The organism is Novosphingobium sp. BL-S-21 (assembly GCF_055521655.1).
The window spans coordinates 723,530-954,215 of sequence record NZ_CM145495.1 but is presented as its reverse complement, the minus strand read 5'-3'; the positions used below and the strand labels follow the sequence as shown (position 1 = coordinate 954,215).

185 protein-coding genes, 2 pseudogenes and 1 riboswitch (2 of these 188 cut by a window edge) are annotated in these 230,686 nt (G+C 64.9%); of the genes and pseudogenes, 94 read left to right on the top strand and 93 right to left on the bottom strand.

What is annotated here, in order from left to right:
* Positions 1 to 644: the 3' portion of a ThuA domain-containing protein gene (locus ACZ1J6_RS03705; RefSeq protein WP_431569069.1), read on the top strand. Its footprint begins 121 nt before the window's first position; 644 of the gene's 765 nt are visible here — the last part of the coding sequence; the start codon falls outside the window, past its left edge; it ends in the stop codon at positions 642 to 644.
* A 63-nt stretch (positions 645 to 707) separates the two neighbouring features.
* On the opposite strand, the gene ACZ1J6_RS03700 is transcribed toward ACZ1J6_RS03705, so the two are convergent.
* Genes ACZ1J6_RS03700 through ACZ1J6_RS03690 form a run of 3 tightly spaced genes read right to left on the bottom strand, consistent with a single transcriptional unit; the run spans position 708 to position 5,604 of the window.
* Positions 708 to 2,327, bottom strand: a complete 1,620-nt coding sequence (locus ACZ1J6_RS03700; protein WP_431569070.1) for a DUF5597 domain-containing protein — start codon at positions 2,325 to 2,327, stop codon at positions 708 to 710.
* A 14-nt stretch (positions 2,328 to 2,341) separates the two neighbouring features.
* Positions 2,342 to 2,728, bottom strand: a complete 387-nt coding sequence (locus ACZ1J6_RS03695) for an L-rhamnose mutarotase (RefSeq protein WP_465127421.1) — start codon at positions 2,726 to 2,728, stop codon at positions 2,342 to 2,344.
* A gap of 53 nt (positions 2,729 to 2,781) precedes the next feature.
* Complete coding sequence (locus ACZ1J6_RS03690; protein ID WP_431569071.1) at positions 2,782 to 5,604, bottom strand: TonB-dependent receptor; 2,823 nt, start codon at positions 5,602 to 5,604, stop codon at positions 2,782 to 2,784.
* A 266-nt stretch (positions 5,605 to 5,870) separates the two neighbouring features.
* On the opposite strand from ACZ1J6_RS03690, the gene ACZ1J6_RS03685 reads away from it, so the two are divergent.
* The 7 genes from ACZ1J6_RS03685 to ACZ1J6_RS03655 all read left to right on the top strand — a co-directional run bounded on the left by ACZ1J6_RS03685 (position 5,871) and on the right by ACZ1J6_RS03655 (position 14,791).
* Positions 5,871 to 6,659: an IclR family transcriptional regulator gene (locus ACZ1J6_RS03685; protein ID WP_431569072.1), complete on the top strand. Its 789-nt coding sequence runs from the start codon at positions 5,871 to 5,873 to the stop codon at positions 6,657 to 6,659.
* Entirely contained in the window at positions 6,656 to 7,624 is a 969-nt protein-coding gene (locus tag ACZ1J6_RS03680; RefSeq protein ID WP_431569073.1) for an alpha/beta hydrolase, read from the top strand. The genes ACZ1J6_RS03685 and ACZ1J6_RS03680 overlap by 4 nt, the downstream gene beginning before the upstream one ends.
* Positions 7,621 to 8,415, top strand: a complete 795-nt coding sequence (locus ACZ1J6_RS03675) for a GDSL-type esterase/lipase family protein (protein WP_465127420.1) — start codon at positions 7,621 to 7,623, stop codon at positions 8,413 to 8,415. The genes ACZ1J6_RS03680 and ACZ1J6_RS03675 overlap by 4 nt, the downstream gene beginning before the upstream one ends.
* Entirely contained in the window at positions 8,412 to 9,236 is an 825-nt protein-coding gene (locus ACZ1J6_RS03670) for an SGNH/GDSL hydrolase family protein (protein WP_431569075.1), read from the top strand. Before ACZ1J6_RS03675 ends, ACZ1J6_RS03670 begins: the two co-directional genes overlap by 4 nt.
* On the top strand, positions 9,233 to 10,861 hold the full coding sequence (locus tag ACZ1J6_RS03665; RefSeq protein WP_314466157.1) for an alpha-L-fucosidase: 1,629 nt from the start codon (positions 9,233 to 9,235) through the stop codon (positions 10,859 to 10,861). Before ACZ1J6_RS03670 ends, ACZ1J6_RS03665 begins: the two co-directional genes overlap by 4 nt.
* An 85-nt stretch (positions 10,862 to 10,946) precedes the next feature.
* Positions 10,947 to 13,322, top strand: a complete 2,376-nt coding sequence (locus ACZ1J6_RS03660; protein WP_431569119.1) for a glycoside hydrolase family 31 protein — start codon at positions 10,947 to 10,949, stop codon at positions 13,320 to 13,322.
* Positions 13,319 to 14,791, top strand: coding sequence for a GH1 family beta-glucosidase (locus tag ACZ1J6_RS03655; RefSeq protein ID WP_431569076.1), 1,473 nt, complete (start codon positions 13,319 to 13,321; stop codon positions 14,789 to 14,791). The genes ACZ1J6_RS03660 and ACZ1J6_RS03655 overlap by 4 nt, the downstream gene beginning before the upstream one ends.
* Before the next feature lie 52 nt (positions 14,792 to 14,843).
* On the opposite strand, the gene ACZ1J6_RS03650 is transcribed toward ACZ1J6_RS03655, so the two are convergent.
* The 6 genes from ACZ1J6_RS03650 to ACZ1J6_RS03625 all read right to left on the bottom strand — a co-directional run bounded on the left by ACZ1J6_RS03650 (position 14,844) and on the right by ACZ1J6_RS03625 (position 20,379).
* Entirely contained in the window at positions 14,844 to 15,689 is an 846-nt protein-coding gene (locus ACZ1J6_RS03650) for an IclR family transcriptional regulator (protein ID WP_431569077.1), read from the bottom strand.
* Between the two features lie 91 nt (positions 15,690 to 15,780).
* A complete protein-coding gene (locus ACZ1J6_RS03645) occupies positions 15,781 to 16,626 on the bottom strand; it encodes a fumarylacetoacetate hydrolase family protein (protein WP_431569078.1) in 846 nt (281 codons plus the stop codon).
* A gap of 22 nt (positions 16,627 to 16,648) precedes the next feature.
* Complete coding sequence (locus tag ACZ1J6_RS03640; protein ID WP_431569079.1) at positions 16,649 to 17,425, bottom strand: L-fucose dehydrogenase; 777 nt, start codon at positions 17,423 to 17,425, stop codon at positions 16,649 to 16,651.
* Positions 17,425 to 18,699, bottom strand: a complete 1,275-nt coding sequence (locus ACZ1J6_RS03635) for an L-fuconate dehydratase (protein ID WP_431569080.1) — start codon at positions 18,697 to 18,699, stop codon at positions 17,425 to 17,427. Before ACZ1J6_RS03635 ends, ACZ1J6_RS03640 begins: the two co-directional genes overlap by 1 nt.
* A complete protein-coding gene (locus ACZ1J6_RS03630) occupies positions 18,696 to 19,439 on the bottom strand; it encodes an SDR family oxidoreductase (RefSeq protein ID WP_314466146.1) in 744 nt (247 codons plus the stop codon). The genes ACZ1J6_RS03635 and ACZ1J6_RS03630 overlap by 4 nt, the downstream gene beginning before the upstream one ends.
* 49 nt (positions 19,440 to 19,488) lie before the next feature.
* Entirely contained in the window at positions 19,489 to 20,379 is an 891-nt protein-coding gene (locus tag ACZ1J6_RS03625) for an amidohydrolase family protein (protein ID WP_465127419.1), read from the bottom strand.
* 165 nt (positions 20,380 to 20,544) lie between these two features.
* Between ACZ1J6_RS03625 and fucP the strand changes: the two genes are divergently transcribed.
* The 3 genes from fucP (at position 20,545) to treF (ending at position 23,983) form a co-directional block, all read left to right on the top strand.
* Entirely contained in the window at positions 20,545 to 21,885 is a 1,341-nt protein-coding gene (fucP, locus tag ACZ1J6_RS03620; RefSeq protein WP_431569082.1) for an L-fucose:H+ symporter permease, read from the top strand.
* Positions 21,886 to 22,016: 131 nt separating this feature from the next.
* Positions 22,017 to 22,253, top strand: coding sequence for a hypothetical protein (locus tag ACZ1J6_RS03615; protein ID WP_314466139.1), 237 nt, complete (start codon positions 22,017 to 22,019; stop codon positions 22,251 to 22,253).
* Between the two features lie 131 nt (positions 22,254 to 22,384).
* Positions 22,385 to 23,983, top strand: coding sequence for an alpha,alpha-trehalase TreF (gene treF, locus ACZ1J6_RS03610; RefSeq protein WP_465127418.1), 1,599 nt, complete (start codon positions 22,385 to 22,387; stop codon positions 23,981 to 23,983).
* A 176-nt stretch (positions 23,984 to 24,159) separates the two neighbouring features.
* Here treF and ACZ1J6_RS03605 read toward each other — a convergent pair whose 3' ends face one another.
* Complete coding sequence (locus tag ACZ1J6_RS03605; protein WP_465127417.1) at positions 24,160 to 24,723, bottom strand: DUF5110 domain-containing protein; 564 nt, start codon at positions 24,721 to 24,723, stop codon at positions 24,160 to 24,162.
* Positions 24,724 to 24,795: 72 nt separating this feature from the next.
* Complete coding sequence (locus ACZ1J6_RS03600) at positions 24,796 to 26,334, bottom strand: glycoside hydrolase family 31 protein (protein ID WP_465127416.1); 1,539 nt, start codon at positions 26,332 to 26,334, stop codon at positions 24,796 to 24,798.
* A 595-nt stretch (positions 26,335 to 26,929) separates the two neighbouring features.
* On the opposite strand from ACZ1J6_RS03600, the gene ACZ1J6_RS03595 reads away from it, so the two are divergent.
* From ACZ1J6_RS03595 to ACZ1J6_RS03570, 6 genes are read left to right on the top strand one after another with little or no spacing between them, the layout of a single operon-like run.
* Entirely contained in the window at positions 26,930 to 27,925 is a 996-nt protein-coding gene (locus ACZ1J6_RS03595; RefSeq protein WP_465127415.1) for an aldo/keto reductase, read from the top strand.
* 1 nt (position 27,926) lies between these two features.
* Positions 27,927 to 28,694: a glucose 1-dehydrogenase gene (locus ACZ1J6_RS03590; protein ID WP_431569086.1), complete on the top strand. Its 768-nt coding sequence runs from the start codon at positions 27,927 to 27,929 to the stop codon at positions 28,692 to 28,694.
* A 53-nt stretch (positions 28,695 to 28,747) separates the two neighbouring features.
* On the top strand, positions 28,748 to 29,488 hold the full coding sequence (locus tag ACZ1J6_RS03585) for a carboxymuconolactone decarboxylase family protein (RefSeq protein WP_431569087.1): 741 nt from the start codon (positions 28,748 to 28,750) through the stop codon (positions 29,486 to 29,488).
* Positions 29,485 to 29,970, top strand: coding sequence for a (R)-mandelonitrile lyase (locus tag ACZ1J6_RS03580; protein WP_431569088.1), 486 nt, complete (start codon positions 29,485 to 29,487; stop codon positions 29,968 to 29,970). Before ACZ1J6_RS03585 ends, ACZ1J6_RS03580 begins: the two co-directional genes overlap by 4 nt.
* A 22-nt stretch (positions 29,971 to 29,992) precedes the next feature.
* Positions 29,993 to 30,961 carry a LysR family transcriptional regulator gene (locus ACZ1J6_RS03575; protein WP_465127414.1) on the top strand — a complete coding sequence of 323 codons (969 nt, stop codon included), beginning with the start codon at positions 29,993 to 29,995 and terminating at the stop codon, positions 30,959 to 30,961.
* A gap of 29 nt (positions 30,962 to 30,990) precedes the next feature.
* The gene (locus tag ACZ1J6_RS03570) at positions 30,991 to 31,434 is read left to right on the top strand and encodes a putative quinol monooxygenase (protein ID WP_465127413.1); all 444 of its coding nucleotides are present in this window, start codon (positions 30,991 to 30,993) and stop codon (positions 31,432 to 31,434) included.
* A 10-nt stretch (positions 31,435 to 31,444) separates the two neighbouring features.
* Here the strand turns inward: ACZ1J6_RS03570 and ACZ1J6_RS03565 are convergent, their stop codons facing one another.
* Both ACZ1J6_RS03565 and ACZ1J6_RS03560 read right to left on the bottom strand, forming a co-directional pair.
* A complete protein-coding gene (locus ACZ1J6_RS03565; RefSeq protein ID WP_465127412.1) occupies positions 31,445 to 32,941 on the bottom strand; it encodes an ATP-binding protein in 1,497 nt (498 codons plus the stop codon).
* Positions 32,931 to 33,611 carry a response regulator transcription factor gene (locus ACZ1J6_RS03560; protein WP_431569092.1) on the bottom strand — a complete coding sequence of 227 codons (681 nt, stop codon included), beginning with the start codon at positions 33,609 to 33,611 and terminating at the stop codon, positions 32,931 to 32,933. Before ACZ1J6_RS03560 ends, ACZ1J6_RS03565 begins: the two co-directional genes overlap by 11 nt.
* 250 nt (positions 33,612 to 33,861) lie before the next feature.
* Between ACZ1J6_RS03560 and ACZ1J6_RS03555 the strand changes: the two genes are divergently transcribed.
* Positions 33,862 to 36,018, top strand: a complete 2,157-nt coding sequence (locus ACZ1J6_RS03555; protein ID WP_431569093.1) for a TonB-dependent receptor — start codon at positions 33,862 to 33,864, stop codon at positions 36,016 to 36,018.
* Positions 36,019 to 36,440: 422 nt separating this feature from the next.
* Here ACZ1J6_RS03555 and ACZ1J6_RS03550 read toward each other — a convergent pair whose 3' ends face one another.
* The 3 genes from ACZ1J6_RS03550 to ACZ1J6_RS03540 all read right to left on the bottom strand — a co-directional run bounded on the left by ACZ1J6_RS03550 (position 36,441) and on the right by ACZ1J6_RS03540 (position 41,749).
* Positions 36,441 to 37,943, bottom strand: a complete 1,503-nt coding sequence (locus ACZ1J6_RS03550) for an aldehyde dehydrogenase family protein (protein WP_431569094.1) — start codon at positions 37,941 to 37,943, stop codon at positions 36,441 to 36,443.
* A gap of 73 nt (positions 37,944 to 38,016) precedes the next feature.
* Entirely contained in the window at positions 38,017 to 40,365 is a 2,349-nt protein-coding gene (locus ACZ1J6_RS03545) for a TonB-dependent receptor (RefSeq protein WP_431569095.1), read from the bottom strand.
* An 82-nt stretch (positions 40,366 to 40,447) separates the two neighbouring features.
* Positions 40,448 to 41,749, bottom strand: a complete 1,302-nt coding sequence (locus ACZ1J6_RS03540; RefSeq protein ID WP_431569096.1) for a cytochrome P450 — start codon at positions 41,747 to 41,749, stop codon at positions 40,448 to 40,450.
* A gap of 216 nt (positions 41,750 to 41,965) precedes the next feature.
* Between ACZ1J6_RS03540 and ACZ1J6_RS03535 the strand changes: the two genes are divergently transcribed.
* Positions 41,966 to 43,066 carry an NAD(P)-dependent alcohol dehydrogenase gene (locus ACZ1J6_RS03535; protein ID WP_431569097.1) on the top strand — a complete coding sequence of 367 codons (1,101 nt, stop codon included), beginning with the start codon at positions 41,966 to 41,968 and terminating at the stop codon, positions 43,064 to 43,066.
* A gap of 36 nt (positions 43,067 to 43,102) precedes the next feature.
* Here ACZ1J6_RS03535 and ACZ1J6_RS03530 read toward each other — a convergent pair whose 3' ends face one another.
* The 5 genes and pseudogenes from ACZ1J6_RS03530 to ACZ1J6_RS03510 all read right to left on the bottom strand — a co-directional run bounded on the left by ACZ1J6_RS03530 (position 43,103) and on the right by ACZ1J6_RS03510 (position 49,359).
* On the bottom strand, positions 43,103 to 43,804 hold the full coding sequence (locus tag ACZ1J6_RS03530; RefSeq protein WP_431569098.1) for a MerR family transcriptional regulator: 702 nt from the start codon (positions 43,802 to 43,804) through the stop codon (positions 43,103 to 43,105).
* Positions 43,791 to 44,960: pseudogene (locus ACZ1J6_RS03525) on the bottom strand (Bcr/CflA family efflux MFS transporter). Before ACZ1J6_RS03525 ends, ACZ1J6_RS03530 begins: the two are co-directional and overlap by 14 nt.
* 83 nt (positions 44,961 to 45,043) lie before the next feature.
* On the bottom strand, positions 45,044 to 46,090 hold the full coding sequence (locus ACZ1J6_RS03520; protein ID WP_132265454.1) for an aromatic ring-hydroxylating dioxygenase subunit alpha: 1,047 nt from the start codon (positions 46,088 to 46,090) through the stop codon (positions 45,044 to 45,046).
* Between the two features lie 140 nt (positions 46,091 to 46,230).
* Positions 46,231 to 47,010 (bottom strand): SDR family NAD(P)-dependent oxidoreductase, encoded by a 780-nt coding sequence (locus ACZ1J6_RS03515; RefSeq protein WP_431569100.1) that lies wholly within the window; start codon positions 47,008 to 47,010, stop codon positions 46,231 to 46,233.
* Between the two features lie 69 nt (positions 47,011 to 47,079).
* Positions 47,080 to 49,359 (bottom strand): TonB-dependent receptor, encoded by a 2,280-nt coding sequence (locus tag ACZ1J6_RS03510; protein WP_431569101.1) that lies wholly within the window; start codon positions 49,357 to 49,359, stop codon positions 47,080 to 47,082.
* 249 nt (positions 49,360 to 49,608) lie between these two features.
* On the opposite strand from ACZ1J6_RS03510, the gene ACZ1J6_RS03505 reads away from it, so the two are divergent.
* The 5 genes from ACZ1J6_RS03505 to ACZ1J6_RS03485 all read left to right on the top strand — a co-directional run bounded on the left by ACZ1J6_RS03505 (position 49,609) and on the right by ACZ1J6_RS03485 (position 56,591).
* Positions 49,609 to 50,922 carry a Rieske 2Fe-2S domain-containing protein gene (locus ACZ1J6_RS03505; protein WP_243841207.1) on the top strand — a complete coding sequence of 438 codons (1,314 nt, stop codon included), beginning with the start codon at positions 49,609 to 49,611 and terminating at the stop codon, positions 50,920 to 50,922.
* A 149-nt stretch (positions 50,923 to 51,071) separates the two neighbouring features.
* Complete coding sequence (locus ACZ1J6_RS03500) at positions 51,072 to 52,004, top strand: PDR/VanB family oxidoreductase (protein WP_431569102.1); 933 nt, start codon at positions 51,072 to 51,074, stop codon at positions 52,002 to 52,004.
* 178 nt (positions 52,005 to 52,182) lie between these two features.
* On the top strand, positions 52,183 to 53,454 hold the full coding sequence (locus tag ACZ1J6_RS03495; RefSeq protein ID WP_465127411.1) for an MFS transporter: 1,272 nt from the start codon (positions 52,183 to 52,185) through the stop codon (positions 53,452 to 53,454).
* A complete protein-coding gene (locus ACZ1J6_RS03490) occupies positions 53,451 to 55,079 on the top strand; it encodes a GMC family oxidoreductase (protein WP_431569103.1) in 1,629 nt (542 codons plus the stop codon). Before ACZ1J6_RS03495 ends, ACZ1J6_RS03490 begins: the two co-directional genes overlap by 4 nt.
* A gap of 27 nt (positions 55,080 to 55,106) precedes the next feature.
* The gene (locus ACZ1J6_RS03485) at positions 55,107 to 56,591 is read left to right on the top strand and encodes an aldehyde dehydrogenase family protein (RefSeq protein ID WP_431569104.1); all 1,485 of its coding nucleotides are present in this window, start codon (positions 55,107 to 55,109) and stop codon (positions 56,589 to 56,591) included.
* 6 nt (positions 56,592 to 56,597) lie between these two features.
* On the opposite strand, the gene ACZ1J6_RS03480 is transcribed toward ACZ1J6_RS03485, so the two are convergent.
* On the bottom strand, positions 56,598 to 57,830 hold the full coding sequence (locus tag ACZ1J6_RS03480) for a LysR family transcriptional regulator (protein ID WP_431569105.1): 1,233 nt from the start codon (positions 57,828 to 57,830) through the stop codon (positions 56,598 to 56,600).
* A 145-nt stretch (positions 57,831 to 57,975) separates the two neighbouring features.
* Between ACZ1J6_RS03480 and ACZ1J6_RS03475 the strand changes: the two genes are divergently transcribed.
* Positions 57,976 to 59,115 (top strand): acyl-CoA dehydrogenase family protein, encoded by a 1,140-nt coding sequence (locus tag ACZ1J6_RS03475; RefSeq protein WP_431569106.1) that lies wholly within the window; start codon positions 57,976 to 57,978, stop codon positions 59,113 to 59,115.
* A 42-nt stretch (positions 59,116 to 59,157) separates the two neighbouring features.
* Here ACZ1J6_RS03475 and ACZ1J6_RS03470 read toward each other — a convergent pair whose 3' ends face one another.
* Together ACZ1J6_RS03470 and ACZ1J6_RS03465 are read right to left on the bottom strand one after the other, a co-directional pair.
* A complete protein-coding gene (locus ACZ1J6_RS03470; protein WP_431569107.1) occupies positions 59,158 to 60,021 on the bottom strand; it encodes a shikimate 5-dehydrogenase in 864 nt (287 codons plus the stop codon).
* Positions 60,022 to 60,026: 5 nt separating this feature from the next.
* A complete protein-coding gene (locus ACZ1J6_RS03465; RefSeq protein WP_431569108.1) occupies positions 60,027 to 61,034 on the bottom strand; it encodes a LacI family DNA-binding transcriptional regulator in 1,008 nt (335 codons plus the stop codon).
* A 177-nt stretch (positions 61,035 to 61,211) separates the two neighbouring features.
* Between ACZ1J6_RS03465 and ptsP the strand changes: the two genes are divergently transcribed.
* Genes ptsP through ACZ1J6_RS03445 form a run of 4 tightly spaced genes read left to right on the top strand, consistent with a single transcriptional unit; the run spans position 61,212 to position 67,819 of the window.
* Positions 61,212 to 63,734 (top strand): phosphoenolpyruvate--protein phosphotransferase, encoded by a 2,523-nt coding sequence (ptsP, locus tag ACZ1J6_RS03460; protein WP_431569109.1) that lies wholly within the window; start codon positions 61,212 to 61,214, stop codon positions 63,732 to 63,734.
* Complete coding sequence (pfkB, locus tag ACZ1J6_RS03455; protein ID WP_431569110.1) at positions 63,734 to 64,714, top strand: 1-phosphofructokinase; 981 nt, start codon at positions 63,734 to 63,736, stop codon at positions 64,712 to 64,714. Before ptsP ends, pfkB begins: the two co-directional genes overlap by 1 nt.
* Positions 64,714 to 66,405 carry a fructose-specific PTS transporter subunit EIIC gene (locus ACZ1J6_RS03450; protein WP_465127410.1) on the top strand — a complete coding sequence of 564 codons (1,692 nt, stop codon included), beginning with the start codon at positions 64,714 to 64,716 and terminating at the stop codon, positions 66,403 to 66,405. The genes pfkB and ACZ1J6_RS03450 overlap by 1 nt, the downstream gene beginning before the upstream one ends.
* Positions 66,406 to 66,457: 52 nt before the next feature.
* Entirely contained in the window at positions 66,458 to 67,819 is a 1,362-nt protein-coding gene (locus tag ACZ1J6_RS03445; RefSeq protein ID WP_431569112.1) for a carbohydrate porin, read from the top strand.
* 54 nt (positions 67,820 to 67,873) lie between these two features.
* On the opposite strand, the gene ACZ1J6_RS03440 is transcribed toward ACZ1J6_RS03445, so the two are convergent.
* Together ACZ1J6_RS03440 and ACZ1J6_RS03435 are read right to left on the bottom strand one after the other, a co-directional pair.
* Complete coding sequence (locus tag ACZ1J6_RS03440; RefSeq protein ID WP_431569113.1) at positions 67,874 to 69,064, bottom strand: CaiB/BaiF CoA transferase family protein; 1,191 nt, start codon at positions 69,062 to 69,064, stop codon at positions 67,874 to 67,876.
* Positions 69,065 to 69,145: 81 nt separating this feature from the next.
* Complete coding sequence (locus ACZ1J6_RS03435) at positions 69,146 to 69,898, bottom strand: FadR/GntR family transcriptional regulator (protein ID WP_431569114.1); 753 nt, start codon at positions 69,896 to 69,898, stop codon at positions 69,146 to 69,148.
* A 127-nt stretch (positions 69,899 to 70,025) separates the two neighbouring features.
* Between ACZ1J6_RS03435 and ACZ1J6_RS03430 the strand changes: the two genes are divergently transcribed.
* From ACZ1J6_RS03430 to ACZ1J6_RS03420, 3 genes are read left to right on the top strand one after another with little or no spacing between them, the layout of a single operon-like run.
* On the top strand, positions 70,026 to 70,772 hold the full coding sequence (locus tag ACZ1J6_RS03430) for an electron transfer flavoprotein subunit beta/FixA family protein (RefSeq protein ID WP_465127409.1): 747 nt from the start codon (positions 70,026 to 70,028) through the stop codon (positions 70,770 to 70,772).
* Positions 70,772 to 71,701: an electron transfer flavoprotein subunit alpha/FixB family protein gene (locus ACZ1J6_RS03425; RefSeq protein WP_465127408.1), complete on the top strand. Its 930-nt coding sequence runs from the start codon at positions 70,772 to 70,774 to the stop codon at positions 71,699 to 71,701. Before ACZ1J6_RS03430 ends, ACZ1J6_RS03425 begins: the two co-directional genes overlap by 1 nt.
* Before the next feature lie 37 nt (positions 71,702 to 71,738).
* Positions 71,739 to 73,388: an electron transfer flavoprotein-ubiquinone oxidoreductase gene (locus ACZ1J6_RS03420; protein ID WP_465127407.1), complete on the top strand. Its 1,650-nt coding sequence runs from the start codon at positions 71,739 to 71,741 to the stop codon at positions 73,386 to 73,388.
* Between the two features lie 110 nt (positions 73,389 to 73,498).
* Here ACZ1J6_RS03420 and ACZ1J6_RS03415 read toward each other — a convergent pair whose 3' ends face one another.
* Genes ACZ1J6_RS03415 through ACZ1J6_RS03400 form a run of 4 tightly spaced genes read right to left on the bottom strand, consistent with a single transcriptional unit; the run spans position 73,499 to position 78,732 of the window.
* Positions 73,499 to 75,100, bottom strand: coding sequence for a glycoside hydrolase family 43 protein (locus ACZ1J6_RS03415; RefSeq protein WP_465127406.1), 1,602 nt, complete (start codon positions 75,098 to 75,100; stop codon positions 73,499 to 73,501).
* A 47-nt stretch (positions 75,101 to 75,147) separates the two neighbouring features.
* On the bottom strand, positions 75,148 to 75,903 hold the full coding sequence (locus tag ACZ1J6_RS03410) for a FadR/GntR family transcriptional regulator (protein ID WP_431567460.1): 756 nt from the start codon (positions 75,901 to 75,903) through the stop codon (positions 75,148 to 75,150).
* 52 nt (positions 75,904 to 75,955) lie between these two features.
* On the bottom strand, positions 75,956 to 78,448 hold the full coding sequence (locus tag ACZ1J6_RS03405) for a glycoside hydrolase family 2 TIM barrel-domain containing protein (protein WP_431567461.1): 2,493 nt from the start codon (positions 78,446 to 78,448) through the stop codon (positions 75,956 to 75,958).
* Positions 78,445 to 78,732, bottom strand: a complete 288-nt coding sequence (locus ACZ1J6_RS03400) for a hypothetical protein (protein WP_132265414.1) — start codon at positions 78,730 to 78,732, stop codon at positions 78,445 to 78,447. Before ACZ1J6_RS03400 ends, ACZ1J6_RS03405 begins: the two co-directional genes overlap by 4 nt.
* A gap of 417 nt (positions 78,733 to 79,149) precedes the next feature.
* Here ACZ1J6_RS03400 and ACZ1J6_RS03395 point away from each other — a divergent pair, with 417 nt between their 5' ends.
* A complete protein-coding gene (locus tag ACZ1J6_RS03395) occupies positions 79,150 to 81,579 on the top strand; it encodes a TonB-dependent receptor (protein WP_431567462.1) in 2,430 nt (809 codons plus the stop codon).
* A 120-nt stretch (positions 81,580 to 81,699) separates the two neighbouring features.
* Positions 81,700 to 84,012 carry a glycoside hydrolase family 3 N-terminal domain-containing protein gene (locus tag ACZ1J6_RS03390; protein WP_431567463.1) on the top strand — a complete coding sequence of 771 codons (2,313 nt, stop codon included), beginning with the start codon at positions 81,700 to 81,702 and terminating at the stop codon, positions 84,010 to 84,012.
* A gap of 496 nt (positions 84,013 to 84,508) precedes the next feature.
* Here the strand turns inward: ACZ1J6_RS03390 and ACZ1J6_RS03385 are convergent, their stop codons facing one another.
* Positions 84,509 to 84,826: a hypothetical protein gene (locus ACZ1J6_RS03385; protein WP_465127405.1), complete on the bottom strand. Its 318-nt coding sequence runs from the start codon at positions 84,824 to 84,826 to the stop codon at positions 84,509 to 84,511.
* A 172-nt stretch (positions 84,827 to 84,998) separates the two neighbouring features.
* A complete protein-coding gene (locus ACZ1J6_RS03380) occupies positions 84,999 to 85,709 on the bottom strand; it encodes a TetR/AcrR family transcriptional regulator (RefSeq protein WP_314466078.1) in 711 nt (236 codons plus the stop codon).
* 89 nt (positions 85,710 to 85,798) lie between these two features.
* On the opposite strand from ACZ1J6_RS03380, the gene ACZ1J6_RS03375 reads away from it, so the two are divergent.
* Positions 85,799 to 86,209: a DUF1905 domain-containing protein gene (locus ACZ1J6_RS03375; RefSeq protein WP_465127404.1), complete on the top strand. Its 411-nt coding sequence runs from the start codon at positions 85,799 to 85,801 to the stop codon at positions 86,207 to 86,209.
* A 118-nt stretch (positions 86,210 to 86,327) separates the two neighbouring features.
* On the opposite strand, the gene ACZ1J6_RS03370 is transcribed toward ACZ1J6_RS03375, so the two are convergent.
* Positions 86,328 to 87,059: an SDR family oxidoreductase gene (locus ACZ1J6_RS03370; protein ID WP_431567466.1), complete on the bottom strand. Its 732-nt coding sequence runs from the start codon at positions 87,057 to 87,059 to the stop codon at positions 86,328 to 86,330.
* 189 nt (positions 87,060 to 87,248) lie between these two features.
* Between ACZ1J6_RS03370 and ACZ1J6_RS03365 the strand changes: the two genes are divergently transcribed.
* Positions 87,249 to 88,145 (top strand): AraC family transcriptional regulator, encoded by an 897-nt coding sequence (locus tag ACZ1J6_RS03365; protein WP_431567467.1) that lies wholly within the window; start codon positions 87,249 to 87,251, stop codon positions 88,143 to 88,145.
* On the opposite strand, the gene ACZ1J6_RS03360 is transcribed toward ACZ1J6_RS03365, so the two are convergent.
* The 4 genes from ACZ1J6_RS03360 to ACZ1J6_RS03345 all read right to left on the bottom strand — a co-directional run bounded on the left by ACZ1J6_RS03360 (position 88,110) and on the right by ACZ1J6_RS03345 (position 90,388).
* Positions 88,110 to 88,379, bottom strand: a complete 270-nt coding sequence (locus ACZ1J6_RS03360) for a hypothetical protein (RefSeq protein WP_431567468.1) — start codon at positions 88,377 to 88,379, stop codon at positions 88,110 to 88,112. The genes ACZ1J6_RS03365 and ACZ1J6_RS03360 overlap by 36 nt on opposite strands.
* A gap of 163 nt (positions 88,380 to 88,542) precedes the next feature.
* A complete protein-coding gene (locus tag ACZ1J6_RS03355; RefSeq protein WP_465127403.1) occupies positions 88,543 to 88,710 on the bottom strand; it encodes a DUF1328 domain-containing protein in 168 nt (55 codons plus the stop codon).
* Between the two features lie 141 nt (positions 88,711 to 88,851).
* Complete coding sequence (locus ACZ1J6_RS03350) at positions 88,852 to 89,949, bottom strand: MFS transporter (RefSeq protein ID WP_465127402.1); 1,098 nt, start codon at positions 89,947 to 89,949, stop codon at positions 88,852 to 88,854.
* A 205-nt stretch (positions 89,950 to 90,154) separates the two neighbouring features.
* Entirely contained in the window at positions 90,155 to 90,388 is a 234-nt protein-coding gene (locus ACZ1J6_RS03345; protein ID WP_465127401.1) for an alpha/beta hydrolase, read from the bottom strand.
* 526 nt (positions 90,389 to 90,914) lie between these two features.
* Positions 90,915 to 91,159, top strand: a riboswitch (cobalamin riboswitch).
* Positions 91,160 to 91,402: 243 nt separating this feature from the next.
* Here ACZ1J6_RS03345 and ACZ1J6_RS03340 point away from each other — a divergent pair.
* The 4 genes from ACZ1J6_RS03340 (at position 91,403) to ACZ1J6_RS03325 (ending at position 95,870) form a co-directional block, all read left to right on the top strand.
* Complete coding sequence (locus tag ACZ1J6_RS03340) at positions 91,403 to 93,436, top strand: TonB-dependent siderophore receptor (protein WP_431567472.1); 2,034 nt, start codon at positions 91,403 to 91,405, stop codon at positions 93,434 to 93,436.
* A gap of 50 nt (positions 93,437 to 93,486) precedes the next feature.
* The gene (locus ACZ1J6_RS03335) at positions 93,487 to 94,221 is read left to right on the top strand and encodes a DUF4198 domain-containing protein (protein WP_465127400.1); all 735 of its coding nucleotides are present in this window, start codon (positions 93,487 to 93,489) and stop codon (positions 94,219 to 94,221) included.
* A 414-nt stretch (positions 94,222 to 94,635) separates the two neighbouring features.
* Complete coding sequence (locus ACZ1J6_RS03330; RefSeq protein WP_431567474.1) at positions 94,636 to 95,070, top strand: MarR family winged helix-turn-helix transcriptional regulator; 435 nt, start codon at positions 94,636 to 94,638, stop codon at positions 95,068 to 95,070.
* A gap of 80 nt (positions 95,071 to 95,150) precedes the next feature.
* Positions 95,151 to 95,870 (top strand): SDR family oxidoreductase, encoded by a 720-nt coding sequence (locus ACZ1J6_RS03325; RefSeq protein WP_465127399.1) that lies wholly within the window; start codon positions 95,151 to 95,153, stop codon positions 95,868 to 95,870.
* Between the two features lie 156 nt (positions 95,871 to 96,026).
* Here the strand turns inward: ACZ1J6_RS03325 and ACZ1J6_RS03320 are convergent, their stop codons facing one another.
* Positions 96,027 to 98,834, bottom strand: coding sequence for a DUF5695 domain-containing protein (locus tag ACZ1J6_RS03320; RefSeq protein ID WP_465127398.1), 2,808 nt, complete (start codon positions 98,832 to 98,834; stop codon positions 96,027 to 96,029).
* A 209-nt stretch (positions 98,835 to 99,043) separates the two neighbouring features.
* Here ACZ1J6_RS03320 and ACZ1J6_RS03315 point away from each other — a divergent pair, with 209 nt between their 5' ends.
* The gene (locus ACZ1J6_RS03315) at positions 99,044 to 101,932 is read left to right on the top strand and encodes a TonB-dependent receptor plug domain-containing protein (protein ID WP_431567477.1); all 2,889 of its coding nucleotides are present in this window, start codon (positions 99,044 to 99,046) and stop codon (positions 101,930 to 101,932) included.
* A 255-nt stretch (positions 101,933 to 102,187) separates the two neighbouring features.
* On the opposite strand, the gene ACZ1J6_RS03310 is transcribed toward ACZ1J6_RS03315, so the two are convergent.
* The 3 genes from ACZ1J6_RS03310 to ACZ1J6_RS03300 all read right to left on the bottom strand — a co-directional run bounded on the left by ACZ1J6_RS03310 (position 102,188) and on the right by ACZ1J6_RS03300 (position 103,677).
* On the bottom strand, positions 102,188 to 102,805 hold the full coding sequence (locus tag ACZ1J6_RS03310) for a flavin monoamine oxidase family protein (protein ID WP_431567478.1): 618 nt from the start codon (positions 102,803 to 102,805) through the stop codon (positions 102,188 to 102,190).
* A complete protein-coding gene (locus ACZ1J6_RS03305) occupies positions 102,718 to 103,143 on the bottom strand; it encodes an FAD-dependent oxidoreductase (protein ID WP_431567479.1) in 426 nt (141 codons plus the stop codon). The genes ACZ1J6_RS03310 and ACZ1J6_RS03305 overlap by 88 nt, the downstream gene beginning before the upstream one ends.
* 120 nt (positions 103,144 to 103,263) lie before the next feature.
* Positions 103,264 to 103,677: a hypothetical protein gene (locus tag ACZ1J6_RS03300; protein ID WP_431567480.1), complete on the bottom strand. Its 414-nt coding sequence runs from the start codon at positions 103,675 to 103,677 to the stop codon at positions 103,264 to 103,266.
* A gap of 401 nt (positions 103,678 to 104,078) precedes the next feature.
* On the opposite strand from ACZ1J6_RS03300, the gene ACZ1J6_RS03295 reads away from it, so the two are divergent.
* A complete protein-coding gene (locus ACZ1J6_RS03295) occupies positions 104,079 to 105,650 on the top strand; it encodes a phospholipase D-like domain-containing protein (protein ID WP_431567481.1) in 1,572 nt (523 codons plus the stop codon).
* Positions 105,651 to 105,727: 77 nt separating this feature from the next.
* Here ACZ1J6_RS03295 and ACZ1J6_RS03290 read toward each other — a convergent pair whose 3' ends face one another.
* Entirely contained in the window at positions 105,728 to 106,588 is an 861-nt protein-coding gene (locus ACZ1J6_RS03290) for an aldo/keto reductase family oxidoreductase (protein WP_465127397.1), read from the bottom strand.
* A 96-nt stretch (positions 106,589 to 106,684) separates the two neighbouring features.
* Between ACZ1J6_RS03290 and ACZ1J6_RS03285 the strand changes: the two genes are divergently transcribed.
* The gene (locus tag ACZ1J6_RS03285) at positions 106,685 to 107,587 is read left to right on the top strand and encodes a LysR family transcriptional regulator (RefSeq protein WP_465127396.1); all 903 of its coding nucleotides are present in this window, start codon (positions 106,685 to 106,687) and stop codon (positions 107,585 to 107,587) included.
* Between the two features lie 41 nt (positions 107,588 to 107,628).
* Here the strand turns inward: ACZ1J6_RS03285 and ACZ1J6_RS03280 are convergent, their stop codons facing one another.
* The gene (locus ACZ1J6_RS03280) at positions 107,629 to 109,968 is read right to left on the bottom strand and encodes an arylsulfatase (protein ID WP_431567484.1); all 2,340 of its coding nucleotides are present in this window, start codon (positions 109,966 to 109,968) and stop codon (positions 107,629 to 107,631) included.
* 88 nt (positions 109,969 to 110,056) lie between these two features.
* On the opposite strand from ACZ1J6_RS03280, the gene ACZ1J6_RS03275 reads away from it, so the two are divergent.
* Positions 110,057 to 110,941 (top strand): LysR family transcriptional regulator, encoded by an 885-nt coding sequence (locus ACZ1J6_RS03275; RefSeq protein WP_431567485.1) that lies wholly within the window; start codon positions 110,057 to 110,059, stop codon positions 110,939 to 110,941.
* A gap of 24 nt (positions 110,942 to 110,965) precedes the next feature.
* Here ACZ1J6_RS03275 and ACZ1J6_RS03270 read toward each other — a convergent pair whose 3' ends face one another.
* The 13 genes from ACZ1J6_RS03270 to ACZ1J6_RS03210 form a co-directional block, all read right to left on the bottom strand.
* Positions 110,966 to 112,288: an extracellular catalytic domain type 1 short-chain-length polyhydroxyalkanoate depolymerase gene (locus ACZ1J6_RS03270; RefSeq protein ID WP_431567486.1), complete on the bottom strand. Its 1,323-nt coding sequence runs from the start codon at positions 112,286 to 112,288 to the stop codon at positions 110,966 to 110,968.
* A gap of 156 nt (positions 112,289 to 112,444) precedes the next feature.
* On the bottom strand, positions 112,445 to 112,690 hold the full coding sequence (locus ACZ1J6_RS03265; RefSeq protein WP_431567487.1) for a hypothetical protein: 246 nt from the start codon (positions 112,688 to 112,690) through the stop codon (positions 112,445 to 112,447).
* A gap of 741 nt (positions 112,691 to 113,431) precedes the next feature.
* Positions 113,432 to 113,902, bottom strand: a complete 471-nt coding sequence (aac(6'), locus tag ACZ1J6_RS03260) for an aminoglycoside 6'-N-acetyltransferase (RefSeq protein ID WP_431567488.1) — start codon at positions 113,900 to 113,902, stop codon at positions 113,432 to 113,434.
* An 86-nt stretch (positions 113,903 to 113,988) separates the two neighbouring features.
* Positions 113,989 to 114,264 (bottom strand): HU family DNA-binding protein, encoded by a 276-nt coding sequence (locus tag ACZ1J6_RS03255; protein ID WP_132266543.1) that lies wholly within the window; start codon positions 114,262 to 114,264, stop codon positions 113,989 to 113,991.
* A gap of 272 nt (positions 114,265 to 114,536) precedes the next feature.
* The gene (locus tag ACZ1J6_RS03250) at positions 114,537 to 117,059 is read right to left on the bottom strand and encodes a TonB-dependent receptor plug domain-containing protein (protein WP_431567489.1); all 2,523 of its coding nucleotides are present in this window, start codon (positions 117,057 to 117,059) and stop codon (positions 114,537 to 114,539) included.
* 96 nt (positions 117,060 to 117,155) lie between these two features.
* A complete protein-coding gene (locus ACZ1J6_RS03245; RefSeq protein WP_431567490.1) occupies positions 117,156 to 118,094 on the bottom strand; it encodes an ABC transporter substrate-binding protein in 939 nt (312 codons plus the stop codon).
* 3 nt (positions 118,095 to 118,097) lie between these two features.
* Entirely contained in the window at positions 118,098 to 118,958 is an 861-nt protein-coding gene (locus ACZ1J6_RS03240) for a TauD/TfdA dioxygenase family protein (RefSeq protein ID WP_431567491.1), read from the bottom strand.
* Between the two features lie 23 nt (positions 118,959 to 118,981).
* Positions 118,982 to 120,316 (bottom strand): LLM class flavin-dependent oxidoreductase, encoded by a 1,335-nt coding sequence (locus ACZ1J6_RS03235; RefSeq protein WP_431567492.1) that lies wholly within the window; start codon positions 120,314 to 120,316, stop codon positions 118,982 to 118,984.
* 106 nt (positions 120,317 to 120,422) lie between these two features.
* A complete protein-coding gene (locus ACZ1J6_RS03230; RefSeq protein ID WP_431567493.1) occupies positions 120,423 to 121,514 on the bottom strand; it encodes an LLM class flavin-dependent oxidoreductase in 1,092 nt (363 codons plus the stop codon).
* Between the two features lie 26 nt (positions 121,515 to 121,540).
* A complete protein-coding gene (locus tag ACZ1J6_RS03225; protein WP_431567494.1) occupies positions 121,541 to 122,773 on the bottom strand; it encodes a rhodanese-like domain-containing protein in 1,233 nt (410 codons plus the stop codon).
* Positions 122,770 to 123,390: a cysteine dioxygenase family protein gene (locus ACZ1J6_RS03220; protein ID WP_431567495.1), complete on the bottom strand. Its 621-nt coding sequence runs from the start codon at positions 123,388 to 123,390 to the stop codon at positions 122,770 to 122,772. The genes ACZ1J6_RS03225 and ACZ1J6_RS03220 overlap by 4 nt, the downstream gene beginning before the upstream one ends.
* The gene (locus ACZ1J6_RS03215; protein WP_431567496.1) at positions 123,387 to 124,184 is read right to left on the bottom strand and encodes an ABC transporter ATP-binding protein; all 798 of its coding nucleotides are present in this window, start codon (positions 124,182 to 124,184) and stop codon (positions 123,387 to 123,389) included. The genes ACZ1J6_RS03220 and ACZ1J6_RS03215 overlap by 4 nt, the downstream gene beginning before the upstream one ends.
* Before the next feature lie 35 nt (positions 124,185 to 124,219).
* On the bottom strand, positions 124,220 to 125,026 hold the full coding sequence (locus ACZ1J6_RS03210) for an ABC transporter permease (RefSeq protein ID WP_465127395.1): 807 nt from the start codon (positions 125,024 to 125,026) through the stop codon (positions 124,220 to 124,222).
* A 276-nt stretch (positions 125,027 to 125,302) separates the two neighbouring features.
* On the opposite strand from ACZ1J6_RS03210, the gene ACZ1J6_RS03205 reads away from it, so the two are divergent.
* Both ACZ1J6_RS03205 and ACZ1J6_RS03200 read left to right on the top strand, forming a co-directional pair.
* Positions 125,303 to 126,136: a LysR substrate-binding domain-containing protein gene (locus tag ACZ1J6_RS03205; protein WP_132266573.1), complete on the top strand. Its 834-nt coding sequence runs from the start codon at positions 125,303 to 125,305 to the stop codon at positions 126,134 to 126,136.
* 109 nt (positions 126,137 to 126,245) lie between these two features.
* Positions 126,246 to 126,941 carry a peroxiredoxin-like family protein gene (locus tag ACZ1J6_RS03200; protein WP_431567498.1) on the top strand — a complete coding sequence of 232 codons (696 nt, stop codon included), beginning with the start codon at positions 126,246 to 126,248 and terminating at the stop codon, positions 126,939 to 126,941.
* A 402-nt stretch (positions 126,942 to 127,343) separates the two neighbouring features.
* On the opposite strand, the gene ACZ1J6_RS03195 is transcribed toward ACZ1J6_RS03200, so the two are convergent.
* The gene (locus ACZ1J6_RS03195; protein WP_431567499.1) at positions 127,344 to 128,222 is read right to left on the bottom strand and encodes a pirin family protein; all 879 of its coding nucleotides are present in this window, start codon (positions 128,220 to 128,222) and stop codon (positions 127,344 to 127,346) included.
* A 195-nt stretch (positions 128,223 to 128,417) separates the two neighbouring features.
* Positions 128,418 to 129,065 (bottom strand): hypothetical protein, encoded by a 648-nt coding sequence (locus ACZ1J6_RS03190; protein WP_465127394.1) that lies wholly within the window; start codon positions 129,063 to 129,065, stop codon positions 128,418 to 128,420.
* A gap of 65 nt (positions 129,066 to 129,130) precedes the next feature.
* On the opposite strand from ACZ1J6_RS03190, the gene ACZ1J6_RS03185 reads away from it, so the two are divergent.
* A complete protein-coding gene (locus tag ACZ1J6_RS03185) occupies positions 129,131 to 129,751 on the top strand; it encodes a hypothetical protein (RefSeq protein WP_465127393.1) in 621 nt (206 codons plus the stop codon).
* A gap of 210 nt (positions 129,752 to 129,961) precedes the next feature.
* On the top strand, positions 129,962 to 130,858 hold the full coding sequence (locus ACZ1J6_RS03180) for a bestrophin family protein (RefSeq protein WP_431567502.1): 897 nt from the start codon (positions 129,962 to 129,964) through the stop codon (positions 130,856 to 130,858).
* A gap of 98 nt (positions 130,859 to 130,956) precedes the next feature.
* Here the strand turns inward: ACZ1J6_RS03180 and ACZ1J6_RS03175 are convergent, their stop codons facing one another.
* Both ACZ1J6_RS03175 and ACZ1J6_RS03170 read right to left on the bottom strand, forming a co-directional pair.
* Positions 130,957 to 131,949 (bottom strand): aldo/keto reductase, encoded by a 993-nt coding sequence (locus ACZ1J6_RS03175; RefSeq protein ID WP_134094453.1) that lies wholly within the window; start codon positions 131,947 to 131,949, stop codon positions 130,957 to 130,959.
* A gap of 29 nt (positions 131,950 to 131,978) precedes the next feature.
* Positions 131,979 to 132,947, bottom strand: coding sequence for an SDR family NAD(P)-dependent oxidoreductase (locus tag ACZ1J6_RS03170; protein WP_431567503.1), 969 nt, complete (start codon positions 132,945 to 132,947; stop codon positions 131,979 to 131,981).
* A gap of 150 nt (positions 132,948 to 133,097) precedes the next feature.
* On the opposite strand from ACZ1J6_RS03170, the gene ACZ1J6_RS03165 reads away from it, so the two are divergent.
* Positions 133,098 to 134,027 (top strand): AraC family transcriptional regulator, encoded by a 930-nt coding sequence (locus ACZ1J6_RS03165; RefSeq protein WP_243654257.1) that lies wholly within the window; start codon positions 133,098 to 133,100, stop codon positions 134,025 to 134,027.
* Positions 134,028 to 134,099: 72 nt separating this feature from the next.
* On the opposite strand, the gene ACZ1J6_RS03160 is transcribed toward ACZ1J6_RS03165, so the two are convergent.
* From ACZ1J6_RS03160 to ACZ1J6_RS03135, 6 genes are all read right to left on the bottom strand, one after another.
* Positions 134,100 to 134,552, bottom strand: coding sequence for a hypothetical protein (locus ACZ1J6_RS03160; RefSeq protein WP_431567504.1), 453 nt, complete (start codon positions 134,550 to 134,552; stop codon positions 134,100 to 134,102).
* Positions 134,553 to 134,861: 309 nt separating this feature from the next.
* Positions 134,862 to 136,139 carry a M24 family metallopeptidase gene (locus tag ACZ1J6_RS03155; protein ID WP_431567505.1) on the bottom strand — a complete coding sequence of 426 codons (1,278 nt, stop codon included), beginning with the start codon at positions 136,137 to 136,139 and terminating at the stop codon, positions 134,862 to 134,864.
* A gap of 52 nt (positions 136,140 to 136,191) precedes the next feature.
* Positions 136,192 to 137,046, bottom strand: a complete 855-nt coding sequence (locus tag ACZ1J6_RS03150; RefSeq protein WP_431567506.1) for an SDR family oxidoreductase — start codon at positions 137,044 to 137,046, stop codon at positions 136,192 to 136,194.
* A 105-nt stretch (positions 137,047 to 137,151) separates the two neighbouring features.
* On the bottom strand, positions 137,152 to 137,913 hold the full coding sequence (locus tag ACZ1J6_RS03145; protein WP_431567507.1) for an SDR family NAD(P)-dependent oxidoreductase: 762 nt from the start codon (positions 137,911 to 137,913) through the stop codon (positions 137,152 to 137,154).
* 13 nt (positions 137,914 to 137,926) lie between these two features.
* Complete coding sequence (locus tag ACZ1J6_RS03140; protein ID WP_431567508.1) at positions 137,927 to 139,198, bottom strand: cytochrome P450; 1,272 nt, start codon at positions 139,196 to 139,198, stop codon at positions 137,927 to 137,929.
* A 150-nt stretch (positions 139,199 to 139,348) separates the two neighbouring features.
* On the bottom strand, positions 139,349 to 141,868 hold the full coding sequence (locus tag ACZ1J6_RS03135; protein ID WP_431567509.1) for a TonB-dependent receptor: 2,520 nt from the start codon (positions 141,866 to 141,868) through the stop codon (positions 139,349 to 139,351).
* Positions 141,869 to 142,098: 230 nt separating this feature from the next.
* Between ACZ1J6_RS03135 and ACZ1J6_RS03130 the strand changes: the two genes are divergently transcribed.
* The gene (locus ACZ1J6_RS03130) at positions 142,099 to 142,653 is read left to right on the top strand and encodes a TetR/AcrR family transcriptional regulator (RefSeq protein WP_431567510.1); all 555 of its coding nucleotides are present in this window, start codon (positions 142,099 to 142,101) and stop codon (positions 142,651 to 142,653) included.
* Between the two features lie 66 nt (positions 142,654 to 142,719).
* Positions 142,720 to 143,169: a GFA family protein gene (locus ACZ1J6_RS03125; RefSeq protein ID WP_465127392.1), complete on the top strand. Its 450-nt coding sequence runs from the start codon at positions 142,720 to 142,722 to the stop codon at positions 143,167 to 143,169.
* A gap of 144 nt (positions 143,170 to 143,313) precedes the next feature.
* On the opposite strand, the gene ACZ1J6_RS03120 is transcribed toward ACZ1J6_RS03125, so the two are convergent.
* A complete protein-coding gene (locus tag ACZ1J6_RS03120; protein ID WP_431567512.1) occupies positions 143,314 to 143,958 on the bottom strand; it encodes a response regulator in 645 nt (214 codons plus the stop codon).
* A 355-nt stretch (positions 143,959 to 144,313) separates the two neighbouring features.
* Here ACZ1J6_RS03120 and ACZ1J6_RS03115 point away from each other — a divergent pair, with 355 nt between their 5' ends.
* The 7 genes and pseudogenes from ACZ1J6_RS03115 to ACZ1J6_RS03085 all read left to right on the top strand — a co-directional run.
* The gene (locus tag ACZ1J6_RS03115) at positions 144,314 to 145,711 is read left to right on the top strand and encodes a DUF1254 domain-containing protein (protein WP_431567513.1); all 1,398 of its coding nucleotides are present in this window, start codon (positions 144,314 to 144,316) and stop codon (positions 145,709 to 145,711) included.
* Positions 145,708 to 147,108 (top strand): DUF1254 domain-containing protein, encoded by a 1,401-nt coding sequence (locus tag ACZ1J6_RS03110; protein ID WP_465127391.1) that lies wholly within the window; start codon positions 145,708 to 145,710, stop codon positions 147,106 to 147,108. The genes ACZ1J6_RS03115 and ACZ1J6_RS03110 overlap by 4 nt, the downstream gene beginning before the upstream one ends.
* Before the next feature lie 176 nt (positions 147,109 to 147,284).
* Entirely contained in the window at positions 147,285 to 148,145 is an 861-nt protein-coding gene (locus ACZ1J6_RS03105) for a hypothetical protein (protein WP_431567515.1), read from the top strand.
* Between the two features lie 192 nt (positions 148,146 to 148,337).
* Complete coding sequence (locus ACZ1J6_RS03100) at positions 148,338 to 150,752, top strand: glycoside hydrolase family 2 TIM barrel-domain containing protein (protein ID WP_431567516.1); 2,415 nt, start codon at positions 148,338 to 148,340, stop codon at positions 150,750 to 150,752.
* Between the two features lie 176 nt (positions 150,753 to 150,928).
* Positions 150,929 to 151,501, top strand: a complete 573-nt coding sequence (locus ACZ1J6_RS03095) for an RNA polymerase sigma factor (RefSeq protein ID WP_132266628.1) — start codon at positions 150,929 to 150,931, stop codon at positions 151,499 to 151,501.
* On the top strand, positions 151,459 to 152,415 hold the full coding sequence (locus ACZ1J6_RS03090; RefSeq protein ID WP_431567517.1) for a FecR family protein: 957 nt from the start codon (positions 151,459 to 151,461) through the stop codon (positions 152,413 to 152,415). The genes ACZ1J6_RS03095 and ACZ1J6_RS03090 overlap by 43 nt, the downstream gene beginning before the upstream one ends.
* Positions 152,416 to 152,520: 105 nt before the next feature.
* Positions 152,521 to 153,150, top strand: a pseudogene (locus ACZ1J6_RS03085) (TonB-dependent receptor plug domain-containing protein); the annotation flags it as partial.
* Positions 153,151 to 153,717: 567 nt separating this feature from the next.
* Here ACZ1J6_RS03085 and ACZ1J6_RS03080 read toward each other — a convergent pair.
* Positions 153,718 to 154,110 (bottom strand): TonB-dependent receptor domain-containing protein, encoded by a 393-nt coding sequence (locus tag ACZ1J6_RS03080; RefSeq protein WP_465127433.1) that lies wholly within the window; start codon positions 154,108 to 154,110, stop codon positions 153,718 to 153,720.
* 86 nt (positions 154,111 to 154,196) lie between these two features.
* Here ACZ1J6_RS03080 and ACZ1J6_RS03075 point away from each other — a divergent pair, with 86 nt between their 5' ends.
* Entirely contained in the window at positions 154,197 to 155,135 is a 939-nt protein-coding gene (locus tag ACZ1J6_RS03075) for a metallophosphoesterase family protein (RefSeq protein WP_431567519.1), read from the top strand.
* Positions 155,136 to 155,236: 101 nt separating this feature from the next.
* Here the strand turns inward: ACZ1J6_RS03075 and ACZ1J6_RS03070 are convergent, their stop codons facing one another.
* From ACZ1J6_RS03070 to ACZ1J6_RS03045, 6 genes are all read right to left on the bottom strand, one after another.
* Entirely contained in the window at positions 155,237 to 158,461 is a 3,225-nt protein-coding gene (locus ACZ1J6_RS03070) for a glycoside hydrolase family 2 TIM barrel-domain containing protein (protein WP_465127390.1), read from the bottom strand.
* A 23-nt stretch (positions 158,462 to 158,484) separates the two neighbouring features.
* Positions 158,485 to 159,321: a 5-dehydro-4-deoxy-D-glucuronate isomerase gene (kduI, locus tag ACZ1J6_RS03065; protein ID WP_431567521.1), complete on the bottom strand. Its 837-nt coding sequence runs from the start codon at positions 159,319 to 159,321 to the stop codon at positions 158,485 to 158,487.
* Positions 159,322 to 159,333: 12 nt separating this feature from the next.
* The gene (locus ACZ1J6_RS03060) at positions 159,334 to 160,470 is read right to left on the bottom strand and encodes a glycoside hydrolase family 88/105 protein (protein WP_431567550.1); all 1,137 of its coding nucleotides are present in this window, start codon (positions 160,468 to 160,470) and stop codon (positions 159,334 to 159,336) included.
* A 28-nt stretch (positions 160,471 to 160,498) separates the two neighbouring features.
* Positions 160,499 to 160,717 (bottom strand): hypothetical protein, encoded by a 219-nt coding sequence (locus ACZ1J6_RS03055; protein WP_431567522.1) that lies wholly within the window; start codon positions 160,715 to 160,717, stop codon positions 160,499 to 160,501.
* A 58-nt stretch (positions 160,718 to 160,775) separates the two neighbouring features.
* The gene (locus ACZ1J6_RS03050; protein WP_431567523.1) at positions 160,776 to 163,634 is read right to left on the bottom strand and encodes a TonB-dependent receptor; all 2,859 of its coding nucleotides are present in this window, start codon (positions 163,632 to 163,634) and stop codon (positions 160,776 to 160,778) included.
* A gap of 78 nt (positions 163,635 to 163,712) precedes the next feature.
* The gene (locus ACZ1J6_RS03045) at positions 163,713 to 164,447 is read right to left on the bottom strand and encodes a FadR/GntR family transcriptional regulator (protein WP_465127389.1); all 735 of its coding nucleotides are present in this window, start codon (positions 164,445 to 164,447) and stop codon (positions 163,713 to 163,715) included.
* Between the two features lie 175 nt (positions 164,448 to 164,622).
* Here ACZ1J6_RS03045 and ACZ1J6_RS03040 point away from each other — a divergent pair, with 175 nt between their 5' ends.
* From ACZ1J6_RS03040 to ACZ1J6_RS03005, 8 genes are all read left to right on the top strand, one after another.
* Positions 164,623 to 165,534, top strand: a complete 912-nt coding sequence (locus ACZ1J6_RS03040; protein WP_431567525.1) for a DUF4861 family protein — start codon at positions 164,623 to 164,625, stop codon at positions 165,532 to 165,534.
* Between the two features lie 2 nt (positions 165,535 to 165,536).
* Positions 165,537 to 166,829, top strand: a complete 1,293-nt coding sequence (locus ACZ1J6_RS03035) for a DUF2264 domain-containing protein (RefSeq protein ID WP_431567526.1) — start codon at positions 165,537 to 165,539, stop codon at positions 166,827 to 166,829.
* A gap of 239 nt (positions 166,830 to 167,068) precedes the next feature.
* On the top strand, positions 167,069 to 167,770 hold the full coding sequence (locus tag ACZ1J6_RS03030) for a TetR/AcrR family transcriptional regulator (RefSeq protein ID WP_465127388.1): 702 nt from the start codon (positions 167,069 to 167,071) through the stop codon (positions 167,768 to 167,770).
* Between the two features lie 157 nt (positions 167,771 to 167,927).
* A complete protein-coding gene (locus tag ACZ1J6_RS03025) occupies positions 167,928 to 169,265 on the top strand; it encodes an aromatic ring-hydroxylating oxygenase subunit alpha (protein ID WP_431567528.1) in 1,338 nt (445 codons plus the stop codon).
* Between the two features lie 157 nt (positions 169,266 to 169,422).
* The gene (locus ACZ1J6_RS03020; protein ID WP_431567529.1) at positions 169,423 to 171,732 is read left to right on the top strand and encodes a TonB-dependent receptor; all 2,310 of its coding nucleotides are present in this window, start codon (positions 169,423 to 169,425) and stop codon (positions 171,730 to 171,732) included.
* 24 nt (positions 171,733 to 171,756) lie between these two features.
* Entirely contained in the window at positions 171,757 to 172,515 is a 759-nt protein-coding gene (locus ACZ1J6_RS03015; protein ID WP_134094426.1) for an SDR family oxidoreductase, read from the top strand.
* Positions 172,512 to 173,600, top strand: coding sequence for a nuclear transport factor 2 family protein (locus tag ACZ1J6_RS03010; RefSeq protein WP_134094425.1), 1,089 nt, complete (start codon positions 172,512 to 172,514; stop codon positions 173,598 to 173,600). The genes ACZ1J6_RS03015 and ACZ1J6_RS03010 overlap by 4 nt, the downstream gene beginning before the upstream one ends.
* A gap of 128 nt (positions 173,601 to 173,728) precedes the next feature.
* A complete protein-coding gene (locus tag ACZ1J6_RS03005; protein ID WP_134094424.1) occupies positions 173,729 to 173,995 on the top strand; it encodes a helix-turn-helix domain-containing protein in 267 nt (88 codons plus the stop codon).
* A gap of 65 nt (positions 173,996 to 174,060) precedes the next feature.
* On the opposite strand, the gene ACZ1J6_RS03000 is transcribed toward ACZ1J6_RS03005, so the two are convergent.
* From ACZ1J6_RS03000 to ACZ1J6_RS02990, 3 genes are all read right to left on the bottom strand, one after another.
* On the bottom strand, positions 174,061 to 175,038 hold the full coding sequence (locus tag ACZ1J6_RS03000) for a GGDEF domain-containing protein (RefSeq protein WP_134094423.1): 978 nt from the start codon (positions 175,036 to 175,038) through the stop codon (positions 174,061 to 174,063).
* 276 nt (positions 175,039 to 175,314) lie between these two features.
* Entirely contained in the window at positions 175,315 to 176,175 is an 861-nt protein-coding gene (locus ACZ1J6_RS02995) for a hypothetical protein (protein WP_243841029.1), read from the bottom strand.
* A 128-nt stretch (positions 176,176 to 176,303) separates the two neighbouring features.
* On the bottom strand, positions 176,304 to 177,563 hold the full coding sequence (locus ACZ1J6_RS02990; RefSeq protein ID WP_134094422.1) for a S8 family serine peptidase: 1,260 nt from the start codon (positions 177,561 to 177,563) through the stop codon (positions 176,304 to 176,306).
* Between the two features lie 86 nt (positions 177,564 to 177,649).
* Here ACZ1J6_RS02990 and ACZ1J6_RS02985 point away from each other — a divergent pair, with 86 nt between their 5' ends.
* Positions 177,650 to 178,147, top strand: a complete 498-nt coding sequence (locus ACZ1J6_RS02985; RefSeq protein ID WP_134094421.1) for an RNA polymerase sigma factor — start codon at positions 177,650 to 177,652, stop codon at positions 178,145 to 178,147.
* Positions 178,144 to 178,953: a hypothetical protein gene (locus tag ACZ1J6_RS02980; RefSeq protein ID WP_134094420.1), complete on the top strand. Its 810-nt coding sequence runs from the start codon at positions 178,144 to 178,146 to the stop codon at positions 178,951 to 178,953. The genes ACZ1J6_RS02985 and ACZ1J6_RS02980 overlap by 4 nt, the downstream gene beginning before the upstream one ends.
* 73 nt (positions 178,954 to 179,026) lie before the next feature.
* Here ACZ1J6_RS02980 and ACZ1J6_RS02975 read toward each other — a convergent pair whose 3' ends face one another.
* From ACZ1J6_RS02975 to ACZ1J6_RS02960, 4 genes are all read right to left on the bottom strand, one after another.
* The gene (locus ACZ1J6_RS02975; protein WP_134094419.1) at positions 179,027 to 179,848 is read right to left on the bottom strand and encodes a hypothetical protein; all 822 of its coding nucleotides are present in this window, start codon (positions 179,846 to 179,848) and stop codon (positions 179,027 to 179,029) included.
* Positions 179,845 to 181,197 carry a lipopolysaccharide biosynthesis protein gene (locus ACZ1J6_RS02970; RefSeq protein ID WP_243841028.1) on the bottom strand — a complete coding sequence of 451 codons (1,353 nt, stop codon included), beginning with the start codon at positions 181,195 to 181,197 and terminating at the stop codon, positions 179,845 to 179,847. Before ACZ1J6_RS02970 ends, ACZ1J6_RS02975 begins: the two co-directional genes overlap by 4 nt.
* Positions 181,197 to 181,925: a nucleoside/nucleotide kinase family protein gene (locus ACZ1J6_RS02965; protein ID WP_134094418.1), complete on the bottom strand. Its 729-nt coding sequence runs from the start codon at positions 181,923 to 181,925 to the stop codon at positions 181,197 to 181,199. Before ACZ1J6_RS02965 ends, ACZ1J6_RS02970 begins: the two co-directional genes overlap by 1 nt.
* Positions 181,926 to 181,996: 71 nt before the next feature.
* The gene (locus tag ACZ1J6_RS02960; protein ID WP_208324853.1) at positions 181,997 to 182,713 is read right to left on the bottom strand and encodes a nucleoside/nucleotide kinase family protein; all 717 of its coding nucleotides are present in this window, start codon (positions 182,711 to 182,713) and stop codon (positions 181,997 to 181,999) included.
* 352 nt (positions 182,714 to 183,065) lie between these two features.
* On the opposite strand from ACZ1J6_RS02960, the gene ACZ1J6_RS02955 reads away from it, so the two are divergent.
* Positions 183,066 to 183,734 (top strand): response regulator transcription factor, encoded by a 669-nt coding sequence (locus ACZ1J6_RS02955; protein ID WP_207912989.1) that lies wholly within the window; start codon positions 183,066 to 183,068, stop codon positions 183,732 to 183,734.
* Entirely contained in the window at positions 183,731 to 185,149 is a 1,419-nt protein-coding gene (locus ACZ1J6_RS02950) for a sensor histidine kinase (RefSeq protein ID WP_134094417.1), read from the top strand. Before ACZ1J6_RS02955 ends, ACZ1J6_RS02950 begins: the two co-directional genes overlap by 4 nt.
* Here ACZ1J6_RS02950 and ACZ1J6_RS02945 read toward each other — a convergent pair.
* Complete coding sequence (locus ACZ1J6_RS02945) at positions 185,131 to 186,858, bottom strand: vWA domain-containing protein (RefSeq protein ID WP_243841027.1); 1,728 nt, start codon at positions 186,856 to 186,858, stop codon at positions 185,131 to 185,133. The two genes, ACZ1J6_RS02950 and ACZ1J6_RS02945, sit on opposite strands and share 19 nt — an antisense overlap.
* Before the next feature lie 115 nt (positions 186,859 to 186,973).
* Here ACZ1J6_RS02945 and ACZ1J6_RS02940 point away from each other — a divergent pair, with 115 nt between their 5' ends.
* From ACZ1J6_RS02940 to ACZ1J6_RS02930, 3 genes are read left to right on the top strand one after another with little or no spacing between them, the layout of a single operon-like run.
* A complete protein-coding gene (locus ACZ1J6_RS02940) occupies positions 186,974 to 188,572 on the top strand; it encodes a DUF4153 domain-containing protein (protein ID WP_134094416.1) in 1,599 nt (532 codons plus the stop codon).
* 16 nt (positions 188,573 to 188,588) lie between these two features.
* Positions 188,589 to 189,326: a response regulator transcription factor gene (locus ACZ1J6_RS02935; RefSeq protein WP_243841026.1), complete on the top strand. Its 738-nt coding sequence runs from the start codon at positions 188,589 to 188,591 to the stop codon at positions 189,324 to 189,326.
* Positions 189,323 to 190,918, top strand: coding sequence for a sensor histidine kinase (locus ACZ1J6_RS02930; RefSeq protein ID WP_134094415.1), 1,596 nt, complete (start codon positions 189,323 to 189,325; stop codon positions 190,916 to 190,918). Before ACZ1J6_RS02935 ends, ACZ1J6_RS02930 begins: the two co-directional genes overlap by 4 nt.
* A 45-nt stretch (positions 190,919 to 190,963) precedes the next feature.
* On the opposite strand, the gene ACZ1J6_RS02925 is transcribed toward ACZ1J6_RS02930, so the two are convergent.
* Positions 190,964 to 193,339, bottom strand: coding sequence for a DUF3772 domain-containing protein (locus ACZ1J6_RS02925; protein WP_243841025.1), 2,376 nt, complete (start codon positions 193,337 to 193,339; stop codon positions 190,964 to 190,966).
* Between the two features lie 495 nt (positions 193,340 to 193,834).
* Here ACZ1J6_RS02925 and ACZ1J6_RS02920 point away from each other — a divergent pair, with 495 nt between their 5' ends.
* The 5 genes from ACZ1J6_RS02920 (at position 193,835) to ACZ1J6_RS02900 (ending at position 202,015) form a co-directional block, all read left to right on the top strand.
* On the top strand, positions 193,835 to 196,582 hold the full coding sequence (locus tag ACZ1J6_RS02920; RefSeq protein WP_465127387.1) for a TonB-dependent receptor: 2,748 nt from the start codon (positions 193,835 to 193,837) through the stop codon (positions 196,580 to 196,582).
* A gap of 190 nt (positions 196,583 to 196,772) precedes the next feature.
* Entirely contained in the window at positions 196,773 to 199,718 is a 2,946-nt protein-coding gene (locus ACZ1J6_RS02915; RefSeq protein WP_465127386.1) for a TonB-dependent receptor, read from the top strand.
* A 103-nt stretch (positions 199,719 to 199,821) separates the two neighbouring features.
* Positions 199,822 to 200,355 (top strand): RNA polymerase sigma factor, encoded by a 534-nt coding sequence (locus ACZ1J6_RS02910; RefSeq protein WP_243841024.1) that lies wholly within the window; start codon positions 199,822 to 199,824, stop codon positions 200,353 to 200,355.
* The gene (locus ACZ1J6_RS02905) at positions 200,348 to 201,346 is read left to right on the top strand and encodes a FecR family protein (RefSeq protein ID WP_134094412.1); all 999 of its coding nucleotides are present in this window, start codon (positions 200,348 to 200,350) and stop codon (positions 201,344 to 201,346) included. The genes ACZ1J6_RS02910 and ACZ1J6_RS02905 overlap by 8 nt, the downstream gene beginning before the upstream one ends.
* 270 nt (positions 201,347 to 201,616) lie before the next feature.
* Complete coding sequence (locus tag ACZ1J6_RS02900; protein WP_243841023.1) at positions 201,617 to 202,015, top strand: hypothetical protein; 399 nt, start codon at positions 201,617 to 201,619, stop codon at positions 202,013 to 202,015.
* Between the two features lie 128 nt (positions 202,016 to 202,143).
* Here ACZ1J6_RS02900 and ACZ1J6_RS02895 read toward each other — a convergent pair whose 3' ends face one another.
* On the bottom strand, positions 202,144 to 203,004 hold the full coding sequence (locus tag ACZ1J6_RS02895; RefSeq protein ID WP_134094410.1) for a DMT family transporter: 861 nt from the start codon (positions 203,002 to 203,004) through the stop codon (positions 202,144 to 202,146).
* 154 nt (positions 203,005 to 203,158) lie between these two features.
* Here ACZ1J6_RS02895 and ACZ1J6_RS02890 point away from each other — a divergent pair, with 154 nt between their 5' ends.
* On the top strand, positions 203,159 to 204,520 hold the full coding sequence (locus tag ACZ1J6_RS02890) for an aminotransferase-like domain-containing protein (protein ID WP_134094409.1): 1,362 nt from the start codon (positions 203,159 to 203,161) through the stop codon (positions 204,518 to 204,520).
* A 57-nt stretch (positions 204,521 to 204,577) separates the two neighbouring features.
* Here ACZ1J6_RS02890 and ACZ1J6_RS02885 read toward each other — a convergent pair whose 3' ends face one another.
* On the bottom strand, positions 204,578 to 206,698 hold the full coding sequence (locus ACZ1J6_RS02885) for an ATP-binding protein (RefSeq protein WP_134094408.1): 2,121 nt from the start codon (positions 206,696 to 206,698) through the stop codon (positions 204,578 to 204,580).
* Positions 206,699 to 206,908: 210 nt separating this feature from the next.
* On the opposite strand from ACZ1J6_RS02885, the gene ACZ1J6_RS02880 reads away from it, so the two are divergent.
* The 4 genes from ACZ1J6_RS02880 to ACZ1J6_RS02865 all read left to right on the top strand — a co-directional run bounded on the left by ACZ1J6_RS02880 (position 206,909) and on the right by ACZ1J6_RS02865 (position 211,304).
* Positions 206,909 to 207,184 (top strand): metal/formaldehyde-sensitive transcriptional repressor, encoded by a 276-nt coding sequence (locus tag ACZ1J6_RS02880; RefSeq protein ID WP_134094407.1) that lies wholly within the window; start codon positions 206,909 to 206,911, stop codon positions 207,182 to 207,184.
* Positions 207,185 to 207,201: 17 nt separating this feature from the next.
* Positions 207,202 to 208,164 (top strand): CDF family Co(II)/Ni(II) efflux transporter DmeF, encoded by a 963-nt coding sequence (gene dmeF / locus ACZ1J6_RS02875; RefSeq protein WP_134094406.1) that lies wholly within the window; start codon positions 207,202 to 207,204, stop codon positions 208,162 to 208,164.
* 51 nt (positions 208,165 to 208,215) lie between these two features.
* Positions 208,216 to 208,932, top strand: coding sequence for an NAD-dependent deacylase (locus tag ACZ1J6_RS02870; RefSeq protein WP_134094405.1), 717 nt, complete (start codon positions 208,216 to 208,218; stop codon positions 208,930 to 208,932).
* A 215-nt stretch (positions 208,933 to 209,147) separates the two neighbouring features.
* Entirely contained in the window at positions 209,148 to 211,304 is a 2,157-nt protein-coding gene (locus ACZ1J6_RS02865) for a TonB-dependent siderophore receptor (RefSeq protein ID WP_134094404.1), read from the top strand.
* Between the two features lie 116 nt (positions 211,305 to 211,420).
* Here the strand turns inward: ACZ1J6_RS02865 and ACZ1J6_RS02860 are convergent, their stop codons facing one another.
* Positions 211,421 to 212,806: an FAD-containing oxidoreductase gene (locus ACZ1J6_RS02860; protein WP_134094403.1), complete on the bottom strand. Its 1,386-nt coding sequence runs from the start codon at positions 212,804 to 212,806 to the stop codon at positions 211,421 to 211,423.
* Positions 212,803 to 213,258, bottom strand: coding sequence for a DUF4126 domain-containing protein (locus tag ACZ1J6_RS02855; RefSeq protein ID WP_134094402.1), 456 nt, complete (start codon positions 213,256 to 213,258; stop codon positions 212,803 to 212,805). Before ACZ1J6_RS02855 ends, ACZ1J6_RS02860 begins: the two co-directional genes overlap by 4 nt.
* A gap of 254 nt (positions 213,259 to 213,512) precedes the next feature.
* Here ACZ1J6_RS02855 and ACZ1J6_RS02850 point away from each other — a divergent pair, with 254 nt between their 5' ends.
* Together ACZ1J6_RS02850 and ACZ1J6_RS02845 are read left to right on the top strand one after the other, a co-directional pair.
* Entirely contained in the window at positions 213,513 to 213,740 is a 228-nt protein-coding gene (locus ACZ1J6_RS02850; protein WP_243841022.1) for a hypothetical protein, read from the top strand.
* Positions 213,741 to 213,885: 145 nt separating this feature from the next.
* Complete coding sequence (locus ACZ1J6_RS02845; RefSeq protein ID WP_134094401.1) at positions 213,886 to 216,225, top strand: GH92 family glycosyl hydrolase; 2,340 nt, start codon at positions 213,886 to 213,888, stop codon at positions 216,223 to 216,225.
* Here the strand turns inward: ACZ1J6_RS02845 and ACZ1J6_RS02840 are convergent.
* Entirely contained in the window at positions 216,197 to 216,682 is a 486-nt protein-coding gene (locus ACZ1J6_RS02840) for a DoxX family protein (RefSeq protein WP_134094400.1), read from the bottom strand. The genes ACZ1J6_RS02845 and ACZ1J6_RS02840 overlap by 29 nt on opposite strands.
* Positions 216,683 to 216,774: 92 nt before the next feature.
* Entirely contained in the window at positions 216,775 to 217,038 is a 264-nt protein-coding gene (locus ACZ1J6_RS02835; protein ID WP_134094399.1) for a BufA1 family periplasmic bufferin-type metallophore, read from the bottom strand.
* Between the two features lie 159 nt (positions 217,039 to 217,197).
* On the opposite strand from ACZ1J6_RS02835, the gene ACZ1J6_RS02830 reads away from it, so the two are divergent.
* The 8 genes from ACZ1J6_RS02830 (at position 217,198) to ACZ1J6_RS02795 (ending at position 224,632) form a co-directional block, all read left to right on the top strand.
* Entirely contained in the window at positions 217,198 to 217,737 is a 540-nt protein-coding gene (locus tag ACZ1J6_RS02830) for a sigma-70 family RNA polymerase sigma factor (RefSeq protein ID WP_134094398.1), read from the top strand.
* On the top strand, positions 217,734 to 218,375 hold the full coding sequence (locus ACZ1J6_RS02825) for a DUF1109 domain-containing protein (RefSeq protein WP_431567531.1): 642 nt from the start codon (positions 217,734 to 217,736) through the stop codon (positions 218,373 to 218,375). Before ACZ1J6_RS02830 ends, ACZ1J6_RS02825 begins: the two co-directional genes overlap by 4 nt.
* Positions 218,376 to 218,461: 86 nt before the next feature.
* Positions 218,462 to 218,731 carry a BufA2 family periplasmic bufferin-type metallophore gene (gene bufA2 / locus ACZ1J6_RS02820; RefSeq protein WP_132266749.1) on the top strand — a complete coding sequence of 90 codons (270 nt, stop codon included), beginning with the start codon at positions 218,462 to 218,464 and terminating at the stop codon, positions 218,729 to 218,731.
* Positions 218,732 to 218,806: 75 nt separating this feature from the next.
* Positions 218,807 to 219,649, top strand: a complete 843-nt coding sequence (gene bufB / locus ACZ1J6_RS02815; RefSeq protein WP_134094396.1) for an MNIO family bufferin maturase — start codon at positions 218,807 to 218,809, stop codon at positions 219,647 to 219,649.
* Positions 219,646 to 220,410 (top strand): HvfC/BufC N-terminal domain-containing protein, encoded by a 765-nt coding sequence (locus tag ACZ1J6_RS02810; protein WP_134094395.1) that lies wholly within the window; start codon positions 219,646 to 219,648, stop codon positions 220,408 to 220,410. Before bufB ends, ACZ1J6_RS02810 begins: the two co-directional genes overlap by 4 nt.
* 131 nt (positions 220,411 to 220,541) lie before the next feature.
* A complete protein-coding gene (locus ACZ1J6_RS02805) occupies positions 220,542 to 222,320 on the top strand; it encodes an IlvD/Edd family dehydratase (protein WP_134094394.1) in 1,779 nt (592 codons plus the stop codon).
* A 145-nt stretch (positions 222,321 to 222,465) separates the two neighbouring features.
* The gene (locus ACZ1J6_RS02800; RefSeq protein ID WP_134094393.1) at positions 222,466 to 223,356 is read left to right on the top strand and encodes a LysR family transcriptional regulator; all 891 of its coding nucleotides are present in this window, start codon (positions 222,466 to 222,468) and stop codon (positions 223,354 to 223,356) included.
* Positions 223,357 to 223,564: 208 nt separating this feature from the next.
* Positions 223,565 to 224,632 (top strand): YeiH family protein, encoded by a 1,068-nt coding sequence (locus ACZ1J6_RS02795; RefSeq protein ID WP_431567533.1) that lies wholly within the window; start codon positions 223,565 to 223,567, stop codon positions 224,630 to 224,632.
* Between the two features lie 34 nt (positions 224,633 to 224,666).
* Here the strand turns inward: ACZ1J6_RS02795 and ACZ1J6_RS02790 are convergent, their stop codons facing one another.
* The 4 genes from ACZ1J6_RS02790 to ACZ1J6_RS02775 all read right to left on the bottom strand — a co-directional run.
* Positions 224,667 to 226,232 (bottom strand): alkaline phosphatase D family protein, encoded by a 1,566-nt coding sequence (locus tag ACZ1J6_RS02790; protein ID WP_465127385.1) that lies wholly within the window; start codon positions 226,230 to 226,232, stop codon positions 224,667 to 224,669.
* Between the two features lie 14 nt (positions 226,233 to 226,246).
* A complete protein-coding gene (locus ACZ1J6_RS02785; RefSeq protein WP_134094390.1) occupies positions 226,247 to 227,245 on the bottom strand; it encodes a phospholipase C/P1 nuclease family protein in 999 nt (332 codons plus the stop codon).
* A 67-nt stretch (positions 227,246 to 227,312) separates the two neighbouring features.
* Complete coding sequence (locus tag ACZ1J6_RS02780; RefSeq protein ID WP_243841021.1) at positions 227,313 to 230,489, bottom strand: TonB-dependent receptor; 3,177 nt, start codon at positions 230,487 to 230,489, stop codon at positions 227,313 to 227,315.
* A 92-nt stretch (positions 230,490 to 230,581) separates the two neighbouring features.
* Positions 230,582 to 230,686, bottom strand: the 3' portion of a protein-coding gene (locus tag ACZ1J6_RS02775; RefSeq protein ID WP_134094389.1) for a FecR family protein. Its footprint extends 822 nt past the window's final position; 105 of the gene's 927 nt are visible here — the last part of the coding sequence; its start codon lies beyond the right edge, outside the window — the gene reads right to left on this strand; it ends in the stop codon at positions 230,582 to 230,584.

Here is a 230,686-nt window from a genome sequence, read left to right as displayed (position 1 = left end):
ATATCCCGATCGCACGTGACAGCCTGGAGCATCTTGCCCGGCTTCACGATTTCGACCTGACGTACACCAACGATCCCAAAGTCTTCGAGGGCGACCTGCAGCGCTATGCCGCGGTCATGTTCCTCAACACCCCGGGCGAGGAACTGAACCCGGCCCAGCGCCTGAACTTCGAAAGCTACATGCGCGGCGGCGGCAACGCCATCATCGTCCACCGCGCGCTCATCATGCCGCCGGGGAACTGGCCCTGGTATGAGAAGCTGGTCGGCCGCAGCTTCGTCAATCACCCGATGCTGCAGACGGGCGTTGTCACCGCCGCCGATCCCGGTTTCCCGGCAACCTTCGGCCTGCCTTCGCGCTGGATTTGGAGCGATGAATACTATGTGCTGACCAATCCGCACGGGATCAGGATCGAGCCGGTGCTGCGTGTCGACGAAACGAGCTACGACCCCACCCGCATCTGGCCGGGACAAGTCGCGAAACCGATGGGGGACCACCCTGTCGCCTGGTATCACCGTTTCGAAAAGGGCCGCGTCTTCGTCACCACGCTGGGCCATAGCGGGGAGGCCTACCGCGAGCCGCAATACCTCGCGCACCTGATGGGCGGGATCTACTGGGCCGCTACCGGACTGGGCCAGCAACGCTGAGAACGCGCTTCCGCGGGGACGCGAAGTCCCCGCTCTTACCCAGGGTTTAGCGCTGGCGCCTTCTTACCTGTAGCGCCCCATCGTGACCTTCAGCCACACGGGCCGCGCGGTGAGATTGATGCCGTAATCGGTCTGGTCCCCGTTCCACACCCGGTCCGTAACCCATTCGTCCTTGGCGAAGTGCCCTTCCTCGATCCTGAGGACCATGCCGTTCGGCGGGCTGCCCGCTGCCGGTGCAAACGATACTCGGGCGTGATCGCCTGTCAGCAGGAACGTATCGGCCGAAAGCTGCGCGACGGCGATGCCGCCGACCGGCTCCGAGGCCCAGGCCGGAAGGTCGGCATCGGGGAACCATTCGCGCTGGCCGAACTGCCACTGGCCGAAGCTGGCCGTGATCTGCCAGTTGCCCATGGTCGTCTCCTGCGCCGCGCCGTCATCGGGCTTGGCGGCACCCCAGGTCGGATGCTCGAAGGCGATCTTCGCCCAGGGCCGCATCGCCTCCGACAGCACGCGGTACTTCGCGGCATAGGCGTCCAGCGTGGCCTCGTCGAAGCTCTTGGCGCCGAGCGGGAAGTTGAAATAGTCGCTGCTGTCCATGCCGAACGGCGAGAACCCGATGGCGCCGCGCCCCAGCGCCGGCCAGAAGTACCGGGCATATTCGCGCGCATTGCCGATTTCCGGCACCATCAGCGCGTTGTCCGGCCGGGTGTAGAGATCGAGGTGCTTCAGGACATTGCGGCTCTTGCGGTCATAGATGTCCGGCGCCGCGAAATCGAGCGAAGGCGCCGCCGCTTTCCAGATGTCGAGAACATCGCCCTGCGGCCCGCCGCTGGCGACGCTTTGCGGGTCCGGCTCCTTGAAGGGATCGGCCAGTGCGGCGTTGACGTACATCGGCAGCGGCTTGATCGCCTTGCCCGCCGCCGCCAGTTCCTCGATATAGCGCGCCGTGAACCAGGTGTTGAAGGCCCGATCCGCCTTGTCGCCGAAGACCTGGCTCCAGGTGCCCGAGCGGCCGCCAAGCCGCCGCGTCAATGCCTGCGGCATGGCGCCTGCAAACAGCTTCTGCGCCGCTGCCCCGTAATCGCGGGGATTGCGGTAGCTTCCGACCTCGTTCTCGGGCTGGACCATGACGATGGTGTTCTGCGGATCGTGGTCCCGCACATAAGTCATGAGCGCCAGGAAGGCCCGCTTGTCCGCGCGCAGCGTTTCCGCGCTGTGCGGCGTCAGGACATCGTGGTCGCTGCCATCCGGCTTCTTCATCCGCGGGAAGCGCCGATTGTCCACCTTCACCCAATCAGGCGTATAGGCCAGGCCCGTGTTCTTCCAGGCACCGAACCACAGCAGGACCACGCGCTTGTCATGGCTGCGCGCCTGGTCGAGCAGGGCCTGGACGAAACTGAAATCGAACTGCCCCTCGCGCGGCTCCAGTTGCTGCCAGGCGACGGGAACTTCCACCGTGTTCGCGCCGATCCGGTCCAGCACCGGCCAGGCGGTCTGCAGCGGCTTGGGATAATTGGAGCTGTTGTTGACCTGCCCCGCCAGCATCAGGAACGGTGCCCCGTCTACGATCAGTGCATGGCGTCCCTGGCGCGTCTCGATATGCGGGACCTCGCCCTGGGCCAGTGCCGGGGCAGCCACGACAGAGAGCATGGCGCTGGCCAGCAGGATTGCAGAAGATCGCATCGTGCGGGTCGTCCTCAGGGCTGTTCTTGAAGGGAAAAGATGCGGCTGGCCGCTGTCCATTTGCTGTCGGCGGCGGCCCAGGCAAGCGGACGCTGGAACTGGTCCATCAATTGCTCCCAGGCCTGCACGGCCGGGTCCGCAGCATCGGCGGCCGCCTTCTCGGCCGGATCGAAGCCGGGCTCGGTCTCCATGACCATGACCAGCCGGTTCCCGGTGCGGTAGATCTCCATGTCGCGGATCCGCGCGGTGCGAATGCTCTGCACGACCGCCTCCGGCACTGCGCCCGCCGCATGCCAGGCCTCGTAGCGCGCGATGGCTTCGGCTTCGTCCGCAAGATCTATCAGCAGAACCTGTCGCATCGCCTTCCCCTCTTCCGTGGCAGCGCCGGCGGCCGGCGTCATGAGCGGCCGCCTCACCTGCGGGATAGCAAGCGAGGCGGCCGCAGCAAGCCGGATTAGTAGGTCAGGCGTGCCGTCAGGCTGACGCGGCGATCGTTCAGAACGTTCGACTGCGGCCTGCTGGCGATACCGTAGTAAGTGCGGTTCTCCGTATTGGTCAGGTTCACGCCGTCCACCGTCAATGCGAAGTTCGGCGTCACGGTATAGGTGATCGAGGCGTCAAGCTGGCCGCGCGCGTCGTTGAAGATCGGCAGATTGCCGCTGCCGTTGCCACGCGTGGTCACCACGTACTTGCTGCGCCAGTTGTAGGCCACGCGGGCCGAGAGCGGCCCCCGATCGTAGAAGCCGATCAGGTTGTAGCTGTACTTCGAGAGCAGTTCGAGCGGCACTGACAGCTTGTTGCCTTCGTTGTCGGCCGCGTCGGGGCTCGGCGCCTTGCTGTCCACGTAAGTGAAGTTCGCCTGGACACCGAAGCCGGACCATATGCCGGGCAGGAAGTCGAAGAAGGTGTTGCCACCGATCTCGAAGCCCTTGATCTTGCCGTTGTCGCCATTGAGCGGGCGCGTGACGTCGACGGTGAAGGGACCATTGCCGAAGTCATACGTCTCGGTGCTGGTGATGTTGGCGATGAAGCCGTCCACCTTCTTGTAGAACGCCGCGCCGTAGAGCGAGCCGGTCTGCGAGAAGTACCATTCGAGCGAGGCGTCGAACTGCTTGGCTTCCAGCGGCTTCAGGAAAGGATTGCCGCTGGAGGCGGTGCGCAGGCCGCTGCCGGAATTGAACTCGACGATATTGATGTTGGGGTTCAGCTGCGAGAAGTCGGGGCGCGTCAGGCCCTTCGACGCGGCCAGGCGGAGCTGCAACTTGTCATTGAAGTGATAGCGCAGGTTCAGGCTCGGCAGCGCCTTGGTGTAGTTGGAATTCACGCCCAGCGCCACGTAGGAAATGGGGCCGTTGCCCGGCTGGCCGTCGATGATGACCTGGGGGGTCTGGACGATGAAGCCGTCGGTCGAAACCTTGGTCTTGATCACGCGGACGCCGATATTGCCGTCCAGCGGGAAGCCGGCGTCGGCGAAGTCGAACTTGGCCAGGCCATAGGCGGTATAGGTCTTCTCGCCCTGGGTGTTGCGGTCGCTGGGGACGTAGCTCACGCCGTCGAGCAGCGACTGGCGCTGGGAATCGCTGACATAAGGCGCCAGCGCCTGGCGGGTGGCGTCGTAGTCGAGCACGATCCCGCGGCTGAAGAACACGCCGCCGTCCGGCACGCCCTGATAGCCGCGATAGAGATCGCCGCGGAACGGGTGGACCTCATAGAGGTTATCGGCCAGCGCGCTCGTGCCGTAATAGGCGTAAGTGCTGGAATCGGTGACCGCGGAACGGTCGGTATAGCGCAGGCCTGCCGAAATCGAGCGCAGGATGCTGTTGTCGAAGCGGTATTCCGCATCAAGGCGCCCGGCGTATTCCTTGCCCACCGAGTGATCGATGTGGTCCAGGTACCCGCCGCCCAGCGGGGCGTAGTTCGCCACGTCGGTGACGGAGCCGTTGCCATTGCTGGGATCGTTGTCGGGCAGGATGTCCATCGTCGGCACGCCGCTGCCGACCACCTGATAGAGCCGCTCCGCATTGGAGTGCAGGATGACGATCGAGCGCTGGCCGTCCGTGGTGCCGCGAATGTACTGGAAGTCGCCGTTGACCGACAGGTTGTTGGTCGGCGTCCACTTCAGGTTGAGCGAGAAGTCGTTGGTGACCGACTTGCGGCGCTCGAGGCTGGTGTTGGAATCGATGGGAACGCTGGCGAAAGTGCCGCTGCGGAAATTGCCGTCGTCATCAAAGGTGAACGGCTGGGTATAGTCCGGCGTGATCGGATTGTTGCCGGTATAGGCGAAGAAGCTGTAGTCGCCGTACTGGAACTTGTAGTCCGAGCGCACATATTCGCCCGTGACGAGCAGGGTGTCGGTCGGCTTCCACTGGATCGCCGCGTCCACGCCCAGGCGGCGGCGATCGCCCAGGTACTGGCCGATGCCCACGCCGTGCGGCAGGTAGGTGTCCTTGCCCAGGCGGCCGAGACCGGATGCCACGGCATAGTCGGTGGCGTTGTTCGGATTGCCGTTCGCATCCAGTGACTGGTCCAGTTCGTAGAACGGCTGGCTGGAGATCTGGTCCTGGCGGAACGCGGTCTTCTGGTAGGCGAAGTCCACCATGACGCCGATTTCGCCGATGCCGGTATTCCAGCGGTCGGAGAGCAGCAGGTTGGCCTGCGGCGTCGATTTTCCGTAGAGATCGTAATAGTTGATGCTGGCGCTGGCCGAGGCCTTGAACCCGTCGAAGTCGAAGGGCTTGCGCGTGCGCAAGTTGATCAGGCCGCCGATGCCGCCTTCGATCTGGTCGGCCGAGGGGTTCTTGTAGACGTCCACGCCGGCCAGAAGCTCGGAAGGCACGTCTTCGAGGCTGAGGTTGCGGCCCCCGTTGGCCGTGAACACGTCGCGGCCGTTCACTTCGGTGCGGACCTGGCTGAGGCCGCGGATGGAAACCGAGCTGCCTTCGCCGAAGCTGCGCTGGATCTGGATGCCGGTGATGCGCTGAAGCGCTTCGGCCACGTTGCGGTCAGGCAGCTTGCCGATGTCTTCCGCCACGATGGAATCGACGATCACGTCCGAGTTGCGCTTGATCGACTGCGCGTTGCTGAGGCTTGCGCGCACGCCGGTCACGACGATGTCTCCGGCCTGGCCTTCCGCATCCTGCGGCGCGGCGGCTTCCACGCCCTGCACGCCCGAAGCGTCCTGAGCGCTGGCTGGCGACATCACGCCCAGAGCGACGGTTGCAACCGAAATACCCGTAAGCAGACGCGCACGGCGCGATGCCTGATCAATCGTCCTCATGGACTTCCCTCTCCCTGGCTCCTCGGCGGAGCACATCCTCAAAAGTCGCATCGCCGGGCGGCCTTGGCCCGTTACCGACCTTGCCCGTTCCCGATCCTGCTTCGCCTTGTCCGCACGAGCGCGGTGACGACCAGCGACTCATTACTCGCAATTGACACATTGTGAAATATAAAAATTGATTTCATATGTGGATTGTGGTCGATGGCGCATGGAAATTCCGCGCTCCCTCGGCGAATAAGGGGCGGGCAAGGGATCGGAGAGGATCGATGGACGGCAAGACGCGCTATCAGGCGCCCGCGCTGAAAAAGGGGCTGGAAATCCTCGAACTTCTGGCAGGTTCGAGCGAGCCACTGATCATGTCGGACATATCGGCGGCGCTGGGCCGGTCGGTCAGTGAAATATTTCGAATGTTGCAGGTGCTGGAAGAGCACGGCTACATCGCGCGGGCCGAGGACGGCTACCGGCTGACCAACCGGCTGTTCGCGCTGGGCATGAGCCAACCGCCGATCCGCGACCTGGCCTCCACCGCGCTTCCGGTCATGCAGGAGCTGGCCCGCGGCGTGGGCCAGAGCTGCCACCTCGCCGTCGCATCGGGTGCCGAGATGATCGTCATCATCGCGATCGAAGCGCCGGGACTTTCGGGGTTCGCCGTCAGGGTCGGCTATCGCCGTCCGCTGCATCTCTCGAACTCCGGCCGCATCCTGCTCGCCTTCCAGTCGGCCGAGTCGCGCGCCGCCATGCTGGGCGACATCCGCTGCGCAAACCCGGCCTTCGATGAGGGCGAGCTGATCGCCAGGCTCGAAAAGGTGGCCGCTGCCGGCGGCGCCAGCGAGCCCAGCCCGATGCTGACCGGGATCACCGACCTTTCGGCCCCCATCCTGTTCGGCGGGATCGCGCGCGCCGCGCTCACCGTGCCGTTCGTCGCCGGGCCTGCCAGCAAGACCACGATCGAGGAATGCAGCGCCAGCGTGCGCCAGGCAGCGGCCGCGATCGGCAATGCCATGTCCCCGATCCGCCAATGGACATCCCCGGAGCTTCAGGAGCAGACCCCGTGACCCAGTTCACCCGCCGCACCACGCTGGCCGCCGCGGCCGCGCTGACCATCCTGCCGCGCCTGGCGCGTGCGCAGACCAGCGCCCAGGACGAAGTCGTGCCGCTCTGGCCCGGCGCAGCGCCCGGTGCGCCTGCCGCACCGATCCACCGCAAGGTGGCGGACCAGTCCAGGGACCCCGCAAAGCCCGATCGCTGGGTGACGGGGATCGACCGGCCCGTCGTGGTGGTGAAGCGTCCGGCCCGGCCCAACGGCAGCGCCATGCTGATCGTGCCGGGTGGCGGCTATGGCTTTCTGTCCTACGACAACGAAGGCACGAGCCAGGCGGCCTGGCTCAATGCCAGAGGCGTGACGGCCTTCATCCTGCTCTACAGGCTCCCCGGCGAAGGCTGGAGCAAACGCGAGGACGTTCCCTTGCAGGATGCCCAGCGCGCCATGCGCCTGATCCGCGCCGGCGCGAGCCGGTTCGGCATCGATCCCGGCAAAGTGGGCGTGCTCGGCTTTTCCGCGGGCGGCCACCTGGCCGGATCGCTCGCCACCCGCCATTCGGAGCGCGTCTACCAGCCCGTCGATCAGGCCGACAGCCAGAGCGCCGCGCCGCAAGTGGCCGGTCTGGTCTATCCCGTCGTCAGCCTGCTCGCGCCCTTCACGCATGTCGGTTCGCGGGACAACCTGCTCGGGCCGGGTTCCACTCCCGCCATGCAGAAGGCTCGTTCGGTGGAAGTGTGCGTCGACGAGGCGACCTGCCCGACGTTCCTGGTCCATGCGGCCGACGATGGCCTGGTGCCGCCCGCCAACAGCATCGCCCTGTTCCAGGCCCTGCAGGAAGCCAAACGGGCGAGCGCCCTGCACATCTTCGAGAACGGCGGCCATGGCTTCGGCGTTCGCCTGCCCGCAACCATGCAGGCAGCCGCCTGGCCTTCGCTTTTCGCCAGTTTCGCCGCCACGCACGGAGTGACCGCGTCGTGAGGGCAGGCATGGCCGCCCTGGCGCTGGTTGCGGGCCTCGCTTCTGTCCAGGCGGCGGCGCAGCAATACCAAAGCTCTCCCGAGCGCAGGACCGTGGAGGAAAAGGACTGGGGCCAGTGGCTCGGGCCGTTCCGCGCGAAGCTCGTGCCCAGCCTGATGCAGGACTTCGGCGAGCGCTATCTCTATGCCCCCGCCAACGCAGCCCTTCCCGCACCGCGCCCCGGCGAAAAGCGCGTGGTCTTCCTGGGCGATTCCATCACCGATCGCTGGAACCTGACGGCCAGCTTTCCCGGCAAGCCTTACGTCAATCGCGGCATCGGCAGCCAGGTGACCGCGCAGATGGTCCTGCGTTTCCATCAGGACGTGGTCGCGCTGAAGCCTTCTGCAGTCGTCATTCTGGCGGGGATCAACGACATCCAGGGCTTCCTCCAGCACGAGACGCCCGAACAGATCGAGACGAATTGGGAGGCCCTGGCCGACCTGGCGGATCGCCACGGGATCAAGGTCGTGTTCGGCGCCCTGCTCCCGGTGAACAACTATACCCCGGCAGCGAAAGACGTCGTCAAGGAGCGCGATCCGAAGGAAATTCTGGCGCTCAATGCCTGGCTTCGCGCCTTCTGCACCCGGCGGGGATACGGCTTCGCAGACTACCACACCCCCATGGCCGACCGTGACGGCCTGATGGCGGCGAGCTTCACCGAAGACGGCGTCCATCCGCTCGACAACGGCTATGCAGTGATGGCGCCAATCGCCCAGCGCGCCATCGATCAGGCCCTGAAAGGCAAGAAATGAAAACGAGCCGCCTGCTCCCGGTCGCCGCGCTGGCACTGGGCTTCTGCCTTGCCCACCCTGCCGCCGCGGAAACGCGCGTGCCGGGAGATCCCCACGCCGAGGATCCGGTCGGCATCGTCACCGATCCCTGCCCGGTCCATCCCGCACCTGCGGATGCCGCCGGCTGGCAACTCTGGAACCTCCACATGCTGACCCGCGATTTCGGGCAGCTCTGCCGCTATGCAGAGGCGAACCGGGCGCTGGCGGGGCAGAAGGTCCAGGTCGTCTTCATGGGCGATTCCATCACTGACAACTGGATCAACGCCGATCCGCAATTCTTCACCGGCGGCATCGTCGATCGCGGCATCAGCGGCCAGACCACCGCGCAGATGCTGGTGCGCTTCCGCCAGGACGTCGTCGACCTGAAGCCCGAGACCGTGCACATCATGGCCGGCACCAACGACATCGCGGGCAATACCGGCGCGGCCACGATCGACACGGTCATGGGCAATATCCAGAGCATGGCGGAACTGGCCCGCGCGCACGGGATCAAGGTGATCATCGCCTCCGTTCCCCCCGCCGCCGCCTTCCCGTGGAGCCCGGGCAAGCTGCCCGCGCCTCAGGTGGACGAGATGAACAGGCGGCTCTCCGCCTATGCCCGCATCAACCACTTCGGCTATGTCGACTACCACCGGGCCATGGCCCAGCCGGACGGCGCCATGAAGCCGGGCCTTGCCAGCGACGGCGTTCATCCCACGCCGGAAGGCTATGCCGTCATGCGCCCGCTGGCCCTTGCCGCCATTGCCGCCGCCATTACCGGAACTTCGGGAGCCCCCAAATGATGGACCTCAAGCGACGCTCCTTCCTGGCCGGCGCCGCGGCGCTGGGCCTCGCCCGCACCGCGCGTGCCGCCAGCGCCATGGGCACGACGCCCGGGCCGGTGCAGGCCAACTGGCCCTCGCTGGTGGCAAACTACCGCTATCCCGACTGGTTCCGGGACGCGAAGCTGGGCCTCTGGGCGCACTGGGGGCCGCAGTCGGTTCCGCAGCAGGGGGACTGGTACGGGCGCTTCATGTACATGCAGGGCCACCCGATGTACGAACATCACCTCAAGACTTACGGCCATCCCTCGGTGGAGGGGATGAAGGACATCCAGAACCGCTGGACGGCGGAACGCTGGCAGCCGGAAGCGCTGGTGGAGCGCTACAAGAAGGCCGGCGCCAAGTATTTCGTCGCCCTCGCCTGCCACCATGACAACCTGGATTGCTACGACAGCCGCTACCACGCCTGGAACAGCCTGCGCGTCGGCCCGCGCAAGGACGTGGTGGGAATCTGGGAGAAAGCCGCGCGCCGGGCCGGGCTGCGCTTCGGCGTCTCCAATCACGCCGCCCACGCCTGGCACTGGTACCAGACCGCCTATGGCTACGACCCGACCGGACCGGATAAGGGTCGCCGCTACGATGCCTTCAGCCTGCGCAAGGCCGATGGCAAGGGCCAGTGGTGGGACGGGCTCGACCCGCAAGAACTCTATACCGGCGGCCATGCCGTCATGCCCGACGGGATCGACAGCATCGCCGCGATGAACGCCTGGCACGAGGCGAACGACGGCCAATGGATCGAGACCGGGCCCAAGGACGACCCGGCCTACGTCACCCGCTGGCTGCTGCGCCAGACCGACCTCATCGACAAGTACCGGCCCGATCTGGTCTATTTCGACGATTACGGACTGCCGTTCGGCCCCGTCGGGCTGGAGGCGGCGGCGGACTACTACAACCGCTCGATCCAGTGGCACGGCAAGATCGACGTCGTCCTGACCGCCAAGCAGCTCTCGCCCGAGGCGCGCTTCGGCGTGGTCCAGGACGTCGAACGCGGCTATACCGACCATATCTGGGACGAACCCTGGCAGACCGACACCTGCATCGGCGACTGGTTCTACAACGTCGCCCGCCTCAACGACAAAAGCTACAAGACCGCCGAAGAAGTGATCCAGCGGCTGGCCGATGTCGTGTCGAAGAACGGCAACCTGCTGCTGTCGATTCCGCAGCCGGGTGACGGCTCGATCGACAGCGAGGAAGACCGGATACTCGACCAGATGTCGGAGTGGATGGAAACCGGGGGAGAGGCGATCTTCGGCTCCCGTCCCTGGCGCCATTACGGCGAAGGCCCGAACCGTCCGGTGCTGGGCATGCAGAGCGAGGACAAGGCGAAACCCTTCACCGCGCGCGATATTCGCTTCACCACCAACAAGGGCGCGCTTTACGCGCTGGTGCTCGGCAAGCCGGAGGGCGATGTCACGATCGCGACGCTCGCTGCCGGCCGCGAACCGGGAGTGGTCGAAAAGGTGACCCTGCTTGGCGGCGGACCGCTGGTTCACCGCCGCGACGGGCAAGGGCTCCATCTTGAAATGCCGCGCGGCCACCGCGGCTTCGTACCGGTCGTCCGTATCGACGGGCGTGGATTGATCTGAATTGCAAAACGACATTGCAGGCGAACAGGGGACAAGAGGAATGATCGCAGGAAGCCTAAAAGCCCGAATGAAGGCTCAGACGACAATGGCCAGATCGATGAAAGCCGGCGCGCTGGCGAGCGTTGCGGGTGCGGCCTGCCTCGGCCTGGCCATGCCCGCGCTGGCAGCGCCGATGGCATTGCTGGACCGCAACGGCACGCGCGTCGCCGTGGAGCCCTATGCGCCCAACATCGTGCGCGTGACCATCGCTCTCGATCCCGAACTGGCCGAAGCCGCGCCGGGCGAAGGCCCCAATGCCGCGCCGGACGCCGCAGGGTGGAACCATAGTGCCGGCACCGACGGCGACATCTTCGCATCCTCCGCGCTCAGCCTCACGGTCGATGCCAAGCCCTGGCCCAAGGCGCCGAGCCAGATGGAGCGCTATTTCGCGCCTTCGCTGCCGCCGGTCAGCCTGTCGATCCGCGACGGCCAAGGGGAGTTGCTGACGAAGATGACGGGTTGGGACATGGCTCCCGTCACCGTCAACGGCGAGAAGACCTTCAAGGTCGGCGCGACGTTCGAGGCGGTATCGGGCGAGCATTATTACGGCCTCGGCCAGAACCAGGAAGGCACGCTCGATCTCAAGGGCCGCCAGATCGACTGCTCGCACAGCTATGACGCGCCGGCGGGCGAAACCGTCTGCGTGCCGTTCCTCGTCACCACCAAAGCCAACGGCAAGCTCTGGGGCATCGTCTGGGACAACCCGGCGCGCACCCTGGTCTGGCCGGGCCTTCATTCGACCACCCGCTTCCAGTCGCAAGTGGGTGAGCGCGTCTCGTTCTTCGTCATCACCGGCAAGACCAGCGACGAGCTTTATGCCGGTTACGCCAAGCTGACCGGCGCCACGCCGCTGCCGCCCAAGGCCGGCTTCGGCCTGATCCAGAGCAAGGCGCGCTACGAAAGCCAGCAGGAACTGCTCGGCATCGCCAATGGCTATCGCCAGCGCGGCTATCCGCTCGACGTCATGGTGCTGGACTGGTTCTACTGGACCCGCATGGGCCAGCTCGACATCGACCGGACGTACTACCCCGATCCGAAGGGCATGAACGACACCCTGAAATCGATGGGCATGCGCTCCATCATCAGCGTCTGGCCCCGTTTCGAGCGGGAATCGCGTTACTTCGACATGCTGGCGGGCAAGAGCTGGCTCCTGAAGGACAAGGACGGCAAGCCCGTGGACGGATTGCCCATGCGCTTCGACCGGGCCGGTGCGCTGATCGACAGCACCAATCCCGAGGCCCGCGCGTGGTTCTGGGGCAAAGTGCGCGACAATATCCTTAGCCAGGGCTTCGACTGGCTCTGGCTGGATGAAACCGAGCCCGATCTCATTCCGGACGGCTATTTCTACTCCATCGGATCGGGCGACCGCTACCACAACCTGTTCCCGCTGGTGCACACCTCAGGCGCAGCGGAAGGCTCTGCGCGCGACCGGCCCGGCATGCGCAACATGATCCTGTCACGCGCCGCCTATCTCGGCTCGCAGCGCACCGGCAGCCTGTTCTGGTCCTCGGACGTGAAGTCCACCTGGGAAGCCCTGCACCGGCAGATCCCCACCGGCCTGAACTTCACCGCCTCGGGCCTGGCCTATTGGGGCAGCGACATCGGCGGCTGGCAGTGGCCGAGCGGTCCGAAAGCCGAACATCCCGTTCTGGTCGATCCCGCCGGAGCGACCGCCATGGCGCCCGACTATCCGGACTATCCGGAACTCTTCGTGCGCTGGTTCCAGTACAGCGTCTTCACCCCCACCTTGCGCATCCACGGCCAGCGCCCAGCCACGGCGATCTGGGAATACGGCACCGCCGCCGAGCCGATCCTCGCGGACTACCTGCGCCTGCGCTACACACTCATGCCCTATATCTATTCCCTGGGACGGCACACTTACGAGACCGGCGCGCCCTTCATGCGCGCGCTGTTCATGGACTTCCCGAACGATCCCAAGGCCGCGACGCTGGGCGACGAATATATGTTCGGCCCGGCCTTCCTGGTGGCGCCGGTCACCGAGCAGGGTCAGACCCGCAAGTCGGTCTACCTCCCCGCCGGCACCGCCTGGTACGATTACTGGACCAACCAGCGCTTCGAAGGCGGACAGAGCGTGGACGTCGACGCCTCGATCTCCCGCATTCCGCTGTTCGTGAAGGCTGGCTCGATCGTGCCGATGGGCGCGGCCGTGAAGAGCACGGCGGAGCAGCAGGCGATCGAAAGCATCCGGGTCTATCCGGGCGCTGACAGCCACTTCACGCTCTACGACGATGACGGTACCACGAACGCCTATCGCAAGAGCGACGGGCGCAAGGCCGAACTGGTGTGGAACCAGGCGGCCGGAACGCTCACGAGCAAGAGCAAGCTCCCCACCGGCCAGTCCGTTTCCGGCCTGGTGCGCGTGATCGGGGCGGGTACGGCAGGACAGGAAGCAGGACAATGACCGGTATCAATCGCAGGGAACTCGGGCTGGGGCTGGCAGCAGCAGGCCTCGGCACGGCACTGGGCGCCTGGCCCGCCTCCGCGCAACCTTCCGCCCCCGGCACGGGGCCGCGCACGGAGCGCGGGGCTCAGGACCCGCTGGGCTTCCCTGCCGACTTCACCTGGGGCTGCGCCACCGCAGCCTACCAGATCGAAGGCGGCGTCAAGGAAGACGGCCGCGGCGAGACCGTCTGGGACACGTATGCGCACACCCCCGGCAAGACGACGGACGGCGGCACGGGCGATGTCGCCTGCGACAGCTATCACCGCTATGCCGAGGATATCGCGCTGCTGAAGGCGCTGGGCGTGAAGGCCTACCGTTTCTCGGTGGCCTGGTCGCGCATTTTCCCAAGCGGCAAGGGCAAGCCCAACCAGAAGGGGCTCGACTACTACAACCGCCTTGTCGATGGCCTGCTCGCCGCGGGCATCGAGCCGCACATGACGCTGTTCCACTGGGACCTGCCCACCGGCCTCCAGGGCGGCTGGCAATCGCGCGATACCGCCCTTGCCTTCGCGGACTATGCCGGCTTTATGGCCAGCAAGACGTCCGACCGCGTGAAGCACTTCATGACGGTGAACGAACTGCGCTGCTTCACCGACCTTGCCTACTGGAACGGCAACAAGGCCCCCGCGCTGCGGCTGCCGATGGATCAGGTCAACCAGGTGCGGCACCACGGCGTGCTCGCGCACGGGCTCGGCGTCCAGGCGATCCGCGCCCATGCCAGGGCCGGAACCCACGTCGGCCTGGCCGACAACGCCACCATCTTCGTCCCCGCCATCGAAACGCCTGAGCACATCGAGGCGACCAAGAAGGCCATGCGCGAGGAGAACGCCATGTTCCTCACCGCGATCATGGAAGGGCGCTATATCGACAGCTACCTTGCCGCGCAGGGCAAGGACGCGCCCAAGGTGCAGGCAGGCGACATGAAGGCGATCGGCAGCCCGCTCGATTTCGTCTCGCTCAACGTCTACACCGCGAACACCGTGCGGGCTGCCGCTACGGCAAGCGGCTACGAGATCCTGCCGCATCTCGCCAATTCGCCGCGCATGGCCTCACCCTGGCTCTACGTGACCCCGGAAGCGCTCTACTGGTCGATCCGCACCGTCAGCGAGCTGTGGAAGCCGAAGAAGCTCTATATTTCGGAGAACGGCTGCTCGGCCGACGATCCCGTGGCCCAGGACGGCAAAGTCTACGATGCCGACCGCGTGATGTACTTGCGCAATTACCTGACCCACCTCCAGCGGGCAGTGAGGGAAGGCTATCCCGTGGACGGCTACTTCCTCTGGAGCCTGATGGACAACTTCGAGTGGGAGGACGGCTATACCAAGCTGTTCGGGATCCACCACGTCGACTTCAAGACCCAGAAGCGCACGCCGAAGCTCAGCGCCGACTGGTACCGCGAACTGATCCGCAGCAACAAGCTGGTCTGACTATCGCGCCCCCGGCCGGTCCTGTCCGGCCGGGGATACCGCGGCGATGGGCTCAGTCTTCTTCCCGCGGCGGCAGCCAGCCGAGCCCGGCGGAGATATGCCGCGCCGCTTCGCCCAGCATCCGGCGCGTTTCGTTGAGATCGGTTCGCTGGGAGCCGTCGATGGTCAGGAGAAACGGCAAGGTGAGCGCGGCGCTGACCTGCCCATCGAAGCCGAAGACCGGGAAGCTGATGTCGGTCACGCCGGACGCCCGCGCACTCGGCTGCATTTCATAGCCCTGCTCGCGGACCGTATCGAGGCGCTTTTCAAGCCGCCGCAGCGCTGCCTGGCTGGCGTCCGGCAAATCGGCGATCGCGGCCGCGCGGCGCTCCGGCGAGGTGAAGGCCAGGAGGACGTGCCCCGAACAGCTCGTCATCATGTCCACCACCGTGCCCAGCCGAATGCCGAAGCCTACCGGCCCGGCGTTCTCCTGGCGATGGATCACCGTGGCGGCAGCGCCGGTGCGGACCACCAGATGGCACGACTGGTTGGTATCGATCGACAACTGGTGCATGACCGGCGCCGCGACATTGCTCAAGGTATGTGCAGGCGTGGCGCGAAAGGCGACGTCCAGCACGCGGTAGGACACGCTGTAGCGGTCGTTGGCGGGATCCTTGCGCAGCCAGCCGCGCCGCTCCATCACGATGATGATGCGGAACACTTCGCTGATCGAACGCTCCAGCCGCTGGGCGATCTCGCTGATCGTAAGGCCGCTGGGATCGCGCGCGAAAAGTTCGAGGATCTCGATCCCTTTTTCCAGCGCGGGTGCGGAATAGGCACGCTTGCCGTCCGTCTCACCGCTTTCGGTGTCGGATCCGCGCTTTGCCCCTGATGCTCCTGCGGAGCGGACGTTGCCCAAAATCTTTGCCCTTCCTTGCTCCTGCCCGCCCCCCGCGAGCCACACGGCGGGGACCGTCCCCGCCGCGATCATCCTTGACGGCCGTTCGCTATCAGCCGGCCGCGACCACGCGCTGGTTCTGCTCGCCCAGACCCTCGATGCCCAGGCGCACGGCCTGGCCTGCCGAGAGGAAGCGAGGCGGATCGAAGCCCAGTCCGACACCGGCGGGCGTACCCGTCGATATCACGTCACCGGGCTGAAGGCTCATGAACTGGCTGAGATGCGAAATGATCGCCGCGACGGGGAAGATCATTTCGGCCGTGGTGCCGTCCTGCACGCGCTCGCCGTCCACTTCCAGCCAGAGGCGCATATCGTCCAGCGCCGGAGCCTCGTCGGGAGTGACCAGCCAGGGGCCGATCGGGCCGAACGTATCGCAGCCCTTGCCCTTGTCCCAGGTGCCGCCGCGATCGAACTGGAAGCTGCGTTCCGACACGTCGTGAACCACGCAGTAGCCGGCAACGTGGTCCAGGGCTTCGGCTTCGGAAATGTAGACCCCGCCCTTGCCGATCACCACGCCGAGTTCGACTTCCCAGTCCATCCGGTCCGAGCCGCGCGGCTTGACGATATCGTCATCCGGCCCGCAGATCGCGCTGGTCCACTTGTTGAACACCACCGGTTCCGACGGAATCGCCATGCCGCTTTCGCGGGCGTGGTCGCGGTAGTTGAGGCCGATGCACACGAACTTGCCGACACCGCCCACGCAAGGCCCGATCCGCGCGCCCTCGGGCGCAAGCGGCAGGCTTGCCAGGTCCAGCGCGCGCAGTGCAGCCAGCCCCTCCGGCGTCAGCACGTCGCCGGCGATATCCGGGACGATCTGCGATATGTCCCTGATGCGGCCTTCACCATCGAGGATTCCCGGGCGTTCCTGCCCCTTCTCACCGAACCGCACTAGCTTCACAGCATACTCCTTCGAAAGATAATCACGTCAACAGCCGGTCGAGGTGCGTATAGCCGCCGTCCGGAAATATCCATTGTCCCGTCGTGTGGCTGGCCCGCGCGGAGAGCAGAAAGACCACGGTGTCGGCCACTTCGCCGGCCATGGTCATGCGCCGCCCCAGAGGTACGCGCTCAGAAATCTCCGCCAGCTTGGCGCCGGGATCCTCGAAACTCTCGATCCACCGGGCATAGAGCGGCGTCATCACTTCGGCGGGCAGCACCGCGTTCACGCGAATGCCGTCCGCCAGCAACGCCGCCGCCCATTCGCGCGTGAGGCCGAGCTGCGCCGCCTTGGCGGCGACGTAGCCACTGGTCTGCCCCTGCCCGGTCACCGCCGTCTTGGACGAGATGTTGACGATGGCACCCCGGCTTTCGCGCAAGTGCGGCAGGCAGTGATGGGCGAGCCCGTAGTAATGCGCAAGGTTGGCGTGGACGGAGGCCATGAAGGCCTGCGTTCCGGCCTCCAACCCCACCCCGTCGTTCGCCCCGGCATTGTTGACCAGACCGTGGATCCCGCGGCCGGCGGCGGCGATCTCGGCGATCGCGTCCCGGCAGGCATCGTCGTCAGTGACATCGACTTGCAGGAACAGCGCATCGCCTTGCAGTTCGCGCAGCTCGGCTTCGAAGTCGGCGGCCAGGGGACTGCGCCCCAGGATCGCCGGAATGGCGCCTTCGCGCGCAAGGGCCAACGACACCGCGCCGCCGATACCCGCCCCGCCGCCGCTGACCACGACGACCTTGTCCTTCAGTTCCAGGTCCATCAGTCCACCCGGTACTGGGCGATCGATTCCGCCTTCATCTCGATGGAGAAGCCCGGGCGCTCCGGCGGCATATAGGCAGCATCCCGGATCACACAGGGGTCCACGAAGTGCTCGTGCAGATGGTCGACATATTCGATCACGCGGTCCTCCATCGTGCCCGAGAAGCAGAGGTAATCGATCATCGACAGATGCTGGACATATTCGCAGAGGCCCACCCCGCCGGCATGGGGCCAGACCGGCAGGTCGTACTTCGCGGCCATGAGCAGCACGCCCAAGATCTCGTTCACCCCGCCGATGCGGCAGCTGTCGATCTGCACGACGTCGATGGCTTCGCGCATCATGAACTGCTTGAACAGCATGCGGTTCTGGCACATCTCGCCCGTGGCGACACGAACCGGGTGGATCGCCTCGCGGATGGCCCGGTGCGCCTCGACATCGTCAGGACTGGTCGGCTCCTCGATGAACCAGGGCTTCGCGAAGGCCAGCGCATTGACCCAGTCGATGGCCTGCTGCCGTTCCCATATCTGGTTGGCATCGATCAGCAGGCGGCAATCCGGCCCGATCACCTCACGCGCGATGCGCACGCGGCGGATATCGTCCTCGAGATCGCGACCGACTTTCAGCTTGATCTGCCGGAAGCCTGCATCGACGGCCTCCTGCGCCAGACGGCGCAGCTTGTCGTCGGGATAGCCGAGCCAGCCTGCCGAAGTGGTGTAGCACGGGAAGCCGCTCTCCAGCAGCCGCTCCACCCGCTGTGCCTTGCCTTGCGCCTTGCGCGTCAGCAGTTCGAGCGCTTCCTCCGGGCCGATGCAATCGGTCATGTAGCGGAAGTCGATGGCCCGCACGATCTGCTCGGGGCTCATCTCGCCGATCAGCCGCCAGAGCGGCTTGCCCTCGACCTTCGCCCACCAGTCCCACACCGCATTGACAACGGCCCCGGCGGCCATGTGCATTGCGCCCTTGTCGGGGCCGATCCAGCGCAACTGGCTGTCGCCGGTGACATGACGCCAGAACCGGCCCGGATCGTCCCTGATCCAGTCCAGCTCCAGCCCCACGACCAGCGGCCGCAGAGCTTCGATCGCGGCGACGCAGATCTCGTTTCCGCGCCCGATGGTGAACGTAAGACCGTGCCCCTCGATATCGAGATCGTCGGTTTCCAGGATGACATAGGCCGCCGAATAATCGGGGTCGGGGTTCATGGCATCCGATCCGTCCAGCGCCAGGCTGGTCGGGAAGCGAATGTCGGCGGTGCGCAGGGCGGTAATGCGGCTCATTCGACGGTCCATCCGCCGTCGATCACGGCCGTGGTGCCGGTCGTGAACGCGCTTTCATCCGAAGCGAGGTAGGTCGCCAGCGCGGCAATCTCTTCCGGCCGGCCAAGCCGGCCCACCGGCTGGCGCGCGGCGAAGGCGCTGCGCGTCTCCTCGAAGGAGTTGCCGGTCGCCTCGGCCTGCGCCTTCATGCGCCCTACCAGCGACGGGCTTTCCACCGTGCCGGGACAGATCGCGTTGCAGCGGATTCCCATCTCCACGTAATCGGCCGCGATGGACTTGGTCAGCCCGATCACCGCCGCCTTGCTGGCGCCGTAGGCGAAGCGATTGCGCACCCCGATGATCGAAGAGGCAACCGAGGAGATGTTGACGATGGATCCCGTTCGCTTGTCCACCATGGCCGGGAGATACTCGCGGATCACGCGGAAAGCGGCCGTGACGTTGAGATCAAGCGCCTGCGCCCATTGTTCGTCGGTGCAGTCCAGCAAAGTACCGGGATGGACGATCCCGGCGCAGTTCACCAGAATGTCGCAGCTCCCCGTCGCGCGCGCCAGTTCCCGGATGGCCCCGGCATCGGTGAGGTCGACCACATGGGTCTCCACGCCCGCCAGGTCCGCCAGCCCTTCGCGGTCCCGGTCGACGGCATGAACCGCCGCGCCTTCCGCCACGAACCTTTCCGCGATCGCGCGGCCAATCCCTGCTGCCGCAGCGGTCACGACCGCGCTCTTACCGGCAAGTCTCATCAAGTACCTCGTTCGAATGGAGTGTCGGGCGATCCGGCTGGGCGTGACGTCAAGCGCCGGTTCCCATGGCCGTTTCGCGGCAGGCAGCCAGATCGCCGTCACCGGCTAGCTGGAAATAGGCACGGCGGGCATTGCCGCCCATGATGGCGTCACGGTCCCCCGCGCCGAGCGGCGCCAGGAGCTTCAACGCGAGCGCGTGAACCTCGCGGTAACTGGCGGCCAGTTCGCAGACCGGCCAGTCGGAGCCATAGATGAGCCGACCGGGTCCGAAGCAGTTTAGCAGATGCTCCATGTAGCGCAGCATCTGCAACTCGCTCCAGTCCCGTCCGCGCGCCTGAGTAACGAGGCCGGACAGCTTGCAGAACACCGGATAGGCCTGCGCGACATGGGCGATCCGGCTTGCCCAGGGCTCCCATTCGCCCGCCGCAATTCCCGGCTTGGCACCGTGATCGATGACGATGCGGCCCGGCCCCACGGCATCGAGAAAGGCGGGAACGCCCTCAAGCTGCGGCGCGTGAATGAGAAGGTCGTAGGCATAACCGGCTTCCAGAACCTGCCGCACGCCGCGCCGGAAATCCGGGCGCTCCAGGAAGTCCGGATCGGGCTCGTCCTGCACATGGTGGCGAAAACCGATCAGGCTTGGCTCGTCTGCCAGCACGGCAAGACGTTCGGAAAGATCGGGAGCGGTCAGGTCTATCCAGCCCACCACGCCCACGATTGCGGCATGGTTTGCAGCCAGGTCCAGCAACCAGCGAGTCTCGCCTTCGCTCTGGCGCGCCTGAACGGCAATGGAGCCCGCGATTCCGCAAGCGGTGAGATCGTTTGCAATAAGGTCGGGAGTGAAATCCCGATCGATGCCGGAGCCCGCCTCGATCCACGGGTATGCCCCCGGATCATAGGCCCAGAAATGCTGGTGCGCATCGATATGGCCCGACATCATCGATCGGCGCTCCTCTCTCTCACTGCCGTATTTGACAGCATCTTCTATATGTGAAAATTTAGCGAGCGATCGGGCATAGCGCAAGCGTCAATCTTTTTTGGAAGACGGTTGCGCGCGAAAGACCGGCGAAGCACAAGTCCTGAGGACGGGACGGAGAGGATGGAAATGGAGACGATCCTGGCGGCAGACTTGCCGGCGGTTTCACCGACGGGGCAACTTGCACCGGAAGAGCCCGGCACCCCTTCGCGCTTCGTATTTCCGGGGTTCTGGCCCGGCTTCGTGCTGGTAACGAGCGTGTTCTTCGCCTGGGCCCTGGCAAACAACCTGAACGATATCCTCATCCGCCAGTTCCAGAAGGCCCTCGCCCTCTCGCGCGGAGAGGCCGGTTTCATCCAGTTCGTGTTCTACCTCGCCTATTTCGTCTGGGCGCTCCCTGCCGGCTTCTTGCTCAAGCGCTTCGGCTACCGGGCGGGACTGCTGACAGGGCTTGGCCTCTACGCGCTGGGCGCGCTGCTGTTCTTTCCCGCGGCAGAAGTGCACCGCTACTGGGCCTTCCTGCTCGCCTTGTTCGTAATCGCCTCGGGCGCAGCATTTCTAGAGACTTCGGCAAACCCCTATGTCGCTCGCTTCGGCGACCCATCGCGCGCCTCGCAGCGGCTTACCTTGGCGCAGGGCTTCAACGGGCTTGGCGCCGTCGTTGCCCCGATCCTGGGCGGGCTCTTCATCTTCTCGGGCGTAGAGCACAGCGCGGCCGACCTCTCGGCGATGACCCATGCCCAACTCGAAGCCTGGCGCGGCACCGAGGCGGACATGGTCAAGATCCCTTACTTGTGCCTTGCCGGCTTCGTCGTGATCCTCGCCGCCGGGCTCGCGCGGGTTCGCTTGCCGCGAATCGAGAGCGCGCCGAACGACGCCCTGACCGGTGCCTCCACCGGCAGCTTGCGCACCGTGCTGGCCAATCGCCTCCTGCTCGGCGCCGTGATCGCCCAGTTCTTCTACGTCGGCGCGCAAGTCGGGATCTGGAGTTTCTTCGTGGACTTCACCAAGCACCTTGCCCCGCAGACGCCCGAGCGGACCGCTGCATTCCTGCTCTCCGGCAGCCTCGTGCTGTTCATGGCGGGCCGCTTCGTGGGCGCCGCCCTGATGCACCGCGTGCCGGCGGCAAAGTTGCTCCTGGGTTTCGCGCTCGCCAACATCGTCATGGTCGCACTGGCCATGTCGCTGAGCGGCGTGGCCGCCATTGCCTGCCTGGCGCTTACCAGCTTCTTCATGTCGATCATGTTTCCCACGATCTTTGCGCTGGGCATTCGCGATCTGGGTGCGGGTACCACGATGGGGTCTTCGCTGATCGTCATGGCCGTAATCGGCGGCGCCGTGTTCCCGCCGCTGATGGGCCTCCTCAGCGAGCGCGCGGATCTTCAGGTGGCGATGGCGCTGCCGCTGTTCTGCTTCGCCGCAGTGGCGCGCTTTGCCTGGGGCGCAGCCTCCCGTCCCTCGCCCGGATGACAATTGGCGTTAACTTCCTGGCCCTGGGAACTTTTCCGGATTGTCCCGCATTCTCAAGCCGGCAATGACAGGGCAGACAAGGCGCGGCGCCAGTGAGGACCGCAACGGTTCCCGGCGCCCGGAGGATGCAAATGAAGATCTACACCCTGAAGTTCGCACAGCCACACGGGGCTGGCGAAACCATCCATTTTGAAGCGTTCGATTTGCCCGAGGCCCTCATGCTAGCCCACCGAGAGGCCGCCACCCGCGACGCCGAGCTATGGGACGGCGAGACCCGGCTCTGTGCTATCCGCCGGTCGAAGGACGCCCCCTTGCGCCGCTCCCCTATCGTCGCGGCGCCCGATATCGACACTGACGTCGCCGCCTGAGCCTGCTCCGGACCCTCCTCGAATAGAAATCCAGTGCGGGAAAAACCGGTTTTTCCGCCACATACCGGGCACTTTGGCTCGGTATATCGGTTGAGCCTGCTGAATGCAGGCAAGGCTGGATGGGACCGGGCATGAGCAACAAGACAACACCTCGCGGCACCGCGCTGCGCCTTCGATTGGCTTCCGCGCTTGTCGTGACCAGTATCTGCGTCGCTCTCTGCGCCAACACGGCGCCGGTGCCTTCGCCTGCGGACCAGTATGGCGCCCTGTTCTCGGACGTACAGGAGAACAAGATCTTCGAGGACGGCAAGACGTTCGTCGATGCCGTGCCCCGCACTGATCCCGCAACGATCATGCGCAAGTTCGAGGCAGCGAAGCCCACGACGCCTCAGGAACTGCGCGCCTTCGTCCTGGCCGAGTTCATCGTCCCCGGCATAAACGACACCGCGCCGACCGCGATGCGCGCCCACATTAAGGCACTCTGGCCGCAACTCGTCCGCCGAGACGCACAAGCCCCGCACGCGGGAGATTCCGCGATCCATCTCGAACAGCCCTACGTCGTTCCAGGCGGCCGTTTCCGCGAGATGTACTACTGGGACTCTTATTTTACCATGCTCGGCCTCGTTGCAGACAAACGTGACGATCTTGTCGAAAGCATGATCGACAACTTCACCAGTCTGATCGAACGCTTCGGCCATATTCCCAACGGAACGCGCACTTACTATCTGAGCCGTTCACAGCCGCCGTTCTTTGCGCTCATGCTCGACCTGTCGAAGCAAACTGATACCGCGGTGCGCGCCCGCCGCCTTGCGGCACTGCGCAAGGAATACGCCTATTGGATGGCCGGCGAAGGTTGCGCGCAGAAATCCAAGAAACCCTGTGACCGCGTGATGCCGATGCCGGATGGTAGCCTTCTAAATCGCTACTGGGACGATCGCGACACGCCGCGCGACGAGTCCTTCGCCGAAGATCGCGCAACCGCGGCAAAAGCATCCGGCCGTCCACCCGAGCAGATGTACCGAAACCTGCGCGCCGGCGCGGAAAGCGGATGGGACTTCAGCTCACGCTGGCTTACCGATCCAAAGGATCTCTCCACGATCGAGACGACATCGATCGTGCCCATCGACCTCAATGCCTTGCTCTGGGCGATAGAGCGGCACATTGCCAAGCAATGTGCACAAGCGGGCGACAGGCCCTGCGCTAAAGAATTCGTCAAGCGGGCCGATCTACGCAAAGCCTCCGTCGATCGGTATCTGTGGCTGGGCAAGGAAGCCCGCTACTCCGATTGGGCCTGGTATGATCGCAAGGCAACGCCCGTCCTGTCGAGCGCAACTCTCTATCCTCTGTTCGTCGGCATGGCCTCCACCGGACAAGCCAGAGCGGTTGCGAATACGACCCGGGACAAGCTGATCGCGCCAGGCGGGCTGCGCACGACAAACCTCCGCACGGGCCAACAGTGGGACGCACCAAACGGCTGGGCTCCCCTTCAATGGGTCGCCATCGAGGGTCTGGAGCGGTACGGCCACAAAGACTTGGCGCAAGACATCGCGACCCGCTGGATCAAGACGGTCGAAGTCACCTACCAAGAAACCGGAAAAATGCTCGAAAAGTACGATGTAGAGGAGCGTCTGCCCGGCGGCGGCGGTGAGTATCCGCTCCAGGACGGCTTTGGCTGGACCAACGGCGTGGCAAGCGCGATCCTGGAGCGTTACCTGATCAGCACAGACTGATCGGCATGGCGGGCGGGGATGTCTACCAGACTCGGCCAACAGGCGCATCTGGTCCCGGACGGCCGAACATGAGCGTGGCCGACACCGGGCAATTTTCCGGAAGGTTGCCCGGCTGCTATCCGTTGTCGAAAACAAATCGGGCGCGTGAAAGTTGGCGCCGGTGGAAACGGCGGCAGCTAAAGTTTCCGATCGAGTTCTACACGCAGCGACCTTCCGTGATAGCGCACTTCCTGGCCTTCCGCCTCGCTCAACCCAGTGCCGGACTTCGGAGCTACGACCACAACTCTGAAGATGCGGCTCTGGGCCATCCCTGGGTATCGCCCTCGTCGCGGTCCGATGGTCAATGTGCCGGCCTTGTCGTCCAGGCTCAATTCGATCGTTGCCCGCTCGCCGCGCCGCCAGCCCTGACCATCTCCCGCATCATCGTAAAGGGTGAACCGTCCGTCTGCCCCGCGATAGATGCGCAGTTCGACCGGGAGGTTCGGCGAAGCATCCGCATATTGGACCGGTGACCCCAAGGGCAGAATAGTCCCGGCAGCGACATGGACCGGCAGACGGTCGATCGGCGCCGCGACGGAAATCCGCTGGCCGCCCCGGATGCGCTCGCCCGTCCAGAAGTCATACCAGTCGGTGCCGCTCGGCAGGTAGACCTCGCGTGATGTCGCGGCTTTCTGCACCACGGGACTGATGAGGATGGACCGGCCAAACATATATTCGTCCGGCAGGTCGCGCGCGTCCATGTCATCCCGGAAACGCATCCCGATCGGATAAAGGAAGGAAGCGCCCCGGTCGGTGACCTGCCATGACTGTGCCTAGAGATAGGGCAGCAACCGGTAACGCAAGGCGATTGCAGAAAGCAGGGGCGCGCGCGCTGCCTCCGGGAAGCTGTATACTTCCTTGCCGGCACCCGTGCCGTGGATGCGAAACATCGGATTGAACACCGCCGACTGAAGCCAACGCGTGAACAGTTCCTGGTAACCGATGTCCGCCGGGTTGTCGCCGAAGAAGCCACCGATGTCGACCGACCAATAAGGAATGCCGCTCATCGAGAAATTCACGCCGGCGGGGATCTGTTTCCGGAACACGGGCCAACTGCCTGCCACGTCGCCCGACCAAGTGATCGCGGCATTGCGTTGCTGTCCGGCCCATGCCGAACGTGTGAGGATGATCGGCCTCTTCGCCGGATAGTCTGCGCGCATGCCGTCATGGACGGCTGCCGTGTGCATGAGCGGATAGGCATTGTAGACCTCGGCGCCGGGGCCGGTCTCCGTGGTGACATCACGCATCTGCCCCCAGGCGCCGCCCAGTTCGGCCTCGCTTCCGTCCAGCCAGTAGCCATCGAAGCCGTTGACACCCAACCGAGCGGAGATCTGCTTCCAGTAGAGGCTGCGTCCGTTCTTCGAGAAGGCGTCGTACCAGCGTCCCCGTCCGGCGGGATAGACGTTGTTGTAGGTCTCCGGATAGAGCGCGCCGGCCCTATCAAGTTCTTTCGTGGTATCGAGGTCGAGATCGAACCGGGGCCATACCGAGACGATGCTGTGCACATGCTGGTCGTGTAGCGAAGCCAGCATCTTCTTGGGATCAGGATAGCGGGCGGGGTCCATCAATTGGCTGCCCCACGCGCCAGGCTTCCAATATTGCCAGTCCTGAACCACGGCATCCAGCGGTATGCCAAGCCGCCGATACTCCGCCGCCACACCGAGCAATTCGGCCTGCGACTTGTAACGTTCCTTCGACTGCCAGAGCCCCCAGGTCCAGCGCGCCATGAGCGGAGCCTGCCCGGTCAGATCGCGATAGGCCCCGATGATATCGTCCACGTCAGGACCGGCGAAGAGGAAGTAATCGATCCCTTTCCCCGCTTGGGAGCGGAACACGATTTGCTCGCGGGCCTGCGGGACATCGACGTCGACATCGGTGACGGCGGGATTGTTCCAGAAGAGACCATAGCCGCGCGTCGATACCAGCACGGGAACGCCGACATCGGTATTGGCCTGCTGGAGCCGCGTGGTCGTGCCGATAAAGTCCAGAACCCCGGTCTGATGCTGGCCGAGACCGTAAATGCCTTGCGAGCCTTCCAGCCGGAAGCGCTGTTGCACGGCACCGTCGAGATCTGGCGTAGAGCCCATTTTCTGGGTCAGTGGATCACTCTCGGCGATGATCGGCGCACCATCTTCGCCTAGCATCGCGACTGCGCCTGACTTCTTGTCGACGGCTATTTGCATCGCCGATGTCGTCAGCAGAAACCGGGAATCATTTTCCGACATGGACCAGCGGATCAACTTCGGAACACCTACGATCGCAAGGTCGCGCCCTGCTGACTTTGAAGCAGACGTACCGCTCGTGATGTGCACGGTTCGGTCGTTCCAGAAGGTAATGGTGAAAGAGGTTCCGCTACGCCGAAACGTAGCACCCGTCGCGGTTTTGCTCTCCACGGCAACTGATGAAGACAAGCTGGTAGAGGGTGGCTGCCAAGGCGCCTGAGCCTGAGCCGCGGCCGTCATAAAAATGGCGCATGTCGCTATACAACGCCCTAACGCCTTCATTCCTGGCCCTCTCCTAAGCTATATTGCAAGGAGTATAATAATGACATCGATGGTCAAGGCAATTTTGAATAAATGTAATTGCGGATTCTGCACGGATACTGGAGCAAAGATGGTTCATGCGCACTGGTCCATGGTCAGGTCCCCCTGCCGAGTGATTGCCGGAAGCTCCGGGAGCGTTTGAACGGTCCGATTTACTTCAGGGATCAGGCTGCTTGGCCTGTCAACTCCCTCCCATCCCTCGCTCCCGAGCATAGTGCCACCGAATCCACAACGAGACATGAGATTATCTCAACGTTGCATGGCGGCGATCTCATGACACGCCACGGGTCCGATCGTGTTGTTATTACCCACGAGGAGGCACCGCTCCCGCCCGGCGCCTGACCCGTAAGCAGAGGAATTCAACATGCAACAGCGTGAACTGGGCGCTAACGGTCCAAACGTGTCCGCCATCGGTCTGGGCTGCATGGGCATGAGCTGGTCCTACGGCCCGCCCAAGGATCGACAGGAGATGATCGCCCTTATTCGCGAGGCCGTGGAACGGGGCGTGACCTTCTTCGACACTGCCGAAGTCTACGGGCCGCGCCTCAACGAGGAATTGGTCGGTGAGGCCCTCGCACCCTTCAAGGGGCAGGTCTTCATCGCCACCAAGTTCGGCTTCGAAGCAGCCCCCGGCGACACGGATCGCTGGAGCAAGCTCAACAGTCGGCCCGAGCACATCCGCAAAGTGGTGGAGGAATCGCTCGCCCGCCTGCGGGTCGAGGCGATCGACCTTTACTATCAGCATCGTGTCGATCCCGATGTGCCGATCGAGGATGTCGCGGGTGCGGTCAGGACGCTGATCGAGGAAGGCAAAGTCAAGCATTTCGGCCTGTCCGAAGCTGGCGTCGGCACGATACGCCGCGCGCACGCCGTGCAGCCGGTGGCCGCATTGCAAAGTGAATATTCGCTGTGGTGGCGCGAACCGGAGGATGAGGTCATTCCGGCGCTGCTGGAACTGGGCATCTCGCTTGTCCCGTTCAGCCCGCTGGGCAAGGGCCTCCTGACCGGCGCTCTGGGTGCCGATGCGGCCTTCGGCGGCGATGATTTCCGCAGCACGGTCCCGCGCTTCCAGGCGGAGAACATCAAGGCCAACCAGGCGCTGGTGGACATCATCCGCCGCTTCGCCGCCGATCGGGGCGTAACCCCCGCACAAGTGGCGCTGGCCTGGCTGCTGGCCAAGCATCCTTCGATCGTCCCCATTCCTGGCACCACGAAAGTGGACAGGCTCATCGAAAACCTGGGCGCGGCCACGCTCGCCCTCTCTACGGATGACGTCGAGACATTGGAGGCTGCATCCAGTCAGGTCCGCATCGCCGGGGACCGTTACTCGGCCGCACAAGCTGCGATGGTGGGACGTTGAGATGACCGTACATTACGACTTCTCCGGCCAGGTCGCCTTCGTCACCGGCGCGGGCAAGGGCATGGGCCTCGCCGCCGCGCAAGCCTTCGCCCGTGCGGGCGCTGCTATCGTGCTGGCGGATATCGACGGCGATCTTGCCGAAACCGAAGCCGCCAAGCTCCGCGACGCGGGACATCGCGCCGTCGGCATCGCCTGCGACGTGGCCGACGAGGCGCAAGTATCCGCCGCTGTCGACCGCGCGGTGGCGGAGTACGGCCGTCTCGACATGGCGTTCAACAACGCGGGCATCCAGGTGCCGCCCAGCGATGCTGCCGACGAGCCTGCGGAAAACTTCGATCGGGTGAATGCCGTCAACTTGCGCGGCGTATGGGCCTCCATGAAACATGAGCTGCGCCCCATGCGCGCGCAGGGCTGCGGCGCGATCGTCAATTGCTCCTCGCTCGGCGGACTTGTCGGCCTGCCCGGTCGGGCGGCCTATCACGCGTCGAAGCACGGCGTGATCGGTCTTACCAAGAGTGCTGCGGTCGAATATGCGCCGCGCGGTATCCGGATCAACGCCGTGTGCCCCGGCACCATCGACACGCCGATGGTCGCCGAGATGCGCGACGGTCAATCGGACGCCATGACCGAAATCCTGAAGATGCAACCGATCGGCCGCCTTGGGCACGCCGACGAGGTCGCGCAGGCCGTGCTCTGGCTGTGCAGCCCCGGTTCCAGCTTCGTCCTCGGCGTCGCGCTGCCGGTCGACGGCGGCTTCGTCGCCCATTGATCGGCGCCGTTCCCATGCGCCTTCTCCTTACAGCCATGACAGGACTGATCCTCATGACCAGCACAGCACAGGCCCAGCAGCCCCATGTCGAAGGCCGCCGCCTTTCGCCCGAGCAAGTGCGCAAGGTGGCCCCGGCCCTCGAAAAATACACGCAGGACCGTCTCTACGGCGACGTCTGGAAACGCCCCGGCCTTGACCGGCGCGATCGCAGCCTCATCACCGTGGCCGCCTTGATTGCACGCGGGCAGGCGCCGGCGCTCACCTACTACGCCGATCAGGCGATCGAGAACGGCGTGAAGCCGCGCGAGATTTCCGAGACGATCACGCACCTCGCCTACTATTCGGGCTGGGGCAACGCGATGGCGGCAGTAGGCCCCGTTGGCGAAGTCTTTGCCCGGCGCGGCATCGGCAGCGATCAGCTTCCCGCCCAGACGCCGCCGCCGCTTCCTCTCGATGAGGCAGCGGAGGCCGTGCGCAAGCAACGAGTTGGCGAACTCTATGACAGCGTTGCCCCCGGTCTGGTGGGCTACACCACCGACTATCTGTTTCGCGACCTCTGGCTCCGCCCGGACCTCGCCCCGCGCGAGCGCAGCCTGGTGACGGTGGCCGCGCTGATCGCCGCGGGACAGACGGAGCAGGTCAGCTACCATCTCGGCCGCGCAATGGATGCGGGCCTCAGCCAGGAACAGGCAGCCGAAGTGATCACCCACCTCGCCTTCTACACCGGCTGGCCCAATGCCATGTCCGCGCTGGCCGTCGCCAAAGACGTGTTCGCCCAGCGCGCCGCGAAATGAGCGGCGCCACGATCCGGCGTTCGGCGAATATATTGAGGGTGGCCGCCGTTTGCGCGGCGTCTCCGGTCGCGGCGCAGACGGCGGAGGCCGGGGTCAGCCGCGCAGAAGAACGCACTGCCACATCCGGACCGACCTCGAACTTCACCGGCTCCGTCACGGTGCGTCCGGTCTTTCCCGCATCGCCGCCCAGCGCGGTTTCCGCCGGCGAAGTAACCTTTCAGCCGGGCGCCCGATCGAACTGGCATCGCCACCCGATGGGCCAGCACCTCATCGTCACCGCTGGCCTGGGCTGGACCCAAATCGAAGGCGGGCCAGTTGTGGAGATGCGGCCCGGCGATGCCGTCTGGTGTCCGCCCGGTGTGAAGCACTGGCATGGCGCATCTCCCCGAGAGGGCGTCGCGCATATCGCGATCCAGGAAACGGTGGGCGGCGCGAACGTCGAATGGCTCGAACCGGTGACGGCCGCCCAGTACCGGCGCTAGGTTCCCGATAGAACAAACCCGCTTGGGATCGCGCGAAAGCACTCCTATGAGCAGAACAGCCACAGGAGTATCTTATCCCGCGATGAGCTTCAGCCGATCAGACATAGCCAATCTCAGCTACTTCCTGGCCATCGCAAGGCACAGAAACTTCCGGCGCGCCGGTGTCGAACTCGGCGTAAGTGCCTCGGCGCTCAGCCACTCACTGCGCGGTCTTGAGGAACGTCTGGATGTGCGGTTGCTCAACCGGACAAATCGCAGCGTCACACTGACAGCTGCGGGCGAAGCACTGCTGGCCGAAATCGCCGATCCTTTCGAGCGCATCGATGCGGCCGTCGACACACTGAACCGGTTTCGCGGATCCCCGGCGGGCCGTATCCGGCTGAACGTGCCAGACCAGGCTGCGATCCACCTGCTCGCGCCAGTTATGCCAGCGTTCCTCGATCGCTATCCTGACGTCGAGATCGATCTCTGCGTCAACAACAGCATCGTCGACATCGTAAACCAGGGTTTCGATGCCGGCATCCGTTTCGGCGGAACCGTGCCTGCGGACATGATCGCCCAGCGACTGACGCGCGACTTGCGGTGGGTCGTGGCCGGATCGCCTGCCTATCTGGAGCGCTTCGGCATTCCGCAGCACCCCGAGGACCTGCAGGACCACCGATGCGTGCAGATCAAGCTAGGCGACGACCGAACTTACAGCTGGGAATTCGACCGGGGTGCGGAAACGCTCTCGATCTCAGTTCCCGGCCGCATATCGATGAATGACAGCGAGACGGCCGTGGCTCTCGCCCGGCATGGTGCAGCCCTGATTTACGCCACGGAAGATAGCGTGGCGGAAGAGGTGGCGCGCGGGGAACTGCAGCTGGTCCTTACCGAATGGGCTTCGCTCGATGATGGGCTGCACATCTACTATCCCGGCCGCAGGCAGTTGCCCGTCCCGCTGCGGCTGCTGATCGACCTGATCCGCGAATTGAATCCGATCGGCGATTGAAACCGACGACTGCATGCTGGAAGGCAACCATGAAGCTCATTCTGACAACGCTCTGTGCCCTGTCCCTCGCTACCGGCATTGCCCCCGCGTCTGCCCGGGACCAAGGGAAGCCGGATCTTGGCACGGCCATGGTTCGCATGGCCGAACTCGAAATAGATCCCGCACAGCTCGATGCCTATAAGGCGATCCTGGCGGAGGAGCAGGAAGCCTCGGTCCGCCTGGAGCCGGGCGTCCTGATGCTCCATTCCTTCGCCATCGCCGAGACGCCGGCCAAGATCAGGCTGCTTGAAGTCTACGCCAGCAAAGCTGCCTATGAGAGCCACATTCGCTCACCGCAGTTCCTGAAATACAAGATTTCGACGGAAAAGATGGTGAGGTCACTGCGACTGGTCGACATCGACCCGATCCTTCTTTGCGCTAAATCCACCGGGACATCCGGCGGACAGGGCGTTTGCACCGGCCCGGTCAAGTAGCGCGCGCCGTCTACTCGAAGCCGGTGCTCCCTCGATGACGGGCGGAGGCCTTTGTCATCAGACCGGCGTTCTGATCTTTGAAAGAAGGAAGCAAGACTTCGATTGCAAGCCCCTCATTTCCGCAGGAATCGGAGGCAAGCGCGGAGGCCGTGCCGCCATGAGAGGCGGCAATGGCCTGAACCATGCTGAGACCCAGCCCGTACCCCGGCCCAGACCTGCCGGGGTCCAGCCGAACCAACCGCTCGAAGATGCGTTGACGATCCTCCACGGCAACGCCCGGCCCATCGTGGCACACGCTCAACGCGATCTCCTCCGCCAGGTTGCGGACAAGGAGAGTCACGGTGGTACCGCGCGGCGTATGGACCAGCGCATTGTCGAGCAGGTTCGCGGCTATTCGCTGAAGCAGCGCCTGATCCCCTAGCACGAAGGCTTGTTCGGTTTCGATCAGGAGGCGATGCCCGCTATCCTCGAAGGCCGGCCGGTGGGCCTCGGCGATCTGTTCAGCTGCCGCGCCAAGGTCAACGCGAACGAAGCGTCGCTGGGCCCGTCTACCATCTATTTCCGCGATGGAGAGCAAGCCGGCGAAAAGGTCGGCCAGTCGGTTGCCGTCGTCTATCGCCGCCTCCAGCAGTTCCTGCTGCTCCACGTCCCTGGCCATGCCGGCCGACCGCTCCAGCTTGGCCTGCATGCGGCTGAGCGGTGTGCGCAAGTCGTGGGCCAGGCCGCTCGACAATTCGCGTAACCGCGTCACCAGCGCGACGATCCGGTCGAGCATGCCGTTGAGAACTGTCGCAAGCTCGTCGAACTCGTCCGAAGTTCCTTCCACCGGCATTCGGCGAGACATGTCACCGGCCATGATCGCCTCGGCCCCGCGTGCCATGGCGTCCAGGCGCCGGCGCACCGCGCGGCCGAACCCGAGAATGAGGGCAAGATTGACGAGGAACAGGATTCCGAAGGCGGCAAGGAACAGCCGCAGGAGGACCGCATCGATCTGGTCGACCGCCGTTCTATCCGCTGCAACGAGCAGATATCCGCCACCGCCGAGCCGGGAATTCAGGCCCTGGGCAATCGCATCTCGCCCGTCCGGATGTCTGAAATGGATGAATTCGCTCCATCCAGACGGCGGCATGTCCGCGTCTAGCCCTCCCGCCCGGCGCACCCCTTGGCCATCTGCGACGATATAGCCCATCGTCCGATCCAAAGCGATGTCGACCACCGCCAGGTGCCCGGTCGGCGCGGGCGGCGTATAGGCATCCTTGGCACGCACCAGCTGCACCAACGCCTCGAACCCATGCGTACGCTCGAATTGGAGGAGTGTTCGAGCATCGACGGCAATCCGTTCATCGATCTGACGCTCGACCTCCTCGTGAACGTACCAATAAGTCAGTCCCCCCAAGGCTGCGGTGATGAGGCACGATACCAGCGCCACGACAAGCGCGAGCGTCCGGACGGTTCGAGGATGCGGCAGGCGTCGCGGCAACCTTCCGCCGGGCGGGTCAGTCGGCATCGCAGTTCAGAATATATCCCGATCCCCGGATGGTTCTGATCGCGTTGACGGAAAAGCCTTCGTTCAGCTTGGATCGCAGGCGGCTCATATGGGTTTCCACGATATTCGTCTGCGGGTCGAAGCCGAAGTCCCAGACCTTCTCCAACAGCAGCGTGCGGGTCACGATCCTGTCTGCATTGCGCATGAGATGTTCGAGAATGCTGAATTCGCGGGGCTGAAGTTCCACGGCCCTGCCCCCGCGCTTTACCGTTCGGCGCAGCAGGCTCATCTCGATATCGCCGGCCGTCAGCACTTGCTGGCTTGCCACCGGCGCAGCGCGCCGCGCCAAGGCATTGAGGCGCGCGGCCAGTTCGGAGAAGGCAAAGGGCTTGACGAGATAATCGTCGGCGCCTGCTTCCAGTGCTTCCACCCGGTCCTCGATACCCGCAAGCGCGGTGAGCATCAGTGCCGGAGTCTGGCAGCCATCCCGGCGCGCGCGCCGCAGCACGGAAAGGCCGTCCAGTCCTGAAACCATCCGGTCGAGGATGGCGACGTCGAAAGTCTCGTCAAGAATACGGTACAGGGCATCAAAGCCATCGCCGGTTACCGCCACATTTTGGCCCAGCTCGCGCAAACCATGCTCAAGATAGGACGATAGCTCGGCGTCGTCCTCCAGAACGAGTAATTTCATGGCCCTTCCGTATCCTTGATTACAAAATGTGGCTCGAACATTGGGATGACCTTGGGGTCAGTACAATTATTGTCCATGTTCGCCGCCTCCTCTTGGGCTGGACCATGCCTGCCTGTATCGGCGCCGACAAGTGCGAATGGTTCTCATTATCTTTCGTGCTTTCAATCGCAGGTTCAGGGGAACATTCAAGATGTCAAAACCGCTTTCGATGCGGCACGCCAAAGCGCACGCTCTTACCGCCGGCGCTATCATGGCCGTAGTCAGCGCACAGGGTCATGCTCAGGATGCAGGCAATCTCGTACGCATCACCGTGATCGGCACGGCCATCCATGACGATGAATCGCAGTCGTCCTATCGCACCGAGCGCAGCACCACGGCGACCAAAACCGATACGCCGCTGCTCGACGTACCGCAGTCGATCAACGTCGTCACGCTGAAGCAGATCCAGGACCAGGCCGCGAACAGCATCGGCGATGCCGTCCGCTACATCCCGGGCGTCTTCTCCGCCCAGGGCGAGGGCAACCGCGAGACGCTGGTCCTGCGCGGCAATGCCACCACGGGCGACTTCTTCGTCGACGGCATGCGCGACGATATCCAGACCTATCGCGACTTCTACAACATCGAACGCCTGGAGGTCTTCAAGGGCCCCAACGCCATGATCTTCGGCCGCGGCGGCGTGGGCGGGGCCGTGAACCGCGTGACAAAGGCTGCAAACGGGCAACTGATCCGCGCCTTCCGACTTGAGGGCGGCAGCTTCGATCACGTCCGCGGCCAATTCGACCTCGGCGCGCCGCTGGGCAGCCTGCTCTCCGCTCGGGTGACCGGCGTCTACCAGAACAGCGACAGCTACCGCGACGGCGTGACCAACCGGCGCTGGGGCTTCAACCCGACCGTGACCTTCACCCCCGGCCCGGAAACCACGGTCACCATGGGCTACGAACACTTCGAGGACGATCGCGTCGCCGATCGCGGGGTATCCAGCTATCAGGGCAAGCCGCTAAGCACGCCGCGCTCGCAATTCTTCGGCGATCCCGACCAGAGCCCCACCTGGACGAACACCGACGCCGCCTCACTCTATATCGAGCATAGCTTCAGCGACCGCATCTCGCTGCGCAACCGCACGCGCTATGCCGATTACGACAAATTCTACCAGAACGTGTTCCCCGGCGCCGTCAACACGGCGGCCATGACCAACCCGGCCGGCCTTCCTGCCGGAATCTATGCACCCGGCGCAGTCGTCGCGATCCAGGGCTACAACAACCTGACCCACCGCGAAAACTTCATCAACCAGACCGACCTCAACCTCCAGTTCAACACCGGATCGATCGAGCATACCTTGCTGGTGGGCGGCGAATACGGTCACCAGAAGACCGACAACCTGCGTCAGGAAGGCTTCTTCCCCACCCCGACCAACGCGTTGGGCGTGCAGACGATCTACGCGACGGTGGCCAATCCCACGATTTCCCGGCCGGACATGCTGTGGCGCGCGGTCGCCAGCAGCGGTGCAAACAAGGGAACCACGGATCTCGTCGCCGGCTATGTCCAGGACCAGATCTCTCTCTCCAGCATGTTCGACGTGATCCTCGGCATTCGCTACGAGCACTTCAAGACCGACGTCACCGACACGCGCACGGTTGGCTTTCCAGCCACCCAGCAACGGAATTTCTCCACCACGGACGACTTGTGGTCGCCCCGCGCAGGCCTGATCTTCAAGCCGGTCGAGAACGCGTCGATCTATGCCAGCTATTCGCGCACCTACCTCCCGCGCGGCGGCGATCAGCTGACCGGGCTGACCCTCAGTAACGAGAGCCTGGCCCCGGAAAAGTTCCAGAACTACGAACTGGGCGTGAAATGGGACGTGGTCCCCACATTCAACGTCACTGCTGCGGTGTTCCAGCTCGATCGCGACAATGTGCTGGCACTCAGCGATCCCAACAACCCGTCATCCGCGACCGTACCCATCGGCCGCCAGCGGACCAAGGGCGTTGAATTGAGCGCAACGGGCAACATCACCGACCAGCTCAGCATGGTGGGTGCCTATACCTATTCCGACGGCACTTTCCTCGACAACGTCTCGGGCACCGTCAAGGCGGGCAACATCCTTCCGAACATGCCCAAGCATGCCGCCTCGCTGTGGACGCGCTTCGATCCCATCGAACAGATCGGCGCCGCCGTCGGCATTCTCTATCAGGGCAAGCGCTATGCCTCGACCGACAATGCCGTGTCGATGCCAGGCTACACGCGGGTCGACGCCGCGCTGTACTATAATCTGAGCGAAAACGTCAGCGCTCAGCTCAATGTCGAGAATGTCTTCAACAAACGCTACTTCGTCTTCGCGCATAGCAACACGAACATTACGCCCGGATCGCCCACAGCATTCAAGATAGGACTGAACGCTCGATATTAACGGCACTCGCCGGTTCCCTGGAATACATCCGGGGGACCGGCTCTGCTCAACCTCACCCTTTCAATGCCGGCTCAACCCACGAAAAGTAACGGGCAATCCGGCGCCGAGTGCATCACTGGCAACGCGCGAACGAAGCGGAAACCAACTCGCGGCAGGCCAAACAGCATAGCATTGTGGCGTTCGGCAGTTCGCCCCGGAATTCGACCTGCACTCCTGTAGTTGGAGTCGCCCAGCCAGGATGCATAATTGTACCTACCGACTGCTCAGCGCGGTCAATTCTAGGTCGGTCGTCGGCAGGTGCGAGCAACCAGTTCGTCGCCTTTTGCCAGTCGGGCAGCCCTACAAGAAAAGGCCATTGCCAGATGCTGCCGACCTTTTGACCATCAAGCTCTTTCGCAGCCGATCTCAGCGTCCAACCATTTTTACAAGAGCACCGTCACGGTTTTCGTTTCAGTGTAATTGATCACGCCCTCCTCGCCGACTTCACGGCCCCATCCCGACTCCTTGACGCCGCCGAACGGTGCAGAAGGATCGTTCATGCCATGCGTGTTCACCCAGACCACGCCGGCCTGAAGACGCCGCGCCGTCAGATGCGCGCGCGAGATATCCCGCGTCCAGATATTGGCGGCAAGGCCGTAGCGCGTGTCATTCGCTGCGCGCACCACCTCGTCGGCATCGTCGAACGGCGTCGCCACCAACACTGGCCCGAAGATTTCCTCGCGCACGATGGCGGCATCGGGATCGGGGTTGGCGAAGATGGTCGGCTCGACAAAGTAGCCCTCGCGATCGCCCGTACCGCCGCCGCAGACCAGTTCCGCACCGGCCGCCTTGCCCTGCGCGATGTAGTCCAGCACCCGGCTCTGCTGGGCACGGGACACGAGTGGGCCCAGCATGACATCGGGATCTCGCCCATTCCCCAACTTGAAGCCCGCCGCCGCCTCGGCCACCCCTTCGACCACCCGGTCGAACACCGAACGCTCCACATAAAGGCGCGACGCCGCCAGGCAGACCTGCCCGGAATTGAAGAACACCGCCAGCGCCGCCCCCATGGCCGCCGCGTCCAGATCGGCATCGGCAAAGACCAGCGAAGGCGACTTGCCGCCGAGTTCCAGAGTGACCCGCTTCAGGTCCTGCGCGGCGGTCTGGACGATCTGCTTGCCCACGCGGGTCGATCCCGTGAAAGCGATCTTGTCGATCCCGGGATGCTCGACCAGCGCCTGTCCCGCTTCATGGCCGTAGCCGGTGACGACGTTGAGCACGCCTTCGGGCAGACCCGCCTCCAGCGCCAGTTCGGCCAGCCGCAGGGCAGTGAGCGGGGTCACTTCGGACGGCTTCAGCACGATCGTGCAACCGGCAGCGAGGGCGGGCGCGATCTTCCAGGCCGCCATCGCCAGGGGATAATTCCAGGGCACGATCTGCCCCACGACCCCGATCGGCTCTCGAACCGTGTAGGAATGATACTGGCGGCCGTCACCCGAGAACGGGTTGACCTGCCCGCTGATCTTGGATGCCCAGCCCGCCATGTAGCGGAACACGTCGACTGCCGAGGGCACGTCCACCGCAAGCGCATGATGGTAGGTCTTGCCGTTGTCGTAGCTTTCCAGCAGCGCCAGTTCGTGGGCGTTCTCCTCAATCTTGCGCGCGATCGCCTCGATGATGCGGCCCCGGTCGAGCGGGCGCATGCGCGACCATTCCGCGCTCTCGAACGCCTTGCGCGCACGCGTGACGGCACGGTGGACATCTGCCGCGCTGCCCGCCGGCACACTGGCGAAGACCGTGCCGGTGGCGGGGTCCTCTACCTCGATACGCGCGCCGCTTTCCGCCTCGCAGCGCAAACCGCCGATCAGCATCTGCGTGACCGGCAGGTCCACTTCGTGACCGGGCTCGCCATGGCGGGTCACTGCGAAAGTCGAGGGTGCATTCATCTTGTGTCTCCAGTGAAGGCGCAAAAAGGAGCCGCACCGGGATCGACCCCGGCGCGGCTCATGGGGAGGAGCTTCAGAAGCTGGCCGACACGGTCAGGCCATACGTGCGGGGCCGACCGGCGAAGCGCACGGTCGTGTCAGTGATGCGGGTGGCGTTGGACCAGTAATACTTGTCGGTCAGGTTGCGCACGAAAGCGGTCACCTTGTAGCGCTTGTCGTCGAAACTGAGGCCGGCGCGCAGGTCGATCAGGGTATAGTCGGCGATGGTCAGACCGCCCCTGCTGGTCAGTTCTGCCGAAGGCGTCTCACGCGCATCGCCAAGGACCGCCTTGGTATCGCTCTGGAAGCTGAGGTTGCTGCCGACGAACGCACCGGTGGTATCGCCCAGTGCCCAATCGTACTGCCCGTCGATCACGATCTGATACTTCGGTGTATAGGGGAACGACGATCCGCCGAAGTCGACCTGATTGCCATAGGAATCGTAGTTGACGAAGCTGCCCTTGATCTTCGTATCGAGGTAGGTCGCCCCGATCGAAACGCGCAGTCCGTCGGTGGGGGCAAGGTCGAGCTGGATCTCGGCGCCCTGCACGCGGGACTTGGGCACGTTCACCAGCGCTTCCAGCGGACCGAAGATGTTCGGATCGGCGACGACCCGGCCCTTGAACTGCTTGTTGCTGTAATCGTAGTAGAACACCGCGCCGTTGACTTGCGCGGTCCTGTTCAGCAGCGTCAGCTTGGCGCCGATTTCATAAGCAGTGACGGACTCCTGCTTGACCGGCGCGAACTGGTTGGCGTCGCTGGCCGAGAGCAGCGGGAAGCTGCCCGACTTGTAGCCCTTGCTGACCGAAGCGTAGAGCAACGCGTTCTTGGAAGGCTTGAAATCCACGCCCGCGCGCCAGGACACGTTGTCTTCGTCCAGGCTATCCTGCACTTCGACTGCGGTCAGCGTGGAAGCGTCGATGGTGACGCAGGCACCGGGCGCGATCGATATCGGGTCCAGTCCAGCCCCGCCGCGTATCGCGTTGAGCAGGTTCTGGATACCCTGGCCCAGCGCGAAGCCGCGGTCGGCGGTGCATCCGGCGAAGTCTATCTTGGTATCGGTGTAGCGAATGCCGCCGTGCAGCGTGATTCTATCGCCGATGTCGTAGTCGAGATTGGCGAAGACGGCCTTGTTGACGAACTTCTGCCGCGCATACTGGCTATAGACGAAGAATGGCACGCCCAGTCCGGCATCCACGAAGTTATAGGCCGATGTGGACTGATCGTAAGGTCCGGCGTCATCTTGCTGATAGGTCTTTTCGCGCGCGTAATTGGCACCGATGATCCAGGTGAGGCCGCCCGACTTTCCTTGAAGGCGAAGCTCCTCCGACAAGGCTGTGATCTTGCCGGTGGTATTGTAGAAGTAATCCCGCAGCGCCACGCCGTCAGGGTCTATATCGGCGTCGTTGTGATACTTCGAAAAACTGGTGATCGAGGTCAGCGTGATATCGTCGCTGAGGTCCACGTCGCCGCGCAGCGAGGCCTGATAGAACCAGTCGTCGCGCCTGGGCGCCTGCTCCGGCGTCCAGTCGGCATCGCGGTTGTTGGCAGGCGCGATCGGATAAGTCGCAAGATCACCGAGCCGCGCCGGATTGCCGAGCGGCACCACGCCGATAAGCTGCGCGGCCTGTCCATCGCTCTTGTCGATGAAGCCGTTGAGGTTGAGTTCGAAACGCACGCTGTCGGCGGGCTGGAAATCGAGCAACAGGCGCCCGGTGGTGAAGTTGCGGTCGCCCAGCTTGTCGTCGCGCGTATAGCTGCGCTGCCACGCCCCGCCCTGCTCGGTGCGCATGGCGACGCGGGCGCTCAGCGTGTCGGAGATCGGGCCGCTGACATAACCGCCTGCGGCGATTTCCCCGAAGTTCTGGATGCCGGCATCGACACCGGCCTTGAACGTGGTGGTCGGCTTGGCGGCGATGTAGTTGATCGCGCCGCCCGTCGCGTTCGATCCGAACAGCGTGCCCTGCGGGCCTTTCAGCACCTCCACGCGTTCGAGGTCCAGCGTCGCGCCGCGCGTCATGATCGAGAACGGCAGCGGCACCTGATCCTGATATATGCTGACGGTGGGCTTCGCGGCCAGGCTGGTATCGTAGAAGCCCACGCCGCGCAGCGTGTAGACCGGCGTGGCGTAGGCGCTCTCGGTATAGTTGAAGCCCGGCACGATCTTCACCAGATCGCCGACATTGGTGATGCCCTGATCGCGCAGCTTTTCGCCGGAAGCCGCGGTGATGGAAAGCGGCACGTCGTTGATCGCCTCTGAGCGCTTCTGCGCCGTGACGACGATCTCCTGGATGCCCCCGGTGGGCGCCGATTCCTGAGCATGAGCTTGTGCCGAGATTGCCAGCGACGACGCGCCTGCCATCAACAAGACGTTGCGATTCATGGTTCTTACCTCTCCCGTATGTCCGCGCTTTTGCGCCGGACTGTTCTTGTCTCGGCCCGATCCCATGCCGGGCCGGTACTCCTCAATTTTTGACGAAGCGGATCGGCAGAGACTTGTAGCCCCCGACGAAATTGGTCTCGACCAGGCGCGGATCGCCCGCGAGTTCCACGGATTTCAGGTGCGGTAGCAGCTCCTGGAACAGCACCCGCATCTCCAGCTTGGCGAGGTGCTGGCCGAGGCACATATGCGGCCCGAACCCGAAGGCGACGTGCTGATTGGGTGAGCGGGTGATGTCGAACCGGTCGGGATCGACGAACACGTCGGTGTCGCGGTTGCCGGAGGGGTAGCACATCATCAGGCGGTCCATCGCCTTGATCGACTGCCCGCGCAGGACGGTATCCTCCGCCGCATTGCGCATGAAGTGCTTGACCGGGCTGGTCCAGCGGATTGCCTCGTCCACCAGGCCGGGGATCAGGCCGGGGTCCTCCTTCACCTTGGCGAAATTCTCCGGGTTCACGATCATGCCGTGCAGGCCGCCGGCGGTGGAGGACGAGGTCGTATCGTGTCCAGCCGTCGCGATGGCGACGTAGTATCCGTTGGCCTCCGCGCGCGGGATCGGCTCGCCGTTGATGCGGGAATTGGCGATCAGCGAAAGCAGGTCGTCGGTCGGTTCCGCACGGCGTTTGGCGCTGAGATCGTCGAAATAGGCGTAGAAGTCTTCCAGCGCAGCAGCCCACATCTTTGCCCCGGCCACCGGGTCGGCGATCATCTCGGGCCGTTGCTCCTCGGGGTCGTGGACGCCGAAGAATTCCTGCGTCAGCTTGAGCATGCGCGGCTCGTCCTCGGGCGGAACACCGAACAGCGTCATGATCACCCGGAGCGGATAGTGCAGCGCGAAGTCACGCACGAAATCGCACTCGCCATCGAAGCTCAGCAGGTTCTCGACCGACTGGCGCGCAAGACGGCGCACCTGTTCCTCAAGCTGGCTGACCCGGCCCGGCAGGAACCAGTTCGACGTGAGGTTGCGATAGGAAGCGTGTTCCTTGCCGTCCATGTAGGTCAGCGAGGAAATGATTTTCGTCGATCCGCCGTTGATCGAGCGGGTGAACTCATCGGAGGCCCGGTCGTTCAGCACCGGGTTGAAATCGGCGTTGCGGAACAGCTTCGAATTGCGCTCCGCCTCGCGAATGTCCGCGTGCTTGGTGACGATCCAGATCGGATCGAAACCCGGAACGTGCGCCTTGGCCAGCGGCATGTTCTCGCGCAGCCAGCGGAAGGTGCCGTAGATCAGCGCGTCGTCGGTGTAGGATCTGGGCGAGATCACGATGCGTGCGATCTCCTCCGGTATGACGGGGCAGCTCTCGGTATCGAGCGAAACGGTCATGGGCTCTCCCTCGGGCGGTTGGTTCCGTCGTCAATTGCGTGTTACATACACGTAACTGTGGACAGGGCCCGAGGTCAATCGTAGATATAGGTCCGACCATTCGAGGGATGAAATGCCAAGAATGGCTGTTTCCCGGTGCCCAAAGCACCGATCAGCCATAGGACCATCCCGCTAATCGAATGGCGAGGCGAAGATCGAATAGGAGAGAGATGCGCCATGGAAATTCGTGCAGCAGTGGTTCGCCGCCCGGGCGAGGACTTCGCCGTCGAGACGCTCACGCTTTCAGGACTGCGACCCGACGAAGTGCTCGTGAAAGTCGTCGCAACGGGCCTGTGCCATACCGACCTCGTCGTGCGCGACCAGATCCTGCCGGTGCCGCTACCTGCTGTTCTGGGACATGAGGGCGCCGGTATCGTCGAGGAAGTGGGAGCGGAGGTGACGACGCTGGAAGTGGGAGACAGCGTCATCCTGGGCTTCGCCGCATGCCGGGCTTGTCCGCAGTGCGACGCCGGCGAACCCGCCTATTGCCGGGACTTCGCCGCGCTGAATTTCGGTGGCCGCCGGATGGACGGCAGCACCTGCATCCACGACGGCGACCACGACGTCAGCAGCCATTTCTTCGGGCAATCGTCTTTCGCCACCCATGCTATCGCCGCCGCGCGCAACCTGGTGAAAGTGCCCAGGGAAGCGCCGCTGGCGCTGCTCGGCCCGCTCGGCTGCGGGATCATGACCGGGGCGGGCGCCGTGCTCAACGCCCTTGATGTCAAGCCGGGTGAGAGCCTGCTGGTGACGGGCGCCGGGCCGGTGGGCCTGAGCGGGGTGATGGCCGCTGCCTGTGCCGGAGCGCGCGCGATCATCGTCTCCGACCCGCTTGCATCGCGGCGTGAGATGGCGCTCGATCTTGGCGCAACCCATGCCCTCGATCCCGCTGAGGGACCGCTGGCCGAGCAGGTCCGTGCCATCCTGCCGCTCGGGACCGAAGCCATGCTCGACACTTCGGGCGTGCCGGGGGTGATCGAGGACGGAATGGGCGCCATGGCCGTGCTGGGGCGCCTCGCCATGGTCGGCGTACCGCGCAGTGCCGATGCGGCAATCTCGCTCAATCTGCTGCACATGCTCTCGCTCGGCCTGAAGGTTTGCGGGGTGACCGAAGGGAACGCCGACCCGCAGGAATTCCTGCCCAGACTGATCGAACTCCATGCCGCCGGGCACTTCCCGTTCGACCGGATGATCCGCACTTATCCGCTCGACCGGATCAACGACGCCGTTGCGGACCAGCACGCGGGCCGCTGCGTCAAGGCCGTGCTGATGATGTGACCCGATGGACCGGGCGGCCACGAAAGCTGTCCGGTCTCAGGCTTCGGACTGGCCCCTGATCGCATCGAAGTGGCGGAAGAACGCGCGCTGGCGCAGGACACCGAAGAAATCCAGCATCAACGGCAGCGCCTGCTCTACCAGATCGGCCGCCTCGCCCACTTCCACCCGCCCGGTCACGCGTTCGAGGAAGGTCGTGGCTTCCCACTTGCCGACGAAGTCCGCCGCTTCGACATAGAATCCCAGCACCTCGGGGGTGTAGTCCAGATGCGCGTCGAAGCCGGCCTTGCGCATGTCCCCCCAGATGCGGACCATCTGCGCATCGGAAATGGATAGTGCATCGCCGTCGGGCGTCTCGATCACCGCAAGGACGCCGATGGCCGCGAGGATGCGGGTATCCTCGGCGGCGGAAGGATAGGTTTCCAGCAGCGAGGCGACCGTGACCGGACCCTGGTCCTCGCCCGCGCGGTGCGCCACGAGTTGTTCCAGCTGGTCCAGCGCCGTCGTATCGACACGGGGCTGCTGGCCGCCGCCCTCCATCAGCGCCTTGATCTGCGACAGGCTGAGGCGACTTTCATGCTGGAGCTTGCGGACCGTGGCGATCGCCTGGACATGATCCTCGCGGTAGATCGCGACCGTGCGCTTGGGCCGGTCCGGCTCCGGGATGACACCGCTGCGCAAATAGAGGCGGATCACCTCCCGATGCACGCCGGTGCGTTGTTCAAGCTCACGCATCTTCATGGGCACGTTTAGAGCATGGCGCGGGGGCCTTCGCAATGCGGCGCGCCCGGCCTGCAAAAAGGCACAGCGCAGCGATCTCGCAGCCGATCAGGATCGCGATGGCCGTCATCGCGCCGTCTCGCCCGAAGCTTGCCCCTGCCGCCGCCAGCGCGCCAACGGCCATCTGGATCGCTCCATAAAGCCCCGAAGCCGATCCGAAGGCGGCGGGATCGACGGACGTGGCCAGCGCCAGTGCCGCCGGTCCGGCAAGACCGACGCCGCAGGTGAAGAGGAACATCAGCCCCGTCACGAGGACCGGACTGGCAAGGCCGGAAAGGAATGCCGCCAGCAGTCCGAAGGCCGCGCCCAGCGACAGCCGGCATCCCAGTGCCAGCATCCGGGGCGCCGACCAGCGCTGGCTCTGCCGCGAGGCGGTAAAGCTGCCGATCCAGGCCCCGGCCGCCACCACGCCAAGGTGCATGCCGCTCGCATCAGGCGTCAGTCCGAAGCGCTGCTGGTAGATGAGCGGCGCAGCGCTGAGGAAGGCATACCAGCCGGTAGTGACGCAGCCGCCACCGATCGCGTAGGCCGCGAAATGAGAAGAGGTGATCAGCCGCACATAGTTTCCCAGCACGCCCCGTGTCGTTGCCGAACGCGGCGTACCGGTCTCCGGCAGGAGCGAGACAATCGCAGCAGTGTTGAGCGCGCCCGACAGTCCCAGCAGGATCAGGATGGATTGCCAGCCCGCGTGAGTGACCAGGAACCCACCGATCACCGGGCCCAGCCCCGGCCCCACCAGAATCATCAGGTTGAGCTTGGCGAGGCTGCCGGTAGAGCCTTCCTGCGTGCTTACGTCGCGCACGATGGTCCGGGCGATCACCATTCCCGCGCTGCCGCCCAGCGCCTGCGCGAACCGGCACACGTTGAAGAAGCTCGCCTAAAACGCCGTTGCCGCGATGAGGCTTGCCAATGTGAAGACGGCGCTGCCGGCGATCAGGACAGGCCGCCTGCCGAAGCGGTCGGACAGCGGACCATGCACGAGCTGCCCGAAAGCGAGACCCCAGATGTAGAGGCTGATACCGAGTTGCAGTTCGGCATTGCGAGCACCGAAGGCCTGCGCGGCGACTACCAGCGCGGGGGCGAAAATATGGATGCCGAGCGTTCCGCTCAGTGTCATCGATCCGAGCAGCCAGACCGGCACCCTTGCGCGGGTGCCGGTCTTTGCTTCGCCCACATTGGTCTCACCCAGACCGGCAGGCATTACTCGGCGGCGACGAGTTCGCCCTGCTCCGCCTCGAACAGATTGCTCAGGACGCGGCGGGCCTGGTTGACCGCACCATCGCTGGCGATACCCACGAAGCCGCGATGCGGTGCATCGTCGATGCGCAGCTGCTGCGCCTGGAGCGTTTCCTCATCCTCGGTGATGGTGTCGAAGAACTGGTCGAACAGCACCTCGGGCACGCCGCTTTCCTTCGAGGCGGTGGTGCAGATGGTCCAGAGGTAGTGGCTGGTCCGGTCGGTCTCAGGCGTGATGAAATGGTTGTTGGCAAGCATGAAGCCGTTATCGCGCTTGCCTTCGTAGGCTCCGGTCCCGACATCGCAGCCGCCCGCATTGACGCGGCAGGTCATGCCCACGCGCGGTTCGAAGCGCACTTCCTGCCAGCGATCCACCCGGCCCTTGAAGCCGCCCGCATCGATGTACGAGCGCGGCGGGACGGAGTTGGGCATCTTGCGCAGGAGCGTCACCTTGTTGCCGTCGAACTCCACCTTGGTGTCGGCGCCGTAATGCTGTTCCGGGTTGCCGCCGATGGTACGCGCGTGAATGTACGGGACGTGCGTCAGGTCCATGATGTTGTCGATGATGAGCTGCCAGTCGGCCTTCACATGGAAGTTGTAGGGGCGCCACGTCCAGGCCGGATCGTTATGCTCGGGACTGTCGATCACGGTGGAGGGATCGGCCAGCGCCTCGTCGCCCATCCAGATCCAGATCAGGTGATCCTTTTCCAGCACCGGATAGTGGCGGACATTGGCCGAGGGCGGGATGCGGGTCTGGTTGGGGATGCGCGTGCAGGCACCGAGGCGGTTGAATTCGACGCCGTGGTAGCAGCAGCGGATGACATCACCTTCGACATGGCCCGCGCTCAGCGGCATGGCGCGGTGACTGCACCGGTCCTCCAGCGCGGCGATCTGGCCGTCCGAGGTGCGGAAGAGCACGACCGGTTCATTCAGAAACCGCCGCGCCAGGGTCTTGCCGGGCTCGATCTCGGCAGCAAAGGCGGCGACGTACCAGGTGTTGCGAATGAACATGAGACTCTCCTTGTCCGGATCGGTCTTGCCGCCGTCCGGATTGCTTTACGGATAGAAGCTATCCCGGCGGAAATCCCGCCTCCAATCGCAATTGAATAAAGCCATTGGAAAAGCGGGACGAGCGCCGGCATGCCATGCGCTTACCGGAGGTAGAGGCCGCCGTTCATGTCGAGCGTGGCCCCCACGAAGAACCCGCCGCGATCCGAGGCGACCAGTGCGACGGCCGCGGCGATCTCGCCCACTTCCATGAAGCGGCCGACCGGCACTTCCGCCTCCACGCGGGCGATCTGTTCTTCCGAAAGCCGGCCCTTGGCGGTGTCGATCGGGCCGGGCGCGATGGCGTTCACGGTCACGCCGGTTCCCGCCAGGTAACGCGCGAAGTACTTCGAGAGCATGATCGCGCCCGCCTTCGAGGCCGCATAATGCGGCGAGGCGACGGTCCCCCCGTTCTGGCCCGCCAGCGAAGTGACGTTGACGATGCGGCCATAACCGTTCGCCTTCATGTGCTCGGAAAAGATCTGACAGCTGAGGAACACGCTGCGCATGTTGATGGCGACGATCTCGTCGAATTCCTCCGGGCTGATATCCTGCGTCGGCGTGCGGCGCGCGAGACCGGCGTTGTTGACGACGATATCGACCCGCGCCCACGCGTCCGCGATCCGGTCGCGCGCGGCGAGGAAATCGTCCTTGCTGCGAACGTCGAGGACGAAAGCCATGGCCGTCTCGCCCGAAGGATCGAGCGAGCGCGCCACCGCTTTGGCAGCGTCCAGGTCGAGGTCGCTTACGGCCACCCTGCCCCCGCCCGCATGGATCTCGCGCGCAACGGCCTCGCCCACCCCGCGCCCCCCGCCGGTGACGAGCGCGGTGCGCCCCGAAAAGGAGAAGCTGCCGTTGGAAGGAAGCTGGGTCGGCACGGTCATCACGATTTCCTTGATACCTGAATTTCATTGAAAAAGGCGGGGAACGGCGCACCGCTCCCCGCCAGGCCGTCAGCGCCGAATGCTGAGAGTGATGCCGTAAGTGCGCGGCGTGTTGGTGAAGATCTTCCAGTAGGTCGTGCCGTTGCCCGGCACCGCGAGGAAGGCGGTGATGTCGTCGGCATTGACGATCTGGTAGTTGTTGGTGAGGTTCTTGCCCCAGATGCCCAGGGTCAGGCGGCCATCGGAAGACTCGTAGTTCAGGCGCGCGTTGAGGGTGCGGCCGCGGGTATCGTCGTAGAGGTTCTGGTACAGGCGCAGCGTGTTCGCATCGTCGGTCGAGATGCGCGCGGAATAGTTAAAGTCCACCTGCGGTGTCAGGCTGGCGCCATTGCCGAGAAGTGCCTGATAGCTCGCACCGATGGTGAAGGCGTCACGCGGCGCGAACTTCGCGGGATTGCCGGAGTAGTCGAGGCCGACCAGCGGGTCTTCCAGCGAAGTATATTTGCCGATGAGGTGGGTATAGTTCCCCGTCAGGCGCAGTCCGTCCATCGGCCGCAGCACGGATTCGATTTCCCAGCCCTTCATCTTGAGCGTGCCGTTATAGGTATGGGCGATGCCGCCTGCGCCGGAGAAGTTCTGGAGGTCCTTGGTCTTCTGGTGGAACAGGGCGACGTTGAAGTCCAGCATGTCGCCAAACAGGCGGGTCTTGGCGCCGACTTCGTAGTTTTCGGCATGTTCGGGTGCGAGCGGGATGGTGGGATCGCGATAGGCGTTGTCCACGAAGCCGCCCGATTTGAAGCCCTTGGCGTAAGTCGCGTAGAGATTGACCTTGTCGAAAGGCTCGTACTTGACCGTGAAGCGCGGGGTGAAGGCGTTCCAGGTCTTCCCGCCCGAGGCAATCACTTCACCGGGGAAACCGAAGCCCGGGATGGCGCCCGCATCGGTGGTCGAGAAGGCATGGTAGTCGATCTTCTTGCGGTCTGAAGTGTAACGCCCGCCCGCCACGACCGAAATCTGGTCGGTGACCTTCAGCGTCGCCTCCCCGAACACCGCCAGGCTGCGCACGTCGCCGTCCTGTACGCGGGTGATGTTGGTCACACCGGGATTGCGGCGGATGCTGGCGGGCACGGCCGAGCCGGGTAGCGGGCTGTAATTGAAGATATTCTCGGTCGAGACGTCGGCCGAGAGGTAATAGGCCCCCACCACGTAGGACAGCACGCCCGGCGCCGAAGCGAAGCGCACTTCCTGCGTGAAGCTGCGGTTGCGCACCACCTGGCGGCGGTCGAAAACGGGCACTTCGGTGCCGACCGGCACGTCGTCGTTGGTCGCCCGGCTGTCGTTCATGCGGTAGCCCGTGATCGAAGTCAGCGTGCCGCCCAGCAGGTCGAGATCGCCGCGCAGATAGCCGCCGCGCAGGCGCTGGCGATAGGGCGAGGCCGCATAGTCGTTGTTCACCCACTCGTCATTGGTGAAGTCTCCGAAGGTCGCCGGCACGACCTGGTTGCCGCCGATGCCCAGGCCGATGGCGCCGCCATTGCCCTTGGTGTAGCTGTAATCGCCCGAAAGCACGACTTTCAGCGTATCGGTGGGCTGGAACAGCAGCTTGCCGCGCATGGCATAGCCGTCGGTCTTTCCGTAGCTGCCCGACTGGTTGGGCGTATCGATCTGGCCGTCCGAAGTCTCGGTGCTGAACGAGAAGCGCGCGGCAATCTTGTCCTCTACGAGCGTGGTGTTCACCATGCCTTCGCTGCGGAAGTAGCCGGCGTTGCCGCCGGTGCCCTGGAGGAAGTAGTCGTCCTTGAATTCCGGGTTCTTGCTGATGACGGCGATGGCACCGCCCACCACGTTGCGGCCGAACAGAGTGCCCTGCGGCCCGCGCAGCACTTCGACACGCTCGATATCGTAGAAGTTGGCGTTCAGGTCGTTGTTGAACACATAGTAGATGTCATCCATGAAATAGGCGACCGGGGTGTCCAGCGTCGCCGTGCGGAACGTGGAGACGTTGCCGCGAATCGCCACGATCGAAAGCGACTTGTCCGAGGTGTTGATGGTGATGCCCGGCATCTGCTGCGTGAGAGCGGTGGGGCTGAACACCTGATCGGTGCGGAGCTGCTCGCCGCCGAACGCAGCAATGGAGAAGGGAACCTCGCGCACGGTGGAGGCGCGGCGCTGGGCAGTGACAATGATATCCTGCGAATCGACGCTGGGGCGCTGAGCGGCACCGGCATTGTCGGCCAAGGGTTCGGCCGGCGCGGCGCCCGCGGCGGCCTCCGATTGCGCGAAAGCCGGTGCAATCGTTATAGTAGACAGGGCGCAAACGGCCGCGGAAGTCATATACTTGAATGTCATGGATGGCATCTCCCCAAGGGCTTTATCGCGGCTTCCCTGCCGCCTTGAGACGCTGAGAAGCGGCAAACGCCAAGCCTTGCAATAGTTTCATCCCGGTTTTCGAATGGTAAGACCATATTCCGATTGGGGTTGGCGGAAATCTGCGGCTAGCTCGAATGGGCAAACGAGAACCGCCGCCTCCTCACCTGAAGGACAAGCTTCAGGAGGACGGTCGAGGCGATCGAAGACGACCAAGGAAGAGCCTGAACCATGCAGCCACAAGACAGCACCGACCTCACCCGCGTTGGCCCCGGAACCGTCATGGGTTCCTTCATGCGGCAGTACTGGATGCCTGCCTGCCTCTCCTCCGAGGTGAAGGCCGACGGCGATCCGGTGCGCCTGATGATCCTGTGCGAAAAGCTGATCGCCTTCCGCGACAGCTCCGGCCGGGTGGGCATCATGGACCACCGCTGCCCGCACCGCTGCGCCTCGCTGTTCGTCGGCCGCAACGAGCAGAACGGCATCCGCTGCGTCTATCACGGCTGGAAGTTCGACGTGGACGGCAAGTGCGTGGACATGCCCTCGGTGCCCGCCCGCATGGACTTCAAGGAAAAGGTCCACGCCAAGGCCTACAAGACGCATGAGGCGAACGGCCTGATCTGGGTCTACATGGGCGAGAACCAGGCGAGCCCACCGCCGCTTCCCGAGATCGAGGCGACCATGCACGCCGATGCCGAGATCTGGTGCCTCCAGCGCGACTGCAACTGGCTCCAGGCGCTGGAAGGCGACATCGACACCAGCCACGTCGGCTTCCTCCACGTCGGCTCGATCGAAGCCGAGGATCTCGACGAAGATCACCCGATGCGCCCGACCGTGCTCAACCGCGCGCCCGAATACGAAGTGCTCCAGTCGGACTGGGGCGTGATGTACGGTGGCTACCGCCCTAACGACGACGGGCAGATGTCATGGCGCGTGGCGCACTACATGTTCCCCTTCTGGACGCAGACGCCCAACAACCGTTTCGCCACCCGCGCCATCGCCCGCGCCTGGGTGCCGATGGACGATGAGCATTCGATGCTGTTCGACATCACCTGCGGCGTCGATGCCGGCAACCCGGCCTATACGTCCACGCTCAAGGACGGCACGCCGCTGTTCGGCCCGCTGGAATATGCGCCGCAGACCACTGACTGGTTCGGCCGCTGGCGCTCGCCCGACAGCGAAGCCAACGACTGGGCTATCGACCGCGAATCCCAGCGCAACGGCACCCAGTTCACCGGCATCGCCAATATCACGATGCAGGATCAGGCCGTGACTGAAAGCATGGGCCCGATCACCGACCACAGCTTCGAGAACCTGGCCCCAACCGACCAGATGATCGCCCGCGTCCGCCGCCGCGCGCTGATCGCCGCACGCGCCTTCGCCAACAAGGGCGTGGTGCCGCCGGGGGTCGAGGACCCGTCGATCTTCTACCGCGCCCGCGCCGGATCGTTCCTGCACGATCCGCAGGACAGCCTGCAGAACGCGTATGAGTCCGCGCTTGCAAGGGCCGTCCGCTGGCCCGAAACCGTTGAAGCGGCAGAGTAATGGAAACCGGCGGGAGGGTGCGATCCATGCACCGTCCCGCTCGATAGAAAAGGACAGAGGGTGACGAGACGCATGAGGGTCTCCATCGGGTGCCGATCCATCGCGCACCGGGGTGGCCACCGGACGCATCGTGCCTCAAGGAGAGTGTGATGCAGGCATTCATTCGAACCATTCGCTGGGAAGCGGAAGGCATCAATTCCTACGTGCTCGAACCCGTCGGCGGCGGCCTCTTGCCCGCCTTCGAACCCGGCGCGCATATCGACGTCCAGCTCAAGCCCGGTCTTGCCCGCAGCTATTCGCTGGTCAACGATCCCGCCATTCGCGGCTATTACGAGATTGCCGTCCACCACGCGATCGACAGTCGCGGCGGCTCGAAGCACATCCACCAGGAATGGCGGGTGGGCGAGCGCGTGGAGATTTCCGAGCCCAAGAACAACTTCCCGATGGTAGAGGATGCGGCGCATACCGTGCTGGTCGCCGGCGGTATCGGCATCACGCCGATGCTGCCCATGATCGCCCGCCTCGAAAAGCTGGGTCGCTCCTGGGAACTGCACTATGTCGCCGCCACGCCTGAGCGCGCCGCCTACGTCGACCGGATCGAGGACCATGACCGCGTCAACGTCGTCTATGACGGACTGCCCGGCGCGCAGCGGCTCGACCTTGCCGCGATCTGTGCCGCTGCCCCCGCCGATGCGCATCTCTACTGCTGCGGCCCGAACGGCATGCTCGACGCATTTGTCGCGACCAATGCCGCGCGGCCCAAGGGCCATGCCCATATCGAATACTTCTCGGCCGAGACCGAACTGGCGACCGAGGGCGGCTATACCCTCGAACTCGCCCGCAGCGGCAAGACGCTGACGGTCAGCGAGGGCGAGACGATGCTGGACGCCCTGCTCGGCGCCGGGGTCGATGTTGGCTTCGCCTGCTCCGAGGGCGTCTGCGGTACTTGCGAGGTCAAGGTTCTGGGCGGCATTCCCGACCACCGCGATCACTTTCTGAGCGAAGACGAAAAGGCGGCCAATCGCTCCATCATGGTCTGCTGTTCGGGCGCGAAGACAGCCAGCCTCGTACTCGACATCTGACATGCTCGACATCTGATAGATCGGCCACCAACAGCGGGATCGGCCATCCCGGCGATAACATAAAGGGGCAGAGACCCCATGAAGAGGAGAAGCTGTGGCGATCATCGCGACAGACCGGGAAGCGAAGGGCTTGCTGGACGACGCACCAATGTCGTCCTTCCAGGTATGGACGGTTCTGATGATAGCGGCGACCGTCGTCCTCGACGGTCTCGACAACCAGATGCTGGGCCTCGCCGCGCCGTCGCTGCTGAAAGAGTGGGCGATCGGGCGCGAGGCGCTCGGCGGCGTCTTTGCGCTGGGCTTCGTGGGCATGGCGATAGGAACGCTGGCAGCGGGCTATATCGGCGACCGTTTCGGACGGCGCGGCGCATTGCTGGCAGGGGTTGCCCTGTTCGGGGTAGCGACACTGCTGACCGGCGCGAGCACCAGCCTCTGGCACATTGCCGCGCTCAAGACCCTGGCCGGGGTCGGCCTCGGCGGCGTGCCGGGAACGGCCAGCGCCATGATCGCGGAATTCACGCCGACCCGCTGGCGCAGCGTGGCGGTGACGTTCGGGGTCGTCTGCGTCTCGATCGGCGGCATCCTCGGCGGGATCGCGGCAGCGGCGGTGCTGCCGGTACTCGGCTGGCGCTGGCTGTTCTATCTGGCGGGCGCCGCGACTATCGCCTTCACCGTGCTGCTCCACTTCATACTGCCCGAATCCCCGCGCTTCCTCGAAAGCCGTCCCGAGCGCCGCGCGCAGTACGAACGGCTGATGCGCCGGATCGGCCATGCACCGCTGCGCAGCGGCCCCGGCACCGCGGAAGCGGGCGAAGCCGCGGGGTTCGGCGCGCTTCTGCAAGGAAAGCTGCTGCGGGACAGCCTCGCGCTTTCGCTGGCGATGTTCTCCGGCATGTTCATGATCTACCTCATGTTCAACTGGTCGCCGACGCTGCTGTTTTCCTCCGGCTTCAGCCTCGCTTCGGCGAGCCTCGGGCTTACCAGCTTCAACATCGGCGGCACGCTGGGCGCCATCGGCGCTTCGCTGTCGATCATGCGCTTCGGCTCGCGCCCGACGCTCATCCTGATGGCGCTGGTCGGCGCTGCGGCATGCCTGTTCCTCGCCTTCCTGAAGACGGGCGGGGGCAGCAACGAGATGGCCGTGCTGGCAGGCCTGGGCGCGCTGGGTCTCTTCGCCAGCGCCGCCCAGTCGGCGATGTTCGCCGTGGGCGCCCATGCGTTCCCGACGGCGGTGCGCGCACGCGGTCTGGGCCTGATGGGCGCCGCCGGACGCGCCGGGGCCATCGTCAGCTCGGTGGCGGGCGCAGGCCTTATCGGCGGCGGCAATTTCCTGTTCTTCGGGGTCCTCGCCGCGCTCATGCTCGTCAATGCCCTGGGTTTCATCGCCGTGCGCGGACATGTACCGCCGCTCGGCCGCTCCTCATTCGCTCGCAAGGAAATGACCGCGTGAACGACAGCTTCGACTATATCGTGATCGGCTCCGGTTCGGCGGGCAGCCTGATGGCCAACCGCCTCTCCGCCGATCCCGCCAACCGCGTTGCGCTGATCGAAGCGGGACCGTCCGACCGGAAGTGGCCGGTAAATCTCAAGACCGTCATGCCGGTGGGCAACATCTTCCTGCTCCCGAGCGACCAGACCAACTGGAAGCAGGCGCTGAAAGGCAACGCCGCGGTCGGCAACCGTACGATCAACTTCCCGCGTGGCAAGCTGCTGGGCGGATGCAGCGCGATCAACGGCGGCGTCTACATTCGCGGCCAGAAGGAGGACTACGAGGCCTGGGAAGCCGCCGGCAACACAGGCTGGTCCTACGATGACGTCCTTCCGGCATTCAAGGCGGTCGAAAACTATGCCGGCCCGGACAAGCCGTGGCACGGCAAGGGCGGCGAACTCGACGTGCAGAAGCCGCGCTCGTTCAACCCGGTGACCGGCGCCATTCTCGATGCCGCCGAGCAGGCCGGGCATCACCGCAACGACGACTTCGCCGGAGAGCGCAAGGACGGGTTCGGCTGTTACGACCTCAACCAGCGCAAGGGCACCCGCCTGTCGAGCGCCCGCGCGTTCCTGCATCCTGTGCTGAAGCGCCCCAACCTGACCGTGCTCGACGAAACTCTGGTGCGCCGGATCGTCTTCGACCGTGGCCGCGCGATCGGGATCGAGATCGAAAGGCAAGGCGCACGCAGCATCGTGGGAGCCCGGCGTGAAATCGTGCTTTGCGCGGGCGCGACCAATTCCCCGCAATTGCTGATGCTTTCCGGCATCGGCCCGGCAGACCATCTTCGCGAAGTGGGCATCGAGACGCTCCATGATCTTCCCGGCGTCGGCGCGCATCTCCAGGACCACCCCACCGTCCATGTCGCGATGGAAAACCCGAGCGGGGAATCCTACGCCGTCTCAGCCAAGTCGCTGCCGCGCATTCTCGCCAGCCCGCTGCAATACCTTGTGAACCGCACCGGCATGCTCGCCTCGAACGTCGCGGAATGCGGGGGCTTCCTCTGCACCGACGGCAGCGGGAGGCCGGATATCCAGATCACCTTCCTCGTCGGCCTGAAGCTGGACGCGCGCGCCATTCCGCGCCGTCACGGCTACATGGGGCTGGTCCAGTTGCTGCGCCCGCGCAGCGCCGGATCGGTGCGCCTTGCCAGTAACCGGCCCGAGGACAAGCCGGTGATCGATCCCAACTTCTTCGCCGATCCCTACGACATGAAGACGCTGATCGCCGGCTTCCGCGAAGCGCGGCGCATCTTTGCCCAACCCGCACTCGCGCCCCTCACCGGCGCGGAGATAGAGCCCGGCGCGCAGCTCCAGAGCGACGCCGAGATCGATGCCGCGCTCCGCAGGATCGTCAACACCGCCTACCATCCCACCGGCACCTGCAAGATGGGACCGGATTCCGATCCGATGGCCGTAGTCGACGGCCGCCTGCGGGTGCGCGGCGTCTCGGGCCTGCGTGTGGTCGATGCCTCGGTCATGCCCGAGATCATCAGCGGCAACACCAGCGCCCCCACCATGATGATCGCCGAACGCGCCGCGCGCTTCATTCTCGAAGACGCCGCCCGCTCCAACATCGCCGCCTGACCGGCGCTCCATTCCAAGGAAACCGACATGGAACTGACCTCTATCGCCCGCCCTGCCCTGCTCGAAACGATGGAGCAGGACATGCTGATCGGCGGCCGCCGTGTGGCCGCCGCCTCGGGCAAGCGGTTCGAGACCCGCAACCCTGCGACCGGCGAACTGCTCGCGATGGTCGCGCAGGGCGATGCCGAGGATGTCGACCGCGCGGTCAAAGCGGCGCGCGCGGCGCTGGAGGGGCCATGGCGCCGCATGAAGCCTGCCGAGCGCCAGCGTATCATGCTGCGCCTCGCCGATCTCGTCGAGGCGCATTACGACGAACTGGCGATGCTCGACACGCTCGACCTCGGCGCGCCGCTGTCCCGCACCGTGCTCGGCAAGACGCGCGCCGCCGCGCTGCTGCGCTACTATGCCGGGCAGGCGACGCTGATCGCGGGCGATACGCTGAACAATTCCGCGCCGGGCGACGTGCTGTCGCACACGCTGAAGGAGCCGGTCGGCGTTGTCGCCGCGATCAACCCGTGGAACGGCCCGGTCGGCATGGCCGTGTGGAAGACCGGCCCGGTCCTGGCGAGCGGCTGCACCTTGGTGATGAAGCCCGCCGAGCAGACCCCGCTTTCGGCGCTGCGCTTTGCCGAACTCTGCCTGGAAGCGGGCGTACCGGAAGGCGTCATCAACGTCGTCACCGGCCTCGGCGATACCGGCGCGGCGCTCTCGGCCCATCCCGGCGTCGACAAGATCGCCTTCACCGGATCGACCGGCGTGGGCGAGAAGATCATCAAGGCCGCCGCACCGACCATGAAACGCGTGACGGTCGAACTCGGCGGCAAGTCGCCCAACATCGTCTTCGCCGATGCCGATCTCGACAAGGCGGTACCGGCCGCGGCCATGGCCGTCTTTGCAAATTCCGGCCAGATCTGCAGCGCCGGCACGCGCCTTTTCGTCCAGGCCTCGATCCGCGAGGAATTCATGGAGCGCCTTGCCGCCTTCACCCGCACGATCCGGGTCGGCGATCCGCTCGATCCCCAGACGCAGATCGGCCCGGTCGTCTCGGCCCCGCAGATGGACAAGATCCTGGGCTATATCGAAGGCGCCCGCGGTGAAGGAGCGCAAGCCTTGGTCGGCGGATCTCGTCTTGCAGGACCCGGCTACGACGATGGCTTCTTCGTCGCACCGACGATCTTCACCGACGTGCAGGACGGCATGACCATCGCGCAGGAGGAGATCTTCGGCCCGGTACTCTCGGCATTCTCCTTCGACACCGCCGAGGAAGTTCTGGAACGCGCCAATGCCACGCCGTTCGGCCTTGGCAGTGGCGTCTGGACGCGCAATCTTTCGACGGCCCACCGCATGGCGCGGGGCATCCGCGCCGGTTCGGTCTGGGTGAACTGCTACCAGATGCTCGATCCCGGCGTGCCCTTCGGCGGCTTCGGGGTCAGCGGTTTCGGCCGCGAGTCCGGCCCGCATCACATCGAGGAATATCTCGAAACCAAGGCCGTGTGGATCAACCTCGACTGACTTCGGTCAGACCCAGCCCGACGCGCGCAAGTCGGGCTGGGTGAAGTCCGAACGGATCTGCCCCGCGCTTTCCTTCAGCAGGTCGAGGAAGCGCCGCTGGATCGCGGTGGGCCGCCAGCTCCGCCGCGTGGTGATGCCGACGACGCGGCGACTGTGTTCGAGCGGGGCGCCGATCTGGGTGAGAAGCCCGCTGCGTATCTGCAACGCAACCTGGTCGGGCGAGAGCAGCGTCAGGAAATCGCCGTCAGTCAGCAGGCGGCCGATGATCATCACCGATCCGCATTCGATGGGAGTGGGCGGCAGAGCGCGGCCTTCGAACAGCTCCTGCCACTGCTCGCGCAAGGGTGAGTTGGCCGGCGCGACGATCCAGGGAAATGCCGAAAGCTGCTCCATCGTCGGCCGCTCCACGCCCGAAAGCGGATGCTGGCTTCCAGCCGCGATCACGAGACGGTCCTCCACCAGCGGCATCTGGTAAAGGTCAGCGATCTCGTACGGCCGCAGCGCGCCAACCACCATGTCGATCACGCCGTCGCGCAGCGGCTCCACCAATTCGCGCCAACTGCCTTCCAGCACCTTGAACGCGGCACGCGGTTCTTCTCGCGCAAGCCCCGCCATGGCGGCAGGCGCAAGATAGGGCCGCGCCAGAGGCAGCGCGCCGAACGCGATCAACTCGCTCCCGCTGCGGCTGTCGAGGCCCAGATCGGCAATGGCGGCGGCGATCTCGGCACTGGCGAGGCGGGCCCCGCGCGCCAGTTTCTTGCCCGCTGGATTGAGCCAGACCACCCGGCCCCGCCGTTCGAGCAGCTTGCCGCCGATCATGTGCTCCAGATCGCCGACCGCGCGGTGCACGGCCGTCTGCGACAGACCGGTGGACTGGGCGGCGGCGGAGAAACTTCCCGCCTCGGCCAGCGCCATGAAAGCGCGAAGCTGCGTCATCGTCATCAACCGTTCGGGATGGGCGAAGACCGCCGAAAGCCCCTTTGCCGCCGTGGAGAGATGTTCGAGCGCCAGGGTCGCGCGCTCGATGACGATCTTCCCCATCGGGGTCATCACCATCCCGCCCGAACGCCGTTCGAACAGCGTGTAACCGAACTGCTGCTCCAGCTTGGCGAGGCCCTGCGTCAGCGCCGGTTGCGAAAGGCTGACCACCTCGGCCGCGGCCGTGATGCTGCCATGCTCGCGGATCGCGAGAAGCGCGCGCAAGTGCCGCAGGTTCAGGTCGAACGGATCGGTCGTCATGGACTCCAATGCTCTACGCCATGGGGACTTGCCCACCAAGCCCGTAAAAAATCGCGTGGACGGCCTATATGTTGAATGGTACGACCATTATGTCAATGACTCGTGACGGGCGATGGCCCGTCCAGGCGAAAAGGAGAGGCTTTCCGTGGATTTCGAACTTCCCGAAGACGTCCGCAACATCTGTGACGTCACCCGCGATATCGTCCGCGACCTGCTGCCGCTGGAACAGCAGTTCGTGGAGACCGGCGAAGTTCCGCCGATCGTGCGCCAGACGCTGGTGGAGAACGGCTACTTCGGCATGGCCCTGCCGGAAGAATACGGCGGCCTCGGCCTCGGCGCGCTGGCGCAGGCGGCGGTGCAGATCGAACTGGCCCACCTGCCGCCCCAGTTCTGGACCGAGCTGCGTCCGCTGATGGGCCCAGGCGCCAAGAACATCATCTACCACGCCAGCCCGGCCCAGCGCGAACGGCTCCTGCCCGGCATGGCCAGCGGCGAAATCGGCATCGCCTTCGCGCTGACCGAACCCAACTCCGGCTCCGATCCCGGTTCCATGCGCACGACCGCCGTTCGCAATGCCGACGGCTGGGTCATCAACGGCAGCAAGACTTTCATTTCCAACGGGAAGAAGGCCAAGTACGTGATCGTCTATGCCTATACCGACAAGTCGGCCGGCACGCGCGGCGGCATCTCCGCCTTCCTCATGCCGGCGGACACCCCCGGCTTTTCGGTGACCGGCACCATCGAGCTGATGGGCACGGCCACGCCGGGCGTGTTCGAACTGAGCTTCGACAATTGCCAGGTTTCCGCCGACGCCCTGCTCGGCGAAGAGGGACAGGGTTTCCGCTACGCGCTGGAAGGGCTTAACGAGGGCCGCATGAACGTCGGCGCGACGGCGGTGGGCATGGGCGAATTCGCGCTCCAGCTCGCCATCGAGGAATCGAAGCAGCGCCCCGCTTTCGGCGGCGTGATCTCGGACTTCCAGGCAATCCGCCACTACATCGCCACCATGGCGACCGACATGCGCGCGGCGCGGCTGATCCTGCTCGACGCTGCCTGGCGCTATGACCAGGGCGACAAGCGCCGCGAACTTGCCTCGATGGCGAAGCTCTTCGCGACGGAGGCGGGCAGCCGCACGGTCGATACCGCCGTCCAGATTTTCGGTGGCACCGGCTACTGCCGCGGCTTCGCGGTGGAGCGCCTATATCGCGACATCCGCATCACCCGGATCTACGAGGGCTCCTCGGAAATCCAGCGCAACACGATTGCGAAGGAACTGCTTCGCTGACGATCGGGATGGAGCTTCGGCACCGGTGACCTGGTCACCGCATCAAACGGCGTCGCGCAGCCGCGCGGCGACGTTTGAGCCGTGAGCGAAAGTGGCTGCTTCAATCACCACTTCGGCGTCCGGACGGATGCCGGTGTAGAGCACGAATTGCTCGACGGCCTGAAGCACGATCACTTCGGCCCCAGAGATGACCATCTTCCCTGCCGTGAGCGCCGCCTTGATAAACGGTGTTTCCGCCGGCTGCGCCACGACATCTAAGGCCACCTCGCAAGCCGCGATCTGCCCGGCGGTGAAGGCCAGTTTGCTTTCCTGAGCGCCTTCCATGCCGAGCGGGGTGACGTTGACCAACATCGCCGCGCCCTGTTCAGGCAGTGCGGGGAGCCAGCCAAACCCGTATTGCCGGGCGAGCGCCTGTCCTGCCTCGGCATTGCGCGCGACGATCGTGCCGTCCCGGAAGCCGAGATCGCGCAGCGCCGCGGCCACTGCCTTCGCCATGCCGCCGCTGCCGCGCAGCAGGAACGGCGTCGCCGGATCGATGCCGCGCCGGGACACGAGGTCGCGCACGGCGGTATAGTCGGTGTTGTAGCCGGTCAGCACCCCGCCGTCGTTGACGATGGTGTTCACGCTGTCGATGACGCGAGCGGAATCCTCAAGGCCGTCAAGCAAGGGAATGACAGCTTCCTTGAACGGCATCGAGATCGCGCAGCCGCGAATGCCCAGAGCCCGGATACCGCCGATCGCGGCGGGAAGGTCGGTCGTGGTGAAAGACTTGTAGATATAGTCCAGCCCCAGCAGCCCGTAGAGCGTATTGTGCAGGCGCGAACCGGCGTTGCCGGGGCGACCGGACAGCGACATGCACAGCTGCGTGTCGCGGCCGATCGATTGTTTTTCGCGGAAGGCAGTCATTGGGATCAGGCTCCGATGGTCTGGTCGGCGGAAGCGCGAGGGCCGCTCGATCCGCGCGTGATCAGGCGTCCGGCCAGCACGACCCTGCGTGCCGGGGTGTCGGGATGTTCCAGCCGGTCGAGCAGCATCGTCATCGCCGTGCGGCCGATTTCCTCGACCGGCTGCTCGATGACGCTGAGGCCGCCGCCGACGAACTCCATCCAGTCGTTGTTGTCGAAACCGGCAAGGGCAATGTCGCCTGGAACGTCGAGTTGCAGGCCGCGCAAGGCACGCAGCACGCTGAGCAGCATGACGCCGTTGCTGGCAACGAGCGCGTCGGGGCGGATGGGACCCGCAAGCAGCTCCTTCACGGCGCGCTCCGCGGCACCGGCGTCGTGCGGCATCTCGAGGGTGGAGGCGTCCATCCCGAGTGCGCGCGCCGCCTGTTCGAAACCGGCACGCCGCTCGGATCCGGTGCTGCTGGCGCCGAACAGCCCGGCGACCCGGCGATGGCCCTGCGCGTGGAGGTGCGCGACAAGTTCGGCGGCCATGTTGCCATTGTCGAGCAGGACGCTGTCGAGCCCGGCGCTGGGCAGGTTGCGGTCGATCAGGACGACCGGATAGCCGGGCTCCAGCCGCTCGCCTTTTTCGATCCACTGGCGGCACGGGGCGAATATCACGCCGGTGACGCGTTCTTCGTGCATGAGTTCGAGGTAGGCGGCTTCCCTGGCCGGGTCCTCGTCCGTGTTGCACAGGATCACGCGCATGCCGCGGGCCGTGGCAAGGCCTTCCACCGCGCGGGAAACGGCCGTGAAGAACGGATTGCGGATATCGGCCACGATCAGGCCGATCGTGTTCGTATGCTGCGAGCGCAGGCGCCGTGCGGCAAGGTTGGGCCGGTATCCGGTGGATTTGACCGCCGCCAGCACCCGTTCGTGCATGGCGGGATCGACGCTGCGGCCCGACAGCACCCGCGAGACGGTTGCGGGCGAGACTTCGGCAACCCTGGCCACGTCCTTGATTCCGATAGTCATCAGCGCATCGCCATTTGAGAAATCGTTCTCACATTTCAGGGCGCCTCGCCCTCTCCGATGACGGACTATGCATCACTCGATCCAAGTCTCGCAAGCCTTCTCTTGACAAACGACCTGAGAAAACGTTTTCTATAGGAGGTACAGACCCGTCGTCAAAACGGTCAGGAGAGGCCTGAAATGCTCGCAAATGCGCCCGCCTCGAGGATCGAGGATCTCGTTCGAATCGATGCCAGCGCGGCAGACAAGGTCGATGCGATTCGCCAGGTCGGCCAGCTTCTGGTCGCTGCCGGCTGCGTCGCTCCGGGATACGAGGACAGCATGGTCCGCCGTGAGGGCCTGGCGAACACGTTCCTGGGCGCCGGTGTTGCGATCCCGCACGGCCTCGGCGAGGACAAGGGCCTCGTGCGCAAGGACGGGGTGGCAATCCTCCAGCTGCGCGAAGCGGTGGAATGGAACCCCGGCCAGCGCGCTCATCTGGTGGTCGGCATCGCCGCCAATTCGGACAGCCACATCGCCATCCTGCGCCGGCTGACCCGCCTCATTCAGGACGAGCCGCGCCTTGCCGCGCTTGTCACCACCGACGATCCGGCTGCGTTTTCCCGCGCTCTCTGGGAAGACGGCGAGGCTGCCGCCTCCACCGAGCCGGTCGCCGACTATGCCGAAACCACCGAATGGACGGTCGATTACCCAACCGGCCTCCATGCCCGCCCCGCCTCGGCCTGGGTCGAAGCGGCGCGTGCCTCTGGCGTGCGCTTGCGCGTACGCCACGGCGGGGAGAGCGCCGATCCTCGCAGCCTCGTTTCCCTCCTCCAAATGGGGCTGCGTGCTGGTGATCGGGTGACTCTCTCCGCCGAAGGGGCAGGCGCGCGTGCGGCGCTGGACAGTTTCGCCGCTGCCGTCCGCCGCCTGACCGCGCGCGAGAAGGAAGACGCCGCGCGCGCCGCGGAAAAGGCCGCCGCGCCGATCCGGGGCTGGAAGCCGGAAGGCGAAGCCCAGATGATCGCGGGCGTGGCCGCCAGTCCGGGCCTCGCCATCGGCAGGGTCCATGTCCTCGCCGCGCAGGCGCTGGAGGTGCCCGACCGACCGACCGACCTTGCCGGTGGTGGCACCCTGCTCAACGAAGCGCTCACCCGTACCCGCGCGCAAATGAAGGTGCTGATCGACGATACCACCCGCCGGCTGGGCGCGGGGGATGCGGCAATCTTCAAGGCGCAAGCCGAACTGCTCGACGATACCGACCTCATCACGCTCACCTGCCAGTTGATGGTGGAGGGGCACGGCGTGGCATGGGCCTGGCATCAGGCGGTCGACCGTATCGCCGGGCAACTTTCCGCGCTGGGCAATCCGGTGCTGGCCGCCCGCGCCGCCGACCTCCACGACATCGGTCGCCGCGTCTTGGCCGAAATCGACCCGGCGCTGGCGGCCGGATCGCTGACCGATCTGCCCGAGGAGCCCTGCGTCCTGGTCGCGGCGGACCTTTCACCTTCCGACACGGCCACGCTCGATACCGCGCGCGTGGCCGGGATCGCCACCGCGCTGGGCGGTCCGACGTCGCATAGCGCCATCCTGGCCCGCACGCTGGGCCTGCCTTCCGTGGTCGCCGGCGGCGCGGATCTGCTGAGCCTCGCCGCCGGAGCGACGGCCATCGTCGATGGCGACAGCGGCCGTGTCTGGCTCAACCCGTCCGCGGCCGACCTGGCCTCCGCGCGCGACTGGATCGCGGCGCTGGCCGAAAAGCGCGCCGCCGAAGAGGCGGAACGCAGCCAGCCCGCCCAAACGCGCGACGGTCACCGAGTGGAAATCGCCGCCAACGTCAACCGTCCCGATCAGGTCGCTTACGCGCTCTCGCAGGGCGGCGAAGGGGTGGGCCTGATGCGCACCGAATTCCTGTTCCTCGAACGCAGGGACAGCCCGGGCGAGGAAGAGCAGGCCGCCATCTACCGCGCCATGGCCGAGGCACTGGATAATCGTCCGCTGATCGTGCGCGCACTCGATATCGGCGGGGACAAGCAAGTGCCGCATCTGGACCTGCCGCTTGAGGAAAACCCGTTCCTCGGCGTGCGCGGCGCGCGGCTGCTGCTGCGCCGCCCCGACTTGCTCGAACCGCAGCTTCGCGCGCTCTACCGCGCCGCGAAGGCAGGCGCGGATCTTTCCATCATGTTCCCGATGATAACCTCGGTCCACGAACTGATCGCCTTGCGCGCACGGTGCGAGGACATCCGGCTGGAACTCGATGCGCCGACGGTTCCCGTCGGCATCATGATCGAGGTGCCCGCCGCCGCGATCCAGGCTCGCTCTTTGGCCGCCCATGCCGACTTCTTCTCGATCGGCACGAACGATCTCACGCAGTATGTCCTCGCCATCGACAGGCAGAACCCTGAACTGGCGGGCGATGCGGAGAGCCTGCACCCGGCCGTTCTGCGCATGATAGCGGCAACCGTGGAAGGCGCGCAGGCGCACGGTCGCTGGGTCGGTGTTTGCGGCGGCATTGCCGGCGATCCGTTCGGCGCGGCTCTGCTCGTGGGCTTGGGCGTCAGCGAATTGTCGATGACCCCGCGCGACATTCCAGGGGTGAAAGCCCGTATTCGCGGCGCGAGCTTCGATAGCCTGCGCGCTCTGGCCGCCAAGGCGCTCGACATGGAAAGCGCCGCCGAGATCCGCGCTCTGGACGGGTGCGATTTCAGCGGAAGGGAAGACTGATGCGCACGTTCACGGTCACCTTCAACCCGGCCATCGACCAGACCGTCACGCTTGACCGCCTGGTCCCGGGCGACGTCCATCGCGCCCGCTGCGTGCGCCAGAACGCGGGCGGCAAAGGCGTGAACGTCGCCAGTTGCCTGGCCGACTGGGGCATGCCGGTCGCCGCCTTTGGCTTGCTGGGCCGCGACAACGCCGCTCCATTCGACGCGCTGTTCGCCGCCAAGCCGATCGACGACTGCTTCACCCGCATCGCCGGGGCCACCCGGGTCAACCTCAAGCTGGTCGACGTGGCGGGCACCACCGACATCAATCTCGACGGGATCGCGGTGGACGCGGCCCAGGCCGAAATGGCCGTGGCAAACGTCTGCCAGGCCGTGCGCGAAGGCGATCTGGTCGTCCTGGCCGGGAGCCTGCCGCCGGGATGCGCGCCCGACACTTACGCCGCGTTGATCGCCCACCTGCGCGCCGCCGGATGCCGCGTCGTGCTGGACACCAGCGGCCTGCCGCTCAAGTGCGCGCTCGCAGCCGACGTGCTTCCCGATGTCGTCAAGCCCAACCGTGAAGAACTGGCGCAACTCCTGGGCCGTCCCCTGCCCGATCTGGCTACGCTTGCCGAAGCCGCCACCACGCTTCACGCGCGCGGGGTTTCGCTGGTCGCCGTCTCGATGGGAGAGGATGGCGCGCTGTTCCTGTCCGAAGCAGGCGCGGTAACCGCCCGCCTCGCCGTCGGGCAGATCGCCAGCACCGTCGGCGCCGGAGACGCCATGGTTGCCGGCATCGTCGCCGCCCTGGGCGAGAACGCCGACCTCGAACGCACCGCCCGCCTCGCCACCGCTTTCGCGGTCGCCAAGCTGGGCATGGCCGGGCCGAACCTTCCGGACCTGCCGACAGTCCACGCGCTGGCCGAAGACGTCAGCATTACGCCCGTGATCTCGCGAAGCGGGGCGATAGAGAACAAGATCGAGGCCGGAGAGGAATGATGGGCAAGCTCTACGCAGTTATCGAAGCGGCCGATTCCGCCGTGCAAGGCGTGCTTGCCGGTGAAGCGCTGCGCAAGGCCGCGCGCGCCGGCGGCCGCGATATCGATATCGAAGTCCGCACCGGGCAAGGCGTGCTCAATCCCTTGCCCGAGGATTTGCAGCCGGGCGACACGCTGCTGCTGGTCGCCGCCAATGACGATGCAGCGGCCGCGCTTCCCCTCGCTCCGCATCGCCGGGTGACGCTGGAAGCCGTGCTGGCCGATCCGGAAGCCGCACTTGGGCAGGCTCCCCAAGCGGCAGCGGATACGCCGCGCGTGGTGGCGATCACCTCATGCCCCACCGGCATCGCGCATACGTTCATGGCCGCCGAGGGACTTCAGGAAGGCGCGAAGCAGCTCGGCTATCCAATCCGCGTGGAGACGCAGGGTTCGGTCGGTGCCGGTTCGCCGCTGACGTCCGAAGAAATCGCGGCAGCCGACGTGGTGATCATCGCCGCGGACCGTGAGGTGGACCGCGCGCGCTTCGCCGGCAAGCGGGTCTTTGCCTCCAGCACCAAGCCCGCCATCTCCGGCGGCAGGGCGCTGATCGAACGGGCGCTGACCGAGGCGAAAACGCAAGGCGGCAGCCTCTCGACCGAGGCAGGCGCCGCCAGCACCGAACGCGCCGGTCCCTACAAGCACCTGATGACCGGCGTTTCCTTCATGCTGCCCTTCGTGGTCGCGGGCGGCCTGTTGATTGCCATGGCTTTCGCTCTGGGTGGCATTGATGCCAACAGCGCGGCGGCCGAGGGCACGCTGGCGAATGCGCTGTTCCGCATCGGCGCGCAAGGCGGCTTCGCGCTGATCGTGCCGGCGCTCGCGGGCTATATCGCCTATTCCATTGCCGACCGTCCGGGTATCGCGCCGGGCATGATCGGCGGCATGCTGGCCGCCAATCTCGGCGCGGGCTTCCTGGGCGGGATCGTCGCCGGTTTCATCGCCGGTTACGGCGTCGAGTGGCTCAACCGGCTGATCAAGCTCCCGAAGAACCTCGCGGGCCTGAAGCCGGTGCTGTTCCTGCCGCTGCTGGGCACGCTGCTGACCGGCTTGCTGATGATCTACGCCGTCGGCACGCCGGTTGCCGCCGCCCTCGCCTTCCTCACCGAGTGGCTGCGCTCCATGCAGGGATCGAGCGCGATCCTGCTGGGGGTGATCCTGGGCGCGATGTCGGCCTTCGACATGGGCGGGCCGGTCAACAAGGCGGGTTATGCCTTCTCGGTCGGCCTGATCGCCAGCCAGGTCTATACGCCGATGGCCGCGACGATGGCGGCGGGCATGGTGCCGCCGCTGGCCGTGGCCCTTGCCACCCGCCTGTTCCGCGACCGCTTCACCACCGAAGAGCGGGAAGCCGGAGGCGCCGCCGCCGTCCTGGGCCTCGCCTTCATCACCGAAGGCGCGATCCCCTTCGCGGCGCGCGATCCGTTCCGGGTGATCCCGGCGCTGATGGCGGGTTCCGCGATCACCGGAGCGATCTCGATGGCGGCGGGAGTCGAACTCAAGGTGCCGCATGGCGGCGTGTTCGTCCTGCCGATCCCCGGCGCGGTCACGCATCTGGCAGTCTACGGCCTGGCCATCGTGGCGGGGGTACTGGTGAGCGGCGTCCTCGTCGGCCTGCTCAAGCCGCGCCCCGTACCGGCAGACGCTGCCGCCTGAACGACAGCGGCCCGGCACAAGATCGGGCCGCCTCAAGAGAGGATTTCATTCGATGCGGTTCGCACTGCTCAAGGGCGCCTGCTGCGCAGGCGTCGCCGCCCTTTCCTTGTCCGCTGCCACGGCGCAGGAGGTCACGTCCGAAGACCCGCCCGCCGAAGACCGGCCCGCCGAAACCGCGAAGCCCTGGCAGCCGCTCGCGGATGACGGGATCACCCTCGCGCTCAGCTATACCGGAGAGGCGGCCACGAACGTCAGCGGCGGCCTGCGCCGCGATGCCGCTTTCGCGGGGCAGGTCTATGTCGGCGCAGATCTCGACATGGATCGCATCGCCGGCATCGGCGGCGGCACGCTCCACGCCGCGATCACCAACCGCCACGGAGAGAGTCTTTCCGCCCTGGCGCTGCGCAACAACACCTCGGTTCAGGAGATCTGGGGCACCCAGAACACGCACCTCGCTATCCTGACCTGGGAGCAGAAGCTGCTGAACGACCGCCTCATGATCGAGGCCGGCCGCAGCCAGGCGAACATCCACTTCCTGAACTCACCGATCTACTGCAATTTCCAGGGAAATTCAGGCTGCGGCAATCCGACGTTCGTTTTCAAGAACAGCAATTTCACCTATTTTCCGGCATCGAGCTGGATGATCCACGCCAAGGCCGAAGTCGTGCCGCATGTGACCGTCCATGTCGGCGCCTATGAGGTCAATCCCGACCGCAAGCGCGCCAATGACCATGGCTTCAACTTCAGCACGAAGAACGCCACCAGCGTGATCGTGCCGTGGGAACTGGGCTATGCGCGCGAGGGCAAACGCGGGGGCGGTGGCCTGCGTCTTCCCGGCCACTACATTGTCGGCGGTTGGTTCGACCGCGGCGACTATGCCGATCCCCTGCGCGACGATCAGGGCGGCATCGCCATTCTCTCCGGGCGGGATCCAGCGGTACACAAGGGCCGCTCGGGCCTTTACTTCCGTTTCGACCAGCGCCTGACGCGCCCCGATCCCCTTTCCGAGCGCGGACTCAGCGTGTTCGGCGTGGCGATGACCAACCTGTCGGGCCGGGTGGAAGAAAGCCGCTTCTTCGATATCGGCGCGGTGCAGACCGGCACTTTCGACGGTCGCGATGCCGATACCATCGGCTTCATGATCAGCGACCAGCGTTTCAGCGACCTCGCCATGGAGCGCATGCGCGCAGCACGGCTCTCGGCCGGCGGGAACGGGAACATCCAACGGCACGAATACATGATGGAACTGGCTTACGGTGCCCAGCTTGGCCCGGCGATCCGGATTTCGCCGAACATTCAGTACATCCTCCATCCCGACCAGACCGGCGCCCCGTTCCGCACCCGCGACATCAAGGACGCGCTGATCCTCGGCTTCAAGTTCACGATCGACGCCCCGACGCTGCTGTCGCACTAGGTCCTGACCCTGGGCTTCAGAACGAGAGAAATACCCAGCGCCTTTCCAGCCCGCTCAGAGCAACTGGTTCGATCCGCGCAGGGCGGCCACCGTTTCCTCGCTCAGGCCGAGTTCCTCCTGCAAGACGGCCGCGCCGTGTTCTCCAAGTTCGGATACGAACGGGCGCACCTGCACCCGGCTTCCGCTCATGGTGAACGGCGGGTTCGGCACCAGATAGCTCCCGGCCCCGTCATTGACGGGCGACATCGCCCCGCGCGCCGCAAGTTGCGGATCGGCCAGCACCTCGTCCATCTCGCGGTAGCGTCCGCAAGGCACGCCGTACCGGGACAGGATCTCCTCCGCCTCCGCGGACGAACGCTGGCTGGTCCACTCCTCCACCAGGCAGAGCATGGTCGCCCAGTTCGCATTGCGGTCGGCATTGGTGAGGAAACGGCGGTCTTCCCGCCATTCCGGATGGCCCACCGCTTCGGTGAGCTGCTCGAAGTTCTTCGGGCTGGTGGGCGCGACCATGACGAAGCCGTCCTGCGTCCTGAGCGGCGTATAGAGCGGCCGCCGCGGGCCGCCGGGGAACTGCGCCTCCTGCGTTTCGAACACCAGCATCCCCACCATCGCTTCCAGCATGGACAGATCGATGTACTGTCCCTTGCCGGTGCGCTCGCGCTGGTAAAGGGCGGTCTGGATCGCGCCGAAGGCATGGGTACCGCCCAGGACGTCGGCCACGAAAATGCCCGAAGTTGCGGGCCGGCTGGCATCGTCCTGGTAATGCAGGTTGACCATGTCGAAGCCGCTGGCGGCATGGATCACCGGGGCATAGGCGGGGAAGTGCGCCTTGGGACCTTGCTGGCCATAACCGGAGATCGAGCAATAGATCAGGCGCGGATTGATGGCGGCAAGCGTCTCGTAATCGAGACCGAAGCGCTTCATCACGCCGGGGCGGAAATTCTCGACCACCACGTCATAGCTTTCCGCCAGCTGCTGGATGAGATCGCGCATTTCGGGTGACTTGAGGTTGCAGGCAAGGCTCCGCTTGCCCGCATTGAGATGGCCGAAATAGGCCGAATGACCATCGCGAACCGGCGGACGCGCGCGGACCTGGTCGCCTTCCAGCGACTCGATCTTGAGCACGTCCGCGCCAAGGTCCGCCAGCATTCGCGTGGCGAACGGCCCGGCCATGACCGATGTGAAGTCCAGCACTCGCACGCCTGCCAGAGCGTCTCCGGGCCCGTGTTCCGCCTGTTCGTACACCCTCACCGCTCCCATAGGTCAATATATCTAATGGTCCTACCTATTGCACCGATTAGGGTTGCGGTCAATGACCGCCCGGGATCAGGCCTTGCGTGCGCCTCCCGATCCGGCCTGCGCCTTGATGTTCTTGCGGACGTGGCGATAGACACGCTCCAGATGCTTGCGCATTTCCTCGGCGGCCGCCTCGGCATCGCGGGCGCGCAGGAAGCGGATCAGCTTGAAGCGGGACTCGATCAGCGTTTCCTGCAAGGTCTCGTAACCCGGCCCCTGCACGAATTCGTGAAGGACGCCGGACAGGGAGTCGACGAAGATCCCGAACATGCGGTTCCCGGTCGCGCGCGCAAGCACGTCGTAATAGGCGGCCGCGCATTCGTAGCGCGCTTCCACCGAGGTCTCCGCGCGCGTGCGTTCGGCGATCTGTTCGAGTTCGGCGAAATGCGCCTCGGTCCCCCGCTCGCATGCGAGGCGCACGACGATGTCCTGGATCGCGATGCGCGCTTCGGTCAGTTCGTCGAGAGTGACGTCGCCGAGGTGGACATAGTCCTGCATGGCCTGGACGATGCGGTCCGGCTCGGCGGACTGGATCACCGCCCCGCCCTTCACGCCCTTCAGGTTGCGGATGATCCCGGCGACTTCCAGGCTGCGCAGCGCCTCGCGCAGGGCGCTGCGGCTGACCTGGAACTGCGCGGCAAGTTCTCGCTCGGCAGGCAGCTTGTCGCCTGCTTTCAGCGTACCGGCCGCAAGCTGGGCACGGATCTGTTCGCAGATGACTTCGAACGCGCGCTGCGTCTTGATCGGCGCGAACGCGGGTTTTTCGGTATTTGCTGTGGCCACGGCTGTTCTCTCTTCGACGATGCCCCAAGGTATCCCGATCCCACCCGCTTGAGCAATGCCCCGACCACTGAGTTGACAGACAGATACAAAACTATAATGGTCGGACCATTCAAGATGGAGTGGAGAGATGAAGATCCTCGTGCCCGTAAAGCGGGTGATCGACTATAACGTGAAGCCCCGCGTGAAGGCGGATGGTACGGGTGTTGACCTGGCCAACGTCAAGATGAGCATGAATCCGTTCGACGAGATCGCGGTGGAAGAAGCCATCCGCATCAAGGAAGCGGGCAAGGCGGAAGAGATCGTCGCCGTCTCGGTCGGCCCGGCCAAGGCGCAGGACACGCTGCGCACCGCGCTCGCGATGGGCGCCGACCGCGCGATCCTGATCGAGGCCGATACGGAAGTGGAACCGCTGGCCGTCGCCAAGATCCTCAAGGCGATTGTCGCCGAAGAGAATCCCGGCCTCGTGATCCTGGGCAAGCAGGCGATCGACGACGATTCGAACCAGACCGGCCAGATGCTCGCCGCGCTGCTGGGCCGCCCGCAGGGCACGTTCGCCAGCAAGGTCGAGATCGACGGTGATCACGTTGCCGTGACCCGCGAAGTCGATGGCGGTCTGGAGACCGTCAAACTGTCGCTCCCCGCGATCGTCACCACCGATCTGCGTCTCAACGAGCCGCGCTACGCTTCGCTGCCCAACATCATGAAGGCGAAGAAGAAGCCGCTCGATGTGAAGACCGCCGCCGATTACGGCGTCGACATCGCCCCGCGCCTCAAGACCCTCAAGGTCTCGGAGCCGCCGGTGCGTGTCGCCGGCGTCAAGGTCGCCGACGTCGACGCGCTGGTTACGAAGCTCAAGGAACTGGGAGTCGCCTGATGAAGACGCTCGTTTGGGTCGAACACGACAACGCGTCGGTCAAGGACGCGACGCTCCACACCGTCACTGCTGCTGCCAAGCTGGGTGAAGTGCACCTGCTGGTCGCCGGTGCGAACTGCCGCGCCGCTGCGGAGGCCGCTGCCAAGATCGCCGGTGTCGCCAAGGTGCACCTGGCCGACAACGCCGCTTACGAACACGCGCTGGCCGAGAACGTCGCGCCGCTGATCGTGGACCTCATGGGCCACCACGACGCGTTCCTGGCGCCTGCCACCACCACCGGCAAGAACGTCGCTCCGCGCGTGGCCGCGCTGCTCGACGTGATGCAGCTGTCGGACATCCTCTCGGTCGAGGGCGAGAAGACCTTCACGCGTCCGATCTACGCCGGCAACGCCATCGCTACGGTCGAATCGAGCGATGCCAAGCTGGTCATCACCGTACGCGGCACCGCCTTCGAGAAGGCCGCTGTCGAGGGTGGTGCGGCTGTGATCGAAGACGTCGCCGGTGCCGGTGACGCGGGCCTCTCCAGCTTCGTGGGTGCCGAACTCGCCAAGTCCGAGCGTCCGGAACTGACCAGCGCCAAGGTGATCGTCTCGGGCGGACGCGCGCTGAAGGATTCGGAAACCTTCGAGCAGGTCATCATGCCGCTCGCCGACAAGCTCGGCGCCGCCGTTGGCGCCAGCCGCGCTGCGGTCGATGCGGGCTACGTGCCCAACGACTACCAGGTCGGCCAGACCGGCAAGATCGTGGCGCCCGAAGTCTACATCGCCGTCGGCATCTCGGGCGCGATCCAGCACCTTGCGGGCATGAAGGACTCCAAGACCATCATCGCCATCAACAAGGATGAAGACGCCCCGATCTTCCAGGTCGCCGATGTTGGCCTGGTGGCGGACCTGTTCACCGCGGTGCCGGAACTCACCGGCAAGCTCTGAGCCTTCTTTTCCGACCCTTCTTCGAGATGCAAAGACCATGATTGAACGCGAAGAGATGCCGTATGACGTCGTCATCGTCGGCGGTGGGCCTGCCGGCCTTGCCACGGCGATCCGGCTGAAGCAGGTCGATCCGGCGCTGTCGGTCTGCGTGCTGGAGAAGGGCTCGGAGATCGGCGCGCACATTCTTTCGGGCGCGACGATCGATCCCAGGGCGCTCGACGAACTGCTGCCCACCTGGCGCGAGGACGGCTCCCCGCTGGCGGAAACGCCGGTGACCGACAACTGGCACTGGCATCTCACGAAGAAGAAGAAGTTCGGTCTGCCGCACCTGGTCATGCCGCCGTTCATGTCGAACGAGGGCAACTACACCGGCTCGCTGGGCAATCTCTGCCGCTGGCTGGCCGAACAGGCCGAGGCGCTGGAGATCGAGATCTTCCCGGGCTTCCCGGCCGCCGAGATCCTCTATGACGAGAACGGCGCCGTGATCGGCGTGCAGACCGGCGACATGGGCGTCGACCGCGAGGGCAATCCCAAGGCCGACTTCCAGCCGGGCATGAACCTGCTGGGCAAATATACCGTGTTCTGCGAAGGCGCGCGCGGCCACCTGACCAAGCGGCTCAAGGCCAGGTACGACCTCGAAGCGGATTGCCAGCCGCAGATCTACGGTATCGGCATCAAGGAACTCTGGGACATTCCGGCCGACAAGCACGTCCCCGGCCGGGTCATCCACACCCAGGGCTGGCCGATGAGCGAGACCGACAGCTGGGGCGGCGGCTTCCTCTACCACCAGGCGAACAACCAGGTGGCGCTCGGCTTCGTGACCGCGCTCGATTACAAGAATCCCTACGTCTACCCGTTCGAGGAATTCCAGCGATGGAAGCAGCACCCGGATATCCGCGCGATCCTGGAAGGCGGCAAGCGCGTCGCTTACGGTGCGCGTGCGATCAACGAGGGCGGCTGGCAGTCAGTGCCGATGCTGGCCTTCCCGGGCGGCGTGCTGGCAGGTTGCTCGGCCGGTTTCGTCAACGTGCCGCGCATCAAGGGCACGCATACCGCGATGAAGAGCGGCATGCTGGCGGCCGAGGCGATGGCCGCGGCGATCAACGCGGGCCGCGCGCAGGACACGCTGGGCGAATATGACACGGCGGTGCGCGAAAGCTGGATCGCCAAGGAACTGAAGCTCGTCCAGAATGCCGAGCCGATGGTCGCCAAGTGGGGCGGGGAAATCGGTACGGTGCTGGCCGGCGCGGACATGTGGCTGCGCACGCTGTTCGGCTTCGGCCTTGCCAAGCCGATGAAGCATCACACCGACGCCTCGACGCTCCAGCGCGCCGATCTCTACCAGCCGATCGCCTATCCCAAGCCCGACGGCGTCATCAGCTTCGACCGCCTGACCAGCGTGTCCTACTCGTTCACCAATCACGAGGAAGACCAGCCGGTCCATCTGAAGCTCAAAGATGCCAGCATCCCGACCGCGATCAACCTGCCTCTCTATGCCGGGCCGGAAGCGCGCTATTGCCCGGCCGGAGTCTACGAATTCGTCGATCCGGACGGTGCGGGCGCCAAGCTCCAGATCAACGCGCAGAATTGCGTCCACTGCAAGACCTGCGACATCAAGGACCCCACCCAGAACATCGAATGGGTGACGCCGGAAGGCGGCGGCGGCCCGAACTATCCGAATATGTGATCGAGAGGTCTCTCGCGAAAAGGACGAAGCGTCAGGGGTTCCTCCGAGGCGCCCAAATCGGTGCTGGCAATCGTGAAAGCAGCAGCTTGACCGCGACGAAGCAAGCGACATCACTGTCCGTGCATGTCTTGCCCCGCTCGGAACCAGTCGAAATCGGCGACACCGCCTTGCGCCAGGGTATTGAACGAGAACAGTCCCGGGCGAGTGCCCTTCCACCAGCCATACCACGCGAGTTTAAGAGGTTCGCCAGCGACGGCAAAGCTTCGTCCATCGTCGAGACTGTAATGATAAGTGGCTATGCCGTCTTTGGTCACATTCGCCGCAAGCACCACGCTGCGAACCGAGCCAGGGACGTCGGCGATCGCCGTTTCCTGGCCTGCTCGGGAAAGCACGATCCTATTGGCACCTTCATCGTGCACCACGCCAAGCCAGTACGGCTGCGCGTTGAACAGCGTCAGGCCAGCCCTTTGGCCATTGGCCATTCGCCCGATGTCCAGCCGGGTCACATAGCCTGGCGCCGGTCCTTGCATGACCTGCGTAAGGGTGTTTCGCGAGGTGACGATCTGGGACGCCGGAAGCGCCGTGAGGCTGAGGAAACCGGGTCGGGCACGCAGGCTCCATGCGCTATCGTCGGGGTTGTGATTCCACTGCCACTGGATGGAGAGCCGCCGCGCCCCGAATTGATCGGAACCTTGCAGGCGATCCGAACCTCCCGATTTCCGGGTATTCGGCATGGGCCAACGAGCGACGGGCAGACCGGCATCCTGTCCGGAAACCGGCGCTCCAATGATCGGCCAATCCTGCTGCCAGGTGAGCGGCTGCAAATGTACAATGCGGCCGAAGGCTCCCGTAAGGTTGAAGTGGAGGAACCAGCCGTTCCCGTCCGGTGTCTCCACCCAGCCACCCTGATGCGGTCCCTTGAGCTTCAGGTCGCCGCCGGGAAGCAGCACGTCGCGCCATTCATAAGGACCCTCGAGGCGGCGCGATCGACCGACAGCCTGCGGCCCGGTCCCGACCCCGCCGATGGGGGCGAAGATATAATACCAGCCATTGCGCTTGTAGAGCTTGGGGCCTTCAAGGACCGGAAGCCTCTTCTTGTCCTCGGCAATGAGCTTGCCCTCATCGAGAACGCCGGTGCCGTCGGTACGCATGCGGTGCAGAATGAGCGGCCCTGCACCGACCTTGCTGTGAATGAGCCAAGCGGTGCCGTCCTCATCCCAGAACGGGCATGGATCCTCAAAGCCGGGGCCGGAAATTACCGTGGTCGGGGCGCTCCAGGGACCTTCGGGCCGGCGTGCGGTGGCCATGAAGATGCCTTCATCCGGGGTAGCCCAATAGACGAAGAAGCGGCCGCCGTGCTCCCGGATCGACGGTGCCCAGGGGCCGCCACCGTACTTCGTGCCGGCCGTGTCCCGCGGATTGGCGTCCGTGATCTTGAACGCTCCCACCAGATTGTAGGCCGGAGTGTCAGGAAGCCGGGCAAGAACGTGCGAGACGAGGGTCCAGTGCACGAGATCGTGGGAGCGCAGCACCGGCAAACCCGGCGACATGTGGAAGCTGGACGCCACCAGATAATAGGCATCCCCGCTGCGGATCACATCGGGGTCGGAGTAGTCGGCGTAAAGGACCGGGTTCTGGTAAGTGACAGGTGAATTTTCGGCGCCAACCTTCGCTCCGGCCGTTCCGAAGCCCATCAGCAAGCCGGCAGCCACGGCCGGCAGGAAAGCACGGACCGAAACGCGGAGAAAGGAGCGCTTAGTCACAATGCTTCCACCGCGTTTCTGGTGTCCTCGAGGGCCTGCTCGATCAAACGGTTCATGCCTTCCGAAGCGCGCCTGGAGTCCCGGGCAGCGATGGCCTCGCACACTTCGACGTGCTCGGGGATGGCATTGCGCGGCAATGTTCGCGCCTGCTGCTTGAGCTGGGTCGTCCACCTGACGGCTGCTCCAACGCTGGCGGTCAGGACCATCAGCGCGCCGTTACCGGTGGCCTTCAGGATCGTCTGGTGAAAATCGCGGTCCGCGTGGCGACCTGGTTCGCTCGCCAGAGTATGGCCGCGCATCGCGTCGATCGATCGACGCAGAGCCTGTACATCTTCGCGCGAACGCCGCTGGGCGGCAAGACCGGCGGCCGCGGGCTCGATCAGCCCGCGGAGTTCGAAGATGTCGCGGATGAACCCGAAATCGGGCTTGCCGGTAAAAGCCCATTCCAGAACATCGGGATCGAGAACATTCCAGCATTCTCGCGGAAGAACGCGCGTACCCGCCTTGGGCCTGCTTTCGATGAGACCCTTGGCCGACAATACCCGCAAGGACTCGCGATAGGCGCTGCGCGACACTTCGAGTTCCTGCGCGAAAACGACCTCCCCGTATAGTATGGAGCCGGGTGGATAGTGGCCGGACACGATGTCCCGGCCGATCTTCTGTACGACCGATCCATTGAGCCGGCGCCCGGAACTTCTGATATTCGCGCCGCCGGATATTTCCGCGTCAGCACTTCGTGCGATGGCATTCATGGCGTGGTTCTCTCTCCCTCACGGCCTTCCGACATGTCCGGCTTTGCCGGGCCTATTCGAAGGCGACCCTCGCATTGGCCGCGCGAAGCCCCGGCGAATGGGCTGTGATCCGGAGCGTTCCCTTTCCTCGGCCTCGCAGGATCGCGAGGGCCTTCCCCCTGAAGGTCCTGGTGTGGCTGGCATTCAGCGAGCCCACGGCCTGCGGATTGGCGCTGCCAAAGGCGGCGAGTTCGCCGGAGCCCTCCAGCGCAAGGGTCACCGGCCGCATGTCGTCAGGCAGAACCCGTCCTTTGGCATCCACCACCTCGATCTTGAGATAGGCGAGCGCATCGCGGCCGCGGCGCTGGGACAGCGGCTCGGCCGACACCCGCAAGGACACTGCCTCGCCAACGGTTTCCAGGTGCGTGCGGCCAATGACCTTGCCGTTTTTCCAGGCGACGGCCTCGAGTGTGCCGGCCGCGTAGGGCACGGGGAGTTCCGCCGTCATCTTGTCGCCGGCTGCCAGCGCTTTCTCACCGACCACCTGACCGTTGAGGATCACCTGGACTTTGTCGCCAGCCGTATAGACGCGCACCTTGAGGGGTTTGCCTTTGTGGTCGTCCCAGTTCCAGCTCGCCAGCTCGTCCGGCCAGCCCCAGTTGGCGGTCCAGGGGAAGGTTCCATCAGGCGCAGGGCGCTGCACCGTCATGGTGACAGGAGCCAGGCCCCATGCAACATCGCGCGCCAGCGAAGAGGCTTTCTGGCATCCGATCAGGTCGAGATCGCCGCACCAGGCGTTCACCCAGGGCCACGCCGCGAAGTAATAGGGCAGGCTGCCATTCTTCAGGAATGCCGTTGCGCCGATCCCCGCCTCGCCGATGTAGTCCATCGCCGTCCACAGGAACTCGCCGAGGAAATAGGGCGCGCGGTCCATCAGCGCAGCGTAGTCGAAGACCTCGCGCGCGAAAGTCTCAGAGCCGTAAACGACCCGCTCGGGGTGGCTGGAATGCTCGCGTTCGATGTCATCGAACCGGTAGTTGTACCCCGGCACGTCAAGGAACATCGTGGAGGCGTTATCGACCTTTCCGGCAAATCCCGGACGCGCGGTATCGGCTCCGGCGATCATCTCCTGCCCCAGGACGCCATTGAGCCCGGCGGTCACCGGCCGGGTCGGATCCAGCGTTTTCACCGCATGGGCAAGCTTCCATTCCCATTCGACGCCTTCGTCGCTGGCACGGAAAGGGATTTCGTTACCGATGCTCCACATGATGACCGAGGCGCTGTTCCGGGCGGGCAGAACCATGCCCCGGATCACCTCTTCCCAGTGCTCCCGGAAATGAACCGAGAAGTCCTGGGGCTCCTTATGCTCGTGCCAGGCGTCGAAGGCCTCCTCGATCATCAGCATGCCCAGACGATCGCAAGTTTCCCTGAGGCTGCGCGAGGCAGGATTGTGTGAACTGCGGATGGCGTTGAAACCCCGCTGCTTGAGCAGGCGGATCCGCCGCTCGTCGGCATCGCGAAACGCGCAGGCGCCCAGCAGTCCGTTGTCATGATGGACGCAGCCGCCCCGCAGCTTGATGACCTCGCCGTTGATCGCCATCCCGCGTGCGGGATCGAAGGTCACGATACGGACACCGAAGGGCTGCTCCAGCTTGTCGACGACCTTGTCACCGCGGCGCAGCTCGGTTTCAAGCCGATAGAGGCTCGGATGATCGGGCGACCAAAGCCGGGGCCCCTGCACCGTGAGGGTCTGGCGTACTTCGCTTCCTGCAGCCACACGACCTTGCGCGGCAGTACGACCTTCGTCATCGATGAGGCGGGTGACGATTTCGTACCCCGCCGCATCCCCTTCGAGCGATGTCGTCAGATCGACCTCGGCCCGTCCGTCTGCGAAACGGCGAGTCCAGGCCGCAACGCCCCATCGCGCGATCCGGCACTGGCTCGGCAACACATCGAGCGTCACCTGCCGATAGATGCCCGACCCCGCATACCAGCGGGTGTTGCGTCCTTCATTGCGAACCCGAACCGCCACGATATTGTCGCCCTTGCGGTCGAGATAGGGCGTGAGATCGATGGCGAACGGGATATAGCCATTCACGTTGCTGGAGACCGGATGGCCGTTCAGGAAGACATCGCTTTCGAGATAGATCCCATCGAACGTCAGTTCGATGCGCGCATCGGGAGCATAGCCGGCAACGCTGAAACGCTTGCGATACCAACCCTCACCGCCAACGGTGAAGCCGGTCGCGCCTTTGCCAACGGCTGTCTTGTCGAACGGGCCGATCTGGGCCGGCTCGGCGCCGCCCGGCACATCCTCGACACCCCAGTCATGCGGCAGGTCGACGACGCGCCATGTACTGTCATCGAGGCCGGCCTGTTCGAAACCATCCCCGCCACCGCGATGGAATTTCCAGCCATCGTCGAACGGAATATCCCGCAGCGGCCAGCTTGCTCGCTGTGATAAAACAGGTGGTTTTGCCGCAGCCGCGCCGACCATGGGAAAGACGGCACCGGCTCCTGCGACCATGAGCGCCTGGCGCCGATTGGTGTCAAATTCGAAGCTCACATGACCTCTCCCAGCCTGGCCAGTTCGGCATCGATCCGTGCCAGAGGCTCCCGCTGCACAACCCCGAAGACGAGCAGCGATTCGAGCGAGAAGTTGCCAAGGTGCGGCTTGATCATCTCATTGCCGATGCGCCGATCCATTCCCGGAATCTGCTTGTTGACGATCGCCCAGGCCGCCGGGTTCGACTGCAGGATAGCGATCGGCGTCTCTCGCGAACTGAGTATCCGGGGAAGCCTGCGCGGCGGATCGTAGGCCTTCGCAGGCGGATAAAGTGGCGCGTCCAAATTGGTCATCCTCTCATGGAATTGGCTTGAAACGGCAGTGCGAGCGTCGCTTCAACGAGCGGTGGCCGCAGCGCATGGCGCTGTTCAACCAGGCCTGCGCGCCATGTGCGCTCATCCATCGGTCCTCTCCTGCTTTCTCGGTCGCCGCGATCATCGCCCCCCCGATGGGCTCGGGCTTATTTTGTGCCTTGTCTAAATAGCAACGGTGTGTTGTTTTAAGTCGCAAGGACGGCATGTCAAGCCAGCTCCGGGACGGGAAGAGGACGATGGAACCATCGGATTTGCCGCAGCCATTGCGAAGATCGATCGCGCCTGGTCCCAAGCTGAGGCGGACATCCGGAGCGAGGACCTTCGCCTTTGACCGCGGTCCTGCGTGAGCGCTTGCTGCGAGCAAGAAAACAAAAAACGGGAGGGAATATGATCAAGACAGGATGCAACCTGCTGCTGGCGTCCACCAGCTTGTTCGCCGTGGCGACGCCCGCATGGGCGCAATCGTCGCCGGCCGCCGAAAACGCCGCGGACGTCATCATCGTCCAGGCGCGCCGCCGCGACGAGGACGTTCAGGATGTCCCCGCAGTCATCGATACCGTGACGTCGGAAGAGATCGCGAAGCTCAATATCCGCGACTTCAAGGAAGTTCAGACACTCGTTCCCGGCCTGGAACTGACAACGGAATCCAACGGCGTCGGCGGCAGCGCCAAGATGCGCGGCGTCAATTTCGACGTGAATGCCAGTGGCTTCAACTCCACCGTCGAATTCTACATGAATGACGCGCCGATCGTGGCGGGCATCGTTCTCCAGCAGATGTTCGATATCGGCCAGATCGAAGTCCAGCGCGGTCCCCAGGGCACGCTGCGCGGACGCGCCTCGCCTTCAGGATCGATCACGGTCGCCAGTCGCAAGCCCGATCTCTATACCGTTGGCGGAACCGTCGACATGACGGCCAACGACATCGGCACGCAGAATATCAAGGCCGCGCTCAACCTGCCCGTCATCGAGGGCATCGCCGCCATTCGTGTCGCCGGCGTCTGGGACGAGAACGAGGACAACCGCGTCAAGCCGCTCGACACCAGCTATGGCGGCCGCGATCCCTTCGCCCGTACCCGCGCCGGACGCGTCAGCGGCCTGATCCAGCCCACCGACTGGCTGAGGTTCGAAGGCGTCTACCAGCATATGCAGCGCAATGCGGTGGGATACGATCAGGTCGCTTCGTTCAGCGAGGTCAATCCCGATGCCGCACCGAGCCCGGTCTACATCGATACGAGCGACCGGCGCACCGATCAGGTCGAGCCGCGCCGGATCAAGCAGGTCTACAACATCTACAACTGGCGTGCAGAAGCGAACCTGGCCGGCCAGACCCTGATCTATCAGGGCCAGCACTATACCCAGAACGTCGATGCCAGCACTTCCCTCGACTCCGCAGTGGTGTTCCCCGGCGATACGATCTTCCAGGCGACCCACACCCGCACCAAGTCGACGTCCCATGAAGTCCGCCTGCAGAACCAGGAACGCCTGTTCGGCATGGTCGACTACGTTGTCGGCTTCTTCGACCAGAAGAACGACGCGCCGACGGAGCTCCTGCGCAGCACGGCGGTTCGCCTGCCGCTCCTGTTCGGCGGCGGCCTTGCGACTGCGGTCACGACACCGATCGGCCGCTTCGGTGGCAATCACGAGCAATCGATTTTCGGTAACCTGACGCTTCACGTAACCGATTCCACCGAAGTATCCGGCGGCCTCAGGCATATCGACTACAACTCGGAAAATACGCTGGTTGTGGGCGGCAATACCGTCTCCACCGATGGGCAGGATGCCAAGAAGTGGATCTATACCGGCTCCATCAAGCAAAACATCACGCCCAATCTCATGGTCTACGCCAGCACCGGCAGTTCCTGGCGGCCGGGCATCAACGTGGTCGGCGATTTCAACATCCTGCCCTCGGCTACCGAAAAGAGCTTCACCAACCTTCCTGCCGAAACCTCGAAGTCCTATGAAGTCGGTTTCAAGAGCACGCTCATGGGCGGCCGGATGCGTTTCAACGTCACCGGCTATCATCAGAAATTCAAGAACTACCCTTACCGCGTGTCCAACGGGGTCTACTACGTCAATACCGTGGCGGACAGGAACAGCGCCGGACAGGTTACCGGCATCCATCAGGAAGTCGGCCAGTTCAACTTCGTGGGCGCTGTCCCTGTCGAAGTGAACGGCGTGGAAGGCGATCTCTCCTTCGACATCTCCGATCGTTGGACGATGGGCCTGCTCGCCAGCTATTCGCTCGGCAAGATCAAGAACGGCACGGTTCCCTGCAACGACCTCAATGGCGACGGTGTGCCCGACAACGTCCTGTCGGCACCATCACTTGCGCAGCTTCAGGCCGCAGTCGGTTCCGAGAACCTGGCCGCCTGCCAGGTGACGCAGCGTTCTGCTTTCCAGCCCCCCTTCTCGGCCACGCTCCAGAGCGAATACAGCCTTCCGATTTCCAACAGGTTTGATGGCTACCTTCGCGGCTTGATGACCTACAACGGCAAATCCCAGAGCGATCCCACCAACATCTACGACAACGTCGGCGACTATGCCCTGGTCAATCTCTACGCGGGCATTCGCGATCCCAAGGGAATGTGGGAGGTTTCGCTCTACGCCAAGAACCTGTTCGAAGTGGAAAAGGCGCTTTCCCGCACCAGCCCGCTTTCGACCAGCTACCAGCAGCTCGGCTTTGGCGGGTTCGGACCGAACGGCCCGATCCTCACCGGGCCAACCGCCGCGACGACGACCAGCACTTACACCGGCATCACCATGACGCCGCCGCGGGAATTTGGCCTTAATGTACGGTTCTCGTTCGGCTCGCGCTGATTGGCGCGAACCGAACCTCCGACCTGGGCGGGTGATCCAAGATCACCCGCCCTCTTGTCGTTCCCAGACAGACGCAAAAATCACGGGCGCGCTTCAACGCCCTATCAGGAGGATCTCGAAATGCGCCGTATTGCAGCAAAGTTCGCGGCCAGCCTGCTGCTGGGCAGCGCGCTTATTCACCCGGCTGACGCGCAAGCGGCGCCCAAGCCCTCATCCTCCCAGCTTCCGGCAAACGACGCCGCTATCGACGCCCGCGTCGAGGCGCTCCTGGCAAAGATGACCGCCGAGGAGAAGGCCGGCCAGCTCAGCCAGTTCTTCTATTTTGCCCAGATTCCAGCGATGGCCAAAGGCGTGGACGATCAGATTGCCGCCGGCAAGGCTGGCTCGATCCTTTTCACGACCGATCCCAAACTGCTCAATCGCGCGCAAAAGATGGCCGTCGAGCAGACCCGCCTGAAGATCCCCCTGCTCGTGGGTTTCGATGTCATTCATGGCCTTCACACGATCTTTCCCGTGCCCCTCGCAATGGCGGCATCGTGGGATCCGAAGCTGGTCGAACGATCGCAGGCGGTAGCGGCGCAGGAGGCGCGGGCGGTAGGCATTCATTGGACTTTCGCGCCCAATGTCGACGTTGCCCTCGATGCCCGCTGGGGCCGCATCGTCGAGGGCGCGGGCGAGGATCCGTACCTGGGATCGGCCATGGCCGCCGCGCAAGTCCGGGGATTCCAGGGGTCGTACATCGGCGCACCCAGTCACATCATTGCCGGGCCGAAGCATTTCGCAGGCTATGGCGCTGCCATGGGCGGGCGTGACTACGACCAGTCGGAAATCTCGGAAAACCAGCTTCACAACCTCTACCTGCCACCATTCAAGGCCGCGATCGACGCGGGCGCGGGCAACATCATGGCCGCCTACATGGCGCTCAACGGTGTACCCGCAGCCGGAAACCACCGCCTCCTGACCGACACGCTGCGCACCGAGTGGGGCTTCAAGGGCTGGGTTGTCAGCGATGCCGGCGGCGTCGATGCCCTAAAGACACATGGCATTGCAAAGGATGGAACCGAGGCGGCCGTCAAGGCGATCTCGGCCGGCACGAACATGGAAATGGTGCCGCCGGGGCAGAAGGCACACATGCCTTCGCTCGCGGCCGCCATCACCGAGGGCAAGCTGACCACCGCTGAACTCGATGCCATGGTGCGACCGGTCCTGGCCGCGAAGTTCCGCATGGGCTTGTTCGAAAACCCTTATGTCGATGAAGCACACGCTGCCAAAGTCCTCGCCGATCCGGCCCATGCCGTTTCCGCCCGCGCGGCTGCCGAGCGGTCGGCCGTACTGCTGCGCAACGAAGGCGGCACGCTGCCGCTCGACCGCAGGAAAATCCGGTCGCTCGCCGTGATCGGGCCGCTTGCGGATTCCCAGCGTGACATGCTCGGCCCGTGGATTTTCTCGATGAACAACCCCAGCGCCGAAAGCCTGCTGGCCGGTATCCGCGCGAAAGTCGGGCAAGGCGTCACCGTGTCTTATTCCGAAGGTGTCCGCATTCCCGCACGCGTGAACCCCTCACCCTTCGACATGATGGACGGCAAGCGAACCAAGCCCGAACCCATCGACGAAGACGCGGAGATTGCAAAGTCGGTTGCCTTGGCTCGCCAGTCGGACGCCGCCATTCTGGTGCTCGGCGAAGCGCAGAACATGAGCGGCGAGAAGGCCTCGCGGGCGAGTTTCGACTTGCCCGGACGCCAGAAGGAGCTGCTGGACGCGGTGGTGGCCACCGGCAAGCCGGTGATCGTCGTCCTGATGAGCGCCCGTCCGCTAACAGTGCAGGACAGCAAGGCCGCGGCCATCCTCGATATCTGGTATCCCGGCAGCCAGGGAGCAGCTGCCGCCGCGAACCTGCTGTTCGGCGATGCCGTGCCCGGCGGCAAATTGCCGATCAGCTGGGTCCGCAGCGCCGCCCAGGCCCCTATGACTTACGCGCGCCTGCCCTCCCACGATCCGACCGATGCCGCCAAGCGCTATCAGGAAGGGAGCAACGAACCTGCCTGGCCCTTCGGCTTCGGGCTCAGCTACACGAGCTTCGCCTACTCCAATCTGAAGGTGCTTACGCCCAAGGTCGCGCCCGGCAGTCCGGTGACCATCACTGTCGATGTCGCCAATAGCGGCCCGCGAAGCGGCGATGAAGTGGCGCAGCTCTACATCCATCAAAAGCACGGCACCTCCTCCCGGCCGGTCCGCCAACTCAAGGGCTTCGAGCGCGTGACCCTGAAGCCGGGCGAGAAGCGGACGCTCACCTTTACGCTCAGTCCGGAAGACCTGCGCTACTGGAGCGACGCCACGCGGAGCTGGATCGAGGAAAGCTCGGACTTCGACGTCTGGGTTGGCGGCGATTCCACGGCATCGCTCGGTGGATCGTTCGAGGTGGGTGAAAGATAACGGACCTTGGACATGCACCGCAGTGTTCCACGATGCGCGCCCCTAGCCGCTGGCGCGCTTGGAGCGATCTTGTTTGCCTCGGTAGTGATCACGGACACCGCCAGCCCCGGTGATAGACACCCTTTCATCGCTGAGCGAAAACGCGGATCCCGGAGTGGGTGACCCGCCGCATCGGTGACCGGCAGCCTGGCGCCACAAAAATCGCCTGGACTGCGTTTCCGGCCTACAGCAAGACGTCGAAGGTTCGCCCTTCCGGGCTTCTGGGCTTTTGGGCTTTTGGGCTTTTGGGCTTCTGGGGCCAGTGCGTATTCTGACCGAGAGCGTTGGGGAACCGGGCAAGTAGCACAAGGACCTCTTTCTGCCCACTGGCGAGAAAGAGGTCCCCTACCCCGGACGATCGGGCACGGATCAAGCGGGGCGACCACCAAATTGCACGAGGCCCTCCCTTGTTCGAGGGGCCGGCTTGCTCGCCGCTACTGATCTGAAACCGGCGGCCTCAGTGGGGCTTTACCGCGTCGAGTTCGGTCTGGATGGTCGCCAGCTTCTCATCGGTGAGCTGATCGCCGGCAAACTGCCGGAGCTGGGCAAGCGTCATTCCGCGGCCCATCTCGATCTGCGGGCTATTGACGATCTCGGGAATATGCTTGAGCAGAATGGCCTTCGATGCCGGATCATCCAGCATCGTGCCGAGGTCGGTTTCCTGGACCTTGTAGGCAGCTTTGGTTTTGGCAGCTGCAGGCGGGGTTTCGGCATAGGCCGTCACGGATCCCGTCATCGCCAGAGCCAAAAATACCGCCGAGAGAAGTGCGCGCATTGATAATCCTTTCCCGAACAGGAGCTGGGATGGATGCGCGTGGCGGCTCCAGCGCCGTCATCTCGATGCATCTATCCGCTGTTCAGACAGACTATCGGATCGAGCCACGATCAAGTCAATATAGCTACACATTGTATTATTTCGTCACGGCGATCATGAGTTCGATCTCAGATCACCAGGACCCCGCCCCGCCAACAATGCGCTCGACGAGGGATCTCGCGACAACTTTCGCCTCATCGTCTTTGAAAGGTTCCGCTTCGGGACGTACGGCGATCGTTCCCCCCGTCACGGCCATCACCAGGTCTGCCGCGCCCTCCGGATCGCGCATTTTGAACCCTCTGGCAGGGCCATACTCGCGAATCGACGTCGCTATGAGCGCATGGAGGCTGCGGTAGCCCTTCTGGTTGTGGCCACTGAACCCCGATCCGGCCGTTCCTGTCAGATTGCCTGCAAGCCTGGTAATGGCGCGAACTTCGGGTTTCGTCCCCCAAAGCAGCATCGCTTCGACATAGCTGATCAGCTGCTCGACAAGATCGTGCGACAGCGCCGGATCGCGTTTGGTGTTGAGTTCGGACCACGATGCAATCTTTGCATCGATCACGGATTGGAGAAGGTCCGCCTTGTCCGAAAAGCGCTTGTAGAGGGTAGTGCGCGGAATGCGAAGGTTGGTGGCAACGGCATCCATTGAGGTGCCTTCATACCCCAGCTCCAGGAACATTCGCGTGGCTTCGGTCAGGATGTCCTGTGTGATCTTAGCGGAATCGGCGGCTACCGGACGCCCTCTTCTTCTGACCGGTTTCTGATCTGCCTTCGCCGCCACTGATTGCCGCACCTTGTCCTGCACTTTTGCCGTAATCCGCGCTTTGGAATATCGATTGCCCATGTGGTAACCGATTTGGGACGACGCACAACCGGCACGTCGATGCCTCGCCGTTCCCGTGGAAGCCACCCTTTCCGATAACCGACGCTCGGGTGCCGACTATCGTTCGTGCCGGCGAGGCTATCGCCCGTACCGTAGTTGCCATAGACTGGTTCGCCATGCCGTTCGACACTTCTCCTCTCGCGCGCTTCACCTTCGTGGGCGAAGTCTTCGAATGGCGCGGGCCCGCGCCCTTCTTCTTCGTTGCCGTGCCCACCGATTGCGTGGATGAGGTGCGCTATGCCGCCCGGATAGCCAGCTATGGCTGGGGCGTGGTGCCCGTGCATGCAGTCGTAAATGAAATCCCGTTCACGACCTCTCTTTTTCCAAAGGGAGACAGCTATCTTTTGCCAGTCAAGGCAGCGGTCAGGAAGGCCGGCTCGATCAATCTCGCCGACAGAGTGACGGTTGAAATCCAAATCACTGCAAAACGCGACTTCGATGAGCAGCGTCCAACGATCTAAGGCGAGGAGTGGCTCGCTGCGGCCCCGGCGGATCCCGCAAGCTGCCGAACTGGCCGCCTGGGCAGGACTTTGGCTGCAGCGAGTTACGGGGGGCAATATGCGAATGCCCCGATCCCGGTCAGATCGTTGAGCGAACCGGCCGCACGATCAACGTATTGACATCCACATCCGCAGGCTGCTCCACCGCATAGGCAATGGCGCGCGCGATCGCGTCCGGGGTGAGCGCGATGGAGCGGAAATCGACCATCGCCTGCGCCGCGACCGGATCGGTGATCGTGTGGGCCAGTTCCGATTCCACCACGCCCGGCGCGATGGTGGTGACCCGAATGTCGTCATGCTCCATGCGCAGCGCTTCGGAGATCGCGCGCACCGCATATTTGGTGGCGCTGTAGACGCCGCAGGTCGGCCACACAGCATAGCCGCCGATCGAGGAAATGTTGACGAACTGGCCACTGCCCTGGCCTTTGAAGCGAGGGAGCGCGGCGGCTATGCCGTGCAGGACGCCGCGGATGTTGACGTCGATCATCCGGTCCCATTCGTCTACCTTCAGGCTGTCGAAGCGCGACAGCGGCATCAGGCCCGCATTGTTGACCAACACATCGACGCGGCCATATTCGGCCTCCGTCGCGGTGATGAACGCCTCGAAATCGGCGCGGTCGGTGACGTCGAGCGACCGGAAGGCTACCGCGCCTCCCGCTGCGTTCAGTTCCTCCGCCAGCGCGGCAAACCGGTCGGTGCGGCGAGCGCCCAGCATCAGCTTGGCGCCGCGCGCCGCCAGCAGCCGCGCCGTGCCTTCGCCGATGCCGCTGCTGGCGCCGGTAATCGCGATGACCTTGTCCTCGATAGCCATGATAGTCACTCCTGTTGGGGCGGACCGAACCATCGATCCGATGCCCTCTTCATGGCGCTATCTGGTCGGGAGGCGGTAGAACGGTCATCCGGGATGATTGCACGATATTCCAGATTGCCCGCATCGGGGTGGATCGGCAGTGGCCAGCCGTGTAGGCTGATCGTACCGACCGCTTGGGGAGAAGCGCTGATGGCGCATCAGGAACTGGCTGAGCAGATTGCCCGATACGCCGAGCGCGACGGCATCATGGATACGCCCATCGCTCGACTGGCGCTGGTCCGCTCGGCCCAGCGCGGCGAGCCGGTGCATATGGTGCAGCGCCCGGCGCTGTGCATCATCGCACAGGGGGGCAAGCGCGTGCTGCTGGGCGACGCGGTGATAGACTATGGCCCCGCCAACTATCTCGTCGCCTCGCTCGACCTGCCCATCACAGGCGCGGTGACGCAGGCGAGCGCGGACGCGCCTTATCTCTGCTTTTGCCTCTATCTCGACCCCGCCCTGCTGTCGGAGATCGCCCTGACCCTGCCGCCCCTGCCGGCGGGCGCGGATGAGAGCGGCGGGATGACGTTACACCCGATGACGCCTGAACTGATCGACGCGGCCACGCGGCTGACGGCATTGCTCAGCGACCCAGTGAATGCGCCGCTGCTCGCACCGCTGATCGAGCGGGAATTGCTGGTGCGGCTGATGACCGGGCCGGGCGGAAGCGTGCTGCGAGCCATCGCCAGCGGCGAAAGCCGCACCGGCCAGATTGCGCAGGCGATCGCCTGGCTCAAGACCCATTTCCGCGAGCCTTTCAGCGGTGCGCACCTTGCCGCCCTTGCCGGCATGAGCCTGTCGAGCTTTCATGACCATTTCCGCCGCGCCACCGCCATGACCCCGCTGCAATATCAAAAGCAACTGCGGTTGCAGGAAGCGCGGGCGCTGATGCTGGCCGACCGGCTCGACGCGGCAGAGGCGGGCTTCCGCGTCGGCTATGACAGTCCTTCTCAGTTCAGCCGCGAATATCGTCGCCTCTTCGGCGCCCCTCCCGTCCGGGACATGGGACGGCTAAGGGCGAAGCCGCAGATGGCGATGGTGATCTGAAAGGGCCGGGGCGGAATTGCTCAGTTTCAAGTTCGGTTCAGACGTCGAAACCACCAGGGAACCGGCGAGCTGTTCGAAAAGCCGGCGCTCAGCCTGGATACGATGCGCGGCAAGAACCTGGCAGAGTATTCCCTCGTCACCAGGGCAGTGCCAGAAGTCGGATACTTCGGCCAGCGCCTCACGCAGCGTTTTCGCCGCTTCCCGGTCTGCAGCCGTGATTGCAAGGATAGTCAACTCATGTTCCTCTGAATGCTGGATCCCAGCAAAACGGCTGGCCTACAACTGATACCGGATAACCGTGCGGCAGAAGCGCTGCTATGAGCGCTTCTGCCGCACGGCCTTTACCAGGACCCAAACAAACGTCTCTACACAGAGCGTTTCATCGAGCCGAAAAGCTTCAGGTTACCCTTGTGCCACGACCAAAGAAGAAGCCGAGAACCAGGATTACGGCCGCCACCAGCAGGAAGATCTTTGCGAGGCTGGCCGAGAGGCCTGCAACGCCGCCAAAACCCAGAAGCGCAGCGATCAATGCGACGACAGCAAAAATTATTGCCCAGCGAAACATGAGTGCTCTCCCTTAGACTAACTACACCAACGCTGCGCCGACATGTTCGGAGCAGCTCGTTCTTTACAACTTTCAAGCTGTCCCGATGTTCCACGAAACCTCGGCAGTGATATCGCGCATGTAGATGTCCTTGTTGATCGGTCAGGAGACTGGCGAGAGTTCGCATCGTTGCCCGGCTCGACGCGCAGCCATTGCGGCAAGGAATGCGGCAAGGACCAGCAGAGCCGCGCTGACTTCGAAAGTGGCGCGCACGCCGGTGGCATCGAAGATGGCGCCGCCCATGGTCGCGCCGAGCGTGATGGCCAGTTGAATGACAGCGACCATCAATCCGCCGCCGGCCTCGGCATCATCGGGAAGCACCTGAGAGAGCCAGGTAAACCATCCTACCGGCGCCGGTGTGGCAATCAGGCCCCATGCCGCAAGCAGCAGGACGGTCGGCCAGAACGAGCCACCGAAGCTTGCCAATGCCAGGGCCACGCCAGCCATCAAGGCCGGTATGACCACGAGCACCCTGCGCAGGTTCATTGCGACGAGCGGCCCTATGGCGGCCGTTCCGGCAAGACCCGACAGGCCGATCAACAGCAGGATGATCGATAGCCAGGATATGTCGACATGGGTGACGGTTTCGAGAAACGGGCGCAGGTAGGTGAAGAGGGCGAACTGCCCCATGAACAGGACAGCTACGGCGATCAGTCCGATGAAAATGCCGGGCTTGCTCAAAAGGGTGATGACGCTCGCTTGCCGCGATCCGTGCTGCGCAGGAAGCCTGGGAAGGCTGATTGCCTGCCATATCAGCGCGAGCGCCGCGAGCGGAACAAGACAGAAAAATGCGCCGCGCCAGCCCACGACAGAGCCGAGCAAACTGCCCATCGGCGCCGCCACGGCCGTCGCCAATGCACTGCCGCCCTGAAGCGTCGCGATGGCCCGTGGAAGAAACGCTCTATTCGAGATGCGCATGAGCACTGCCGTCGACATAGACCAGCAACCGCCGATTGCGATTCCGAGAACGGCCCGCCCAGCCAGCAGCACCGGATAGCTCGGGGCGAAGGCGACGATGGCGCCGGATACGATCATAAGCCCCGTCAACCACAAGATCACAAGCTTGCGATCGAGCTTGCGCGTGAGCGACGATATCGAAAGGCTGGTCAGAACAGCGAACAGACCGGACGCGGCAATGGCCTGTCCGGCCTGCCCCTCGCTGATGATCATGTCGCGCGCCATCGGGGTAAGGAGGCTCACCGGAAGAAACTCCGACGACACCAGTACGAAAGCACACAGTGTCATTGCCAGAACTGCACTCCATGGTGCAGCGCCGGGCCCCGCGTCATCCGCGGTCGTGGTTATCGAAACATGCATGCTTTTACCTTGAATGCGCGGATCTGCTGCTGCGTGCCATGTCGATGCTCGGCAGCACGGCAGAGGCACCGCTCGCTGGGGCGCCTGATCAATTGGTGACGAAGCCCTGCTCCGCCATCCTGGTGGCATAGAGGTTCGCGCTCTGCTCCTTCACCGCGCCCATTGGATGGCCGACGACAAGGGCGCCGTGGCGGCGGCCTCGATCCAAATCGTCGGCCATGAAGAGATTGCCGGCGACGGTCATGCCGTATTGGCTTCTGAAAGTGACTTTCTCGATCTTGACGCAGTCACTCACGTAGAAATTATCTGCGCCGTTGGACATGTCTTGTGCCTCCGCGAATGGGATGGTGAAGGGAAGGAAGCCAAGTGCAACTGCGCTGGCAGAGAGTTGCAGAATGGAGCGCCGGGTGGTTCCTGAAGACGCCCAGGCCTGGTGCCAGGCCTGGTGTCCGAACCGCTCATGTCTGGGCATGGAATGTCTCCATTGGGGAGCGAGCCCTCCAGTCGCCATGCGTCTGGCAGGCAGCGCGCCAATTTGCGCATCGAGGCGGCGCAAGGCCGGTGGGCATGGCAACGAAAATCGTCATGCCCACCATCTAGGCGCGGGCGCCATCATGCATTAGCCTGAAAGATGAACATGCAGCACTGAGTGAAATTCAATAATGCAACGTGAGACCATGGCTGAAGCGCTGCGCTACCGCGAGCAGAGAGTTGGAAACCCGGCGTTCGCCCAGACGATCATTCCCGAAAGCATTACTGCCGGCAGATAGCGACATTCCAGGCAGCGTTTATGCTATTGCGAATCGAGATCATCACGGATATCGCCAACCGGGCCTGGGCGCTTCAGCTCCCGGGCTGATCGCGTCGGTGCCTTGAAAAAGGCTTAAAAGGGAACACGGTGAGAGGGCTCCGCGCCTTTGAATCCGAGGCTGTCCCTGCAACTGTGAGCGGCGAGCGCGATGCACATGTGCGGACGGGAAATGCCCGAGCCGCCAGCCACTGGGCCGGACGCTAAATCCTGCGAGGCCTGGGAAGGCCGTGCATCAAGCTGTGACCCGCAAGCCAGGAGACCTGCCGGCGCACCGGTCGCTCTTGCCTGACCCAGGGGATGGTCTTGGCACGGTCAGTTTTCTCCGTCTGAGCGACGAGAATGCGGCGGAGGCCGCATCGGTGTCGTGCGTCAGCCGCCTTTGGGGTGTCCGGCCACCGCGCGCGCCGACCGTTCGCGCGGACGCCTCCTGCCCGGTGTTGCTCGACGCCTCGGGGGATTGCATTGAGACAGAGTACCAAGACCGCGCTGCTTTCAGGAAGCCTCGCACTATCGGCGGTTCCCACAATGGCGAGTGCTGCCGAGACCGAGCCCGCCGACAATACGATCGTCGTCACGGGCAGGACCGGGGCTTACAACGTCACCCGCTCCAGCAGCGCGACGCGCACGGACACGCCCTTACTCGAAGTGCCCCAGTCGGTGACCGTGCTGACGCGGCAGGTGGTCGACGATCTGCAAGCGAACCGTGTCGAGGACGTGCTTGCCTACGCCGGAGGCATCACGCGCGGCAACAACTTCGGGGGCACTGGTCTCACCGACTACAACTTGCGTGGTTTCACAACCTCGGAATACTTCCGCAACGGTTTTCCGATGAACCGCGGCTATCCGCCGGCACCGGACTCCATCGCCGTCGAGCGCGTGGAGGTGCTGCGTGGCCCCGCCGCCCTGCTGTATGGTCGCGGAGATCCGGGCGGCACGTTCAACATCGTTTCGCGCGTACCTGCCGACAGGATGGCCCAGACCGTCAGCGGCCGGATCGACAGCTTCGGCGGTTGGCGAGGAACGGTCGATGCCACCGGTCCCTTCGATAGGGCAAAGACCGTGCGCTACCGCCTCGGCGCAGCCGTGGAAGGTGGCGACAGCTTCCGCGATCATGTCCAGTCCGACCGCATCGTGGTCGCGCCGGTCGTCGCCTGGGATGCCTCGCCGGACCTGACCTTCACTCTCAGCAGCGAGTTCGTGCAGGTGAAGACCCCGCTGGACCGCGGCAATCCCGCCTTCAGCAATCAGCTCGACATCGCCATTCCCGCTTCGCGGTTCTTCGGCGAGCCGTCCGTCGGCCGGTGGCGCGTGCGCAATGGCCTTGGCAGCCTCGTCGCGGAATACAAGCTGGCGCCCGACTGGAAGCTGCGGGCGGGCGCCCAGTACTACAATGGCGAGTTGGGCGGCCCCGGCATCCAGGCCTCCAGTCTGCGCGCAGATGGCCGCACCCTGGTGCGCACTTATAGCGAGCGTACCTTGCGGTGGCGCGATCTGGATGCACAGGTGAACCTGACCGGCCAGTTCGCCACCGGCAGCGTCGAGCACGAAGTGCTGCTGGGCGCCGAGTTCGAGGCCTTCCACTATACCGAGGTCATCCGCAATTCGAGCCCCACGCTGTCGCCCTTCACGCTGGACATCTTGGCGCCGGTCTATGGCTCCGCAATCCCGCCGCTGAACGGTACCTTCACCAGCATCCGCACCCAGACGCGCACATTCGCGGGCTACGCCCAGGACCAGGTGTCATTGCTACCCTGGCTGAAGCTGCTGGTCGGCGGACGACTGGAGCGATACGAGAGCGACAACCTGAACTTGCGCAACGGGGTCACTTCTGCGTTCAAGCAGACGGTATTTACCCCGCGCCTTGGGACGGTCTTCGTGCTGGCCCCGCAAGTTTCGGTCTACGGCAGTTATGCCCGCTCCAACAAGCCGAACACCGCAGCGGACGTGAACGGCAATGTCATCGCGCCGGAACGCGGCACCAGCTACGAGGCCGGTGTGAAGCTGGAACTGCTGGACGGCAGGCTGAGCGCAACAGCGGCGCTGTTCCACACCACCAAGCAGAACGTCGCGACCACTGACCCGGACAATCTGGATTACAGTATCGCCGCCGGCGAAGTGCGCAGCCGGGGCATCGACTTATCGATCACGGGCAACCTGACCAGAGCATGGCGGATCGTGGGCGGCTATGTCTTCGCCGATGCCGAAGTGACGAAGGACAATCGCCTGCGGCTCGGCCAGCGCCTGCCCAACACGCCGCGCCATTCGGCCAGCCTGCTCAACGTCTACGAAGTGCAGGAAGGCGCCCTCAAGGGGCTCGGCGCGGGTGCAGGCGTCACTTACGTCGGTGGGCGCATCGCCGGCACTGCGGCGACCGCGCCTTACATCCGCTCTTACGCAACGGCGAACCTGCTGGCCTACTATCCGCTGGCCGAGAACGTGAAGCTGCAGGTCAACGTCAACAACCTGTTCGACAAGAAATACGCCGAGCGCGGCTTCGGCAGCAATCTTTATCCCGGCGTTCCGCTCAGCGCGATCGCCAGCATCACGGTCGGCCTGTGATGGCCGGCAAGACCCGTCTCGTCCGCCGAACTCAAGCAAGGATGTGCATGATGAAGACTGCCATGAAAGCCGCGATCCTCACCGCTCTGCTGCTCGCGCCCGCACTGCCCGCCCAGGCGCACGGCATCTACATTACCGAACGCTCGAAGCAGATCGTGCTGATCTACGGCGAAGGCGCCGACGATCTCGACATGGTGAAGCGGGAGCCATTGATCGATACGGTTGCCGCCTACGATGCCGAGGTCAAGCCGATCAAGGCGCAGCACCGGATCTCGGGGCTCGCGATGCTCGTCGAGACCGAAACCAGGCCCAGGTTCGTGACTGCGATCCTGCAGAACGGCGTATGGTCGCGGATGAAGGGCGGCGAGTACGAGAAGAAGGGCCTGGACGAGATGCCCGGCGCCGACATCTCCACCAAGAACATCAAGTATGCCGTCCGGATTCAGGGCCCGTTCGCCGGCACCGTCCCTGCGCTTCCCGGCCAGACCCTGCAGATCGTCCCCGCCGGCGCGATCCCGGCGATGCTGGGCCAGAAGCTGACGTACAAGGTGCTGTATAAAGGCCGGCCGGTAGCGGGCGCGCGCCTCATCAACGACTTCGTCAACGATCCGGACGCCAAGGAAACCGTCACCGGCTCCGACGGCACCGTCACCTTTGCCGTTCGCAATCAGGGGCTCAACGTCATCCATGCCGTCTACGACGGCCCGAGCGACAATCCCGCCAGGTATCGTAATGTCGAGCACACCGCGACGCTCAGCTTCACGCTGGAACACAAGCCGGAGTAACCCGAACGTCGCGCCGCGGGGCCATGTTGGTCCGGCGGCGCCGCCAAGGCATTGCAGCGAAACGCGCGCGCTGGCGTAGACTGCGCGCCCGGCGCGGACTTCGCTGGAAGAGCGTAGCTATCGCTCGCAATCGTCACCGAGCGCGGTCGCATTGGGCAAAACCCGCCTCCGTCAAAGCCATTGCCCGAAGGTCCAGTCCCATACCCAGCGCACCCGGCGCCACAGCGGTCCCGATTACCTGGTGCGACAGCGCACACTTTTGTGACCATCGGTCCCCGAGTTCACCATGACCTGATTGAAGTTTGAGGCGAGCCGCGTCAGAGGACCCAGGCACTTTCGGGAAGCTGCCGCTTAATGTGATAAGCCTAACGCACCGGGGCTTACCCGCCAGCCCCAAAGATGCTTCAAGGGTGCATGATCGCTCCTCCTGCCGAACAACTGAGACAACTCACCCTCGCCTTTGAGCGGTTCACCCGTCGTTTCAAAGTGGCGGAAGCGACTGCGGCGATCGCCAATTCGCTCAATGCCCTTGATGTGCAGGCGCTGCTCTTCATCGGCGACAATCCGGACTGCAAACTGGGTGATGTCGCGAGGCATCTTCAGGTTGCGCTCACCACGATGTCGTCCTCGATCGACCGCCTCGTGCGTCGCGGCATGATCGAGCGCCACCGGCCCGAGACGAACCGCAGATCGGTGGCTCTGAACCTGACCCAAGGGGGCAAGGATACCGTGGCAGGCTACATGGAGGGCTATCAGGATGCCTGCAACGCCATGCTGGAGCCGCTCGACCCGGCAGAGCGCGCCCATTTCGTTCGCCTCACCCTGAAGATCGCGCAACACGAAACTTGAATAATACGAATATCGTACTATCCTGGCCGGATTGATGATCAGGATGAGATAGTATGTCGAGCACGAATCGCATCGCCCTCGTGACGGGCGCCAACAAGGGCATCGGCCTTGCCATTGCGCGCCAGTTGGGCGCGCGCGGTTACAGTGTCTGGCTGGGATGCCGTGACCTGAAGCGCGGTGAAGCTGCCGCCGATACCTTGCGGAAGGCAGGCATCGATGCCCATGCCGTCCAGCTCGATGTCACCGATGCCATCAGTGTCGCCCGCGCAGCAGCGACGGTCGAGCGCGAGGCTGGCAGGCTGGATGCGCTGGTGAACAATGCGGGCCTCATGTTCGCCCCGCCGCCATCCGTAGCCACGGAATCGATCGATGAGATGGCGCAGATGTTCGAGACAAATGTTTTCGGCGTCATGCGGGTAACGCAGGCCTTTCTGCCCTTGCTGCGCAAGTCCGGTTCTGCCCGGATTGTGATGATGAGCAGTGGATTGAGTTCCCTTGGCGATGCACTGGACATGCGCAGTGAGACCTGGCCGGTGGGCTTTGCCGGATATTGCGCGTCGAAAACAGCGCTCAACATGCTGACCGTCAAGTTGGCCAAGGAACTAGCGAGTGAGGGGATCAAGGTGAATGCGGTCGATCCCGGCCTTACCTCCACGGACATGACGGGCAATGGTCCCGGCCATTCGCCCGACGAGGGCGCTCGTCCCGCGGTCGCCCTGGCAACGACGCACGCTTATGGTCCAACAGCGGGCCTTTATGCGTGCACGGATTCCGGCGATCTGCTTTTAAAGCAATGGTAATGATCGACCGACTCCAGGGCATGGGCGATCAATGCCCAGTGACCGGTTCCGGCGTCAGCGGATAAACCAGCCGCCGCGCCGGATCAGCGGATACTCTTGCAAGGGTCGCTACCATGGCAAGGGTTGACGGGCTGTCGACGCTGCGAGAACCTCAGTTTATTCAGCTCGGGCCCTTAGGCTGGTGCGCTGAGCGCCTTCCTTCACGACGATGGCGTGTACACCCGCAACCGGCGGCCGGTTCGATTCTGCCAGCTTCCAGCGCCGCCCGTTCCTGTCCGCGATGTGTATCCTGAGGGTGCGGGCTGGACCGGCGGAGTGGTCGATCTCGAACGCGCATTGTTCGAGCCGAGGGCTCACCCGGATCGGCGTGTCAGATGCGAACCGGCCGTCATCCAGCAACCGGATATCAAGGCAAAGCTCTCCGAGGCGCGCATGGAAGCGCCGTCGCACACCGTCGCGAGGATGGATCAGAAGTTGGTCATCGCGCTCTTCCAGCACGCCGGAAAGAGCGATACGGCCGAACAGATCGTCATCGACCAGCGAGGTGGCGGCGGCGCGCAGAGCCCCGCAGAAGCCGAGGTCGATCTCGCAGGAATAATACCACGAGCCATGCCGATGGGGCTGGTCCAGCCACGTCTCGCCGAGGGCGGCAGGCTCAAAACCGCCTCCCGCGCCGCCGTCGTTGGCCTTTCCGGGATACCAGTAGCCATAGCCGCTTTCCGGCGTCCCGCTGTTCAGCAGCGCCCAACTGCTCAACGCCGAGGCATGGCCGAGCCGCAGCAGCGGACGGTAATCGGGGGTATCGTTCAAGGCATGATCGAGGATGGCCCAGCCGCCCATTTGCGCCATGTAGCTGAGCGTATAGGCATCGCCCGCCTGTCCGCGATAATCGCTGCCGAGAGTGTAGTACGAGGGCTGCAGCCATCCCCTGCAGAACAGGTTGGCATCCATCTGGCGTTTCGCGAAAGCGCGCGCCTGTTCGGGCGGAAAGCGCTCCGGTCGGTCGAGCGCATAGCGGGCAATCGCCTGCGTGGATTCAAAGCCGGTGGAATCGAATGCATATTCCGAGGCAAAGAGATCATCGACTTCGTTCACGAAGTGAGCGACTTTGCGCTCCCAGTGCCCGGCCAGTTCGTCTGCCTGCGCCATACGGCCTTCGAGGCGCAAGGCCTCGATCACCTCGGGAATGACCAGTTCATTGTAGAAACCGGTCGAATCCGCTTCCCAACCGATGATCTCCTTGGGGATCACGAACATGGCCCGCGCAGTACCGAAGGCACGTTCGAGATAGTCGGTTGCGGTAAGGCGCGTGCGGAAGCCGTGCCGGTCGCGCGCGATGCGATAGAGCGCGAAATAGAGGAGCGCGATGTGGGGATAGTCGTAGGGCCGCCAGAAGTGCTTGCGGCCCTTGTCGCCCGGATCGGCACTGTCGCGGTTCCGCTTCCAGTCTGGAATGCCGTAAAGCGCGTAAGGCCATTGCTCCTCGGTCGTGCGCTGGAGGCCGCCCCAGACGAAGTGCTCGACGTAATCGTCCAGGGCGTCGATTTCGGCCTGCACCGGGTATTCCGCGTTCTTGGCGGCAAGGAAGGCGGGCTTGGAGAGGCCCGGGTCATCACAGGTCACCTCGTAGATGCGCCAGCCCTTGATCCGGTCGTAATTGTCCGGCCCGAGCAGGGTTTCGCTCTCCATGTTCCATTCGGCCAGCAGACCATCGTACCATTTCGCCGGATCGCGATGACGGTGCGCGGCAATGAAGGCCCCGCGCTTGGCGATCATCGTCTCGACCGGTTCGGTCACGAAGAATTCCAGCGTGGTCCGCCCCCCGTCCGCTTGATGCAGCGTGACGTGGTTTTCGCCGAGCCGGGCGAAGCGCAGGCGAACGAGCTTCCGTCCGGCCCGTTCGCCAAGCGGCGTCCATTCGGTCTGCGCAGGATGTTCGGGCTCCAGCCGGACGACCGATACACTCGAACCCAGTGAAAGGGTTACGTCCAGATCGATGGGTACGGTCATGCCCGGCACGACTTCGACGTCAATCAGCCCGTGCTCGGCGATGGTCCGGCGCATCGCGGCGTAGCCATCCACGAGCAGGAAACGAACGCCTCTCCGGGCTGTCTCCCCCGGTGCGAGTGTGAGGCTGGTCGCAGGCAGGCGCCAGCGCGAGCCTGCCGCCTGAACGGCGGCGACTTCGGCGGCGGCGTGGAAAAAGACCCGATAGAGGTCTGGTGACCCCTTGGGCGCATCCCAGTATTCAAGCGCAGCGCCCTTTTCCGGAAGCATGGCAAGCCAAGGCGTAAGACTGTCTTTGCGCTGCCAGAAAATGTGCGAACTGCGTCCGGAAATGAAGCTGTGCTTGAGAACGGCGTCAGGATCGTCCTTTGCCGCGTGGATCATGTTGATCGGCAGCGGAAGGGCAAGATCGCCGAATTCCATCGGCAGGGCCGTTTCGTTGGAAAGCGTCAGGTTGAGGCGCAGCCCATCGGCTTCAAGCGCGAAACTGCACGTGACGAAAATGCCCGGAGCCAGGCGATATCGCGCCTCCAACCCATTCGCGGTCTGTTTGACATCCTCAGGTTCTTGCGTGCGCGTTTCGAAGCGTTGCCATTGGCCATCGGCGATGCGGTAAGTCCCGGCGGCATTCCCCATAGCGGCGCCCGCATGGATGAAATCTCCCGGTATAGCCTTCGAAGCGGCAGAGAGACTGGTGATGCGCCCTCCGTCGAAGCCCAGCCTGAAGGGCCTTCCGGGGGACGCGAGTAAGGCACTCACCTTTCGCGGCACGAGCGGAGGCGACGAGGATGCGGCCTGCAGCGGCGCCTGAAGCGCGGGCAGGAATACGCCCGCCAGTCCGGTGCGGATCAGCCCCCGGCGGTCAAGCGGGCCATACGGCGTGAAGCGAAGCTGGCGGCGAGGGATGGAACGGCTGCCAGGCGATCGGTTGAATGCATCATCGTCAGCGCTGTCCAAGGCTCACCTCCATCAAAGTGGGGGTACGTATATCGTATATTATGAGTCAGGCAACGGCGATGATGGCCTTGGCCGAGCGTGATGCAACTTGACAAATTTGTATGAAAAATATCGTATACGAATCGTTCGTGACAAATTGTTGCGGATCAGGGAGCGATAACCAAATGATAAATCATCGGATCTCCGTAGCAGGGCTACGGACGCTGCTCATGCTCAGCTGTCTTGCGCCTTCGGCAAATGCCTATGCGCAGACGGCCCCGGTTCCTGCTGATCAAACCGCGACCGACCGACCTGCCCAGGACATCGTCGTCACGGGATCGCGCATCCGGCGCGCCGCTGCCGACAGTCCTTCGCCGCTGGCGGTAGTCGACGCCGACCAGATCAAGGCGACCGGCACGCAGAACATTGCCGACGTCGTCAACCAACTCCCGGCCCTTGCAGTCACCCAAACGAACCAGACGAGCAATCTCGCCGGTAACGCGGGCGTCAATGCGCTCGACCTGCGCGGCATGGGCACGCAGCGCACGCTGGTGCTGGTCGACGGGCGCCGCCAGGTCGCTGCCATTCCCGGCACTTCGGCGGTGGACCTGAGCAATATCCCTTCCAGCCTCGTGCAGCGGGTGGAAGTGATTACCGGCGGCGCCTCCGCGCTTTACGGGGCCGATGCGGTCGCGGGCGTTGCCAACTTCATCCTCAAGAAGGACTTCCAGGGGATCGAGGCCAATACCCGCTACAACGCCTCGACACGCGGCGACATGGACACGTACGGGTTCGACCTGCTCGCGGGCACGAACTTTGCAGACCATCGCGGCAATGTGACGGTCTACGGCTTCTACGAGAATACGCCCGGCACCGTGAGCGGCTCCGATCGCCCCTGGACGGCCGACGGTTATCCGATCTACGCCCGCACCAGCAGCTCCAGTCCCTATTTCATCCAGGATCACGTCCGCAACATCAACACGGCCGATGCCGCGCAAGTGGTGCTGGGCGGCAAGCTCTATTCGGTCAACCGCGACAGCGGCACCTTGCGCGATCCCATCCTCGGACCCGGCGGCCTGGTCAACGTCGTGCCGGTCAACCTCGGCACTTCCACCGACCCGCTGGGCACCTTGCTGACCGATGGCGGCGAATACAACGGCCGCTACGACGGCTGGTATCTCTCAGTTCCGTCCGAGCGCTTCAACACCCGCGCCTCGGCCAGCTTCGAGGTGAGCGACGCGCTGAAGCTCTTCGCCAACGCCACGTTCGCGCACAATACCTCGAAGGCGGGGTTCCTTCAGATGACCGCATTCGGCACCGATGTGGTTCCCGCCGACAGCCCCTATATCACTGACGAGATGCGCGCAGCCAACGGCGGCGCGGTGCCCGCCGGCGGCGTCCAGTTCGCGCGGCGCTTCATGGAACTGCCGGCTCCGGTTACGGAATACGATCGCAAGCTGTTCCAGGCCGTGGCCGGCGCGGAAGGCGATTTCACGCTTTTCGCCCAGCCCTGGAACTATTCGACTTACTACAGTTACGGCAAGACCACCCAGCGGGTGCGCGATGTCAACTCGACCGCCTACGATCGCTGGTACATGGGCATCGACAGCACGACAGTTGCCAATGGCGAAGCCGTCTGCCGCAGTACGCTCGACGATCCTGGCAACGGATGCGTGGCGATCAACCCGCTGCGCACGCTGACCCCGGAGATGATCGACTACATCACCTATACCTCGCACTGGTCGAAATCGACACTGACGCAGCAGGTGCTCTCAGGCTATGTCTCGGGCGGCCTGTTCAACCTGCCGGGCGGTGCGGTACAGGTCGTGCTCGGCGGCGAGTACCGCAAGGAGCGCAACGATATCGGCGCCATCCCCGAGTACAATCCGGACAGTCCGCTCTACGATCCGACGATCGGCACCATGCAGGGCACTCTCGTCGGCAAATACTCGGTCAAGGAAGTCTACGGCGAAGTCCATGTTCCGATCCTGAAGGACACACCGTTCTTCGACACCCTGTCGCTCGACGGTGCCGTGCGCCTGTCGGACTACAGCACCGCTGGCTCGACCACGACGTGGAAATTCGGCGGCGAATGGGCGCCGATCCCCGATATCCGCTTCCGCGCCACTTACGGCCAGGCGGTACGCGCGCCGAACATCGGCGAACTCTACACGGCGGACAGCGTTTCGGGCCTCTGGATCACCGATCCGTGCAATGCCTATAATCTCGCCAACCGCGCGACCCGCACGCAGTACACGGCAGCCAACTGCGCGGCGATCAACCCGGCCGATACCGTAAGTTACTGGCTCTACCGCGACATCATTTCGAGCGGTAATCTCGACCTGAAGCCGGAGACCGCCAAGACCCTGACGCTCGGCGCCGTGTTGCAACCGCGCTTCGTGCCGGGGCTGTCGCTCACGGTCGATTACTACAACATCGACCTGCGCAATGCGATCGACGCCTTCGGCGCCCAGATGCTAATCGACAAGTGCGTGGACCAGTCCTCGCTGGACAACATCTTCTGCCCACTCATCCAGCGTGACGCCAACGGCAATCTCGAATCCGTGATGACCCAGAAGCTGAACCTGTCCCAGTACCTCACCCGGGGGATCGACTTCGGACTGAGCTACAGCCTGCCGCTCTCGCGGCTTGGCCTCGCCGACGATACGGGCAAGCTGTCGATCGACGCCAACTACACCCGCCTCCTCAATCGCCGCTATACGCTCGACCCAACCGATCCGGGCTCGATCACCGAGTACGCGGGCATCTTCGGATCGCCCAAGTGGAAAGGCGTGGTCCGCACGACCTACTCGCGCGAGGGCATGGGCTTTACCTGGAGCCTGCGCCACTTCTCGCCGATGAAGGCGGCCACCACGATCACGCCGGACAAGTACAGCAAAGTCTGGACACCGAACGTGTTCTACAACGACTTCTCGGCCTTCGTGGCATTGACCGATAACATCGAGCTGTCGGGCGGTCTCAACAATGCCTTCGACCGCAAGCCCCCGCGCATACCGGGTGCCGAAGCCGGCGGCGCCAACTTCGAACTGAGCTACCAGTCGGGCGTCTACGACGTGATCGGGCGTACGTTCTTCCTCAGCCTGCGCTTCCACCGCTGACCATCGGGCAGGCCCGGCTCCGTCTCGCCGGATCCGGGCCTGCCTTCAATACCGGAGCAGATCGATGATCCTGCCCCCCCTATTTCGCTTTGCCCCGACCCTTGCGCTACCGCTCCTTACTTCCGCCTTCATTGATGCGGTCCATCGTGGCCGCAACCGCCAGCTGCGCCGCCGTGACGGCCCCGGAAAGATAGCCTGCTTCGGTGGGACTGGTTTCGCTCCCTGCAAGCGTCAGGTGCTGTTGCCATTCGCCCGTTACCCATGGCGCGCTGTCGGGAAGGATATGGCTGCCGCGCTGCGGTCCGCCGCTGTCGCGGTCAGGGGATGGGCTGCCCAATCCTTCAGGATCGTAGCGGTCGGTTGCCGGGCCTCGCTGCCGAAGATGCGCGTCAGCTGATCGAGGCAGGCCCGCGTCAGCGCCGCCTCGCCCAGAGCCGCGCGCTGCTCGGCGCCGACGCCGAGGAAACCGAAGAGCGCGGCGCTGCCCGACGACGTGGTCGCATCGTGGATCTCCATCATCGGACCCACCATGCTTTGCGCCGTGCCGGACAGGCCGGCCTCACGCCAGAAAGGCTGATCGTAGAGCGCGAAGAACTTGGCGTGCGGCGCCATCCATGTCGGCGTGCCTCGCCAGCGCTGTACCGTCTCCGGGGGGACGCTCGGCGAAAAGCGCGTCGTCGCTTCGAGGAGGCGCGGAGGCAGAGCGGCGATCACATGGCGAACAAGAAGCGGTTCTGCGTCGCCGATGGTCAGCTCTACGCCCTTCGGCAAGAGAGCCATCGCCGTCATGCGGGCTTTGAGCCTGATCCGCTCGGCCGGCAGATCGCGGGCCAGCGCGCGGACAAGGGATGACGTTCCCCCGACCAGCCGCATGCTCTGCTGATCCTGCACGACGCCCGATAGCGCTGGGCGGCTTCGCGTGACATGCGCTCAAATATCACATCGCCGTCGCTATTCTGGCAGAAAGCGGCAAGGCCCAGCTCCTCCACCAGTTCGTCGATGGCTGGCTGCATATGCGGCCAGTACCAGGACGGCCCCAAGTCGAACCCATCCTCGCTCGGCAGGCCATCCGCGCCGACCGACAGGATGCGTCCCCCCAAGCGGTCCTGGGCCTCGAGCAAGACGAAGTCCACGTCTGCGGCCTGCAACAGGCGGGCGACCGTCAGTCCCGCCAATCCACCACCGATGATCGCAACCTTGTCCGTCTTCACAGCTATTCCTCAATTTTGTTTGGCGACATCAGGGGGCTGGCCAGACTTCGGCGATCGCTCTGGCTGCCGCGTACATGCCAAAGCCAAAGACCGAATGGCCGATCACGCTTTTCATGCGGGTCACGTTTGGCCGGGGTGTCTTCGACCCCGCGAGTCGTCGTCGACGGACCCTTTGCAAAGCGCTGCGACCGCTTCCGCATTGGGATAGGCGATGGAAATTGCATGGTAGCCGCGTCTTGCCGCCGTCCGCACGATATCCTGAGTCATCGAGGTGGCGGTGCGCGTGCCGTCGACGAACAGAAACAGCTTTGCTTTGCGCGCCGTGCCGGCGGACGGAAGCAGCACGAGATGTCTGTCCTGCAGTCTTGTCACCGGGTTCGGCGCCTGCGTCGCCGCAGGATCGGCGGCGGAAACGGGTACATCGTGCCGTACAAGCCCGGCATCCCCGTCCGCCTCTCCGGCTGCCAGAGAAGGCACTGCAAACGCCAGGCAAGAGGCGATTGCGAACCACAGCGTCGCGGTCTTGCGCGGCATTCCAGGGGACGGTTTCATACGCTGCTCCATCGAGGCGTGAGGACAGAACCGGAATATGTGTGCCAACGGCAAGGTTGGGGAAGTTGTTCAGCATTCCAATCGCTTGGCAACCAGGCATGCCGGTATCCCGCCTTGTAGGTCGACAGGACATGAATGCTGGATGAGGGACTGGCCGTTAAGGACCGGCGAAACCCTCAAGCCTCTTGTCTTCACACCCAATTACGGCGGATTTTGCGTTCGTTGCGCGGGCACGACCTGCCACCCCCGCTTGTTCCTCGCGCCTTCAGCGTTCCCGACCATGCTTTGAAGATCGCGCTTTTCAGGCTGCACAAGTCTCGCCAGAGCCCGCCGCGAGACACCGCGCCCTTGGCAGATCACGCCAGGCCTGCGATGGCGAAGTCATGGACACACCTGATACCCTGCTCGAACCCGGACGCAATTGCTGGCGGATCGAGCGCGCGACCCGTGCCGCCGTCATCGTTGACGCAGATGATTATTTCAAAGCTGCACGCGCCGCGATGCTACGCGCGAAAAAGCAGATCCTGCTGGTCGGTTGGGACTTCGATGCCCGCATCCGGTTCGGCGGCGATAAGGACGACGGCGGGCCGGACCAGGTCGGTGCGTTTCTCAGTTGGCTCGTCCGGCGGACTCCGGGCCTGCAGGTCCACATCCTGCGCTGGGATACGGGTGCCATCAAGACGCTGTTTCACGGTCAGACGTTACTGAGAATAGCGCAGTGGATCAAAGATCCGCAAATTCACATGCGTCTCGACGGTCATCATCCCCCTACCGGATCGCATCACCAGAAAGTCGTCGTCATCGATGACGACGTCGCCTTCTGCGGCGGGATCGACATGACTGTCGATCGCTGGGACACGCGCCAACACGATGATGACGAACCCCGCCGTCTGGAGCCCGATGGCACGCCTTACGGTCCCTGGCACGATGCCACCACGATGCTCCAGGGGCCGGTCGCACGCACGCTGGGCGACATGTGCCGGAAACGCTGGGAAGTTTCGGGCGGAAGCGCGCTCGCTCTGGCTTCGTGCGATGCGGATTGCTGGCCAGAGGACGTCGAAAGCGACTTCACCGATGTGGAAGTGGGCATCGCGCTCACCGTTCCGGAAATGGCCGAACAGGAGCCTCGCCACGAGATCGAGGCTCTCTATGTCGACCTCATCATGCGGACGAAGCGCTGGTTCTATGCCGAAAGCCAGTATTTCGCCTCAAGAAAGGTTGCAGAAGCCATCGCGCAGCGGCTGGCAGAGCCTGACGGCCCCGAATTCGTGATCGTCCATCCCACATCCGCGCAAGGCTGGCTTGAGCCGATCGCGATGGATTCCGCACGCGCCAGGTTGGTAGAGGCGCTGCAGCAGCGGGACGTCCATGGTCGCCTGCGGCTCTATCACCCCTATACCGCGAAGGGCCACCCCATCTATGTGCATGCCAAAGTGACGGTCGTCGACGATGAAGTGCTGCGCGTAGGGTCTTCGAATTTCAACAATCGTTCGCTCCGCCTGGACACCGAATGCGACGTCGTCATCGACGCCGGCCGGGAAGCCAATGCCGGCCAGCGCGGGACGATTGCCGGCATCCGCAACGCCCTTCTGGCCGAGCATCTCGATACGGACTGTCAGACGATCGAAGACCTGCTGGAACAGACCGGCTCGATCATTTCGACAATCGAAAAACTGCGCGGCGACGGCCGCTCGCTGCGGCCCTACGAAGTGCCGGACCTCGATTCCGTTCGCGAATGGCTCGCCGATCACAAAGTGCTAGATCCCGAAGGGCCGGGCGAGATGTTCGAGGCGATCTCCAAACGCACGCCGCTGCTCGCGCGTCTGAAGCACCGCCCTCATTTCAAGCGCCAGGATGGCGGTCTGTCGCTGGTCGGCGCCGGTATCCTTGCCGCGGGGGCAGCAGCCGGGATAGGCCTGCTCGCTACGGCCATTTCAAAGCGCTCGGATAAATAGCGCCGACCCCCAAATCACGCCCCGTTCGCGTCCGCCGGCAAGAGGGCACCCATCCGCCATCACCAGCACCTGGGCCATTAAATGGCGTCGAGCCGTACCTTGACATCAGCGGGCAGTTCCAGCGCCGCGGCAGCCAGATTTTCCGCCAGATGTTCCAGGCTCGACGTCCCGGGGATCAGCAGAAGGTTCGGCGAGCGCGCAAGCAGCCAGGCCAAGGCCGTCTGCATGGGCGTTGCCCCGATCTCGGCGGCAAGCCCGGCCAAGGCGTCCGACTGGATGGGGCTGAACCCGCCCAGCGGGAAGAACGGCACATAAGCGATGCCCTGCGCTTCCAGAGCGTCCACGAGCAGATCGTCGCCCCGATGGACAAGATTGTACTGGTTCTGCACGCACACGACCGGCGCGATGGCCTGGGCCTCGGCCACTTGTGCCATAGTGACGTTGCTGAGGCCGAGGTGCCGGATCAGACCCTGCTGACGCAGCCGCGCGAGAGCCGAGAACTGTTCCTCCAGAGAGCCTTCGCTCGGCGCATGGACATCCCCCATCAGCCGCAGGTTCACCACTTCGATCCGCTCCAGACCAAGGTTGCGCAAGTTGTCGTGGACGGCGCGGGTCAGTTCGTCCGCGCTCTGGGCCGGCAGCCAGGATGCGTCGGCTCCCCGCACCGCGCCGACCTTTGTCACGATGACCAGATCCTCACCGTAGGGGTGCAGGGCTTCGCGAATGATCTCGTTCGTCACATGCGGGCCGTAGAAATCACTGGTGTCGATATGGTTGACGCCCGCCTCCACAGCCGCGCGCAGCACCGCCACGGCTCCGGCGCGGTCCCGCGGGGGACCGAATACGCCCGGTCCCGCCAGTTGCATGGCGCCGTAGCCCATGCGGTTCACGGGGCGGTCGCCCAGTTGGAAGGTTCCCGCCTTGGCAAGATCGATCATTGCATGTCTCCTGGCATATTGCTGCCCGAATATGGACTCCAACTCGCTGATCGATAAGACGGTCTATTGAGAACAGGTTGTACGGAAAATCGCACAATGCCGATGGAACTTGATGATCTTTCCGCCTTTGTCGCCGTGGCCAGCGCCAAGGGCTTTCGGGAGGCAGCCCGCATCTCCGGCGTGTCGGCATCCGGGCTCAGCGAAGCGCTGAGGCGCCTCGAAACCCGGTTGAACACCCGATTGCTTCATCGCAGCACCCGCAGCATATCCCTGACCGAAGCCGGCGCCCGGCTCTACGAAAGGATCGGACCGTCTCTCGCCGAGATCGGCGCCGCACTGGACAGCGTTCAGGCTCTTACCGATGAGCCGGCAGGCGCGCTGAAACTGAACGTGCCCGCCAACGTGGCACGCACGGTGCTGCCGGGAATTCTCCCCGGCTTCCTTGGCGCTCATCCGCATATCCGGGTGGAAGTCACCGTGGAGGACAGTTTCGTGGACATCCTCGCCTCCGGAGCGGACGCCGGTATCCGCTATGAGGAGCGCCTGGAGCAGGACATGATCGCGGTCCCTATCGGGCCGCGTGAACAGCGCCTTCTCACCGCCGCCGCGCCGTCCTATTTCGCAGCGCGAGGGCGCCCTGCCCATCCGCGCGACCTCGTTCATCACAATTGCATGCGCCTGCGCTTTGCCAGCGGCGCCATAGCGACCTGGGAGTTCGAGAAGGACGGCGAAGTGCTTCGTTTCGATCCCCCGGGATCGCTGCTGATCCAGCCGGGATCGGCATGCGACCTGTTGGTTGAGGCGGCCGTTTCGGGGCTCGGTATCGTGTGCCTGTTCGAGGATTGGCTGGCGCCTCACTTGCGGAGCGGCGCACTCGAAACCGTGCTCGAGGACTGGACACCTCCCTTTTCCGGACCGATGCTCTATTATTCCGGTCGCCGCCAAATCCCGCCGCCCTTGCGGGCGTTCATCGACTTTACGAGGTCCATCTCGGGCTGATCCTTTCTGACGGCGCCCAGCAATCCGGGCGCCCGGCGCAGTCAATCGAAATCCAGGCTGAGATGAGCGATGTCGCCCTCGATGCGGCCTTGCGGACTGCGATAGGCCGTTACCGGCACGCCCAGATCGCGTCCCACGTCCAGGGTTTCGCCGTTTCCAGCCGCCATCAGCATGGACGTGGGCAGACGCCCCGACGCGAGAGCTGCGCCATTCGCACTGAGCGTGACGGTGGCCGGGCCGCCCGGCCTGTCGACGGCGAAGCGCATGGTCAGCGTGACCGTACCTTCAGGCAGCGCCCGATCGGCGGCGACACGGGTGATCTCATCGGGATCGGTGGAACGCGCCGCAATGAACGCGGGACGGCCCTTGTCCAGATAGAGGCTCCACCCTCCGAAGCGGCTGCCGAACGCCATGACCGCCCCCGAAGCGGTGTCGCTATCCAGTCGCAGATCGGCAGCGAGCGTGAAGCTGCGCGCGAACGGCACCGGCTCCGTATTGGCGGGCAGGCTCACATCCTTGCCCCAGAAGTCGAAATGTTTGCGACCGCTGCCGCGCATCATCGCCGCTCCGCGCGCCATGCCGAAGCGGTGATCGAGCGGAAGCACGTTGTTGCGCGCCGCCTCCCGCTTCCACAGATCGAGCATGGTCTGAAGCCGGGCAGGCTCCTTCGCGGCAAGATCGTTCGACTGCGAAAAATCCCGATCGAGATTGTAGAGGGACCATTGCACCGGGGGCCGTTCACCGGCGGCAGGAAGGTTCTGCCACGCCAGGCGCCCATCATCACCCGAGAGGAACCAGCCATCGTGATAGAGGCCGGCCTTCCCGCCGATCTCGAAGTATTGGGTGCGCGGTTTTGCCGCATCGCAGGAGGCGAGGCTGGCCAGCAGGCTTTCGCCGTCCATCGGCTTCTGGCGGACGCCATAGACGCTTTGCGGCGCTGGCAAGCGCGCCGCCTCCAGTACCGTCGGCGCAATGTCCACCAGATGCGAGAACTGACCGCAGACCGCACCGGGATGCGCCATGTGTCCCTTCCAGGAAAGGATCATGCCGTTTCGGATGCCGCCCAGGAACGAGGCGTACTGCTTGGTCCAGCGCAGCGGCGTGTTCATCGCCCAGGCCCATCCGGCCGGGTAGCTTTCATAGGTCATCGAGCCGCCGAGCCGATCGATGTTGGCCTGCATCCATGCCTCGCTTTCATCATGCGAGCCCATCGAGCGCAGTTCGTTGATCGTGCCTTTCGGCCCTGCCTCCGCGCTGGCGCCATTGTCCCCGATCACCAGCGCAACCAAGGTATTGTCCAACTGGCCCATTCGCTGCAGTTCGTCGATCACGCGGCCGATCTGCTCGTCCTGATAGACAAGCTGCGCCGCGGCGACTTCCATCGTGCGTGCAGCGAAAGCCTTCTGGCCCGAAGTCAGGCTTTTCCAGGCCGGAATTTCCGCGGGGCGCGGGGTCAGCGGCGTACCTTTGGGTATGATGCCCATGGCAAGTTGCCGCCGCCAGGTCTGTTCGCGCTGAAGATCCCAGCCGGCATCGAACTTGCCCCTGAAACGCGCGATATAGTCCGCTGGAGCCTGATGCGGCGCATGGGTGGAGCCGGGCGCCATGTAGACGAGAAACGGCTTTTCCGGCGCTGCCGCCTTCTGGTTGTGGATCCAGCGGATCGCATCCTCGGCCAGGCGGCTGTCGAGCAAGCGTGCCTCTCCATCGTCCTGCTCAGCGCGCTGGACGCCGCGATAGAGGATTGGCGAATATTGGTCGCTATCCCCGCTGACGAACCCGTAGAAGTAATCGAACCCCAGACCGGTCGGCCAGCTGTCGAACGGCCCCGCCTCACTGCGTTCGTTGGACGGCAGGTTGTGATGCTTGCCGAACATCGCCGTGCTGTAGCCATTCAGCCGCAGGACCTGGGCGATCGTGGCGGTTTCCGGCAAGATTTTCCCGCCGTAGCCCGGAAATGGCGAAGGCACATCGCTCAACCAGCCGACCCCGGCGTTGTGATGGTTGCGACCGGTCAGCAGCGCCGCGCGGCTGGGCGAGCAGATCCCGGTGGTGTGAAAGCGATTGTAGCGCTGGCCCCGGGCTGCCAGCCGTTCGAAATTGGGTGTCGGAACGGGGCCGCCGAAAGCGCTGGACATCGCGAAACCGACGTCGTCGCTCATCATCAGGAAGACATTGGGCGCTCCGGCGGGCGCCTGGATCGCGGCTTGGGCAAAGCCTTTGGCATCCAGGACATTCTCCGCCACCGTTCCCGTGAACGGCGCGGCCGGCACGGGCAGGATCGTGCGAGCGGGCTGGCTATCCGCCGCCGCAGGGTGTGCTGACGCCGCCCCTGCCATCGCCAATGCCGCCGCGCCTGTCCGCCATCCGATCTTGCCCATCGCGTCCCTCCCTCGCTTCGTTCGCAGGCAAGTTAGGGCTCGCGCGATCAGGCTGTCCAATGCATATCAAGGCAACATTGCATGCATCATGGGAATACCGATGGACCTGCCGCGCCTGCGCCATATCGTTGCGGTCGCCCGTAACCAGAGCTTCTCGCGCGCGGCGGAGGAAGTGGGCATCACTCAGCCCGCGCTGAGCCGCAGCATCGCCGCCTTCGAGAAAAGGCACGGTGTCATGTTGTTCGATCGGGGGCGCGGCGGGGTCCATCCCACGGCTGCCGGACTGCATGTGATCGAACACGCGCAAAAGCTGCTTCACGCCGCGGGAGACCTGGAGCGCAGCCTTCGGCGCTATCCCGAAGGCAAGCCGGGACAAGTCGCCATCGGGCTTGGGCCGCTGATGGCCGGACTGTTCCTGCCGCACCTGGCCGGCTCTCTCCTGCATGCCTGGCCTGGAATCCGCATTCGCACCCTGGTGCGCGCGCCCGATCAACTCGTCACCGAACTGGTCAACGACCGGATCGAGATGATCCTCGGCAGCAACTGGAATCTCGGCCGCATCCCGAGCACAGGGATCGAGCGACTGGGCCGGATCGGCGTTGCCTTCATGGTGCGCGGCGGCCATCCCCTGTCTCGGCAAGGCCTGGTCACCAACGCCGATCTGGAGGATTATCCGGCCGCCAGTGCCGTCGAACTGCCAGATGGCCAGGGCGACCCGGCCGGAAGTTTCATCTGCGACAATTTTCACGTCCTGCGCGAAACGGTGCTGCGCAGCGATTGCGTCTGGATTTCCTCGCCTGCGTTCCTGGCCGATGATCTGCGCGAAGGGCGCATGGTCCAGTTGGAAGTCAGCGGATTCCCGCCCTCCCATAGCGAGGTCTGCCTGATTACGAAACGCAGCCGCACCCGTTCCCCGACAGTCACGGCCGTAGCGGAAAAAATCCGCACTCTCCTGGCGCAGGCGGAGGTATGATGTCGCTGCTCGCCTGTCCTGGTGCTAAGGCATGAGACCCGCGGCACGAAGCGCATCCTCGATCACTTTGCGCACGCCTGCCTCTCGGGTCCGGCCGCTCTGCCCGGATTCCGAGGGCGGGATCGGATGCAGGCGCCGGCCTTCATAAACCATCAGTCCGTTCATTTCGGCGGGTTCCGGAATTCGCGCCCTATCCGGAGAATGTTCGGCCGCCCTCGCTTCTTGGTGGTCATCGAGGAGTCCCCAAAAACTGCAGATCTGGTAGCTTGAGGAAACCCCCACTTCCAGCATGAAGGCCCCCGCCCGTCCGCACGCATCCTTGCCGGACGTCTTCAACGGGGTACCGTGCCCCATGCCGGCAATGCGATGATCCTCCATGACCGGGCGTCCGTGATGGTCCAGCCAGACACGGCGGGTATGGCTGCCCGTGGATTCGCTGAGATCCGGCGTCTCGCCGATATCGTGCAAGGCGCCCCATTGCCTCAGCAAGGCAGTGGCATTGAGGTCGGCTACCGTTGCATCCCCGCTGCCATGCCAGACCGAGAGCGTCGGCCACGGCCCAGTATGAGAGGTCGCCTCGCGGACCAGCATCTCCAACTCGCTCCGCTCGGGCATATTCTGGCCGCGCATGCGTTCGAGGGCCTGCGGCACACCATAGGCGCTCCCGTAAGGCAGACCGGCAACAACAGCGCCTCCCGCAAACACTTCGGGATAGGTCGCCAGCATGACCGCCGTCATGGCGCCGCCGGCAGAGAGGCCGGTCACATATATGCGGGCGGCGTCGATATTATGCCGGGCCACGACGGCCGCGATCATGTTTCTGATGGACTGCGCCTCGCCCGCACCGCGACGGCTGTCTTCTTTCGAAAACCAGTTGAAGCACAAGTTCGGATTGTTCGAAGCCTGCTGCTCGGGAAAAAGCAGAGCAAACCCATGCCTGTCGGCCATCTCGGACCATCCGGCACCCATATCGTAGCCCGCCGCGTTCTGGGTGCAGCCGTGGAGTACCACCACCAGCGCCGGATGCTTGGACATGGTGGGAGGGAGATAGAGGTGCGCGCGCAGGGCTCCAGGGTTCTCCCCGAACTGGCTCAGTTCCCGCAGGCGGCTATGGCCCTGAAATGCGCCAGGTGCCGCCCCTTTCCGCAAGGCGGCCAAGTGAGCGATGGTCTCCGATATCGTTGGCATGGCATATCCTTGCTGAAATGGGGCAGGCACAGGATAGGAGCGCTCCACCGTTTTGCTGCACTGCAACATCAAATGGTGACGAACGGGATTGTTGCAAGGTGAATCGGTTTTCAATTTTTGCCGAGCCGCTTTGAGCAGCCTGTCGCAAGCCTCACTCATGGCAACTCAAGGCCCAGCCCTGATGCACCTGCGATCAGGGAGCCTCAGCTTGTACGGGCCCGATTTCCGCGCGAAAGGCCCTCCGCCCGGCACCTCTCAGCGGCCGGCCAAGCCTCTCAGCTCCGCAACAAGCTGACGGCGGCCTTCCCTTCCAATCTAGAAAGCGAATGCCAGCTGGTCGGGATGCGGCATCCGCCGACGGGTTCCGCGCTCGCGAAAATTGTCCTGATCGACCGCGCCAAACACGACCTTGATCATGGTGAGTGCCCGCGAATTGATTTTTTCGGAGGCTTCCAGCCGGCGAACGGCGCGCGCAGGATCCCGATAGCCGATAGCCTTGCCAAGTTCGATTTCCGAAAGACCTCGGTTCTTGCGAGCTGCAGCCAGTTCGGCTCCGGTCATGAAAAACTCCCTGGTTTGATCGCAACGAGAAGCGAACCCGGCGGTTCTGGTCGGAACCGAAAAGGGTCGGGCTGCGCGCCGTAGCGGGCCAGAGTCCCGGATTCCAGTCCGGCACGGCACGCAATTCCGCAAATGCGCTCAGGTTATCAACAGCCTTGTCGTCAACCGGAATCCGCCTTGAGCGCAGCGACGATGAACCCGGCGGCAAGATGGCCCATCGAGCCAACATTGGAGTGATTGCCACCTCTGCGGGCGGCCATTTCGGCGCTGCGCGTCCCCTGCCCTGGCCAGGAAGTTGGACGCCCAACCCTCCAGCAAGCCCCGCGCAAGCCTCGCACCTGACCGCTGTCGTATCTCGATGACGCCTGACAGCCGGGTTGAGGCCCGCCGGGAGCCGGACCGGCCATCGATCCTGTGGAAAGCGAGTGCTCCATTAGCTGACGCCGCCCACAATCTCGCGTATCACGGCTTCATGGCCATCTTTTGCTTCATTGGACGGCATAAGCCATCACTTGTCTCGGTTTCTCGCGGCAAAGGTGACGGCTATCTTGCTCTATGCGACTCCTGCGGGGTACCGCTCGAACGATCTGCCCCAGGCGGATGGCATGCTGCGCGCCCCATGAAAGAGAGCCCGCTGGCAGCGACGCCTCCCGCTTAAGACGATACGCCCGCCACGATCGCCTGCATCAGCCGAGGGCATGTCTGCATAAGCCATTTGCTGAAGCGGCAGCCCAAGCTCGGTCAGCTGAGCGAATGCGGATCGTCCAGAACCTTGCGGAAATACACGACCCGCTCGGTCTCCTCGAAATCCAGCGCAGCATGCACCGCGTGGGACGCGCTGTTCTCAAGCAGGGCGTCGGAGGCAAGCTCGGCGCAGCCTCGCTGCCGGGCCCACTGCTCGACAGCGCTAACCAAGCCGCGAGCGATGCCGAGACGGCGGCTGTCCTCAGCGACGTACAGTCCTTCGAGGAACGCGACCGGCGAGGTATCGCAGCCATTTACGTAGTCGATGCGCAAAGCGGCTTCGGCAAACCCTATCAGTTCGCCGCGCGCACCCCGCGCGAGAAACCCGGCAAACAATTGCGGGCCTGACAGCATATCTGTAAGTTCTTCGCGGTGCTCGGTCGCAGTCCCGTCTGGCCAGAGTTCGGCCCGGAGCGGAGCCCACTCGTCGAGATCGCTTTCATCGCCAATCTCAATCCGCACGATCATCATTCGCGGTCTCACGGTCGGATTGGACAGCTGGCAAAGCAAGAGCGGCGCCGACCCAGCCGTCGGCGCCGCTCTCATGGGCCGGATCAGCCGTTCAGCTTGTCCTTGACCGCCTTGGCGACCGTGAAGGACAGCTTCTTCGAGGCCTTGATCGTCATCGCTTCGCCGGTCGCAGGATTGCGGCCTTCGCGCTCGGGGCTGTCCTTGACCTTGAACTTGCCAAAGCCATTCAGCGAGACTTCGTCGCCCTTGGCGGCCGCGTCGCCGATCGCTTCGAACACGGCGTCGACGATCTTGCGGGCATCGGCCTTGGTGAGGTCGTGAGCGGCGGCAATGGTGTCGGCGAGATCGCTGTTATTCATGATTGGTTCGTCCTGTCGAAATCTTCGGGTCTGCCGCGCTCCTCGAAATGCGGGTCACAGCGGCAGAACCAAGCATGGATCATTGCAGGGCGCCTGCAAAGCCGATCAATGGCCCCTACCCACACTCACGCACAGTTTGTCCACAGCCTGTGGATAGAGAAACGACAGAAACGAAAGCGCCTGCCGGGTTCCGCCACGAGTTCGTTCTTGAATTTCAGACGAATCGCTCCGCGCGGTGCGAGGATTTGGGCGTGCCAGTCCTTCGCGCCGCATCAGAACTTCGCGCCAAGTCTGGCATAATAGAAGCCGCCGCTGAGGCCGAAGGGCGCAAAGTTCCCGTACAGCCCCGATCCGTCTGCAGCGACAGTGCCGTTCCTGTCGGGGTATGCGTCGAAGAGGTTGTTGGCACCGACAGCGATGTCGAGATTGTCGCTGAGTTCATAGCCCACTTCAGCGTCGGCCACCCATTTGGCACCATAAGTGCGGTCCGAAGCCGCCACATTGCTGGACTCGGTGTACTTGCCATAGCGCGTCACGCGGGCCAGCGCCCGGAACTTGGCCAGGGACCAGGTGTTGGACAACACCACCTTGCTGCGGGGCAGGGCCGCAACGAGATCGCGCTGGGCCTGCCGGCCGAACAGGGTGACGTTCAGGTCACTGAGTTCCTCGGGATTGTCGATGACGTGGAGGATTTTCGTCTTGTTGTAGCTGTAGGCGGCGTTCAGGCGAAATGTGCCGAGCGAGGCGGTATCGAGCGTATATTCGCCGACAACGTCCACTCCGCGTGTGCGCGTATCGATCGCGTTGGTGAAGAACTGGGCGCTATCCACGTCATCGATGCCGTTTTCGACGAGGATGTCCTTGATCGCCGCCCCGCCGTTGGATGCCGTACCCAGGAATTCGGTTTTCACGATACGGTCGTCGATACGGATTTGATAGCCATCGATCGTCAGGCGAAACGGGCCCGTCTCATAAGTCACGCCCGCCGTGAAATTGAGAGACTTCTCCGGCTTCAGCGGCTTTGCCCCCAGTGCGATCGCTGCTGCGCTGTTCACCGGCAGGAATTTCGACACGGTCGACACGCGCTCGTCACCGATCACCGTGACGGTGTTCTGCGTGGTCGAGAACGCCGTCTGCGCCAGCGACGGCGCGCGGAAGCCGGTGTTGACGCCGCCGCGCAGCGCGAGTCCCTTCGCCAGCTCGATGCGGGTGGATGCCTTGGCGCTGAAGGTATTGCCCGCGCTGTCGGAATAATGTTCGAACCGGCCGGCGACGCCGACAAACCAGCCCGGCATCACATCGGCGGAAACGTCCGCATAGGCCGCCAGGTTGTTGCGGCTTATGCTTGTCGCGTCGGCCGGCGATGTGCCGGTGAAGGAAACGAGTCCCGGCGAGGGCGAACGGCCACCATAGAGCTGGCCGAATGGCGTGTTATCCAAGGGGATCACGTAGCCGCCGTCCCTGTAGGAATCGGGCTCTCCTGCGATGTTCTGAAAACGCTCCCAGCGCTGCTCCGCACCCAGGGAGAGGCTTAACGGCCCGGCGAGACCGAGATCCAGCTCGCGGCTGAGGTCAAGATTGCTCACCCACAGGTCCTGCTTCTGGCGGCCCATGAAAAAGCTGCTCTTGCTGTCCGGCCCCAGCGAGGGATTGAGCGTGTTCTCGGCGCCCAGCTTCACGTTGTCGCGTCCATAGCTGGTCGACAGGTCCAGCGACCACTCCGCAAACTGGGTGCGCAGTCCCACGGCCGTCTGCCAGTCCCATTCCCAGATGCGGCGGTAGGCCTGGAAGCCAGCAGGATAGAGCTGGGGCAAGACCGAGGCGCCGGAACTGTTGGCGAGACCGTTATACCCGGTCGCTGCAGCGAAGTATGCGCCGCGGGCATCCTTGATGTTGCGGTAACTCAGGGTCGAGAACGAGTAGAGCGAGGTATCCTCGCCGACCGGCAATTCCGCATTGTAACTGGTGTCGACGATCTTGTCGCGATTGGAGCGGCCGTAGCCGCCGGCGATGAGATGGTCCGCATCGGCCTCCCTCGGATCGGGCTGGCCGTTCACCAGGGGATAGACATAAGGGATGGGCTCGGCCGAGGAATCGGCGCGGTCGTGATATTTCGCCTCTATGGAGAACCGCGCGAAGCCGCCGTCGCCCAGCGGCGCGCCGTAGGAGCCCGCGACTTGCGCCAAGGCGCCGCCTTTCTCGTAAAGCTGCCCGCCGGTCACTGACAGTTCGCCGCCGTGCGGAGAATTGTCGAGGATGATGTTAATGACGCCGGAAATCGCGTCGGATCCATATTGCGCGGCGGCACCGTCCCGCAGGACTTCGATCCTGCCGACCGCGCTGGTCGGGATCAGGTCGATGTCGACCGGCGTCGATCCGCCCGAGATGCGCGAGAGATTGTTGATCAGCGATGTCGTATGCCGCCGCTTGCCATTGACGAGCACGAGCACATAGTCACCCGAAAGCCCCCGGATCGAGATCGGCCGGACACTGGCCGAGGTCCCGCCGCCGCCCAGCGCGGGCATGCTCAACGAGGGGATGATGTTGCCGAGTATCTCCTTGAGACCGGTGCGCCCGGTATTCTTCAGTTCCTGCGGGCTGATCACGTCGATCGGCACGGGGCTGTCCGCCACCGAACGCTGGATCCGGCCGCGCGCGCCGGTAACGACGATAGCGCCGGCATCTGCCTCCGCTGCAGTGCTGGCGGCGGCATCGGCAACCTCTTCTGCTCTGGCAGGAGAAACGGCGATTATTGAAACACTCGCAAGGAAACCGGCAATTACAGTATTTTTCACTTAAGCCCCCAAATTAATAAGCACGAGAGCTTATTCCCATCACCGTCATGAATATTTAAATTGAATTCCCTCAATTCAATTTCATTTCTTCTTATCTCAGATGTGATCCGCGAACGCTTCGTCGATCGGCCGCACAGTCTTGACCTCTCCGAAGCGGCGGAAAGTATCGAGCACGACTTGCTGATCGGAGATCACGCCGGCGTCGATCGGTACACGCAGACGCACATTCTTTGCCGCCGTCGCGCGCGCGATGTCCGGCGGCAGCCCGGTTTCCTTGGCAAGGACCACGCCATATTGATCGACATGGTTCCGGGCCCACTGCAGGGCCTTTGCCTCGCGCGCGAGGAAATCGCTCAGCTGCGCACGCTTGCGCTCGATGGCGCTTTCAGGCGCAACGTCGAAGCCGTAGCCCTGGACGAAGTCCCTGCCGTCGACGACGATGCGATCGCCCTCGGCCTGCGCCGCCGCGACATAGGGCATCCAGGTGGACCAGGCATCCACCGCACCGGTCTGGAGCGCGGCGCGGGAATCGCTGGGGGACAGGAACGCCAGCTCGACGTCGCCCGGACCGTAGCCCGAAGCCATCAGCGATCGCAGCACCAGGTAGTGCCCGACGCTGCCGCGCGTCGTGGCGATCCGCTTTCCTTTCAGGCCCTTGCCGTCGCGGACAGGCGAACGCGCCGACACCAGGATGGAAAGCGCGCCGTCGATACGGCTTTGTGTACGCTGCGCGCTCACGGCCTTGATCGGGCTCCCGGCCTGATAAGCGAACTGGAACGGGGCATCGCCGACCAATCCGAGATCGACCGCACTGCTGCCAAGCGCTTCAAGAAGATTCTGCGCCGCCGGGAATTCGGACCATTCGACTTCGTAGGAGACGCCATCGAGCGCACCGGAAGCCAGCATGAGCGATTTCGTCCCGCCCTTCTGGCTGCCTACCCGCAGCACGTCCGTATTCGCGCTGCCGCCCCGGCCGCAAGCGGCCAGGGCGGCAGTCGTGGCAAGTCCTGCAAGCAGGCCGCGTCTATCGATCATAGTTCAGAGATCCGTCCAGAGCGGCTCGTCCGCGATCAGGATGCGATGCAGCTCGCGCGGGAAGTCGCCGTAGTTGCGCACGGCGAAGTGCACTGTGGCACGATTGTCCCAGAACGCGACCGTGCCCGGGCGCCAGGAGAACCGCGCCTGAAGGTCCGGGCGCTTGTACTGGCGAAGCACTTCTTCCAGCAGTTCGCGGCTCTCCGACAGTTCCAGGCCGAGTATCTGCGGTTGCTGCGAGAAGTTGACCCAAAGGATCTTCTCTCCGGTCTCGCGATGCGTGCGCACGATCTTGTGCGCGACGATGGGGTATTCGTGGCCCGAAAGCTCCAGCGCGGGCACGAAGTTGTGCGTGACGTGCCTGCCTTCCAGGCGCTGCTTCAGTTCCGGCGCGAGGGTCTCGTATGCCAGGTTCGCGTCCACCCAGATCGTGTCGCCGCCCACGTCAGGCAGGTTCACATCGCGCAGCACCGCGCCCCAGGTCGGCACGAGCCGCCAACTCGTATCGGTGTGATAGGCCTCCCCGGCCCTGAGCTTGTAGCCGAGCTTCTTCTCGTATTCCCGGTCCTCCCGCGCGGCGATGGCGTGGACTTCCTTGTTCGCCGCATCGTGGCGCGTGGTGGGATGGGTGTAGAGCGGGCCGAAGTTCGCTGCGAAGGCTGCCTGCTGGGCGTCGTCGATGGACTGGTCTCGGAAGAACAGGACTTTCCACTTGAGAAGCGCGGCGCGGATGGAAGAGCGCAGCTCGTCAGTCAGGGGTTTGGAAAGGTCCACCCCCTCCACTTCGGCGCCGATGGTCGGCTGCACGGGGCGGATGACGAGGTCAGTGCTCGAAACGTCGAAAGTGGAAGCGGTGCTGGCCATGAATCTTCTCCTTTGCTTTCGTGTCAGGCGGCGTCGCGGCGCAGGCGCGCAGCGGTGTGGCGGTTGACGGGAACGTCCAGCCCCAGCGTTTCGCGCAAGGTGCTGCCGGGGTAGTCGCGCTTGTAGATCCCGCGCGCCTGCAGGATCGGCACCACTTGATCGACGAAGACCTCAAGCTGGCCGGGCAACGATTCGAACAGGTTGAAGCCATCCGATCCGCGCTGGTCGAGCCAGAGCTGGAAGCGGTCCGCGATCTGCTCGGGAGTGCCGGTGAAGTGGCTGCGCGGGGTGGCGACGCGCAGGGCAATCTCGCCCAGCGTCAGCCCGCGGGCGGCATCGGCCAGCACGCGCTCGGACGCGCTCTGGTTGCTCCTGCGCCCTTCTTCCGCGACTTGCTGCGGGAACGGGCCGTCAGGATCGTAGACGCTGAAATTGTGGTCGTTGAACGAACGGCCCAGCGCCCGAAGCGCGTTCTCCAGACTGACGAGGCCCGCCAGTTCGCCGTAGAGCCGCTCGGCCTCTTGCTCGGTCGAACCCACCACGGGCCGGCCGCCGGGAAGCACCAGAAGCTGCTCTGGATCACGGCCGAAGCCGCGCGCCCGCGCCTTGACGTCGGCGTAGAAGGCCTGTCCCTCGGCAAGGTCCTCCTGGTGAGTGAATATCGCCTCGGCATGGCGGGCGGCGAAATTGCGGCCGTCTTCCGAGGAGCCCGCCTGGAAGATCACCGGCTGCCCCTGCGGCGAGCGCGAGATGTTGAGCGGGCCTTTTACGGAGAGAAATTCGCCCTTGTGGTTCAGTTCGTGGAGCTTGGCGGGATCGAGGAACTGTCCGCTGGCTTTGTCACGGACGAGCGCATCGTCTTCCCAGCTGTCCCAGAGGCCCTTGACGACGTCGAGGTATTCCTCGGCGAGGCGATAGCGCACGTCATGGTCGAGGTGCTTGTCGCGTCCGAAGTTGGCCGCGCTCCCTTCCAGCCACGAGGTGACCACGTTCCAACCGGCCCGGCCGCCGCTGATATGGTCGAGCGAAGCGAATTGGCGGGCGAGGTTGTAGGCCTCGGTATAGCTGACCGTGGCCGTGCCCACGAGGCCGATGCGTTCGGTCACCGCCGCCACCGCCGAGAGGATCGTCAGCGGTTCGAACCGGTTGAGATAGTGCGGAGAAGAACGCGCGTTGATCGAGACGCTATCGGCCACGAAGAGGTAGTCGAACTTTCCGCGCTCGGCGAGTTGCGCCTGCCGGGTATAGAACGACAGGCTGGTGCTGGCATCGACCTCGGCGTCCGGGTGGCGCCAGTCGTCCCAACCGGGACCGACGCCGTGCAGGATGAAGCCGAGTTTGAGTTGTCGGGTGGTCATGTCTTTCCTCCTTCTGCGTGGTGTCAGGCTATCCGGGTGGGCCGGGACGAACCAACGCGGATGGCTGATAGGAAGGTGAGTATTTCCAAAGCGCCGGAGGCCGGATTCAGCTTGCCAGCGCGACCTTGTCCGCTCCCTCACGCGCGGCGAGTTTGGCGCGGACCAGCGGGATCAGGTCGCGGCCATAGTCGATGGCGTCTGCCAGCGGTTCAAAGCCCCGGATCAGGAAGTGGTCGATGCCGATGTCGTAATATTCGAGCAGCGCATCCGCGACCTGCTCGGGCGTGCCGACAAGGCCCGTGCTATTGCCTGCCGCGCCGGTGAGCGCAGCCACGCCGGTCCAGAGGCGGGTGTCACGGCGCTGGGTCTGGGAGGTTTCGAGCAGGCGCAGCGATCCGGCATTGGGCGGTCGATGACCGCTGGTCGGCAAGCCCGCCGCCTCGCGCTGGGCGCGGACTTTCTCGGTGATCTCGTCGGCTTTCTTCCACGCCGCTTCCTCGGTATCGGCGATGACCGGACGCAAGGAGAGCGAGAAGCCGGGGTTGCGGCCATGCTGCGCGGCGGCATGGCGCACGGCGCGCACGGCTTCGCCCACTTGCTCCAGCGTTTCGCCCCAGAGAGCGTAGACATCGGCATGGCGCCCCGCGACTTCGATCGCTTCGGGCGAGGAGCCGCCGAAGAACACCGGCAGGTTATCGGGCTTCACGGCGCTGAAGCCGCCGCGCACGTCGTAGAACCGGCCCGAATGGTCGAACGGCGCCTGCTCGCTCCATTCGCGCTTGAGCACATCCAGATATTCGTCGCTGCGCAAGTATCGCTCGGCCTTGAGCGTATGCCCGTCACCGTCGCGCGCCATCTCCTCATCGGCGCCGCCGGTGATGATGTGCACGGCAACGCGGCCGCCCGAGAGCTGGTCCAGCGTCGCCAACTGGCGCGCGGCGAGCGTCGGCTGAGTGAAGCCCGGCCGATGCGCGACCAGGAAACCGAGACGCGTGGTGATCGCGGCGGCATGGGCCGCAACGATCTGGCTCTCCGGCGAACTGGAGCCGAACGGGATCAGCACCCGGTCGAACCCTCCCGCTTCCTGCGCGCGGGCAGCCGCCTCCACATAGTCCCGGTCGAGCGCCCGCGAGCGCGCGCCGCCGTGGATCTCCGAACTGTCGTTGAAGCCGATATAGCCGATGAACTTGACGGTCATGATGCAATTCTCCCTGAGGTGTGGGATCAGATGACGAAGAAGCCGTGAGTGCCGTCGCGCTCCAATTGGGCGACAAGGCCGTATTCCCAGTCGAGATAGGCCTGCATGGCGGTCTCGCGGTTATCAGTGCCTTCGTAAGGCCGCTTGTAGCGGCCATGCGCCCCGCGCGGCGCCGGGGCGCCGTCGCCTCCGGTTTCCAGCGGACCGTCGAAGGCGTCAGCCAGCACCAGCACCTCCCAGCCGAGCTGGGCAAGCCACGAAGCGGTCATGTCTGCCCGCGAGCCGAGGTCGTCGGCCAGCACGATGCGCGCGCCGCGCACGGGGGCGAAATGATCGGTTTCCTGCACCAACTGCCCGCCCGGCGCATTGCGGAACCCCGCGGGATGACCGGCCGCAAATTCGGCAGGCTGGCGCACGTCGAAGCGATAGAGAGTGCGATCGTCGTGGGCGAGCAAAGCCCTGAGGTCCGCGCCGTCGATCCGGCGCACCCCGGCGCGGTAGGCCACGTCACGGGCCCGCTTGCGGGCAAGGTCCTGTCCGCCCTCTTCGCCCTTGTCGACATTTTCCTGCCGCCCGGTTTCCAACGTCTGCCCGGCCAGTGTCCAGCCGATCGTACCGTTGCGCAGGGCGAAGATGCGGTTCGGCAGGCCTGCGTTGATAAGCGACTGGGTGCCGATGATGCTGCGCGTGCGCCCGGCGCAGTTGACGATGATCGTCGTATCCGGATCCGGCGCGGCAACGGGCGCTCGCAGTACGAGTTCCGCGCCCGGCACGCTGCGGCCGCCCGGAATGCTCATGGTCGCATATTCCTCGAACCGGCGGGCGTCGAGAATGGCGATATCGGCCTTTTCCTCGATCAGCGCGAGCACGTCCGGCGCTGGAAGCGAGGGTGTCTGGCGGCGGTGCTCGACCAACTCCCCGAAGGCCTTCGAGTAGCTGTTGACGTCCTCGAACAGTTCATAGCCCGCTGCACGCCAACCGGGCAGTCCGCCTGCCAGCAGGTCGACCTGCCTATAACCGAGCGCGAGGAACTGGTGCAGCGCCGGTTCGGCAAGCCCCTCCCCGTCGTCATAGACCACGATAGGGGTATCCTTGCGCGGGATGCGCCAGGGCGCTTCCAGAGCGATGCGTTGCAGCGGAATCTGCGCCGCGAAAAGCGGGTGGCCGAGCGCGAACTGAGCCTCCTGCCGTACATCGATGAGCGCTATCTCACGGCGGCCCAGCAAGGCGCTTCGGACTTCGGCGGGAGAAACGCTCATGCCCGGATCACTCCATTCCAGAGGTTGGGCAGAACGTCGTTCGCATAGCCCGAGATGAAAGGGCGTTCCTCGCCGCTGTCGCGGTACGTCGCGCGCTCGACGGCGCCAATATTGCCCCCGTAGACGTGGATCGAAATCGAGGTTCGGTCGGCAAAGGCATTGGCCACGCGGTGAATGTCGCCGACGTGGGGATCGATCCCTTCCACTTCGCCTTCGCGAAGGTCTCCGGTCCCGCCTTGCTGAACGAGCGAGCCATCCCCGCGGCGCCGGTAGTTCTGCACGCGCTCCGCTCCGCGCAGCACGCCGACGAGTCCCCAGACGCGGTGATCGTGGATCGGGGTCGCCTGGCCCGGCCCCCAGACGAAGGACACCACGCTGAAACGCTCGGCGCTGTCGCAGTGCAGGAGGTATTGCTGATAGCGCTCGGGATGCGGGCGGGCGAAGGCATCGGGCAGCCAATCGTCGCGCGAGATCAGGCGGGCGAGCAGGTCGCCGCCGTCTGCAAGGATGTCCGCCTGTCCGGCGCCGCTGTCGATCAAGGCAGCGAAGCCCCTCACGAAGCGGCGCAGCGGCGCCATATCGTTCGCAGGGATGACGAGAGAAACCGGCGCGTTCATGCCAGGCCCCCGGCATGAAGCGCGATGATCTCGGCCGGCGAGGGACCTTCGGCTACGTGCCCGCCAAGCGCGCTCAGTAGGCGGCTGCGCAGCCCTCGCGCGACATGGGCGCGCTCTCCGCGGGGCGCTTCGATCCGCTCCTGCGTGACGATGCGGCCCTGGTCCAGGAGGACGATCCGGTCGGCCAGCGCGATCGCCTCGTCCACATCGTGCGTGACCATCATCACCGCCGGCCGGTGCCGCGTCCAGAGCGCGAGCACGAGTTCGTGCATCCGCAGCCGGGTCAGAGCGTCCAGCGCCGCGAAAGGCTCGTCCAGCAGCAGCAGGCTCGGTTCGCGAACCAGGGCGCGGGCCAGCGCAACCCGCTGCGCCTCGCCGCCGGAAAGGGTCAGCGGCCAGGCATCGAGCCGGTGCTCTAGGCCCACCTCGCGCAAGGCGTCCTCAGCCCGCCGGCGCACGTCGCCCTGCCGAAGCCCCAACGCGACATTGCGCCAGACCTTCTTCCACGGCAGCAGCCGCGCATCCTGGAACACCACCGCGCGCGAGTCTGGAACCGTGACATCCTGCCCGGTCGTCGGATCGAGCCCGGCCAGAGTGCGCAGCAACGTGGTCTTGCCCGAGCCGGACCGGCCAAGCAAGGTCACGAATTCCCCCGGTGCGATGTCGAGGTTCAACCCCGCAATGACAGTGTCATCGCCGAAGCTGCGACTGAAGTCCCGCAGGCGGACGACCGGCGGCGTCATGTAGAATTCGGGCGCTGTTGCGCGGTGCGGACCGATCTTACGGGCGTCCATGGCTGGGTTCTCCGGATAAGGTGCGGATCTGGGCGTCATTGCGAGACGATGCTGGGGCGCCACACCAGGGCGCGGTTTTCCACGGCGCGCACCAGGGCGTCGGCGGCAAGACCAAGCACCGCGTAGACCATCAGGCAGACCACGATGATGTCGGTCTGCATGAAGTCGCGTGCATTGTTGATGAGATAGCCGAGACCGGCCGAAGCGTTGATCTGTTCGGCAACGACCAGCACGAGGATGGCGACCGACAGGGAATAGCGCAGCCCGACCAGCAGCGAGGGAAGCGCGCCGGGCAGAATGACATGCCAGATCTGCTCGGCACGGCTCAAGCCGAAGCTGCGCGCACCCTCCAGAAGCCGCACGTCCACGCTGCGGATGCCGCTATACAGATTGAGATAGACCGGAAAGATCGCTGCGAAGGCGATCAGGGCGATCTTGGGCGTTTCGCCTATCCCGAACCAGACGATGAACAGGGGTGTCAGCGCCAGCGTCGGGATCGTGCGCTTGATCTGCATGATCGGATCGACCGCGACCTCTCCTTGCCGCGACAGCCCGGCGACCAGCGCCAGCACGACGCCAATGCTGATCCCGATCGCGAGTCCGATCGCCACACGCAGGAACGAGACCCAGAGGTTGTTCGAAAGCTCCCCGGAGAGCGCCATGTCCAGCATGGTCGACAGCACTGTCGATGGCGCCGCCAGAGTGCGTTCGGGAATGAGGCCGCACCGCGATCCCAGCTCCCACAGCAGCAGGAACAGCAAGGGTGACAGCCAGCGTGCGCTGCGCAGCTTTTGGGCCAGCGCTCCGAACGAGAGGATGCGGGAGGATGGGTGGGCACTCATTGGTGTCTTCTCGGATATGGCATCCGCGGAAGAGACATCGCATTGTCTACTAATTCAATTGAGTTTTGACGAAAGGCCTATCAGCCGCGCTCATAACGCAGGGAAACCGCGGATTTTCGTAGCTGAATCGTGCAGCAAGCGGGGTGAATGCCGCCCGCCGCTTCCTGAGCAGCCACACAAGCATTGCCATCAGCGGGACAAACTCTACTAATTTGGTTGAGATAGCGCGCGCCGCTAGGTTCGCGTCGATGCCCTCTCTGAACGAGTGATTCTCACATGCCTGTAAATCTGCCGACCAACCTGCTGCGCAGCTTCGTGACGATCGTCGATACGGGCTCGATGCTCAACGCAGCGGAACGGGTCTTCGTGAGCCAATCCGCACTGAGCCTGCAGATCAAGCGTCTGGAGGAGCTGCTCCAGCAGGCCCTGTTCCACCGCGACGGCCGCCGGCTCACGCTGACCCCTTCGGGTGAGCTGATGCTGGAATATGCCCGCAAGGTGCTGAACATTCATGACGAGGCCGTCGCCGCCGTAACCGCGGGCCATTTCACCGGGCCTGCGAGAATCGGCATGGTCCAGGATTTCGCCGAGATGCTGCTGTCCGGGCTTCTGGCCCGCTTCGCCGAATTGCATCCCGAGGCGCAGCTCTATTCGCGGATCGCCGGAACCGCGGAATTGCTGGGCCAGCTTGAACGTCGTCAGTTGGATATCGTGCTGGGCTTTGCCGCGGCGAGCGATCCGGGCGCCATCGCCAGTGCGCCCATGGCCTGGTACGGCAATCCCGATCTTGCCCGGAAAACCGTGGTGCAGCTCGCCGTGCTGGAGCCGCCCTGCCGCTTTCGCGAAGCGGCGATCCATGCTCTGGAGGAAGCCGGGCGGCCCTACCGGATATCTGTGGAGACGCCCAACCTCACTGCCTTGCGCGCGGCTGTCGATGCCGGGCTCGGAGTGACCTGCCGCACGCATCTGTTCCTGCGTGACGCGCCGCTGGAAGATGGAGACTTGCCCGCCCTTCCCAACGTTTCATGCATTCTCCAGACCGCGCCGAACCTGGACGGCCCGACAAGCCAGCTGGCCAGCCTGGCGCGCGAAGTCGTGGCCGCGCTGTAGACCGCCAAGCCCTTATTGAAAATTATCAAGGGTGCGACTGCGCTTCTTGTTATCGCCGCCGCGGCGCCCCGCCTAGCCTTGCCCCCGGACATCCATCCGGAGGGAAAGAATGACGAAGAGCCTCAAGGATCGTTTCACCGAGCTTCAGGCCGAGCGCGCACGGACATGGAGCGCCGAGCAGCTCGAGCGAAACGCTGCGCAGCGCCGCGAACTGGCCAGACGTCACGCCCCCGCGACATTGCCGCGCGCGGGTGACGTGATCGCGCCTTTCCGGCTCATCGACCAGGATGGAGGGGAACTCACCCGCGACCAGCTTCTCGCAGAGGGACCGGCGGTGCTGGTGTTCTTCCGCTTCGGCGGCTGCCCGGCCTGCAATATCGCCCTGCCCTATTACAACGAAACGCTATGGCCCGCGCTTCGCGAGCAAGGCGTTCCACTCGTTGCCGTCAGCGCGCAGATCCCGGTCGATCGGGCGCTGATCGAGCGCCACCAGCTTGGCTTCACCGTCGCCAGCGACCCCGGCTATGCACTGGCGAGAGACCTCGGCATCACGTTCCTGCCCGAAGAACAGCCTGAAGTCGCGCCCGGCCAGGAATGGATAGGCTCGACACTCGGCACGTTCAGTTACGAAATCGACCAGCCTGCCGTCCTGGTGCTTGGCAAGGACGCGAAGGTCCTGTTCTTCGAAGCGAGCCCGGATTGGCTGCAACGCACTGACAGCGAAACGATCCTGAGCGCCCTGGCAAGCCAGGGAGCAAGACTCGGGCACTTCGGCGAACCGCTTGATGTGCAGTCATCCTTATAGAAAGCGCGCCGGGGCCAGCGAATGGCGAACTTGAACACAGACGCATATTCCGACTCTGCCTGCGTTGCTGCCCTTGCCTGTTATGCGCTCACGGTGGCCGCTGCGGTCCCAAGGATGATCTCCGTCATCGCTCACGCCCGGTCAGCCCTTCCGCTACAAGACCGCCATTGGCGCCGATTTGTTCGGAGCGCCTTCGCGCGCTCCCTCATCGGTCGGAAATCTGGCGTCGATTCCTCCGTGAACACCTTCCGCTTTTGGGGAAGGCGCTGGCGGCCAATTAGGCAGGGAAAGGCGGCGGGTCCTAGGGCAAATCCGAGCGCCCCTCCGCCATCACCCTTCTTCAGCACACCTCGCATCAAGGCAGCCTTGCGGAGAGTGCCTCTCCCCGCAAGAACGGGGCCGTTACTGCCCGACGCCGCGCAAGGGGCCGGTGCCGTTGAACTTGCCCGCCTGATAGTCGCGGATGGCCTCGCCGATTTCCGCCTGGGTGTTCATGACGAAGGGACCATGGGCCACCACCGGTTCGCGGATCGGGTCGGCGTGGCCGAACAGGAGTACCGCATCGCTTTGCGCCTCGATCGAGAGGGTGTCGCCATCATCTCTCACGGTGACGAGATGCCAGGCGTTCACGGCCTCGCCGCTGACCGAGACGCTTCCAGATACGACGTAAAGAAAGACGCTCCGCTCTTTGGGAGCCGGCAGGTCGATCCGCGCGCCGGCGGTCAGACGCACGGTCGACATGAACACGCCGGTGAGCGACGGGATCGGCCCGGCGAGGTCCCCATACGTGCCCGCTATCAGGCTCAGGCTACCCTGCCCTTCGGCGATCGGGATCGCGGGAATGCCGTCGGCCTGAACGCCGGTGTAGCGCGGAGGTGACATCTTCAGATGCGACGGGAGATTGACCCAGAGCTGGAGGATTTCCAGGGCACCGCCCGCTTGTTTGAAACTGGGCGGCGACACTTCCGCGTGGATCAGGCCGGAGCCTGCCGTCATCCATTGCACGCCGCCCGCTTCGATGATGCTTTCATGGCCGCCCGTGTCGTGGTGGGCGAGATTGCCTTCGAGAATGAAGGTCACCGTCTCGAAGCCGCGGTGCGGATGCGGACCGAAAGGCAGGCCGTTGTTTCCGGGCTGATAGACCTGCGGGCCATGATGATTGAGGAAAAGGAACGGATCGACCTGATCGAGGCCCAGTCCCGGCACCGGCCGCCGGGTGACGAGGTCAGCGATATCGTCGCGGCGGGCGGGATGGATGCCGGCAACGGAACGGCTGGTCATGGGAATTCCTTTTTGGAAAGCACGCGGCGCAAAGCGCTGGTCTTGCTTCGTGAGGTCCGAACGCGGTTCTGATGCTCCGGATAGCAGGAGGACCCGTGATGGCAATCCATTGCAGCTTGATGGCAGGGTCAGGCGGTATGGCGGGGACCGTTCGCCCCATCATTCGAACGGCCTGTCGCCCCTGTCATGACCGCGTTATGTCTCAACGGCCAGCGCGGTTCGGTGTGTCCCGAAGGAGGTCCGATGCTCCCCCGCGTCCTGATACCGTCTGCCCTCCTGCTGCTGGCTTCTGGCCCGGCCGCCGCCGCGCAGTCCGAACCGGCCACCCGCTTTCACCGGGACCCCGCGCTCCTTGCCGAGAAGGAGGCGAAGATCGTCGCCCTGTTCGGGCAGAAATCGCCGCAGGCCGGGGCGGAACTGGAGAAGCTGTTCCGGGAAGACATCATCGCCAAGGTCCGGCCCGCCTATGGGAAACTCGGCTTCGATATCGAAGACGTGGTGGATCTCGTCTCCGCTTACTGGATGGTCGCCTGGCTGGCCGCAAACGGCATTGTCGATGACAGCCTCCCCGATCGCGAGACAGCGCAGGCAGTGCGGGCGCAGATGCGCACGGTGATGCTCGCCAATCCCGGTTTCGCCGCCCTGGACGCCCGCGGGCGGCAGGATATCGGAGACACCATGCTGCTCCAGGCGCTGCTTGCCGAAATCCAGATGCAGGCCGCAGCCACGCAGGGCGCCGCGATGAAACGGCAGGTGAGTGACGCCGTCCAGGCGCAGGCCGCCGCTCTGCTCAAGGTGGACATGCGCCGCATGTCGCTGACGGCGAAGGGCTTCGCCGGACAAGGCGCACCATCGGCAGCGGGAACGCCCCGCCGCCCCCTGCCCGGACACCCGTGCGGGCGTCAGGGATGTATGCCACGAGCAAAGCTGCCGGCCTGTATTTTCGCGCGATTTCGGGCGGCGGCGGGGTCGACTGGGAGCCGCTCGCATTCTTCGGCAACGGCGAGTACTGGGATATCGGCGCCACGCCGCTCGACGAGTTGAACGTCGCAGAGTCCAAGGCGCGCGAGCCGCACCGCTGGGGGCGTTGGCAGCAGGCAGGCGGAGGCTTTCGTCTGACCGGCAGCGACGGCCATTCGAACGACTACACGCTTCCCTCCGGCAACTTCTTTCCGGCCTTCTCCAGCGCACAGGGCGGCGCGACACTCTCCGGTGCCTATTCACGCACCAGTTCCAGCGGGCTGCAAGGCGGCGGAACGACAGTGACACTGTTCGTCGACAAGATCCGCTTCACGCCGGACGGTCAGTTCGTGGAGGGGTCCAACATGGGCGCGATGGGCAGCGGCGTTTACGCCGGGCGCAAGACTGGTGGCAGCGGGCGTTACCGGCTGTCCGGCACCACGCTGGAACTCACATATGCCGACGGGCGGGTAAAGCGGACGAGCTTCGCTTACGGCGCGACCGGGCGGCCTGCACACCCTTCGAAGGACATGGTCTTCATCGGCGGCGATACTTTCGTCACGGACTAGGCCGGCAAGGCGCACCCGCCATGCGAATGCCTTGCAACCGCTGCAAGGATTCCTGCGAAAGTGGCTCTTGCGGCTGGTCGGCGGCTTGGATTAGAGCCATGCCATGCTGATCGAAACCCAGGCTTGCGCAACCGGCTACCAGCGTGACGGCAAGCCCCCGCATGTCGTGGCCGCGCATGGTCCCGCCGCGAATGCTGCCGAGATTTCCCTATGATCGTTCGCCCCAAACCGGGCCTTTGGGATGTCGCTTTTGCTATCAGGGGATCGATCCTTCCCCGTATCGTCGGCAGGTTGGTGACGATCGCTGCCGTCAGCTGCCTGGCCGTCATGGCCGCCGGACAGCGGCAGGACCTGTTTTCCCGGATCGGCACCACGCCTTTCACGCTGATCGGCATCGCGCTTTCGATCTTCATGAGCTTTCGCAACAATGCCTGCTACGATCGCTGGTGGGAGGGGCGCAAGCTCTGGGGCTCGCTCGTGATCGCCGGCCGCTCACTTGCGCGCCGCGTCGTCACTCTCGAACATGCCGATCAACGCAAGTTGCTGATCGGCATGTGCGGCTTTACGGCGGGCCTTGCAGCCCGGCTGCGCGGAAGCGGGGAAACGGAAGAAATCGCCAGGCGCTGCGGGAGCGGGCCATGGGACGATGCCGTCAATCCCAGTGACAGCCTGCTTCGCGAACTGGGCCGTCACGGCCTGGAACTGGCGAGGGAGGGACGGGTTGGCGCGATCCACCATTCGCTCATCGAGGAACAGCTTCACCTGCTGGCGCAAGTCCAGGCCGGCTGCGAGCGCATTGCCCTCACCCCCGTTCCCTTCAGCTATTCGCTGCTGCTGCACCGCACCGCATATATATTCTGCCTGGCGCTGCCCTTCGCGCTGGCCGGTTCGCTGGGTTGGTGGACACTCCTTCCGGTCCTGCTGGTGAGCTACACCTTCTTCGGACTGGATGCGCTGGGCGATCAGCTCGAGGACCCCTTCGGCCTCGAACCCAACGACCTCCCGCTCGACGCCATGGTGCGCACCGTCGAGCGCGAGATGCTGTCGGCCCTGGGAATGACCGACCTGCCCGATCCGGTCTCCCCGGCGAACTACGTGCTGCGCTGATCGCCGGGCAGGGTTGCACCGCTTTCAGCCCGCTTTTCGCGCGAGTGCAGGCCGGCGATCGTTGCCGGCCTGCCCTGCTTTCCGGTTTGCGCGATCGGTCAGAGCTTGACGCGTGCCATCCCTGCTTCGTTGTAGCGCGGGCCGGCCGTTCGGCCGCTGGGTGCCGCAGCCTCGATCACGGCCAGATCCTCGGCAGTGAGCGTCACGTCGGGGGCTCCCGCGCTGTCGCGCAGAGTTTCGCTGCGCTTGAACCCAGGGATCGGGACGATATCGTCCCCTTGCGCCAGCAACCACGCCAGCGCGACCTGGGCATTGGAGACACCGTGCCGCTGGGCCACCGAGCGAACCGCATCGACGATCGCAAGGTTCTTCGGCATGTTCTCGGGCGAGTAGCGCGGATCGTTTCGCCGCCAATCGCCCGCCGGAAGATCGTCCAGGCTGCGAATGCCGCCGGCCAGGAAACCCCGCCCCAGCGGGCTGTAAGGCACGAAGCCGACGCCGTTCTCACGGCAGGCATCGAGGATCTCCCCTTCCACATCGCGCTCCCAGATCGAGTATTCGCTCTGCAGCGCTGCAATCGGATGCACCCTGGCGGCCCGGCGCACCGTATCGGCCGCCGCTTCGGACAGGCCGATGTGGCGCACCTTCCCCTCCTTCACCAGTTCGGCCATGCCGCCGATGGTCTCCTCGATGGGGACGTTCGGATCGACGCGGTGCTGGTAGAACAAGTCAATGGTGTCGATGCCCAGGCGCTTCAGCGATCCCTCGCAGGCGCGCCGCGCGTTTTCGGGGCTGCCATCGACGTGGGTCGGCGTATCGCCATCCCAGCGCATGGCGAACTTGGTGGCGATGACCAGCCCTTCGCGCCTGCCCTTGATGGCAGCGCCGACCAATTCCTCGTTGCGGAACGGCCCATACATCTCGGCCGTGTCGAAGAACGTGATGCCAAGGTCGATCGCCTCGTGGATGGTGCGGGTCGAAACCGCGTCATCGGCGAGGCCATAGTTGATGTTGCCTTCGCGGATCATCGGCATGCAGCCGACACCGATCGCGGATACCTTCAGGCCTTGGCCAAGAGTGCGGTACTTCATGTTGTCGTCTCCTCTGTTCGGGCCCGGCGTCAGAAACGCTCGCCGACCATCTCTTCGCTTTTCGCCCAGAGCGCCTTCGCGTTGTCCGGATCGAGCGCATAAGGCTGCACGCCGCCGCGCAGGCCTTCGCTCTCCTGGACTTCCGCGACCCGGCAGTCCTCGCAGTAGCGCCCACCGATCTGCGATGGTTCGGCCACCACCGCCGACCAGAGCGTGGTGGCCGCGCCTTGCGGTATCGACTTGTAGACCAGCGCAGAGGCGCCCGCCGCTTCCAGGCTCGCGCCGATCGAGGCGACGAGCGCCTCCTTTTCGTCCTGCGTCATGTGGCGGGACAGCTCCGTATCCCAGATCACACCCGGATGGACGGCCGCGGCGCGTATGCCCCTGTCGCGATGCCGCCTGTCGAACTCCACGGCGAAGAGGATGTTCGCCGTCTTCGAGCGTCCGTAGCCGAGCCAGGGATCGTAGTCGCCGCGCTCGAAGTTCGGGTCCTCCAGGTCGACGTTGCCATAGCGGTGCCCGGCCGAGGACAGGTTCACCAGCCTGCCCCCTTCGCGCAGCAAGGGAGCGATGCGGTTCACGAGCACGAAATGGCCCAGGTGATTGGTGCCGAACTGGGTCTCGAACCCATCCGCGGTCTGCCCGAAAGGAGGCGCCATCACGCCCGCGTTGGCGATGACGATGTCGAACGGCTGTCCCGCCTCATTCAGGCCGTCCGCACAGGCGCGCACGCTCGCAAGGGATGCCAGATCCAGTTCGACCAGGCTGAAGCTGCCGCCGCCGGTCTCGGCTGCCGCACGCACCTGCTGGGTCGCCCGCTCGGCCTTGGCCAGATCGCGCACCGCGCCGACCACTTCGGCACCGTGGGCCACCAGCGCGCGGCAGGTCTCTATGCCGATGCCGGCAGAAGCGCCCGTCACGAGCACGCGCTTGCCGCGAAGGTCGATCCCGCCAAGCACCTCGTCGGCGGTCGAAGTCTCTCCGAAAGGATGGGTCATGATTGTCTCCGGTTCGTGGCGCTCACCACTTGAGACGGTGAGGCCAGGAGGCGGATATAGGGCGCGGCCCCTTGCCCAGGGTGCCCGATCGTCTCAACGCCTTGCCCAATCCTATCAGCGCGGTTGCATCACCCCGCAGGCAGCCCGATAATGACGTTCATGCAGGACACGCTCAATCGCATGTGCCGGCGCGTGGAGCGCCATATTCCCGGGCCCTCCCGCGATATGCCCGCAGACATGCCGGTGCCGCGCCTTCGCGTTCACATGGCATGCGAAGCCGGGGGAACGATCAGCAGCCGGTATGAACCGATGATCTGCCTGGTCCTGCGCGGCGCCAAGCAAGTGACCATCGGCAATCGCGTGCTGCGCTACGATGCCGCAACCTGCTTCGTGACGTCGGTTGAGGTCGCCGCCGTCGGTTGCGTGACCGAGGCATCGCGCGAGCGCCCCTATATCGTCACGACCCTTGCACTCAACCGCGAAGTCCTGGCCGAGCTGCTTGCCGAACTGCCGCGCTCGTCCGGGCCATCGGAACCGGCGGGTCCGCTGGCGGGCTTCGGCGTGGCACCCGTGACCCGCGAAATCCTGGATGCCTGGGAGCAGCTTCTGGCCCTTCTTGACAGTCCGGCCGACATCCCGATCCTCGGTCCGGCCCGCGAACGCGAGGTGCTCTACCGCCTGCTCCAGAGCGGCCATGGCGGAATGCTGCGCCAGATCGGGCGCGAGGACAGCCGCCTCTCGCGCACGCGCCGCGCAATCGAATGCATTCGTCGCAATTTCGACCAGCCGCTGCGCACCGAAGCGCTCGCCGAAATTGCCGGGATGAGCGTTCCTTCGTTTCACCGACACTTCAAGGCCGCCACGGGCATGAGCCCGTTGCAATATCAGAAGAGCTTGCGCCTCCAGACCGCCCGGCGCCTGCTCACGGCCAGCCCGGACGCCGCGCGCGCGGCATTCGCCGTCGGCTACGAGAGCGCCTCGCAGTTCAGCCGCGAATATGCCCGCCAGTTCGGCTCGCCGCCGACGCGGGACGCCGCCCGGATGCGCGAGGCGACCTCCGAGCGGTTCGATCTGACGTGATTTCCAGCCTCGGCGTGACAGCAAGCTTGGCCGCTCTCCGAACGGTTGCCTGCTCGCTCGCCGCGCTTTCGTTCAGCGAAGATCCTGCGTGAGCTGCCAGCAGCCGTTCTGCCATGCGAACAGATAACCGGCCGGCTTGCCAATGTGCCGCTCGACCGTCCAACCGTCACCCTCTTCATCGTCCCGCAGGATCGCAGGCTGATAGGTGAACCTGTAACTGCCATCGGGCAGGTCCTCGAATTTCACATCCAGCGCGGTGTAGGGCTGGCTCGGATCGGCTTCCCAGCGCTTGACGGATGCCGTGTCGGCGAATTGCCAGTCGACATGCGAAACGTTGAAGATCCGGTAATTGCTGGCGGGAAGGTTGGTACCGGACGCCTTGGCGGGCTGGCGAAACGCGCGCTGTTCGACGGCCGGCGCAGTGTATTTCGCGCGCACCGCCGGCGAGGCGATGAAAGCGTCGAGGAACTGAACGAATTCCTTTTGCGAGCAACCGCTTTTCGCCTGGGCCATCGCCTCGGCCATGTCCGTCTGGGTCTCGGCGAAAGAGGCCTGGGCCGTACCCAGAAGCGCGAGGGTCGCCGCGGCGCACGTCAAAACGGAATATCGCCCGAGGCCGAAAGGTCTAGTCACGGTAAAACTCCCTATTCATGAGAAAAAACCCGGCACACTTGCTGCGGGGCCAATTGCTGGAATTTGATGCCGAGCGCGATACTCCCGCGTCAGGACAGGTCCAGGTTTTTGGCAAGAAGCAGATGAGATGAAGCGTGGCGTGGCGCCGTTCAGTCGCGTGAGGTGGTCCGGTCTTTCAGGTAGTCGATTGCCGATCAGCTATTATGGCGCCACAGTTCCGATTGGTTGCTCCAACGACATGGGCGGGTTGGAAAACCAGGCGGGGCCGTTGGTCGTCATGTGGAAGCAGTCTTCGAGCCTCACGCCGAACTTGCCGGGCAAATAGAGCCCCGGCTCGTTCGAGAAACACATGCCCGGGGCCAGCGCCGTCGTTTCGTTGTGAACAAGGTTGACCGGCTCATGGCCATCGAGGCCGATGCCGTGGCCGGTGCGATGCGAGAGGCCGGGCAACCGATAGCGGGGACCGAAGCCGCGCTTCTCGTAGAAAGCGCGAACGGCATCGTCGACACGGCCCGCAGGCAGTCCCACTTGCGCGGCATCGAAGGCAATCTGCTGGCCTTCGTGGACGGTATCCCATATCGCGCGGACCTCGGACGGCGCCTTCCCGAGAACGAAAGTGCGCGAGACGTCCGACTGGTACCCTTCGACGGTACAACCGCAGTCCATCAGGATCACCTCGCCCTCCCGCACGGTCTGCGGTTTATGCGACCCGTGCGGATAGGCGGAGGCCTCGCCCAGCAGGACCAGCGAAAATTCCGGCGTGCCGCCCAGCTTCACCGTCGCCGCGTCCATCAGTGCGCCGATCTCGTGTGGGGTCATGCCCGCCCTTATGCGCGGCCAGACCCAGCGATAGGCCGCGATCGTCACTTCGGTCGCCTTCGTCATCAGCGCGATCTCGGCGGGCGTCTTGATCATGCGGCAGCCGCGCACGACCGGGTTCGCGGAAACGATCCTGATTCCCGAAGCGTGTTTGGAGAGACCGTCGCTGGCAAAGAAGCGGACCGTTTCCTCGACGGCCACCGTGCCGCTGGAAAGACCGCGCTCCTTCAGCGTAGCGGCGATGAGCGCAATCGGATCCTCGTCTTCCTGCCAGACGCGGACGTCCGCCGGGATCGCCAGGGTCTCGCGCACCGAGGGTTCCTCGAAGAACGGAGTGACGATCACCGGCTCGCCCTTCTGGAAAAGCAGCGCTGCCGTCAGGCGTTCGCTGCGCCACCATTCGATGCCGGTGAAATACACTAGGCTCGCGCCAGGTTCGATCAGGATGGCATCGATTTCATGCTCCCGCATCAGCCTTCGTGCGCGTTCGAGACGCCCTTCGCGTTCGGAGCGCGAGATGGGAGCCGCATCGGAGGTGATCTTGCGCAGATCGCTGGTGTCGATGTCGGCCAGCAACGGGCCGGGCAGCAGCATGGAGATCGCCAGCGCGCCTCCACCAAGGATCAGGCCGCGGCGATCGGATCGAAGAGAAGTGCTCATGCGAAATCATGGCACAGGATCGATAGCCGTCAAGCCGGCAGTGCCGTGCGGTTCAGGTGCCGGGCGATGGACCGTCCTGCCCTCGGTCATGCGCCTTGAGCAGGGCGTCGAAGGTCTCTTCCAGCTGGGCACGATAGGCGCCATGAGTCACGATGTAGCGCTCGTTCGCCAGCAGATCGGGGAGGATATTGCGCGCGGCATGTTCGGCCGTTGCCACATGGTCCGCCGAGATCATGCCTCTGCTCTTCATCATCGCGTCGATATCGTCTCGCCTGATCTCCATCTCGCCCATCTCCCGGGGCCGCGCCAAGGCGCTGCTTTCCAGATGCCGGGTCGCCATGCCCGCGGGGAACGCTATCGAAACGCCGATGCGCTCCCCGGCCAGTTCCATCCGCAAGGTCTCGGCATAGCCGGTCACCGCGTATTTGGAGGCGGTGTAGGCTCCCATGCGTATGCCGGGCGTCAACGCCGCCGACGACGACGTGACGAGAATACGCTTCGGGCCCTTCGAGCGGCGGATGAGGGGCAGGAAGGACTGGACCGTATGGATGGTGCCCATGACGTTGACGTCGAGCACCCAGCGCCATTCCTGTCCCGTCAGCCGCTCCAGCGGGCCGAACTGCTGCACGCCCACGTTCGCGCACAGGATCGAGCAGTTCCCGAAGCGATCCGCCACGGCTTCGGCCGCAGCCTGTACGGCGCCGGCATCCGCGACATCGACACGCAGGCCCATCGCCTCCCCACCTTGGGCGCCAACGCGGTCTGCCACCTGCTGCGCGGCGCTGCCGTCGATATCGAGAGCCGCGATCTTCATGCCCGCTTCGCGAAACCGGTCCACCAGCGCCGCGCCGAACCCGGAACCCGCCCCTGTCACTACAGCCGTGCAGCCCTTCAGTTCGTCGGTCATTGCGCTCTTTCCTGAGATGGATCGGTCCGGGCCAAAGCGCGGCGGCTTTCGGCGGAATTATGGTCGTGCGGGTCGCCGCAAGGTCGCCTGCCGCCCTGCCAAAGGCTACATCCACGTCCCGCCGTTCACGTTGATTTCCTGGCCCGTGATGTAGCTTGCCTTGTCGGAGCACAGGAATTCGCAGGCGTTCGCGATGTCCTCGGGTGTGCCTGGGCGGGCAATCGGGATGGCCTGGGCGATCACCTCCAGCGGGGGCACTTCTCCCGAGTTCACCCCGGCGCGGGCCAGCGGCGTATCGACCAGCGATGGGGGGATCGTGTTGACCGTGATGCCGTGAACGGCGAGTTCGCGCGCCAGCGAACGGGTGAGCCCGATCACCCCGCCTTTCGAGGCCGCGTAATGCGCACGGTCCTGCGCGCCCGACTGCGCCGCCTGCGAGGAGATCGTCACGATCCTGCCCCACTTGCGCGCCACCATGTCCGGCGCGGCAAGCTGGACCGTGTGGAACACGCCGTTGAGGTTCACATCGATCATCCGCTGCCAGGTCTCGACCGACATCGTGAGGAAGTCTGCCGAGGCGGAAATGCCCGCGTTGGCGATGACGATGCTGATCGGGCCGAGGCTGCGTCGCACCGCATCGTAGGCGGCGGCCATATCGTCCCGGTTGCCCACGTCCGCGCGAAGCGGCAGCACGTTCGCCCCCTCGGCCCGAAGCACGCCCGCTTCGCGCTCCAACGCCTCTTCCTGCCGGTCGAGCATCGCCACGGGATGACCGTTCCTTGCGAAGAGCCGGCAGATGCCGAGCCCCATTCCCGATGCGCCGCCGGTGACGACGACGACGCGATCCTTGTTCGTTTCCCTGGTCATGATCCTATCCCGTTCAGGCCGGAGTGAGCTTGAGGTTCAGCGAGGCCAGGCCGCGAATGATGAAGCTGGGTTCGTATTCCAGCTTGCGCGCGCCTCTTGGTCCGTGGATCGTTTCGTCGAGGTCGATGTCACTGGTGCGGGACAGGAATTCCTCGAAAATCGCGCGGACTTCCACCCGCGCCAGCGGCGCCCCGGCGCAGACGTGCGCGCCGCGCCCGAAAGCGAGGTGTTCCTTGATGCGCGGGCGGCCGAGGATGAGCTTCCCGGGATCCTCCCAGCGCCGGGGATCGCGGTTGGCGGCGGCAAGGGCGATGAAGATCTTTTCTCCCGGACGCACATCGAAGCCGGCGATCTGCGCGGGCTTCTTCACCAGCCGCGCGGTCATCTTCGTGGAACCTTCGAGGCGCAGCACTTCCTCGAGAAAATCGGGAATGAGCGCCGGATCGGCGCGGAGCCGTTGCTGCAGCGCCGGCATGTCGACCAGATGGCGCATGGCATTTCCAAGCAGCTTGGCGCTGGTGTCCTGCCCGGCGCCGAACAGGAACGTCGCAAGCCGCACGATCTCCATCAGGTCGGGCTGCGATCCGTCCGGATAGGCGGCGGAGGAGAGTTCGCTGAGCACGTCCCCGCGCGGAGACTGGCGCCGGTCGGCCACGTACTGCGCGAAATACATGCCCATGAGGACCAGCGGCTGGTTCTGGGCCGCGAGATCGTCGGGATCGAGACTGCCCGGAGGCGGACCGGCGTCGATGGCGTCCATGAACACCTGCCGGTCGTCGGCCGGAACGCCCAGCAGATCCGCGATCACGAGGGTCACGAAGGGCGTCGCGATGTCCTTGATGAGTTCGCAGCGCCCGGCCGCGACCGCGTCCCCGACCAGCTGGCCCGCCAGCTCGGAAATGAACGCTTCGTTGGCCCGCAGCTTCGAAGGCGTGAACAGGCGGCTGAGGATCGAGCGAGAGAACGTGTGCTGCTCGCCGTCGTAGGCCACCAGCAGGTCGCCGCCCACGAAGCCGCCGCGATGGGCCTCGATCAGGGGCGAGAGGTCGTCGCCCCCGGCCTCGAACGGCAAGGGCGCGGCAGGCCCCTGCGGCGCAATGACCGACGAATAGTCATCCGTGTTCTTCAGAACTTCCAGCGCCTCTTCGAACCCCGTGACCAGCACGATGTCGCGGCCGGGAAGGCGGTAGACGGGGCCACGCTCGCGCGCCGCTTCGAAGTAGGCGTAGGGATCGAGGAGAATATCGTGGTCGGTGAAGTAATCACGTTCGGCGAGCTGAGTCATGGATAACTCTCCCGTTGTTCAGGTGGATCCTGGCGTCCCGGCCGGGTGAACCGGCCCCTGCGCGATGCAGCCGGACGGCGGTTCGGAAGGAAAAAGAAGGGCGGCGCAGTCTGGAGGTAGAGTCATGAAAACGCGCCGCCCTCCACCGGACTAGAAGCTGTACCGGAGACGCGCGCCGTACGTTTGCGGCTCGCCCAGGTTCGCCACCTCGAACCCGGCCACTGCGAACAGGCCCGGGGTGAAGGTGTAGTAACGCTCCTTCGTCACGTTGGTCATGAAGAGCGACAAGTCGACCGGCGACCCGGCGATCCGGCGCCAATCGAAATTCAGGTTGAGCAGGTCGATGGGGGCAAGCACCCCGATGTCCCGCCCGCCGTTGGCGGCGATGCTGGCGGCATCGCGCGCGGCGTAATTGACCCGCTGCTTGCCGGTGTGGCTGTACGTCGCGCCCACCGAAACAGCACCCATGCCCTCGCCCAGTGGCAGCATGTAGTTCGCCGCCAGGACCACCTTGTGCTTGGGCGCCAAGGCCAGCTGGTCCCCGGGCAGCACGGTGGAGGAGACGATGTAGGGGTCTGTCGGGGGCAACTGCGGAAGATCGACCGACTTGATCCTGGTATTGAGGTAGGCGTAGCTCGCGTTGAGCGACAAGCCGTCGAACGGATTGAGACCCGCTTCCACTTCCACGCCATAGATGCGCGAGCGGCCCGCGTTCACCGGGCCTGCCGTGGCGGATACGCCGCCGTTGACAGCGGGATTGTCCGCGAAGCCGACCTGAAGCTGCTGATCGGAGAAATCGTTGTAGAACGCAGCGACGTTGAAGTTGCCTCTCACCGGGCCGCGGAAGCTGGACTTCAGGCCGATCTCGTAAGCGTCGACTTTCTCGGGACGGAATACCGAGAAGGCGACCGGCGCGTCCGACTTGATGCCGCCCGTGCGGTAGCCGCGCGCGTACTTGGCGTAGAGCAGCAGGTCTTCCACCGGCTTGAAATCCAGCCCGACCAGCCAGGTCGGCGCCGAGGATTTCTGCGAGAGCTGCAGCGCGCAATCGGGAAGGCTGGTGTTACCCCGCGTGCAACTGGCGGTCGGCGGTCCGACCGGCACCGGGAAAGTGGGGAACAGGTAGCTGATCTGCGCGGTGTCGCTCTGCTGCCGGTCCCAAGTATAGCGGATGCCTGCGGTCAGCTTGAGCTGATCGGTCAGCGCATAATTGGCCTGCGCATATGTGCCGATGCTGCGCGTGGTAAGGCGGCCTACGGTGTAGTTGACGCTGCCGGCCTGGATCGGCGGAATGATCCCCGCCACCACCAGCGGCGTCACGTTCGGATTGAGGTTCGCCAGGAAGCCGAGAATATCCGTGCACTGCAACTGCGCGATATCCGTGCAGTTGATCGTGTTGGGAGACTGCGATCCGGTCAGGCTCAGCGGCGCCGATCGCTCGTAGTAGACCCCGGCCTGCCAGGTAAGCCGCCCATCGCCCGAATTGCCCTGCAACTGGAATTCTTCAGTGAAGGTCGATTGATTGCTGAGCCCCTTTGCATTGGGCGCCGGGATCACGGTTGCGAAGTTGAACGGCACGCTGGGCAGGAAGCCGGGGATTGCCGGGGTGGAGAACTGGGTGCCGAACAGCGCGGAGCGCAGCGTCTGCTTCAACTGGGCATAGCTGGCGATGTTCTTGACCGTCAGGTGGTCCGATGCCTGCCATGTGGTCGTATTGATGACCTGCCAGGTCTCGGTCTTGGACTTGGCTCCCTCCACATCGCTTCGCGCCGTATAGAAGCCCTCGGCCTTGGCCTCGGCATCCGCAAGCTGGGCGCAGGCGAAATCGCCAAGCGCAACGCCGGGATTGCAGGCGATCAGTTTCTGGAGCGGGCCGCTCGTGTCCGACTTGGTGTAGGAGGCGATCATGTAGTTTTCGAGGTTCGGCGTCAGGTCTGCCACGATGCTGGCGCGGGCCGCCAGATAATCGATGTCGTTAAAGCGGGATGGCCCGATGCCGCTGGTGTTGCGCAGCCAGCCGTCCCGCTTCTGCCGGTCCACGCCCAGCCTCACCCGGAAGGTTTCCGCCACGGGGATGTTGACCACGGCCTGCAAACGCCGCTGGTCGTAATTGCCCAGAGTGCCCTCGACATAGCCCTCGAAAGCGGAAGTGGGCTTTTGCGGCACGAGCAGCACTGCACCGCCGGTGGTGTTGCGGCCGAAGAGCGTTCCCTGCGGCCCTTTCAGCACCTGCACGTTCTGCAGATCGAAGAAGCTGCCCGGCCCCGCGCCGTCCCCCGATGGAATGCTGGGACTGCCGCCGCGCGGCGCCACCACATCCGCGAAATAGTTGCCCACGGACGGCGCGGTGCCGATATCCTGAACGAAGCCGCGAATGGCGAAGGTGGAATTCTCGCTGCCGAAACTGGTATTCGCTGACAGGGAGGGCGTGAGTTTGGCCAGGTCCTCCGCATTGACGATGTTGGCCCGGGAGATCTCCTGCTGATTGAAAACGGTGATCGAGATGGGAACGTCCTGCAAACGCTCCTCCACCCGGCGGGCGGTGACGATGATATCTGCATTCGCGGTGGAGACGTTCCGGCCCGCGGCCTCCTGAGCGCCGGCGTTCGGTGCCAGCACCGAGGCGAGCGAAGTGGAAGCTATCAATGCGAAATAGCGCTTCTTTGTCATCAGTGATCCCATCCCGTTTTGTTTTTATCGGTGTGCTCACCAGTCTTGGCCGGTCTCGTCCCTTCTGGAATCTGCATTTTCCCGGGCGGCCATGCGCCGCGGATCGTGCCGCTGCGACGTCAATCGAAACGTCCCATCGGAAATTCCCGAAGTTCCCTTTCTCTCCCCACATGAGTCGTCTATGCGACTCATTGTCGCTTTGCGACTACTGGTCGCATAACGAGGTGCGAATGACGTCGTCAACCCGGAAAGACCCACGCCTGGCCCGCACGGACGAGGCGCTGGAACAGGCGCTGCTGACTCTCTTGATTCAAAGTCCGTTCGACCAGATCACGATCGTCGAAATCTGTCGGACAGCCGGAATTCACAAGGCAACATTCTTTCGCCGATACGAAAGCAAAGAAGCACTTCTGGATCAGATCGCGCGGGAGCAAATCGACCGGCTTGTCGCCATGACGTTGCCGGTCGGTCACAATTTAGCCGGTTTTACAGCGCTTTGTCTCTACGTCGAAGAACGCAGCGCATTGTGGACAGCTCTGCTGAACGGGGGCGCGGCGGGCGCGATGCGCGAGGAACTGCTCGCCGTGTCCCGCGCGCTGGTCAGCAAGGGCGGGCTGAGCGAAACCCGGCTGCCTGCCGATCTGGCGGCGGTCTGCACGGTGACATTGATCGTGGAGACGATTTCGTGGTGGCTTCACCAGCCCGAAGCCGAACGCCTCAGCCCCGCCACGCTTGCCGAGATGCTTCTGGACATGGTGGCGGCGCTTTCCCAACCCCGCAAATGAGCGGGAGTTGGCAGACTGGCGGGAGGATCCTCGGGGATCGCCTTCTCCGGCATGCTCTGACACATTATGCCGTGCCTTTCGAACTCCCGACCGAATGGAGAGACAGCGATGACGTCAGTGACATCCGGTTCCTGTCAATGCGGCGCGGTCCGGTTCGCCATCCACGGGCCTTTCGAGAACTTCTATCTCTGCCACTGCAGTCGCTGCCGAAAGGACACGGGATCAGCGCATGCGTCGAACCTGTTTTCGTCAAAGGCAGCAATAGTGTGGCATGGCGGAAGCGATCGGATCGTGCACTATCGCATTCCCGGGACGCGCCATGCCAGGAGCTTCTGCGCGATCTGCGGATCCGGCCTGCCGAACGTCCAGATGGACGGCGCCTTGCTCGTAGTGCCCGCGGGGTGCCTCGATGACGAAGTCGTCATCTCCCCGGATGCCCATATCTGCCTCTCCAGCCGGGCAAGCTGGGAGGACCGGACGGCCGATGTTCCCAGGCTGGCCGGCCTGCCGGAGTAGCCGCCACCCTCGCCTCTCTGCACGAACCGGGATGATGGCTCGGGAATGTCGCCGATGCTGTTACGGGGGGCGCCCAGGACAATCCGGACACCTCCCCGCTGCGCCCAAATCGCGACGCCGATCAAGCCATCGATTTTCGTATTTCTATATCGAAACCAGGTTGTTCCTGACCGCGTATCGAACCAGCTGGGATACCGAAACGAAGTTCAGCTTGTTCATCGCAGCTGCGCGGTGGGTTTCGACGGTCTTCGCGCTCACACCCAGGATATGGGCGACTTGCTTGTTCATCTGCCCTTCGGCGACGAGCTGGACCACCTGCCGCTCGCGGCAGGTCAGTGTCTGCTGCCGGAGATTTACAGGCTGGAAGAGCTTTTCCGCCACGAATTCGGACATGGATGAGGAAATATAGGCCTTCCCGAGCTGAACGTTGCGGGCCGCGGCAACGAGTTGATCGAAGCTGTCGGTCTTGAGCACGATCGCGCGGACGCCGGCGCTGATATAGTCCATCACCAGATCGTCCGTGATGAACGATGTAAACAATATGATGTTCAGCGCCGGCAATCTCTCCCGCAGGCATCGCGAGAGATCGATGCCGTTGAGCGAGGGCAGGGTGTGATCAAGGATCACCAGATCGGGCTGAACCGTTGCCGCCAAATTCAGGGCTTCCCGGCCGTCCGCTGCATCGGCGACAACCTTCCATTGCTCCTTGCGTTCAAGCAGAGTCTTCACGCCTAAACGAAAAACTTCCTGCTGATCGACGACCATCACGCTCGATAGCTTCGTCGCCATAATCCACCTCGTCATATCGCGATTTGCAAAACTAGGGATGATTATTGGCGACCCCGATTCTCTAGGGATATTACCTAGGAGAGTGGAGTAAGGTTTCTCTATCCGGAAAAACCCCGATAGTCGGTTGTCTTTGATGTACAAGGTAAAGATTGCAGGCAAAGGACGAATTTAGAGAAAAATGGTTATCGGCATCGAAACCGATGAGCCGCCTCCCTGTCCTCGCCCCACTGCGTGACCGCGAAGTTCCGCGAAGATCAGGGCCAGGCCCCGGATACCGCCGGAATTTGCATGGGTCTTCCCGGATACAATGCCGAACCGTTCCCAATAGGCTGGCGTTTTCCAATGGAGCGCAGGCATGTCAGAAAACAATGTCGCGTCGCGCAAGGCTCTCGGCGAGACGGCCGCGGCCTATTCGCCGAAGGAGATCGCCCGGCGAACCGTCTATCGCCGCGCGGTCGAGGCGGTCATCTGGGGCATGCCCGCGGTGAATTTCGACCTGATGCTCCAGGCCTTCATCGCGGCAGGCGGCGCGGCGAACAAGGTGGCCTATTGGTCCAGACTGCTCGATGACAAAAACCAGACCCTGACGCCGAACCCCGACACGATCTACCTCAACCCCTTCTACGACACGCGGGATGGGCCGATGGTGCTGGAAATTCCGCCGGCGGAAGGCGGTTCGATCACCGGCAGCGTGGACGATTGCTGGCAGAATGCGATCGAGGATGTCGGCCCGGCGGGGTTCGACAAGGGCGAGGGCGGCCAATACCTGATCCTGCCGCCGGATCATGAAGGCACCGTGCCCGAAGGCTATATCGCGCTCCGTTCGGATACCTATCAGGGCTTCGCCATACTTCGCTCTAACGTCAAGAGCAGCGGCGAGGCGGATGTCGCCGGGGCCGTTGCCTATGGGCGGCGCATCCGCTTCTATCCGCTGGCAGACGCAGGAAACCCGCCGGAGACCCGGTTCGTCGACCTGGCGGGCATCCCCTTCGATGCCACGATCCCCTATGACGCCCGGTTCTTCCATTCGCTTGCCCGCATAGTGGATCGGGAACCCTGGCTCACGCGCGACAAGGCGATGATCGATCCGCTCCGCTCGCTGGGCATTGCCAAGGGCGCCGCCTTCGCGCCGGACGCCGACACCGCCGACCTGCTCGACAAAGCCGCCGACGAGGCGCTCGCCTGCCTGGACGGGCTTTACGAGGCCGCGTTCGATCCGCCTTTCTACACCGGCGGGCGATGGTCCCTGCCGGCGCTGAAGGAAGTCGTGGAGGGCATGCCCAGCTTTTTCGCCGATCCCGATTCCTATCCGGTCGACGGCCGGGGCGTGACGTATTCGATGGCCTATTTCAGCGCCAAGCATCTCGGCGCCGGGCAGTTCTATCTCATGGCGATCCGCGACCGGGATGGCGAGCCGCTGGACGGCGAGGCGCATTACACACTGCGAGTACCGGCAGACGCCCCGGTCGATCTCTACTGGTCGGCCACCGCCTACGACCGTGAGACCCATGCGCTCATCCAGGGCGTTCCGCGCGCCAGCCGCGCATCGAGCAGCCACGGCATCGGCAGCAATGCCGACGGATCGGTCACCCTGTTCTTCGGCCCCGAGGCGCCCGCAGGCAAGGAGGCCAACTGGGTCCCCACCCGGCCCGGCCGCGGCTTCGAAGTGCTGTTCCGTGTCTATGGCCCGCAAAAGCGGTTCTTCGAAAAGACTTGGGTGCTGCCCGACATCGAAAAGGTATCCGGACGATGAGCAAGATGCCGGACGGCTACACCGCCACGGAAACCCGCATCGGCGCGCTCTCGCTCGACCGCCAGGGATTGCCGGACCAGGCGGCGATCGACACGCTCTATGCCCAGCGCGATTTCCAGCGCGCCTGCCAATGCTATCTCTGGGCGCTGCCGATCGTCAGCTATGCCCAGTGGCAGAACCAGCATGAGACCGTGTTCGGCGCGAGGGACGGCGATGTCGTCCAATATGTCTCGGTGCGCGACAAGCTCGGGCTCATCACGGCCAACGCCACCACGCCCTATGTCCTGGGCTTTGCCGATACCGCGAAGACCGGTCCCTTGATCGTGGGCTTTCCGGCCGGGGAAACGGCGGGCGGCGCCGGCGATTTCTGGGAGCATTCCAGCAGCGATTTCGGCCTGACCGGCCCCGACAAGGGCAAGGGCGGCCGCTACCTCCTGCTCGGTCCGGGGCAGGAAGCGCCTGCCGGCGTGGAAGCCGATTTCGTCGTCCGGAGCCAGACGTTCAACGTTTTCCATGCCTTCCGCATCCTCACCACCGACCCTGCCGAGGCGGACCGCATCCTGCACGCCTATCAGGTCTATCCGGCGAGCGAGGCCGCAAACCCGCGCAAGACCCGCATCGTCACGCCCGATGGCCGGCCCTGGAGCGGCACCCAGCCTACCGGCATGGCCTATTGGCAGCGTCTGCACGAAATCCTGCAGGTGGAGCCGGTGAAGGAGGAAGACCGGCTGTTCATGGCGATGCTCAAGCCGCTGGGCATCGAGAAGGACAAACCCTTCCATCCGGCGGCCGATCAGGTCCGCGCCCTCACGGACGGTGCGCAGATCGGCCAGCTGATGGCGATGGCCAATTCGTTCGACAAGCGCTTCGAAACCGCGCGCTATGCCGGGCATTGGGACCGCGCGGTGAACGTCGGCATGAGCCAGCAGGCCGAGTTCTATTCGCAGCTCGATGAGCGCGCCTCGTGGTTCTACGAGGCGGTGGGCCTGTCGGAGGGGATGACCACCCATACCCCGGGCGAGGGCCAGGCCTATCTTTCCGCCTATCGCGACGCCCAGGGCCAGTGGTTCGATGGCGGCAAGGCTTATTCGCTGCGCGTTCCCCCGGAAGTGCCCGCCGGCCAGTGGTGGTCGGTCGCGCTCTACGATATCGAGACGCGCTGCTTCATCGACACGAAATACGACAAGGCCGAAATCGGATCGCGCAGCCATCTGGCCGCCGACCCGGACGGTTCGGTCACCCTGATCTTCGCGCCCGAGCCGCCTACCGGGGCTCCCGAAAGCAACTGGATCCCCACCGCCCCCGGCCGCGCCTGGTTCGCCTATTTCCGGCTCTATGCACCGCTGCAGCCCTATTTCGACGCCAGTTGGAAGCTGCCGGACATCACCGCGTCGTGACGCCGGGCGCGGCACATGTCTTGGGAAAATATCCCGCCGATCTGGAGTGTTCTCCCGATACCCGGTCGCCGCGGCCGCTGTGCACTCTTCTCGGCACCCAGCACGGATCCCGTGGATGTCAGCGGCGCGGCCGCGATCGATCATGAGGCAGAGATGAAAATCCTCCTGCGCAAGCAATGACCCTGCTCAGTGCCCTGAAGCTGGCGCTGGTGGCCAGCATCTTCCTGAGCGTTCTGGCCCTGGCGCTGCGCGCGCGGGCGGCCGACGTGTTCTATCTCTTCCGCGAATGGCGGCTGGGACTGCGGGCGTTCATCGCGATGTTCGTGGTGGTGCCTGCGGTGGCCATCTTCATCGCCTATGCCTTCGAGCTGAAACCGGCGGTGGAAATCGCCCTCATCGCGCTCGCGTTCTCGCCGGTGCCCCCGCTGCTTCCGAAAAAGCAGATCAAGGCCGGAGGCGCCGCGTCCTACACCACGGGACTGATGGTGGGCGCCTCGCTCGCCTCGCTTGTCGCCGCGCCGATAGGCATCGCGCTGGCGGGCCACGTCTTCGGGATCGAGACTCATGTGTCGGTGCCGGGCATCGTCAAGACGCTGGGAATGCTCATCGCCGTGCCGCTGGCCCTGGGGCTTCTCGCCCAGCGCCTGTTCGGGGAGAGTGCCCGCACTTTCGCCTCCGCACTCGGCCATTTCGCCTTGCTGCTGCTGGCCGCCTGCGCGCTCGTGCTGCTCTTCGTCATTGCCCCGGCGCTCTGGGCCGTGATCGGCGACGGGACGATCGTGGCGATCGTTGCCATGATCCTGGCCGGACTGGCGGCGGGCTACCTCCTGGCCGGACCCACGCCGGAGGACAGGGTAGCCCTCTCGCTCGCCGCCGCAGCGCGCCATCCGGGCATCGCCATGGGCATCGCGGCAGTGAACTTCCCTGACGAGAAGCTCGCACCTGCCGCTATCCTGCTGTTCTTCATCCTGAGCGCCGTGCTCTCCATGCCCCTGCTGCACCTGCTGGGAAAAGCCACGGCAAAGCCCTCCGCCTGAGCGGCCGGTATCGGGATGCCGTGGGCATCTCGATCAGCCTGCAGCCCGTCATCGCCTTGATCGTGACCCTGCCTCGACTGCCCTCCTCCTCCAACGGCACGGCCAAACCCTCCATTGCCGCATAATGAAACCATATTGCAAATAGCGGGATTTCATTTAGGCCAAGGAGAATAAGCCACGGCAGGAGAGGACATGCGGGTGCGCAAGACGGGCAGCAGGGCGATATTCTATGCGCTGACGACAGCCTTGGCGTCGATCGGCGCAGCTCAGGCCGCGCCGCGTGCGGTCACCCCACTCCCCGATGGCTGGCGCTTCATCCAGGCCGATCCGGAAGGCGCGGAAACGACCACGCTGGACGATTCATCCTGGCGGGTCGTCAGCGTTCCGCATGACTGGGCCATTGCCGGTCCGTTCGATCCCAATGCCAAGGCCGCAGGCGAGAACGGCTTCCTGCCGAGCGGCGTCGCCTGGTATCGCAGGACGCTGGATCTGCAGCCCCGGCCCGGACGACGCTATTTCATGGAATTCGACGGCATCATGGAGCGCAGCGGCGTCTGGGTGAACGGCCACCACGTCGGCTATCGTCCGATGGGTTATGTCAGCCAGCGCTATGACATAACGCGCCATCTGCGCACGGATGGACCCAACGTGATCGCCGCGCGGTCCGACACGTCCGCCGCCCCCTCATCGCGCTGGTACACCGGATCGGGCATCTACCGCCACGTCCGCCTGATCGAGACGGATGACGTGCATATCCCGCAAGGCGGCCTCTATGTGCGCGCGGCGGCGATCGACGATGGCAAGGCAACGATCGAAGCCACGGCCGAAGTGCAGAACGACAGCCCGGCCGCGGCCGGGGTGAAGGTCGAACTGCTGCTGACCGACCCCGAGGGGCGCGAAGTCGCACGGACCGTCACTCCGGCCACCAGCATCGCCGCCGGGCGGACCAGTATCCTGCCGGTCCGGATCGCCCTGTCCCGTCCGCGCCGGTGGGACACGAACGATCCCGCGCTCTATCGCGCCGCCGTCCGCGTGCTCTCCGCTGACGGCACGCTGCTGGACAATGAGGATGTCCGCTTCGGCATACGCGAAGCCCGGTTCGATCCCGCAACCGGCTTCTGGCTGAACGGCCGCAACTTCAAGCTGAAAGGCGTGGCGCTGCATCATGACGGCGGCGCGGTGGGGGCCGCCGTGCCGCTTGCCGTGTGGCGCCAGCGGTTGACCACGCTCAAGGCCGAGGGCGTCAACGCGATCCGCACTGCCCATAACGTGCCCAGCCCCGAATTCCTCGACCTGGCCGACGAGCTGGGGCTGATCGTGATGGACGAGCTGTTCGACCAGTGGAACGTCGCCAAGACGCCGGAGGACTATCACCTCTTCTTCGGAGACTGGCACAAGCGCGATACGCTGGACATGGTGCGCAGGGATCGCAACCACCCCAGCATCGTGCTGTGGAGCGCCGGCAATGAAATCCATGACACCGCCTATCCGGTGCAGGCCAAGGCAGCGCTGCGCAGTATCCTCGACATCGTCCATGCCGCCGATCCCTCGCGCCCGGTAACGATGGCGCTGTTCCGCCCGAACGTGACGAAGGACTATGACAACGGCCTGGCCGACATGCTGGATGTGGTGGGCCAGAACTACCGCGAAAACGAGCTGATCGCGGCCAGCAAGCAGAATCCGAAGCGCAGCATCGTCGGCACCGAAAACGCCCATAACCGCAGCAACTGGGTGCCCGTGCGGGACTACGCGCCCTTCTCCGGCATGTTCCTCTGGACCGGCGTGGACTATCTGGGCGAGGCGAACCGGTCCGGCTGGCCCAATATCCAGAACCCGGCCGGGCTGCTCGATCGCACCGGGCGGCAGAAGATCAGCGGCATGGAGCGCGAAAGCTGGTGGTCCGACCGGCCGGTGGTGCATGTCGTGCGCAATGCCGATCCGGCAGCCGCAGGCCCGTCTACCGATGGTGCGGGCGGTCCGAACCAGCCTGTCCTGCCCACCATGATCGCCGTCGCGACACCCAAGCCCAAAGTCGCGCTGTTCGACGACTGGACGCCGCAGGATCGCACGCCGCATGACGAAACGATCGAGGTCTACAGCAATTGCCGGCAGGTCGAGGCCTTCCTCAATGGCCATTCGCTCGGCACGCTGCCGATCAATGCCGATGCTTCTCCGCGGCGCTGGGCCGTGCGCTATGCGCCGGGCGAAGTGCGGGCCACCTGTCGCGATTCCGGCAGCGAGGCCGTGTCTGACAGTTTGCGGACAGCAGGCAAGCCGGTTCGCATCGCATTGACGCCGGATACGCCGACCGTCGGCTCCACGTTTGACGACATGGTCTACGTTCGCGCGCGGGTTGTCGATGCGAACGGCGTCACCGTGCCTTCCGCCGCCCAGCGCCTGCATTTCGCGGTCAAAGGCAAAGGGCAGCTGATCGCAACCGACAACGGCTCCTCGGTCGATCATACGCCCTTCCCTTCACCCGACCGCACGGCGCAGGGCGGCCTGGCCGTCGCTCTGGTGCGAGGCGCGGGCCAAGGCCGCTTCACCGTGACCGCCACGGCAGAGGGCCTGAAAGGCGGCTCCGTCGATCTGTCCGCAACCGAATGACGACGGGGATAAAGGCGAACAGCTCTGCCCTCGGCATTGCTTAGGACTGTCGCCATGCGCAGTCCTAAGCAGCCGTAATCCAGGTGCGTGGAGCGAAAGCCACCGAAAATCGCCTGAGGTGACGCATAACTGTAAGACCCGCCGCCTAGGGCGCCTCCAGCAATCCGGAGTGCGCCTTGAGCTGGCTACGTGAAATCGACCGGTGGTTCATGGTCGAAGTGCTGCCTCACGCAGCGGCCTATCGCGCCAGAGCCGCACACTTCTGCGGCCGGGACGAGGCGGACGACCTGGTTCAGGAAGCCTATGCACGCGTGCTCGCCGCGCCCGACTACCGGGACATCGCCTCGCCGCGCGGCTTCGTGCTCACCGTGGTCCGCAATCTCGCCCTGGAGCGGCTTCGCCGGGCCAACGTGGTGCGGATCGACTTTCTCGCCTCGCTCGACATGCTGGACGTGGCCGACCCGTCGCCCGACGCCTTCGCCGTCAGCTCCGGACGGTCCGAACTGCAGCTTCTCCTGCGCCTGATCGAGGAACTGCCGCCCCAGTGCGGGCGGGTACTGCACATGCGCAAGATCCAGCAGATGTCGCCGCCGCGCATCGCCGAAGAACTTTGCATATCGCTATCGACCGTTGAAAAGCATATCGCTAAGGGGCTTTCCCTTATCACGAAGGCACGCCGCGAGCGTGTCGCCCAAGCGGAGGAACTTTGTCCGACCGTTCCGAAATCTCTGAACCAGCCGCTGACCTGACCGACATCGCGGCCGGGTGGCTGGCTTCGCTCGACGCCGGAACGGCTGACCGGCGCGCGTTCGAGGCGTGGCGGGCGGCAGACCTGCGCCATGCCGTCGCGTTCGCCGAAGTGGCGAGCACCTGGCGGGACATGAGCGAACTGGCGCGGATTTCCGGCGATCCCAAGCCAGCGGTGCCGGACGATGCGCCCGCGCCTGCCCCGGACGAGCAACCGACCCGCCGGCGCATGCTGCGCATCGCCGCGGCGGCGGGCGCGATGGCCCTTGCAGGCGGCGGGTTCGCCATGCGTGCGGCCGCCCGCAACAGCGCCGAGACCCGGATCGGAGAGCGCCGCGCGATATCCGAGGTGCCGGGCCTCTCGGTGAACCTCAACACCGACAGCAGCATCTACTGGAAAGACGGCAAGTCACCCCGGCTCTGGCTGGAGCGCGGAGAGATCGGCATCCAGCTCGATCCGGGCCGGCGGCTCAGCCTGATGACGCCGGGCGGGACATTCCATCTGGCGCCGGGCGACTATAACGCCCGCCTTCGCGGCTCCAGCTGCGAACTCGCGGTGCTTTCGGGAAGCGGCACGCTGGACGATTCAGCCCGCCCCTTCCAGCCCGGCGACGTTGCTCTGGCCACGGCCGGGCAGGCGAACGTACGGCAGCGCGAGACAGACCTCACCCGCATCACCGCCTGGCGCCGCGATACGCTGGTGTTGAACGGCGAAAGCCTCGATTACGCACTGGCGGAAATGAACCGGTACTTGCGCGGCAAGATCGTCATCGGCGATCCCGACCTCTCGCGCCTGCGCATCGGCGGCACGTTCGCCACCACCAATCCCACCGAATTCCTGGAGGCACTGGGCACGTCTTTCGGCGTGAAGGCCACTGCCGGGGCCGATGGAAGCATCGTGCTCACTCATGCCTGACTCACCCCCCGACCCAGGTCGCTGAAAAAAATTCTGCCGCCGGATAGCGGTTTTTTCGCCCCCATCCATCCTTGCCCCGACAATCGCATCCAGCGGGGAAATTCCATGTTCAAGTATCTGACGACGACCGCCATCGTGGCGGCCGCGATGCCGGCTGCCGCCTTGGCGCAGCAGGCACCGATCCAGTTCGACATCCAGGCCTCGGATACGGCCACCGCACTCAACCGCTTCGCCAACCAGGCGGGCGTGCACCTGGTGTTTCCCTATGACGCCGTAGCCAATCGCCGGGTCGCCGCGCTGCGCGGCCGCTTCACCCGCGCCGAGGCCCTGCGCCGCCTGATCGCCGGGCAGGGGCTGGTCGTGGCCAGCGAGACCCCGAGCATGATCTCCCTCAAGGTCTCGCCCACCGAGACCCGCGATGCCGCACCTGTGACCGTGGCAGACGCGGGTGCCACCGGCCAGGACATCGTCGTCCTGGGACAGGGGCAATCGCGCCAGGTCCAGACCGTGTCCGTGGCAGCGATGGAGAAGACGACGGCCGGCACCTCCCCGCTGCGTTCGCTGGGCCGCCTGCCCGGCGTGAACTTCGATTCCTCGGACGCGCACGGAGCTTACGAGGCCGCCACGCAGCTTTCGATCCGCGGCTTCATTACCGACCAGATGGGCTATACCCTGGACGGCGTGCCGCTGGGCAACATGCAGTACCGCAACAACAACGGCCTATCGATCAACCGCGCGCTTCTCAGCGAGAACAACGGCGGCGCCACGCTGTCTCAGGGCAGCGGCGCGCTGGGAACGGCGTCCACCAGCAACATCGGCGGCACGGTCGACTTCACCTCCATCGAACCCACGGCGAAGTTCGGGCTCGACCTGCAGCAGAGCTACGGCAGCGAGGACTCCTGGCGTTCCTTCGTGCGAATGAACAGCGGCGACCTTGCATGGGGCGGACGGCTCGCCATTTCCTACGCGCATGACCGGCAGGGCAAATGGCGCGGATGGGGCAAGCAGGAACAGGACCAGCTCAACGCCAAATACGTGCAGCCGCTGGGCGATGCCGTAACCTCGACCACCTTTCTCAACCTGATCGACCGCCGCGAGGACGACTATAACGACCTCTCGCTGGCCAAGATCAAGCAGTACGGCTGGAACTTCGACAATATCGAGAGCTTCCAGACGGCCGAGGATCTCGCCCGCATCGTCCAGAACGGCGGCACGGCTCCAGCGCCTTACGTGAATGCCGACGATGCCGTCTACAACGGCGGCGGCGTGCGGCGCGACCTGCTGGCTTACGAGAAGCTCGAATTAGCCCGCCTCGAAAGTGTTGGTCATCTCCGGCTTCAGGTTGGCGCGGATATAGTCGAACCCAGCCTGCGAACTGCTGGAGAACGGTCCGCTGGAGGCAGAGGCGACGAAGGCGGCCATGTTGCGCGTGTAGTCGGCGAAGAATTCGCTGGTGTCGTCCAGTTGGTAAAGCAGTCCGGCCGTGGGCAGGAACCAGTTCTCGGCCTTGATCGAACCGTCGATCGGCTTGCTGCTGGTGATCGTGTTCGCGGTGCTCTTGGAGACGACGCGTTCGACAAGCGCTACATCGCCTCTACCGGTACGGCCGGTTTCGTGACCTCGGATCCGGCCGGCACTTACACCACGCTCCAACCGGCGGCACCGCGGCAGGTCTTCGCCACCATCGGCCTGCATTTCTGACCCCTGCCGAAAAGCCCTGAACGGGACGTGCGCTCGCCCGGCGCGAGGCACGTCCCGAACACATCCCGGAAAGGACCAGCATGGACCGCCGCAATCTCCTGAAAGTCGCTCTGGGCACGTCCCTGATGCCGATCAACCTGGTCGCCGCCCCGACTTCTGCCGCGCCCCGTTCCAGTGGCCAGCGCTTCAGCTTCGCCTTCCTCAGCGACACTCACATCCGCCCGGAACTGGAAGCAGACCGGGCCTGCGCGATGTGTTTCGAGCAGATTTCCGCCAGCGATAGCGACTTCGTCATCCACGGCGGCGATCACGTCGAGGACGCCCTGGAAACCGGCCGCGGGCGCGCCACGATGCTGATGGACCTCTACCAGCGCACGGAAAAAGCCCATCTGCGCAAGCCGGTCCGCCACGTCCTTGGCAACCACGATTGCCTTGGCGTCTTTCCCAAGAGCGGTGTGGCGCCGGACGAGCGCGATTACGGGAAGCAGTTCTACATCGATCGCTTCGGGCCGCGGTACTACACCTTCGACCACAAGGGCGTTCACTTCGTCGTGCTGGATTCCATCGGGCTGACCGCCGACCGCAACTACGAAGGGCGCGTCGATCAGGAACAGCTCGAATGGCTCCGCGCCGACCTTGCCGCCCTGCCCCATGGCCAGCGCATCGTCGTGGTGACGCACATCCCCCTCGTCACGGCCATGCAGTGCTATGAACCCGAGTCCTGGCTCGATACCCCGCACAACTGGACATTCGTGGTCAACGGCCGCGAAGTCCTGCGCATCTTGCGCGGCTACAACATTCTCGCCGTGCTGCAGGGGCATAGCCATGTCTACGAGCAGATCGACCTGAACGGGCTGCCCTTCCTGTCGACCGGCGCCGTGGCAGGCGCGGACTGGCGCGGCGCCTTTCTCGGCACGCCGGAAGGCTATACCGAGATCACGATCGACGGGCAGAGCCTCACCAGCAGGTATCGCACTTACGGCTTCGTCACGCCCGATCGCGAAGACGTGCCGATCTGACGATGTCCCGCCCCCGGCCAGAGCCTCAGCGCCACCGGCCGCCTAGACGAACGGCCCTGTCGGGCCATCCTCCCTGCAACCAACACCTGCTGTCGCTCGCATCATTCATGTTCCGCATTGTTCGCCGGCTTTGCGCTGTCCGGCGCGGTTCCGGCGCCGTCGAACGTGCTGATCCGGAACGTGAAGCGCATGGGTTCCAGGCGGGTGCGATAGGGGAGCATGGGCTTGCCGAATTCGCTCCACTGCGTATCGCCGCCCACGCCCCATTGTGCCGCGTCGATCAGCAGGGTGCCATGATCGTGCGGGTGGATATCGGTGGATTTCCACGTCCCGGGGGCATGCCGGTCGAGATCCTCGTATGGGAACGCCAGGGCATTCGCCATGATCGGCATCTCGCCCTCCACCCTCAGCCCCCTGCCCGCGCCCGATACCTCGATCCAGCGCACGTCGACCTTGTTACCGGTCTCCTGCGGGCGGATGTAATCGTGGTTCTGCGCCGCCAAAGGGCCGCGCCAGAGACCGATGGGGGCCGAGGTCTTGCGATCCACATAGCTCTCGTGCGGCCCGCGTCCGTACCATTCCACCGTATCCAGATCGGTCGGCAGGCTGAACTCCAGGCCCACGCGGAAAGGCGGCGGGAGGTCGGTATTGAGCGGCGTGAACTCGCCCGAAACCGCCAGAGTGCCATCCCCCGCCATGCGGTAATGAAGCGCGAAACGAGCGTCCGCCTTGCCCAGCTCGTAGGTCACGGCAATTTCGCGCGCCCCTTCGTCAAGCGCGTGCAACGTGACGCCGACCAGCTTGCGTTCGTGGCTCATCGCCTTCCACACGGCGAGTTGGCGGTCAGTGCCGATGCCGATGTCGTTGTCGGTCACCGCGCGCCAGAAATTGGGCGTGCCGCCCGAGGCCAGCATTTGCCCGTTGCGGGCATAGGATCGTACCAGGCCGGTGATCCGATCGACCGTCAGACTGGCGCCGCTCGCCGAGAGTTCGATGACCCCGCCTCTTTCCGAGGTCGCCACCGGCCCCGCCACGGCTGAGGCCATGACGCGCGCGCCCGGATCGAGCGCGAACTGCTCCCAGCCGATCACCTGCCCCTCCCCGACCGCCGGCACGCTGCCCGCTTTTGCATGGGCGCGGACGGTCACGAAATACTCCGCCCCGGCGCGGCGCGGAAAGGTCTCCACCGGAAGGGTGAGAATACCGGCGTGATGGGCCGCCACGCTGGGTGCCGGCAATGTGCCATGCGCCGTGGCAACGCCGTTCTCCAGCAGTTCCCAATCGAAGGTGTAGCCGGATAGGTCGGTGAAATCGTGCCGGTTGCGCACGGTAACCCGGCCGGTCGCCGGATCGAACCCGTCGAACTGGATCGGCGCGTAGACCTTGCGCACTTCGAACAATGCCGGATTGGGGGTCCGATCCGATTGCAGCAAGCCATCGCCGAATTCGATATCGCCGCCCGGATTGGGGCCATATTCTCCGCCGTCACCCCAGTATCGGCGCCGGTCCTTGGTATAGCGGTACATCGACTGGTCCACCCAGTCCCACAGGAAGCCGCCTTGCAGCTTTTCCGGGTAGGCGTAGATCGTGTCCCAGTATTCCTTCAGGTTGCCGCCCGAATTGCCCATCATGTGGCCATATTCGCACTGGATCATCGGCTGCTTGAAGTTCCAGTTCCTGGCATAGTCGACCAGCTTCTCCACCGGATCGTACATCGGCGCGTAGATGTCCGCGTACCAGTTGGGGCGATGGTCGCTGACCCCGTCCCAGGTGCCCCAGCCCAGGTAACTTATGAGCCGGTCCGGATCGCGGGCCTTTACAGCCGCCGCTGCCGCCGCGAAGTTCGGACCGATGCCCGCCTCGTTCCCCAGCGACCAGAAGATCACCGAAGGGTGGTTCTTGTCCCGCTCCACCATGTTCACCGCGCGGCTGACATGCGCGTCCTTCCACGCCGGATCGAAACCAAGCTGGAATTCCGCCCGCCGTTCCGGATGCTTGTTGGCATAGTCCATGTAGGCATGGCTCTCGAGGTTCGCCTCGTCCATGACATAGAGGCCATAGCGGTCGGCAAGTTCGTAGAGGCGCGGATCGTTGGGGTAGTGCGACGTGCGGATCGCATTGATATTGTTGCGCTTCATCAGCTGGATATCGCGCTCCATCGATTCCAGCGAGACGACGTGGAAGGTTTCCGGGTCGTGCTCGTGCCGGTTGACGCCGCGGATGGTGATCGGCTTGCCGTTCACGGTGACGAGACCGTCCCGGATCGCCACATCGCGGAAACCGACGCGCGCATAAGTGGACTGGAGGATGCGCCCCCTGGCGTCGTAGAGTTCGACCAGCAGGAAATAGAGATGAGGCGTTTCCGCCGTCCACGGCTTCACGCCGGGCAAGCGGCCAGTGAGCGTGACGTTGCGCTCGGCCTGCCCGGCGCTGACCGCCTGCCGCCCTTCCAGAACCGTTCGGTCGCCGTCCATCAGCACGTAGCGGGCGCTCGTGGCGGCGCCGGGGGTGACCGCGAGGTCGATCGCCAGCGTGCCGGTGGCAAAGCTGTCGTCCAGCCCGGCGTGGACGAAGAAGTCGCGGATACGCGTCTTCGGCGCCGCCATCAGGAACACTTCCCGCTCGATGCCCGATACGCGCCAGAAATCCTGATCCTCGAGATAGGATCCGTCGGACCAGCGGAACACCTGGATGGCCACCGTATTGCGGCCCGGATGAACGAAGCCCGTCACATCGAACTCTGACGGCAGCTTGCTGTCTTCCGAGTAGCCGACCTTCCGGCCGTTCACCCAGACAGAGTAGGCCGATCCCGCCGCCCCGATGTGCAGGATCACGTCCTCTCCGCTCCATCCCGCGGGAACCTCCACGTCGCGGCGGTACGATCCGACCGGATTGGTCGCGTGCGGGATCAGCGGCCGATTGGCGGGAAAGGGATAAGTGATGTTGTTGTAGCGCGGCTGGTCGAACCCTTCGGCCTGCCAGTCGGCAGGAACCTTGATCGATTTCCAGCTCGACACGTCATAGCCGGGCTGCTCGAAACCCGCAGGCAGCGCATCGGCGCTGGGGGAGAGCGCGAATTTCCACTCCCCGCTCAGCAACAGGAACCGGGACGAATGGGTGCGATGACCGGCAATGGCGCGTTCGCGGCTCTCGAAGGGGAATCCGGTCGCCCGGGCAGGCAGCTTGCCGATGGCGTTGACCGCCGGATTTTCCCAGTCCGGACGGGACGGGTCGACCTGCACCGGCTGCACTTGCGGCGCCTGTGCCTGCGCCATGGTGGCCGTCAAAAATCCGATTCCGGCCGCCGCCGCGCGCCATTTCCCCATGCGAGACACCTGATTCCCTCCCGTTATCGCAGCTGGCAGATGTCGAGGACGTCCATGTCCTCGTAATCCAGGTTCTCGCCCGCCATCGCCCAGATGAAGCTGTAGTTTTGCGTCCCGGCGCCCATGTGGACGGACCAAGGCGGAGAGATCACCACGTCTTCGTTCTCCATCACGATATGGCGCAAGTCTTCGGGCCGCCCCATGTAGTGGAACACCCGATCGTCCTGATCCAGATCGAAATAGAGATAAATTTCAGAGCGGCGCTCATGGACGTGAGGCGGCATCGTGTTCCACACGCTTCCCGGCTCCAGCCGGGTAAGACCCAGGCAGATCGACGCGCTCTGGCAGGTATGCGGCAGGATCAGCTGGTAGATCGTGCGCTCGTTGGAATTCTCCAGGCTGCCGCGCCGCATCACATTGGCATCGGCCATGCCCACCTTGCGCAAGGGGAACGGAGCGTGTGCCGGCACGCTCAGCAGATAGAAACGCGCGCCCTCGCCCGCGAAACTGACCGCATCGGTGCCCATCGGCACGTAAAGCGCCTCATGCTTCGCCAGCGAGAACGGCTGCCGCCCGGCCGTGACCACCCCCACGCCCGCCCCGATGTTGACCACCGCCAGCTCGCGGCGTTCCAGCAGGGGGTGCCCGGCGGCGCTTTCGGGTTCGCTCTGGCATGGCAACATCAGCGGCTCGCGCCCCGGCACCGCGCCGCCGATGATGAAACGCTCACCGTGCGAGTAAGTCAGCACGATCTCGCCCGGCCGGAACAGGCCGGAGACGAGATGACGCTCGCGCAGGTCTTCGTTGCTTGCCCCCTGCATCATGTCGGGGTGGACCCCGTAATAGGTCTTTTCAAACAAGGATCGTCTCCGTCAGCGCGGCTTGCGGTCGAGTTCCGCCACTGCCGTCGCGGCGAGCAGGAAGGCGCCGACGCCGAAGTACTGGGTATCGCTGGGCAGGACCTGGTCGGGTCGGTCGCCCACCTGCTGCACCCAGCCAAGGCGGCCGTCCGGCTGGATCGCTCGTTCCAGCGCCGCCCAGCCCTTGCGCACCGCGGGTTCATACTCGGCCCTTGGCAACAGGCCCTGATGGATTCCCCAGGCAAGGCCGTAAGTATAGAACGCCGTGCCGCTGGTCTCCGGCGGCGAATTTTCCGGCGCGAGGAGCGAGGGTGCCCAGTAGCCGTCCGGCTTCTGCAGGCTCTTCACCTTGGCTGCCATGTCCTTGAACAGCGCCTCCATCCGGGTGCGGTCGGCGCTGCCGGCGCCAAGCAGCGGGATCACCCGCGCCATGCCGCCGAACACCCAGCCGTTGCCCCGCGCCCAGAACACCTTGCGCCCGTTGTCGCGCCGCTCGAAGAAACGGCTGTCGCGATAGTAGAGGTGCTCGGCCGGGTCGTAGAGGAAGTCCGTCGTCGCCCAGAACTCCTTCATCGCGAACGTCAGGTAGCGATCGTCGCCGGTCTGGCGGGAGAGTTCGGCGAAGGCGGGCGGCGCCATGAACAGCGCGTCGCACCAGCACCAGCGCTTCAGGCACTCGGTCGCGCCATAGCCTTCGGGCGGGATGGCGAAGGCCAGCGTGGTGACCGCTGGCTTGTCCACCACCGTGTCGAACGCCGCCTTCGTCGGGGCCAGCGCCGCCGCGCCCGCACCGTGGCCGGCCGCCCAGACATAGGCTTGCGCGATGGCCTGATCGTCGGCGAAATAGAGGTTGTCGCCCGGGCGCCAGGCGTTGCGCCGGCCCATCGCCAGCACCGCCTCGGTAATGCGCGGCGGCGCGCCCGCGTCGGCCAGCGCGGTCATGCCCACCCAGAACACGGCCTGCTCCCACCCGCGGGTCTTGCGGGTCTCCTCCGTGGCGCGGGGAATGTGCGACAGGTCATCGAGATGGGCCAGCTGCCAGTCGGCCAGCTTGACCGCCGCCGCAACGGGCGACTGTGCCGTCGGCGCCGCAAGGGCGGGCGTAGCGAAGGCCGCGCAGATCAGTGCAGCGGGGAACAGGTTTCGGATATTCACGAGGCGAGTTCTCCTGTCGGGGTCAGGCGGGGGCTGATGAGGTGAAGCGCCGCAAGGGCGATGAGAATGGCGCATCCGGCGCCATGAAGATCAAGGAATGGCTGCCGGTCAATTGCAGAACGGTGCCGACGACGTGGCGATCGGCATTCCGGCGATGGCCCGGCAAGGGTATCCGACTTTGCGACACGCCTGCCCTTGCACCCTCCTCCACGACGGTTTGCGGCACCTGCTGCATGGTCATCCTCTCGCGAAAGAGAGAGCGCCCGGGACATCCGCCCGGGCGCCCGGCCGGGAGTGGCTCAGAATTTGCCGCGAACGCCGAACGAGACGGTCGTGCCATTGAAGAACGAGTTGTCGCGCCGCGACTGGCCGTTGCCCTTCGGGCCGTCGGGGTCGGAGTAATAGATATAGACGTTCTCGTTGGTGATGTTCAGCGCATCGATCCGCAGTTCGATCATGTCGTTCAGCTTGTAGCTGATCGTGCCGTCCAGGAAGCCCTGCGGTGCCGTGTAGGGGATCTGGTCGTTCCCCGTATTCTGCGACGTGATGCCCGTCTTTGCGCGATAGTTGTAGGAAGCGCGTACCGCAAAGGGTCCCTTTTCATAGAACGCCGTGGCGCTGTAGGAATACTTGGGCACGAACTGGATCGGCACGCGGGTACCTTCCGTCGTGACGAAGTCGTCGCCCTTCTGGTCGATCAGGGTCAGGCTTCCGGTAAAGCCCAGCCCGTCGAACGGCTTGGGCAGGAACGTGAAGTTCTGCTGATAGGCGAATTCCAGCCCCTTCAGCTTCAGTTCGCCCTGATTGACGTACTGGGTCCGACGGATCAGGAAATCGTCGGGAATGTCGCCGCCCGGGAAGCCCAGCGAGACGGCATTGAAAGCGCTGTCCGGCAGGCCGAGCGAGCCGAAGGTCACGAAGTCCTGCACCGCCATCGCACGGTCGACGATGTCCTTCTTGAAGGCCCCGATGCTGAGCAACCCGCCCGGCGCGAAGTACCATTCCACGCCCGCGTCGAACTGCGTCGCCATCTGCGGCCGCAGGTTCGGATTGCCCACCGTGACGTCGGCATTGAACACGTTGGGCACGACGGTACCACCGGCAATCGCCGTCAGTGCCGCGCGGGTGATCGTCTTGCCGGCAGAGGCACGCACGACGACCTTGTCAGTGACGTCGTAGGCAAGGCTCGCCGATGGCAGCCAGTTGTCATAGCCGCCCTCGCGCCGCTGCGGCAGGAACACGCCGGCGCCGGCGCTCTGGTAGTTGTGAATGATCGTGGAGGTGTCGGAATAGCGCATCCCCACGTTGCCGCGCAGTTCCTTGCCGAAGACCGGCAGCGTGAAGTTGGCCTCGAAGAACGCGGTCTTGACGATCTCGTTGGCCTTGAACGCGCCATTGAGATTGACCGGCGCCGCCGCGTTGGCGGCATTGGCATCCAGATCATCCATCACGAAAGAGCGCGGGAACGTGGCAAACTGCGAAGGATAGCCCGGGTTACCGCCGTCGCGGATCTGGCCGAACTGGATGTACGGGTCCATGTTGGAGAACACGTCCATCCCGGCGAGTTGGGCGGAGGCGATGCTGCTGCCGTCCTGCTGCGAGATTTCCTTGCCGGTGTCCACATAGCTGCCGCCCAGCTTGACGGCGAACGTGCGATCACCGTCGTCGACCAGATCCCAGTCCAGAACCGCGCGGGCGGTCTTTTCCTTGTCGATCTCCCGATTGAGCGAGAAGCCGAGGCCCGGCGCGGTGAAGTTGGCGGGATCGGTGAAATCGATCGGCGAACTGATCGTGGGATAAGTGACGTTGCCCGTCGGGTCGAACGTGCTGGTGATCCCGTAGAGATTGCTGGTGATACGATTGGCGGTGTAGCGCGCATTGCTGTCGCTGAGATTGCCCTGCGCCGACAGTTTCATGGTGTCGGTGAGGTCGTAAACGGCGCGCACGATGCCGTACTTGAAGCGGGTCCGCGCGTTTCGGAAGAAGCTTTCCTGGATGAAGCTGGTGTTGCCGAAGGTGCCGTAGAGATTGTTGAACTCGTCGATATGCACATCGAGCGGGATGATGCCCGAATTCGTGCCGACCCCGGGGGCACTCGTGGTGCCGGGCACCGTGCGCGAATTGCGGACCGCCGCGCCGAAGGTGAATTCGTCCGCCTCATCCTTCAGTTCGGAGAATATGCCGTCCACGCTGACGTCCAGGCGATCGGTCTTGTACTGGATAGACCCCACCAGACCGATGCGTTCGCGTGTATTGTTGGATGTGAACACCCGATAGAAGCGCGGCAAGTAAGCGTTGTTGATCTGATCCCGGGTCAGATCGCCATAGTTCGCCAGCGGATTGTCGAGGTCCATCTGGAACTGGAAAGGCCCGCCCACGGTCGTCGGCCCTCGATAGGCCAGCGACCCGATCGCGGAGGAATTGTAGCCGCCGGTCGACTGGAAGCCCGAACGCTCGTTGACGTTCTTGGCATAGGCCGCGCCCACCAGGACGCCGAAATCGCCCCAGGTATCGCTGAACAGCAGCGATCCACGCGGCTGCCACTTCTTCGACTGGGTATTGTAGTTGGCCTGCGCGGTATAGCGGATCACCCGGCCCGCGCTGTCGAACGGACGCGGCGTCTGCAGGTCGACATTGCCGCCGATGCCGCCTTCCTCAAGGTTGGCCAGCGGCGACTTGTAGACGTCCACCCGGCCGAACAGTTCGGATGGAAAGACGTCGTAGTTGAAGTCACGCGTCGAGGATCCGACGTTCTGCGATGACGTGGTGTGAACGGGCGCGCTGTTGATGGTGGTGACGGTAAATTCCGAGCCCAGACCGCGGATGCTGATGCGCTGGCCTTCGTTCGAGGCGCCGTCCCTCGACAGGAACACGCCGGGAATGCGCTGCAGCGAGTCCGCGACGTTGGCCTCGGGAAACTTGCCGATATCCTCCGCGACGATGGAATCCCGCACGCCGATGGCTTCGCGCTTCAGCTCGATCCCTTGCTGAAGACTCTTGCGAAATCCGGTGACGACAATTTCCTCGGTTGCCGGCGCCGCTTTCGGCTCCTCACCCGAGGGACGAGATGTGGCGGCCTCCTGCGCCGAGGCTGCGTTGCAGGCTGCCAGAATTGCCAAAGCGCTCACCGTGGAGACTGCGGCTGTAACCACCCTCATGATCATCCTCCCTCATCCGCGATTCGTCGCGCGATAAGATAGTTGTCATATAACTTTGGATGCTTGTCAATTGTCGGACTACTTAGGCCTCGATCCGTCATTGCCGCTGGCGATAGCGTCGCTCAGTTCGGAATGCCTGATCAGACTCTCCTGCATGTGCAGCCGTGCTGCCAGGCGGGCGCCCTCGATATCCATGCGAATGATCGCCTCCAGCAAGGCCTCGTGCTCGTCACTGACCTTGCCGACATAGGCCTGATGCACGTCTTCGGACTGATCGCGCAGATAGAGACTGCGCGGCGGAACCAGCCTCACCCCCAGGAACTGGATGAATCGCACGAAATAATCGTTCTGCGTCGCCCGGGCGATGGCCAGATGGAACTCGCTATCGACCTGTGCCGAAGCGGCGGGATCGTCACCTACCTCGCGCATGCGTCGCAGCGCCGCGCGCATTTCGGCAATATCCGCCTGCGTGCGCCGGGCCGCCGCAAGACCAGCCATCTCAGCCTCGATCGCCTGCCGCATTTCCAGTAGCTTGATGACGTCGGAAAGCTCGGAAAGCTCTTCTTTCGTGACCTGAAAGGCCCGGTACTGCGCCGTTTCGGAAACATAGACACCCGACCCCTGCCGGGCGACCGCAAAGCCCTGCGCCTCCAGCCGGGCCACAGCCTCCCGCACCACGGTCCGACTCACTTCCTCGCGCTCGGCGATATCCTTCTGGGCGGGCAGCTTGGAGCCGGCGGGAATGAGCCCGGAGATGATCTCCTCCTCCAGCTTCGCGTAGAGGATATCGGCCAGGGAGGCGGCTTTCACCATGGGCAGTCTTTCGTCGTTGACGGGAGAAAACCTCCCGAACGGTTCCATTCCTACACGAAGCGCTTGGCAAACGACAGATAGCAATTTATCAGGTTGGCATACAACTTTGACACATAGTCTTGGAGAGGGCATGGGGCAGTTTCACAGATCCGCGCGCAGCAGGATCGCAGCGGGATTGGCAATAGCGATCGCTTGCGCGCCGGCCAGCCTGTACGCCCAGCGGCAGGACGACGCGCAGCTCAAGGTGGAAAAGCCGCTTCCTCCGCCCAAGAGCAAGACGCCGGCCGCCGTCGCCCAGTTCGCCCCCTATCGCTATGATGACCTTCTCTGGGAAAACGACAAGACCGCGCACCGCATCTATGGCCGCGCATTGGAAGCGGCCGAACCGCCATCGGGGTCGGGCATCGACAGCTGGGGCAAGAACGTCGCCTGGCCCTTCGCCGACCGGCAGCTGAGCAGCGGCGACCAGCACGGCTATCACGGCGAAGGCCTGGACTTCTACAACGTGGGTACCGGGCGCGGCGCGGGTGGGCTGGGCATCTGGCAGGACAACAAGCTGTGGACCTCCCGCAATTACCTGCGCGCGCGTATCCTGAAGTCCGGCGGGAAGGAGGCGGATTTCAGCGTGGATTACGCCCCCTGGCCGGTGGATGTGGATCGCAAGGTCTGGGAGACCCGCCGCTTCACGCTGCCGCTCGGCACGCATTTCACGCGGATGGTCTCGACCCTGCAATCGGATTCCCCGGCGCCGCTGGTGGTCGGGATCGGCATCGGCAAGCGCACGACCGGCGCGCGCGATAACGAAGCCACGATCGATCGCGCCAAGGGCCTGATCTCCTGGTGGGGACCCGAAGACGGCGCGCATGGCCACATGGCGATCGCCGTCCGCGTCGACCCCGGCATGATTGCCGACGTGAAACAGGATGCGGACAATTACCTCGTCCTGCTCAAGGTTCTGCCCGGCAAGCCCTTTGTCTACTATTCGGGCAGCGCGTGGAGCAAGGGACAGGACATGTTCGCGACGCGGCAGGCGTGGGACGCCTACGCTGCTTCCCAAACGCTCGACTTCTCGATTCCAAAGGACTGAACATGACCATGAATCTGGATCGCCGCGCGCTGCTGGCTGGCGCCGTAGCGGGCACCGCAGCGCTTTCGACCGGCGCCGCCGCTGCCCGCGTTGCCGGCCAAAAGCCACTCGGCCAGACCGGCCTCCATGCGGGAACGGATGACCGCGCCTATATGCTGGGCCTGCTGGAACGCATGGCGACGCCGGTGCTCTCCCGCATGGCGCGGGGGCGTCTTCAGCAGGACTGGTCTCCGGAACTCAGCCCAAGCTGGGATGGCCGGAATCCCAAGGTCGCCTATCTGGAGGCATTCGGCCGGTTGATCGACGGCATTACGCCCTGGCTCGCCCTGCCCGATGACAACAGCGCGGAATCGCGCCTGCGCGCCCAATTGCGGGAGCAGGCGCTGGCAAGCTACGTCCACAGCGTCGATCCCAAGAGCCCTGACTACCTGCTGTGGAGCGCGGAGGGCCAGCCGCTGGTGGATTCGGCCTATTTCACGAGCGCCCTCCTGCGCGCGCCGAAAACCCTGTGGGACCCGCTGGACGCGGCCACCAAGACCCGGATCATCGCCGAGATCCAGGGCTTGCGGCACGTAACGCCGCCCTACACGAACTGGCTGCTGTTCGCCGCCATGAACGAGGCCTTCCTGCTCTCTGTCGGCGCCCAGTGGGACCCGATCCGCATCGACCTTGCCCTCCGCAAGTTCGGCGAATGGTATGTCGGAGACGGCTGGTACGGCGACGGCGAGCACTTCCACTTCGACATGTACAACAGCTACGTCATCCATCCGATGCTCACGCAGATCCTGGATGTGCTGGTCCGCACCGGTGTCAAGTTCAACAAGCTGGACCCCGCAGAGCGCCTGGCAACGCAAGTGAAGCGGATGCAGCGCTTCGGTGAGGTGTTGGAGCGCATGATCGGCCCGGATGGCGCATTTCCGCCGGTCGGCCGGTCGCTCACTTACCGTACGGCCGTCCACCAGCCGCTGGCCTATCTCGCGTGGAAGAAGCTGCTTCACGCCAAGCTGCCCGAAGGTCAGGTGCGGGCTGCCACGCTGGCAACGCAGCGCCGTATCTTCACCGATCCCAGCAATTTCGACGCCAAGGGCTTCCTGACGATCGGCTTCGCCCGGCACCAGCCCAGCCTGGGCGATGTCTATTCAAATGCCGGCAGCATGTATATCGCCGCAGAAAGCCTGCTCGCGCTCGGGCTGCCGGCCAGCGACAGCTATTGGCAAGCGGATGCGCAGCCGTGGACCATGCGCAAGGCTTATGGCGGAGCGGACTTTCCCAAGGACTATTACATCGAGGTCTGACGCCGCAAGCCGCCCATCCTGCCGTTGCGGTTTGCCTTGCAAGGCCTGGCTGCGTGATATGCGGGCCACCGTCGAACTGGAAAGCCGGAATCCGACGATCTCTCCGCCCTTGGCTTTGCTGCGCACGTTCCTCACTCTGAGCGACGAGGATGTGTCCCGTAACATGGCCTTCCAGGCCCGGTGCCCGGGTGGCACCGGGCCTGGAAGAGGGAAGCCGGCGGATTTAATACGAGATCGGGTTGCTGTACGGCCGTTTAGAAGCGATGACCTGTCACATGTCGACGCCAGCCATTCCGCATTCCGCACGGTCCACCAAGGGGGAGGCAACGCGCCATGCGATTCTAGATGCCTGCGAAGTGCTTTTTGCGCAAAACGGCTATCTGGGAACCTCCCTTCGCGATATCGCGGCGCAAGCGGGTGTCCGAATGGGCGTGGTCCACTATCACTTCGGCAACAAGCACCTCATTCTCGATGCGGCATTGGAACGCAAGCTGCCGTTGTTGCAAGGCAGGATCGCGGCAAGCTTCGAGCTTGCGGAAGCGGCTGAAGGCGAATTCGGGCCTCGCGAAATCGTGACCGCCTTCATTCTGCCGTTCCTCACCGCCGCCTCGTGCGAGGCCAGCCCTCTGCGCAATTACATCGTCATGACCTCGCACCTGATGAGCGCGTATCGCATGCCGGAATTGCGACCGATCCTGGCCAAGCTGTCGGTTATTTCCGGCATGCTCACGGAACGGTTGCGGATCCACCTGCCGGCCATGGCCGAGAGCGACCTTCTTGCCGCCGTCTATCTGATCGAGGCGGCCCTGATCTTCATGGTGCAGGATCCCGGGTTCCTGGACGATCTGACCGATGGCCACTTTTCCGCCCGTAAACTTGAGGACATCGCCCAGCCGGCCCTGCGGTTCTTCACTGCGGGCCTCGTCAGCCTGCAGGCCTGATTGTTTTAACAGGTAGGTCGACCGACCAAATTCGTTATTCTTCTCCTCGACAGGCGGCTGCAGGCTTTCGGGCAAAGCGGTGCGCCAGGAGAGAGGCGCCGGCCAAGGTCCTGACAAGGGACGGGCCGGATCGGGCACATGCCGGAAGGAAAACGAGATGGGAAGGCAAGGCACCCTTGCGTCCGCGCTGGATGGGCGCGACGCTGCGAACCTCAGGGGCGATCCGATCACGGGCGATCGCTACACCTCCCCCGCCTTCATGCAGCGCGAATGGGACCACATGTGGACCCGCATCTGGCATGTCGCCGGCCGCACTGCCGAACTGGAGGAACCCGGCGACTACATCGTCCATGACTTCATGAACGAATCCGTGTTCTGCGTTCTCCAGGAGGACGGCGCGATCAAGGCGTTCTACAACACCTGCGGTCACCGCGGGCAACGCCTGGTCTGGAATTCAAGCTCCCAGGAATCCTTCCAGTGTCCCTATCACGGGTGGGTCTGGGGCAAGGACGGCGTGCTGGCAAAGGCGCAGGACCCGGAGGATTTTCCTCAGGGCAATCCCTGCGGCAAGCTCAGGCTGAAGGAACTGCGCTGCGCCACCTGGGGCGGCTTCGTGTGGTACACGATGGACCAGGAGGCCCCGGAACTTCTGGATTTCCTGGCACCCATGCCGGAACTCTATCGCCATTATCCGATGGACACCGCCGTGCGCGTGTTCTGGATGAAGATCGACCTCGACACCAACTGGAAGTTCGCCACCGACAACTTCTCGGAAAGTTACCACACCCGTACCGCCCATCCGCAAGTGCCGCCATGGATCGACCAGGACGTCGATACCGCTCGGCACGAAATGTGGCCGGGGGGCCATGGCCGCACCGTCCAGCCCATGCGCCCTTCCCTCTCGGACCGTCTGCCCGAGGGCGTGGACCATCCCTTCGATGCGATCCTGCAGGCCTGGGACATCGATCCGCAGTCCTATCCCGATTTCGAAACCAAAGCGATGCAGGGCTGGCTCGACCTAAAGGCCGCGAAAAAGCGGCTCTGGAAGGAGCGCGGCTACGTCCACTACGAGAACATGGACGACGAGGAGATCACCGACAGCCCGCATACGGTGATCTTCCCCAATGTCACGATCAGCTTCCTGCCGGACAATCTGGTGTTCTTCCGGACCGAACCACATCCGACCGATCCGAACAAATGCACGTTCGACTTGTGGTGCATGGCCTTCCCCGTTGCGGGGCAGAGCGTGGTGGAATCGGTCATGGCCGGTCCCCAGCCCCTGCGCGAGGCGGAGATGCAGCGCCGCGCCTTCGACAACGGCCGCGGCGTACCCGAGATCAGGGACCAGATCGTCTATCAGGACATGCTCCTGGCGGAAGGCCAGCAACGGGGAATGCACTCCCGCGGGTACCAGGACGCCTATCTGGCCGCGCAGGAAACCCGGGTGCGCTTTTTCCACGAAGTGCTGAACGACTACCTCGAAGGCCGCCGCTGAAGGCGCTCCGGTCCCGGCACCGGGGACCGCCAACCATGAGCGACGCATCTTGCGGCAAGCCGATCCCGGCGTTCCGCCGCCACCTTCGGCGGCTGGCCCGCCATGTTCGGGGAAACGACCTCTAACCATAAAAAACAGAACAGTTGGGAGTAGGAAGATGAAGAACTGGCTCAATGCAAGCTCACCCCTCGCTCTTGCTGCCGGGGCGATGATCCTGCCGCAGGCGGCCCTCGCCCAGAACAGCGCCCAGGATGATCGGCAACTCGCCCCGACCGGGACCAGCCAGCCCGAAAGCAGGATGCCGGTGGGCATCCAGGAGATCGTCGTCACGGCGCAGAAGAAGGCCGAGAACCTGCAGGACGTGCCGATCTCGATCACGGCGGTGGGCGGCGAAGCACTGGCCAGCACCCAGGGCACTTCGCTTCAGGCGCTTCAGGGCCAGATTCCCAACGTCCAGATCGACAACTTCGCCAATACCCCGCAGAGCGCCGTCTTCACCGTGCGGGGCATCGGCGTGATCGAACCCGACCCATACGCCGGTAATACGGTGTCGATCGTGGTCGACGGCGTCCCGCAGTTCTTCTCGATGGGCGCGCTGCTCGACCTTTACGACGTGGACCGCATCGAAGTGCTGCGCGGCCCCCAGGGCACGCTGTTCGGTGCCAATACCACCGGCGGCGTCATCAACGTGGTCACCGCCCAACCCACGGGCAAGTTCGGCGGTCACGTCAAGGCGGTCTACGGCAATTACAACCGCATGGACCTCACCGGCTCTATCGAAGCGCCGCTGGTCGATGACGTGCTCTCGCTCAAGGTCGCGGGCATTCATACCCAGCGCAAGGGCTGGGTGACGAACGTGGTCGACGGATCGGACCTCGGGCGCAAGAACCTCGACGCAGTGCGGGCCTACTTGCGCTTCACGCCCAGCGCCAATTTCGATGCGACGCTTCAGGGCGAATACGTCAATGCCCGCAATGGATCGCCCATCGTCATCAACGGCGCGCGGCCCGGCGAAGTGCTCTACGTCGCCCCCGGCACCGAGGGAATGTACGTCAGCCCCTGCGCCACGAACGGCATGTGCATAGCGCCAGACAAATATTACGGCGCCAACAACTCCGTTCCCGATCAGTCCAACATGGACACTTATTCGGGCACGCTGACGATGAACTGGCGCAACACCGGCCTGGGCGACTGGACCGCGATAACCGGATACAAGCGCTTCAAGCTCCGCGAATATACCGATCAGGACGGTACGCCCCTGTTTCTCAACGATACGTACCGCCGAACCGTGGGCTGGCAGTTCAGCCAGGAGCTGCGCACCAATCTGGAACTCTCGGACAGGCTGAACGTGCTGGTGGGCGGCTTCTACCTCAAGGACCATTACGATCACATCCAGGCCTACCGCCTGCAATTCGCGGCGCCGGGCTTGCTCCAGACCAACTTGCAGGATCAGGACAACTACTCCATTTCCGGCTTCGCGCAGGCCTATTGGGAGGTGACCGACCGGCTCAAGCTTCAGGCAGGCATCCGCTACACGCACGAGCGGACGGAATCGGCCCCCAGCCTCATCACCAGCATCGGCGCGGCGGCAGGATCGACCTACACCGGCGAGGGCAATACCGTCATCGACAGCTTCACCGTGGGCGGCAGCAAGAGCTGGGACAATGTCGGCTGGAAGCTGGGCGCCGACTATGAAATCGCCGACGACACTCTGCTCTATGCCAGTTGGGCGCGCGGCTTCAAGTCGGGCGGCTTCACGGCACGCGTCGGGATGCCCGCCGACGGCGAGAATCCATACGATCCCGAGAAAGTCGATACTTTCGAAGCCGGCGTGAAGGCCGACTTCCTGGATCACCGCCTGCGCGTCAACCTTGCGGCGTTCTACACCAATTATCGCGACATGCAGGTGGCGCAGATCTACTTCGATACCGACACCAATACCCAGGGCAACCGCATCCTCAATGCCGGCAAGTCCGAAATCAAGGGATTCGAGCTGGAAACCACCGCGGCCCCGGTAGACGGCATGACCCTGCGCGCCTCGCTCGCCTATCTCGACGCGAAGTACAAGACCTTCCTCTATGGCGATCCCCTCAGCGGGGAGACGCTCGACCTGGAAGGCTACCGGCTTCAGAACGCGCCCAAGTGGAACGCCAGCTTCGGCGCGAACTTCGTGATCCCGCTGGGCGACGATGCCGATCTGGTCAGCGACGTGAGCTATACCTACACCAGTTCCAAGTATTACACGGCGATCCTCGACACCCCGCGCTCGAAAATCCAGCCCACCCACCTTGTCGACGCCTCCTTGACCTACAAGCCGCGCGGCGGCGTCTGGTCCATCGGGCTATGGGCGACCAACCTGCTGGATTCGCGCTATCTTTCGACCGTCTACGACAGTCCGGGCTATGCCGGGCTGGCCGGCTATGCCCCGCCGCGCCAGTGGGGCGGCTCGGTCAGCTTCGATTTCTGACATGCGCATGGGAAGGAGAGCAGGATGAACCGCGTAGCAGGCAAAGTCGCGCTCGTTACCGGAGGCGCTTCCGGCCTTGGCGAGGCCGATGCACGGCTCCTGGCGGCTGAGGGCGCCAGTGTCGTCATCACGGACGTCCAGGTCGATCGCGGCCGCACGGTCGCCGCCTCGATACCGGGCGCCATGTTCCTTCAGCACGACGTCCGCGAGGAGGACCAATGGCGCAACGTCGTGGCGAAGACGATGGCCCGTTTCGGACGGCTCGACGTGCTGGTCAACAATGCCGGGCTGGTCCGTTTCGGCCATGTCGAGGAATGCGAGCTGGAGACCTTCCGGCTTCAGATGCAGGTCATGGTCGAGGGCTGCTTCCTGGGCTGCAAGTCCGCGCTGCCGCACATGACCAAGAGGGCCGACGGACCCTGGGGCGGTTCGATCGTGAATGTCGCGTCAGTGGCCGCGCTCAAGGGCATTGCCGCGATCCCGGCCTATAGCGCGGCCAAGGCAGGTATCATCGCCCTGACCCGCAGCGTCGCGGTACACTGCCAGGACATGGGCTACGGCATCCGCGTCAACGCCGTCGCGCCCGGCGCCCACGATACGCCGATGACCCGGCAGGCGCTCGATCAATTGCCGCAGGACGACGCCGGGCTCGATCAGGTCCATGCGCATGGCCAAGGGCGTCCCGATGACGTTGCCAACCTCGTGCTTTTCCTGGCTTCGGAGGAATCGCGCCAGATCACGGGCACTCATATCGTCATCGACAACGGGGAGACCCTGCGATGACCGGCGCCCGGGACATTGGCTGGCTGGCCGATCGCCAGGACATCGCAAACGTGCTCGCCCGTCACAGCCGGGGCGTGGACCGTGCGGACGCGGGTCTGCTGGCAAGTTGCTATCATGACGATGCATTCGTGGACTACCGCTTCTTCACGGGCGCGGCATCCGAATTCGTGGCCATTCTTTCAGAGGCCCAGAAAGCCGGCCCGGTCACCCTGCACCGAACCGGCCAGATGTGGACCGAGACGGACGGCGAGCGGGCGATCTCCGAAAGCTATGTCATGGCCTATGCATCGAGCGCCGGCGCGCAGGGACCGGCCACGCAGCACCTGATCTGCGGTCGTTACCTCGATCGGCACGAGAAACGCTCCGGCCATTGGCGCCTGACGCAGCGCAATTACGTGCTGGACACCAGCCTCAACTGGGACGGGGGATTGCCTCTGCCGGGCGTGGGCTCGCTCGGCAGCCAGTTGCCGACAGGCGGGCATGGGGCCGCCGACGCCGGCATCGCGCTGCTTGCCCAGGCTTATGCAAGGAACAGGACAAAAGGATCAAAGCCGATGACACACAGCGAACAGGCGATCGATGCAGTGATCTCTCGACAGCAGATCGCGGATGTGACCATGGCCTACTGCCGCGGCGTGGACCGCGCGGACCCGCACTTGCTGTCGGAGGTGTTCCATGAGGACGCCTCCGTGGTCAGCGGTGTGTTCAACGGCAATGGCCGCGACTTCGCCTCCGAGATCTGTAGGCTGGTCGAGAGTGCTTACGAGCAGACCTTCCATTCGATCGCCAATCAGTGGATCGAGGTGGAAGGCGACGGGGCAGTCGGGGAAACCTACGTCATCGCCGTGTCCACCAGCCGCGGCGACGAGAAGACCGATACCCTCACGGGCGGCCGCTATGTCGACCGTTTCGAACGCCGCGACGGGCGCTGGGCCATAGCCGACCGTACGTTCGTACTCGATTGGGCGCGCAGCGAACCCAGCACGCGCGACATGACGGGCGGAATGTACGCGGCGCTCGATCTCCACGGCTGTCGGGGCAAGGACGATCCCGTCTATGCCTTCCTGAGCCAACGAACGGATTGAACATGGAGATCGGCATGGACACGGCGATGCCCTTCACGTCGACGCGGGATATGCGGCGCCCTGAAAATCCCCCGCCTGGCCATTCGGCTACCCGATCAGCACCGAATGGTTTCGCGCGACATTAGGCCATGCGCGCCGGAGCACTCCAGATGGATGCGAATTCCCATGATGAGAAACCGCTCCTTTCTTCCAGAGAATTCGAGATCCTGTTGCTCAGCGCGGAAGGTGAAACCGATGCCGTGATCGCCAGGTCATTGGGGATAAGCCACACGACGGTGCGGTTTCACTTAAGAAATGCCTGCCTGAAGCTCAAGGCGATCAACCGAAGGCATGCCATCTACCTCGCCTTCAATCTGGGCGTGTTCGAACGCGTCCTCAACGACGATGCCGGATGACCGTCCCCGAGCCAATGCCCGCAGTGGGTCCGCCCCCGGATCATCACATCCGACGGCAGCCGCAATTATGCCGAGACTGTCGATCTGACCCGATTGCGACCTTCCTGCTTGGCCGCATAGAGCAACTTGTCCACGGCATCGCAGAAATGGAGCGCATCACTGTCGAAAGGCGGAATGACCGTCCCGACGCCCACGCTCGCGGTCACGAATGCGCTGCAACTGGACCGTTCGTGCCGGATATGCAGCCCTTCGATCGCCGCGCGGCAACGCTCTGCCAGTACGGCCGCGGCAGCTTCGTTCGTTTCCGGCAGCAGGAGGACGAACTCCTCGCCCCCGCATCGAGCGACCACGTCGCGAGGACGGATTCCGATCTCCTTCAGCGCGTTCGCTATTCTGACCAGGCATTCGTCGCCCTGAATGTGGCCGTAGAAGTCGTTGTAATCCTTGAAGTGGTCGATATCGAGCAGGATCAGCGAAAGCGGATGCTGGCCGGTCTGCGCGCCTTTCCACTCCGCCTTGAGCCGCTCGTCATAATGGCGCCGGTTGGACGTTCCGGTCAGGCCATCCTCGAACGAGAGCGCCTCGAGCTTCTTCTGCATCTTGATGAGTTCGTGCTCGATGCGTTTCCGCTCGCTGATATCGAACATGAAGCCGACCAGGCTATCGACCTCCCCGCCTTCGCCGCGCACCACATGCACGACGTCGCGGATCCAGACATAGCCGTCATCCTTGGTCAACGCCCGGTAGTCCGCTTCGTGGTCCTTGCCTGCGACCGACTGCGAGACGCAGAAATTGACCACATGTTCGCGATCGTCCGGATGGATACGGGACGCCCAGTCCTCTACCGAGATCCAGCTTTCCTGCGACCAGCCAAGCAGCGGTTCGATCTGCGGGCCGATGTATGCGAAGCGCATCGTCGCCCAGTCGATCTTCCATGGAATGGCCAATGTCGATTCCAGCAGGGTCTTGTAGACCGCCGGATCGACTTCCATCCCCGGCGCCGCAGCGCTCGCCAGGTCGTTAACAGCCATGGTGGGAGTCATCGAAGGTCTGGCCCCATAAATCGTTTCAAAAGCATCGGCGCGGAATCGCCTCACACCATTACTTGCTGGTGGCAGATTTCCATATCGTTAAACCCACCTGCCAGCGCACCCTGCGCGGAAAGTCTGTAGCCTTCGTAGCCTCATCGGTCAGCATCGGGCGAGGCTTGCGCAGCGACATCGAAACCCGCGGAAGCCGTGGTGAGCTTTCGCGGGTTTCGTTTCCTCCGTCCTGTCCTGACAGTACGGTTTCCTGCTTTCGCTTCTGGGGTTTCCGGTTCAGGTCCCGTTTGCCGAGGCACTCAGGCTGACGGAGCCGCCGCTGGCCGAACCCGAGCCCGAAGCTGCGCCCGCGGCCGAGGCATCGTGCTTTCCGGCCGAAACCATGCCCTCGCCAGTGCCGGAGCCTTGCGCATTTGCAGTCGAAGCCGTGTTCTGCGCCGAAGAAGCTGCGTCCGATGCGCGGCTGGCTGTCATGTCGCGGGCCGATCCCACGGTCCCTGCAAGGCGGGAGGCGGCGCCGCTGGCTGTACCGGTGGCATCGGGCAGTGCCGGGGCGGTCAGGTTGCCGCTCGATGCGCCATTACCCGTGGCGGAGCCGTTTGCGCCGGTTCCCGACGCGGAATGGCTCGCCGCACCGGAGACGGCACCGCTGCCCGAAGCCGCCGTGTTGCCGGCGAGCGAACCGAGCGTATCCGGGGCCGATCCGGCCCGCGATGTCACGCCCGAAACGGCCGATCCGGCAAGTCCGCTGGTCGAGCCGCGTGCGTTGGAAACGGCCGCGCTGGCGCCGGAGGTGTCGGGCGCGGACACAGCGGGCGCCGTGACCTTCTTGCTGGCGCTGCCGCGGCCGCTTCCCGAAGCCGATCCGCTCGCCGAACGGGCACTGCGCGTGACGCTCATGTCGCCGGCGCCGCTGCCCATGCCTTCGATCGAATTGCCGACAGAACCGATGCTGCCCCCGAAGGAACCGCCCAGCGCCCCGCCCACACTGCCGCCGAGGCCGCCGCCACCGCCGAGAAGCTGGGCCTGCGCTGCACCGGGAGCCATGGCGATGGCGACAGCCGCCAGCGCCGCGCCGAGATTGGCCTTGGAGAGAGTCTTCACGCCGCGCGTCTTGTTCACAGGGATGATCTTCATCGTTCCGGTTCCTTTCCTCTTCTCGTCCTGTCCGCCGCCGCGCCGAAACGCTTGGCGAAGGGTCTGGGAGAGAAACGGATGGCCTTGCCGGTTTCATCCCTCGGCATGCCGAAAAACCGAAAACGCGATCAGCCGCCGGTCCGGCAGACCGTGCAGAGCACGCCGCGGCCGGTCCGCCGTGAAGGGGCCAGGGCTTCGGTGTTGGTCGCCCGCAAGACCGCCGCGACGTCGCGGTCAGGGCCCATCCGCGCGGCCATCCGGGCAGCGGCAAGCGGCGCTGCAAATGAGGTGCCGCGCAGACCGATGCGCCCTTTGCCCGGCACCAGCGCCGTCATGTCGGCGCCGGGCGCCGCATAGTCGAGATGCGCGGCCCTGCCTGCCTCGATCAGCACGCGCCCGCGCCCGTCGACGCCCGTGACCGCGACGACACCCAGATAGGAGGCGGGAAAGGCCGGGGGCGCCGCCGCGCCGTCATTGCCCACGGCCGCCACCACAACGATGCCCCTGGCCCGCGCCGCCGCCACCGCCCGGGCCAGCAGCGGATTGGCAGGCCCGACCAGGCTGATCGAGACCACCGGCACCCGCTGCGCCGCCATCCAGCCGAGGGCGCGCGCGATCGCCAGGGCATTGCCGCCCGCAGGATCGGTGCCGTAGACATCCGCACCGTAGATCCGTGTCGTGCCCGCCCCCTTGAGCAAGGAGGCGATGGCCGAGGCATGGTCGCTCGCTTTCGGTGCCCCGGCCGCAAAGGCGCCTTGCGCGGCCAGTCGGTCCGATCCGGCGACCCCGCCATCGATCACGCCCACCGTGCCGCCCTTGGGCAGCGCGGTTGCCGCCGCGCTTGCACCGCTCTTCCCCGAGGCAGCGCCTGAGGGAAAGTGCAAATGGTCTGCCGTGATCTCCCGGCCCGGCAGGATGCGGCGCAAGTCGGCAATGGCCCGGGCCAGCGGCTCGCCTTTCGGGGTGGAAAGGCGGGCATAGGCGATGCCGAGGTCCGCGATCCCGGCTTGTTCTATCAGCGCGAAGCCCTTCTCCGCCGCCCGTGCGAGGCTGTCCGCATCGGGATCGAGCAGCAGCAGTTCGCCGGCGCGGGCCGGTTCGTGGCGTTCGTCCCAGTCGACGCTGCCGCGCCGGGCCGCAACGAAATCGCGCAGCCGCCCGAGCCGGTCCTGCGCCAGTTGGCCGGCATTGCCGGCAATCGTGGAGAGCCCCGAAACCGAACGGTCGACGACATTCTCGGCAGCGCCCGAAACCGCCGACCGCGTGCGATCGATCGTGCCGAGGGGATCCAACCCGCCCGGCAATCCCAGTTGCGCGGCGGCGGGGGCCGCCAGCGCGGCCAGTATCAGCGCGGCCAGCCCCGCGCGCATTTCAGACCTTCGACCCATTCCTCGTTCCCACAGCAAAAATCGGTGGCGCTCAAGGATGAAACGGTGCCATCGGAACGTTTCATCCTCACGGAAACGATATTTCGATGAGAACGCACGACTTCTGCGACCAACTGACGGCATTGCTGCCCCGCCTGCGCCGCTTCGCGCGTGGCCTGACACAGAACGCGGCGGATGCCGACGACTTGTGCCAGTCCACCGTCGAACGCGCTCTGGTGGCCCGCGGCCAGTGGCAGGAAGGCACGCGGCTCGATGCCTGGGTGTACCGGATCATGCGCAACCAGTGGATTGACGAGACGAGATCGCGCAGCCGCCGCGCACGGACGTTCGTGCACGAGGACGAGGGCATGAACGTGGGCATCGCAGGAGACCGCGATGCGGAAAACCGCGTCGAGCTTGGCAATGTCGACCGGGCGCTGGCGCGCCTTCCCGCCGACCAGCGCGAAGCCGTGGTGCTCATCCTGGTCGAGGGCTTTGCCTACAAGGAAGCGGCCGAGATCATCGGCATTCCGCAGGGCACCCTGACCTCCCGCCTCGGCCGCGGCCGCGAGGCGCTTTTGAAGGAACTTGGAGAAACCGCATGAGCGTGACCCCCGAAGAGCTCATGGCCTTGGCCGATGGTGAACTGTCCGGCGAAGAGGCCGCGCGCGTGGAAGCCGCAATCGCTGCGGATCCCGTCCTCGCCCGGCGGCTGGAGGCAGAGCGCGGTCTGCGCGCCGCGCTGCGCGCCCGCCTCGATCCGGTTGCGCAGGAGCCGGTACCTCTTGCGCTGACCGACCTCATCGCCCGCGCCGCCGCCGCGGATGCCGGACAGGCCACGACCGACAAGGTCGCCCCCGCTCCCGCCCCCTCTCCCGCCGAAGTCGTCGATCTTGCTGCGGCCCGTACCCGGCGCAAGGAAGCCGAAAAGGCGCGCGATCGCGCAGCCAGGCGCCCGAACGTGCCGATTTTCGCGGATCGCCGCATGGCCTTCGCCATCGCCGCCTCTCTGGTGCTCGGGCTGATGCTCGGCAGCCAGTTGCACCGCGAAGGCCCGGTCACCCAGACGCGCGCGGGGCTGGCCGCTTCGGGTTCGCTGGCGCGAACGCTGGATCGTCAGCTGGCATCCGCAGGCGATGTCGACGGCCTCCGCATGCTCGCCAGTTTCAGGCGGCAGGGCGGCGACTATTGCCGCGTGTTCGCAGGCACGGCGACTTCGGGCATCGCCTGCCGACGGGAGGGCACCTGGCTGCTCGAACGCACCATGGCGGGCGGCGGCGGGCCATCGAGCGATTACCGGCAGGCCGGTTCGGTGCAGGGCGACATGCTCGCCGCCGCACAGGACATGATGCGCGGCGATCCTCTCGATGCCGCCCAGGAACGGGCAGCGATCGAGAAAGGATGGCGTTAAACGGTCGGGGTGACGGCGGGGCCGCTCCGCGCCCGACTCCAATGCCGATGCCGGTGCCGATCCTGACGGCCCATCATGCCGGATAGGCCGATGTCAGGGCCTGCAGGCGGACCAGAATGTCTTCCGGCATGGGGACATCGTCGCGGTGGTAGTCGCGGTGCCCTTTGCCGGCCTGTTCCACGAGATCGTCGTGCATGCTGCCCATCAGCCCGTTGATGGCGCTGAGGAAGCGCGACATGCGATAGGCGTGCTCGTCGGGTTCCAGCGTCCGCAAGGTGTCGTAGAACGAGACCTGGCGGCTGACGACCTTGCGGATCATGTGGAAGCGGTGCCCGGTCAGCGCCCCGTCCCTGAGCCAGCTCCTCAGCTTGCGAAACTCCGCCTTGCGGAAGGCGAGGAAGCCCTGCGCATCGTCCAGTCGCACCTTGCCCACCTCGCGCCGCACCGCCGCCCAGGCCGGCCGGGCCAGCAGCACGCGGAGCATGAGCGCGAAACCCAGGATCGCCGCGCGCCGGCGGTTGCGGAACGCGTCCTGCAGATGCCCCATGATCGCCACCGTCGCGCGGAACAGCAGCGGCGCCTTGTGCGGGCGGCCATAGAGCACCAGGGCGAAGCGCAGTTGCTTGTAGGCCGCGCGGATATGCTTGTAGCGCGCGCGGGCGTCCTGCGGCAGGTCGCCGGTCAGCAGCAGCGTGTCGACAAGCGCGCGCATCTCCGCCTGACTTGCCCGTTCCCGCCAAAACTGGCGGCACAGGTCCAGGCAGCGAGCCATCTCCTCCTGCGAGCATTCGACCGTGATCGGATCGGGCAGCCTGACCACCGGGTCCACCACGTCGTCTATCTCGATGGCGTCGAACAGCGCGCCAAGCGTTTCCTGCGGGAAATGCCTGCTCATGCGTGCGCCTCCTGCGCCATGATATGCGAAAGCGTCCCGCGTGCCCGATAGGCCCAGAGCGTGGGCATGAACATGAACAGTGCCTTGAGGCACACCCCCGCGACATAGGCCAGCCCCGCGCCCGTGATGCCGAACATATGGATCAGTACGAAAAGCAGCACCGCATAGCCCGCCGCCGCCGCGCCTTCCGCCACCAGCGCCGAACGCTGGCGTCCTGCCATGTAGAGCAGCGATTCCAGCGGGAAGCTGGCCATCGTCACGATCAGCGAGGCGGTCATGAGCTGAAGCAGGTCATAGGCTTCGACATAGCGTTTGCCGAACACCAGCCCGATCACGGGTTCGCCCCCCAGGATCACCGCCAGCAGGATCACGAAGCCGATCCCGCCGGAAATCAGCGCGCTGCGGATGGCAAGCTGCCAGGGATGGCGCGTCGCAGGGTCGAGGCGCATGATCTCCGGATAGAAGCTGCGCGACATGAGATCCGCGGGCTTGCTGGCGGAATCGAAGAAGGTCGCCGCGATCTTGAACAGGCCCGCGCTGGTCGGCCCGAGCAAGGCGCCGACGATCAGGTTGCTCACCGGGCCCCAGGCCGCCCAGATCGAATGGGCGAAATTGGTGGTCCACACGAAGTCCCACGCGCCCGACAGCCGCCGCCCCGGTCCCGCCAGCCCGGGACGCAGCGCGCCGCGAATGCCCTTGCGGCGCAGTTCCTGCACCGACATCGCCCAGAGGCACAAGTCGCCCAGCAGGTCGGCCAGATACCAGGTGATGACGAAGCCGGCGAAACCGAAGCCGCCGAAATAGGAGATCACGCCGCCCAGCGCGCGCAGTGCCGGGGTGACCATCTGCTGGACGGCGATCTGGTCGAACCGGTCCAGCACGCGCAGGATGCCGGTCGGCGTTGCCGCCGTCATCGTCGGGATCAGCGTGCAGTAGAGCATCGCGAGCTGCACGTCTTCGGCGGGAATACCGAACCAGGCGGCCAGGAACGGCAGCAGGACGAGTCCCCCCGCCAGGCCCACCAGTCCGCTGGCAAGGTCCAACCCGAAAGCGAAGCCGGTGACGTCGCGAAATTCGCCAAGGTCACCGCGTCCGAGTGCCGGGGTGCCATAGCGCACGATGAACTGCCAGGTCTGGAACTTGACCAGCGCGCCGACGCCATTGGCATAGGAGTGGATGATGACCAGCGTGCCGAACAGGGCCGGCGTCAGTCCGCGCCCGGCGCAGGCCAGCGCGATCAGGCCCAGCAGCGCCCCGACCAGCTTGCTCGATCCGAGGTAGGAGGCATTGCGCACGATCGTGCGGAACACCCCGTCGGCAAACCAGTGCTTCATGGAGAGAGACTTCATCACGCCGCCTTCCTGTCGGAGGCAAGGTCCCGCGCTTCGATCTCCGCCAGGCGGCGCTCGATCGCGGCCCTGGCCTGCGCCAGGACCTGTTCGAGCGGCAGATCCGCGTCGATCTCGACGATGGGCGCGCCCTCGAAAGTGAGTCGCGGCACGTCGGCCACCTTGCGCGCCAGCGAGGAAGCGCGGTGATCGGGCTTGCGCGCCAGGGCCACCTCCAGCGAGACGTTGAGCCGCAGCACCAGATCGGGCGCATTGACCACCATCGCCGCGTAACGGCGACGCTCCGAGCGTGCCAGCCAGCCCACGAGACCGCCCCCGCCCCCGCCCGCACCGGCCAGGCCGAGGCCATCCATCGGCCCCGGCACGCCCAGTTGGGGGAAGCGGTCGGCGATGATCGCATGGCCCCCTTCCCACAGCTTCATCATGCGCCCGAACCGGCGCACGCGCCGCATCGAGAACATGTAGATCACCATAGCCGCCAGGACGCCCGGCCCCTTGTCGGTCTGGGCCTTCTGCGCCTTGGCGTGAATCGACTTGTCGAGCTTTCCGCCCAGCAGCGGCAGGCGCGCGATGCGGCGGCCGATATTGCCGGACTGCTTGCCGAGATGGCAGATCCGCGTGGGCTGGCGCGCGCTCATCCAGAGGCGCAGCGCCTCGGTGACGGTCGACTTGCCGGAACCGTCGCAACCGACGACGGCGATGAGGGGAGGAAGGGAATTACGGATCATCTGGAAACCTGAAAATCGATGGGGCGGCGGCTCGATCGTGTTGCCGCAGGGGAAGACCGGAACGCGAAGCTTCAGGCCTCGAGGCCATGGCGGCGCAGCACGGCCAGCACGCTTTCGAGCACTTCGCGGTAAGGGCGGGTGGCATCGACGTCGACGATCTGCGCCCCGCCGAAGCGCAAGGTGGGCACCACTGCGAGCTTCTTCTCCAGCATGTCGCGCTGGTGATCGGATTTGCGCGCCAGTGCCGTGTCGACATCGACGTTGAGCCGGATCACCAGTGTCGGGCGATAGGCGGCCATCTCGGCGTAAAGCGCGCGCTCGCGCGAGGCCAGGCGCTGGACCAGCGCCGAACCCTTGCGCATCCAGGACAGACCGGGGCCATCGAAGCTGCCGGGCACTTCGGCCTGCGGATAGCGGTCGGTTATGACCTGCACGCCATGCCGGCGGAAATCGAGCACCTTGCGGAAGCGCCGCCTGCGCGCCAGCGAAAAGCCGAACATCGCCAGCGCCGTCGCCAGGCCGGGCAGGCGCTTCTCCCGCTCCGGCCCCGCCTTGCCGTCACGCGCCTTGCCGTCATGCGCCTTGCCGTCATGCGCCTTCTTCGCCTTGCCGGTCAGGAAGCGCTCCGCCAGTCGGCCAATCACGGGAATCCCGCCGATCCGGCGCCCGAGATCGCCGGTGCCGAGCCCGAGGTAGATCGAGCGGGTGGGCGAGCGGCGGTCGAGCAGCGAAACGAGATCGCTGGCCAGGGTGGACTTTCCCGACCCGTCCAGGCCGATCAGCGCCACGCAGGGTGCGAGGGGGTTTCGCGCCTTCCGTCGCGAGACCGGAAAGGCCGGGCCATGGGAGGGACGGGTTACGATCCCGGATGCGAGATCGCGCGGAGACTGGTGGATGGTCATATTCGAATGGGCCGTGATGGCTCCGCCTGCCGGTCTTTGCCGGGTGTGGCGGAGGGGGGTTCCTGCAAAAGCGCCGCCTGAATTCAGGTCGATCCACAGGCCCTAGACCCCGAAGCTGATGCGAGGCTGATGGCGCGAAAAAGATATTTCGCCCGTTTGACGGCCCCCGAAAGCTGGCATAGGCGAAAGGCTTGCCGCGGCGGATCCGTGCCGCTCACTTGCTCTGGGAGCCTGGCCCTTGCCCCGTCTGCTGGTTGCCGAAGACGATGCCGACCTCGGCCCGGCGATGAAGCGCGCGCTGGAGCTGGACGGCTATGTGGTCGATCTCTTCGCGCGGGGCGACGACGTCCTCGAAGCGGCCAGCGTGAACGCTTACGATGTGATCCTGCTGGACCTCGGCATGCCGCGCATGGGCGGGCTGGAGGTGCTGCGCCAGCTCCGCGCAGAGGGCAATGCAACGCCTGTCATCGTCGTGACCGCCTTCGACCGTACCCGCCAGCGCGTGGCCGGGCTGGACGCCGGCGCCGACGACTATGTGGTCAAGCCCGTGGACCTGGAGGAACTGGCCGCGCGCATCCGCTCGCAGCTTCGGCGTAAGGACGGCCGCTCGGCCGACAGCGTGAGCGTGGGCGAAGTGACGCTGGATTTCTCCGGCCACGTCGCCTCGCTGGAGGGCGAGGTGGTGGCGCTGACCGCCAAGGAATTTCGCGTGCTCGCCCTGCTGATGCGACGCGCCCGGCGCTTCGTCTCCAAGGCCGACCTCGAAGGCGAACTCTACGACCAGGAGCACTGGGTGGAATCGAACACCGTCGAAGTCGCCATATCCGCGCTGCGCCGCAAGTTCGGGCGCGACTTCATCCGCACCGCGCGCGGGCTCGGCTACATGGTGGGCGGGCCGCACGCATGAAGCGCTCGTCGCTTTCCAGCCGGCTCTATCGCCGCGTGCTGATCCTGCTGGCGCTGACGGGCCTGGGCATGGGCGCGATCCTCTATTCCGTCACCAACCGGGAGATCGGCCGCGCCTCCGATGCGCAGCTGGTGAACGCCTCGCGCCTGCTCTACATGATGATGCAGGACGAGCTGACCGCAGGCGTGCTCGCCGCCCGCGGCCAAAATCAAGGCCAGGATCAGGCACGGGAGCCGCAGAAACTCGACGATGATCCTCTGCTGTCGGACGAGGAGCGCAAGGCCTTTCACGCCTCCTACGACTGGTGCATGTTCGCGGTCTTCTGGGAGGGCCAGCCGGTCGCCCAGTCCGGCTGGGGCGCGCCGGTCAGCCTCGTGCCGCGCCAACCCGGACTGCACGATTTCATCGCCGTGGGCGATCATTGGCGCAGTTACGGACTGCCTGGCCGCGACCCCCGCCTGCTGGTGGTGGTGGCGGAACGCGACACCATGCGCGAATTCTCGATGGTTCCGGTACTGCGCAAGCTGGCCCTGCCGCTCCTGCTGCTGATCGCGGCCAGCATGCTCGTGCTCTGGTGGACCCTGCGCAAGAGCCTGTCCGAAGTCGAGCGGCTGGCAAGCACGCTGAACGCCCGCTCATTGGCGGACCTGACGCCGCTGGCGCGCGGCGACTGGTCGCGCGACCTCGGCCCGCTGATCGTCGCGCTGAACAAGCTGTTCGTTCGCCTCGACCAGGCCTACGAGTTGGAACAGGCCTTTACCGACGATGTCGCGCATGAACTGCGTACGCCGCTGGCGGCGATCCGCGCCCAGGCGCAGCTCCTGCGCAAGAGCGTGCCCGCCCCGCAGCAGGAGGAAACGAACCGGCTGCTCGCGGTAGTGGACCGGGCCGGCGACCTGATCGACGGGATGCTCACCCTTGCCCGTCTGAACGCGACGGCGGTGTCCACCCGCTCGGTGGACGTCCATGCACTGGTGGCGGACGTCGTGGCCGAAACGCTGATCCATCTGCCGCCTGAAACGATGGAGTTCTCCGTCACGCCCGATCACATCGTGCGCTGGCGCTGCGACCCCTCCTCGCTGCAGATCGCACTCTCGGCCGTGATCGGCAATGCGACGGTCCATGCGCGGGACGGCGGACAAGTGGACATCGCCATCGTCCGCAGTTCCGATCGCCTTGCCATTACCGTGGGCGACCGGGGCCGCGGCGTGCCCCCGGCCGATCGCGACCGCCTGCTGCGCCGCTTCGAGCGCGGCACCGCGAACGAAGCGGGCAGCGGCCTCGGCCTGTCCATCGCTGTGAAAGCGATGAAGCTGGCAGGCGGGACGGTCCGGCTCGAAGATCGCCAGGACGGCGGCGGACTGCTCGTGGTCCTCAGCCTGCCCGCCGCAATCGATCATGGCCTAAGCGCATAACCCGCACCATTGGGGTCTGAGGCGGAAAGCCCGGCGCGGCCCCGCTCCGTCTGGCCGTCGGAACGTGCCGCCAAATTGGTCATCGCCACGAATTCCTGTCGCCAGTAATTCGCCGGGTGCCCGGCGAGACGCGCAATATCGGCGTAGCCGAAGTCTGCCAGCCGGCTGTCCCGGCGCAGCTTCTGCCCGAACGCGGCCACCGCGATGGCGAATGCGGCATCGCCTACCGGCGCCGTTGCGGCGCCAAGGCGGCCGGCAGCGACTGGCGCTTCGAGAAGCCGGCTTTCCGTTTCGTCCGGAAGCTTGTAGCGAAGCCGCACGGTTGCAGCCTCAACGGGATTCGCAGCCGCGGCCGACGCAGTCGCGGTGTTTGCAGCGTATTTTCGGGCAGGCAGCCATCCCAACTGCCCCGCGGGCACGATCTCGTAGATCGCAGTAACCTGGTGCCCTGCTCCGATCTCGCCGGCGTCCACCTTGTCATCGACGAAGTCCTCCTCCCGCAGCGCGCGGTTCTCATAGCCGATCAGGCGATATTCGCCGACAACGGCCGGGTTGAATTCGACTTGCATCTTTACGTCCTTGGCAATGGTGAACAACGTGGACGACAATTCCTCGTCCAGCACCTTGCGCGCCTCCATCAGGTTGTCGATGTAGGCGTGGTTGCCGTTGCCGAGATCGGCGACCGCTTCCATCATCGCATCGTTGTAGTTGCCCTGGCCGAAGCCAAGCGTCGTCAGCGTGATGCCGTCCTCGCGGTTCTGCCGGACCATGGCCTCGAGCCCCGCCTGATCGGACAAACCGAGGTTGAAGTCCCCATCGGTCGCCATGACGATCCGGTTGATTCCGCCCGGAATGCGATGCGCCCGCGCAAGGTCGTACGCCATCGACAACGCCGGGCCTCCGGCCGTGCCGCCGCCTGCCTCCAGCCCGGACAGCGCCGCCTTGACCGCAGCAGCGTCGTGGCTGCCATCGACCAATGTCGCCACCGAGCCCGAATACGTGATGATGGAAATGCTGTCCTCCGCCCGCAGTCCGTCAGCTAGGATCGACAGCGCCTGCTTCACCAGCGGCAGCTTGTCCGGTGCGTCCATGGACCCGGACACGTCCACCATGAAGACCAGGTTCGCCGCCGGACGTTCGGACCGTGCCACGTCATAGCCGCGCAGGCCGATGCGCAGAAGCCGGGTCCGCCTGTCCCATGGCGTGGTGGTGACGTCCGTCGTCACGCTGAACGGCGCCGTGCGATCGGTCGCCAGTGGATAGTCGTACCGGAAGTAGTTGATCATTTCCTCTGTCCGCACAGCTTCTTCCGGCACGGGTTGCCCGCCCATCAACATGCGCCGGACATTGGTGTAGGAGCCCGTGTCGACGTCGACGGCAAATGTCGAGACGGGTTCGCTGACCACGCGGTGGATCGGGCTGACCGTCTTTCCGTCATAGCGCTCAGTGCCACCGTTGCCTGCCGTCACATTTTCGTATCCCCCGTCTCCCGGGGACCTCTCGCCGCCACAGGCCGATAGCATGAGCCCTGAGATCAATGGAATGGACATGATCGCACGAAAACGCATGTATGTTCTCCACTTTACTGGTGGAGCCGAGGTAGTTTCTCGAACTGCATTCAGACAAGGGGCGTGAACACGCAGTTTCAAATCCTGCATCCAAGTCGAACACATCACGATAGCGGATAACGGCCGATTACCGGGAAGCATCACTCGCTCTGCACGGGTTCTGCACAGTCCTTGCGCCAAGAATTGACCACCATGCCATTACCGGCTGCGCAGTTGGCCGCTCATGATAACTCCCGTCTTTCAGGGAGATACACGAATGCAACTCGCTAGATCGCGCTTGGGCTCCAGCTTTCGATGGAAGCCGGCGATGGGCCTGGCTTTCGCCGGACTGGGTGACTGGCTCTTCTATCAACGCGGACCGATCGGCGGAGCGCCCGGCGTCCTCGCACTCGCCCTGCTCGCCGGCCTGCTGGTTGGAAGGCCGGCCGTGCGGCGGAGCGGCGCGGCTCTGCTGGCAGTCATGGCAGCGACCGTTTTCGCGCTCGCTCTGGCCTGGGATGCCAGCCTGCTGTCGGTGATGCTGTTCTGGCTTGCAGCAGGCATGGCGGCCCTGCTGCCGCAGGCTGGCCGCTTCGATGACGGCTGGCAATGGGCGCAGCGTCTTTTGTGGCAGGGGCTGCGCACGCCGTTCGGGCCCTTTATCGACCTGCGGCGCATCGCGCGAGTCCGCAGGGCTGGCCACGGCAAGCGGATCGGCATACGCCGGGCCGCTTCCCTGCTCACGATCCCCTTGCTGGGAGGGACGATTATTGCAGCGCTGTTCTGCGCCGCCAATCCCATACTGGCGCGGGCTGCCTCCGCACTGCTGGCGATCGACACGAGTTTCCTCACGATCTGCCGGGCCTTCTTGTGGTCTTTGTTCTTCGCCATGCTCTGGAGCCTGCTGCGTCCCAGCCTGCTGAAACGCCCCCACCCTCTGTTCGAAGGACGGGGAGATACCCGCCTGCCGGGATTCTCGCCTGCGTCGATCATGATCTCGCTGGTGGTCTTCAACGCGATCTTCGCCGTGCAGAACCTGCTCGACGCGGCCTATCTGTGGGGCATGGCATCCTTGCCCGAAGGCATGACGCTGGCCGACTATGCGCACCGCGGTGCCTACCCGCTGATCGCCACGGCAGTGCTGGCAGCCTTCTTCGTGCTGATCGCGCTGCGTCCGGGTTCCGAGACCGCCGGTTCGCCCATGATCCGATGGCTGGTGACCTTGTGGATCGCGCAGAACATCGTCCTCGTCGCCTCATCGATCCAGCGCACGGTCGATTATGTCGAAGCCTATTCGCTCACCTGCTTGCGGATCGCGGCGCTGGCCTGGATGGTGCTCGTTGCTTTCGGCCTTGCCACGATCTGCTGGCGCCTGCTGCGCGATCGCAGTTCGGCCTGGCTGGTCAACGTCAATCTCGCGATTACCGCCCTGATGCTGACCATAGCCAGCTTCATCGACTTCGGTACGGTAGCGGCAACCTGGAATGTACGTCACGCCCGCGAGGTCGGCGGCGCCGGGGCGGTTCTGGACTTGTGCTATCTTGGCCAGCAAGGCGATTCCGCCCTTCTTCCCCTGCTCGAACTCGAAGGACGCCGCGAGCTTCAGCCCGAATTTCGAATGCGCGTGCACGCCGTCCGCAAGCGAGTGGAACGCGGCGATCCGATGAACGGCGGCCTCCTCCACGCAAGCCGACGTGCCCAGGCTGATGCCCTCGCCGCGGGCTTGCCACGGATGGACATGGGAGAAGGCCCGCGTGAATGCGACGGCTCGCGGATACCCGAGCCTGCCGCAGCCTTGCCGCCGGCCCCGCCCAGCCCGCCGACACCGCTGCCTGCAACGCCGCAATCCCCATCACAGCCCCCTTCGCCGCATTGACAGGGGCCCTGTGGACATGAACATCTCCACCATGCCCGGCACGATCCTCCTCGTCGACGACGATCCCCATATCCGCCAGTTGCTCGTCTTCGCCTTCGGCAAGGCCGGTTTCGGCACGCTCGAAGCCGGGGACGGAGAGGAAGCGCTGGCGCAAGTCGAACGCCACGCCCCCGATCTGGTGATCCTTGACATCAATATGCCGCGCATGGACGGTCTTGAAGTCTGCCGCCGCCTACGCGCCACGAGCGAGGTGCCGATATTCTTCCTGTCCTCGCGCGATGACGAGATCGACCGTGTGCTGGGCATCGAACTGGGCGGCGACGACTATGTGGTGAAGCCGTTCTCCCCGCGCGAAGTCGTGGCCCGATCGATGGCGATCCTTCGCCGCACCGGCTCGCGGAGCGGATCCTCGGCAAGCCCGGCCGACACGGTCACAGTGCTGCGTCACGGTCTGCTCAGTCTCGATCCAGAGAGCTGGACCGCGCAGTGGCACGGCCACGAGGTCGGCCTTACCGTGACCGAGTTCACCATCCTGCGCACCTTGCTGGCCGGGCCCACCCGCATCTTCTCGCGCGACCAGATTATCGACCGCCTCCGCGGCCCGGGCTTCGCGCTCACCGATCGCACGATCGACAGCCATGTCCGCAACTTGCGCCGCAAATTTGCCGAAGCGGGCGGCAGCGACTTGATCGAGACCCGCGCGGGGATCGGCTACCGCCTCGGGACCTGCACCGGCGCGACGGCGCAGGGATGATCGACAAGCTCTGGGATCAAATCCGGGCCACCGTCGTCCGGCACTGGCCGATCCTGCGTCTGCGCACCATCCTGCTGGGAACGATGGTGTTCGTCGCCGCGCTGCCGGGCTTCGGGGCAATCTTCCTGCGGATCTACGAAAACGCCCTGGTGCGACGAACCGAAGCGGAACTGGTCGCCCAAGGCGCCGCGCTTGCCGCCAGCGCCGCAGTCGTCGGCAGCGCCATCGCCCTGCCCGGCGCGCGCCCGGGCCCGCCGCCCGCCCCGCCAGAGCGCTATCATGACCGCGTGACGGAAGTGGACTTGCGCTCCTCGCCGATCCTGGCGCCCCGCCCCCATGCCCAACCCGCCGCGAGCCAGCCCGATCCCGCCGCGATGGCGCTGGCAGGGCGGATGATGCCCGCCTTCCAGCAGACCAAGATCACCACTCTCGCCTCCATCCTTATCCTGGATCGGAAAGGCATCCTGCTCAACGGCCGGGAGGCGGGCGGCAGCCTCGCAGCCTTGCCCGAGGTCCGCGCCGCACTCGCCGGTATGCCAACCACCACCCTGCGCGAGAACGAGGGCCACCCGGCCCATCATGCGCTCGACTGGCTAAGCCGCGCCGCAAACATCCGCCTTCACCATGCACGCCCTATCGTGATCGACGGCAAAGTCGCGGGTGTGCTGCTGCTGTCGCGCTCGCCGCGCGCGCTGGCACTGGGCATCTATGAGGATCGGGGCAAGATCGCCCTGGGCGTTGCGGCGATCTTCGCTATGCTGTTGATGCTCTCGGCCGTGCTTTCCCGCGCCATCGTGCGCCCGATCGAAGGATTGAGCCGCGCCACCCGCGCCCTCGCTTCCGGTGCGCGCATATCCGCGCCGCAACCCACCCTGCAAGTCATCGAGATCCGGGCGCTCTACGAAGATTTCGAGCAAATGGCAGACGCGATTGAAAAACGCTCCCGCTATCTGCGCGATTTCTCCTCCTCGCTGAGCCACGAATTCAAGACGCCGCTCGCCGGGATTTCCGGCGCCATCGAGCTGCTGCAGGATCACGGAGCCCAGATGTCACCCGCGGAGAGCGAACGGTTCCTGGCCAACATGGCCGCCGATGCCCGGCGCCTGTCCCGCCTGGTCGGCCGGTTGATGGAACTCGCCCGCGCCGATGTGCTGATAGGTGCCGCCGATGCGGCGGTCCGCCCCGGAGCCGTGCTGATGGCGGTGGCCGATGCACTCTCGGCCGAAGACTTCGCAATTGCCGTGGACCTGCCTGAGCACGAAACCCATGTCTCCATCGACGGCGATGCCCTGGAAACCGTGCTGACCACGCTGGCCGAAAATGCGCGGCAAGCAGGCGCGAGGCGCCTCGATATCGCCCTTCACCCAGCGCCTGGCGTAGTCCATATCGATCTCGTCGATGACGGGCCGGGCATTCCCGAGGCGGACCATCTGCGCATCTTCGCGCCTTTCTTCACCAGCAAGCGCGAACTGGGCGGCACTGGACTGGGTCTGCCGATCGCGCGTTCGTTGCTCCAGGCGTACGGCGGCGAACTGGAGCTCATCCCTTCGGAGCGCGGAGCGCATTTTCGGATCACATGCCCTGGCAGGTAGCGCCGATCGCGCGGCGCCCGAAAGGTCCGCGTTGCCCGCCGCCGGTCAGCTATCTCTGTCGCCGGGCAAGGCCCCTACCAGTTCGAGCCGCTGCGGGACCGTGCCGATCGCGATTCCGTCCTGGCGGAACCGGCGGAGGAGAGTGGCGAACGAATTGCTGCGCGCTCCGTAGGCCGCGCGGGGCGTGGCTACGTGGGCGAAACTGTTGAAGAATATCCGCCCATCGGCAATGGAATCGATGAACACGGAAGGTGCGGGCTCGCTGAGCACGCTTTCCTCGGCCGCGTAAGTTTCCAGCACGATCTTGCGAACTGCGTCTGCGTCGACATCGATCGGTACGGAGAACTGGATCTGCAGGCGGCCCAGTGGGCTGGCCAGTGTCTTGTTGAGGACCGTTTTCGTGATCAGCTCGGAATTCGGCACGATCAGGGTGGAATGATCGGCCAGTTCGATTTCGGTCGACCGGACGCTGATCCGCTTGACGTCGCCCTCGTCGGTGCCGACGCGGACGAGATCGCCGATCTTTATGGGCCGCTCGGCAAGCAGGATGAGGCCCGACACGAAATTCTGCGTGATCGCCTGAAGGCCGAAACCGATCCCGACCGAGAGCGCCGAAAGCAATATCGCAATACGCTCGACACCGATCCCGAGCGAAGCCAGCCCCCAGATTACCGCGAGGGCCACGCCGACATAGCGCGCGACGAGGCTGACCGAATTGCGCCCGCTTCCGTCCAGATCCGTGGCAGGCAGGTATCGGTGATCGAGCCAGCGCATGAAGGCCCTGACAAGCGCCAGCCCGACGAACAGGACCAGCCCTCCGCGCACCAGCGCACCGGGCGAAACGCTGACGCCGCCGACTTCGAAACCTTGCGCAAGAAGGCCAAGGCGCCCGAACAGGCTGTCGACATTGCCCGCACCGAACGGCGAGAGCAGCATCCCGAGTGCCAGGATCACCACCGTGACGCGCAGGATTCCTGACAGCAGGACGCCGAACTGGTCGATCGCACTGCCGCGCAGGCCCAGGCTGCGAACCAGTGCATCCCCGAAGGGACTCGAACGGTCGAACACCGTCGAGGCGACATCGTCGATCGCTGCCATCAGCAGGTAGACGCCGGCGCCCAGCACGACCGCCCAGGCGATCATCTGCAGCACGAACAGACTGAACCCGAAATAGCCGGTGAGCAGGGCCAGGAAAGCGCCCCCAACCGCCACCCAGGCCAGCAGATTGACAAGGCCCAGCCCGGCAGCGACCTGCCCGCTCCCCTCGCTGGCCTGCGCGGAGCGAAGCCGGCCGAGCGTGACCAGGCTCGCCCCGATCAGGAGGATATGGCAGAGCGCGAGAATGGCCTGGGTGCAGGCCGTGGCCGTCGCGCTCGTACCCAGCGTCAGATTGAGCGCGTTCGACATGATCGCGCAAAAGGCAAGACACCCGAGTACGACGGTATAGGGCCGCAGCCGAGAAGCGGCCTGGTCGCTCAGCCGGGCTATTCTCCATGAGGGCTGACTCCGCATGAGCAGCGCGCCCAGGACGGACATGGTGAAGCCAGAGAACGCCGCAGCGGCAACGAAGGTGCCCAGCAGCGCATTCCAGCTCGGCGGAACCATGGATGCCCAGCGCAGCCCCTGAACGAAGGCGAGCCCCGCCAGCAGCGGCGCCAGGGTGCCGACCAGCACCCGCCACAAGGCATTGGCCGAGCGGCGGACCGAGCGTGCCGGGAAACCTTCGGTGAGCATCTTTCGCCCGGTGCTTCGCACGAACGAACGCAGAGGAACCAGGATGAGGAATCCCACGATCAGGCCGAGCAGCGCGAGCCAGGGCGTGCCGTGATCGAAACTGTAGGCAATCTGGGACCGCCCCTGCTGGACGAACATCGCGGCGCGCCTGCTGTCGCGCGGCCAGGCGTGAGCGAGCGCACTCCAGAAACCGGGCGCCAGCGGAGAAGGCGAGCGTGTAGACAGCTTTTCGCCCAGTTCCTGGGCCTGGCTCTCCGAAATCTCATCGGCAAGCTGCTGCGCCTCGACGGCGAGCAGGTTCCCGCGCTTGATCGCGGAGTCGATGGCAGAGCGCTGCTTTGCCAGGCTCGCTCGCTGCCGCTGGATGTCAGGGGCCTCTCCGCTGCTCGGCTGCGGCCCCAGCCCTTCGAGCTTGGCATCGAGCAGCGTGATCTGTTCCTGGAGCTTGGCGCTCGTATCGGTGGCCGAAGACTTGGCGGCCAGAACCTTGGCCCAGGCCAGCTTCTGATCGCTGTCGCTCATGCGCGCATCCATCGACCTGTCGACCGACCGGATGTCGCTCTCTGCCGCCGCAAGGTCCTGCGAAAGCGCAGCCAAAGGCTCCGATTGCGCAAGAACTGGCGTGGCCGCGGCGGGCATCAACAGCGCAAACATGACGAACATCAGCGCGAGCCTTTTCGCGAGCATTCGAGCGATCTCCGTTTTCCTGCAGTCCCGGCACCGCATGGGCCGGCAACGCCGGCGCTATGTAGGCTGGGCGCCCTATCGGACACAATCGCGGAAGCGGGCAATGGAGTGTGATGCTCGGCGGACAGAATCTGCCGATGGCAGGAGACGCTCCTCGATCACCTCACAGCCAGTTCGTTCGGCATTTATTGGCGTCAGCTGCTCAGGCGAAGTGGAAAGTTCTCAGCCATCTCTTGGCAAGCTCGTTTCCGCCGAGACGCGGTTTTTCACAAAATATTCTCCAGCAATGACCACTAACTCATCTACGCACCCCGAAACATCTAGTTGGTTTTTCAACTGTCACACCCGACCAACCTCAAACCTTATTAATTTCACAGAAATGTCATAAATAGTCTTTGAACTTTCACAAAATTCTTTTGTCCCCGTCTCCACCCCATCCCTCTCTTCACCCTCGATTGCGGACCCGATCCGGGCCGCGGTTTCGAACAATGGAAGATGAGGGAAACGACAATGTGGAACAGGCGCAGTCTCTGGCTGGTATCGACAGCTCTCGCCTTCGCGGCGCAGCCCGCGTTGGCGGAGGCTGAAACGGGGGCGACCGCTCCCACGCAGGACGATGGCAGCATCGTCGTCACCGGCTTCCGCGCCAGCCTCCAGGGTGCCCGCGACGTAAAGCGCAATGCCACGATCATCCAGGACTCGATCGTCGCCGACGACATCGCCGCTTTCCCGGACCTCAACCTCGCCGAAGCGCTCCAGCGCCTGCCGGGCGTCGCCATCAACCGCGAAGCCGGCGAAGGCCGCCGCGTCAGTCTGCGCGGCCTGGGACCGGACTTCACCCGCGTCCAGCTGAACGGCATGGAAGTGCTGGGCAACGTCGACTCCCCGCAGGACAGCCGCGGCCAGGGCACCCGCGACCGCGCGTTCGACTTCAACATCTTCGCCGCCGAACTCTTCAACCGCGTGGATGTGCGCAAGTCGTTCTCGGCCGAGCAGACCGAAGGCGGGCTGGCCGGCACCGTGGGTCTCTATACCGCGCGTCCGTTCGACTATTCGGGCACCAAGGTCGCCTTCTCCGCCTCGGGCGGCACCAATACGCTGACCAAGGACTTCCAGCCGCGCCTCACCGGCCTCGTCTCCAAGAACTGGGGCGATTTCGGCATCCTCGTCTCGGCTGCCTATAGCCACCGCCAGACCCGCGAAACCGGCGTCGACACGTATCGCTGGCGCCTGAACAAGGCCAACGGCTCGAACATTTCGGCCCTGACGCAGGAGGAGCAGGACAAGATCAATTCCGGCGAACTGCGCTTCGCGCGCGGCAACCGCCAGTCGGTCTGGGACAGCACGCAGGACCGCCTTGGCGTGACCGCGTCGGCGCAGTGGAACCCGGCCGATACCGTCCACCTGACGCTGGACGGCCTTTACGGCAAGTACAAGGCCGACCGTTTCGAAACCCACCTCGCCTCGCGCGGCGGCGGCGGTTCGACCTGGCTCGGCGGTAGTCAGACTTTCGCCGGCGTGACCTACCCCAACTCCACCATCAACGACATCGAATGGAACGAGCAGAACGAGGTGACCTACCTCGATGTGTCCGGCGCCCAGACGGCCACGGAAACGCGCATCCAGAAGACCACCAACACCTTCAAACAGCTTGTCCTCAGCGGCGATGCCGAGATCGTGCCCGGCCTGAAAGCCACGTTCCTGGGCGGCATCGAGCGCTCCAGCTACGACATGCCGGTGGACGACCACTTCTATACCGAAGCCTATGGCGACGTGATCTCCGACTATCGCGGCGGCAACTACTCGCTGGTCAACACTTATGGCTGGGACACGGGCGACGCGGCGAATTACCACGCGCACGAAATCGACATGAACCAGAGCTTCCAGGACACCGCCTTCGACAACGTCAAGGGCGCGCTGGCCTATGAGATCACCCCGGACGACAAGATCTCGATTGGCGGGGAATGGCGGCGCTTCAAGAACTCGGGCTACAAGCGCACCTACAACGACGCGCTGCTGACCGCATTCAAGAACGGCACTGTCAGCGCCGATATCAGCGATTATTCGAAGGTCTATACCGGTTACAAGGGCCAGGACTGGGTGATCGTCGATTACGACAAGGCGCTCGACGTGCTCGGCATCGACCGTAGCGACTATCTGACCACCAAGAACAGCGTCTTCGCGGTGGAAGAGCGTACTGCTGCCGGCTATGTCCAGTATGACTGGAACCACATGCTCGGAAACCTGCCGTTCCGCGGCAATGTCGGCGGCCGTTACTACCACACCGACATCCTTTCCGCGGGCATCGGCACGGTGGGCGGAACCGATACCCCGATCGCCGTCTCTTCGAGCTACCAGGGCTTCCTGCCCGCCATGAACCTGATCTTCGACGCGACGAAGAACCTCGTGGTCCGTGCCTCCGCCGCGCGCAACATCAACCGGCCTTCGCTCGGCTCGCTGGCGGTCAATGGCACCGTTTCCGTGGGTGACAACGGCGAACTGTCCGTCTCGGTCGGCAACCCGGCGCTGAAGCCCTACAAGTCCACCGACCTCGACCTTTCGCTCGAATATTACTTCGGCAAAGTCGGATCGGTCAGCGCGGCGCTGTTCTACAAGACGCTGGACGGTTTCATCACCACCCAGACCGTCAACGACGTGCCCTACAGCGAGACCGGACTTTCGACCGACCTCGTCTCGGGCGTGACGGGCAGCACCGTCGTCACCTCGTTCTCGCGCCCGGTGAACCTGGGCAAGACCGACCTCTGGGGCCTGGAACTGGCCGCGCAGACCGACTTCACGTTCCTGCCCGCGCCCTTCGACCACTTCGGTACGGCGGTGAACTTCACCTACGTCAATTCGAAGTACGACTATTCGACGATGTACACCGGCGGCGCCAACACCACGCTGGAGGGCCTGAGCAAGTACAACGGCAATATCACGCTCTACTACCAGGATGCCAAGTTCGACATTCGCGGATCGGCCAACTATCGCAGCAGCTACGTCTACAGCGCGGCGCCGATCACCAGCACGCTGGGCCTGGACCAGGATCTCTCCGGCTATGCCGCGACGATCTATGTCGATGCCTCGGCTCACTACAAGGTAATGGAGGGCGTCCAGCTCACGCTCGACGCGATCAACCTCACCAACCAGCACGAGAGGCAATACTCGGACAGCACCAAGCGCCTCTACGTCAACACCCGTTCGGGCACCACGATCATGGGCGGCGTGCGCTTCGAATTCTGATCGCCTATGCCCTTGTAACAGCCCACCCGACAGACAGGCCGCTCACCCGGAACTGCCTGTCGTTTCCGGCCCGGACCCCGCCGCGTCCGGGCCGGCTTTCATCGAGCCTCGCTTCCCGGTTTTCAGTCACATCCATTTCACATGACTGTCATCTGACCGCGCTAGGCGCGCCCTCGAAAGGGCGCTCCCCGTGTCTTCGCTCCTCCCCGGTGCCCGGTCGCGCCGCCTTGCTGCCTCATGCCTCGTGCTTGCCATCGTCCCGGTGGCCGCCGAGGCGCGCGAAGCACAAGTTTCGCTCCACGTCCCGGTGCTCCGCCTTGCCGACGCCCTGGCGGAGATTTCGCGCCGCTCCGGCGTGCAGATCGTCACCTCGGTACCCGCCGACCTGCGCACCACGCACCCGGTGCGGGGGCGCTTCGGGGTGGCAGAGGCGATCCGGCAAGTGACCGACAGGCTGCCCGTCACGGTCAGGCAAGTGCCGGGCGGCTATCTGGTTACCCCGGCTCCCGCGCCCTTGCCCGTCACCGTGCCCCTGCCGGGGCCAGGCCAGCTGGTCGTGCAGGAACCTCCCGCAGAACCGATCGTCGTCACCGGCTACCGCGAAAGCCTGCGCCAGGCCGTCGCCGTGAAACGCGCCGCCCGCTCCACCCTGGAAGTGACGCGCGCGGAGGACATTGCCGCCTTTCCCGATCACAACGCCGCCGATGCCCTGCAGCGCCTGCCGGGCATCGCCATCAGCCGGGACAACGGCGAAGGACGGCAGATCTCGCTGCGCGGGCTGGGCCCGCTGTTCACCCGCACCACGCTGAACGGGATCGAAGCGCTGGCGACGACCGCTTCCGGCATGGACAATCGCGGCTCCGCCAGCCGCCAGCGGCGCTTCGACTATTCGGTTTTCGATGCCGGGCTGTTTTCCGGGGTGGAAGTGCGCAAGACCTGGTCCGCCGATCTCGACGCCGGAGGCATCGGCGGTACCGTTGCGCTCCACACGTTGCGGCCGTTCGACCGGCCGGGCGATGTAACCCTGCTTTCGGTCCAGGCCCGCAAATCGGGGAACGATAGCGCCGTCACCCCGCAGATCACGGCCGAAATCTCGCGCCGGGGCGACAATTGGGGCGCGCTGTTCGCCGCCTCCTACAGCCGCAACGCGGTGACCGAATACGGCTATCGCAACTGGGACTGGGTGCCCGTGACGTTCAGGACGGCGAACATCGGCCCCGGCGTCGGCGCCGCAGACCGGGCGCGACTGACCGGCGACGGCGATCCCGTCTACATGTCGCGGGGCCAGACCTACTCGACATGGACCAACCGCTTCGACCGCCTGAACCTTGTCGGATCGCTGGAGCATGAGAGCGACGATGGCCTGCATGTCACGCTCGACCTGATCCACGCGCGCCTGTCCAACCACCGCGGCGAATATTCGCTGGCGGCGGCCGGCACCAATGGCCTCACAAGCGGCACCGTGGACGGAACGCAAGTGCTCAATTCGGTGAAGATCGTCGGCAACACGATGGTCGCAGCGGATTTCAGCGGCATCGACATGCGGACCGAGCGCAAGATCACCGAGGATCACACCGACTTCAACCAGGCCGTGCTTTCCCTGCAGCGCCCGCTCGGCGCTTCGACCCGCATCGAGGTTCGCGCCGGCTATGCCCGATCGGACTTCGAGGAACCGGTGTTCGACAAGGTGTTCCTGGAAGCCCCGGGCCAGGATTTCGCCTATGTCGCCACTGGCGCGCATCCGCGAAATGCTTATGGCTTCGACATTGCCGAAGCGGCGAACTGGAACCTCATGCGCGCCGATGTGCGCGAGGATGCCATCCTCAACCAGAATGCAACGGCCCGGGTCGAACTGGTTCGGCGGCTCGGCGCGCATGTCGAACTGCGCATGGGCGGCAGCTACCGGTTTTTCGGCAATAGCGGCTACGAACGCCGCGTTACCGCCGATTATCGCGGCGAGGCCGAACAGGCGGCCACCGCCCTGATCCACGCGCGCTCTCTCGCGCGCTACGTCGTCGCCGATCTTGACGCCACTTTCGCCGCGCTCGGCCAGGCCCGCGACCTCACCGCCACCTCCAACCTTCCCGGCACGGCCTACCGCGTGCGCGAGAATGGTTACGCCGTCTTCGCCCTCGGTCAGTTCGACTTCGCGCTGGGCACGGTCCCGGTGGAGGCAGAACTCGGCCTTCAGTACCTGCGGATGGACACCCTGTCCTCGGGCGAAGCGAGCGACGATACGACGCTGATCGCCGTAGGGCAGCGCAGCCGCCATTCGGCGTGGCTGCCTTCGCTTCAGGCGAGGCTTGACCTGGCGCCCGACGTGCGCCTGCGCCTTTCCGCCAGCCGCAACCTGAACCAGCCCGACGTCGCCGACGTGCGCGCCGCTGCGTCGGTCAACTCGACCCCGTTCGGCGGCACGGTCGAAACGGGCAACCCCGCGCTCAAGCCTTTCGCGGCGACCGCGCTGGATCTCTCGCTGGAACGCTACATGGGGCACGATGGCTATGCCTCGCTCGGCCTGTTCTACAAGCGCATGGCGTCCTTCATCACTTCCGAAACCACGGTCATGGCTTATGCCGAGACCGGGCTGCCGCTGTCCTTCCTCTATGATGGGCTGGACGGATCGGCACTCTACAACGTGGTGCGGCCCCTGAACGGCCAGGGCGCCTCCATCGTCGGTGCCGAAGCGGCGGTCCAGCGCGATTTGCGCTTCCTGCCCGCGCCCTTCGACCGGCTGGGTATCCAGGCCAACCTGACATATGCCGCGGGCCACAGCGAGGTGATCTACGACGGAACTGCGATGGAGCTGCCGTTGATCGACCTCTCGCGCTGGTCGGGCAATGCCACGCTCTACTACACCGGCCGGACCTGGGACGCCCGCGTGGCAGCGGCATGGCGCGGCACCTATCGCATCGACATCGGCAACAACGGCAACATCGGCGAATGGATCGAGGGCGCGATGACGCTGGATTTCGCGGCTCACGCCAAGCTCACGGGGAACCTGCAGGCCATGTTCGAGGCCCGCAACCTCACTGACGCGCCGATCACGCAATATACCGACCGGGAGGCCAAACGCCTGCTGGCGCGGACCCGCTCCGGCCGGGTCTTCTCGCTTGGCATGCGCTGCACGTTCTGATGACGCAAAAATCGCTCCTGTCCCCGCCGGGCACTCTCATGCCTCTACACTTCGAGCGCGGCGGTTTTTCTCTGCCGCGCTTCTTTCGACCGGGATGCCGCGCATGTTCATGAGCAATGCCACCAGCCCGCTGCTGGCCGGGGTAGGCCGGTTGAAAAGCTATGTGCGCAAGCGCATGCGCGATCCCGACGGTGTGGAGGACGTTGTGCAGGAAACCCTTGCCCGGGTGATGGAACAGGAACAGCGGCAGGCCATCGAACATCCGCTGGCCTATGCCTTTCGCGTGGCGGATTCGGTAATCCTCGCCGATGTGCGCAAGAGCGGCCAGGCAAACCGGCCGGGCGGCGAACTCGACCTGCTGGAACTCGTTTGCGACATGCCGCTGGCAGACGAGGTGCTGGACTACCGGGAGCGTTTCGCCCGCTTCGAAGCCGCGCTTGCCCGGCTGACCCCGATGCGGCGCAGGGTCTTCCGCCTGCGCCATGTCGATGGAAAATCCCGGCAGGAGATCGCCTCGGAACTCGGGCTGAACCTGGAGACCGTGAAGAAGCACCTCGTGCGCGCCATGGCAGACCTGACGCAAGCCTTGGAGGGCGATCTGGACACGGCCGGAGAGGGGCACAAAAACAATGGATGACAAGCTGACCACGCTCGAACTCGCCGCCGACTGGGCTGACCGCTTCGATGAATTGACCGCCGACGAGCGCCGTGAACTGGCGCGCTGGCTGGGAGAAACGCCGAAGAATGCCGCCGCCTTTGCCCGGATGCGCCGGCTGCTGGGCGATCCCGCATTGATCGATGCGCTTGATGGCGAAGATACCCCTACTCAGGACTTGCCGCTGCTGCAGCAACTGCGTTCGGGCGCGGGAACGCGCCAATACGGCCGCTCCGATCGGCGCGGACCGCTGGTCGGCCGACGTCAGGCCATTGCGGCCGGACTTGCCGGTGCCCTCGCCCTGCCCTTCGCTGGTCTCTGGTTCGCGAGAGAGCAGGCTGCGGAAACGTCCCCCAGCCTGCGCTTTGCCACCCGCACAGGCGAACGGCGGCGCTTCCAGCTGCCAGACGGGTCCGGCCTGCTGCTGGACGCGGCATCGCGGGTTGCGGTCGATTTCTCGGAAGGGCGCCGCCATGTCCGCCTGGAACAAGGCGCCGCGCGCTTCGACGTTCACCACGATCCCTTGCGGCCTTTCGAAGTCCGCACGCCGCATGCCGGCATGGTCGCGCTGGGCACCAGCTTCAGCGTCGATCATCTGGCCGAAGCCAGCGAACTGCGCGTCTTTTCCGGCCGCGTGCGCCTTGACGTGGCGGGCCAGGCCGCCCGCGTCGTGCCCGCCGACCGCTGGGCCCTTGTGCACGGCGCCTCCTTCTCGACCGGCTCGTTCGATCCCGCCACGCATCCCGACTGGCAGAGCGACTGGCTGGACGCCGACGCCATGCCGCTGGGCTTCGCCGTCCAGCGCCTGGCCCGCTACAGCCCCGCGCCCGTGCGGATCGCCGATCCGAAATTCGCCAGCCTCACGTTCAGCGGCCGCTTCCGCCTGGACAACCCGCGCCAGTCGCTCGAACTGATCGGCGCCCTGTTCGGCCTGAAACTGATGCAGCGGAAGGACGCGCTCTACCTTGTGTAGGTTTCCGGAAGTCATGCCGACCGGCCGGGGGCGACTTTTCCCGGCGCCTTGAATCGGCTCACGATTCGTCTTTCCAGTTGCAGGATGGGCCGCGCTCGGTCAGGCAGCGGATCGGCATGTCGGGGGGAAATCGTGCATCAACTTTGGATCGCAATCGGCGCGTCTCTGGCGCTCGCCACAGGCACTGCCCAGGCGGGCGAACCTGGAAATCCTGCTGCGCCGCCCTCTGTCACGGCGCTTTCCGGTTGCTGGGCTGGCACCGGCGAAGTCATGGGAAAACCCGTCAAGACCACGCTGGAGGGACGCTCGATCCTCCTTGGCGCCATGTTCTCCGTCGACACGGAAAGCACGGCCAGGGACGATACCGCCGACCGCTACGCCGCACATCTCGTTTTTGGCGGCACGATGGTGCTGCCCGGCAGCAGGAACGACATCACGGGCTATTGGGCCGACAGCTTCGGGGGCGCCATGACGTCGACCGGAACCGGCACCAGCCAGGTCGGCGGCTTCGACATCACTTATGCCTATGCGGATGCGCAATTCGTGAACCATTGGGAGGTTCAGGCAGATCACATCCACTGGAGCATCGTCGCGCGTGAAGCCAGGAAGGCCGAGCAGCCTTTCGCGGACTACACCTTGACGCGCGTGAAGTGCCCCCCGGCCAAGTGAGAGGCGCCCTTCGGAGGGCAATGACCGGCTGAAGCAGCGCGGGTCGTCTAGCAATCCGGGTTCGGTTCAAGCCGGGACGCTGCTCGCATCGCCAAGGTCACGGCCCTCCGGCCAGAGCCCGATCGAAATCAGGCGAACCGCTTTGCGCCGACTACGCAGAGAATGACGAACGCGGCGGAGGCAATCATGGGCCAGCCCACCGTCTCTCCCAGCACCGCGCCTGCAAGGACCAGGCCCAGGAACGGTTGGAGCAGTTGAAGTTGGCCGACGCCTGCAATTCCGCCCAGCGCCAGCCCGCGATACCAGAATACGAAGCCCAGCATCATGGAGAAGACAGCGACATAGCCGAAGCCGAGCCAGGCGCTGAAGCCGATCCCGGACCAACTGGCCGGTCTTGCCGCGACAGCGACGAGAGCCATGATCGGCAGCGCGATCAGCAGCGCCCAACTGATGACCTGCCAGCCGCCCAGCCGCCTCGCCAGCCTTGCCCCTTCCGCATACCCCAGGCCGCACAGCACGATCGCGGCCACCATCAGCAAGTCACCGGTTCCGGACCCGCCTCCACCGCTGCGAAGCGCGAAACCGGCTATCGCCGCCCCGCCCATCGTGGAGAATAGCCAGAAGGCGGGCTTGGGCCGTTCGCCGCCGCGAAGGACGCCGAAGATCGCCGTCGAAAGCGGCAACATGCCGACGAAGACGACGGAATGCGCCGCGGTTATGTGCTGGAGAGCCAGGCCCGTGAGCAGCGGAAAGCCGGCGACCACCCCGGTCGCGACAATGGCGAGAGATGGCACGTCCTCCCGCGCGGGCCTGCTTTGACGAAGGACGGCCAGGAAGAACGCGCCCAGCAGCGCGGCGACGACCGCGCGCGCCGATGTCACGAACAGGGGGCTCATATCCGATACGGCCACGCGCGTGGCCGGCAGCGAACCGCTGAAGATGATAACGCCCAGAAGGCCACTGCCCCAACCGGCGGTACTGCGTTCCATAGATCCCTCGCTTTCGCGATCCGGGTAGAACGAATTCGCTGGCTCAAACAGGAACAGAACCTTACAAAATGGCATAATTGTATGCCTGAAGGTGCCCATACAAATGTCCGATACGATCGAACGACAGCTTGCAGGATCTCGGACCCGAGGGCTGATGGATGCCATTCGAACGCGGATAGCGAGCCGGGTGCTCGGCCCGGGCGACCGCCTGCCCTCGGTGCGCAGCTTTGCCGACACCATGGGCGTTTCGCCTTCGACGGTCGTGGAGGCATACGACCGTCTCGCCGCCGAAGGCGTGATCCGGGCCAAGCGGGGGTCCGGCTTCTACGTCACCGGATCGAACATGCCGCCGCTCGCCATCGGCGAACTCGGGCCGCGCCGCGATCGCGCCGTCGATCCTTTCTGGGTATCGCGGCAATCGCTGGACGCCGATGACACCATGGCAAAGCCCGGTTGCGGATGGCTCCCCGCCGAGTGGATGCCGAACGAGGCCTTGCGCAAAGGGCTGCGCAGCCTCGCCCGCGGGCAGGCCTCCATTCTGACGGACTATGGCGGCACGCGAGGATCGCTGGCGCTTCGACGGCTGCTTCTCGGCCGCTTCGCCGATGAGGGGATCGAAGCCGGCGCCGATCAACTGCTGCTTACCGGCTCGGGAACGCAGGCCATCGACCTGATCTGCCGCTTTCTGCTGCGACCGGGCGACACCGTGCTGGTGGACGATCCCGGCTACTTCAATTTCCAGGCTCTGCTGCGCGCGCATCGGGTCGAGCTGGTGGGGGTTCCCTATACCCAGACGGGCCCCGATACGGCCGCGTTCGAGGCCGCGCTGAAAGCGTACAAGCCCCGCCTCTACATCACCAATTCAACCCTCCATAACCCGACCGGGGCGACCATGTCGCCGCAGACGGCACACCGGCTTCTGAGCGCGGCGGCCGCGCACGATCTTATCGTGGTCGAGGATGACATCTTCACCGATTTCGAGCCCTCTGCCTCGGCGAGGCTGGCCGTGCTGGACGGTTTCGACCGCGTCATTCGGATTGGCAGCTTCTCCAAGACGCTGTCAGGGTCGGTCCGCTGCGGCTACATCGCCGCCCGGGCGGACTGGATCGAGGGGTTGATCGACCTTCAGGTCGCGACGAGTTTCGGCGGCCCCAGCCCCGTGGCGACGGAACTGATTGCCAGTGTGCTGGCCGGCGGCAGCTATCGCAAGCACATGAGCGAGCTTCGCCAGCGGCTGGCCGTGTCCATGGACCGGACGGCGACGCGGCTGGACAGACTTGGGATCACGCCCTGGACCATGCCGCGAGGCGGCTTCTATCTCTGGTGCCGGCTTCCAGACGGGCTGGATTCGGCGGACATTGCAAACCGATGCCTGAGAAAGGGCGTGGTGCTGGCGCCGGGGAACGTCTTCAGCGTGTCCCAGTCGGCCGCGCCCTATCTCCGCTTCAACGTCGCGCAATCCGACAGTCAGCGTGTCGAAGACACCCTTCGCGCCGCCATCGATGAAAGCGGGTAGGTGCAGCATGGCGCGCGGACCGGAGCGCCCTGCCGAGCCGCCCGCGGAACCGAGCCATCACTCGGCCGGGGGAGGCTCGATCAGGGTGAAGGCGATCGGTTCGGCTTCGATGGCCGGCATGATCTTTTCCAGCGCTTCGGAGAGTTCGGCCTGCCGGAAAGGCTTTTCCAGCCGCGGCAGATCCGATGCAAGGCCCACCGCATCGGAGTAGCCGGAGGTGATCAGCACCGGCATCAGGGGCCTGAGTGCCAGGCATGCTCTTGCCAGTTCGACGCCGGTCATCGCCGGCATCAGGTGATCGGTCACCATGACGCATATCCGCGCGTCCGTTTGCACGAGCGCCAGGGCTTCGGCGCCGGAACCGGCCTCGACGACCTCGAAACCGAGATCGACGAGCATATCGGCCGTGCTCGCCCGGACCAGGTCCTCATCGTCGACGAGAAGCGCGACGCCCGCAGCGCGGACCTGCCGCACGGGCACCGCATCGAGAGGCGCTTGCGGCGCCGAGGTCGCCGGAAACCAGAGCGCGATCGTCGTGCCGGTGCCGAGCGCGCTGTCGATCGTGAGGGCGCCTCCCAATTGCCGCGCCAATCCATGCGCCATGGACAGGCCCAGCCCGGTTCCCTGTCCTACGCCCTTGGTGGAGAAGAACGGTTCGATCGCGCGCTGCTGAGTCTCTTCGTCCATGCCATGACCCGAATCCGAGACGCGGATCACCACATAGGCAGCCCCGTCCATGCCCGCGGCCACGGATTGCGCGGAATCGCAAAGCTGCGCGGTGATGACCAGCCCGCCGCCCTGGGGCATCGCATCGCGCGCGTTGACCGACAGGTTCAGCAAGGCCATCTCGACCTGATGGGGATCGGCGTTCGCCATCGGCAGATCCGCAGCCAGATCGAGCCTTAGCTGGATCTGCGGGCCCATCGTCGTGCCGATCAGCTCGGACATCCCGATGATCAGCGCGGTCATGTCCACCGGCTCGGGCTTCAACGGCTGGCGCCGGGCGAAGGCCAGCAGGCGTTGGACGAGGGTTCGGGCCTTGTCCGCCGACTGCAAGGCGCCATTGATCAGGCGCTGCTCGCGCTCGCCGCCGACTTTCCGGCGATGCAGCATGTCGAGGCTGCCGATGATCGGCGTCAGCAGATTGTTGAAGTCATGCGCGACGCCGCCGGTCAGCTGCCCCATCGCTTCCAGTTTCTGCGACTGGCGAAGGGCTTCCTGCGTCCGGACGAGTTCCCGCGTGCGCTCCTCGACAAGGTGCTCCAGCGTGGCGGCCGAAGTCTTCAGCGCCTCTTCCATGCGCTTGCGCTCGGTGATGTCGATCGACACGCCGGACAGGCCGATGGGAGAACCGTCCGGCCGGAACGCGGGCTGCCCCCGGACGCCGATCCAGCGAGTCTCGCCGGACTGCGTCAGGACCCGGTATTCGACATCGTAATCGCAGCCCGTCTTCAGGCTCGTGCCGATGGCGGCATTGACCCAGGCGCTGTCGTCAGGGTGGATCGAGGCATGGAGGTCCTCGTACGTGAATGGCAGGGCGGGATCGCGTCCGAAATTCTTGCGGCAGGTTTCGGAAGCATCGAGCGTGCCCGAAACGACGTCGAACGACCAGGTTCCCATTCGCCCCGCCGCCAGCATGATGGCCTTGAGGCGGGCGTCTTCCCGGTTGCGATCGAGCAGCCGCGCGTTCTCGACCGCAATCCCGGCCAGCGCGGCAAGGCTTTCCAGGCGCGCCACGCTGGCCGCGTCCGGCGGCTCCGGTTTCGACCAATAGGCGCCGAGCGCCGCGATGGCTTCGGGCCGGCCGATCGGTGCTATCGCAAGGCTGCGAACGAACGTCGGCGCATAGGCTGCCTGCGGAATGCGCGGATCGTTGCGGACATCGGCAATCGACACTGTCTCGACGTGCTGCATCGCCCAGCCGGAGATACAGAGCTTCGCATCGAACCTGTTGCCGCTCCACAAAGGCGCAGCGGCGTCCTCCGCCACATAGTGGCATAGATCACCGTCCTTCAGCACGACCGCGATCCCTTCGGCCCCCACGGCACTCCGCGCCGTATCGCGCAGGATGTCGACAACCGCGGCCATGGACCGGGCCGTCGCCAGGCGCTCGCTGGCCTCGATCAGAAAAGACTGCGAATTCGTGGACTGCGGCGAGGGAGCGTGGCTGTAGGTCATGAACGCCTTTCAGTCCGCACAGCTAACATAGTGTCCGGCCCGGTGCGACGGGGAAATGCAGCCGGTTCGGCCTCTTGCCCGATAGCGAGCCCGGACGTGCCGAGCGCAGGAGCGGGTCCGAAGGCTTGCATACCATACCCCCCTAGGCTATCTGGCTCGCCATGACCGGATCGACGATTCCGGTGGCGAAAGTGGAAACCTGAGGAAGAAATGGCGCACATCAGCGAAAACCGCGACGCACTGCTGGCACGGGTCAAGCGAATCGCCGGGCAGATTGCGGCGGTCGAACGGGCGATCGCCGGGGACGCCGACTGCAGCGAAGTCCTCCACGTCGTCGCTGCGGTGCGCGGGGCCGTGAACGGCCTGCTGGACGAAGTCATCGTCGACCATCTCGAAGCGCATGTCGCGGCGCCGGGCCTGTCCGAGGAGGAGCGTCACAAGGGCGCGGAGGATCTGGCGACCGTGATCCGGAGGTATACGAAGTGAGCGGACAAGCACCCCCCATGGCCGCCCCCTTGGGCAATTTCACGCACCTCACCCATGAGCACGTCTTCCTGGGCGCTGCGCATGACGAGAATGCGCGGCGGACGCGCTGGGTGGTGGCACTCACGGCGGCGATGATGGTGGGCGAGATCATCGCCGGCTACGCAACCGGATCGATGGCGCTCCTGGCAGACGGCTTCCACATGGCCACGCATGCCGGGGCGCTCGGCGTGGCGGCCGCCGCCTATGCTTACGCGAAGCGCCACGCGCGCAGCAGCGCCTTCAGCTTCGGCACCGGCAAAGTGGGCGACCTGGCTGGCTTCGCCTCGGCGCTCGTGCTGGGCATTGTCGCCTTTGCGATCGGCGCGGAATCGCTCCTGCGCCTGTTCGAGCCGATCACGGTCGCATTTGCCGAAGCGACGTGGATCGCGGTCCTCGGCCTCGCGGTCAACATCGCCTCCGCCTTCCTTCTTTCCGGCGGTCATGATCATGGTCACCATCACGGACATGGCCACCATCACGGGCACGGCCACCACCATGAGCACGGGCATCATCATGGCCACGGCGGCGACAACAACTTGCGCTCGGCTTACGTCCATGTGCTCGCCGACGCCCTGACATCGGTGCTGGCCATCGCAGCGCTTCTCGCTGGCCGCTACCTGGGGTGGGTGTGGATGGACCCCGTCATGGGCATCGTCGGCGCGGTCGTGATCGCACGGTGGTCGTGGTCGCTGATGCGCGACACGGCGACGATCCTGCTCGACCGGACCGACGATCACGTCGCAGAGGAAGCACGGGAACTGATCGAGACGCCCGGCGACGCACAGATCACCGACCTCCACGTCTGGAAGGTCGGCCCCGAAGCCCACTCGGCGATCGTCAGCGTGGCGGCCAGGCCGGGCATCGACGCCGCCGAAATCCGTCGCCGGCTGGTGCCGGTTCACGAGCTGCAACACCTGACGGTCGAAGTCGCACACGTCTGACGTGCGGCAGATCGGACAGCGACCTGAACCTCGAAACCAGCGCGGGACAGCTTGACCAACATCGTCATCCTCACGGGAGCCGGGATTTCCGCCGAAAGCGGCATTGTCACGTTCCGAAGCTCCACCCCGCGCTGGGACGATCGCGCACGTGAAGCACTTTGCTCGGCCGAGGGCTTCGCGGCGGACCGATACAAAGCGCATGATCTCTACGACGCCAGAAGGGCCCAGCTGGCGCAAGTGGAGCCCAATGCCGCCCACCTCGCCCTCGCCCGCCTCGAACGCCACTGGCAGCGCGAGAACCGGGGTGAATTCACGCTCATCACGCAGAACATCGACAATCTCCACGAGCGTGCGGGAAGCCGGCAAGTCCTGCACATGCACGGCGAATTGGACGCGGCGCGGTGCGAAAGCTGCCACCGCAGCTTCCCCTGGACCGGCAGTCTCGCCGTTCGCGAAGATTGCCCGGCCTGCGACGAACCGGCGCTGCGACCGGACGTCGTCCTTTTCGGAGAAACCCCCTATCACCGGCAGCGCAGCGAAGAGCTGTCGGCTCGCGCAAACCTGTTCATCGCCATCGGGACTTCAGCGACGGTGCACCCGGCCGCCGGGCTGGTGAAGCACGCCCGTAGCAACCGCGCGATCACGATCGAGGTCAATCTGCGGCGCTCGGACAGCCCGGACTTCCGCCGCTTTTTCGAAGGTCCGGCAACGCGCGAGGTTCCGGCGCTGGTCGATTACCTGACGATCGAGACCGGCGCGGAAGGCTGACCTCGTCACACCGGTCCCAGTCAAGCGGCACGTCCGTCAGTCCCCGGCAAAGCCAGCGACAATGCGAGCCTCTTCGTTTCGCAACGGTTTCCTGTCCCTTACAAAATAAATGCTTAGCTGATATTGCATCTGCAACTCATTCGCATTAGTCCGCCGCCCGCAGATGGGGAGGCAGGGAGCTTCCCGCCTGAGCCATAGCCAGGGGAGGCTAAAAGATGTCCGTTCGAAGCACGATCCGCGCCCGTTATTCCGTTCCATCCATGCTGGTGATAGGTCTGCTGACCGCCACCGCCGCCCGTGCGGAAGACACTGCGGAAGATCCCGAACCTGACGCCATCGTCGTCACCGGGGCCACGGAAACGACCGGTCTCAGCCTCTCCTCTCGCGAGACGCCGCAGTCGGTGACGGTTCTCGACAGCGCCCGCATGGAAGAACAGGGCCTTTACGACATTTCCGAAGTGATGGAGCAGATCGTCGGCATCCAGTCCAACCGCTCCAGCGCCTTGGGAACGGACGGCACCAACTACACCGCGCGCGGCTTCGCGGTGCAGAACTACCTCGTCGACGGGGTGGCCCGGCCCATCAATATCTATGGCTTCACCGAAGACACGGCCGACATGATCGCCTACGACCGGATAGAGGTCATCCGCGGTTCGGCAGGCATGATGACCGGCACCGGCCAGCCCTCCGCGGCGATCAACATGGTCCGCAAGCGCCCCGGCACGACCACCCGCGCCACCGCCGCCGCAACGGTCGGCTCCTGGGACATGTACCGGCTCGAGGGCGACGTTGGCGGAGCGCTGACGTCCGACGGAAAAGTGCGGGCCCGCGTGGCCGGGGCCCTGCAGGAAAACGACACTTTCATCGACCGCGAACACGTCAAGCGCCAGGCGCTCTACGGCGTGGTGGAAGCCGACCTCACCCCCAACACGCTCCTTACCGCCGGCGTGGAATACCAGAACTTCCGCAACGAAGCTGCCTCGCGCGGCGGGGTCCCGCTCTACTTCACCGATGGCACCAAGACGCATTTCGCGCGGTCGACCAATGGCGGCACGGACTGGTCGGACTTCCACCGCAAGAGCGTCAATCTCTTCGCGTCCTTGGCCCATGATTTCAGCAGCGACTGGCATCTGGAGGTCAGCGCCGAGCACAAGTCCGGCTCTTACGACGAGACGATCGGGTACTTCTTCGGCTCGTCGATCGACAAGGATACCGGCCTTGGCGGCACGCTCTATTCCACGCGCTGGGCATCGGACCTGACGCTGGACGCCGTCTATGCCAACTTGCGCGGCAGCTTCGAAGTACTCGGCCAGGAACAGCATATCGCCCTGAACCTGAGCCACGCCGAGTTCGACGACGACCAGACGCTCTACCCCGGCTGGTGGGACGGCCCGGAATACATGAACTCCTCCATCAACGCCTACGAGTTCTTCGAGACCGGAAGCTACCCCAAGCCCGACCTGACGGCGACGGGCGCCCTTGGCGGCAATCGCGTTCGGACCACCAGCGCGGCAGGCGTGGCGCGGCTGAAGCCGATTGCGCCGCTTTCCATCATCGCCGGCGGACGCCTGACATGGTGGAAGCAGGACAGCTATTCGCAGGACGAAGGCGCAGCCCGGATCTGGACGCCGGGCACGCACGAGAAAGCCGTCTTCACGCCTTATGCGGGTATCGTGCTGGACTTCACGAAGACCATCTCCGCCTATGTCAGCTACGCCAGCGTGTTCGAACCGCAGACCAAGCGCACGGTGGACGGAGACATCATCGCGCCGCTTGAAGGCAATACTTACGAGGCCGGTCTCAAGGCCGATTTCCTCGACGGCAAGCTGAGCGCCAGTGCGGCGGTCTTCCGCATGAAGCAGGACAATTATGCCCTGGCCGACGGCGCCGGCATTTTCGCGCCGGACGGCAGCACGGCCTATCACGCAGTGTCGGGCATGAAGTCGAAGGGCTTCGAACTGGAAGTCACTGGCGAGGTGCTGCCCGGCTGGCGCGTGGCGGGCGGTTTCGCCAACGCCCGGGCGAAGGATCGCGACGGCGTGCGCCAGCTGCCGCAAGTCGCGAAGAACAGCTTCAAGATGTTCACGACATATCGCCTGCCCGGCGACCTCGACGGCTTGACGCTGGGCGGTAACCTGACGTGGCAGGGCAAGACGACGGCAGACGGCGAAGGCCCCAACGGCGAGATCTATACGCAAGGCAGCTTCGCGATTGTCGACCTTCTGGCAAGCTATCGCTTCTCGCAGCGGCTGTCGCTGGCGGTGCATCTCGATAACCTGTTCGACAAGACCTACTATTCGGGCCTGTTCATCGGCAGCGCGCGCTACGGTTCGCCGCGGGCCTTCACCGCATCGCTGCGCGCAAGCCTGTGATCCGAGGCCGCCCCAGGTCTCCTGCCTGATCGAATGGGAAGGACGGTTCCGTCAGGAGCCGTCCTTCCGCGCCCCTGCCCGACCCACGGCCTTACCAAATGCCCGCCCGCTGGCAATCATGACGCGCCGCCATCCGGCTTCGCGTCCAGGGCAAGTGTGGGGAGCAATTCGGCTACCGTGGGATGAATGGGCACGGCCCAGCGCAGCGTGTCGATCGAAGCGCCTGCGTTCATCAGGTCGAGCACGCCGCTGATCGCCTCGTCGCCCGACGTGCCGAGAATGGCGGCGCCGAGGATTTCACGCGTTTCGGCATCGGCGACAAGCTTCATGAAACCCAGCGTTTCCGCCTTCTCCACGGCGCGGCCGACCCGGGACATCGGACGCTTGGCCACGAGCAACGATCGGCCGCTGGCGCGGGCTTGGCTCTCGGTCATGCCGACACGGCCGAGTGGCGGATCGATGTAGAGCGCATAGCCAGGGATCCGCGCACTGACGCGGCGCGCCTCGCCGTCGAGCAGATTGGCAGCGACGATCTCGTAATCGTTCCACGCGGTGTGGGTGAAAGCCCCCTTGCCGTTACAGTCGCCGAGGGCCCAGACGCCTTCGCATGTAGTGGCGAGCTGATCGTCGACCGTGATGTAACCGCGGGCGTCGGTGGCGATCCCCGCCTTGTCGAGGCCGAGGTCGTCGGTGTTGGGTCGCCGTCCCGTGGCCAGCAGGACATGGCTGCCATGGATCGACGGCGCGCCGGTCTGGCAGTCCACCCCAACGGAGACGCCCGCTTCGTGCGGGGCCAGGCTGATGCAAGTGGCCGAAGTGCGCACCTCGATGCCGTCGGCTTCAAGGATACTGCGGATTTCCTCGGAAACGTCCTCGTCTTCACGGGCGATCAGGCGGGGTCCCATTTCCACCACGCTGACCCGGCTGCCGAAGCGGCGGAACATCTGCGCGAATTCCAGACCGATGTAGCTGCCGCCGATGACCACGAGATGCTGGGGCAGACTGTCGGTCGCGATCAGATCGGCATTGGTCAGGAAGGCGACATCCTTGACGCCCGGCAGATCGGGGATAGCCGGACGGCCGCCGACATTGAGGAAAATCCGGGGCGCCGACAGACGGCGCTCACCCACCGCCATGAGCCCCGGGCCGAGGAAGGCCGCATGGCCGCGAACCAGCTCAAGCCCCGGCATGCCCTGAAGCCAATCCTCGTTGCCGTGACGGGCATCGAGGATGATCCGGCGTGCCCGCTCCGCCACTTTGGCCATATCGACCGAAACCGGACCGCTGCTCACGCCGAAATCGGCACCGCGGCGGGCGAGGTGGGCGGCATAGGCACTGGCCACCATCGTCTTGGTGGGTCTGCAGCCGGTGTTGACGCAGGTTCCCCCGACATGGCGGCGTTCGATGAGCGCGACGGTCATTCCGGCAGCCGTCAAGCGCCCCGCCAGCGCCGGACCGGCCTGACCGGCGCCGACGATGATGGTGTCGAAATGCTCGGTCATATCTGGCTCACGATCATGACGGCCGCCGCGATTGCCACGACATCTTCCAGAAGGGCCGCCGGGCGGTCGCTTCCGAAGGCCCTTGCCAGCGCCCCGCGCGCCGCCGCGCCGCCAAGCGTGCCGACGAGGGCTCCGAGCGCGCCCAGCAGAAGTCCGGCGATCAGACTGCCGCTGCCGGCGCCGATGGTCGCCCCGGAGAGCCCGCCGGTCAGGATACGGCCCCCGAACTGCACCGGCACCTTGCGGCTGGGCGTTGAGGGAAGCTTGTCGGTGACGAGTTCGCCGAGGGCCAGGACGCCGAGGATCCAGGGCGTGAAGGCATAGCCCATGAACGCGAGCGGCGTATCGGCCACATGCAGGCCGCCGAAACGCGCCGCGAAAGCGGCTGCGGCCGGAGCGGTCATCGACCGCAGGCCCGCAACGATCCCGATCAGAAAGGCCAGCACGAGCATAAGTCGAACTCCTTATGGGTTGTTTCGCTTTTTCTTTAACGCGTCTGCGGATCACTCTGGCCGGCGGCATGGCAGGAGAAGACGGCACATCGCTTGGGCCGCTGCCGGTTCGAAAGCTATACCGGCATTCCACCAAAGGCCAAGGCCGGGAGATCATGGATAGATCCAGACTGGCGCCATGTGCATCCTGCGGCCTCGGCTGTTTCGCTCAAGAACCGTATGCGCAGGCCGTCCGATCGGTCTAGACGGCACGGATGAGCCTTCTCGAACACACCCTCGCGGCCCTGGCGATCCAGGGCCTGTTTCGGTTTCTCACCGGAAACTGGTGGAGCGGGGCCGTGGCGGCCTCGGCCTATTTCCTGGGGCGTGAGGTGGCGCAGGCGGAGTATCGCTGGATCGAAGTCTACGGACATGGGCTGAGGGCGAATATGCCGTGGTGGGCGCCGATGGACCTGCGGGTATGGCCGAAGCTCGATCAGTAGGTGGACTGGATGGGGCCGATCGCGGCCACCGGCGCGGTTGCCTGCCTGCTGAACCGCCGCCGATGAGCAGAACCGCCTCGCAAGCCGTCCAGGAAGGTTCGCCGCGCGGTTGAACAGCCGTCATGGCTCGGCTTATCATGCGGCGATGAAACTTCTCCTTTCGGTCGCTCTGCTGACCAGCGCCCTTCTCGTGCAACCGCTGGCCGCGGCGCCGGACGACGACGTGCTGCGCTGGGTGGACCCGATGATCGGCACCGGCCCCGAAGGACATACCTTCCCGGGCGCCAGCGCGCCGTTCGGCATGGTGCAGCTCTCACCCGATACCGACGCGACCTGCCAGATACGCGATTGCTACGCCCATGCCGCCGGCTACAGCTATCACGACAGCACGATCCAGGGCTTCAGCCACACGCACTTTTCAGGAGCCGGGCACTCGGACCTGGGCGACCTGCTGGTGATGCCCGCCATCGGCCCGGCCAGCGCCGTGAAGCTCGATCCCGGCAGCGCCGACCGGCCCGGTTCCGGCTATCGCCAGCGCTTCTCGCACGGGACCGAAGTGGCCAGCGCGGGCTACTATGCCGTGACCCTGGCCGACAGCGGCGTGCGTGCGGAACTGACCGCCGGAACCCGCGTCGGCATCCATCGCTATGCCTTCCCCAGGGGCACGGACGCGCACCTGGTGATCGACTTGCGCAGCAGCCTCTACGATTATCCCGGCAAGATCCTGTGGTCGGGCCTGCACGTGCACCAGGACGGCACGATCACCGGTTTTCGCGAGACGCGCGGCTGGGCGCCGGGCCGCAAGCTGTTCTTCGCGATGCGCTTTTCCGCGCCGTTGAAAGACCACGCCTTCATCGACCGTGACGAGCACGTTCCCTACAAGGGCTTCCGCGCACCGCAGGCGCTGCCGGGCCGGAGCGCGGACGGCGTGGCCGAGAAGCTGGGCAAGGCGCTGGAGGCCCGGCTGGACTTCGGCTCGCTGGACCGGCCGCTGGAAGTGCGCGTCGCGCTGTCCGGGGTGGACGAGCAAGGCGCCATCGCCAATCTCGATGCCGAGGGCGCCGATTTCGAGACCGTGCGCCGCCGCACCGAGGGGCAGTGGCGCGAAGCCCTGGCCCGGCTCAGCATGGACGCACCGCCGAAGATGCGGACCAGTCTCTATACCGCACTCTATCACAGCCTGCTCGCACCCAGCGTATGGAGCGACACCGACGGGCGCTATCGCGGTCCCGACGATCAGGTCCACATCGCACGCGATTTCACGTTCCGCTCGACTTTTTCGCTTTGGGACACGTTCCGCGCCGAGCACCCGCTGCTGACCCTGGTACAGCCGGAAAGGACCACGTCCGACATCGTCAATTCGCTGGTCGCCAGCCGCGAGTACAGTCCCTGGGGCATCCTGCCGGTGTGGCAATTCGCCGGGCGCGAAACCTGGACAATGATCGGCTATCATGCCGCGCCGGTGATCGCCGATGCCTATCTCAAGGGCCTCGGCGGGTTCGATGCGGCCAGGGCGCTCGACGCGATGGTCGCCAGCGCCGACTATGCGCCCTACGGCGGCCTGGCCGAATATATCCAGCGCGGCTACGTGCCGATCGACAAGGAACCCGAGGCGGCATCGAAGACGGTCGAATACGCTTACGACGACTGGACGATCGCCCGCATGGCGCAGGCCATGGGCCGCAAGGACCAGGCCGCGCGGTTCGCAAAGCGCGCCGGATACTGGCGCAATTCCTTCGACGCGAAGAGCGGCTGGCTGCGCGCCCGCAAGAGCGACGGCACTTTCCGCACGCCGTTCGATCCCACCGCGATCAACTACGGTTCGGACTATACCGAGGGCAACGCCTGGCAATATAGCTGGTTCGTGCCGCAGGACCAGGCCGGGCTGTTCCGCATGCTCGGCGGCGACGGCAAGGTCATCGCCCGGCTGGACGCCATGTTCGACTTCGACAATTCGAAACTGGACTATAGCCATGCCGAGGACATTTCCGGCCTGATCGGTCAATATATCCACGGCAACGAGCCGAGCCATCACGTCGCCTACCTCTACGCCCATGCCGGCGCGCCGTGGCGCACGCAGGAGCGGTTGAAGCAGATCGTCGAGAGCCAGTACAAGCCCACGCCGGACGGCCTGTCCGGCAACGACGACCTGGGCCAGATGTCGGCCTGGCTGGTCTTCACGGGACTTGGCTTCTATCCGGTGACGCCCGGATCCAACCAGTATGTGATCGGCCGCCCCTTTGTGAGCCATGCCGCCATCACGCTGCCCGGCGGCAAGACCTTCACCATCGAGACCGACAACTTCTCCGAGGCCAATCTCTATGTCGGCAAAGTGGAACTGAACGGACGCCCGCTCGACCGCGCATGGATCTCCGATGCCGAAATACGCGGCGGCGGCACGCTTCGCTTCGTGATGCAGGCCCGGCCCGACAAGGCCTGGGGCTCAGGTCGCGGGGTCAGGCCCTTCTCGATGTCGGCGCACTGACCGTCCGCCCCGCCCCCGGCATGTTTCTAATCAGCGCATCGAGCGACCATGCTCCGCCGCCGCGCGCGATGAGCGGCAGCAGGATCGCAGCCCAACTGAGATGCGTCGGCCAGGCATCGGGATAGACGAATATCTCGATGACGGCGGTCATGCCCAGCAGGGCGGCTGCGGCCGGCCGGGTGCACAGCCCCAGCACCAGCAGGATCGGGAAGACATGTTCGGAATAGGCCGCCGCTCTGGCCGCGAATTCGGGCGATACGAGCGGCAGCGCATATTCGCTGCGGAACAGCTCGAAGGTGCTGGGGGTGATGGTAAGGATGCCCTCCACCTTGGTGCGGCCGGACTGGAAGAAGACCGCCGCTATGCCCAGCCGGGCGATCAGCAGGAGCAGATCCTCGGGCAGGAGGCGGGCCGCCAGCGCGGCGGCGCGATCGGAAAAGGCTTGGAGCTTGGGCATGGCTCGGTGTTCCGTGAAAGAGCGCCCGCATCCGGAGCCAGGGCCGATCACGGCACCGGCCGGATGCGGGCTGAACGGGTTCGCTGAAAGGTTCAGGCCTTGGGCGTCAGCGAGCCGTGGCCCTTGGGCGTCTTGATCTTCTCGCACGAACCGCCCTTCACCAGCTTCCAGGCATTGCCCTGGTAATCGGTCTTCGAAGTACCGGCGCAGCTGGTGCCCGCACCGGCCTTGCAATCGTTCTTTCCGGCGAGCGAGACGCCGTAGCACTTTTCCATGGGGGCGGCGGGCGCCGCGGCGGCATGGCCGGCGACGGACAGGGCAAGGGCGGCGGCGAGCGCGGCGGGGGTCTTGTTCATGGCGGAAGTCACCTTTCGTGCAGGCCGGTCATTCGGCCGCTTCATGAAAGCCAGTTCGGACCGATGCCGACGAAGGTTACAGTGCGCGGCGCCGAAATTTATTCTAGACAGACCTGTAACCTTTGCGGCCGCTTTCCCGAATGGGGGTGAGGAGCATCGATGCAGGCAAGCGAAGACGAACTGAGGGCGATGATGGTCGGCGGGCTGAATGGTCACGCGCCGTCTCATGCCGCGTTGCTGCGTGCGCTTGTCCCCCTGCTCCGCGCTTTCTATCGCCGCCGCATGCAGGGCGGCGAAGACGATATCGAGGACCTCGTGCAGGAAACGCTGATCGCCGTGCATACCCGGCGCGCCACTTACGACCGTAACCGCCTGTTCACCCCATGGCTCTTTGCGGTCGCGCGCTACAAGATGATCGACCACTTCCGGCTCCGCCGCCGCAATTGCCCTATCGAGGGATTGGAGGAAATCCTGGTTGCCGAAGGTTTCGAGGATGCCAGCAACGCCCGCATGGACCTGGACCGCCTGCTTGCGGACCTGCCGCCCAAGCAGGCGGAATCCATCCGCGCCACTCGGATCGACGGCCTCAGCATCACCGAAACCGCCGACCGCGCGGGCCTTGGCGCGTCGGACGTGAAAGTCTCGGTCCATCGGGGCCTCAAGGCGCTGGCCGCCCGTATCGCGGGAGAGCGGCGATGAACGTCGAGACTCTCATCGACACGCTCTCGGCCGACGTGAAGCCGGTGCGCCGCCACGCTGTAGCCCGGCGGATCGCGCTGGGCCTGCTTATGGGCGGCGCGGCCACCGCCATCCTGATCGCCATCGGCCTGGGCATCCGGCCCGATCTGGGCCTGGCGATGCGCGGCTATTCGTTCTGGGTGAAGTGGCTCTACACGCTCTCGCTGACGGTCTGCGCGCTGATCCTGGTCGCCCGACTGGCGCGGCCGGGCAGGTCCGCGTCGCGCTGGCTATGGCTGCTGCCCGTACCGGTCTGCCTGCTCGCCGTTATCGGCGTGGTAGAGATGGCCCATGTTCCGCAGGCGGAATGGCTGGCGATGTGGCTGGGGCATAGCTGGAAGGTCTGTTCTTCGCTGGTGCTGATGCTGGCCGCGCCGATCTTCGTCGGCCTGCTCTGGTCGTTCCGCCGACTGGCGCCCACGCGGCTGCGTGCGGCGGGGGCGGCAGCGGGGCTTGCCGCAGGGTCCTGCGCGGCGACCCTCTATTGCCTGCACTGCCCGGAAGTCTCGGCGATCTTCGTGCTGACGTGGTATACGCTGGGCATCGCGCTGGCGGCGGGCGCCGGGGCCCTGCTGGGGCCTCGCGTGCTGCGCTGGTAAAAAGAAATCGTCGGCGCTGTAACCTCGGCCCGCTCCGCGCCGAACTGGAAGGGCCAAACCGGCACTACCCGTCGGGAGATCGATCCATGAACGCCAAGTCCACCAGCATCACTTTCGCCGCCACGGCCGCCCTGCTCGCTCTCGGCGCCGCTGCCAATGCCGTGCCCGCGAGCGCCCAGGACGCGAAGGCCGAAGCCATCCACTGCTACGGCGTCAACAGCTGCAAGGGCACTTCGGACTGCAAGACCGCCCAGAACGACTGCAAGGGCATGAACGTGTGCAAGGGCCACGGCTTCAAGGAAATGACCGCCAAGGCCTGCGCCGCTGCCGGCGGCCGCACCACCGAGGCCAAGTAACGTGCAGGACGGCCCGGGCGGTTTCGCTTCCGCCCGGGCCCGCCTTCCCCCCGCCAACCTGCCGCGAGCATGACCATGAACGCATCCGTCCCGACTTTTTCCGGCTATGGCCTCGGCCTTCGCAGGGAGCACTACCGCGACTTTCTCGAAACCGAGGTCGACGTCGACTTCGTGGAAGTGATCTCGGAAAACTTCATGGTCGATGGCGGCCGCCCTCGCGACATCCTGCGGCGCGTGCGGGAACGCCACCCGGTGGCGCTGCACGGCGTCTCGATGTCGATCGGCTCGGCCGACGGCCTCGACCGCGCCTATCTCGAAAGGCTGAAGGCACTCGTCGACGAGATCGAGCCGCTGTTCGTGTCCGACCACCTCAGCTGGTCGCGTTTCGAAGGCTTCAATTCCCACGACCTGCTCCCCCTGCCCTATACCGCCGAAGCGCTCGACGTGGTCTGCGCGAACATCGACCTGGCGCAGGATGTGCTGGGCCGCGCGATGCTGGTGGAGAACCCCTCCAGCTACGTCGCCTTCGACGGATCGACGATGAGCGAATGGGCCTTCATCGATGCCATGTGCCAGCGCACCGGCTGCCACCTGCTGCTGGACGTCAACAATATCCACGTCAGCGCCGTGAACCACGGCTTCGATCCGGTCGCCTATCTGGACGGCATCCCCGCCGCGCGGGTGCGCCAGGTCCATCTCGCGGGGCACAGCCAGGGCGAGGACATGCTGATCGACACGCATGACCGCCCCGTCCCGACCCCGGTCTGGACCCTTTACGAACATGCCATGAGCCGCCTCGGCCCGGTGGCGACGATGATCGAGCGGGACGACGCCATCCCCCCGCTGGACGAGCTGCTGGCCGAACTGGGGACGGCGCGCCGCATCGGTACGGCGGCCCGGCGAAAGGCGGCGGCATGAACCTCGCGGCACTTCAGGGCGATTTTCGCGGATGGCTGGTCGAAGCTTCCGAGCATGCGGCGCGCCGCATCGGCCCGGCCGCCCGGCCCGGCCTGTCGGTCTATCAGAACAACTATCGCACGCAGCTGGTCACATGCCTGGCCGAAACGCTGGGGCACACCCATGCCTGGCTGGGCGACGAAGCGTTTCTCGCCGCTTCCATCGCTCATATCGACGCGGTGCCGCCGCATGCCTGGACGCTGGACGTCTATCCCGCCGGCTTTGCCGAGACGCTGGCCCGCCTCTATCCCGGTGATGCGGAAGTGTCCGAACTGGCGGCGCTGGAATGGGCGCTGTCCCGCGCGTTCACGGCGCCCGATGCCGTGCCGATGTCACTGACCGATCTCGCGGCGGTCGACTGGGACACTGCCGTCCTCCACTTCGCGCCCAGCCTGCAGATCCTTCCCGCCACGACGAATGCGGCCGCGATCTGGTCGACTCTGGCTGCCGGCGAAACGCCGCCCGCAGCCGCGCTCTTGCCGGAAACCGCCGCGCTTCTGGTGTGGCGGCAGGACTTCGCCCCCACCTTTCGCACCATCGATGCCCTAGAAGAGCAGGCCATCGCCCTCTGCGCCGCGGGGCAGGATTTCACGGCGCTCTGCGCGTCGCTGGCCGAGACGCTGGGCGAGGAACCCGGCATGGCCCGCGCCGCCGCCCTTCTGGGCAAATGGATAGGCGACGGCCTCATCATCGGCGCGGCCCCGCCTTCGACCACCGCGTAACGACGGGGCCCGGCAGGCCCGCCATCCGCAAGTCATCGTCCATTCTTCCCCCGCGGTCGCCGGGGCCCTTGCATTGGGGCCGCCAGGATGTGCTAGGTGTCCAGCGGCAGTGCCGAGAGAGGATGAAGACCATGACCGCTATTCCCGAACGCCGTTTCCGCTCGCAGGACTGGTTCGCCGATCCTGCGCGGTCGGACATGGTGGCTCTCTATCTCGAGCGCTTCATGAACTACGGCATCACCCCCAACGAATTGCGCTCCGGCCGCCCGATCATCGGCATTGCGCAATCGGGCAGCGACCTGTCGCCCTGCAACCGCATCCACCTGGACCTCGCGAAGCGAGTGCGCGACGGCATTCGCGATGCGGGCGGGATCGCGATGGAGTTCCCCGTTCATCCCATATTCGAGAACTGCCGCCGCCCGACCGCCGCGCTTGACCGCAACCTGGCCTACATGGGGCTGGTGGAGATCCTCTACGGTTATCCGATCGACGCCGTGGTCCTGACCACCGGCTGCGACAAGACCACGCCTTCGCAAGTCATGGCCGCTTCCACGGTGGACATTCCCGCCATCGTCCTGTCCGGCGGGCCGATGCTGGACGGGTGGCACGAAGGCGATCTCGTCGGTTCCGGCACCGTCATCTGGCGCAGCCGCCGCAAGCTGGCGGCGGGCGATATCGACGAGGAGGAATTCCTCCAGCGTGCCTGCGACAGCGCACCTTCGGCCGGGCACTGCAACACCATGGGCACGGCTTCGACGATGAACGCCGTCGCCGAGGCGCTCGGCCTCTCGCTGCCGGGCTGCGCCGCCATCCCGGCGCCCTATCGCGAACGCGGCCAATACGCCTATGAAACCGGGCGCCGCATCGTCGAAATGGCGCACGAGGACTTGCGCCCCTCGCGGATCCTGACGCGCGACAGCTTCCTCAACGCCATCCGCGTGGTCAGCGCCATCGGCGGATCGAGCAATGCGCAGCCGCACATCATGGCGATGGCCCGACATGCCGACGTCGAATTGACCGCGGCCGACTGGACCGAACATGGCTACGACCTGCCGCTGATCCTCGACATGCAGCCCGCCGGACGTTTCCTGGGCGAACGGTTCCACCGTGCCGGCGGCGTCCCTGCGATCATGTGGGAACTGCAGCAGGCCGGCGTCCTCGCCGACCAGTGCCTGACCGTGACCGGCGAAACCCTGGCCGACAATCTCCAGGGCCGCGAAGCGCGCGACCGCGAGGTCATCCGGCCCTTCGCCTCGCCCTTGCGCGAAAAGGCCGGCTTCCTGGTGCTTTCGGGCAACCTGTTCGACTTCGGCATCATGAAGACTTCGGTGATCAGCGCCGAATTCCACGACCGCTACCTCTCCCGCCCCGGCTCGGAAGGCGCGTTCGAGGCGCGGGCGATCGTATTCGAAGGGGGCGAGGACTACCACCACCGCATCAACGATCCCGCGCTGCAGATCGATGCGGACTGCATTCTGGTCATGCGCGGCGCCGGTCCGCAAGGCTGGCCCGGCTCGGCAGAAGTCGTCAACATGCAGCCGCCAGATGCCCTGATCAAGCTGGGCGTGCAGTGGCTGCCAACCCTGGGCGACGGCCGCCAGTCGGGCACTTCGGACAGCCCCTCGATCCTCAACTGCTCGCCCGAGAGCGCCGCCGGGGGCGGGCTGTCGTGGCTGCGCACCGGTGACACCATCCGCATCGACATTCGCGCCGGCACCTGCAACGCCCTGGTGGACGAGGCCGAGATCGCCGCCCGCAAAGCCGAGGGGCCGCCGCCGATCCCCGAGAGCCATACGCCGTGGGAGGAACTGTTCCGCGAAAAGACCGGACAGATGGCTGACGGCGCGGTGATGGAGATGGCCGTCAAGTACCGCCGCATCGCCGAAAAAACGCCCCGTCACAATCATTGAGCGCCCATAATCACTGAGCGCCAAATCACTGAGTATCGCCATTGGCGAACACCGGGCGGGGAGCGATCCCCCGCCGCGCCGAATATCGAACACCTTCCTGCACCCGCGCCTTGCCAACCGCCAAGGCGCGGGGCACATCGCCAGGATGACGCTTGAACAGCTGCGCATCTTCATCGCGGTCGCCGAACGGGAGCATGTCACTCGGGCGGCCAGGGCGCTCAACGTCACCCAGTCGGCCGCAAGCGGCGCGATTGCAGCGCTGGAAATCCGCCACGACGTGAAGCTGTTCAACCGCGTCGGTCGCGGGATCGAGCTTACCGACGCCGGCCGGATGTTCCTGGACGAAGCCCGCGCCGTCGTCGCCCGTGCCGCCAGCGCCGAACTGGCCCTGGCGGAATATGGCGGCCTCAAGCGCGGGACATTGCGCCTCGTCGCCAGCCAGACCATCGCCGGCTACTGGCTGCCCGCGCGCCTTGCCGCATTCAAGCGCCGCTATCCGGGGATCGCGCTGTCGGTCGCCATCGCCAATACCGAGGCGAGCGCCCGCGCCGTCCATCTGGGCGATGCCGAACTGGGCTTCATCGAAGGCGCCGTCGACGATCCGGCGCTGGCACGCTGGCCGGTCGGCGCCGACCAGATGGTCATGGTCGGCCGGGAGCCGGTAGAGGCGGTCACCAACGACTGGCTTGCGAAAGCGCCCTGGGTCATGCGCGAGGAAGGCTCGGGCACCCGCTCGACGTTCGAAGCGGCGGTCCGCGATCGCGGTCTCGATCCCGGCGCGCTCGACGTGGTGCTGACGCTGCCGTCCAACGAAGCGGTCCTCGCCGCCGTTCTGACCGGCGCGGGTTACGGCGTCCTCTCCAAGCTGGTCGTCGATACCGCGCTGGCGGCCCGCTCCCTTCATGCCCTGCCGTTTCACCTGCCACGGCGGCCTTTCTTCGGGCTGCGGCAGAAGGAGCGCTATCGCAGCAAGGCGGCCGATGCCTTGCTCGACATCATCCGCGACCACGAAGCGCAGCCCGACTGGATCATCTGATCCGCGAGCAGGCCTGAATCGATCGACCGAAGCGATCGTACCGATGGAGACGCCGGCCAGCTTACACGTCTCGCGCAAGCCTTAGGCTGCCAGGACCGCCGATCCAAGGCGCGCGATCAATCTCTCCGACAGATTGGAACGACAACAACTCGCCATTAGTACGATCGGTCTTCGCAGAGCATCTGTTTCCTGACCCAAGGAGACAGCCGTGACACCGACCCTGCGCACCGGAGCGATCCGCCTGATCCCCGGCCTTGCGCTTTGCCTGGCCGTCACCGGCGCGGCTTACCTCTGCCAACGCGCCGAGCAGGCGCTTCTGGGGGAAGCCTGGCTGGAGGCGCTCGTGCTGGCGATCCTGATCGGCACGGCCTTGCGCTCCATCTGGACGCCGGATCCGCGCTGGCAGGCGGGGATCGCCTTCAGCGCGCGGTTCCTGCTGGAGGCGGCAGTGGTCCTGCTCGGCGTTTCCGTCAGTGCCGCGACGATCCTGGCGGCAGGACCGGCCCTGCTGCTCGGCATCGCGGCGGTAGTGGTGCTGGCCATTGCCGCAAGCTTCGTGGTCGGACGCCTGCTTCATCTGCCCGCGCGCATGGCCTTGCTCGTCGCTTGCGGAAATTCGATCTGCGGAAACTCGGCCATTGCCGCGGTTGCCCCCGTGATCGGCGCCGAAAGTGACGATGTGGCGGCCTCGATCGGCTTTACCGCCGTACTGGGCGTCGTCGTCGTTCTCGTGCTGCCGCTGTTCGGAGCGGCCCTGCACCTTGGCGGCTTGCAGTACGGCGCGCTCGCGGGGCTCACCGTCTATGCCGTGCCGCAAGTCCTCGCCGCTGCGGCGCCGCTGGGCTCGGTGGCCGTGCAGATGGGCACGCTGGTGAAGCTCGTGCGGGTGCTGATGCTCGGGCCGGTGTGCCTGCTGCTCTCCTTCGCCGCACCGCGTCTCTGCAACGAAACGGGAGGAACCTCGCCTCGCGACCCCGCCGGAGATCGCCCCGCCAGCGCGAGACCGGCGCTTCATCACCTTGTGCCCTGGTTCATCGTCGGGTTCCTGGCCCTGATCGCGCTGCGCTCGTTCGGCCTCGTGCCGGAGCGCCTGATCGCGCCCGCCGAGACTACGGCGACCTGCCTGACCGTCGTGTCGATGGCAGCGCTCGGACTGGGCGTCGATGTCCGCACGGTGGCGTCCGCCGGCGGCCGGGTCACGGCCGCCGTGGTCCTTTCACTGCTGGTGCTGGGCGCGATGAGCCTGGCGCTGGTCCTGACCCTTCACATGGCCTGACCCCTTGCATGCCTGACCGGAGACAGGTTGCCCGTCAGGCCCGGTGCAGCGCCGCAGCATCGGGCGCCACTTCGTAGCGCATCAGCGTCCGCACGGTGCCGTCCGGCTTTTCCACGTCGTCCATCACCTTCACATGCGTGGTCCAAAGCCGCGGCGTCACATCGAACACCTGATAGCCCCTGCGATCGGTGTAGAGATCGAGGTTGGGATTGTTGTCGAGAACGTGCGCCAGCCCGGCCTCGCCATGGCCGTTGCCCCCGGACGAGATCGAGGTCGCCAGGAACTCGACCGCGACGGCCTTGCCGTCCGGCGCCTCGTCGCGCTCCGGCACGATGCCGGCCGCGTGCTTGTGATGATCGCCCGTGGCGATCACGACATTGGTCAGCCCGTTTTTGCGGATGCTTTCCACGAGGCGCGCCCTGGCCGGGCGATAGCCATCCCAGAGATCCGTCTCGAACGTGGGCTTGCCGGCCCCCGCCGCGCGCACGTCAAGCGGCATGACGATGACCTGCTGGGCCAGCAGGTTCCATGTCGAGGGCCGTGAAAGCCCCTCGTCCAGCCACGCTTCCTGCGCATGACCCAGCATCTGCGGGCTGGCATGGGCCTCCGGCGTACAGGCATCCGAACGCGCCACATCGCCGCAGGACTGGTCGGTGCGAAAGGTCCGCGTATCCAGCACATGGGTGCGCAGCAATTGCCCGTAGTCGAGCCGGCGATAGGCCGTGATGCCCTGCGTCCCGGGGAACATCGCGCGGCGCACCGGCATGTTCTCGTACCAGGCCTGCATGGCCGCCATGCGGCGCAGCAGGAACACTTCGGGCGGCGTGCCGTCCTGATCGAAGTCGCCCGCCCAGTTGTTGTCCACTTCGTGATCGTCGAACGAGGCCGCGAAAGCGCAGGCCTGGTGCGCCGCCTTGAGGTGCGGGTCGGCCTTGTACTGCGCGTAGCGGCGACGATAGTCGTCGAGGCTGTAGATCTCGTCGCCCGCATGTTGCCGAACGGCCTTCGGGTTGCCGCGGCCTTCGTAGATGTAGTCGCCATAGTGGAATACGAGGTCGAGGTCCGGCTCCTGCGCCAGGGCGCCCCAGGCGTCGAAGAAGCCCGCCTCCCAGTGCTGGCACCCCGCCACGCCGATGCGCAGGCGATCGACGGCGGCTTGCGCGGCGGGCGCCGTGCGGGCCATGCCGACTGGGCTGGTATCGCTGCCGGCCGCCGTGAAGCGGTACCAGTAGTGGCGATGGGGCTGCAGGCCGAACAGTTCGACGTTAACCGAATGCCCCAGTTCGGGCCGCGCCAGTGCCTGCCCCTTCTTCACGACCCGGCGGAAGCCCGCGTCTTCGGCCACTTCCCAGCCCACCGGCACGGCAGCCTGCGGCATCCCCCCGTGCTCATCGAGCGGGCGCGGGGCCAGCCGGGTCCAGATCACGAAGCCGTCCGGCCAGGGATCGCCCGAAGCCACGCCCAGCGTGAAAGGATCGGCGCCGAGCGGGCGGGTCAGTACCGCGGCGGAGGCAGGCACGCCCGCCAGAAGCGCCAGGCCGCCGCCGGCCCTCATCAGGGTGCGGCGATCCAGGCTCATGAAAGGGGAGAACGAAAGCATGGGGGTTCTCCTGGTCAAGGGGCAGTGAGCGGCGCGGGTGCCGATCCTGTTTCCGGGTCGTAGTGCGGACCTGCGGGATCCTGCGGGCGCGGATCGCCCTCTCCCGGCCGGGCGCTTTCCTTCCAGGCGCGGGTCAGCAGGTCACGCAGCATGGCGGCGCCTGCCGCGCTGCGGCGGTAGACGAATTCGCGGCCCTCGCGGCTCGCCGGGTCTGCCAGCACCCCGCGCTTGTCGAGCGCGAAGATCGTCTCCACGTCCCGGCTGCTCTCGTTCAGGAACGTGAGGACGTGGGTGAAGAGGTCACCTTCCTGCCGCTGCGGCACGCCGATGCGCTTTTCGAAATCGGCCGGTTGCAGATCGATGGAATCCGCATAGCCGATCTCGAAATGGCCATGGATGCCGCCGCTGCGATTGTAGTTCCTGGGATTGTCGCCGAACCAGCCCTCGCAATGGATGCTGACGTGGTGCGGGTTGGTGCCATCGGCAATATAGTGCGACATCCAGGCGGTGTAGAATGCCAGCGTCTGCTCGATATGCGCGGTCGGTTCCCCCTTCGAACGCTTGGACCGCAGGCTCCGCATCCCGGCCACGATGCGGCCGTAGCCTTCCATCACGGCATAAGGCATCGTGCCCGTCCAGCGCACGTTGAGGCGCTCGGCGGCCTTGGGGTCGGTCTTGACCACCCGCTCATGCTCGCGGTGGAGCGCCAGCACGAAGGCATAGCGGGAGCGCGGCACCGGATCGAGGAAACGGAGCCGCTCGACGAACCAGGTATGGTTGGGATCCTCGTCGATCTTGGAGAACGGCTCCGAGGAAGACCGCCAGGTATCCGGCGCCCCCGCCTCTTCGCCGATATATTCGGCATATCGGCGCAGGAACACCGGGCCGTCGTCCGGCAGCGTATCGAGCGCGGCCTGGTCGATCACCGCGTGGCCCCGCCCGCCCCAGGCGAGAGCGGCGGGAGCGTACACGGTCGCAAGCAACGAAAGGGCGGCAAAGGCAAGTCTGCGCATGGGAGAAGGTTTCCGCAAGAAAGGCAAAGGGCCGGCCGGCGCCTGCAGCGCCGGGCCGGCCGGAATGTCAGAAGTTGTACGAGATGCCGACGTAAGCGCGGCGACCCGAGTAGACCGAGCTGGTCAGGCGGTCCTTGGTGTCGCTGCCCAGGTACTGCCACTCGTGCGACTTGGTGAGGTTGATGATCGAGGCAGTGAGCATCAGGCCGTCCCGGATCTCGTAGGAGGCGTTAAGGTCCACCTGCTCGTAAGGCGCGGTATAACTGTTGAGGCCCGAGGACAGGCCGCCCACCACGGTTCCGCGGCGGTTGTACGAGGCGCGCAGCAGCATGCGGCGGGTCTCGTAGAAGACCGAGGCGTTGAACTGCGTCTTGGCGCTGCCCACCAGCGGCGAGGTGCCGACTTTCTCTCCGTCGAGCGTCACGTCGGCGGTCGAGGTGTCGTTGTAGGTGAAGTTCACTTGCGCGCCGAGGCCGAAGGGCAGCGTGTGCTGCGCATAGACTTCGACGCCCTGCGAGACGGCGCTCGATCCGTTGGCGACCGTGGAGTACGATTCGATCAGCACTTGATCGCCGGCCACGTCGCGGGTCACGTCCATCACCAGCGGAACGATGAAGTTCGACACGTCCTTGCGGAAAGCCGTGGCGCCGACGACCGATCCGGGGCGGAAGTACCATTCCAGGCCGATGTCGTACTGCCAGGCCTTGAACGCCTTGAGCTGCGAATTGCCGCCGCTGCCCGACCAGCCGGCGAATTCGCCGAACTGGTCACGGTCGAAGGCATAGGCTTCCGACTTGTAGGTCAGCGAACGCGCCCCGGCGAGGTCCGAGATCGAGGGCCGAGACACCACCTTGGCCACCGCGCCGCGCAGCAGCAGCGTGGGGGTGATGTCATAGGACAGGTTCAGGCTGGGCAGGACATCGGTGTAGCTCTTGCGTTCGTGCAGGCGAATGTTCTCGATGATCTCGCGACTGGCCAGCGGCAGGACCTGGCAATTGCCGTCCGCGCCCAGAGGGCGATTGGGATCGAACGGGCCGCCCGGTCCGTCGACGCAGTAGTCGACGAGGTACTGGAGGCGGTCCGAGGTCTCGTCGCGCTGGATGGTCTTGACGACGCGCAGGCCCAGGTTGCCGCGAAGGCCTCCGCTGCCGAAGTTCGCCTGGGCATAGCCGCCCAGCGCTTCCTCGCTGAGATTGTAGACGTTGTTCGGCTCCGGCTCGCGCACCGAGGGGCCGTAGCGCTCATTGATGATGTCGAGATAGCGCTTGAAATCCACGCCGGGATAGAGGTTGGCGCTGAACCCGCCGTTGATGTTGCCCATCGGCGTATCGTAGAAGTATTCCGGCTGCGCCACGGCGCCGGCCGGCGTGTTCTGGTAGCGGATCTTGTTCTCCGCATCGGCGTACCATTCGTTGCGCCCGGTCTCGCGGTGGACCTTCAGGCGGCGCCATTTCCCGCCGAGCTGGATCGAGCGCAGGAAGCTGCCATCGAACGAGCGGGTGAGGTCCAGCTGGACGTAAGGCTGATCGATCGCGCTGTTGGTGAAGCTGGAATTGGTGCCGCCGATGTCGATCTGGGCCACGCCGTTCATCAGGTTCTGCTGCAGTTCGGGCGAGAACTCCATCGCCACGCCCTTGCTGCTGAGATCCCAGGCGCTGAGGAAGTTGCCGTTCTGCTCCTGGCCCGTCACGGTGATGCGCGGCTTGGCCGCGATCTGGAACCGCATCGTCGGGCCGCCGCGGGACGCGGTCTTGCCCACCTTCAGCACGGCGTCGAAACGGTCGCGCTTGTAATGCGCCTCGCCTTCGAACGTCTGCGAGTGCTGCTTCTCCTTGGAATAATAGCCCGTGAGGCGCGGCGTCTCCATCGTGCACATCGGCGTCGCGGCAAGGCAGGGCGCGCCGTCGACCGAGAAGGCGGCGGACTTCATCACCGTGCCGCTCTGGTCGAACACCGCGTCGCTGAAGAACTTGCCATATCCCCACTCGGGAATGGTTAGCTGGTTCATCACATAGTCGCTGCTATATTCGAAACGGAAGTAGTTCGCAGTAATCGTCAGGTTTTCGGTCGGACGGAACTGCGCGGTCGCCTGGATGCCGAAGCGTTCACGATCCTGGTCGAAGACTTCGGCGCGCACGGACTGCGGCGCCCAGTATCCGGTGTAGTGATCGCCGTCGATCGTGCTCTGGCCGCCGCCGGTCCAGTAGGAGACCGCCGCATCGTTGGCGATCGGATTGCCGTTCACGTCGGTCGCGCGTTCGAGGACCTGGCCATCGGCGCCGCGATCGCTCCACCAGCGCCAGGTGCCCGCGGTGGAGCGCATCTCGCGGTTGGTGCGCTTCTGGTAGACGCCGCCGACCAGGAAACCGATCGTCTCGTCCTCGTTCTTCCACGAGAACTGCGCGCCGATCTGCGGCTCGAACTTGTCGCTATTGTCCGAATACGTGCCTTCGGCGGAGATGAAGCCGGATCCGGCAGGCACGTCGAAGGGACGGCGGGTGTTCAGGATGATCGTGCCGCCGATGCCGCCTTCTTCCAGTCGTGCCTCGGAAGACTTGTAGACTTCGGTGCTGGCGATGAAGTTGGCGGGCAGCATCACATAGTTGAATGAGCGCTGGGGATCGCCGCTGTCGGCGCCGGCCAGGAAGTTGCCGTTCAGCAAGGTCTGCGTAAGACCGGGCTGCAACCCGCGAATGCTGACGCGGGAACCTTCGCCGCCGTCGCGGGTGATGACCACGCCGGGCATGCGCTGCAGGGCATCGGCGACGTTCTTGTCGGGAAACTTGCCGATGTCTTCCGCATTGATGACTTCGACGAAGGCATTGGCCTGGCGCTTCTGCTCCAGGCTTTCCTCGATCGACTGGCGATAGCCGGTCACGACGATGTCGGGCTCCGGGGCCGGTTCACTCGCCGCAGCAACGGGACCGTTTCCCTCCGTGGCCTGGGCCAGCGCCACCACCTGACCGTCATCGCCCACCACGCGCAGGCCCGAACCGGCGATCAGCTGGCTCAGCGCTTCCTGCCGGGTCATCGTGCCGCGCACCGAGGCCGCCGTCAGCCCGCGGATCTTGGCCGCCGGATAGACGATCTTCACTTTGGCCTGCTTCGAGAATGCGATCAGCGCCTGGCCCAGCGACTGCGACGGAACGTCGAAATAGATCGTGGCAGCCTGCGCCGGAACGGCAAGCATCGCGGTCGAGGCGACCATGGCGGCGACAAGCGAATTGAACCTACGGACGGACATGAAAATCTTACCCCCGATATGGCGCAACGTCTGCGCCATTCGCGGGGATGACGGGATTGAAAAGGTTTGCCTCCAAGTCGAAGCAAAAAAATTCAGCGGATCAGTTCGTAACCCGCCGCATTGGTCACGACACGTGCGTTCAGGCTCAGGGACACGGCCTGGAGGAACTGGTCCGGCCGGTCGAGATCGAAGCGACC

Excerpts from the sequence above, each read along its gene's own strand:
- ACZ1J6_RS03550 (WP_431569094.1), bottom strand. The coding sequence starts at position 37,943 with ATGAATGCACCCTCGACTTTCGCAGTGACCCGCCATGGCGAGCCCGGT.
- ACZ1J6_RS03035 (WP_431567526.1), top strand. The coding sequence starts at position 165,537 with ATGACCATGAATCTGGATCGCCGCGCGCTGCTGGCTGGCGCCGTAGCG.
- ACZ1J6_RS02780 (WP_243841021.1), bottom strand. The coding sequence starts at position 230,489 with ATGTCCGTCCGTAGGTTCAATTCGCTTGTCGCCGCCATGGTCGCCTCG.
- ACZ1J6_RS03230 (WP_431567493.1), bottom strand. The coding sequence starts at position 121,514 with ATGACCGTCAAGTTCATCGGCTATATCGGCTTCAACGACAGTTCGGAG.
- ACZ1J6_RS03130 (WP_431567510.1), top strand. The coding sequence starts at position 142,099 with ATGACGTCGTCAACCCGGAAAGACCCACGCCTGGCCCGCACGGACGAG.
- ACZ1J6_RS03050 (WP_431567523.1), bottom strand. The coding sequence starts at position 163,634 with ATGAGGGTGGTTACAGCCGCAGTCTCCACGGTGAGCGCTTTGGCAATT.
- ACZ1J6_RS03165 (WP_243654257.1), top strand. The coding sequence starts at position 133,098 with ATGACGTTCATGCAGGACACGCTCAATCGCATGTGCCGGCGCGTGGAG.
- ACZ1J6_RS03380 (WP_314466078.1), bottom strand. The coding sequence starts at position 85,709 with ATGGGCAATCGATATTCCAAAGCGCGGATTACGGCAAAAGTGCAGGAC.
- ACZ1J6_RS03000 (WP_134094423.1), bottom strand. The coding sequence starts at position 175,038 with ATGACTCCCACCATGGCTGTTAACGACCTGGCGAGCGCTGCGGCGCCG.
- ACZ1J6_RS03345 (WP_465127401.1), bottom strand. The coding sequence starts at position 90,388 with ATGTCCAACGGCGCAGATAATTTCTACGTGAGTGACTGCGTCAAGATC.
- ACZ1J6_RS03240 (WP_431567491.1), bottom strand. The coding sequence starts at position 118,958 with ATGGCCAGCACCGCTTCCACTTTCGACGTTTCGAGCACTGACCTCGTC.
- ACZ1J6_RS03150 (WP_431567506.1), bottom strand. The coding sequence starts at position 137,046 with ATGACCGACGAACTGAAGGGCTGCACGGCTGTAGTGACAGGGGCGGGT.
- ACZ1J6_RS03330 (WP_431567474.1), top strand. The coding sequence starts at position 94,636 with ATGATCGCTCCTCCTGCCGAACAACTGAGACAACTCACCCTCGCCTTT.
- pfkB (WP_431569110.1), top strand. The coding sequence starts at position 63,734 with ATGCGCACGTTCACGGTCACCTTCAACCCGGCCATCGACCAGACCGTC.
- ACZ1J6_RS03155 (WP_431567505.1), bottom strand. The coding sequence starts at position 136,139 with ATGAGCACTTCTCTTCGATCCGATCGCCGCGGCCTGATCCTTGGTGGA.
- ACZ1J6_RS02930 (WP_134094415.1), top strand. The coding sequence starts at position 189,323 with ATGATCGACAAGCTCTGGGATCAAATCCGGGCCACCGTCGTCCGGCAC.
- ACZ1J6_RS02905 (WP_134094412.1), top strand. The coding sequence starts at position 200,348 with ATGGATGACAAGCTGACCACGCTCGAACTCGCCGCCGACTGGGCTGAC.
- ACZ1J6_RS03115 (WP_431567513.1), top strand. The coding sequence starts at position 144,314 with ATGTCAGAAAACAATGTCGCGTCGCGCAAGGCTCTCGGCGAGACGGCC.
- ACZ1J6_RS03590 (WP_431569086.1), top strand. The coding sequence starts at position 27,927 with ATGACCGTACATTACGACTTCTCCGGCCAGGTCGCCTTCGTCACCGGC.
- ACZ1J6_RS03310 (WP_431567478.1), bottom strand. The coding sequence starts at position 102,805 with ATGCGGCTGGTCGGGGGAACGTCATCCCTTGTCCGCGCGCTGGCCCGC.
- ACZ1J6_RS03335 (WP_465127400.1), top strand. The coding sequence starts at position 93,487 with ATGAAGACTGCCATGAAAGCCGCGATCCTCACCGCTCTGCTGCTCGCG.
- treF (WP_465127418.1), top strand. The coding sequence starts at position 22,385 with ATGAGCAACAAGACAACACCTCGCGGCACCGCGCTGCGCCTTCGATTG.
- ACZ1J6_RS03625 (WP_465127419.1), bottom strand. The coding sequence starts at position 20,379 with ATGATGTCGGGCCATATCGATGCGCACCAGCATTTCTGGGCCTATGAT.
- ACZ1J6_RS03285 (WP_465127396.1), top strand. The coding sequence starts at position 106,685 with ATGCCGATGGAACTTGATGATCTTTCCGCCTTTGTCGCCGTGGCCAGC.
- ACZ1J6_RS03630 (WP_314466146.1), bottom strand. The coding sequence starts at position 19,439 with ATGAGACTTGCCGGTAAGAGCGCGGTCGTGACCGCTGCGGCAGCAGGG.
- ACZ1J6_RS02950 (WP_134094417.1), top strand. The coding sequence starts at position 183,731 with ATGAAGCGCTCGTCGCTTTCCAGCCGGCTCTATCGCCGCGTGCTGATC.
- ACZ1J6_RS03145 (WP_431567507.1), bottom strand. The coding sequence starts at position 137,913 with ATGACCAGGGAAACGAACAAGGATCGCGTCGTCGTCGTCACCGGCGGC.
- ACZ1J6_RS03245 (WP_431567490.1), bottom strand. The coding sequence starts at position 118,094 with ATGATCGATAGACGCGGCCTGCTTGCAGGACTTGCCACGACTGCCGCC.
- ACZ1J6_RS03410 (WP_431567460.1), bottom strand. The coding sequence starts at position 75,903 with ATGAATGCCATCGCACGAAGTGCTGACGCGGAAATATCCGGCGGCGCG.
- ACZ1J6_RS03425 (WP_465127408.1), top strand. The coding sequence starts at position 70,772 with ATGAAGACGCTCGTTTGGGTCGAACACGACAACGCGTCGGTCAAGGAC.
- ACZ1J6_RS03690 (WP_431569071.1), bottom strand. The coding sequence starts at position 5,604 with ATGAGGACGATTGATCAGGCATCGCGCCGTGCGCGTCTGCTTACGGGT.
- ACZ1J6_RS03515 (WP_431569100.1), bottom strand. The coding sequence starts at position 47,010 with ATGACCGTGCCGACCCAGCTTCCTTCCAACGGCAGCTTCTCCTTTTCG.
- ACZ1J6_RS03555 (WP_431569093.1), top strand. The coding sequence starts at position 33,862 with ATGGCCGTAGTCAGCGCACAGGGTCATGCTCAGGATGCAGGCAATCTC.
- ACZ1J6_RS02895 (WP_134094410.1), bottom strand. The coding sequence starts at position 203,004 with ATGGAACGCAGTACCGCCGGTTGGGGCAGTGGCCTTCTGGGCGTTATC.
- ACZ1J6_RS03355 (WP_465127403.1), bottom strand. The coding sequence starts at position 88,710 with ATGTTTCGCTGGGCAATAATTTTTGCTGTCGTCGCATTGATCGCTGCG.
- ACZ1J6_RS03175 (WP_134094453.1), bottom strand. The coding sequence starts at position 131,949 with ATGAAGTACCGCACTCTTGGCCAAGGCCTGAAGGTATCCGCGATCGGT.
- ACZ1J6_RS03700 (WP_431569070.1), bottom strand. The coding sequence starts at position 2,327 with ATGCGATCTTCTGCAATCCTGCTGGCCAGCGCCATGCTCTCTGTCGTG.
- ACZ1J6_RS02900 (WP_243841023.1), top strand. The coding sequence starts at position 201,617 with ATGGGAAAACCCGTCAAGACCACGCTGGAGGGACGCTCGATCCTCCTT.
- ACZ1J6_RS03485 (WP_431569104.1), top strand. The coding sequence starts at position 55,107 with ATGGAACTGACCTCTATCGCCCGCCCTGCCCTGCTCGAAACGATGGAG.
- ACZ1J6_RS03195 (WP_431567499.1), bottom strand. The coding sequence starts at position 128,222 with ATGACCAGCCGTTCCGTTGCCGGCATCCATCCCGCCCGCCGCGACGAT.
- ACZ1J6_RS03270 (WP_431567486.1), bottom strand. The coding sequence starts at position 112,288 with ATGAGTGAGGCTTGCGACAGGCTGCTCAAAGCGGCTCGGCAAAAATTG.
- ACZ1J6_RS02785 (WP_134094390.1), bottom strand. The coding sequence starts at position 227,245 with ATGCGCAGACTTGCCTTTGCCGCCCTTTCGTTGCTTGCGACCGTGTAC.
- fucP (WP_431569082.1), top strand. The coding sequence starts at position 20,545 with ATGGAGACGATCCTGGCGGCAGACTTGCCGGCGGTTTCACCGACGGGG.
- ACZ1J6_RS03020 (WP_431567529.1), top strand. The coding sequence starts at position 169,423 with ATGAAGAACTGGCTCAATGCAAGCTCACCCCTCGCTCTTGCTGCCGGG.
- ACZ1J6_RS03170 (WP_431567503.1), bottom strand. The coding sequence starts at position 132,947 with ATGACCCATCCTTTCGGAGAGACTTCGACCGCCGACGAGGTGCTTGGC.
- ACZ1J6_RS02800 (WP_134094393.1), top strand. The coding sequence starts at position 222,466 with ATGACGCTTGAACAGCTGCGCATCTTCATCGCGGTCGCCGAACGGGAG.
- ACZ1J6_RS03695 (WP_465127421.1), bottom strand. The coding sequence starts at position 2,728 with ATGACGCCGGCCGCCGGCGCTGCCACGGAAGAGGGGAAGGCGATGCGA.
- ACZ1J6_RS03370 (WP_431567466.1), bottom strand. The coding sequence starts at position 87,059 with ATGGCTATCGAGGACAAGGTCATCGCGATTACCGGCGCCAGCAGCGGC.
- ACZ1J6_RS03655 (WP_431569076.1), top strand. The coding sequence starts at position 13,319 with ATGACCGGTATCAATCGCAGGGAACTCGGGCTGGGGCTGGCAGCAGCA.
- ACZ1J6_RS03595 (WP_465127415.1), top strand. The coding sequence starts at position 26,930 with ATGCAACAGCGTGAACTGGGCGCTAACGGTCCAAACGTGTCCGCCATC.
- ACZ1J6_RS03235 (WP_431567492.1), bottom strand. The coding sequence starts at position 120,316 with ATGACCACCCGACAACTCAAACTCGGCTTCATCCTGCACGGCGTCGGT.
- ACZ1J6_RS03075 (WP_431567519.1), top strand. The coding sequence starts at position 154,197 with ATGGACCGCCGCAATCTCCTGAAAGTCGCTCTGGGCACGTCCCTGATG.
- ACZ1J6_RS03540 (WP_431569096.1), bottom strand. The coding sequence starts at position 41,749 with ATGACCGTTTCGCTCGATACCGAGAGCTGCCCCGTCATACCGGAGGAG.
- ACZ1J6_RS03450 (WP_465127410.1), top strand. The coding sequence starts at position 64,714 with ATGGGCAAGCTCTACGCAGTTATCGAAGCGGCCGATTCCGCCGTGCAA.
- ACZ1J6_RS02885 (WP_134094408.1), bottom strand. The coding sequence starts at position 206,698 with ATGACCTACAGCCACGCTCCCTCGCCGCAGTCCACGAATTCGCAGTCT.
- ACZ1J6_RS02890 (WP_134094409.1), top strand. The coding sequence starts at position 203,159 with ATGGATGCCATTCGAACGCGGATAGCGAGCCGGGTGCTCGGCCCGGGC.
- ACZ1J6_RS03205 (WP_132266573.1), top strand. The coding sequence starts at position 125,303 with ATGCCTGTAAATCTGCCGACCAACCTGCTGCGCAGCTTCGTGACGATC.
- bufA2 (WP_132266749.1), top strand. The coding sequence starts at position 218,462 with ATGAACGCCAAGTCCACCAGCATCACTTTCGCCGCCACGGCCGCCCTG.
- ACZ1J6_RS03660 (WP_431569119.1), top strand. The coding sequence starts at position 10,947 with ATGGCCAGATCGATGAAAGCCGGCGCGCTGGCGAGCGTTGCGGGTGCG.
- ACZ1J6_RS02840 (WP_134094400.1), bottom strand. The coding sequence starts at position 216,682 with ATGCCCAAGCTCCAAGCCTTTTCCGATCGCGCCGCCGCGCTGGCGGCC.
- ACZ1J6_RS03120 (WP_431567512.1), bottom strand. The coding sequence starts at position 143,958 with ATGGCGACGAAGCTATCGAGCGTGATGGTCGTCGATCAGCAGGAAGTT.
- ACZ1J6_RS03255 (WP_132266543.1), bottom strand. The coding sequence starts at position 114,264 with ATGAATAACAGCGATCTCGCCGACACCATTGCCGCCGCTCACGACCTC.
- ACZ1J6_RS03520 (WP_132265454.1), bottom strand. The coding sequence starts at position 46,090 with ATGTTCATTCGCAACACCTGGTACGTCGCCGCCTTTGCTGCCGAGATC.
- ACZ1J6_RS03315 (WP_431567477.1), top strand. The coding sequence starts at position 99,044 with ATGCTCAGCTGTCTTGCGCCTTCGGCAAATGCCTATGCGCAGACGGCC.
- ACZ1J6_RS03125 (WP_465127392.1), top strand. The coding sequence starts at position 142,720 with ATGCCGTGCCTTTCGAACTCCCGACCGAATGGAGAGACAGCGATGACG.
- ACZ1J6_RS02790 (WP_465127385.1), bottom strand. The coding sequence starts at position 226,232 with ATGCTTTCGTTCTCCCCTTTCATGAGCCTGGATCGCCGCACCCTGATG.
- ACZ1J6_RS02830 (WP_134094398.1), top strand. The coding sequence starts at position 217,198 with ATGCAGGCAAGCGAAGACGAACTGAGGGCGATGATGGTCGGCGGGCTG.
- ACZ1J6_RS02970 (WP_243841028.1), bottom strand. The coding sequence starts at position 181,197 with ATGAAGTCTCTCTCCATGAAGCACTGGTTTGCCGACGGGGTGTTCCGC.
- ACZ1J6_RS03430 (WP_465127409.1), top strand. The coding sequence starts at position 70,026 with ATGAAGATCCTCGTGCCCGTAAAGCGGGTGATCGACTATAACGTGAAG.
- ACZ1J6_RS02940 (WP_134094416.1), top strand. The coding sequence starts at position 186,974 with ATGCAACTCGCTAGATCGCGCTTGGGCTCCAGCTTTCGATGGAAGCCG.
- ACZ1J6_RS03530 (WP_431569098.1), bottom strand. The coding sequence starts at position 43,804 with ATGAAGATGCGTGAGCTTGAACAACGCACCGGCGTGCATCGGGAGGTG.
- ACZ1J6_RS03385 (WP_465127405.1), bottom strand. The coding sequence starts at position 84,826 with ATGCGCGCACTTCTCTCGGCGGTATTTTTGGCTCTGGCGATGACGGGA.
- ACZ1J6_RS03500 (WP_431569102.1), top strand. The coding sequence starts at position 51,072 with ATGCAGGCATTCATTCGAACCATTCGCTGGGAAGCGGAAGGCATCAAT.
- ACZ1J6_RS02985 (WP_134094421.1), top strand. The coding sequence starts at position 177,650 with ATGAGAACGCACGACTTCTGCGACCAACTGACGGCATTGCTGCCCCGC.
- ACZ1J6_RS02855 (WP_134094402.1), bottom strand. The coding sequence starts at position 213,258 with ATGCTCGTGCTGGCCTTTCTGATCGGGATCGTTGCGGGCCTGCGGTCG.
- ACZ1J6_RS03480 (WP_431569105.1), bottom strand. The coding sequence starts at position 57,830 with ATGACGACCGATCCGTTCGACCTGAACCTGCGGCACTTGCGCGCGCTT.
- ACZ1J6_RS03015 (WP_134094426.1), top strand. The coding sequence starts at position 171,757 with ATGAACCGCGTAGCAGGCAAAGTCGCGCTCGTTACCGGAGGCGCTTCC.
- ACZ1J6_RS03560 (WP_431569092.1), bottom strand. The coding sequence starts at position 33,611 with ATGAAATTACTCGTTCTGGAGGACGACGCCGAGCTATCGTCCTATCTT.
- ACZ1J6_RS03210 (WP_465127395.1), bottom strand. The coding sequence starts at position 125,026 with ATGAGTGCCCACCCATCCTCCCGCATCCTCTCGTTCGGAGCGCTGGCC.
- ACZ1J6_RS03225 (WP_431567494.1), bottom strand. The coding sequence starts at position 122,773 with ATGAGCGTTTCTCCCGCCGAAGTCCGAAGCGCCTTGCTGGGCCGCCGT.
- ACZ1J6_RS02990 (WP_134094422.1), bottom strand. The coding sequence starts at position 177,563 with ATGGGTCGAAGGTCTGAAATGCGCGCGGGGCTGGCCGCGCTGATACTG.
- ACZ1J6_RS03220 (WP_431567495.1), bottom strand. The coding sequence starts at position 123,390 with ATGAACGCGCCGGTTTCTCTCGTCATCCCTGCGAACGATATGGCGCCG.
- ACZ1J6_RS03665 (WP_314466157.1), top strand. The coding sequence starts at position 9,233 with ATGATGGACCTCAAGCGACGCTCCTTCCTGGCCGGCGCCGCGGCGCTG.
- ACZ1J6_RS03470 (WP_431569107.1), bottom strand. The coding sequence starts at position 60,021 with ATGACTGCCTTCCGCGAAAAACAATCGATCGGCCGCGACACGCAGCTG.
- ACZ1J6_RS03110 (WP_465127391.1), top strand. The coding sequence starts at position 145,708 with ATGAGCAAGATGCCGGACGGCTACACCGCCACGGAAACCCGCATCGGC.
- ACZ1J6_RS03300 (WP_431567480.1), bottom strand. The coding sequence starts at position 103,677 with ATGCCGCGCAAGACCGCGACGCTGTGGTTCGCAATCGCCTCTTGCCTG.
- ACZ1J6_RS03570 (WP_465127413.1), top strand. The coding sequence starts at position 30,991 with ATGAAGCTCATTCTGACAACGCTCTGTGCCCTGTCCCTCGCTACCGGC.
- ACZ1J6_RS02805 (WP_134094394.1), top strand. The coding sequence starts at position 220,542 with ATGACCGCTATTCCCGAACGCCGTTTCCGCTCGCAGGACTGGTTCGCC.
- ACZ1J6_RS03025 (WP_431567528.1), top strand. The coding sequence starts at position 167,928 with ATGGGAAGGCAAGGCACCCTTGCGTCCGCGCTGGATGGGCGCGACGCT.
- ACZ1J6_RS02935 (WP_243841026.1), top strand. The coding sequence starts at position 188,589 with ATGAACATCTCCACCATGCCCGGCACGATCCTCCTCGTCGACGACGAT.
- ACZ1J6_RS02975 (WP_134094419.1), bottom strand. The coding sequence starts at position 179,848 with ATGAGCAGGCATTTCCCGCAGGAAACGCTTGGCGCGCTGTTCGACGCC.
- ACZ1J6_RS02835 (WP_134094399.1), bottom strand. The coding sequence starts at position 217,038 with ATGAACAAGACCCCCGCCGCGCTCGCCGCCGCCCTTGCCCTGTCCGTC.
- bufB (WP_134094396.1), top strand. The coding sequence starts at position 218,807 with ATGAACGCATCCGTCCCGACTTTTTCCGGCTATGGCCTCGGCCTTCGC.
- ACZ1J6_RS03215 (WP_431567496.1), bottom strand. The coding sequence starts at position 124,184 with ATGGACGCCCGTAAGATCGGTCCGCACCGCGCAACAGCGCCCGAATTC.
- ACZ1J6_RS03295 (WP_431567481.1), top strand. The coding sequence starts at position 104,079 with ATGGACACACCTGATACCCTGCTCGAACCCGGACGCAATTGCTGGCGG.
- ACZ1J6_RS03105 (WP_431567515.1), top strand. The coding sequence starts at position 147,285 with ATGACCCTGCTCAGTGCCCTGAAGCTGGCGCTGGTGGCCAGCATCTTC.
- ACZ1J6_RS03640 (WP_431569079.1), bottom strand. The coding sequence starts at position 17,425 with ATGGACCTGGAACTGAAGGACAAGGTCGTCGTGGTCAGCGGCGGCGGG.
- ACZ1J6_RS03010 (WP_134094425.1), top strand. The coding sequence starts at position 172,512 with ATGACCGGCGCCCGGGACATTGGCTGGCTGGCCGATCGCCAGGACATC.
- ACZ1J6_RS03100 (WP_431567516.1), top strand. The coding sequence starts at position 148,338 with ATGCGGGTGCGCAAGACGGGCAGCAGGGCGATATTCTATGCGCTGACG.
- ACZ1J6_RS03045 (WP_465127389.1), bottom strand. The coding sequence starts at position 164,447 with ATGGTGAAAGCCGCCTCCCTGGCCGATATCCTCTACGCGAAGCTGGAG.
- ACZ1J6_RS02965 (WP_134094418.1), bottom strand. The coding sequence starts at position 181,925 with ATGATCCGTAATTCCCTTCCTCCCCTCATCGCCGTCGTCGGTTGCGAC.
- ACZ1J6_RS03135 (WP_431567509.1), bottom strand. The coding sequence starts at position 141,868 with ATGACAAAGAAGCGCTATTTCGCATTGATAGCTTCCACTTCGCTCGCC.
- ACZ1J6_RS03495 (WP_465127411.1), top strand. The coding sequence starts at position 52,183 with ATGATAGCGGCGACCGTCGTCCTCGACGGTCTCGACAACCAGATGCTG.
- ACZ1J6_RS03390 (WP_431567463.1), top strand. The coding sequence starts at position 81,700 with ATGCGCCGTATTGCAGCAAAGTTCGCGGCCAGCCTGCTGCTGGGCAGC.
- ACZ1J6_RS02880 (WP_134094407.1), top strand. The coding sequence starts at position 206,909 with ATGGCGCACATCAGCGAAAACCGCGACGCACTGCTGGCACGGGTCAAG.
- ACZ1J6_RS03160 (WP_431567504.1), bottom strand. The coding sequence starts at position 134,552 with ATGGCCGAGGCGATGGCCCAGGCGAAAAGCGGTTGCTCGCAAAAGGAA.
- ACZ1J6_RS03080 (WP_465127433.1), bottom strand. The coding sequence starts at position 154,110 with ATGCAGGCCGATGGTGGCGAAGACCTGCCGCGGTGCCGCCGGTTGGAG.
- ACZ1J6_RS03445 (WP_431569112.1), top strand. The coding sequence starts at position 66,458 with ATGCGGTTCGCACTGCTCAAGGGCGCCTGCTGCGCAGGCGTCGCCGCC.
- ACZ1J6_RS03280 (WP_431567484.1), bottom strand. The coding sequence starts at position 109,968 with ATGGGCAAGATCGGATGGCGGACAGGCGCGGCGGCATTGGCGATGGCA.
- ptsP (WP_431569109.1), top strand. The coding sequence starts at position 61,212 with ATGCTCGCAAATGCGCCCGCCTCGAGGATCGAGGATCTCGTTCGAATC.
- ACZ1J6_RS02920 (WP_465127387.1), top strand. The coding sequence starts at position 193,835 with ATGAGGGAAACGACAATGTGGAACAGGCGCAGTCTCTGGCTGGTATCG.
- ACZ1J6_RS02925 (WP_243841025.1), bottom strand. The coding sequence starts at position 193,339 with ATGCTCGCGAAAAGGCTCGCGCTGATGTTCGTCATGTTTGCGCTGTTG.
- ACZ1J6_RS03420 (WP_465127407.1), top strand. The coding sequence starts at position 71,739 with ATGATTGAACGCGAAGAGATGCCGTATGACGTCGTCATCGTCGGCGGT.
- ACZ1J6_RS03395 (WP_431567462.1), top strand. The coding sequence starts at position 79,150 with ATGATCAAGACAGGATGCAACCTGCTGCTGGCGTCCACCAGCTTGTTC.
- ACZ1J6_RS03365 (WP_431567467.1), top strand. The coding sequence starts at position 87,249 with ATGGCGCATCAGGAACTGGCTGAGCAGATTGCCCGATACGCCGAGCGC.
- ACZ1J6_RS03180 (WP_431567502.1), top strand. The coding sequence starts at position 129,962 with ATGATCGTTCGCCCCAAACCGGGCCTTTGGGATGTCGCTTTTGCTATC.
- ACZ1J6_RS03140 (WP_431567508.1), bottom strand. The coding sequence starts at position 139,198 with ATGACTCAGCTCGCCGAACGTGATTACTTCACCGACCACGATATTCTC.
- ACZ1J6_RS02995 (WP_243841029.1), bottom strand. The coding sequence starts at position 176,175 with ATGAAGATCATCCCTGTGAACAAGACGCGCGGCGTGAAGACTCTCTCC.
- dmeF (WP_134094406.1), top strand. The coding sequence starts at position 207,202 with ATGGCCGCCCCCTTGGGCAATTTCACGCACCTCACCCATGAGCACGTC.
- ACZ1J6_RS03070 (WP_465127390.1), bottom strand. The coding sequence starts at position 158,461 with ATGGGGAAATGGCGCGCGGCGGCGGCCGGAATCGGATTTTTGACGGCC.
- ACZ1J6_RS03505 (WP_243841207.1), top strand. The coding sequence starts at position 49,609 with ATGCAGCCACAAGACAGCACCGACCTCACCCGCGTTGGCCCCGGAACC.
- ACZ1J6_RS03465 (WP_431569108.1), bottom strand. The coding sequence starts at position 61,034 with ATGACTATCGGAATCAAGGACGTGGCCAGGGTTGCCGAAGTCTCGCCC.
- ACZ1J6_RS02860 (WP_134094403.1), bottom strand. The coding sequence starts at position 212,806 with ATGACCGAGCATTTCGACACCATCATCGTCGGCGCCGGTCAGGCCGGT.
- ACZ1J6_RS03005 (WP_134094424.1), top strand. The coding sequence starts at position 173,729 with ATGCGCGCCGGAGCACTCCAGATGGATGCGAATTCCCATGATGAGAAA.
- ACZ1J6_RS03685 (WP_431569072.1), top strand. The coding sequence starts at position 5,871 with ATGGACGGCAAGACGCGCTATCAGGCGCCCGCGCTGAAAAAGGGGCTG.
- ACZ1J6_RS03340 (WP_431567472.1), top strand. The coding sequence starts at position 91,403 with ATGGCGAGTGCTGCCGAGACCGAGCCCGCCGACAATACGATCGTCGTC.
- ACZ1J6_RS03635 (WP_431569080.1), bottom strand. The coding sequence starts at position 18,699 with ATGAGCCGCATTACCGCCCTGCGCACCGCCGACATTCGCTTCCCGACC.
- ACZ1J6_RS02850 (WP_243841022.1), top strand. The coding sequence starts at position 213,513 with ATGAGCCTTCTCGAACACACCCTCGCGGCCCTGGCGATCCAGGGCCTG.
- ACZ1J6_RS02810 (WP_134094395.1), top strand. The coding sequence starts at position 219,646 with ATGAACCTCGCGGCACTTCAGGGCGATTTTCGCGGATGGCTGGTCGAA.
- ACZ1J6_RS02945 (WP_243841027.1), bottom strand. The coding sequence starts at position 186,858 with ATGCTTCCCGGTAATCGGCCGTTATCCGCTATCGTGATGTGTTCGACT.
- ACZ1J6_RS02910 (WP_243841024.1), top strand. The coding sequence starts at position 199,822 with ATGTTCATGAGCAATGCCACCAGCCCGCTGCTGGCCGGGGTAGGCCGG.
- ACZ1J6_RS02865 (WP_134094404.1), top strand. The coding sequence starts at position 209,148 with ATGTCCGTTCGAAGCACGATCCGCGCCCGTTATTCCGTTCCATCCATG.
- ACZ1J6_RS03200 (WP_431567498.1), top strand. The coding sequence starts at position 126,246 with ATGACGAAGAGCCTCAAGGATCGTTTCACCGAGCTTCAGGCCGAGCGC.
- ACZ1J6_RS03290 (WP_465127397.1), bottom strand. The coding sequence starts at position 106,588 with ATGATCGATCTTGCCAAGGCGGGAACCTTCCAACTGGGCGACCGCCCC.
- ACZ1J6_RS02825 (WP_431567531.1), top strand. The coding sequence starts at position 217,734 with ATGAACGTCGAGACTCTCATCGACACGCTCTCGGCCGACGTGAAGCCG.
- ACZ1J6_RS03535 (WP_431569097.1), top strand. The coding sequence starts at position 41,966 with ATGGAAATTCGTGCAGCAGTGGTTCGCCGCCCGGGCGAGGACTTCGCC.
- ACZ1J6_RS03265 (WP_431567487.1), bottom strand. The coding sequence starts at position 112,690 with ATGACCGGAGCCGAACTGGCTGCAGCTCGCAAGAACCGAGGTCTTTCG.
- ACZ1J6_RS03615 (WP_314466139.1), top strand. The coding sequence starts at position 22,017 with ATGAAGATCTACACCCTGAAGTTCGCACAGCCACACGGGGCTGGCGAA.
- ACZ1J6_RS03585 (WP_431569087.1), top strand. The coding sequence starts at position 28,748 with ATGACCAGCACAGCACAGGCCCAGCAGCCCCATGTCGAAGGCCGCCGC.
- ACZ1J6_RS03605 (WP_465127417.1), bottom strand. The coding sequence starts at position 24,723 with ATGGACGCGCGCGACCTGCCGGACGAATATATGTTTGGCCGGTCCATC.
- ACZ1J6_RS03185 (WP_465127393.1), top strand. The coding sequence starts at position 129,131 with ATGTATGCCACGAGCAAAGCTGCCGGCCTGTATTTTCGCGCGATTTCG.
- ACZ1J6_RS03580 (WP_431569088.1), top strand. The coding sequence starts at position 29,485 with ATGAGCGGCGCCACGATCCGGCGTTCGGCGAATATATTGAGGGTGGCC.
- ACZ1J6_RS03545 (WP_431569095.1), bottom strand. The coding sequence starts at position 40,365 with ATGAATCGCAACGTCTTGTTGATGGCAGGCGCGTCGTCGCTGGCAATC.
- ACZ1J6_RS03055 (WP_431567522.1), bottom strand. The coding sequence starts at position 160,717 with ATGACCATGCAGCAGGTGCCGCAAACCGTCGTGGAGGAGGGTGCAAGG.
- ACZ1J6_RS03510 (WP_431569101.1), bottom strand. The coding sequence starts at position 49,359 with ATGACATTCAAGTATATGACTTCCGCGGCCGTTTGCGCCCTGTCTACT.
- ACZ1J6_RS03670 (WP_431569075.1), top strand. The coding sequence starts at position 8,412 with ATGAAAACGAGCCGCCTGCTCCCGGTCGCCGCGCTGGCACTGGGCTTC.
- ACZ1J6_RS03275 (WP_431567485.1), top strand. The coding sequence starts at position 110,057 with ATGGGAATACCGATGGACCTGCCGCGCCTGCGCCATATCGTTGCGGTC.
- ACZ1J6_RS02980 (WP_134094420.1), top strand. The coding sequence starts at position 178,144 with ATGAGCGTGACCCCCGAAGAGCTCATGGCCTTGGCCGATGGTGAACTG.
- ACZ1J6_RS03565 (WP_465127412.1), bottom strand. The coding sequence starts at position 32,941 with ATGCCGACTGACCCGCCCGGCGGAAGGTTGCCGCGACGCCTGCCGCAT.
- ACZ1J6_RS02845 (WP_134094401.1), top strand. The coding sequence starts at position 213,886 with ATGAAACTTCTCCTTTCGGTCGCTCTGCTGACCAGCGCCCTTCTCGTG.